The sequence below is a fragment of the Pseudomonas poae genome (genome assembly GCA_028869255.1).
GTDB lineage: Bacteria > Pseudomonadota > Gammaproteobacteria > Pseudomonadales > Pseudomonadaceae > Aquipseudomonas > Aquipseudomonas poae_C.
This window is the reverse complement of sequence record CP110972.1, coordinates 2,941,209-3,171,894: the sequence shown is the minus strand read 5'-3', so window position 1 is coordinate 3,171,894 and position 230,686 is coordinate 2,941,209. Positions and strand designations below refer to the sequence as shown.

General features: G+C 62.3%; 159 protein-coding genes, 15 pseudogenes and 1 riboswitch (2 of these 175 only partly in view). Of the genes and pseudogenes, 105 read left to right on the top strand and 69 right to left on the bottom strand.

Translation table 11 applies throughout. The features are described 5' to 3' along the window. From LRS56_14220 to LRS56_14155, 14 genes are all read left to right on the top strand, one after another. Positions 1-3,392: the 3' end of a filamentous hemagglutinin family protein gene (locus LRS56_14220; protein WDU65489.1), read on the top strand. Its footprint begins 9,070 nt before the window's first position; the window shows 3,392 of its 12,462 coding nt (coding positions 9,071-12,462); its start codon lies off the left edge, out of view; it ends in the stop codon at positions 3,390-3,392. A gap of 1,124 nt (positions 3,393-4,516) precedes the next feature. Beyond that, positions 4,517-5,110 (top strand): transposase, encoded by a 594-nt coding sequence (locus tag LRS56_14215; GenBank protein WDU65750.1) that lies wholly within the window; start codon positions 4,517-4,519, stop codon positions 5,108-5,110. A gap of 59 nt (positions 5,111-5,169) precedes the next feature. Next, entirely contained in the window at positions 5,170-6,759 is a 1,590-nt protein-coding gene (locus LRS56_14210) for a ShlB/FhaC/HecB family hemolysin secretion/activation protein (GenBank protein ID WDU65488.1), read from the top strand. Positions 6,760-6,783: 24 nt separating this feature from the next. Next, positions 6,784-8,583 (top strand): DUF2341 domain-containing protein, encoded by a 1,800-nt coding sequence (locus LRS56_14205; protein ID WDU65487.1) that lies wholly within the window; start codon positions 6,784-6,786, stop codon positions 8,581-8,583. 11 nt (positions 8,584-8,594) lie between these two features. Further along, a complete protein-coding gene (locus LRS56_14200; protein ID WDU65486.1) occupies positions 8,595-9,020 on the top strand; it encodes a biopolymer transporter ExbD in 426 nt (141 codons plus the stop codon). Between the two features lie 3 nt (positions 9,021-9,023). Continuing rightward, on the top strand, positions 9,024-9,728 hold the full coding sequence (locus LRS56_14195; GenBank protein ID WDU65485.1) for an energy transducer TonB: 705 nt from the start codon (positions 9,024-9,026) through the stop codon (positions 9,726-9,728). 67 nt (positions 9,729-9,795) lie between these two features. After that, positions 9,796-11,496 (top strand): putative porin, encoded by a 1,701-nt coding sequence (locus LRS56_14190; GenBank protein WDU65484.1) that lies wholly within the window; start codon positions 9,796-9,798, stop codon positions 11,494-11,496. 18 nt (positions 11,497-11,514) lie between these two features. Then, positions 11,515-12,141 (top strand): DNA repair protein, encoded by a 627-nt coding sequence (locus tag LRS56_14185; GenBank protein WDU65483.1) that lies wholly within the window; start codon positions 11,515-11,517, stop codon positions 12,139-12,141. 14 nt (positions 12,142-12,155) lie between these two features. Continuing rightward, on the top strand, positions 12,156-12,635 hold the full coding sequence (locus tag LRS56_14180) for a YbjN domain-containing protein (GenBank protein ID WDU65482.1): 480 nt from the start codon (positions 12,156-12,158) through the stop codon (positions 12,633-12,635). Next, positions 12,632-13,573 carry a peptidylprolyl isomerase gene (locus tag LRS56_14175; GenBank protein WDU65481.1) on the top strand — a complete coding sequence of 314 codons (942 nt, stop codon included), beginning with the start codon at positions 12,632-12,634 and terminating at the stop codon, positions 13,571-13,573. Before LRS56_14180 ends, LRS56_14175 begins: the two co-directional genes overlap by 4 nt. A gap of 51 nt (positions 13,574-13,624) precedes the next feature. After that, a complete protein-coding gene (locus LRS56_14170; protein WDU65480.1) occupies positions 13,625-14,602 on the top strand; it encodes a LysR family transcriptional regulator in 978 nt (325 codons plus the stop codon). A 980-nt stretch (positions 14,603-15,582) separates the two neighbouring features. Continuing rightward, positions 15,583-15,713, bottom strand: a riboswitch (cobalamin riboswitch). Between the two features lie 18 nt (positions 15,714-15,731). After that, a complete protein-coding gene (locus tag LRS56_14165) occupies positions 15,732-16,286 on the top strand; it encodes a histidine phosphatase family protein (protein ID WDU65479.1) in 555 nt (184 codons plus the stop codon). A gap of 45 nt (positions 16,287-16,331) precedes the next feature. Next, positions 16,332-17,087, top strand: coding sequence for a precorrin-6A synthase (deacetylating) (gene cobF / locus LRS56_14160; GenBank protein WDU65478.1), 756 nt, complete (start codon positions 16,332-16,334; stop codon positions 17,085-17,087). An 11-nt stretch (positions 17,088-17,098) separates the two neighbouring features. Continuing rightward, positions 17,099-17,818: an alpha/beta fold hydrolase gene (locus LRS56_14155; protein WDU65477.1), complete on the top strand. Its 720-nt coding sequence runs from the start codon at positions 17,099-17,101 to the stop codon at positions 17,816-17,818. A 128-nt stretch (positions 17,819-17,946) separates the two neighbouring features. On the opposite strand, the gene LRS56_14150 is transcribed toward LRS56_14155, so the two are convergent. Further along, positions 17,947-18,501, bottom strand: a complete 555-nt coding sequence (locus LRS56_14150) for a hypothetical protein (GenBank protein WDU65476.1) — start codon at positions 18,499-18,501, stop codon at positions 17,947-17,949. Positions 18,502-18,573: 72 nt separating this feature from the next. Beyond that, positions 18,574-20,382 carry a monovalent cation:proton antiporter-2 (CPA2) family protein gene (locus LRS56_14145; GenBank protein ID WDU65475.1) on the bottom strand — a complete coding sequence of 603 codons (1,809 nt, stop codon included), beginning with the start codon at positions 20,380-20,382 and terminating at the stop codon, positions 18,574-18,576. A gap of 235 nt (positions 20,383-20,617) precedes the next feature. Here LRS56_14145 and LRS56_14140 point away from each other — a divergent pair, with 235 nt between their 5' ends. Continuing rightward, positions 20,618-20,983 (top strand): type II toxin-antitoxin system RelE/ParE family toxin, encoded by a 366-nt coding sequence (locus tag LRS56_14140; GenBank protein ID WDU65474.1) that lies wholly within the window; start codon positions 20,618-20,620, stop codon positions 20,981-20,983. Further along, entirely contained in the window at positions 20,976-21,281 is a 306-nt protein-coding gene (locus LRS56_14135; protein ID WDU65473.1) for an XRE family transcriptional regulator, read from the top strand. The genes LRS56_14140 and LRS56_14135 overlap by 8 nt, the downstream gene beginning before the upstream one ends. Before the next feature lie 46 nt (positions 21,282-21,327). On the opposite strand, the gene LRS56_14130 is transcribed toward LRS56_14135, so the two are convergent. From LRS56_14130 to LRS56_14115, 4 genes are all read right to left on the bottom strand, one after another. Further along, a complete protein-coding gene (locus LRS56_14130; GenBank protein ID WDU65472.1) occupies positions 21,328-22,230 on the bottom strand; it encodes an EamA family transporter in 903 nt (300 codons plus the stop codon). 53 nt (positions 22,231-22,283) lie between these two features. Next, entirely contained in the window at positions 22,284-24,188 is a 1,905-nt protein-coding gene (asnB, locus tag LRS56_14125; protein ID WDU65471.1) for an asparagine synthase (glutamine-hydrolyzing), read from the bottom strand. 45 nt (positions 24,189-24,233) lie between these two features. Continuing rightward, entirely contained in the window at positions 24,234-25,193 is a 960-nt protein-coding gene (locus tag LRS56_14120; GenBank protein ID WDU65470.1) for a diiron oxygenase, read from the bottom strand. A gap of 80 nt (positions 25,194-25,273) precedes the next feature. Further along, positions 25,274-26,062, bottom strand: coding sequence for a crotonase/enoyl-CoA hydratase family protein (locus LRS56_14115; GenBank protein ID WDU65469.1), 789 nt, complete (start codon positions 26,060-26,062; stop codon positions 25,274-25,276). A gap of 107 nt (positions 26,063-26,169) precedes the next feature. Here LRS56_14115 and LRS56_14110 point away from each other — a divergent pair, with 107 nt between their 5' ends. The 3 genes from LRS56_14110 to LRS56_14100 all read left to right on the top strand — a co-directional run bounded on the left by LRS56_14110 (position 26,170) and on the right by LRS56_14100 (position 29,991). Next, positions 26,170-26,967 carry a helix-turn-helix transcriptional regulator gene (locus tag LRS56_14110; protein WDU65468.1) on the top strand — a complete coding sequence of 266 codons (798 nt, stop codon included), beginning with the start codon at positions 26,170-26,172 and terminating at the stop codon, positions 26,965-26,967. A gap of 109 nt (positions 26,968-27,076) precedes the next feature. Next, positions 27,077-28,630 (top strand): DUF726 domain-containing protein, encoded by a 1,554-nt coding sequence (locus LRS56_14105; protein WDU65467.1) that lies wholly within the window; start codon positions 27,077-27,079, stop codon positions 28,628-28,630. A gap of 41 nt (positions 28,631-28,671) precedes the next feature. Then, complete coding sequence (locus tag LRS56_14100) at positions 28,672-29,991, top strand: Nramp family divalent metal transporter (GenBank protein ID WDU65466.1); 1,320 nt, start codon at positions 28,672-28,674, stop codon at positions 29,989-29,991. Between the two features lie 240 nt (positions 29,992-30,231). Here LRS56_14100 and LRS56_14095 read toward each other — a convergent pair whose 3' ends face one another. Then, positions 30,232-31,164, bottom strand: a complete 933-nt coding sequence (locus tag LRS56_14095; protein ID WDU65749.1) for a LysR family transcriptional regulator — start codon at positions 31,162-31,164, stop codon at positions 30,232-30,234. Between the two features lie 117 nt (positions 31,165-31,281). On the opposite strand from LRS56_14095, the pseudogene LRS56_14090 reads away from it, so the two are divergent. The 3 genes and pseudogenes from LRS56_14090 to LRS56_14080 all read left to right on the top strand — a co-directional run bounded on the left by LRS56_14090 (position 31,282) and on the right by LRS56_14080 (position 32,488). Beyond that, positions 31,282-31,771, top strand: a pseudogene (locus tag LRS56_14090) (DMT family transporter). A gap of 4 nt (positions 31,772-31,775) precedes the next feature. After that, a complete protein-coding gene (locus LRS56_14085; GenBank protein ID WDU65465.1) occupies positions 31,776-32,228 on the top strand; it encodes a DMT family transporter in 453 nt (150 codons plus the stop codon). A gap of 89 nt (positions 32,229-32,317) precedes the next feature. Next, complete coding sequence (locus LRS56_14080; GenBank protein WDU65464.1) at positions 32,318-32,488, top strand: metallothionein; 171 nt, start codon at positions 32,318-32,320, stop codon at positions 32,486-32,488. Positions 32,489-32,610: 122 nt separating this feature from the next. Here LRS56_14080 and LRS56_14075 read toward each other — a convergent pair whose 3' ends face one another. Together LRS56_14075 and LRS56_14070 are read right to left on the bottom strand one after the other, a co-directional pair. Beyond that, positions 32,611-32,883, bottom strand: a complete 273-nt coding sequence (locus LRS56_14075; protein WDU65463.1) for a hypothetical protein — start codon at positions 32,881-32,883, stop codon at positions 32,611-32,613. Positions 32,884-32,899: 16 nt separating this feature from the next. After that, the gene (locus tag LRS56_14070) at positions 32,900-33,142 is read right to left on the bottom strand and encodes a hypothetical protein (GenBank protein ID WDU65462.1); all 243 of its coding nucleotides are present in this window, start codon (positions 33,140-33,142) and stop codon (positions 32,900-32,902) included. 118 nt (positions 33,143-33,260) lie between these two features. Between LRS56_14070 and LRS56_14065 the strand changes: the two are divergent. The 3 genes and pseudogenes from LRS56_14065 to LRS56_14055 all read left to right on the top strand — a co-directional run bounded on the left by LRS56_14065 (position 33,261) and on the right by LRS56_14055 (position 35,278). Next, positions 33,261-34,045: pseudogene (locus tag LRS56_14065) on the top strand (helix-turn-helix transcriptional regulator). A gap of 69 nt (positions 34,046-34,114) precedes the next feature. Next, positions 34,115-34,288 (top strand): DUF1427 family protein, encoded by a 174-nt coding sequence (locus LRS56_14060; protein WDU65461.1) that lies wholly within the window; start codon positions 34,115-34,117, stop codon positions 34,286-34,288. Between the two features lie 30 nt (positions 34,289-34,318). Further along, positions 34,319-35,278, top strand: a complete 960-nt coding sequence (locus tag LRS56_14055) for a zinc-binding alcohol dehydrogenase family protein (GenBank protein ID WDU65460.1) — start codon at positions 34,319-34,321, stop codon at positions 35,276-35,278. Positions 35,279-35,292: 14 nt separating this feature from the next. Here LRS56_14055 and LRS56_14050 read toward each other — a convergent pair. The 3 genes and pseudogenes from LRS56_14050 to LRS56_14040 all read right to left on the bottom strand — a co-directional run bounded on the left by LRS56_14050 (position 35,293) and on the right by LRS56_14040 (position 38,378). Beyond that, a pseudogene (locus tag LRS56_14050) lies at positions 35,293-36,322 on the bottom strand (purine nucleoside permease). A 14-nt stretch (positions 36,323-36,336) separates the two neighbouring features. Then, a pseudogene (locus LRS56_14045) lies at positions 36,337-37,285 on the bottom strand (nucleoside-specific channel-forming protein Tsx). A 154-nt stretch (positions 37,286-37,439) separates the two neighbouring features. After that, positions 37,440-38,378 carry an AraC family transcriptional regulator gene (locus LRS56_14040; GenBank protein ID WDU65459.1) on the bottom strand — a complete coding sequence of 313 codons (939 nt, stop codon included), beginning with the start codon at positions 38,376-38,378 and terminating at the stop codon, positions 37,440-37,442. A 210-nt stretch (positions 38,379-38,588) separates the two neighbouring features. Here LRS56_14040 and LRS56_14035 point away from each other — a divergent pair, with 210 nt between their 5' ends. Both LRS56_14035 and LRS56_14030 read left to right on the top strand, forming a co-directional pair. Continuing rightward, complete coding sequence (locus tag LRS56_14035) at positions 38,589-39,899, top strand: sugar ABC transporter substrate-binding protein (protein ID WDU65458.1); 1,311 nt, start codon at positions 38,589-38,591, stop codon at positions 39,897-39,899. A gap of 19 nt (positions 39,900-39,918) precedes the next feature. Continuing rightward, positions 39,919-40,692, top strand: a complete 774-nt coding sequence (locus LRS56_14030) for an L-iditol 2-dehydrogenase (GenBank protein WDU65457.1) — start codon at positions 39,919-39,921, stop codon at positions 40,690-40,692. An 83-nt stretch (positions 40,693-40,775) separates the two neighbouring features. Here LRS56_14030 and LRS56_14025 read toward each other — a convergent pair whose 3' ends face one another. Then, positions 40,776-41,468, bottom strand: a complete 693-nt coding sequence (locus LRS56_14025; GenBank protein WDU65456.1) for an NUDIX hydrolase — start codon at positions 41,466-41,468, stop codon at positions 40,776-40,778. Between the two features lie 146 nt (positions 41,469-41,614). On the opposite strand from LRS56_14025, the gene LRS56_14020 reads away from it, so the two are divergent. The 3 genes and pseudogenes from LRS56_14020 to nadE all read left to right on the top strand — a co-directional run bounded on the left by LRS56_14020 (position 41,615) and on the right by nadE (position 44,336). Next, positions 41,615-42,262, top strand: a complete 648-nt coding sequence (locus LRS56_14020) for an isochorismatase family protein (protein ID WDU65455.1) — start codon at positions 41,615-41,617, stop codon at positions 42,260-42,262. 11 nt (positions 42,263-42,273) lie between these two features. After that, positions 42,274-43,472: pseudogene (pncB, locus tag LRS56_14015) on the top strand (nicotinate phosphoribosyltransferase). 48 nt (positions 43,473-43,520) lie between these two features. Beyond that, a complete protein-coding gene (gene nadE / locus LRS56_14010) occupies positions 43,521-44,336 on the top strand; it encodes an ammonia-dependent NAD(+) synthetase (GenBank protein WDU65748.1) in 816 nt (271 codons plus the stop codon). Here nadE and LRS56_14005 read toward each other — a convergent pair whose 3' ends face one another. The 7 genes from LRS56_14005 to LRS56_13975 are packed head-to-tail and all read right to left on the bottom strand — an operon-like array spanning position 44,337 to position 50,776. Further along, positions 44,337-45,368 carry an ABC transporter substrate-binding protein gene (locus tag LRS56_14005; GenBank protein WDU65454.1) on the bottom strand — a complete coding sequence of 344 codons (1,032 nt, stop codon included), beginning with the start codon at positions 45,366-45,368 and terminating at the stop codon, positions 44,337-44,339. A 14-nt stretch (positions 45,369-45,382) separates the two neighbouring features. Then, the gene (locus LRS56_14000) at positions 45,383-46,480 is read right to left on the bottom strand and encodes an FAD-dependent oxidoreductase (GenBank protein WDU65453.1); all 1,098 of its coding nucleotides are present in this window, start codon (positions 46,478-46,480) and stop codon (positions 45,383-45,385) included. Further along, the gene (locus LRS56_13995) at positions 46,477-47,820 is read right to left on the bottom strand and encodes an FAD/NAD(P)-binding oxidoreductase (protein ID WDU65452.1); all 1,344 of its coding nucleotides are present in this window, start codon (positions 47,818-47,820) and stop codon (positions 46,477-46,479) included. Before LRS56_13995 ends, LRS56_14000 begins: the two co-directional genes overlap by 4 nt. Further along, positions 47,817-48,107 carry a (2Fe-2S)-binding protein gene (locus LRS56_13990; GenBank protein ID WDU65451.1) on the bottom strand — a complete coding sequence of 97 codons (291 nt, stop codon included), beginning with the start codon at positions 48,105-48,107 and terminating at the stop codon, positions 47,817-47,819. Before LRS56_13990 ends, LRS56_13995 begins: the two co-directional genes overlap by 4 nt. Next, entirely contained in the window at positions 48,107-48,901 is a 795-nt protein-coding gene (locus LRS56_13985) for an ABC transporter permease (protein ID WDU65450.1), read from the bottom strand. Before LRS56_13985 ends, LRS56_13990 begins: the two co-directional genes overlap by 1 nt. A 4-nt stretch (positions 48,902-48,905) precedes the next feature. After that, complete coding sequence (locus LRS56_13980; protein WDU65449.1) at positions 48,906-49,751, bottom strand: ABC transporter permease; 846 nt, start codon at positions 49,749-49,751, stop codon at positions 48,906-48,908. Next, on the bottom strand, positions 49,748-50,776 hold the full coding sequence (locus LRS56_13975; protein WDU65448.1) for an ABC transporter ATP-binding protein: 1,029 nt from the start codon (positions 50,774-50,776) through the stop codon (positions 49,748-49,750). Before LRS56_13975 ends, LRS56_13980 begins: the two co-directional genes overlap by 4 nt. 243 nt (positions 50,777-51,019) lie before the next feature. Here LRS56_13975 and LRS56_13970 point away from each other — a divergent pair, with 243 nt between their 5' ends. Continuing rightward, complete coding sequence (locus tag LRS56_13970; protein ID WDU65447.1) at positions 51,020-51,850, top strand: IclR family transcriptional regulator; 831 nt, start codon at positions 51,020-51,022, stop codon at positions 51,848-51,850. 138 nt (positions 51,851-51,988) lie between these two features. Here the strand turns inward: LRS56_13970 and LRS56_13965 are convergent, their stop codons facing one another. Both LRS56_13965 and LRS56_13960 read right to left on the bottom strand, forming a co-directional pair. Continuing rightward, positions 51,989-52,654, bottom strand: coding sequence for a response regulator (locus tag LRS56_13965; GenBank protein WDU65446.1), 666 nt, complete (start codon positions 52,652-52,654; stop codon positions 51,989-51,991). Further along, the gene (locus tag LRS56_13960; protein ID WDU65445.1) at positions 52,629-56,012 is read right to left on the bottom strand and encodes an ATP-binding protein; all 3,384 of its coding nucleotides are present in this window, start codon (positions 56,010-56,012) and stop codon (positions 52,629-52,631) included. The genes LRS56_13965 and LRS56_13960 overlap by 26 nt, the downstream gene beginning before the upstream one ends. Positions 56,013-56,314: 302 nt before the next feature. Here LRS56_13960 and urtA point away from each other — a divergent pair, with 302 nt between their 5' ends. The 11 genes and pseudogenes from urtA to LRS56_13905 all read left to right on the top strand — a co-directional run bounded on the left by urtA (position 56,315) and on the right by LRS56_13905 (position 67,677). Beyond that, positions 56,315-57,523 carry an urea ABC transporter substrate-binding protein gene (urtA, locus tag LRS56_13955; protein ID WDU65444.1) on the top strand — a complete coding sequence of 403 codons (1,209 nt, stop codon included), beginning with the start codon at positions 56,315-56,317 and terminating at the stop codon, positions 57,521-57,523. Positions 57,524-57,685: 162 nt separating this feature from the next. Beyond that, a complete protein-coding gene (urtB, locus tag LRS56_13950) occupies positions 57,686-58,603 on the top strand; it encodes an urea ABC transporter permease subunit UrtB (GenBank protein WDU65443.1) in 918 nt (305 codons plus the stop codon). A 10-nt stretch (positions 58,604-58,613) separates the two neighbouring features. Continuing rightward, positions 58,614-59,765 carry an urea ABC transporter permease subunit UrtC gene (gene urtC, locus LRS56_13945; protein WDU65442.1) on the top strand — a complete coding sequence of 384 codons (1,152 nt, stop codon included), beginning with the start codon at positions 58,614-58,616 and terminating at the stop codon, positions 59,763-59,765. Further along, entirely contained in the window at positions 59,762-60,520 is a 759-nt protein-coding gene (gene urtD, locus LRS56_13940; protein WDU65441.1) for an urea ABC transporter ATP-binding protein UrtD, read from the top strand. The genes urtC and urtD overlap by 4 nt, the downstream gene beginning before the upstream one ends. A 10-nt stretch (positions 60,521-60,530) precedes the next feature. Continuing rightward, a complete protein-coding gene (gene urtE / locus LRS56_13935) occupies positions 60,531-61,220 on the top strand; it encodes an urea ABC transporter ATP-binding subunit UrtE (GenBank protein ID WDU65440.1) in 690 nt (229 codons plus the stop codon). 217 nt (positions 61,221-61,437) lie between these two features. Further along, a complete protein-coding gene (locus LRS56_13930; protein ID WDU65439.1) occupies positions 61,438-62,667 on the top strand; it encodes an acetamidase/formamidase family protein in 1,230 nt (409 codons plus the stop codon). A gap of 2 nt (positions 62,668-62,669) precedes the next feature. Beyond that, a complete protein-coding gene (locus tag LRS56_13925) occupies positions 62,670-63,017 on the top strand; it encodes a zinc ribbon domain-containing protein (GenBank protein WDU65438.1) in 348 nt (115 codons plus the stop codon). Positions 63,018-63,032: 15 nt separating this feature from the next. Further along, entirely contained in the window at positions 63,033-64,076 is a 1,044-nt protein-coding gene (locus LRS56_13920) for an aliphatic amidase (protein WDU65437.1), read from the top strand. A 3-nt stretch (positions 64,077-64,079) separates the two neighbouring features. Then, complete coding sequence (locus LRS56_13915) at positions 64,080-65,036, top strand: AAA family ATPase (protein WDU65436.1); 957 nt, start codon at positions 64,080-64,082, stop codon at positions 65,034-65,036. A 73-nt stretch (positions 65,037-65,109) separates the two neighbouring features. Then, positions 65,110-66,464, top strand: a pseudogene (locus tag LRS56_13910) (MATE family efflux transporter). A gap of 40 nt (positions 66,465-66,504) precedes the next feature. Beyond that, the gene (locus LRS56_13905; protein ID WDU65435.1) at positions 66,505-67,677 is read left to right on the top strand and encodes an MFS transporter; all 1,173 of its coding nucleotides are present in this window, start codon (positions 66,505-66,507) and stop codon (positions 67,675-67,677) included. Here LRS56_13905 and ispG read toward each other — a convergent pair. Genes ispG through LRS56_13885 form a run of 4 tightly spaced genes read right to left on the bottom strand, consistent with a single transcriptional unit; the run spans position 67,645 to position 72,706 of the window. After that, the gene (gene ispG / locus LRS56_13900; protein WDU65434.1) at positions 67,645-68,922 is read right to left on the bottom strand and encodes a flavodoxin-dependent (E)-4-hydroxy-3-methylbut-2-enyl-diphosphate synthase; all 1,278 of its coding nucleotides are present in this window, start codon (positions 68,920-68,922) and stop codon (positions 67,645-67,647) included. The two genes, LRS56_13905 and ispG, sit on opposite strands and share 33 nt — an antisense overlap. An 18-nt stretch (positions 68,923-68,940) precedes the next feature. Then, positions 68,941-69,870, bottom strand: coding sequence for a 4-hydroxy-3-methylbut-2-enyl diphosphate reductase (gene ispH, locus LRS56_13895; GenBank protein WDU65433.1), 930 nt, complete (start codon positions 69,868-69,870; stop codon positions 68,941-68,943). Continuing rightward, complete coding sequence (gene dxs / locus LRS56_13890) at positions 69,867-71,696, bottom strand: 1-deoxy-D-xylulose-5-phosphate synthase (GenBank protein ID WDU65432.1); 1,830 nt, start codon at positions 71,694-71,696, stop codon at positions 69,867-69,869. The genes ispH and dxs overlap by 4 nt, the downstream gene beginning before the upstream one ends. A gap of 53 nt (positions 71,697-71,749) precedes the next feature. Next, a complete protein-coding gene (locus tag LRS56_13885) occupies positions 71,750-72,706 on the bottom strand; it encodes a hypothetical protein (GenBank protein WDU65431.1) in 957 nt (318 codons plus the stop codon). A gap of 282 nt (positions 72,707-72,988) precedes the next feature. On the opposite strand from LRS56_13885, the gene ispC reads away from it, so the two are divergent. After that, positions 72,989-74,170 carry a 1-deoxy-D-xylulose-5-phosphate reductoisomerase gene (gene ispC / locus LRS56_13880; protein WDU65430.1) on the top strand — a complete coding sequence of 394 codons (1,182 nt, stop codon included), beginning with the start codon at positions 72,989-72,991 and terminating at the stop codon, positions 74,168-74,170. A gap of 8 nt (positions 74,171-74,178) precedes the next feature. On the opposite strand, the gene LRS56_13875 is transcribed toward ispC, so the two are convergent. Both LRS56_13875 and LRS56_13870 read right to left on the bottom strand, forming a co-directional pair. After that, positions 74,179-74,544, bottom strand: a complete 366-nt coding sequence (locus LRS56_13875; protein ID WDU65429.1) for a type II toxin-antitoxin system HicB family antitoxin — start codon at positions 74,542-74,544, stop codon at positions 74,179-74,181. Next, positions 74,541-74,792 (bottom strand): type II toxin-antitoxin system HicA family toxin, encoded by a 252-nt coding sequence (locus tag LRS56_13870; protein ID WDU65428.1) that lies wholly within the window; start codon positions 74,790-74,792, stop codon positions 74,541-74,543. The genes LRS56_13875 and LRS56_13870 overlap by 4 nt, the downstream gene beginning before the upstream one ends. 209 nt (positions 74,793-75,001) lie before the next feature. Between LRS56_13870 and LRS56_13865 the strand changes: the two genes are divergently transcribed. Genes LRS56_13865 through LRS56_13855 form a run of 3 tightly spaced genes read left to right on the top strand, consistent with a single transcriptional unit; the run spans position 75,002 to position 100,898 of the window. Further along, positions 75,002-76,603, top strand: coding sequence for a condensation domain-containing protein (locus LRS56_13865; GenBank protein WDU65427.1), 1,602 nt, complete (start codon positions 75,002-75,004; stop codon positions 76,601-76,603). Beyond that, entirely contained in the window at positions 76,551-89,039 is a 12,489-nt protein-coding gene (locus tag LRS56_13860) for a non-ribosomal peptide synthase/polyketide synthase (protein WDU65426.1), read from the top strand. The genes LRS56_13865 and LRS56_13860 overlap by 53 nt, the downstream gene beginning before the upstream one ends. A gap of 3 nt (positions 89,040-89,042) precedes the next feature. Continuing rightward, entirely contained in the window at positions 89,043-100,898 is an 11,856-nt protein-coding gene (locus LRS56_13855) for a non-ribosomal peptide synthase/polyketide synthase (GenBank protein WDU65425.1), read from the top strand. 152 nt (positions 100,899-101,050) lie between these two features. Here LRS56_13855 and LRS56_13850 read toward each other — a convergent pair. Beyond that, positions 101,051-103,493 (bottom strand): annotated as a pseudogene (locus tag LRS56_13850) (TonB-dependent siderophore receptor). A gap of 108 nt (positions 103,494-103,601) precedes the next feature. Next, positions 103,602-105,254 carry a cyclic peptide export ABC transporter gene (locus LRS56_13845; protein WDU65424.1) on the bottom strand — a complete coding sequence of 551 codons (1,653 nt, stop codon included), beginning with the start codon at positions 105,252-105,254 and terminating at the stop codon, positions 103,602-103,604. 200 nt (positions 105,255-105,454) lie between these two features. Here LRS56_13845 and LRS56_13840 point away from each other — a divergent pair, with 200 nt between their 5' ends. After that, positions 105,455-106,285, top strand: coding sequence for a N(5)-hydroxyornithine transformylase PvdF (locus tag LRS56_13840; protein ID WDU65423.1), 831 nt, complete (start codon positions 105,455-105,457; stop codon positions 106,283-106,285). A gap of 123 nt (positions 106,286-106,408) precedes the next feature. Here the strand turns inward: LRS56_13840 and LRS56_13835 are convergent, their stop codons facing one another. The 3 genes from LRS56_13835 to pvdM are packed head-to-tail and all read right to left on the bottom strand — an operon-like array spanning position 106,409 to position 109,956. Beyond that, complete coding sequence (locus LRS56_13835; protein WDU65422.1) at positions 106,409-107,281, bottom strand: formylglycine-generating enzyme family protein; 873 nt, start codon at positions 107,279-107,281, stop codon at positions 106,409-106,411. A gap of 35 nt (positions 107,282-107,316) precedes the next feature. Continuing rightward, positions 107,317-108,588 (bottom strand): aminotransferase class V-fold PLP-dependent enzyme, encoded by a 1,272-nt coding sequence (locus LRS56_13830; protein WDU65421.1) that lies wholly within the window; start codon positions 108,586-108,588, stop codon positions 107,317-107,319. A gap of 18 nt (positions 108,589-108,606) precedes the next feature. Further along, positions 108,607-109,956: a pyoverdine-tailoring dipeptidase-like protein PvdM gene (pvdM, locus tag LRS56_13825; protein WDU65420.1), complete on the bottom strand. Its 1,350-nt coding sequence runs from the start codon at positions 109,954-109,956 to the stop codon at positions 108,607-108,609. Between the two features lie 142 nt (positions 109,957-110,098). Between pvdM and LRS56_13820 the strand changes: the two genes are divergently transcribed. From LRS56_13820 to LRS56_13800, 5 genes and pseudogenes are all read left to right on the top strand, one after another. Next, positions 110,099-111,727: a PvdJ/PvdD/PvdP-like protein gene (locus LRS56_13820; protein WDU65419.1), complete on the top strand. Its 1,629-nt coding sequence runs from the start codon at positions 110,099-110,101 to the stop codon at positions 111,725-111,727. Between the two features lie 954 nt (positions 111,728-112,681). Further along, positions 112,682-125,593, top strand: coding sequence for an amino acid adenylation domain-containing protein (locus LRS56_13815; protein ID WDU65418.1), 12,912 nt, complete (start codon positions 112,682-112,684; stop codon positions 125,591-125,593). Beyond that, a pseudogene (locus LRS56_13810) lies at positions 125,590-136,912 on the top strand (amino acid adenylation domain-containing protein). The gene LRS56_13815 and the pseudogene LRS56_13810 overlap by 4 nt, the downstream one beginning before the upstream one ends. A gap of 757 nt (positions 136,913-137,669) precedes the next feature. After that, positions 137,670-138,821, top strand: coding sequence for a macrolide transporter subunit MacA (gene macA / locus LRS56_13805; protein ID WDU65417.1), 1,152 nt, complete (start codon positions 137,670-137,672; stop codon positions 138,819-138,821). Positions 138,822-138,824: 3 nt separating this feature from the next. Continuing rightward, entirely contained in the window at positions 138,825-140,783 is a 1,959-nt protein-coding gene (locus tag LRS56_13800) for a MacB family efflux pump subunit (GenBank protein WDU65416.1), read from the top strand. 116 nt (positions 140,784-140,899) lie between these two features. Here the strand turns inward: LRS56_13800 and LRS56_13795 are convergent, their stop codons facing one another. Together LRS56_13795 and LRS56_13790 are read right to left on the bottom strand one after the other, a co-directional pair. Beyond that, entirely contained in the window at positions 140,900-141,571 is a 672-nt protein-coding gene (locus LRS56_13795; GenBank protein WDU65415.1) for a helix-turn-helix transcriptional regulator, read from the bottom strand. A gap of 154 nt (positions 141,572-141,725) precedes the next feature. Further along, positions 141,726-142,970, bottom strand: coding sequence for a methionine gamma-lyase (locus LRS56_13790; GenBank protein WDU65414.1), 1,245 nt, complete (start codon positions 142,968-142,970; stop codon positions 141,726-141,728). A gap of 123 nt (positions 142,971-143,093) precedes the next feature. Here LRS56_13790 and LRS56_13785 point away from each other — a divergent pair, with 123 nt between their 5' ends. Both LRS56_13785 and LRS56_13780 read left to right on the top strand, forming a co-directional pair. Then, positions 143,094-143,564 carry an Lrp/AsnC family transcriptional regulator gene (locus LRS56_13785; protein WDU65413.1) on the top strand — a complete coding sequence of 157 codons (471 nt, stop codon included), beginning with the start codon at positions 143,094-143,096 and terminating at the stop codon, positions 143,562-143,564. 940 nt (positions 143,565-144,504) lie between these two features. Next, positions 144,505-144,942, top strand: a complete 438-nt coding sequence (locus tag LRS56_13780) for a carboxymuconolactone decarboxylase family protein (GenBank protein ID WDU65412.1) — start codon at positions 144,505-144,507, stop codon at positions 144,940-144,942. A gap of 3 nt (positions 144,943-144,945) precedes the next feature. Here the strand turns inward: LRS56_13780 and LRS56_13775 are convergent, their stop codons facing one another. Together LRS56_13775 and LRS56_13770 are read right to left on the bottom strand one after the other, a co-directional pair. Next, complete coding sequence (locus LRS56_13775; GenBank protein ID WDU65411.1) at positions 144,946-147,108, bottom strand: TonB-dependent siderophore receptor; 2,163 nt, start codon at positions 147,106-147,108, stop codon at positions 144,946-144,948. Positions 147,109-147,254: 146 nt separating this feature from the next. Then, positions 147,255-148,151, bottom strand: a complete 897-nt coding sequence (locus LRS56_13770) for a helix-turn-helix domain-containing protein (protein ID WDU65410.1) — start codon at positions 148,149-148,151, stop codon at positions 147,255-147,257. Positions 148,152-148,311: 160 nt separating this feature from the next. Here LRS56_13770 and LRS56_13765 point away from each other — a divergent pair, with 160 nt between their 5' ends. The 5 genes from LRS56_13765 to LRS56_13745 all read left to right on the top strand — a co-directional run bounded on the left by LRS56_13765 (position 148,312) and on the right by LRS56_13745 (position 153,816). Further along, entirely contained in the window at positions 148,312-149,649 is a 1,338-nt protein-coding gene (locus LRS56_13765; GenBank protein ID WDU65747.1) for a glutamine synthetase family protein, read from the top strand. A gap of 22 nt (positions 149,650-149,671) precedes the next feature. Beyond that, positions 149,672-150,760 (top strand): polyamine ABC transporter substrate-binding protein, encoded by a 1,089-nt coding sequence (locus LRS56_13760; GenBank protein ID WDU65409.1) that lies wholly within the window; start codon positions 149,672-149,674, stop codon positions 150,758-150,760. After that, positions 150,757-152,049, top strand: coding sequence for an FAD-binding oxidoreductase (locus LRS56_13755; GenBank protein ID WDU65408.1), 1,293 nt, complete (start codon positions 150,757-150,759; stop codon positions 152,047-152,049). Before LRS56_13760 ends, LRS56_13755 begins: the two co-directional genes overlap by 4 nt. A 164-nt stretch (positions 152,050-152,213) precedes the next feature. Further along, the gene (locus tag LRS56_13750) at positions 152,214-152,894 is read left to right on the top strand and encodes a hypothetical protein (GenBank protein ID WDU65407.1); all 681 of its coding nucleotides are present in this window, start codon (positions 152,214-152,216) and stop codon (positions 152,892-152,894) included. A gap of 10 nt (positions 152,895-152,904) precedes the next feature. After that, a complete protein-coding gene (locus tag LRS56_13745) occupies positions 152,905-153,816 on the top strand; it encodes an EamA family transporter (GenBank protein WDU65406.1) in 912 nt (303 codons plus the stop codon). Here LRS56_13745 and LRS56_13740 read toward each other — a convergent pair. After that, complete coding sequence (locus tag LRS56_13740) at positions 153,779-154,678, bottom strand: LysR substrate-binding domain-containing protein (GenBank protein ID WDU65405.1); 900 nt, start codon at positions 154,676-154,678, stop codon at positions 153,779-153,781. The two genes, LRS56_13745 and LRS56_13740, sit on opposite strands and share 38 nt — an antisense overlap. 114 nt (positions 154,679-154,792) lie before the next feature. On the opposite strand from LRS56_13740, the gene LRS56_13735 reads away from it, so the two are divergent. From LRS56_13735 to LRS56_13725, 3 genes are read left to right on the top strand one after another with little or no spacing between them, the layout of a single operon-like run. Further along, a complete protein-coding gene (locus LRS56_13735) occupies positions 154,793-155,797 on the top strand; it encodes an aldo/keto reductase (GenBank protein ID WDU65404.1) in 1,005 nt (334 codons plus the stop codon). Positions 155,798-155,812: 15 nt separating this feature from the next. Then, the gene (locus LRS56_13730; GenBank protein WDU65403.1) at positions 155,813-156,610 is read left to right on the top strand and encodes an SDR family oxidoreductase; all 798 of its coding nucleotides are present in this window, start codon (positions 155,813-155,815) and stop codon (positions 156,608-156,610) included. A 26-nt stretch (positions 156,611-156,636) separates the two neighbouring features. Further along, a complete protein-coding gene (locus LRS56_13725) occupies positions 156,637-157,053 on the top strand; it encodes an SRPBCC family protein (GenBank protein ID WDU65402.1) in 417 nt (138 codons plus the stop codon). A gap of 132 nt (positions 157,054-157,185) precedes the next feature. Here LRS56_13725 and LRS56_13720 read toward each other — a convergent pair whose 3' ends face one another. Further along, positions 157,186-158,577: a HAMP domain-containing sensor histidine kinase gene (locus LRS56_13720; protein WDU65401.1), complete on the bottom strand. Its 1,392-nt coding sequence runs from the start codon at positions 158,575-158,577 to the stop codon at positions 157,186-157,188. Then, positions 158,555-159,238 carry a response regulator transcription factor gene (locus LRS56_13715; GenBank protein ID WDU65400.1) on the bottom strand — a complete coding sequence of 228 codons (684 nt, stop codon included), beginning with the start codon at positions 159,236-159,238 and terminating at the stop codon, positions 158,555-158,557. The genes LRS56_13720 and LRS56_13715 overlap by 23 nt, the downstream gene beginning before the upstream one ends. Before the next feature lie 412 nt (positions 159,239-159,650). Here LRS56_13715 and LRS56_13710 point away from each other — a divergent pair, with 412 nt between their 5' ends. Next, on the top strand, positions 159,651-160,556 hold the full coding sequence (locus tag LRS56_13710) for a hypothetical protein (protein ID WDU65399.1): 906 nt from the start codon (positions 159,651-159,653) through the stop codon (positions 160,554-160,556). A gap of 153 nt (positions 160,557-160,709) precedes the next feature. Here LRS56_13710 and LRS56_13705 read toward each other — a convergent pair whose 3' ends face one another. After that, entirely contained in the window at positions 160,710-161,939 is a 1,230-nt protein-coding gene (locus LRS56_13705) for a multidrug effflux MFS transporter (protein ID WDU65398.1), read from the bottom strand. 92 nt (positions 161,940-162,031) lie between these two features. Between LRS56_13705 and LRS56_13700 the strand changes: the two genes are divergently transcribed. Beyond that, on the top strand, positions 162,032-163,453 hold the full coding sequence (locus tag LRS56_13700; protein ID WDU65397.1) for a PLP-dependent aminotransferase family protein: 1,422 nt from the start codon (positions 162,032-162,034) through the stop codon (positions 163,451-163,453). A gap of 72 nt (positions 163,454-163,525) precedes the next feature. Here the strand turns inward: LRS56_13700 and LRS56_13695 are convergent, their stop codons facing one another. Next, positions 163,526-164,434 carry a MurR/RpiR family transcriptional regulator gene (locus tag LRS56_13695; GenBank protein ID WDU65396.1) on the bottom strand — a complete coding sequence of 303 codons (909 nt, stop codon included), beginning with the start codon at positions 164,432-164,434 and terminating at the stop codon, positions 163,526-163,528. 284 nt (positions 164,435-164,718) lie between these two features. On the opposite strand from LRS56_13695, the gene iolC reads away from it, so the two are divergent. From iolC to LRS56_13625, 14 genes are all read left to right on the top strand, one after another. Further along, positions 164,719-166,656 (top strand): 5-dehydro-2-deoxygluconokinase, encoded by a 1,938-nt coding sequence (iolC, locus tag LRS56_13690; protein ID WDU65395.1) that lies wholly within the window; start codon positions 164,719-164,721, stop codon positions 166,654-166,656. Positions 166,657-166,819: 163 nt separating this feature from the next. Beyond that, positions 166,820-167,713 carry a myo-inosose-2 dehydratase gene (gene iolE / locus LRS56_13685; GenBank protein WDU65394.1) on the top strand — a complete coding sequence of 298 codons (894 nt, stop codon included), beginning with the start codon at positions 166,820-166,822 and terminating at the stop codon, positions 167,711-167,713. After that, entirely contained in the window at positions 167,710-168,498 is a 789-nt protein-coding gene (iolB, locus tag LRS56_13680) for a 5-deoxy-glucuronate isomerase (protein WDU65393.1), read from the top strand. Before iolE ends, iolB begins: the two co-directional genes overlap by 4 nt. 25 nt (positions 168,499-168,523) lie before the next feature. Next, complete coding sequence (locus LRS56_13675; GenBank protein WDU65392.1) at positions 168,524-169,345, top strand: TIM barrel protein; 822 nt, start codon at positions 168,524-168,526, stop codon at positions 169,343-169,345. A 148-nt stretch (positions 169,346-169,493) separates the two neighbouring features. After that, positions 169,494-171,425 carry a 3D-(3,5/4)-trihydroxycyclohexane-1,2-dione acylhydrolase (decyclizing) gene (gene iolD, locus LRS56_13670; GenBank protein ID WDU65391.1) on the top strand — a complete coding sequence of 644 codons (1,932 nt, stop codon included), beginning with the start codon at positions 169,494-169,496 and terminating at the stop codon, positions 171,423-171,425. Between the two features lie 19 nt (positions 171,426-171,444). Continuing rightward, positions 171,445-172,455 (top strand): Gfo/Idh/MocA family oxidoreductase, encoded by a 1,011-nt coding sequence (locus tag LRS56_13665; GenBank protein WDU65390.1) that lies wholly within the window; start codon positions 171,445-171,447, stop codon positions 172,453-172,455. 93 nt (positions 172,456-172,548) lie between these two features. Beyond that, a complete protein-coding gene (locus LRS56_13660) occupies positions 172,549-173,577 on the top strand; it encodes a Gfo/Idh/MocA family oxidoreductase (protein ID WDU65389.1) in 1,029 nt (342 codons plus the stop codon). A gap of 128 nt (positions 173,578-173,705) precedes the next feature. Further along, a complete protein-coding gene (locus tag LRS56_13655; protein WDU65388.1) occupies positions 173,706-173,885 on the top strand; it encodes a hypothetical protein in 180 nt (59 codons plus the stop codon). Positions 173,886-173,934: 49 nt separating this feature from the next. After that, positions 173,935-174,864 carry a sugar ABC transporter substrate-binding protein gene (locus LRS56_13650; GenBank protein WDU65387.1) on the top strand — a complete coding sequence of 310 codons (930 nt, stop codon included), beginning with the start codon at positions 173,935-173,937 and terminating at the stop codon, positions 174,862-174,864. A gap of 115 nt (positions 174,865-174,979) precedes the next feature. Next, the gene (locus LRS56_13645) at positions 174,980-176,482 is read left to right on the top strand and encodes a sugar ABC transporter ATP-binding protein (protein WDU65746.1); all 1,503 of its coding nucleotides are present in this window, start codon (positions 174,980-174,982) and stop codon (positions 176,480-176,482) included. 31 nt (positions 176,483-176,513) lie between these two features. Beyond that, entirely contained in the window at positions 176,514-177,536 is a 1,023-nt protein-coding gene (locus LRS56_13640) for an ABC transporter permease (GenBank protein ID WDU65386.1), read from the top strand. A 424-nt stretch (positions 177,537-177,960) separates the two neighbouring features. Continuing rightward, positions 177,961-178,365: a TraR/DksA C4-type zinc finger protein gene (locus LRS56_13635; protein WDU65385.1), complete on the top strand. Its 405-nt coding sequence runs from the start codon at positions 177,961-177,963 to the stop codon at positions 178,363-178,365. 198 nt (positions 178,366-178,563) lie between these two features. Continuing rightward, complete coding sequence (locus LRS56_13630; protein WDU65384.1) at positions 178,564-180,159, top strand: methyl-accepting chemotaxis protein; 1,596 nt, start codon at positions 178,564-178,566, stop codon at positions 180,157-180,159. A gap of 140 nt (positions 180,160-180,299) precedes the next feature. Further along, a complete protein-coding gene (locus LRS56_13625; GenBank protein ID WDU65383.1) occupies positions 180,300-180,503 on the top strand; it encodes a hypothetical protein in 204 nt (67 codons plus the stop codon). On the opposite strand, the gene LRS56_13620 is transcribed toward LRS56_13625, so the two are convergent. The 3 genes from LRS56_13620 to LRS56_13610 form a co-directional block, all read right to left on the bottom strand. Next, positions 180,504-180,734 (bottom strand): DUF2789 domain-containing protein, encoded by a 231-nt coding sequence (locus LRS56_13620; protein ID WDU65382.1) that lies wholly within the window; start codon positions 180,732-180,734, stop codon positions 180,504-180,506. It lies immediately after the preceding gene. Positions 180,735-180,803: 69 nt separating this feature from the next. Further along, positions 180,804-181,034, bottom strand: a complete 231-nt coding sequence (locus LRS56_13615) for a hypothetical protein (GenBank protein ID WDU65381.1) — start codon at positions 181,032-181,034, stop codon at positions 180,804-180,806. 113 nt (positions 181,035-181,147) lie between these two features. After that, positions 181,148-181,420, bottom strand: coding sequence for a hypothetical protein (locus LRS56_13610; GenBank protein ID WDU65380.1), 273 nt, complete (start codon positions 181,418-181,420; stop codon positions 181,148-181,150). 404 nt (positions 181,421-181,824) lie between these two features. Between LRS56_13610 and LRS56_13605 the strand changes: the two genes are divergently transcribed. Then, entirely contained in the window at positions 181,825-182,274 is a 450-nt protein-coding gene (locus LRS56_13605) for a hypothetical protein (protein ID WDU65745.1), read from the top strand. Positions 182,275-182,406: 132 nt separating this feature from the next. Further along, entirely contained in the window at positions 182,407-183,411 is a 1,005-nt protein-coding gene (locus LRS56_13600; protein WDU65379.1) for an ABC transporter substrate-binding protein, read from the top strand. Positions 183,412-183,466: 55 nt separating this feature from the next. Here the strand turns inward: LRS56_13600 and LRS56_13595 are convergent, their stop codons facing one another. Next, entirely contained in the window at positions 183,467-185,593 is a 2,127-nt protein-coding gene (locus tag LRS56_13595) for a TonB-dependent receptor (GenBank protein ID WDU65378.1), read from the bottom strand. A 94-nt stretch (positions 185,594-185,687) separates the two neighbouring features. Then, entirely contained in the window at positions 185,688-186,077 is a 390-nt protein-coding gene (locus tag LRS56_13590) for a DUF2946 domain-containing protein (protein WDU65377.1), read from the bottom strand. 93 nt (positions 186,078-186,170) lie between these two features. Between LRS56_13590 and LRS56_13585 the strand changes: the two genes are divergently transcribed. Then, on the top strand, positions 186,171-186,608 hold the full coding sequence (locus tag LRS56_13585) for a DUF3995 domain-containing protein (GenBank protein WDU65376.1): 438 nt from the start codon (positions 186,171-186,173) through the stop codon (positions 186,606-186,608). A gap of 6 nt (positions 186,609-186,614) precedes the next feature. On the opposite strand, the gene LRS56_13580 is transcribed toward LRS56_13585, so the two are convergent. Both LRS56_13580 and LRS56_13575 read right to left on the bottom strand, forming a co-directional pair. After that, positions 186,615-186,998: a hypothetical protein gene (locus LRS56_13580; protein WDU65375.1), complete on the bottom strand. Its 384-nt coding sequence runs from the start codon at positions 186,996-186,998 to the stop codon at positions 186,615-186,617. 406 nt (positions 186,999-187,404) lie between these two features. Then, positions 187,405-187,797 (bottom strand): annotated as a pseudogene (locus LRS56_13575) (RHS domain-containing protein). Positions 187,798-188,010: 213 nt separating this feature from the next. Between LRS56_13575 and LRS56_13570 the strand changes: the two are divergent. Continuing rightward, a pseudogene (locus tag LRS56_13570) lies at positions 188,011-190,504 on the top strand (TonB-dependent siderophore receptor). Between the two features lie 275 nt (positions 190,505-190,779). After that, positions 190,780-191,109 (top strand): hypothetical protein, encoded by a 330-nt coding sequence (locus LRS56_13565; GenBank protein WDU65374.1) that lies wholly within the window; start codon positions 190,780-190,782, stop codon positions 191,107-191,109. Between the two features lie 12 nt (positions 191,110-191,121). On the opposite strand, the gene LRS56_13560 is transcribed toward LRS56_13565, so the two are convergent. Next, entirely contained in the window at positions 191,122-192,021 is a 900-nt protein-coding gene (locus tag LRS56_13560; protein ID WDU65373.1) for a LysR family transcriptional regulator, read from the bottom strand. Between the two features lie 109 nt (positions 192,022-192,130). Between LRS56_13560 and LRS56_13555 the strand changes: the two genes are divergently transcribed. From LRS56_13555 to LRS56_13540, 4 genes and pseudogenes are all read left to right on the top strand, one after another. Further along, complete coding sequence (locus tag LRS56_13555) at positions 192,131-193,183, top strand: AbrB family transcriptional regulator (protein ID WDU65372.1); 1,053 nt, start codon at positions 192,131-192,133, stop codon at positions 193,181-193,183. A gap of 66 nt (positions 193,184-193,249) precedes the next feature. After that, positions 193,250-193,944, top strand: a pseudogene (locus LRS56_13550) (fumarylacetoacetate hydrolase family protein). 36 nt (positions 193,945-193,980) lie between these two features. Beyond that, on the top strand, positions 193,981-194,889 hold the full coding sequence (locus LRS56_13545) for an AraC family transcriptional regulator (GenBank protein ID WDU65371.1): 909 nt from the start codon (positions 193,981-193,983) through the stop codon (positions 194,887-194,889). A gap of 117 nt (positions 194,890-195,006) precedes the next feature. Beyond that, the gene (locus LRS56_13540; GenBank protein WDU65370.1) at positions 195,007-195,267 is read left to right on the top strand and encodes a hypothetical protein; all 261 of its coding nucleotides are present in this window, start codon (positions 195,007-195,009) and stop codon (positions 195,265-195,267) included. Between the two features lie 265 nt (positions 195,268-195,532). Here LRS56_13540 and LRS56_13535 read toward each other — a convergent pair whose 3' ends face one another. Next, entirely contained in the window at positions 195,533-196,477 is a 945-nt protein-coding gene (locus LRS56_13535; GenBank protein ID WDU65369.1) for a sensor domain-containing diguanylate cyclase, read from the bottom strand. 246 nt (positions 196,478-196,723) lie between these two features. On the opposite strand from LRS56_13535, the gene LRS56_13530 reads away from it, so the two are divergent. Further along, positions 196,724-196,972, top strand: coding sequence for a DUF1652 domain-containing protein (locus LRS56_13530; protein ID WDU65368.1), 249 nt, complete (start codon positions 196,724-196,726; stop codon positions 196,970-196,972). Here LRS56_13530 and LRS56_13525 read toward each other — a convergent pair. After that, positions 196,969-197,109: a hypothetical protein gene (locus tag LRS56_13525; GenBank protein WDU65367.1), complete on the bottom strand. Its 141-nt coding sequence runs from the start codon at positions 197,107-197,109 to the stop codon at positions 196,969-196,971. The two genes, LRS56_13530 and LRS56_13525, sit on opposite strands and share 4 nt — an antisense overlap. Positions 197,110-197,332: 223 nt before the next feature. Here LRS56_13525 and LRS56_13520 point away from each other — a divergent pair, with 223 nt between their 5' ends. From LRS56_13520 to LRS56_13500, 5 genes and pseudogenes are all read left to right on the top strand, one after another. Then, positions 197,333-197,644, top strand: coding sequence for a YXWGXW repeat-containing protein (locus LRS56_13520; protein ID WDU65366.1), 312 nt, complete (start codon positions 197,333-197,335; stop codon positions 197,642-197,644). A gap of 32 nt (positions 197,645-197,676) precedes the next feature. Beyond that, positions 197,677-198,246: pseudogene (locus LRS56_13515) on the top strand (RNA polymerase sigma factor). A 4-nt stretch (positions 198,247-198,250) separates the two neighbouring features. Then, positions 198,251-198,676, top strand: a complete 426-nt coding sequence (locus LRS56_13510; protein WDU65365.1) for a hypothetical protein — start codon at positions 198,251-198,253, stop codon at positions 198,674-198,676. Beyond that, complete coding sequence (locus LRS56_13505; GenBank protein ID WDU65364.1) at positions 198,673-199,185, top strand: periplasmic heavy metal sensor; 513 nt, start codon at positions 198,673-198,675, stop codon at positions 199,183-199,185. Before LRS56_13510 ends, LRS56_13505 begins: the two co-directional genes overlap by 4 nt. A 500-nt stretch (positions 199,186-199,685) precedes the next feature. Then, positions 199,686-200,398 (top strand): annotated as a pseudogene (locus tag LRS56_13500) (transporter substrate-binding domain-containing protein). Here the strand turns inward: LRS56_13500 and LRS56_13495 are convergent. After that, a complete protein-coding gene (locus LRS56_13495; GenBank protein WDU65363.1) occupies positions 200,384-200,746 on the bottom strand; it encodes an NUDIX domain-containing protein in 363 nt (120 codons plus the stop codon). The pseudogene LRS56_13500 and the gene LRS56_13495 sit on opposite strands and share 15 nt — an antisense overlap. 127 nt (positions 200,747-200,873) lie before the next feature. On the opposite strand from LRS56_13495, the gene LRS56_13490 reads away from it, so the two are divergent. The 3 genes from LRS56_13490 to LRS56_13480 are packed head-to-tail and all read left to right on the top strand — an operon-like array spanning position 200,874 to position 204,272. Next, on the top strand, positions 200,874-201,854 hold the full coding sequence (locus tag LRS56_13490) for a Gfo/Idh/MocA family oxidoreductase (GenBank protein WDU65362.1): 981 nt from the start codon (positions 200,874-200,876) through the stop codon (positions 201,852-201,854). A 37-nt stretch (positions 201,855-201,891) separates the two neighbouring features. Further along, positions 201,892-202,587, top strand: coding sequence for a ribonuclease T2 (locus LRS56_13485; GenBank protein WDU65361.1), 696 nt, complete (start codon positions 201,892-201,894; stop codon positions 202,585-202,587). Continuing rightward, positions 202,584-204,272: a phospholipase D-like domain-containing protein gene (locus LRS56_13480; GenBank protein WDU65360.1), complete on the top strand. Its 1,689-nt coding sequence runs from the start codon at positions 202,584-202,586 to the stop codon at positions 204,270-204,272. Before LRS56_13485 ends, LRS56_13480 begins: the two co-directional genes overlap by 4 nt. Before the next feature lie 6 nt (positions 204,273-204,278). Here the strand turns inward: LRS56_13480 and LRS56_13475 are convergent, their stop codons facing one another. Further along, positions 204,279-205,121 (bottom strand): alpha/beta hydrolase, encoded by an 843-nt coding sequence (locus LRS56_13475; protein WDU65359.1) that lies wholly within the window; start codon positions 205,119-205,121, stop codon positions 204,279-204,281. A 160-nt stretch (positions 205,122-205,281) separates the two neighbouring features. Between LRS56_13475 and LRS56_13470 the strand changes: the two genes are divergently transcribed. Continuing rightward, positions 205,282-205,869 (top strand): LysE family translocator, encoded by a 588-nt coding sequence (locus LRS56_13470; protein ID WDU65358.1) that lies wholly within the window; start codon positions 205,282-205,284, stop codon positions 205,867-205,869. Here the strand turns inward: LRS56_13470 and LRS56_13465 are convergent. The 8 genes from LRS56_13465 to gloB form a co-directional block, all read right to left on the bottom strand. Further along, the gene (locus tag LRS56_13465; GenBank protein WDU65357.1) at positions 205,811-206,704 is read right to left on the bottom strand and encodes an AraC family transcriptional regulator; all 894 of its coding nucleotides are present in this window, start codon (positions 206,702-206,704) and stop codon (positions 205,811-205,813) included. The two genes, LRS56_13470 and LRS56_13465, sit on opposite strands and share 59 nt — an antisense overlap. Before the next feature lie 160 nt (positions 206,705-206,864). After that, positions 206,865-208,466, bottom strand: a complete 1,602-nt coding sequence (locus LRS56_13460) for an ABC transporter ATP-binding protein (GenBank protein WDU65356.1) — start codon at positions 208,464-208,466, stop codon at positions 206,865-206,867. 1 nt (position 208,467) lies between these two features. Continuing rightward, a complete protein-coding gene (locus tag LRS56_13455) occupies positions 208,468-209,487 on the bottom strand; it encodes an ABC transporter permease (GenBank protein WDU65355.1) in 1,020 nt (339 codons plus the stop codon). Position 209,488: 1 nt separating this feature from the next. Then, on the bottom strand, positions 209,489-210,565 hold the full coding sequence (locus LRS56_13450; GenBank protein WDU65354.1) for a microcin C ABC transporter permease YejB: 1,077 nt from the start codon (positions 210,563-210,565) through the stop codon (positions 209,489-209,491). Then, positions 210,566-212,404, bottom strand: coding sequence for an extracellular solute-binding protein (locus LRS56_13445; protein ID WDU65353.1), 1,839 nt, complete (start codon positions 212,402-212,404; stop codon positions 210,566-210,568). Beyond that, entirely contained in the window at positions 212,401-214,230 is a 1,830-nt protein-coding gene (locus LRS56_13440) for an extracellular solute-binding protein (GenBank protein WDU65352.1), read from the bottom strand. The genes LRS56_13445 and LRS56_13440 overlap by 4 nt, the downstream gene beginning before the upstream one ends. A gap of 211 nt (positions 214,231-214,441) precedes the next feature. Continuing rightward, positions 214,442-215,851, bottom strand: a complete 1,410-nt coding sequence (locus LRS56_13435) for a transglycosylase SLT domain-containing protein (protein WDU65351.1) — start codon at positions 215,849-215,851, stop codon at positions 214,442-214,444. A gap of 98 nt (positions 215,852-215,949) precedes the next feature. Beyond that, complete coding sequence (gene gloB / locus LRS56_13430; protein ID WDU65350.1) at positions 215,950-216,717, bottom strand: hydroxyacylglutathione hydrolase; 768 nt, start codon at positions 216,715-216,717, stop codon at positions 215,950-215,952. Positions 216,718-216,782: 65 nt separating this feature from the next. Here gloB and LRS56_13425 point away from each other — a divergent pair, with 65 nt between their 5' ends. The 5 genes and pseudogenes from LRS56_13425 (at position 216,783) to LRS56_13405 (ending at position 221,898) form a co-directional block, all read left to right on the top strand. Next, positions 216,783-217,541, top strand: a complete 759-nt coding sequence (locus LRS56_13425; GenBank protein WDU65349.1) for a methyltransferase domain-containing protein — start codon at positions 216,783-216,785, stop codon at positions 217,539-217,541. Positions 217,542-217,586: 45 nt separating this feature from the next. After that, complete coding sequence (gene rnhA, locus LRS56_13420; GenBank protein ID WDU65348.1) at positions 217,587-218,039, top strand: ribonuclease HI; 453 nt, start codon at positions 217,587-217,589, stop codon at positions 218,037-218,039. 70 nt (positions 218,040-218,109) lie between these two features. Further along, entirely contained in the window at positions 218,110-218,850 is a 741-nt protein-coding gene (gene dnaQ / locus LRS56_13415; GenBank protein WDU65744.1) for a DNA polymerase III subunit epsilon, read from the top strand. A gap of 203 nt (positions 218,851-219,053) precedes the next feature. Next, positions 219,054-221,308, top strand: a pseudogene (locus LRS56_13410) (lysine decarboxylase). Positions 221,309-221,316: 8 nt separating this feature from the next. Then, the gene (locus tag LRS56_13405) at positions 221,317-221,898 is read left to right on the top strand and encodes a GNAT family N-acetyltransferase (protein ID WDU65743.1); all 582 of its coding nucleotides are present in this window, start codon (positions 221,317-221,319) and stop codon (positions 221,896-221,898) included. Here LRS56_13405 and LRS56_13400 read toward each other — a convergent pair. Beyond that, positions 221,895-222,788 (bottom strand): LysR substrate-binding domain-containing protein, encoded by an 894-nt coding sequence (locus LRS56_13400; GenBank protein WDU65347.1) that lies wholly within the window; start codon positions 222,786-222,788, stop codon positions 221,895-221,897. The genes LRS56_13405 and LRS56_13400 overlap by 4 nt on opposite strands. Positions 222,789-222,928: 140 nt before the next feature. Between LRS56_13400 and gspG the strand changes: the two genes are divergently transcribed. Together gspG and LRS56_13390 are read left to right on the top strand one after the other, a co-directional pair. After that, positions 222,929-223,375: a type II secretion system major pseudopilin GspG gene (gene gspG, locus LRS56_13395; protein ID WDU65346.1), complete on the top strand. Its 447-nt coding sequence runs from the start codon at positions 222,929-222,931 to the stop codon at positions 223,373-223,375. 85 nt (positions 223,376-223,460) lie between these two features. After that, positions 223,461-223,805, top strand: a complete 345-nt coding sequence (locus tag LRS56_13390) for a hypothetical protein (protein WDU65345.1) — start codon at positions 223,461-223,463, stop codon at positions 223,803-223,805. A gap of 62 nt (positions 223,806-223,867) precedes the next feature. On the opposite strand, the gene LRS56_13385 is transcribed toward LRS56_13390, so the two are convergent. Further along, the gene (locus LRS56_13385) at positions 223,868-224,104 is read right to left on the bottom strand and encodes a hypothetical protein (GenBank protein WDU65344.1); all 237 of its coding nucleotides are present in this window, start codon (positions 224,102-224,104) and stop codon (positions 223,868-223,870) included. A gap of 226 nt (positions 224,105-224,330) precedes the next feature. On the opposite strand from LRS56_13385, the gene LRS56_13380 reads away from it, so the two are divergent. Next, positions 224,331-224,888 (top strand): NAD(P)H-dependent oxidoreductase, encoded by a 558-nt coding sequence (locus tag LRS56_13380; GenBank protein WDU65343.1) that lies wholly within the window; start codon positions 224,331-224,333, stop codon positions 224,886-224,888. Positions 224,889-225,001: 113 nt separating this feature from the next. On the opposite strand, the gene poxB is transcribed toward LRS56_13380, so the two are convergent. The 5 genes and pseudogenes from poxB to metH form a co-directional block, all read right to left on the bottom strand. Continuing rightward, positions 225,002-226,726 (bottom strand): ubiquinone-dependent pyruvate dehydrogenase, encoded by a 1,725-nt coding sequence (gene poxB / locus LRS56_13375; GenBank protein ID WDU65342.1) that lies wholly within the window; start codon positions 226,724-226,726, stop codon positions 225,002-225,004. 200 nt (positions 226,727-226,926) lie between these two features. Continuing rightward, complete coding sequence (locus tag LRS56_13370) at positions 226,927-227,421, bottom strand: DUF934 domain-containing protein (GenBank protein WDU65341.1); 495 nt, start codon at positions 227,419-227,421, stop codon at positions 226,927-226,929. Beyond that, positions 227,405-229,062, bottom strand: a pseudogene (locus tag LRS56_13365) (nitrite/sulfite reductase). Before LRS56_13365 ends, LRS56_13370 begins: the two are co-directional and overlap by 17 nt. Before the next feature lie 484 nt (positions 229,063-229,546). Next, entirely contained in the window at positions 229,547-229,765 is a 219-nt protein-coding gene (locus tag LRS56_13360) for a DUF2970 domain-containing protein (GenBank protein ID WDU65340.1), read from the bottom strand. Positions 229,766-229,817: 52 nt separating this feature from the next. Continuing rightward, positions 229,818-230,686, bottom strand: partial view of a methionine synthase gene (gene metH, locus LRS56_13355; protein ID WDU65339.1) — the 3' end only. Its footprint extends 2,842 nt past the window's final position; only the last 869 of its 3,711 coding nucleotides appear in the window; the start codon falls outside the window, past its right edge; the stop codon is at positions 229,818-229,820.

Sequence of the window (230,686 nt, the reverse complement as noted above, 5' to 3'; positions counted from 1 at the left end):
GTGGGCCGATCGCCGACTTCTGTGCAGGCTCGCCGGAGTACTGCGCGGTGAAACCCTCGTTCGTCTGGACCGCCCAGGCAGCGGCCGACCTGGCCGACCTTGGCGTGACACTTGGCTCTGCGGTCACCGATGAGTTCCTGGCGCAATTTGGCACGACCACTGCGCAGTTCTGCGCGGACAACCCCAGCTATTGCCTTGCCCAATCGGCCAAGAACTTCGCGGCCTCACCCGCTGCGACGCGGTTCAGTGTGATCCGCACCGGCACCGGCGACCTGGAGTTGTTGAGTGCCGGCAACCTGAGCATGGACTCGCTGTACGGGGTGTACACCGCCGGCACGTCGTCTGCCACGACCTTTGAGGGCGACCCCTACAACCAGCCCAAGTCCCAGGGCCTGGGCAAGACGGTGTTGAACGACGAGGGCAGCTATTTCGAGCAATTCGTCAATGCTAGCCCCACCAGCCTGTACCGCGCCTGGTACCCGCAAGCCGGGGGCAACCTGAGCTTGAAGGTTGGGGGCAACCTGACGGGCAATATCCTCAACGCCACGGCTTCCGCGCCGGGGCGACCGAACCCTCTGGATGTGGGGAGCGATTCAGCCAGCGTCGGCAATTGGCTGTGGCGTCAAGGCAGCGGCACCGTCGATACCGGCGGGGCGCCCCAGCCAACGGCCTGGTGGATCAATTTCGGCAGCTATACCGCGACCGGCGCGGCGGACCAATTGGTAGGCTTCACCGGTTTCGGTACCTTGGGCGGCGGTGACGTGGATGTGCGGGTAGGCGGTGACGCCGGGATGCTGCGCACGCTGGCCGGCAATGCCATGGCGGCCAACGTCAACCCACGCAGCCAGGGCTTGGTGCTGGCGGTCGGCAGCACCGGGCGGGTGGCCAGCGATGGCAGCCTGCAACTGACCGGTGGCGGTGATCTGCGGGTGAATATCGGTGGGGCCCTGAACCCCGAGAGCAGCCTGGATAGCAGCAGCCTGAACGGCACGCTGGTTAACCTGCGCGGTAATGCGCAACTGCTGGCGGGGGCCTCGGGCCAGATCGAGTTGCAGTACGGCATTGCCAGTACCGACCACAGCCCGGGTGAAGTGCGGGCGTTCGACGCGTTGCAGGCCACGCGTGGGCTGATGCGCGGCGGCATCGTGCTGGTGCCGGGTGATGCGACGTTCAGCCTGGGCACCCTGGGTGACCTGGCGCTGCAGAGCGTGCTCGATCCTGGCCGGGTCCTGCTGCCCAACAGTTCATCCTTCGTCAGGGGGGAAGAGCACGGGCCGGGCACCAGTTGGTTCTCGCTGTGGACCGCGCGCACGGCCATCGACCTGTTTTCCGCCGGTGGCAACTTGTCGCCCAATACCACGGGGCTGGCCTCTGACCTGGCGGTCGTGTACCCGTCGATTCTGCGAGCGACGGCCGCCAGCGGCAGCCTGTACTACGGCAAGGCGGGCGGCTCGTCACGCACCGACAATGACTACAAATTCCCGTTGTTGCTCGCCCCGGGCGCCAACAGCCAGTTGCAGTTGCTTGCCCATGACTCGATCTATGCCGGCGGGATGTTCGTGAGCCAATCGGCGGCTGACCCGGCGATCATGGCCACGCCTTGGCAACCGGCGTTTGTCGGCAGGCTTGGCAGCAGCATCGAGGCTGTCGCCAGCAACCTTTCGCCAAACGGCAGCTCCGACAACGTCCGCCATTTGCCGTTGTTTGTGTTCGGCTCCGCCAGCGCATCGACTGATGCCTATGCTCCGGCATCCGCGGCGCGTTTCTACGCATTGACCGGCGACCTGGTAGGCGTCAGCAGTGGGCGGATCATCACCTTCGGGATTAACCCGGGCGATTTGCATCAAGGCCAGACCTGGTTCGAGGGCGGTGGGCCGGTGTGGATGATGGCAGGCCGGGATATCGTCAGCAGCGGCAGCCTGTTTGACACGGTAAGCGGGTTCCAGAAGGAAACGTCCATGGGCAACCTGTTTATCCATAACAGCCCCACCGATGTCTCCATCGTTTCGGCCGGGCGCGACATCCTCTACAGCAACTTCCAGGTCGCTGGCCCCGGCACCCTGGAACTGATGGCCGGGCGCACTATCCTGATGGAGGACAAGGTCAGCGTCACCAGCCTCGGTCCGGTGGCGGCAGGCGACAATCGCTCGGGCGCCAGTATCGTGATGCAGGCCGGTGTCGGCCCCAACGGCCCGGACTACCGCCGCTTTGTCGAGGCTTACCTCAACCCCGCCAACCTCGCGCAACCGGGCGAGTCGTTGCAGGGCAGCAAGGTTGCCAAGACCTATGAACACGAACTGGTCGACTGGCTGGCCGAGCGCTTCGGGTTTATCGGCGACACCGAGCAAGCGCGGGCCTACTACGCCACCCTGCCGGCGGAGCAACAACGGATCTTCGCACGGGATGTGTACTTCGCCGAACTCAAGGCCGCCGGTCGCGAGTACAACCAGGATGGCAGCGTGCGCCAGGGCAGTTACCTGCGTGGCCGTGTGGCGATTGCGGCGCTGTTCCCGGACAAGGACGTGGCCGGTAACCCGATCACCTACAAAGGCGATATCACGATGTTCGGCGGCGCGGGCGTGCACACCAATTTCGGTGGCTCGATCCAGATGCTCACCCCGGGCGGCAGCCAGACCTTCGGCATCGAAGGGGCGGCGCCACCGTCCACCGCTGGGGTGATCACCCAGGGCACCGGCGATATCCAGTTGTACTCCATGGGCAGCATCCTGCTTGGCCAGAGCCGCATTATGACCACCTTCGGCGGCTCGATCATGGGGTGGACCGCCGAGGGCGATATCAACGCCGGTCGTGGCTCCAAGACCACCGTGGTGTACACGCCGCCCAAGCGTGTCTATGACAACTGGGGCAATGTGAGCCTGTCGCCATCGGTGCCGAGTACCGGTGCGGGGATCGCCACGCTCAACCCGATCCCGGAAGTACCGGCGGGGGATATCGACCTGATTGCGCCGCTGGGCACCATCGATGCGGGTGAGGCGGGTATTCGAGTGTCCGGCAACATCAACATCGCGGCATTGCGGGTGGTGAACGCGGCGAACATCCAGACCCAGGGCAAGTCGTCCGGGGTGCCGGTGTCGGCAGCGGTGAATACCGGGGCGATGAGTTCGGCCAGCGCGGCGGGGGCGGCGGCGTCCCAGGCGGCGGAAGATGCGGCGCGTAGCCAGCAGGCGGCGGCCAAGCAGGGGCGGGCGTCGATTGTCACCGTGGAGGTGCTGAGTTTTGGCTCTGAGCCGGTGCAGCGTGAGCCGCAAGAGGCTCGGAAGACTTCGGGCTACAACCCTGACAGCCCGGTGCAGGTGCTCGGTGCCGGCCCGTTGAGCGACCAGGCGCGGGCACGATTGACGGATGAGGAGCGTAAGCAGATCAGTTTGTAACGATTTTGAAAGACCTCTCGATGTAACTATTTGGGGCGATCGGTGATCGCCCCGTTTTTTTTGGTATTGGCTGGTTTTACAGAAAGCCGTTTGGTGATCATTGTTGAGTGTTTTGTGCGTTGTGGTTGTTGTTTTGCGCGTCTGTATGGGGGAGGGCATATCCGTTACTTCGGTAACGGCCGCCTAGGGTTTCGCTCTTACAGCGACTCACTTTTGGGAGGACCCAAAAGTAAGCAAAAAGTCCTCGCCCCATCACTCGGCACCTCGCCTAGGCTCGGTGTGCCCTCACTCCGGCTTTGGAGCGTGGGCCGCCGCGATGGGCCATCCTTGGCCCAGCGCGGCTAACCCGGCGTCCTGCCGGGTTGCCCACGCTCCAAAGCCTGCGTTCGGCCAGCGTGATTGACGGGGCGTCTCAGATCAAAGTCAAAAGCAGAGCACGGCGGCCTTGTAGCCGACCTGAGTGGTGTAGATCAAAAGCGGGTCCGCAGTAGATCGGCTTTTCTGTGGGAGCTGGCTTGCCTGCGATGACATCAACTGGGTTTGCCTGATGTACCGAGGTGTCTGCATCGCAGGCAAGCCAGCTCCCACACTTGACCGAGGTCGGCTGTCAGGCCGCCGTGCTTTGCTTTGTTTTTGATCTGGCCCTTACATCCTTTGCGCTGACGAAGTCAGCGATCTTTTGCGCTTTTGATCTTGATCTCAGGCGCCCCGTAAAACACGCTGGCCGCACGCAGGCTTGAATCCGTGGGTAACCCGGCAGGACGCCGGGTTAGCCGCGCTGGGCCATGGATGGCCCATCGCGGCGGCCCACGGATTCAAGTCTGCGTGCGGGCACACCGAGCCGGAGGCGAGGTGCCGAGTGTTGGGGCGGAGCGTTTTTGGTTACTTTTGGCGCTCTTCCAAAAGTGACCCGCTGTAAGAGCGGAACCAATATCCGCCGTTACCGCAAAACCGGATATGTACACCCTAAAAAAATCCCCCGCTCAACCAAAAATGAAGCTTTCATGACAAAAGTTCGGTAGCCATGGGCCACTCCCGTCTCTCCTGTGTATCGCGATTGACAACGTCGGAACGGCGTCTTTTTCAACCGCAAGCAGGATGCCAGGAGTGGGGCGATGGGAACTATGGAACGTTACTCGAAAGTCGGCATGCAGGAGCTCGATCAGCGCCTGTCGAAGATCGTCGAAGCCGCGCGCAAAAAGCCGGTGTCGGTCTATCGCTACGGCGCACCCTGGGTATGGATCGTCTCCCAGGACGATTGGCAGGGCGCCTTGAAGGAAGTGTCCAGTTATATCCCGTCGGGTCATTCCCTGGTGCTGCTGCGCCCGCAGATCGACGAAATCCTCGACCAGCAGCGCGACTGGCTGGTGGCCGACGCCTCGATGTCCATTGCGCCACACACGGTGTTGCAGGTCCTGCTGCTGCAGCTTCTGTATTCCGTGCCCAGCGAGCAGCAACTGCATGAACAGCTCAACTACAACCTGCTGTTCCGCTGGTTCGTCGGCCTGGACCTGAACCAGAAGGTCTGGAGCATTCACGTCCTGACCCGCGACATCGCCACGCTGCTGAACAACCCGCGAGCGGTGCAACTTATCCAGAAAATCATCGGTGACGTGTTTTGTGGCGCCTTGCTGCACATGCCGGAGTTCTCGTTGAACTTCGCCCTGTTGCATACCTGGCTGGCACGCCACGGCAGCACCTCGATATCCAGCAATTGAGCAGGCCATACGCCGCGCCATCGGCGGCGGCGCAAAAAATCAGAATCTCAGGGGGCGGTGTGGAGCATCTGTTCAAATTAACGCTGGCGCTGTGTTGCGTGACGCTGGGGAGCCTGACGCAACCGGTGTGGGCCGAGGAGGGGGAGCAAGCCCCGGCGCGCAAGGTGGATGTCAACGAGTTCTTCGTGCGCGGCAATACCGTGCTTGATGCGGCCACGATCGAGGAGGCGGTGTACCCGTTTCTAGGCCCGCAGAAGACCCTGGACGACATCGAAGGCGCCCGCGATGCGCTGCAGAAAATCTACCAGGCACGCGGTTACCAGTCGGTGTTTGTCGAGCTGCCGGAGCAGAAGGTCGATGACGGCATCGTCTACCTGCAGGTCAGTGAGACCAAGGTCGGCCGGGTGCGCGTGGTCGGCGCCAAGCATTACTCGCCGGTGGAAATCCGCGACGAAGTGCCGGGGCTCAAGGAGGGCGCGGTGCCGGATTTCGCCACGGTGCAAACCCAGCTGGCGGGGCTCAACCGCAGCGCCGGGCGGCAGGTCACGCCGCTGGTGCGCGAGGGCCAGCGCCCGGGCACCATGGATGTGGATTTGCAGGTAGAAGACCAGAACCCCTGGCACGCCAGCGTCGGCCTGAACAACGACTACAGCGCCGACACCAAAAAACTGCGCTCGGTGGCGACCCTCGGTTACGACAACCTGTGGCAACTGGGCCACAGCATTTCGCTCACCTACTTCACGGCGCCCGAGGACACCGACAATGCCAAGGTGTGGTCCGGTTCCTACAGCGCACCGCTGAATGAGCGCTGGACCCTGCAGTTCTCCGGTTACCAGTCCGACAGCAACATCGCCACCATCGGCGGCAGCAACGTGTTGGGCAAGGGCCATTCCTATGGCGTTTCGGCGATCTACAGCTTGCCGGCCGCAGGCAACTGGGCCAATTCATTCTCCCTGGGCGTCGACTTCAAGGACTTTGACGAAGAGATGAAACTCGGCGCCAGCAGCGACCAGGTGCCGCTCAAGTACGCGCCGTTCACCCTGGGCTACAACGGCTATCGCTACACCGAGCAGTCCCAGTTGGGGCTGGGCCTGAACCTGATCGTCGGCACCCGCGCGTTTTTTGGTTATGGCAGTGACGACGATGAGTTCGACTACAAACGCTACAAGGCCAGCGCCAGTTTCGCCGTGCTCAAGGGCGACCTGAATTACACCTACACCTTCGCCAACGATTGGCAGTCCGCCACCAAGGGCGGCTTCCAGCTGGCCTCGGGGCCGTTGGTGTCCAACGAGCAGTACTCCGCCGGCGGCGCCACCTCGGTGCGTGGCTACCTGGCAGCCGAGCGCACCGGGGATGAGGGTTTCTTGCTCTCCCAGGAATTGCGCACACCGTCCCTGGCCAAGTTCCTTGGCAGTTACGTGCAGGAGTGGCGCTTCTATGCCTTCGCCGAAGGTGCGCGCATGCGCCTGCACGACCCGCTTCCCGAGCAGGAAGACGAATACAGCCTGGCCAGTGTCGGCCTGGGCACCCGCGCCAGTTTGAGCAAGTGGTTGTCCGGCAGCCTGGATTGGGGCCTCCCCCTGCTCGATGGACCGAACACCCAGAAACAGGACTCGCGATTGCACTTCAGTGTGCAGGCGACTTTCTGACTTTTTCTTCCGGAGACTTCACCCATGCAACGCCTATTTCTGAGCCTGTTGATCTGCCTGGGCTTCGCGCTCCCGGCCACCGCCCATGCCTGGTGGCAAGACGATTGGCACTACCGCAAACAGATTTCGGTGGACACCACCACCCAAGGCGCCGCGATCAGCCAGGCCCTGGGCCGCACCGCGCTGCTGGTGCGGCTGCACACCGGCAACTTCACCTTTGACGGGGTCAAGGACGACGGCGCCGACCTGCGCTTTGTGAGTGCCGATGACAAGACCGTGTTCAATCACCAGATCGAAAGCTTCGACCCGCTGATGGGCATGGCGCTGATCTGGGTCGATGTGCCCAGGGTCGAAGGCGGCCAGCGCCAGGACCTGTGGATGTACTACGGCAACCAGAAGGCCCCGGCCACCGCCAATGGCCAGCTGACGTTCGACCCCAACTACACCGCGCTCTATCACTTTGACGGCGCCAACGGCACACCGGCCCGCGACACCACGGCCTACGCCAACACCGCGCTCAACGCCACCGGCGCCAGCATCGACGGCGTGATCGGCCGCGCCTTGCAGTTCGGCGGCCAGCCGCTGATGTTGCCGGCCAGCCCATCGCTGCAACACGCTGCCGGCGCTGCCTTCACTTTCAGTGCGTGGTTACGCCTGGACCAGGCCAGTGGCGAGCAAGTGGTGCTGGCCCGCCGTGACGGCCCCCATAGCCTGCTGCTGGGGTTGAACCAGGGCATGCCGTTTGTGGAAATCGACGGCCAGCGCGCCGTCTCGACCCAGCCGCTGAACCCTGGCCAATGGCAGCACCTGGCATTCACCGCCGAGGGCGAAAAGGTCACGCTGTATGTGAACGGTCGCGAAACCGCGACCCTCGCCGTGGCCATGCCGGCCTTCAATTCGCAACTGGCGGTCGGCGCCGATGTGCCGCAAGCCGCCAGCGCTCACTTGCCGTTCGCCGGCGCCATCGATGAGCTGCGCCTGTCCAAAGTGGCGCGCCCGGCTGCGCTGTTGCAGGCCGATGCCGGCGCCCAGGGCGCTGAGTCGAAACTGGTGGCCTACGGCGTTGATGAAGAACAGTCGGGCTTCGGTTTCGGCAGCCTGGGCTTCTTGCTCAACGCCGTGCCGGTGGACGCCTGGGTGATCATCCTGGTGCTGGTGGCGATGATGTTCCAGTCGTGGGTCATCATGCTGCGCAAAAACCGTCAGGTCAGCCGCGTGAGCAGTGCCAACGAGATCTTTCGCGAGCACTTCGCCCAAATCGGCACCCGCCTCGAAATGTATGCCGACGACCCCCAACTCGGCGAGCGCCTGACCCATTCCTCGCTCTGGCGCCTGTACCTGGTGGCGGTCAAGGAAATTCGCACCCGCCGTGCCCAGGGCGCCGACACCTCGTCGGTCTCGGCCGCCACCATCGAAGCCATCCGCTGCTCCATGGACGGTGTGCGCACCCGGGAAAACCAGGCGCTCAGTTCCAAACTCTCGACCCTGTCCAACGCCATCGCCGGCGGCCCATACATCGGCCTGCTCGGTACGGTGCTGGGGATCATGGTGGTGTTCCTCGGCACGGCCATGGCCGGCGACGTGAACATCAACGCCATCGCCCCGGGTATGGCGGCGGCCTTGCTGGCCACGGCCATGGGCCTGTTTGTCGCGATCCCGGCGCTGTTCGGCTACAACCGCCTGATCACGCGCAACAAGGAAGTCAGCGCGGACATGCGCGTGTTTGTCGATGAGTTCATCACCCGCCTGGCGGAAATGCACGGCGAGAGCCAGCACAGTGAAGCCGCGCACCGTCGCGACCATCACGCAGCGCTTCCGGCCTGAGGAGAACCGCCATGGCTTCCGTAAATGCCTCCCACGACGATGACGATGATGCCGCCGTCGACAGCATCAACATCACGCCCCTGGTGGACGTGCTGATGGTGGTACTGGTGATGTTTATCCTCACCGCCACCGCCCAGGTGTCGGGGATCCAGATCCACCTGCCCAAAGCCAGTGCCTCGGTGTCGCTGTCGGAGGCCAAGACCAAGGCGATCTCCGTGAACGACGGCGGCCAGGTGTTCCTCGACGCTTACCCGGTGACCCTCGGCGAGCTGGAAGAGCGCCTGCGTATCGAGAAAGCGCTGAACCCGGATTTCCCGGTGATCGTGCGCGGCGACGCGATGGTGCAGTACCAGAAAGTGATCGAAGTGCTCGACTTGCTGCGCCGGCTGGAGCTGTCCCAGGTCGGGCTGGTCACCGGCAAACCGAGCCAGGGCTGAGCCATGACCGCACAGATCCCGATCGCGCCGCTGCCCATTAAGAAGAAACCGCCACTGCGCCCGCTGAAGTGGGGCGCCGGCCTGTTGCTGGGCGCCGTGGCGGCCTGGTTCTTGTGGCAGTGGGCCAATGACATGAGTGGCGTGCGCCGCGAGGCACCCAAGGTGCCGACGATTATCCCGTTGCCGCCACCGCCGCCGCCACCGCCGGAAAAACCCAAGGAGCCCGAGCCCCAGGTCGAAGAAAAAGTCCCGGAGCCGGTGCCCACTCCTGAGCCGGAAGAGGTCAAGCCTGCCGACGAGGCGCCGCCTTCACCCGCCGATGATTTGGCTAACCCGATGCAGATCGATGGCGATGCACAGTCCGGCAATGACGGTTTCAACATCGGCGCGGGCAAGGGCGGTGGTATGGCCGGTTCCGGTGGCGGTGGCCTGGGTGCCGGTACCTACAAACAGTACCTGGCGGGGGTGTTTCAACGCCTGCTGCGTGAACACCCGGAGTTGCGCAAGAAGGCTTACACCGTGCAGGCGGATTTGTGGTTGAACGCCGAAGGGCAGGTGACCCGCGCCGAGTTGGCGAAGTCCAGCGGCGACGCCGAGACCGATGCCCAGGTGTTGGCTGCGCTGCGCATGCCGCATGCCGCGCAGCGCGTGCCGGCCGCGGTGACTATGCCGGTGCGCTTGTCTCTCAAGGGCCGACGCCCGGATTGATCGACCCTTTCTCAAGGGCTGTTTTCAACGACTTTTTTCAACGGTTTTTTACAGGAGTTGCGTACACATGATTTCCCCCGTGAATCGACTGACCCTGGCGGTCGGCATAGTCATCGCGACCCTGGTCGGCCAGGCGACGGCAGCCCCGGTTGCCCCCTCGGAAAACGTCACCATCAACCTGATCCGCCTGCTGGTGCAGCAAGGTGTACTGACCCAGGACACCGCCAACGGGCTGATTGCCCAAGCTGAAAAAGAAGCCCAGCAGGCGCGCCAGGCCAATGCCGCGCCGGTGGTTGCTGCAGGCCCGACCGCAGCGCCTGGCGATGTGCGCGTGCAGTACGTGCCGCAGGCGGTTCGCGATCAGATCCGCGACCAGGTGAAGGCCGAAGTCATGGCTACCGCCAAGCAGGAAAACTGGGCACAGCCCAATACCTTTCCGGACTGGGTGTCCCGCGTGACGTTTGACGGCGATATCCGCCTGCGCGACGAGTCGCGCTACTTCTCGGGCAACAACAGCAACGAAATCACTGACTACGCCAAGCTCAATGACCGCGGGCCGTACGACGTCAACAAAAACACCAACACCCAGTTGCCGCCGCTGCTCAACACCACCAAGGACCGCGAAAACCTGTTCCGCCTGCGCGCACGCCTGGGCATGAAAGCGGTGATCTCGCCGGAATGGACCGCCGGTATTCGCATCGGCACCGGTTCCGACAATAACCCGGTGTCCACCACCCAGACCCTGGGCGGCGGCTTTGGCAAGAAAGACATCTGGCTCGACCAGGGCTACCTCAGCTGGAAGGCCACTCAGGATGTGACCCTTACCGCCGGGCGCTTTGCCAACCCGTTCTATTCCACCGACATGATGTATTCGGGTGACCTGAATTTCGACGGGATCGCCGCCAACTTCAACCATGCCCTGAACAACGAATGGGGCCTGTTCGGCACCCTCGGTGTATTCCCGGTCGAGTACACCTCCGACACCGCCAGCAGCAATGGCTTTGACAAGGAAGACAGCGACACCAAATGGCTGTTCGGCGGGCAGATCGGCGCCAACTGGAAGATCAACCGTGGTAACAGCCTCAAGGGTGCGGTGGCGTACTACCACTTCGACGACATCGAAGGCCAGCGCTCCAGCCCATGCTCGCCGTGGTCCGGCCAGCCGGCCTGCGACAGCGACGGCTCGCGCCTGGCCTTCATGCAGAAGGGCAACAGTGTGTTCCTCCTGCGCGATATCACCCCCAACCCGGCCACGCCCGGCCTGACACCCGAGCCGCAGTTCGTGGGCCTGGCCTCCAAATTTGATGTGCTGGACCTGAACCTGGCGTGGGATGCCGAGCTGCCAAGCGATCTCAAGCTGCGCTCCCAGGGCAACTTCATCCACAACCTGGCCTACGACAAGGGCGAAATGCTCAAGCGCAGCGAAGGCCAGATCGTCAACAACATCAACAGCAAGGGCCAGTTTGAAAGTGGCGGCAATGCCTTGATGGTCTCGTTCACCCTCGGCAGCGCGCTGGAGATGCGCAAGCGCGGCGACTGGAATGTGCTGGCGGGCTACAAGTACATCCAGCCTGACGCCTTGCCGGACGGCTTCAACGATTCCTCGTTTCACCTGGGCGGCACCAACGCCAAGGGGTACTTCATCGGCGGCAACTACGGCATCGACAAGAACATCTACGCCAGTGCGCGTTGGTTGAGCGCGTCCGAAGTGTACGGCGCGCCGTTCGAAGTGGATGTGATGCAACTGGAACTCAACACGCGCTTTTGATGCGCAGGGAGATGCCACATGAACACGCGAATCTGCGGGCTGTTGTTGCTGCTGGTGGCCAGCGGCGCCAGCGCCGAAGGTATGGAGGAGCGCCTGCGCACGCAACTGCGCAGCACCACCCAGCAATTGCAGGCGTTGCAAAGTGAACAGGCCCAGGCCAGCGCGGCGCGTATCGCCGCCGAAACCCAGGCCAAGCAGGCCCAGGCGCAAATCAAACAACTGACCGCCGAACTGGAAAAGACCCGTGGTGTGGCCGAGCAAATGGCTGGCCAGCAACAAAGCCTGCACAGCCAGGCGCAAGCCCAGGTGGCGGCGAGCAACGAGCAGATCGGCAAATTCAAGAAAGCCTATGAAGAACTGCTGGTGCTCGCCAAGGGCAAGGAGACCGAACGTGCGCGCTTGCAGGCGCAATTGGCCGACCGTGACACACAAGTGCAGCAATGTTCAGCCAAGAATCAACAGATGTACGGCGTGGCCCAGCAGTTGCTCGCGGCCTACGAAAAGATCGACGTGGCCGAGGTGATGAGTATTCGCCAGCCCTTCGCCAGCGGTGCGCGGGTCAAGTTCGAGGAACTGGCCCAGGGCTTTGGCGACGATCTGTACAAAACCCGTTTCGATGCGCCTCAGGCGGGCGTTAATCACTGATCAGCAAGGAAGAGATGAGCATGAGCGAATTGATCACCAGCGTCACCCCCCAGAGCCTGACCGAGTTGCTGCAAGAGGCCGGTTATCGGGTGAACCAGACCGAGCAGAACGCCATTGTGCAATTGCTCAGCGCCAGCCAGGGCATTGGCTTTGCCGTGCGCTTCGGCAATCCGGCGGCAGAGCAGGGCAACTATGTGGATTTCACCTACAGCTGCGCGCTGCGGGTGCAGGGCGAGCTGCCTGAGGGGCTGGCCCAGGTGTGGAATGCGTCGCGGCGCTTTGCGCGGTTGTCGCTGCAGGGCGAATTCCTGCTGATGGAAATGGATGTGGTGGTGGCCGGTGTCGGTGCGCCGCATCTGCGCAGCCAGCTGGAATTGTGGGACCGGCTGTTGCAGGAATTCATTGTCTACCTGCGTGAGTACAGCCAGCAGGCGGCGCAGTTGCAGGCCCAGGCCGCCACTGCGCCGGCTGACGAAGAGGCGCCGGTCCTGTGAAGAAGCCAACCCTGATGATCAGCGCGGGTGCGCTGGCCTTGCTGGTGGTGGCGGTGGGCTTGAGCGTGCGCCCGGGCAGCGACCCGGTGGCGGCGCAACAGCCGGCACCGGTGCCCAACCCGACAACCGGCGGGCCGGCAGTGGCGCGCCTGGGTAATCAACAGATCGACTTGCCGGAGCTGAAAAGCGTGCTGGCGAGCCTGCCGGCCGAATCCCGCGAGCAACTGCGTGGCAATCGCGGCGCCCTGGAAACCTGGCTGCGCTCGCGTTTGGCGCAAAAGGCTGTGCTCGAACAGGCCGACGCCCAGGGCTGGCGCCAGCGCCCGGAGGTGGAGCAACAGACCCGCGCCGCTACCGAGCAAATCGTGTTTCGCGACTACATGTTGTCGGTCAGCCAGGTACCGGCCGATTACCCCAGCGCGGCCGAACTGCAACAGGCTTACGACAGCGGCAAGGCACAATGGGTGACGCCGCCGTTGTACCGGGTGAGCCAGATTTTTCTCGCGGTCAATGACCCGCAAACCCTCGATGCCGTACGCCGCCAGGCCCAGGACCTGAGCCGCCGCGCTCAGGCGGCACCGGGTGATTTTGCGGCCCTCGCCACGCAATTTTCCCAAGACCCGGACACCGCAGCGCGCGGCGGCGATTCGGGCATGCAACCGTTGCAGCAACTGGTGCCACAAGTGCGCGACGCCGTAGCGCGCCTCAAGGTGGGTGCGGTCTCGGAGGTGGTGCAGAGTTCGGCGGGGTTTCATGTGCTCAAGCTCACCGGCCAGCAACCGGCGCGCACCGCCACCCTTGAAGAACTGCGCCCACGCCTGACCGAAGCCCTGCGCGCCCAGCGCCAGGAGCAGATCGCCAAGGCCTATCTGGAAGGCATGCTCAACACCGCGACCTTGAGTATCGACGGTGCCGAGCTGAACAAAGTGTTGGAGTAATACGCGTCAACCCGCAGTGGACGCACAGACCAATAAGACAGGGAGTCTCACATGGCATTACTGGAACCGTCCGGCCAACAGGGGCCTTCAGCTTATCGTGCACCCGTCGAGTCGCGCAGCAGCTGGCTGGCCCTGGCCAACGAGATCGACCCGGAGGTGGCGCGCTACTTCCTGGTGAGTGCGCGTTGCGGCTGTTTCATGCAGGCGGCACGCAGCCTGAATATCAAGGCGACGCTGCTGCGCAAGCGTCTGGCGCAGCTGGAAGAACAGGTGCGCCACTCGTTGTTCAGCTACCAGGGCAATGGCTTGGTGCTCAGCCGCGATGGGCAACAATTGCAGGCCCAATTGGTCGCCCTGGCCCACGCACGGCGTTTGCCGGTGGTGGAGCAACCGCTGATCCGCCTGGCGGTGGCGGAACCTATTCTGCATGACATTCTCGGTCGTGACCTGATCGCCTTGCTGCGTCGTAATGCCAGCGTGCGGCTGGAGATTATTTCCCTCGATAGCCAGTTGTCGTTGCAAGCGGTTGATGTGGATGTGGTGCTTTGGCTGTCGGACGGTAACGGGCCGGTGCCTGGGCCGAGTTTCGCTACCGAACCGCCTCGGGCCCTGGCGCGTTTGCGGTATTTGCCGCATATCGCCAAGCGGTATTCGCGGCTGACTACGCGGCCGGACAGTGTGGAGGACCTGGATGATTACATGCTGGTGCAATGGCAGCCGGATGCACAGGTCGGTGCTTTGCTGCCGTGGAACCAGGTGGTGGAGCAACGGTTGGCGGCGGTGGTGCAGGTGCATGCTTATTCGCTGATGCTGGAGATGATTCGTTGTGGGGCTTGTATTGGGTTGCTGCCGCACTATATGAGTAGCTTTGACCGGGGGTTGGTGGGTTTGCCGGGGTTGTTGGCGGATAGCATGCAGCGCCAGGTGTGGCTGGCGGTGAATGCGCAGGTGCGGGATGCTGAGGCGGTGCAGGTGGTTGTGGGGTTGATTGTGGGGACGTTTGAGGGGAGGCGGGAGTGGTTTGAGTAGCTTTTTGTTGGGGGGGATATCCGTTGCTGCGGTCACGGCCGCTTATGGTTCCGCTCTTACAGCGGGTCACTTTTTGAAGAGCGCAAAAAGTAACCAAAAACGCTTCGCCCCATCACTCGGCACCTCGCTCTGGCTCGGTGTGCCCTCACTCCGGCTTGAATCCGTGGGCCGCCGCGATGGGCCATCCATGGCCCAGCGCGGCTAACCCGGCGTCCTGCCGGGTTACCCACGGATTCAAGCCTGCGTTCGGCCAGCGTGATTGACGGGGCGCCTGAGATCAAAAGCGCAGATCAAAAGATCGCTGACTTCGTCAGCGCAAAGGATGTAAGGGCCAGATCAAAAACAAAGCAAAGCGAGGCGGCCTGACAGCCGACCTGAGCATTGAAGCTGTACTCGGTTCAAATGTGGGAGCTGGCTTGCCTGCGATGCAGGCACCTCGGTACATCAGGCAACCGAGTTGATGCTTTCGCAGGCAAGCCAGCTCCCACAGAAAAGCCAATCCACTGTGTTCCTGCTCTTGATCCACACCACTCAGGCCGGCTGTCAGGCCGCCGTGCTCTGCTTTTGATCTTGATCTAGGCGCCCCATTAACCACGCTGGCCGCACGCAGGCTTGAATCCGTGGGTAACCCGGCAGGACGCCGGGTTAGCCGCGCTGGGCCAAGGATGGCCCATCGCGGCGGCCCACGGATTCAAGTCTGCGTGCGGGCACACCGAGCCGGAGGCGAGGTGCCGAGTGGTGGGGCAAGAGCCCTTTGGTTACTTTTGGGGCTCTTTTCCAAAAGTGACCCGCCGTAAGGGCGGAACCAATACCCGCCGTTACCGCAGCAACGGATATACACCCCACCCAACTACCAGCAACCAAACCAAGCCCGAGGCTGACTCAACAAAGGCAGCCAGCGCCTTGCTCGGCGCCGACAAAGCAGATCGCCAGCAACCACAGGCCGCCGAAGATCGCCCAGGGATGACGCGTCCCGAAATGGATAGTAATGGGGCTGAAACAGGATCTGGCTTACGGCTCCAGGGCCGAATACAGTGGCGCGACCGCGCCGGCATTGAACCGGCTTCCTGCTTCATGTTAGCTGTAACATATCAAAACAACTTTGCCAGTCTACGCTGAGTGAAATCTGATGCAGGCCACCCGTTTGACCCTTATCTGCCATGCCGTAACCCCCATGCAAAAGCAGGGGCGGTTTCCCGATGACGAATCAGTGGCGATGGATTGGCAAACCGCCGCGCTCTCCTTGGCCGGGCGCTACAAGAAAAGCCGGCGTTTACTCTGCGGGCCCGAATCACGAGCACGGCAGACCGCGGGACTGTTCGGCAGGGATGCAGTCATCGATCACGCCCTGCGCGACGGGGATTTCGGCCACTGGAAAGGCCAGGACGTTGGCGCGTTGAACGGGGACGAGTTGATAGCGTGGCTCACCGATAACGCCAGTGCCCCCCATGGCGGCGAGTCGGTGGATGACGTCTGCGCACGGGTAGGGCTGTGGATGCAATCCCTCGAAACCCAACCCGGGCATGTGGTGGCAATCACCCATCCCTTTGTGATCCGCGCCGCGATGCTGTATGTCATGCAGTTTCCCATCTCGATGTTCTACCTGATCGACGTAGAGCCATTGTCCGCCACCGAGTTGCGCTTCAACGATGTATGGCGCCTGCGCCTGGAAACTCACGCTTGAGCCCGTGAACATGGCAAAATCCACGCCCCGCAATGAGAGCAACCCATGAAACGCATCCTGATCATCGGCATTGGCGCCGGCAACCCTGACTACATCACGATGCAGGCCGTGAAGGCGCTGAACCGCACCGACGTGTTTTTCCTGATGGACAAGGGCCAGAGCAAGGACAAGCTGATCGACCTGCGCCGCGAGATCTGCGAGACCTACATCACCGAGCCCGGCTACCGCTTTGTCGAGGCCGATTGCCCCGAGCGCGAGCGCGGCGAAATCGACTACACCACGGCCGTGCAGGACCTCAACCGCGACAAGCAGCAGACGTTTGAACGAATGATCAACCAGGAAATGGCTGACGGTGAAGTCGGCGCTTTCCTGGCGTGGGGCGACCCGGCGCTGTACGACAGCACCATTCGTATCCTGCAGGCGATTCTGGCCAGTGGCCGCTGCACCTTCGAGTTCGAAGTGATCCCTGGCATCACCAGCGTGCAGGCCCTGGCGGCCCAGCATAAAGTGCCGTTGAACCGCATCGGCAAGTCCATTGAAATCACTACCGGGCGCCGCTTGGCGGCGGGGCAGGCGAGTGATGCCGATACGTTGGTGGTGATGCTCGACGCCGAAGACTCCTACCGCACGGTGGCCGACAAGGACCTGGATATCTATTGGGGTGCTTACCTCGGCACGCCGGACGAAATCCTTATCAGCGGCAAAGTCAGCGAAGTGGCGGAAAAGATCGAACGGGTACGCAAGGCGGCGCGCCTGGAAAATGGCTGGATCATGGACACTTATTTATTGCGCAAACCTTGAGGTAACGTCCCATGCTCAAACTGTTTGCCCTCGCGCTGGCCCTGGTGGCCGGTGCCGCCCATGCCGATGAGACACTGCACAGCGACTTGCCGCTGGCGTACCTGGAGCAAACCCAGGGCGATGCGCGTAACGAGCCGCTGGTGATTTTCCTGCATGGGTTCGGCAGTAATGAGCAAGACCTGTTCGGCATCAAGGACGCGCTGCCGTCCACCTGGACCTACCTGTCGGCCCGTGCGCCGATGCCGGTCGACCCCCATGGCTATCGTTGGTTTACCAAGACCCCCGGTAACGGCGATTACAATGGTGAGACAGCCGACCTGCAACGCAGCGCCAGGCTGATCAAAGACTTTGTGACGCAGGCCACCGCCAAATACCACACCCAGCCAGACCGCGTGTTCCTGGTGGGCTTCAGCCAGGGGGCGATCATGTCCTACGAGGTGGGGTTGCGTGAGCCTGGGCTGGTGCGTGGGATTGCGGCGTTGAGCGGCAGTGTGTTGCCAGTGCTCAAGGCCGAGCTGAAGCCGGACGAGCGTTTGAAAAAACTGGCGATCTTTATTGGCCACGGCACGCTGGACCAGGCGCTGCCGTACGCGTCGGCGACGCGGGCGAATGAGGTGCTGAGCGGATTGGGGCTCACGCCGGAGTTGCATGGTTACCCGGGGATGAACCACACCATCAGCGAAGCAGAAGTGCAGGACTTGAAAGCCTGGCTGGAAAAAAGCCTGCACTGACATCCGCACCGTGAATGAAGTCAATGTGGGAGCTGGCTTGCCTGCGATAGCCGAGTATCAGCCACTGGCGCGGGGGCCTGGTAGATCGCAATCGCAGGCAAGCCAGCTCCCACAGTGGTTGGGTGTTATTACTTGCCGCCGGTAATCTGCTTCACCAACTCGGCATGCCCCTTCACATCATCGGCTCGGGAGATCGCCTGGATCACCAGCAAGTGGTTGCCCGAGCCGCCGAGGAAGGTGGAGTTCAAGGTCTTGCCGCCGCCCTGGGTGGCGGTGCTGTCCACCTGACGCAGACCCAGCCCTTTGAAGGTGAGTTTTTTCTCGTTCAACTTCTTGAAGTCGGGCAGGGCGGCGCTCTGGTCCTTGACGAAACCGGCCACGGCGCCGTCGAGGAACTGCGGGTCGTTGTCGTTGATGGTTACCCCGTCGTTACGCACGGTTTCGGCGACGATCACCACACTTTTCGTGGTTTGGTTGGCGTACATCGTGCCTTGGGTATCGGCGGTGCCATCTTCGGCCTTGCCGGCAGGCAGTGTGTCGGCGGCATATGCCTTGGGCAGGCTGAAGCTGAACTTGCCGCCCAAGGTGGAGATGGTTTGCGTAGCCGGCTTAGCGGCGGCGAACACGCTGCCGGCGGTTAGCGCAAGGGCCAACAGGGCTGCGGTCTTGATGTAAGTGGCCATGAAGCGCTCCAGGGATGAACGAAATTGCGGCGTATTCTGTCAGAAAAAACGCAATATCGTTCATCCACGGCCTCACACCTTGTCGGACTCTTCCTCAAGCCGATCCATCTCAAACAGCCGTGCCAGTTCTGCACGGGCTTCCTGCGCGGTCTGCATCACCTTGGCCGCATCGTCGTACACCGCGTGTTGTGCGGCGAGCACTTGCAGATCGTGGTTCTTGAAGCGGGTGATGCGCGCATCGGCCTGGGCCTGGCTCAGCCCCAGGCCCACCAGGGTGCGGCGGCTCATTTCCAGGCTGGAATAGAAGGTCTCGCGAATCGGCGAGGCATCCAGGTCCACCAGGCGGTGCACGTGCTGGCGGTTACGGGCGCGGGCGATGATTTTCATGTGCGGGTAGAGGTTGCGCACCAACTCGGCAGTCTTGATATTGATCTCCGGGTCGTCCATGGCGATCACGAAGAACTCCGCCTGGTCGACCTTGGCGGCGTGCAGGATTTCCGGGCGCTGCGGGTCCCCGTAGAACACCGGCATGCCGCCGAAACTGCGGGTTAGTTCGATGGTTTCCACCGACGTGTCGAGGGCGATAAACGAGATGTTCTGCGCCCGCAGTATCCGCGCCACGATCTGGCCCATACGGCCCATGCCGGCGATCACCACACGCGGCGCGTCGCTTTGGATGGCGCGGTATTCCTCGGGCACTTCCACCGGTTTGACCTTGGGCTTGAACAGCTTCGGGCACACCAACAGCAGCAGCGGCGTCACGGCCATGGACAGGGTGATGGTCAGCACCAGGACGTCATAAAGGTGCGGCTCGAACAGGCCCTGATCGCGGCCGATCTTGAACACCACAAAGGCGAACTCACCGCCCGCCGCCAATACCACGCCCAGGCGCAAGGCGCTTTCGCGGTTGAGGTCGCCCACCCATCGGCCGACCGCGTACAGCAGCGGCAGCTTCAAACCGATCAACAGCAGGGTCAGGCCGATCACGATCAGCGGCGAACTGAGCAGCAGGCTCAGGTTGGCGCCCATGCCTACGCTGATAAAGAACAGCCCCAGCAGCAAGCCCTTGAACGGCTCGATCTGGGATTCCAGTTCGTGGCGATACTCCGAGTCCGCCAGCAGTAACCCGGCGAGGAACGCGCCGAGGGCCATGGACACGCCCACCAGCTCCATCAACCAGGCGGTGCCGATCACCACCAGCAGGGCGGTGGCGGTGGACACTTCGCGCAGGCCGGTCTTGGCGACGATGCGAAACACCGGCCGCAGCAGGTAGCGGCCGCCGATGATCACCACCGCGATACTGCCGAGGATCTGCAAGACATGCTGCAGGCCCTGGGCCTCGGTGGTGGGATGATCGCTGCCGGCCAGCAGCGGCACCATGGCGATCAGCGGGATCGCGGCGATGTCCTGGAACAGCAGGATGGCAAACGCCAGGCGCCCGTGGGGCTGGTTCAACTCCTTGCGCTCGGCCAGGCTTTGCAGGCCAAACGCGGTAGACGACAGCGCCAGGCCCAGGCCCAGCACAATCGCGCTGTTCCAGGATTGGCCAAACAGCCACAGCGCCACAACCCCCATCACCAGCCCGGTCAACAGCACCTGGGCCAGGCCCACACCAAACACCGCCTTGCGCATCACCCATAAACGCTTGGGCGACAGTTCCAGGCCAATGATAAACAGCAGCAACACCACCCCAAGTTCCGAGAACTGCGCCACGCTTTGCGGGTTGCCGATCAGGCCCAGCACCGACGGGCCGATGATCACACCGGCAAACAGATAGCCGAGTACCGCGCCCAACTGCAGGCGTTTGGCCAGGGGCACAGTCAGCACGGCGGCGAGCAGGAACACCACGGCTGCTTGTAACAGATTGCCTTCATGGGGCATTGCGAACTCCAGGATCTTCAAAACCAGTCAACAGGCGGGTATTAGAGCGCTTTTTGCATTTCGATAATTGTGTTTTTGCAGCGTGTGATCGCGCCTGAAGGCATTGCCTGTCGCGCAATGAGCGCCGCCGGAAGGATGTACAAACAATTTCCCGAGGGCGGCGGGTGGCAGCTCATCCGGTTTATCTACTAGTTTTCAGGCTCTTGAGTTTATATTCCATGGGTGGAATATTTGCATGAGTTGGGAAATTGAATACACGGATGAATTCGGCGCCTGGTGGGAACATTTGGGTAAAAAGGAGCAGGTTTCGGTGTGTGCCAGCGTTGGTCTGCTGGGGCTTTTAGGGCCGGGTCTGGGCTTTCCCCACAGCAGCGACATCAAGGGCTCCCGGCACGGCAACTTGCGAGCATTGCGCATACAGCACGCGGGGCGGCCTTATCGGGTGTTGTACGCCTTCGATCCACGCCGATGTGCGTTGTTATTGATCGGTGGTGACAAAACCGGGCAACACCGATGGTATGAGGAGCACTTCCCCGTGGCAGAAAAGCTGTATGACGTGCATTTGGAAATATTGCGTAAAGAGGGCCGTAACCATGGCTAAAAAATTCGCAGAGCTTCAAGCCCGCATGACGCCGCAGGCGCGTGCTGAAGCCGAGCAACTGCTCCAGCAACACATCAAGGAAATGCCCTTGCACGAGCTGCGCAAGGCTCAGCAGTTGAGCCAGGAGAGCCTGGCCAAACGATTGAATATCAACCAGGCGGCCGTCTCCAAGATGGAGCGCCGCACCGACATGTACATCAGCACGTTGCGCGACTATGTGCGTGCAATGGGTGGCGAGTTGGAAATTATCGCGACTTTTCCCGATGGCCAGGTGAAGATCGATAACTTCGCCTGTTAAGTGTTGTGCCGCAGCCCGGCCACGCGCCGGGCTGTTTCACAGGGGACTATTTTTCCGCTTGCATCACTGCGCCATGGCCCGAAGGCGCCAGGTTCGCCGGTTTGCGGTACAGCCCCACCGCCAGCCCGGCGATGATGATCCCGATTGAAATCAGGTTCGGTGTGGAAATACGCTCGCCGATAATCAGCATCGAACTGGTGATCCCGAACACCGGAATCAGCAACGACAGCGGCGCCACGGTCGATACCGGGTACAGCTTGAGCAGCGAGTTCCAGCCCCAGTAGGCGAAGTGTGTGGCCAGGTACACCTGGAACAGGATCGACAGCACAGCCGTGAGGTCGAGGCTGGCTTGCAGGCCCTCGAACGCGGCACTGCCGTGCATCAGCCAAGCGGTGAGAAACAGCGGGATCGGCGGAATCAGGCTGGCCCACACCATGAACGAAAAGATCTCCTTGACCCCGGATTTCTTGATGATCACGTTACCCACGCTCCAGGCCACCGCGCTCAGGACGATCAACATGACCCCCAGCACCGCATGGTTGCCTTCCTGGGTCGAAATGATTCCTGCGAGGCCCACCAGGGCCATGACGGCGCCGACCATCTGCGCACCACGGATTTTCTCCTTGAACAGTACAAAGCCCCAACCCATGGTGAAAAACACGCTGAGTTGAATGATCAATGAGGCAATCCCCGGGCTCACGCCCACCTGAATCCCGTAGTTGATCACGCCCCACATGCCCAGCCCGAAGATGAAACCGTAGGCGGCCACATAGCTGAACTTGACGGCCGGGCGCTTGATGAAAAACACCAGTGGCAAGGCGGCGAGGGCGAAGCGGATGCCGGTGAGAACAAACGGATCGATTGCGCGCAGGCCCAGTTTGGTGATGGGGAAGTTAACCCCCCAAACCAGGGTGACGAGTACGGCGAGTGACAAATGTTTTTTCAGCATGGACCCTCCTTGGGTCAGGCGGCGCAACGCTATCGCGATGCGCCGCACAGCAATCAGTTCAGGGCGAACCGTTTTTGCATCAGGCACAGCCCGGCAATTTCCATCAGCAGGTTGTCTGCCGACGCACGCTGGGCAGGCGACAGGCTTGGCAATGTTGCCAGCAAGGCGCGCACTTTACGCGGGTCGAAGAACGGCACATTGCTTAAAGCCGGCCCGCTCAAGACGTCGTTGACCATCTCGAACAGTTTTGATTGCGGGCTCTCCGACGCCGGTGGGGCGCGGAAGTACTGCTTCTTGCGATCCAGTACCGCCTGGGGCACGTAAGGGCGCATGGCTTCGCGCAGGGCGTATTTCTCGGTGGCGCCGCGCACTTTCATGTTCACCGGCAAGCGGCAGGCGGCTTCAATGACCTGGTGGTCCAGCAGTGGCGGGCGGCCTTCAAGGCTGCCGGCCATTTCCATGCGGTCGCCGAGGGACGTGAGGACCACGTTCGGCAGGCTGGATTTGGCTACCATGTACAGCGAGCGGTTGACCGGCTCCCAGCCGTTGAGCGCACGTGGGCTCAGGCGATCGTAGAACTGCCGATAGGCATCCACATCACAGAAACGTTCGCGGAAGTCATCGGTGTACAGCTGCGCCAGGGGGCCGAACAACGCGGACTGAGTCTGCAGCCAGGACACGCCGTGGCCCAGTTCGTCCTGCACCCACTTCACGTCATTCCTGCCGCCGGGCAGGTAGCGATCTTCGCTGGCGTGCAGGCGCCGGGTAAGTTCGGCGATGGCCGCCGGGTCCTGATGCTCGTGGTTGTACAGCACCATGTCGCGGCGGTAGTGCGGGTAGCCGCCGAAGACTTCGTCGGCGCCTTCACCGGTCAGCACCGCGCGCATGCCCTGGTTTTGCACGAACTTGCACAGCAGATACTTGGCGACGCTGTGGGCGTTGGCGAATGGCATTTCAGCGTGCCACAGGGCGTTTTCGAAGTTGTCCGCCATATCGGAGGAGTTCACCGACAACACATTGAGGTGAGCGCGGTTATGCCGGGCCGCTATTTCGGCGTACTGGCGTTCGTCGTAAGCCTGCTCGCCTTCGAAGGACAGGTGGAACGCCTGCAACGGTTGGCCGGTCAGCTCGGTGGCGATCCCCAGCATGGCCGAGGAATCCAGCCCGCCGCTGAGGCACACTCCGACCGGCACATCGGCATGCAGGCGCAGGCGCACGGATTCTTCGATAGTGTGGCGCAGGGAGTCGATCATCTCGGCCTCACTGCGTTGCTCGCTGGCCTGCGCGTCGGGGAAGTCCCAGTCCCAATACTGCTCGGTCTGCAGGCCGCTTTCGTCGGCAATGATCCAGCACCCCGGCTTGACGCTGCGAATATTGTTGAACACCGTGCGGTCGCGCAGGATAAAGCCACGGCTGGCGTAGGCTTCGTGGTCCCACTGCGCCGGAATACCGGCCGCCAGCAGGGCTTTGATTTCCGAGGCGAAATACCACGCGCCTTCATGCTCGGTGTAATACAACGGCTTGACGCCCACCCGGTCACGCACGGCAAACAGCTTTTTGCGCAGGCGATCGAAAATCAGGATGGTGAATTCGCCGCGCAGTTGCTTGAGGCCGCGTACGCCGTGGCGGCGGTACAGGTGCATGGCGATCTCGCTGTCGGAGGAGGTCTTGAAGCGGCAACCATAGCCCTCCAGTTCCGAGCGAATGCGTTGATAGTCGTAGAACTCGCCGTTGACCATCATCACCAGGTCGCCTTCGTCGGCGACGATCGGCTGCGTGCCGTTGCCCAGCCCGACCAGGCCCAGGCGTACATAACCGAAAGCCGCCTGGCCCTTGGGGTCGAACCACTGGCTGGAGCTGTCCGGGCCGCGATGATGGATGGCGCGCAGGGCGGCATCGAACATGTTCGGGTTGAACGCACGAGGTTGTTTGGCAAACACGCCAATGTATCCACACATAAACATTACTCTATTGAATTTGTATTGGTCAGCAGCACGCTGGGTTCAAACGGTGGTCACCGGTTCCGGTATCCCATGCAGCTCAGGCAGCACCGAGGCGGGATGTATGCCGATTGAGCTGAGGATCTCGGGCATGGCCGAGTAGTCCGCTTCGCCGGTCTCGATAAATTGAGTGGGCAGCAGCAACGAACGGTCGCCGAAGACTTCAAGCAGCTGCGGCAGGATGATTCGCCACGCGGAAATCTCGCGCATCGGGAAAATCCGGATCGAGTTGGCGATGCCACGGGTAAACAACAGGGTTTGCTGCGCGGTGAAGTCGCCGACTACCTGCTGCACGAACAGCGGGAAGATGTGCTTGTGCACCAGCTCGTCCTTTTTGTGCAGGGCCACCACGTGACGAAACACCGGTTGGATCTCGGGGGCGTCGCTGAGGTCGGCCAGGTAATCGCTGATAAACGTCTCCGACACCAGCGAGAAGGCCAGGCGGTAAATCTTGAAGTCCGCCTCGGACATGGTGGCCTGCGCCTGGCTCAGGTGGCGGGTCAGTTCCAGCTCCGGCCATTTGATGCGCATGCCACGCTGGGTAATCGCCAGCTCACACATGTTGATCGAGAACAGCGTGTGGTAAGCCTCATCCGCCAGGGTTTCGGAAATCGTCGCGGCGCTGGCCGAACTCAGGCGCGAGCCGAGCTGCAGCAGGTCGATGCAGGACGGGCAGATGATCTCGGTTTCGATGGCGATGGTTTTCTGGTTGTAGATGACCCACCCGGCCGACAGGATCAACAGCTTCAGGGCGTGGGGGTAGTTCTGGTAATGCGGGTCATGGGCGAAAGGTAGCAGGGCCTCGAGAAAGTCCGGCGCCTGCAGGTCAAGCTGGATATCCGGACGTTGCGAATCGAGCTTGATCTGTGCACGTTTGTGCCAGCTGCGTTCGATTTTGATCAGTCGTTCATCGGCTGCGTCATTGCTGCGATAAAGATCGTCTTGAGTGCTGTGCTGAAACATGGTTTCACCGGGTTGATAGTGAGTTGTGAAGGCCATCCATGGTTTACCGAGACGCGCTCGGCAACGTTCACGACCGGGAGTTACACCGCCTCTGGCGTGGTCTGGATCTTGTCCTTTTTACGATCCAGGAAATCGGCCAGGCGATCCTGGGTGCGGGTATCGGAGGACACCACTGCAGCAATCAGGGCTTCCGTCATCAGGCCGTCCTGTTGGCTCTGATCCACAATGCGCGGCAGTACGTGGGTGACCGCGTAGTTGGTCATGGGCAAGTTGCCCGCGATCTTGTGGGCCAATTCGGTGGCCTTGAGCACTGCCTGGCCGACCGGGACCAGGTATTGGGCGACGCCGCGCTCGTAGCTTTCCTTGGCGTAGAGGGTGCGGCCGGTGAGCATCATGTCGGTCATCAGGGCGATGCCGGCAATGCGCGGGAAGCGCACGGAGGCGCCAACCCCCACGTACAGCCCGCGCATGGCTTCGGGCAGCGAGAAGAAGGCGCTGTCATCGACCACGCGCAGGCTGCAGGCCGTGGCGATTTCCAGGCCGCCCCCGATGGCGGCGCCGGTAATTGCCGCCACCACCGGCACTTTGCCGAACTGGATCAGTTCGAACGTCTTGTGCCATTCGCGAAAGGCCTGGACGTTGTCGATCACCGATTGGTCGCGGATTTCCGACAGGTCCAACCCCGTGCAAAAGTGCTGGCTGGTGCTGTAGAGCACGGCGGCGCCAATACCTTCCGGCAGGTTGCTGAAGGTGTCACGCAGTTCGTGCATGACCTCCAGCGACATGGCATTGCGCTTCTGCGGGCGGTTGAGTCCCACCATGAGCACTGGGCCGTCAACGCGTACTTCCAAGTAGTTTTTAACGCTCATTTTCCGAATATCCCTTCGAAATAAACCCAACTTGGGGAGCAACGATTCTAGGTGGCGGGCAAATGGCCTGCTTGCTATGTCAGGTCATACTTTGACAAAATCGGGCCATGCCGCCGACCTTCACTTTTTCCCCCTATGAACCCGACAGCCCCGAAGCGGTGGTGACGCTGCGCGAGTACGCGTCGGGTACGGTATTTCCCCGGCATACCCACCGTCGCGGGCAGTTTGCGTATGCCTCCACCGGCGCGCTGAAGATGTTCACCGACCTGGGCAATTGGGTAGTGCCGCCGCAACGGGCCATCTGGGTGCCGGGCGGGGTAGCGCATGAGATGCATATGCGCGGCGATGTGGTGATGCTCAACACCTACCTGGATGACGACGCCGCCCAGCGCGCCGGGCTGCAGGACCACTGCCAGGTGTTTGGTGTGTCGCCGTTGCTGCGGCATTTGCTGGAAGCGGCGCTGGCGATCGGGCCGTCTGCTGCGCCCAGCGTCAGGGATCGTTGTGTGCTGACCCTGTTGATCGATGAAATCGGCGCCATGCCCGAGTTGCCCCTCAGTGCGCCGTTGCCCTCCGAGTCGCGCCTGGCCCGTTCCTGTCAGCGCTTTCTCGAGGCGCCCACGCAGAAAATCTCGATTGGCGAGATGGCCGATTGGTCCAGCATGAGCCGGCGCACCTTCACGCGTAACTTCCGTGAGTGCACCGGCATGACGTTTGTGTCCTGGCGCCAGCAGGTCTGCCTGCTGGAGGCCACGGCGCGGCTCAGCCATGGTTCGTCCATCACCGATGTGGCGTTCGAGCTGGGCTTCAGCAGCTCCAGTGCCTTCACCTCGGTGTTCCGCCGTAACCTGGGGGATTCGCCGGCGCGTTACCTGGCCAAGTCCAAGGCCGCATCGATGTTCTGAAAGGGGCCGAAAGAGGAGGGCAATGTGGTGCCTTTTCCCACAGCCGTACGGCGTTGAATCTCACCCTTTGTTACTATCGCCGTCCATCGTCACCAGGAGTCACCGCCCCATGCAGCACCAGTGGGATGAAATGCACCGCACCCGCAAGCCCACGTTCGTGTTGTGTGGCGAGCCCCAAGGGGATGTGCTCAATCTCTATGTTCACGGTTATTCGGCGTTCTTCAACCGGCAACAGCTGGGTCACTTCAAGGAACAACTGGCAGGTATCGAAGGCTCGACCAACCTGATGCTGTTCTGGCCGGCCGGGCATTTCCTGGAAAACCTGTTTGCTCCGTTCAAGGATGTAATGGCCGCGATGCTCGGCGGCGGTAGCCTGGGCGCGGCGACGGTGGGGGTGGGCAAGGCGATTGCCTATTTTCTCGACCACTATAAGAGCGTCGAGGCTCGGGTGGACGAAGTGGCCAGGAGCCTGCTGCCGGAACTCGCCGGTTACTTGCACGGCGAGGCGCTGCAGGTGCGGCGGATCAACCTGATCGGGCACTCCCTGGGGGCACGGATTCTGGTCAAGAGCCTGCTGGCCAGCCCCGGGACCGCCCGCGAACTGCCGCTGGACAACCTCCTGTTGATGGGGGGCGCGATCTGTACCTCAAGCCCGTGGGAGGAAGTATCGGCGCCGCTCAAGGGGCGCGTGATCAACTGCCACTCCAGCAAGGACTGGGCCCTGGCCATGAAGCCGGACACCGAGCGCTGCATCGGCCGTTATGCGATCCCGGTCACGCCGGCGCTGAAGGCCAAGGTCACCAATGTGCACCTGGCCACCTTCGACCATGCCGCCTACTGGCCGCAACTGCAGACCGTGGTGCAGTACACCGACCTGCTGCACGAGCGGCGCGGCCTGATCCGCTCCGACCAGCGCAGCAGCGAGGTGCGCTTTGTCGAAGAAGATGCGGACCTGTTCCCGGCGCTGGTGCAGGCGCGGCCGGAGGAGTTGAAGTTCCTGGCCGAATTGATCGCGCAAAAGCGTAGCGCGTCAATTGATGCCACGGTGCGTGAACCGCTCAAGCTGGCTGTTGAGTTGCAACGCATGGGCGGCGACACTTTTATGAACCTGGCCCGCGGCCATGGCGTGAGCTACCGGCAGATCGCCGAAGATGTGGCGCAACGTCTGGCGATAAAATTTGATGAGCCCCTGGCCAGCGTGGCGCTGACGGACCTTGAAACCCGGGTCGCGGAAAAACTGATCGAGCAATACAAGGACAAGCTCAGCAATGCCGACCGGCAGGTGTTCGATGCCGAACTCAAGGCCGCCGCGCAAAAAGAGCAGGGGTTGTTCACCCGGTTTGATGTCGGCCGGTCGGCCACCACTGCATTGAGCGGTACCGCGCTGGCCGGGTTGACCGGGTTTATGCTGCGTCGCGGTGCGGCAACGGCGATTCCGGTGGTGGGCCAGGCGTTGGCCGCTGCGATGCTGCTGGTCAGCGGGGTGCGGGCGTTTTCCGGCCCGGCGTACTCGATCACCACCCTGGCGGTGCTGGTGGTCGGGGTTATTCGCCAGCGCATGGAGCGCGAAGCCTTGAACCAGGAAATGGACCTGGTGGTGCAAGTGGTGGAAGCGTTTGACCTGCCTCGGGACACGGTGATGCGCACGGTCGCGTCCGACTGATAAGCTGCGTCCTTGTCTTGTGTGTTTGCCTGGGATACCGCGTGAAATTCAGCCTGCCAAAAATTGCTACCGCCCCGTTCTGCCCGCCGGAAGTGGCCGGCTCCGTCGCCGTTGACCCCAAGGCTTCGTTCTTCAAGCGCGCCCTCATGTTCGCCGGCCCCGGGCTGCTGATCTCTATCGGCTACATGGACCCGGGCAACTGGGCCACGGCCATCGAAGCCGGTTCGCGCTACGGTTACAGTTTGTTGTTCGTGGTGTTGCTGGCCAGCCTGGCGGGGATGGCGGTGCAATGTCTGTGCTCGCGGCTGGGGATCGCCACCGGCAAGGACCTCGCGCAACTGAGCCGTGAACGCTACAGCCGGCGCTCCGCCAATACCCAGTGGGTGCTCGCGGAAATCTCGATTATTGCCACCGACCTCGCCGAAGTGCTTGGCTGCGCACTGGCGTTTCACTTGTTGCTGGGGGTGTCGCTGACCACCGGTATTGTGATCACTGCCTTCGATACATTGTTGATCCTCGCCCTGCAGAACCGGGGCTTCCGCCGCCTGGAGGCGATCATGCTGGCGTTGGTGGCGACCATTGGCGTGTGTTTCTTCATCGAGCTGGTGCTGATCAAACCCTACTGGCCCGACGTGTTCAGTGGCTTCACTCCGTCATGGTCGGCCATCAGCGATGCCGCGCCGTTGTACCTGGCCATTGGTATCCTCGGCGCCACCGTGATGCCGCATAACCTTTACCTGCACAGTTCTATCGTGCAAACACGCCTGATCGGCAAAGACCTGGCCAGCAAACAGGATGCGGTCAAGCTGGCGCGTATCGATACCATCGGCTCCCTGGCCCTGGCGTTGCTGGTCAATGCCGCGATCCTGGTACTGGCCGCCGCCGCCTTCCACAAGACCGGCCACACCGACGTGGTGGAGATCCAGGACGCCTATCACCTGCTTGACCCGCTGGTGGGCGGCGCTTTTGCCAGCATCCTGTTCGGCATCGCCTTGCTGGCTTCCGGGCAAAGCTCGACCTTTACCGGCACCATCGCCGGGCAGGTGATCATGGAGGGCTACCTCAACCTGCGTATCCCGTGCTGGCAACGCCGCCTGATTACCCGTGGGCTGGCGCTGATCCCGGCGTTCCTCGGGGTGTGGCTGATGGGCGACGATGCGATTGGCAAGCTACTGATCCTTAGCCAGGTGGTGCTCAGCCTGCAATTGCCGTTTGCGCTGTACCCGCTGATCCGCATGACGGGTGACAAGCAACTGATGGGGCCGTTCGTCAATCGGCTGCCTACACGAGTGCTGGCGTGGTTTCTGTTTGCGGTGATCAGTGGGGCGAATGCGTGGTTGATAGGGCAGTGGCTTTTTTAATTGATGAGTCAGGCCAAGCGTTTGGCGTTGCCTGCGAATGTATCCAGGATGTCCTCCGGCAAGGGCGCCTCGAAGTTGCCAGGGATCTCCAGTTTTCCTTTCATTTTGTATTCAGGGTGTCTCTTCATATTGAAAGTCGCCGAAGTTTGAACGCCTGCACCCTGTCCGGAAATACTGGCCCGTAAAATCAGAACGGGCTTACTTTTGAAGGAAGGAAATTTCCTCAATAGGTGGGGCCGCTCAGCGATCCCAATACGGCACCACCCCAAAACACTCCACGAAATAATCAATCACCGTGCGCACCTTCAGCGACAACCGCCGGCTGCCCGGCCATAACGCGGCAATCTGCTGCGGCTCCAGGGTGGTCGCTACCTCGTACTCCGTCAGCACCGCCTGCAACGTGCCGGCGCGCAAGCCTTCGCCGATCAGCCAGGACGGAAACACCACCAGCCCCAGGCCCTGCTCGGCGGCGTGGGTCAGGGTGTCGGCGTGGTTGCCGGTGATCGGGCCCTTGACGCTGTAGGGCTGCCAGTCGTCCTGACCCTTGCGGAAGAACCAGCGTTGCTGGCCGGTGATGCCTTTATAGGCCAGGCATTGGTGGTTGATCAGTTCGTCTGGGTGTTGCGGCGTGCCGTGCCGTGCCAGGTAGGCAGGGCTGGCGGCGATGCGAAAATGCTGGGGGGCGAAGATGCGCGCCTGCATGCCGGAGTCATTGAGCACGCCGATGCGGAACAGCAGGTCGGTGCCGTCTTGCAGGGGGTCGACGTAGGTGTCGGTTTGCTGGATATCCAGTTGCAGCTTGGGGTAGCGCCGGCACAGCTCGCCGAGCCACGGTGACAGGTGACGCTGGCCGAACACCATCGGCGCGTTGATGCGCACCAGGCCGCTGGGTTCGCTTTCCTGTTCCTGCAGGGCTTGGCCGGCGGCTTCCAGTTGCTCCAGCATCACGCGTGCATGGCGCCCCAGCAGGCGCCCGGCCTCGGTAGGGCTTACCGCACGGGTGTGGCGATAGAGCAACTGCTGGCCGAGGGCCTGTTCCATCAACTGGATCTGCCGGGAAATGGAGGAGGGCGCGAGGCTTTCGCGGCGCGCCACTTCGGAAAAACTGCCATGGTCCAGCACCGCCACAAACAGGCGCAATGCCTTGAAACTCAGTTCATTCAAACCCTGCATCATGCCTCCGGGTTGTGCGTAATCCGCAAAGGTGTTGTAGGCATGCTCCCATTTATCGCACAGCACGGCCACCGGATAATGCGCGCCAGGTTTACTTTCTTGAAGCGCAGGTGATGTATGCAGGCAAGTTCTATCGAGGGTGTAGCGCAGGTTACGCCGAAAAAAAAACCTTCTACGGTTGCTGTTGCTGCCACTGGTGATCCTGGCAGGCATGGGCCTGTCGGTGGAGGCCGGTTTGCTCGGGCCGCTGGGTGTGCAGGTAGGGCACTTGTGGGCGACGTTGAGCATCTTTGGCGTCGGCTCGGCGATTCTGTTTTTACTGCTGCTGTTCAGCGGCCCGCAAAAGGGCCCGGCGTTGACCGACTTGCCGCGCTGGCAGTTGATCGGCGGGTTTCTGGGGCCAATCTATGTTGTGGTGCTGACCCTGGCCACGCCGCATATCGGTATCGCGATGACGATGATTGCGATTTTATCGGGCCAGGTGGGCAAGAGTGTGTTGATCGACCATTTCGGCTGGTTTGGCACCGCACGTAAACGTGTGAATGGCGAGCGCTGGATTGCCCTGGCGTTGATTGTGGCGGCACTTGTTCTGATAGCACGAGGGTAAGGCGATGAATCTGATTCTGTTATTGGTGCTGGTGGTCGCCGCAGGTGCGGTGCTGAGTGTGCAGGCCGCGATCAATGGTCGCCTGGGGCAGGCGGTAGGCGTGTTGCGCAGTAGCCTGGTGACCTTTGTGGTCGGGGCGGTCGTGACCGCGCTGCTGATTTTCTTCTTCGAACCGGCCCAGGCCGTGAGCCTGCTGGAAGTGCCCAAATGGCAACTGACCGGCGCGCTGTTCGGCGTGGTGTACATGATGGTGATGGTCGGCGCGGTGCCGGTGGTCGGTACGGCGGTCGCGACGGTGGCGGTGATCGTCGGGCAGTTGGGCATGGGCATGCTGATCGACAACTTCGGCTGGCTGGGCAACCCGGCCATCGAGCTCTCAGGCAGCCGCATCGTGGCGATGGCCTGCCTGGCACTTGCGCTGGTGTTCATGTATCGCAGCAATACGCGCACCGACTGATGGTTTGAACCATCAACGGCGGGCCGCAGTCACTGCTTAAGGTGCCGGCGCTCGCCGCACCGGGACGACCATGAAGAAGGAGTCTGACCATGCCCGATGAAACCTGTGCGTGCCCACACTGCAAGTGTGTGTTGGGAGCTGATGCGGTAATGAAGGACGGCAAGGGCTATTGCTGCCAGGGCTGTGCCGAGCACCATGCCCATGGCGAGCCTTGCGCGGCGGCCACGGGCTGTGAGTGCGCCAAGTCGGCTAAAGGCTGAACGCGTTTAAAAAAAACGGGAGCGGGCTTGCTCGCGAAAGCGCAGTGTCGGTCAGCAATGGTCTACTGATACACCGCTTTCGCGAACAAGCCCGCTCCCACAATTGACGCTCAGTGCTTGGGTTACCGGGTTTCCAGCTCCAGGCGCAAGCTATGGTCGGACAGGCGCTGGCGATCCCGCACCACTCCGCTGGTCCTCCTGCCTTCCAGCGCAAACACCACGGTTTGCGCCGCGTGCAGATCATCCGGCAGCGGCTGGAACACCTTCAGTACCAGCCACCCGGGTTTATGCTGCAAGCTCACGTGGCATTCCACATGCTTGGCCAATGGCCCGAACAAGGTGTCCTGGGTGTAATCAATGCGCGCCTTGCCATTGACCGTTGCCGGTAAAACCATGGTTGTTCCTCCCTGATCAAGCCTGGGCGCGCGCGTCCGAGCGGCGCCATTGCACATCGGTAATGCCGAACTTTTCGGCCTGTTCGCGGCTGGTCTTCTTCACCTGCTCGCGTGCGAAGCGGCCGATACGGCCCACCCCGGCGTCACAGCTGGCCCAATGCCAGGCTTCTGCGGTGTCGAGCTTTTCCAGGCGGATGATGAACGACCTGGGCTCGCCATGCAGGGTGTAGTCGATCACAAACAGTTTGGCGTTATTCATTGGCCCCTCAGCCCCGGTGGTGTAAAGCAAGTGATCCTTGCGGGCGCTAAAAATTCACTCGGATTGTCGAGCGGTGGTCATTTACCATGGCGGCTCACCCTTGATTGACGTGCACTCCATGGCCCTGGCTGCGCCCCCCGACCTCAGTGATCACGCCGTCCCCGTTCAGCCGTTGGCGCGCACGTACCCCCGTGGGTTGTACGTGGAACCGCATAGCCACGATTGGGGCCAATTGCTCTATGCCATGAGCGGCGTGATGTGGGTCGAGACCCCGCGTGAAGCCCTGGTGGTGCCGCCCCAGCGTGCGGTGTGGCTGCCGCCTGGGGTTGAACACGGCATTCGCGTGGTGTCGGATTTGCAGATGCGCAATATCTATCTGCGCCCGGCGCTGGCGGCCACGCTGGACAGCCAGGTCCAGGTGATCGAGGTCGGCGGGCTGCTGCGCGAGCTGATCGTCACGCTGGTGGAGCAGGGCGACAGCGCTGACGCCGGCTATTACGACGCGGTGGTCGGCCTGGCCCTGCTGGAGCTGCAACGGGCGCGCCGCTCGCAGATCCGCATCGCCATGCCGGTGGACGCCGACCGGCGTCTGGTCAGCGCGTGCCAGGCGGTCATGGCGGCGCCGTCCCTGGCGGTGCCTTTCGAGCAACATGCCGAAACGGCCGGTGCCAGCGTGCGCACCTTGGCGCGGCTGTTCCAGAATAACCTGGGCATGGGCTTTGCCGAATGGCGCCGGCAAGTGCAGCTGGCCACGGCGGTGGCAGAGCTGATCCAGGGCCAGTCGGTGAGCGGCATTGCACGCTCCCTCGGGTACTCGCCCAGCAGTTTCAGCGACATGTTTCGGCGTGAACTGGGCGTCGCGCCCTCGCACTACCTCGGCTGAGGGGTTGGCCGAAATCCTGAAGCACTTGGCCGATGCTTCAGCAATGGGCTCTCTACACTGGGCCCATCAACCCGTCAGGCGCCAACCCCATGAACTATCTGATTTCCCTTGCCATCGGCCTGTTTGTCGGCGTGATCTACGGCGCCCTGGATTTCCGCTCGCCAGCGCCGCCGGCCATCGCCCTGGTGGGGCTGATGGGCATGCTGCTGGGCGAAAAGCTCTGGCCCATGGGGCGGCAGCTGGTCAGCGGTTGGTTGTCCTGAGTTGTTCATTCCTTCGGATGGATTACGTTTATGAAAGCATTGCAGTTTTCCGCCACCGGCGACATCAACGCCCTGAGTTTCGTCGACGTCACCACCCCGGTGCCGGCGTCCGGTGAGGTGCTGGTGCAGATCAAGGCGGCCGGCCTTAACCCCAGCGACGTGAAAAACCTGCTCGGCCGTTTCCCCTACACCACAGTGCCGCGCATTCCCGGCCGCGACTTTGCCGGTGTGGTCGTGCAAGGCCCGCAGGACCTGGTCGGCCAGGAAGTCTGGGGCACCGGCCGCGACCTGGGTTTTTTCGCCGACGGCTCCCACGCGCAGTTCCTCACGGTGTCGGCCAAGGGCGTGGCGCATAAACCCACTCATTTAAGTTTTGCCCAGGCCGCCAGCCTTGGCGTGCCGTACACCACCGCCTGGGATGCGCTGGAGCGCAGCGGTGTCGCAAAAGGCACGCGGTTGCTGGTGATTGGCGCCAATGGCGCGGTAGGCAGTGCGGCGTTGGCGTTGGCGAAGATTCGTGGCGCCCAGGTGCTGGCGGCGGTGCGCCGGGTGGAGCAGGTCGAGGTGTTGCAGGGGCAGGGGGTCGATGCGATTGCCCTGGGCAAGCCGGAGGAACTGGGCCCGCAGGTAAACGCCGTGTTCAAGGGCGGTGCGGATGTGATCTTCGACACCACGGGTTTCTGGTTGCCGGCCGCCGTGGCGGGCCTGGCGCCGTTCGGGCATATCGCGATCATCGCCGCGCCGGTGGACGGCCACGTGCAGTTACCGGCCCTGGCGCTGTACCGCAAGGGCGGCTCGGTGGTGGGGATCAATTCGTTGCTCTACAACTGCGAGCAGTGTGCGGTGATGCTGGAACAGTTCGGGCGCTTCTTTGATGAAGGGCTGTTGCCGCTGCCCAGCGGCCTGCGCGAAGTGGCGCTGGCCGACGGGGTGCAGTGCTACGAGGAGGTTAATCAAGGCAGTGCAGACAAGATCATCTTCCTGCCCTGAAACCGTTATCTCCATCAGGCTTCGGGAACGCCCTGTTCCCAAGCCGACCAGTTCTTGAGAATCGCCTGTACCAGCGGGTTGCCCGTGCGGTACAGGTTCTCCAGCGCCGGTACGAACCCGCCCTGGTCGGCGTATTTGAGCAGGTTGTCGACTTCGCTGTAGCCCGGGTACGGTCGGTCGAAATCGGAACCGGCACGCACCACCGCCAGGCGCTGGATATCCACCAGGCCCTCACGGCTGGCGCGCAGCAGGGCTTCATAGGTGGAATTGTCTTCCTGCTGGGTGGTGCAGTATTCGCCTTTGTTGTCGGTGAGCAACCGGGTCCAGACTTCGGCGCGCTCGCTCAGGCGCGTGCCGGAGAACCAGGTGTTACCCGCCAGGGTGTCGCAACGGGTGACTTGCGGCGGCTGATTGGCCGGCGCTGCGGGGTAGTGTTTGCGCCAGGCGGCGGACTCCTTGCTCTCCGTCAGCTCGACGGCGTGCGACAGGGCAAACGCCTTGGCTTGCAGCTTGGGGTTCAACTCAAACACTTCGGTCTTGTAGTCCAACGGCGGTTTTTCGTTGGGGCCCTTGGTGTTGATGCCGATATAGCCGGTTGGCCACTCCTTCGGGGCGTCCCGCGAATCCAGCTCCCACTGGGTGCCGAACTCCACCAAGGTAATGCGCCCAGGCAGCAGTGCCGATGGTGCCATGCTTGGGGTTGATCCCGGCTATCCCGGCAATCAGGAAGTAACTCTGGCGCAGGTCGAACTTGGGCGACAAGGCCAGGGCCAGGGTCGACGCGGCGGCGTTGGTCTGGCCCATGCCGGTCACCAGCAGGCACACGTCCTGGGTGTTGCAGCGAATCACCGGGTATTCGGCGGACAGGCCCGGCACGCGCACTTCCTGCTTGAGTTGCAGGCGGTCGATCCAGGTTTGCGCCTCGGGGGCGAACATGGTGATCAGCATCACTTTGGGTTTGATCGGCGCGGCTGTATCAGCCAGCACCAGATGGGGCAGCAGGGCCAGGCCCACGGCCATCGAGAGACGAGTCAGCGCTTTCATTTATAGCTCCTTGATCAGAATTGATAGCCCACGCCGGCGTAGTAGCCCCAGCCGTCGGAGCGGGCGCGGAAGTTGCCCTCGCCGAAATTCAACTCACTGCCATCCTCCCAGTTGCCGCCGTTATGAAAGTAACGGCCGACCAGGTGAAACGCAGGTGGGTAAACGAATACAGCAGCACATTGGTCGCCACCAGTGAGTTGGCGGTGCGCGCCGGGTTGTCCTTGTGCAGGTCGGAACCGAAATCGTAGTTGGTGAAGCCGATATAGGTCAGCGAGGCGCCATTGTCGAAGCTGCTGATGGGCACGATGTACTTCATCTGCGCACGGTAGCCGTCCCACGAGTATTCATTGCTGGCGCCGTAGTTTTCCCACTGGTAACGCCCGTAGAAATTGGCCGACAGGTTGACCCGCGAGTGCGTGTCGATATCGGTACCGAGGCCGCTGTACAGGGTGTTGGCGCGGTTGGCTTTATTGCTGCCATGGTCGTAGATCCAGTCAAACGCCACGTACCATTCCTTGAACGGCCCGATGGCCAGGCTGCGCCCCGCCAGGTAGTCGATGGAGATGCGCGGTTCGTGCTCCATGAACACCGGCGAGCCATGGTCCCACACGCCTTTGTCATTACTGTTACCGATGGTGAGGATCTTCGGCACATCGATATAGCCGTACAGCTCAAACGGCCCCTTGCGGCCGAAGTATTCGTATTCCAGGTACACATCATCCTGGGGCTTGGGGCCAAAGCTGATGTCTTTGCTGCCGATAAGGGTCAGGTCCTGGTTGAACCAGTCCGACCAGTACACGCCTTTTTTGTTGCCGGGCTTGCTTCAGGGCTCAGTGTTTCGCCCTGTGCTGAGTCATCGGCGGGTTTTTGCTGCGCCAAAATGGGCGCACTGAGTACTCCCGTAACGGCCGCCAGTAGCAAGGAAACACCAAAGGAAGCAGGACGCCTTGAGGTGGGGTGCATTGAAAGTCCCTATTCGTACGCGGTTTGAACCCGGTTCTTCGGGTAAAGGTGAACTTGGCTGTCAAGTTCGTTCCGCAAACGTTTGCACGCGGCGTACCAACTTTCTTAAGGGATTGAACTAAGTGATAAAAAACTGGATTAATCGACCCTTTGGTCAGAATTGACTGGGTGTCATTTTTTGGCTGCGCTTGAACAGGTGCATTGCGGTTTCCCGCCGATATTCGCTGGGCGTCTGGTGCATCTCGATTCGAAAATGCCGGTTGAAATTGGACAGGTTGGCATAGCCCACTTCAAAGCAGATATCCGCCACCGACATCTCGCTTTGCAGCAACAGCCGGCAGGCGCGCTGCACGCGAAACTTGCGCATCAGGTCGATGAACCCGTGGCCGGTGTTGCGTTTGAAGAACCGTGAGAAGCCCGGTTCGCTCATCTCCAGCTGTTGTGCGATCACCGACAGGCGCAAGTCGCCAGTGAGTTCACGCATCAAGTAGTCGAAGGCCTTGTTGATGCGTTCAGCGCTGCGTGCATCCAGGGTCGGTGCGTAGCAAGGGCTGGCGAGGGCTTTTACCTGCGCGGGTGCGGCGTTTTTCAGGGTGTCGAGCAGTTGCAGGAACAGGATAAGCCGCTGCAGGCCGTGGGCGTTGCCGATGGCTTCCATCAGGCGCGCGGCCTGCAGCGCCGTATCACCGCTGAATTCCAGGCCGCGCCGGGCCTGTTCGAACAGCGGCTGCAAGTCGCCGAGTTCCGGCAGGGTTTTACGTAGGGCGAGGAGGGCGGCACCATCGAATTGCAGTACCACATCGCGGCCGTGCAGGTAGTCGCCAGGGGCCAGTTCGCCGATCCAGTCGTGGGGCAGGTCGGGACCGATCAGCGCGACATGCCCGGCGCCGAACGCGCCGATGTAGTCGCCCGCCACCAACTTGCCGCTGCCTTGGCGAATCAGGTGGATTTCGAACTCGGGGTGGTGGTTCCAGCGCGCCAGTTCGAAGGGGTAGTCATGTTCGAACCAACGAAAACAATGCTCGGGTTCGGGCAGGATCACTTCGAGTTCAGCGGGGCGGTGTTCGAACAGTTGGGCGCGGCTGATGGGCATGGTGATGCCTCTTTTAGTTGTGTAATCGCTTCAAAATACGCGGGTTGGCAACCCTCGCGCTACCCCCTGTTTCGCCCGGCACTGATACTTTTTTGATCCTGAGGCGGCGGTTAAAAAAGTACCGGTCCAGCATCCGCCATGCGTTTGTGAGGGCCTGGACAAGCTGCTGTAATCGGCCCTCAACAACAAAAACAACAGGTGGAAACCGCCATGTTCAAGATCCCGCAAGCGTCATTCCTGCTTTGCGCGCTGGCACTGGCCATGCCCAGCCATGCCGCCGACACCGTGACCATCGCCACGGTCAACAACAGTGACATGATCCGCATGCAACGCCTGTCCAAGGTGTTCGAGCAGCAGCACCCGGACATCAAGCTCAACTGGGTAGTACTCGAAGAAAACGTGCTGCGCCAACGCCTGACCACCGATATTGCGACCCAGGGCGGGCAGTTTGACGTGCTCACCATCGGCACTTATGAGACTCCACTGTGGGGCGCCAAACACTGGCTCGAACCGCTGACCCAACTGCCAGCCGATTACGATGCGGACGATATTTTCCCCTCGGTGCGCCAGGGCCTGTCGGTTAACAACACCCTGTATGCCTTGCCGTTCTACGGCGAAAGCACGCTCACCTACTACCGTACCGACCTGTTCAAGCAGGCCGGCCTGAGCATGCCCGCGCACCCGACCTGGAGTCAGCTCGGCGAGTTCGCCGCCAAACTCACGGCTAAAGATCAGGGCCAATACGGCATGTGCCTGCGTGGCAAGGCCGGCTGGGGTGAAAACATCGCGCTGCTGAGCACCATGGCCAATGCCTTTGGCGCACGCTGGTTCGACGAGCAGTGGAAGCCCGAGTTGACCAGCCCCGAGTGGACGGCGGCGGCCAACTATTACGTCAACACCCTGAAGAACTACGGCCCGCCGGGCGTTTCCAGCAACGGCTTCAACGAAACCCTGGCGCTGTTCAACAGCGGCAAGTGCGCGATCTGGGTCGATGCCAGCGTCGCCGGCTCGTTCACCACCGACAAGAGCCAAAGTAAAGTTGCGGACAACGTAGGGTTTGCCGCCGCCCCGACCGAAGTCACCGACAAAGGCTCGTCCTGGCTCTACGCCTGGTCCCTGGCGATCCCGGCCACCTCCAAGCACAAGGACGCCGCCAAGGCCTTTATTACCTGGGCGACGTCCAAGGACTACATCCAACTGGTCGCTGATAAAGAAGGCATCACCAATGTGCCGCCGGGCACGCGCCAATCCACCTACAACGAGGCGTACCTCAAGGCCGCACCGTTTGCCCAGGTGACCCTGCAAATGATGCAGCACGCCGACCCCGCGCACCCGTCGGCCAAACCGGTGCCGTACGTGGGCATCCAGTACGTGACCATCCCCGAGTTCCAGGCCATCGGCACCTCCGTCGGCAAGTTGTTTTCGGCGGCGCTCACCGGCGGCATGTCGGTTGACCAGGCGTTGCTCCAGGCACAGTCCACCACCGAGCGCGAGATGAAACGCGCCGGTTATCCCAAATAACATTGACGGATAAGACCCCATGAAACGACTCGAAGGTAAAAGCGCGCTGATCACCGGATCGGCGCGTGGTATCGGTCGCGCCTTCGCCCAGGCCTACATCGCCGAGGGCGCCACGGTCGCCATTGCCGATATCAACCTGCAACGCGCCCAAGCCACCGCCGCCGAACTGGGCCCCCGGGCCTACGCCGTGGCGATGGACGTCACCGACCAAGCCTCCATCGATGCCGCAATTGCTGCCGTGGTGGCGCAGGTCGGCAAGCTGGATATCCTGATCAACAACGCCGCGCTGTTCGACCTCGCGCCCATCGTCGATATCACCCGTGACAGTTTTGATCGGCTGTTCTCGATCAACGTCGCCGGCACGCTGTTTACCCTGCAGTCGGCGGCGCGGCAGATGATCAGCCAGGGCCACGGCGGCAAGATCATCAACATGGCCAGCCAGGCCGGACGGCGCGGCGAGCCGCTGGTGGCGGTCTACTGCGCGACCAAGGCGGCGGTGATCAGCCTTACGCAATCGGCGGGGCTGAACCTGATCAAGCAAGGCATCAACGTCAACGCCATCGCCCCGGGCGTGGTGGATGGCGAGCATTGGGATGGGGTGGATGCGCTGTTTGCCCGGCATGAAGGGCTGGCGCCGGGGGAGAAGAAAAAGCGGGTAGGGGATGAGGTGCCGTTTGGGCGGATGGGCACGGCGCAGGATTTGACCGGCATGGCGATCTTCCTGGCGTCGAAGGAAGCCGACTATGTAGTAGCGCAGACCTATAACGTCGACGGCGGTAACTGGATGAACTGAAGCCAATTCAGACAAAGGAGATCCAGTGTGGGAGCAGGCAAGCCAGCTCCCACAGTTGAACTTCCTTGTTCTTTAGATCAAGGCTACTCGGCAAAACTGCGATCAAAGAAGTAAATCTCCCCAGGCTTCAGGTTCTGCACCGTCGCCTGGGGCCTGCCGCCCTCGCCCTGCTTCTTGCGCCCCGTCTCGCGCAGATACCCCGCCTCAGTCAGCTTCAGCAAGCGCTGGCGAATACTGGTCTTGAGCACCGGCCGCTCCAGTACCAGAGAAAAGATCGTGGTCGCCTCCGGCGCGCTGAACTCATTGCCCAGAAACATCAGCGGCAAGTTGCTGTACAGCGACTTGGAAAACAGCCGTTCCTGTACCGCTGCCACGATCAGGTTGTGATCGAACGGCAACCGGGTAGTGCCGTCTGCCACCGCCTTGAGCGAAAACCAGCGCTGATGCTCGCCCAGGCTCACCTCATCCGCGACGAGCGCCAGGTAGTACGTGGACGACGACCAGCATCGCGGGTCGCGAAACGCATCCCCCACCGTGCCGACTTGCTCGCTCCAGGCCAGCTCCAGGCCGACCTTGTCACTGGCGCGCAGGCGTTCCACGGCATCCTTGAGGCTCAGATCTTGCACGCCGCCGTTCACCACTACCCCCGGCAGCGCCCAATGCCCGGCGAATGGCTCGGCTTCGCGCTGGTTCAGCAGCAGTTTCAGTTCCCCGGACATGCGGCAGTAAAACACGACGCACAGGTCGACGGTATGGAGGTAGGGGCTAAGGGGCATGTGACGTCCTTCTGAACAGCGGTGGGGCACAGTCTAACGGATCAAACAGATATGTCATGTACCGGGTTCAGTATAGATAACCAAATGTTTGTTGCAATGAAAGTACATGACGTGTACTTTTGTTTCCAGGCCACAGGAGAGCTGCCATGACCCTCGCGAACACCGCCATTGCTTCATTCGACGTCGATGCCCAGAAGAGCTTCACGCCGCTGTGCCCCAACGAGTTGCCGGTGGTCGGCGGTGACCAGATTGGTGCCGAACTCAACTACATGGCCAGCCTCGCCGGCCATCGCGTCGGCAGCAAGGATGCGCACACCCCGCATGCACCCTGGGTGGTCGCGCAGCACAGCGACATGCTGCAACCCACCGGCCTGGCCCATGCCGATGTCACCTGGGTCAGCCACTGCGTGCCGGGCACCGAGGGCTTCACCTTGCTCGACGAACTGCCCACGCCCTATGACTACGACTACTTCATCTGGAAAGGCGTCGAGCCGGACCTGCACCCCTACGGTGCCTGCTACCACGACCTGCACGACAAACTGTCCACCGGCGTGATCGAGTACCTGAAAGCCCAGCGCGTGAGCCGCGTGATCGTCGGCGGCCTGGCCCTGGACTACTGCGTCAAGACCACCGCCTTGCAACTGCTCAAGGCCGGCCTGGAGGTGGTCCTGCACCTGCCGGCGTGTCGCGGTATCAGCGAGGAGGGCGGCGTGCAGGCCGTCAACGAGTTGCTCAAGGCCGGTGCCGGCATCAGCCGCACCCGCGAAGAACTGGCCGCGATGGCCACGCGTTAAGGAGATCCACCATGGAAAGTGCCTACGACTACGAATCCCCGGTGATCCAGGGCTTGCTCGACACCGATTACTACACGTTCACCATGATGCAGGCGGTGTTGCACCAGCACCCGAATGTGGATGTGGAATACAACTTCATCGTCCGCTCGAAGGAAACGCTCGGCCACTTGATCCCCGAATTGCGCACCGAGCTTGAGAAAATGGCCGGCCTGCAAATGCGTGAAGGCGAGTTGCGCTTTCTGTTCAATCCGCGTTTTCGCGAATACCTGACCCCGGATTACGAGCGCTTTCTCGGCCTATTCCGCTTCAACCTGCGCTATATCCATGTCAGCCAAGTCGACGGCCAGTTGAACATCCGCGTGGTCGGCCCGATGCTGCACTGCATCATGTTTGAACAGCCGGTGCTGGCGCTGGTCAGCGAGTTGCGCAACCGCGATAAATACCCTGACGTGACCCTGGAAGACGTCACCCGCAAGCTCTACCAGAAGTTCGACTGGCTGCAAAAAAACCTCAGCCGCGATGAACTGGCCGAGCTGCGCGTTTCGGACTTTTCCACCCGCCGGCGCTTGTCATTCAAGGCCCAGCGCGAAGTGGTGGACATCATGCGCCGCGACTTCCCGGGCCAGTTCGTCGGCACCAGCAATGCGCACCTGGCCTACGAGTTCGACCTGCCGCTGATCGGCACCATGGCCCACCAATGGCTGATGGTGCACCAGCAACTGGGCCGCCTGCGCGAAAGCCAGAACGCCGCGCTGGAAAACTGGGTGCGTGAATACCGTGGGCGCCTGGGCATTGCCCTGACCGACTGCATCAGCACCGACTTTTTCCTCAAGGACTTCGACCTGTACTTCGCCAAACTCTACGACGGCCTGCGCCAGGATTCCGGTGACCCGATCGTCTGGGCGGACAAGGTGCTGGCCCGCTACAAAGAATTGGGTATCGACCCGATGACCAAGGACCTGATGTTCTCCGACGGGCTGAACTTCGAAAAATGCCTGCCGATCCTGCGGCACGTGCGCGGCAAGGCCAGGTTCGGCTTCGGCATGGGTACCAGCCTGGCCTGTGACGTGGAGGGGTGGAGCCGCTGAGCATCGTGATGAAACTGGTGCGGGTACACGGTGAGCCGGTGGTGAAGTTTTCGGATGACCCGGTGAAGAACGTCTGCGAAGACGCCTCGTTTTTGCAGTATGCGGCGCAAGTATTTTCTGTGGGAGGGGCTTGCTCCCACACATCAATGTCGGCAACAAAGAGGTGTGATATGCAAACTCAAGATCGTATCGCGCAGGAACTGAATATCGATCGGCAACTGGTCAAGGGCGGTGAAGCCAGGGAAATCCAACGGCGCATCGACTTCATCAAAACCACCTTGCGCAGCTCAGGCTGCCAGGCGCTGGTGCTGGGCATCAGCGGCGGTGTGGACTCCCTGACGGCGGGCCGGCTATGCCAGCTGGCAGTAGAGCAATTGCGCAGCGAAGGCTACGCGGCACGTTTTATCGCCATGCGCCTGCCCTATAAAACCCAGGCCGATGAAAGTGACGCCCAGGCCTCCCTGGGCTTCATCACCCCGGACCACATCGACACCCTGAATATCGCCGCCAGCGTCGACGGCCTGATGGCCAGCCTCACCGCCACCGAAGCCAGCGCCGCCCATGTGGATTTCATCAAGGGCAACGTCAAGGCCCGCACACGGATGATCGCCCAGTACGCCGTGGCCAACCTGCATCACGGCTTGGTGGTGGGCACCGACCATGGCGCCGAAGCGTTGATGGGCTTCTTCACTAAATTCGGTGATGGTGCCTGCGACCTGGCACCGCTGTCGGGGCTGACCAAGACTCAGGTGAGGCTACTCGCAAGTGCTCTCGGCGCTCCGGAACACCTGGTACGCAAGCCACCCACCGCCGACCTGGAAGAGCTGGCGCCGGGCAAGCTGGACGAGCACGCCTACACGTGCACGTACGAAGAGATCGACGCCTACCTGATGGGCAAGCCAGTGAGTGAGCGGGTCAGGGCGCTTGTTGAGGGGGCGTACGGCAAGACAGCGCACAAACGTGCGCTGCCGATTGTGCCTGTTTGATCAACGCTCGATCGACCGGCTCCACCGCGCGTTCCACTCCGGACGCGCCTGGTTGACCTGGTCCCAATCAATCGAAATCGCCGTCTGCAAGTAGCCCTGCATGGCCTCCACCCGCGCACGGGTTTTGTCGGTGGTCGGGGTGGTCGGGTTCGACGGGATCTGGTCACCGTCTTCCAGCGCCGGTGCCTGGGCCTCGGCGGTCAGCAAAAACGCTGCGAGCTTCTGCGCCAGCTCCGGCTGGTCGTTGCGGGCGATCACGCATTCGGCCACGTTCAGCACCACCGCGCCCTCCTTGGGTTGCGCGTACTCCATGGGTACGCCAAGCAGTTTTTGCGTGGCGACCTGGGTCGGGGTCAGGGGGAAGATCGCGGCTTCATCGGTTTGCACCATCTCGGAGATTTTCGCCGAGCTGGCGATGTATTCCAGCACATTGGGGCCGACGGTTTTTGGCCAGGCTTTGAAGCCGGGTTCCACATTGGTTTCATCGCCGCCCTGCAGGCGGTTGAACATCAAAAAGCCGTGCAGGCCGAAAGTGGAGGAGGCCAGGGACTGGAACACCACTTTGTCCTTGAAGCGCGGGTCGGCCAGGTCCATCCACGAGGTCGGCGCGGCCCAGCCTTTTTCCTTGAACATCTTGGCGTTGTAGCCCAGGCCGGTAACGCCCAGGGTCACCGCCACGGCCTCATCCTTGATTCTGGCCTTGGCCGGGATCTGCTCCAGGGTCGGGCTCGGTGTGAGCCTGTCGCACAGGCCCATGGAGATGGCGCGGTACATGATGCCGTCGTCGAGGAACATCACGTGCATCTGCGGGTTGTCTTTGTTGGCCTGGACCTTGGCGAGAATGTCCGACGAGGTGCCGGGTACGATCACCACCTTGACGTTATTGGCCTTCTCGAAGGCGGGCAGCACCTTGTCGGCGTACACCCGTTCCATGGTGCCGCCGTTCATGCCCAGGTACAGCGTGGGCGCGGCGTGTGCCGTTGAGGCGAGCAGGGCGAGGGACAAGCAGGACAGCGCAATACGTGGGTTCATGGATGTTTTTCCTCTCAGGCTTGGAAACGACGGATGGAAAACGCTTCGATGGGTTGGCGGCTGGCGCCTTCGCAGACCATCTCTGCCAGGGCCTCACCGACGGCTGGACCGAGCTGGAACCCGGCGCCGGCAAAGCCGAAACCGTGGAGCAGGCCAGGTTGGGTGCTGCTGGGGCCGATCACCGGTTCATGATCGGGTAGATAACCTTCGGTGCCGCTCCAGGTGCGAATCGCCTGGGCGCCCTTGAGAAACGGGTACAACTCGCCGGCATTGCGCAGAATCTCCAACACCGCCACCTGGCCCGGACGCGCCGTCAGCGGGCCAAGGGCAAACCCGCGACCGCCGCCGAGGATGCAATTGCCCCGGGCCACCTGGCGCGCATAGATCCCGCCGCCTTCGACGCCGGTGCTCACGTTCATCACCCGCGGCAGCGGCTCGGTGACCAGCATCGCCGGGTGCGCCGAGGTGATCGGCACCGGTTCGCCAAACTGCGCGGCAACGTTGCCGGCCCAGGCGCCGGCACAGTTCAGCAGCCACGGCGCTTGCAGGTGCAGGCCGTTGGCGCAGTGCACCTGGAAATCGCGCCCGTCATGTTCGATGCGAATCACCTCCGCCTGCTCGTACACCGACGCGCCAAGGCGCTGCGCGGCGCGGGCGAAGGCGGGTGACACCAGGCGCGGGTTGGCATGCCCGTCTTCAGGGCATAGCGAGGCGCCCACGGCGATATCGCCAACCCAAGGGAAGCGTGCACGCAGCTCGGCGTAGTCGAGCAACTGCAAGCCCAGGCCAAAGCCGCGAGTGTGTTCGGCATACGCCTGTAACGCGGCGAAATCCGCAGGGCTGCGCGCCAGTTTCAGATGCCCGGAGCGCACATATTCGCCGTCGATGCCGATCAAACCCGGCAAATCGGCCCACAGCTGATGAGCCCTCTGCGACAACGGCAATTGATGCAAAGGCCGCCCCTGGCGCCGTACGCCGCCATAGTTCACCCCGCTGGAATGCGAGCCACAAAAATCTCGCTCCACCAAGGCCACGCGCTGACCTTTGTGCGCGAGCATCAAGGCTGCCGACGCGCCGACAATCCCACCGCCCAGTACGATGACGTCGATCATGGCTGCAGCTCCACACCAAACGGCAGCGGCTTGATCGGTGCCTGGCCACGCAGGCGGCCGACGTTTTCAACCGCGCGCCCACTGCGTTCGGCCACAATCTCCGCGGCCGCCAGCCCGCACATACGGCCCTGGCAGCGCCCCATGCCGACGCGGCAATGGGCTTTGACCCGGTTGATTTCCCAGTGGCCTTCATCCACTACAGTGCGGATATCACCGGCACTGACTTCTTCGCAGCGGCACACTATCAACCCATCCGGTGCCTGCGCTGCCCACTGTTCGGGAAAGGGGAAGGCTGTTTCCAGGCCGTGGCGAAAGCGCTGGATGCCTGCCAGTTGTTGTTCAAGCGCTGGCGGGCGACGCGGGTCGATGGCAATGCCTGAATCTTCCAACACCGCCAACGCGGCACGTTCACCGGCCATCTGAGCGGCATCGGCACCCATGATCCCGGCCCCGTCGCCCGCCAGGTACACCCCATTCACGCTGCTGCGCCCGGCCGTGTCACGTTGCGGCAACCAGGCACGGTTCAAGGGGTTCCAGGCAAACTCGCAGCCGAGCAAATCCGCCAGTTGCGTCTCGCTGCGCAAGGCGTGGGCGAAGGCCACGGCGTCGCATTCAAGTGTTTGTTTGCCCCAGCGAATCCCACTCACGCGTTGCTCGCCGTCAATCTGTTGGAGGGTTACGCCCTGATGCACGGGCACGCCATGGGCGGTCAGCCAGGCGCGGTAATACAAGCCCTTGGCCAAGGTCGCCGGCTGCCCAAGCAGCGCCGGCAATGCGCGGCACTGCGCGCTGAACGGCGCACTGTCGAGCACCGCCACCACCTTGGCCCCGGCCTTGGCGTATTGGTAAGCCACCAGATACAGCAATGGCCCGCTGCCGCAAAACGCCACCCGCTCACCGATTGCACAACCCTGATACTTCAAGGCGATTTGCGCCGCGCCCAGGCTGTAGACCCCGGGCAGGGTCCAGCCGGGCACCGGCAGGATACGGTCGGTGGCGCCGGTGGCCACGATCAGTCGGGAGTACTCGACGCTTTCGGCGCGGCCATTGTTGAGCATATCCAGGCGAGCGTCCTCGGCATTCCATACCAGGGTTTGCGGTCGGTAATCGATCAAGGGCGCCAGCTCATCCATTGTTCGGTGCACCGCTTCAGCCTTGCCCGCTTCAAAACCGTAAAGCTGCTCTGCCGAGCGCTGGAAATTCGCCGGTTGGCGCCGGTAAATCTGCCCGCCACCACGCAGGCTTTCATCCACCAGGCAGGCTTTGATGCCGTGGTCGAGCAGGGTGCGTGCCGCGCTGATGCCCGCCGGGCCAGCGCCTACAATCACGATCGGTTTCATGGCTGGCGCCCCGGATCGCGGCTGATTGCCTGGCCTTCTTCCAGCAGCGTCGAACAGGCGCGCACGCGGCGCCCATCGGCCAGCCGTACCCAGCAATCCTGGCACGCGCCCATCAGGCAGAAACCGGCGCGGCGCTCGGCGCTGAAGTCGCTGCCGCGCAGGTGGTCGGCGCAGGTCAGCACGGCGGTCAAGAGGGTGTCGCCGAGCAAGCCGGTGGCCGGTTGCCCGTCCAGTGTGAAGGCCAGGACAGGGCGCCGGGTTTCGGCCAATCGCTTGAACAAGGCCATCAATGTTTCCCCACCAGCACGCGGTCCAGGCCGTAGACCCGGTCGAGCAGAATCATGGTTGCCGCCGTCAGTGCAATCACCAGCGCTGACACCGCTGCCATCATCGGGTCGATGGATTCGGTGGCGTACACGTACATGCGCACCGGCAGGGTTTGCGTGGCCGGCGAGCTGACGAAGATCGACAGCGTTACCTCATCGAAACTGTTGATAAATGCCAGCAGCCAGCCGCCGGCGACACCGGGCAAAATCATCGGCAGGGTAATTTGCCGAAACAGCGTGAAGCGCCCGGCACCCAGCGATTGCGCTGCCTGCTCCGCGCTGCGATCCATCCCGATGGCCGCCGCCAGCACCAGGCGCAGCACATAGGGCGTGATGATCACCACGTGCGCCAGCATCAACCAGGTGAAGCTGCCATTCACGCCCATCAACGCAAACAACCGCAGCATCGCCACCCCCAGCACCAGGTGCGGGATGATGATCGGCGACAAGAACAACGCGCTGAAAAAATTCCGCCCAGGGAACGGATAGCGGCTGATCGCCAGGGCCGCCGGCACCGCGATCAGCGTGGCCAGGGTCGCGGCGGTAAAGGCCAGGATCAGGCTGTTATAGAACGCCTGGATAAAATCGGCACGCTCGAACACCGCACGAAACCAGCGCAGTGAGAAGCCCGATGTGGGCAGGCTCAAGGTGTTTTCCGGGGTAAAGGCCACCAGGCATACCACCACCAGCGGCGCCATCATGAACAGCACCACCAAACCGTGAAAACCGAGGGCCAAAGGACCGTTTCTGGACATGCGCTTAAACCCCCAGGGACTTTTTGTAGCGGCCTTCGACCATGCGGTTCCAGCTCAGCATGATCAGCAGATTGACCAACAGCAGCACCACCGCGATGGTCGCGCCCATGGGCCAGTTGAGTTCCGAGAGATACTGGTCGTACACCACGGTCGCGACCATCTTCAGGCGACGCCCGCCGAGCAGGCCGGGGATCGCAAAGGAGCTGGCGGCCAGGCCGAACACGATCAACGTGCCGGACAGCACACCGGGCATCACCTGCGGCAACACGATCTTGCGCATCACCGTGGCCTGGCTTGCGCCCAGCGACAGCGCTGCCTGTTCCGCCGACGGGTCGAGCTTTTGCAGCGAGGTCCACACCGGAATGATCATGAAAGGCAGCATCACGTGTACCAGCGCGATGATCACCGCGAACGGTGTGTACAGCAGCTTCACCGGGCGCCCGCCAAGGGCTTGGATGACCTGGTTCACCAGGCCGTCGGCGCCGAGCAACAGGCTCCAGCCAAAGGCGCGCACCACCACCGAAATCAGCAACGGCGTCAGGATCAGGATCAGAAAGATCGAGCGCCACGGAGTGCCCATGCGGCTAAGGATGTACGCCTCGGGCACGCCGATCACCACGCACAGCAGCGTCACCAATGCACTGATCCAGAAGGTGCGCCAGAAGATCTCGTAGAAGTACGAATCGCTGAACAGCGACAGGTAATGGGTCAGGGTCCACTCATCGCCCTTTACGCCCACCTGGTAGTCGAACACGTTGAACGACAGCACCAGCGTCAGCCCGAGCGGCAAAATCAACAGCCCGGTAAACAGCAGCAGGGCCGGCAGCGAGAGCAAATAACCGCGGCTCATGCGCGCACCTCATCCGCCGCCAGCACACGCAGCAGCTCGGCTTGCCACTCAAGGCCCACCGCCGCGCCGTTGTCCAACGGCGCGCTGCCGTCGTTGCTGCGTACTACGGTGATTTCACCGAGGTCGGTGTGGATGCGATACAGCCATTGGCTGCCGAAGAAGTAGCGGTTCAGGACCTTGCCTTGCAGGCGCCCTGAACCGGGCGCCACCAGGCTGATTTTTTCCGGGCGCAGGCTCAGGGTCAGCTCGCCGTCGCCGCTTGCATGACGCACTTGTGGGGTGCCGAGTTCGTCAAAATCACCCGGCAGCAGGTTGGCCTTGCCGACGAAGTCCGAGATAAACCGCGTGCGCGGGTGTTCGTAGAGCGTGTACGGCGCATCGATCTGGGTCACGCGGCCGGCTTGCATCACCACCACACGGTCGCTGATGGACAGCGCTTCGGCCTGGTCGTGGGTGACCATCAACGTGGTGATGCCGACCGCGCACTGGATGCGGCGGATTTCAAACTGCATCTCTTCGCGCAGATTGGCGTCGAGGTTGGACAGCGGTTCATCCAGCAACAATACCGGCGGTTCGATCACCAGCGCACGCGCCAGGGCCACACGCTGGCGTTGGCCTCCGGACAGCTCGCGTGGGTAACGCTCGGCGTGTGGGGCCAGGCGCACCAGTTCGAGCACGGTTTTGACCTTGCTGGCAATTTCGGCGGCCGGCACTTTACGCATCTTCAGGCCGAAGGCGACGTTGTCCCGCACGCTCATGTGCGGGAACAGCGCGTAACTCTGGAACACCACGCCCAGGCCACGGCTGGCGGGTTTGGCGTGGGTGATGTCGCGGCCGTCGAGCAGGATCTGCCCGCCGCTCACGTCCACGAAGCCGGCGATCATTTGCAGGGTGGTGGTCTTGCCGCAGCCTGAGGGGCCGAGCAGGGAAACGAACTCGCCTTTTTCCACCGCGAGGTCGGTGGCGACCACCGCGTCGATGGCGCCGTAGCGTTTGCTCAAGGCGTTGAGTTGGAGAAATGCCATGTCTGCGTTCCACCTTTTTTTGAGTCGCGTCGAAACGCGCTTTTTTGTTTTGGGCAGATGCGAAAAGAGTGCTGCGGGTGCGTTGGCGCTCGATCTCGAGTCGGCTGCCGTTAGTTGTTCATTTCGCCCCTGTGGACGCAGATTAGGACGAAGACTAGGATGGGCGAAAGATGAAATTTCACTGAATGAGTAAGTATTTTAAGATTTATTCACTCACCAGAATTTAGGTAGAGATAGAGCGCTATGGATTCCACTGAGCGGAATGAAAACACCAAGGAAGTCGGTGCAGGCGGTGTGTCCCGGCTGTTCGCACTACTGCGTACGTTGGGTGAGGTGCCGGAAGGGGGTGAACGGGTGACCCAGCTTGCGCAACAGGTCGGCCTGTCCCAACCCACCACTCACCGGCTGTTACGCAGCCTGATGGACGAAGGCATGGTCGAGCAGGACGCACGCAGCAAACGCTATCGCCTGAGCCTGGAGTTTTTCGCCCTGGCGGCCAACGCGGGCAAGACCGGCAACCTGCGCGAGTTGGTGCGGCCAAGCATGTTGCGTTTGAGTGCTTCGTTGGGCGATTCGCTGTTCCTGCTGGCGCGCAGCGGCTTTGACGCGATCTGCCTGGATCGCAGCGAAGGCCCGTACCCGATTCGCACCTTCACCGGGGATATCGGCGGGCGTGTGGCACTGGGCGTGGGGCAGGGCAGTTTGGCGATTCTGGCGTTCTTGCCGGAGGAAGAGCGTGAAACGGTGATCCGCTACAACCTGCCAAGGCTCAAGGACTTTCACCTGTATGACGAAGTGCTGCTGCGCTCCGAGGTGGAGAACGTAAGGCGCCTGGGTTACGCGGCGCGCAATACCGGGGTGCTGGAGGGGATGGCCGGGTTGGCGGTGCCGATTCTCAATCGGGATGGGCACGCGGTGGCGGCGCTGAGCGTGGCGACCATCAGTGACCGCCTGGGGCCGAGTCGTTTGCCGATGGTGGTGGAGTTGCTCAAACGCGAGGCGGCGGCGATCGGGCCCCGGATCAATCCGTTTGACCCGACGTTGCGCCGGCCCTCGCAGGCTTTCGGTGGATAACCCCTCTACCAGACAATGAAGATCAAATGTGGGAGGGGCTTGCCCTCGATGGCAGCGGGTCAGTTACCGATGCATTCACTGACACTCGCTCTTCGGGGCAAGCCCCCTCCCACATTTTGATCTTCATACATCAGGTGATCAGATCGCTGCCAGGGCCACGGACGTGGCGGCCGTGCGAGTCTCCACGCCGAGCTTCACATACACATGCTCCAAATGCTTGTTCACCGTGCGCGGGCTCAACCCCAGAATATCGCCGATATCCCGATTGGTTTTGCCACACGCTACCCAGCGCAGCACCTCCACCTCACGCTCGGTCAGCTGGAACCTGGCGGATAACAGCCGCTGCGCCGGCGCGTCTTCGAGCGTCAACACGCTCGGCTGCGTCGCCTCGCGTGCCGACAACAGAATTCGCGACGTACGCAAATGCGCCGCGACCCGCGCCAACACCTCATCGGTCTGGATCGGCTTGGTCACATAGTCGCTGCCACCCACCTCAAAGCCCTGCACCACATGCTTGCTGTCGGTCAGCCCGGTCATGAACACCACGGGGATATCCGCGCTGGCGGGCTGGGCCTTGAGTCGGCGGCAGGTTTCGAAGCCGTCCAGGCCCGGCATCATCGCGTCCAGCAGGATCAGATCGGGGCGCCTGCGTTGCACGCGGTTCAGCGCGCTCAGGCCGTCGAGGGCCACCAGCACCATGTAGCCGGCGTCATCGAGGGCGTCGGAGAGCATCGCCAGGTTGTCGGGTGTGTCATCGACGATCAGCACCACGCCAGGTTCAGTGCTGCGGGTGAGTGCATTCATCTTCGGCCTCCTTGAGGGTTCGGTTGAGTTCATCCAGGCGAAAACCCTTGAGCAACCCGCGCACCTTGGTGATGAAAGGTTCGGTGTCGGGGCGTTGTGCAAGGATCGCGTCGAGTTTGGCGTGCAGGCCGCGTACGTAGCCGATGGCGCTGAGTTCGGCGAGGGCGGCGAGGTCTTCGGGGCTGGGCAGCACGCTGGGGGGCGCTGGCGGCGTGAAGATCTTGGTGCGGCGCAACCACTGCAAATCCAGGTGCTGTTGCAGACGCCCGAGCAGTTCCGGCGTGCGCACCGGCTTGGCCAGGTAGTCGTTGCAGGCGGCGGCGATGCTGCGTTCGCGGTCGTCGGTAAAGGCGTTGGCGGAGATCACGATGATCGGTGCGGTGCACAGCGCATTACGCCGGATCAGTCGGCTGGTCTCATAGCCATCCAGGGTCGGCATCGACAGGTCCATCAGGATCAGGTCCGGGGCCAGCAACGCGACCTGGCGGATCGCGTCCTGGCCATTGCTCGCCTGCACCACCTCAAACCCCAGCGGCGTGAGCATGCCGCTGAGCACTTTGCGATGGTCCACATGGTCGTCCACCACCAGAATGCGCCGGCGCTCGCCCTGATAACCGATGATGTCGTGCTCCACATGCACCACGGCCTGCGGCGCGCGTACCTGGGACAGGAACAGCCGCACCTGGAAGCAGGTGCCCTGGTCCAGCTCGCTGGTGACCCGCAACTCGCCGCCCATCAAAGACGTGAGCATGCGCGTGATGGTCAGCCCCAGGCCCACACCCTTGTCCTGGCGCATCAGGTCGCCGCGTTCGAAGGGCTGGAAAATCCGCTCGATCTGCCCCGGGTCAATGCCGATGCCGGTGTCGATAATCTCAAAATTGGCGGTTTCACGCATGTAGCTGACCCGCAGGCACACCTCGCCGCTGTCGGTGAAATTCACTGCGTTGCCCAGCAGGTTGATCAGGATCTGCCGTACGCGTTTTTCATCGCCGCGCACCACCGCCGGGATCTTGCCGACGCAGTCCAGGCGAAAACGCAAACCCTTGTCCTGAGCTTGCGGGGTGAACATTTGCTCCAGGTCGTGGATCAGCTCGGGGAAGGGGATTTCGGTGAGCTCCAGGCGCAGCTTGCCGGCCTCGATCTTGGCCACGTCGAGCAGGCCGTCGATCAGCGACAACAGGTGCGAGCCACTGCGCAGGATGGTCGCCAGGGCGTCCTGATGTTGCTCGGGCATGGCGCTGTCGCGCTGCAGAATCTGGGTAAAGCCGAGGATGCTGTTGAGCGGTGTGCGCAGCTCATGGGACAGCCCGGTGACATAGCGACTCTTGGCCGCATTCGCGGCTTCCGAGGCCTCCTTGGCCTGTTGCAGGGCTTGGTCGGTGAGGCTGTGGGCGTCGATTTCCTGCATCAGCAGCAGGGTCTGGCGGTCGGATTCTTCCTGGGCGACGCCACGGCTTTCACGGGTCAGCACCACCCACCAGGCGAGCACCGCGGCCAGAACCGAAAGGGTGAGAAACGCCTTGAAGAATGCCTGGTAGAGGGTTTCCGAATGCGGCAAACCCTGGGCCGCCTGCACGTAGATCAGCGCCAGCGCACCGGCCAGCATCAGCACCAGCGCCAGCAGCAGGCCGAGGTAATGCGCCAGGCGGGTGTGCAGGCGCGGCATCAAGGTGTTGGGCAGCAGCCAGCGCAGCACACCTTCGAATTGGGTGACCAGCCGCGCATGGGGTTTGCAGCGGTCGCCGCAGCGCGCATCCAGTGAGCAACACAGCGAGCAGATCGGCGTGCTGTAGGCCGGGCAGAACGCCATGTCGGCGGTTTCGAACGGGTTGCTGCACAGCCCGCACACCGCGTGAGTGGCCGGTGCCACCGGGTGAATCAGCTGTAAGTCGCTGGTACGCGCAATGTAGTACTTGCCTTTAGTCAGCCAGGCCAACAGCGGCGCCATCACCAACGCCGTGCCCAGCGCCACGAACGGCGGCGCGGCCTGGGCCAGGGCGCCGAACAGGCCGAAGTGGGCGAGAATCGACAGCAACGAGGCGATCAGCATCGAGCCGACGCCCACCGGGTTGATGTCGTACAGGTGCGCCCGTTTGAACTCGATATGTTTGGGCGACAGGCCCAGCGGCTTATTGATCACCAGATCGGCCACCAACGTGCCGATCCAGGCAATCGCGACGTTCGCGTAAAGGCCCAGCACTTGGTCGATCACATCGAACACGCCCAATTCCATCAGCATCAGCGCAATGGCCACGTTGAACACCAGCCACACCACGCGCCCGGGGTGGCTGTGGGTTACGCGGGCGAAGAAGTTCGACCAGGCCAGGGAGCCCGCGTAGGCATTGGTCAGGTTGATCTTCATCTGCGAGATAAACACGAACAGCACCATCGCGCCGAGGGCCCATTCCGGCGAGCTGAACACATAGCGGAAGGCGACCAGGTACATCTGGGTCGGCTCGGCGGCGCGCTCCATGGGGATTTCATGTTGCAGGGCGAGAAACGCGAGGAACGCGCCGGCGAACATTTTCAAGGCGCCGGGGATGATCCAGCCAGGGCCGGCGCAGAGCAGGGCGGCCCACCAGCGCTTGCGGTTGGCGGCGGTTTTTTCCGGCAGGAAGCGCAGGTAGTCGACCTGTTCGCCGATCTGCGTCACCAGCGACAGCGCCACGGTGCAGGCTGCGCAGAACGCCAACAGGTTAAAGCCGCCGCCGTCGCCGCTGCGCCCGACAAAGCTGGTCCAGTCGCTGAAGGCGTCGGGGTTTTTCCACGCCACAAACCCATACGGCAGCACCAGCAACAGTAGCCAGATTGGCTGCGTCCACAGTTGCAGGCGGCTGATCAGGGTCACACCGTAGGCCACCAGCGGAATCACCAGCAGTGAGCAGATCACATAGGCGAAGGCCAGCGGGATATGGAAATACAACTCCAGGGCCAGGGCCATGATCGCCGCCTCCAGGGCGAAGAACAGGAAGGTAAAGCTGGCGTAGATCAGCGACGTGATGGTGGAGCCGATATAGCCGAAGCCGGCGCCGCGGGTCAGCAGGTCCATGTCCACGCCGTAGCGGGCGGCGTAGTAGCTGATGGGCAGGCCGGTGAGGAAGATCACCAGACTGATCGCAAGGATCGCCCAGAACGTGTTGGTAAAACCGTAACTCAAGGCCAGCACGCCACCGATGGCTTCAAGCGCCAGAAACGACACCGCGCCCAGGGCGGTGTTGGCGATGCGCAGTTCCGACCATTTGCGAAAGGATTTGGGCGTGTAGCGCAGGGCGTAGTCTTCCATGGTCTCGTCGGCGACCCAGGTGTTGTAGTCGCGGCGGATCTTGACGATGCGCTGGGTGCCGGAAGGAGGGTGCACGGTGGGAGGCTCCGTAGGGATGGCGGATGTGAGTGAGCAAGTTCCATGCCCCGATTCAACAGGTGGGAGCTGGCTTGCCTGCGATAGCGCTGGATCAGCCACTGCAGATGTCGCCTGGTACACCGCTATCGCAGGCAAGCCAGCTCCCACATTGATCTGCGTTGGCTGGGCGGCCGCGATCCTGCGCGAAAATGGTGCGCAACGGCATACGTCAAATGACGTACTCGGTTACGTCAGGCTGCGTATACCCGCACTGGCCCACTGCCGCCATGCTGAACCCCTCATTGCAGAGGAGTCGCCCCATGGCATCACGATTGATTCGCTCCACACCGCTGTTGGCCCTGTCGTTACTGGCGGCCGCTTTGTTCAGCCAGGGCGTGCTGGCTGATAACGAGGGGCTGGCCGTGACCCCCACCGAAGTCACCGTCGGCCAGTTGCACTCGGCCACCGGCACCATGGCGATTTCCGAAACCGGCTCGATCCAGGCCGAGCGCCTGGCCATCGAGCAGATCAACGCTTCGGGCGGGATTCTCGGACGGCAGATCAAGGTGATCCAGGAAGACGGCGCGTCCGACTGGCCGACCTTCGCCGAAAAGGCCAAGAAGTTGCTGGTCAACGACAAGGTCGCCGCGGTGTTCGGCTGCTGGACCTCGGCGTCGCGCAAAGCCGTGCTGCCGATCTTCGAGAAAGAAAACGGTTTGCTCTACTACCCGACCTTCTATGAGGGCCTGGAGCAGTCGAAAAACGTGATCTACACCGGCCAGGAGGCCACTCAGCAGATCCTCGCCAGCCTCGACTGGATCGCCAAGACCAAAGGCGCCAAGACCTTCTACCTGGTGGGTTCGGACTACATCTGGCCGCGCACGTCGATGAAGATTGCGCGCAAACATATTGAAAACGTGCTGCATGGCACCGTGGTCGGAGAGGACTACTACCCGCTGGGCAACACTCAGTTCGGCTCGCTGATCAACAAGGTCAAGCTGAAGAAACCGGACGTGGTGTTTGCCGCAGTGGTCGGCGGTTCCAATGTGGCGTTCTACAAACAACTGAATGCGGCGGGTGTGAATTCGGCCAAGCAGACCTTGCTGACCCTGTCGGTCACCGAAGACGAGTTGCTCGGCATCGGCGGCGAAAACATGGCCGGTTTCTACGCCTCGATGAAGTACTTCCAGAGCCTGGACAACCCGAACAACAAAGCTTTCGTCGAAGCCTTCAAGGCCAAGTACGGCAAGGATGCGGTAATCGGTGACGTGACCCAGGCGGCCTACCTCGGCCCTTGGCTGTGGAAAGCGGCGGTGGAGAAAGCCGGCAGTTTCGACGTGGATAAAGTCGTCGCCGCAAGCCCGGGCATCGAGCTGAAAACCGCGCCCGAAGGCTATGTGAAGATCCACGAGAACCACCACCTGTGGAGCAAGTCGCGGATTGGCGAAGTACAGCCCAACGGCCAGTTCAAGGTGATCTACGAGTCGGATCTGATCGAGCCGAACCCGTTCCCCAAAGGCTACCAATAACCCTGGATGTTTGAACCCGGCTTCTGTGGGAGCCGGGCTTGCCCGCGATGCAGGCGACTCGGTGTTTCAGTTACACCGAGGTGATGCCATCGCAGGCAAGCCAGCTCCCACAAAAGGCAAAAGCCAACCGCATTTCAACCTCCCGCTCAGGAGACCATCATCATGGAATGGCTATCGGAATTTGGAGCCATCGCGGCGATGCAGGGGTTCAACGGCTTGTCCGTGTTCTGCGTGCTGTTGCTGATGGCATTGGGGCTGGCGATCATCTTCGGCCAGATGGGCGTAATCAACATGGCCCACGGTGAGTTCCTGACCATCGGCGCCTACACCACCTATGTGTGTTCCAGCCTCACCGCGCACTTTGCGCCGAGCTTCCAGCCCTATTACTTTTTCTTCGCCATTGCCCTGTCATTCCTGGTTGCCGGGGCCATCGGCTGGCTGGTGGAGTGGGCGATGATCAGCCGTTTGTACAAACGGCCCCTGGACACCTTGCTTGCCACCTGGGGCCTGTCCCTGGTGATGCAGCAAACCTTCCGCTCGGTGTTCGGCGCCCGTGAAGTCAGCGCCGAGCCACCGGCCTGGCTGATGGGCTCGGTGAACTTCACCGACGCCATCGAGATCCCGCGTAACGGCCTGTTGATGATGGCGCTGACTTTGCTGCTCACTGCTGCGATCTTCCTGATGCTCTACCGCTCGCGCTGGGGCCTGCAGGTACGGGCCACGGTGCAGAACCGCCTGATGAGCCGGGCGGTGGGCATCAACACGCGCAAGGTCGACCGCATGACCTTTGCCCTCGGTTGCGGCGTGGCCGGGGTGGCCGGCGCTGCGTTCACCACCATTGGCTCTACCGGGCCGACGGCGGGCTCGCAGTACATTGTCGACACCTTCCTGGTGGTGGTCTTTGGTGGCGCGCAAAGCCTGTTCGGCACCATCGCTTCGGCGTTCGTGATTGCCCAGACGCAATCGCTGTCGGAGTTTTTCCTCAGTGGCTCGATGGCCAAGGTCCTCACGTTGTCCTCGGTGATTCTGATCCTGATGCTGCGCCCGCAAGGGTTGTTCTCCATCAAAGTGCGCAAGTAGAGGCGAGCAGATGAAGGCTTTAGACAAGCTGCTGGGCGGCCAGCAAAACCTGATCGGCATCGTGCTGCTGGCGCTGTTGATCCTTGTGGTGTTCCCCCTGACCCTGGACGCGTTCCGCTTGAACATGGTCGGCAAGTACCTGACCTATGCGTTCGTGGCCGTGGGGCTGGTGCTGTGCTGGGGCTATGGCGGCATTCTTAGCCTGGGGCAGGGCGTGTTCTTCGGCGTCGGCGGTTACTGCATGGCGATGTTCCTCAAGCTGGAAGCCTCGGACCCGCAAAGCACCAAGATCCAATCCACACCGGGCATCCCGGACTTTATGGACTGGAACCAGATCACTGAACTGCCCTGGCTATGGCAGCCGTTCCACAGTTTCAGCTTTACCCTGGTGGCAGTGATTGCGGTGCCGGTGCTGCTGGCATTTATCATCGGCATGGCGCTGTTCAAGCGGCGCGTGGGCGATGTGTATTTCTCGATTGTGACCCAGGCGATTGCGCTGATCCTTACGGTGCTGATCGTCGGCCAGCAGGGCCTGACCGGTGGCGTCAACGGCATCACCGACCTTAAGACCCTGCTCGGCTGGGACCTGCGCACCGACAGCGCGAAGATGCTCCTGTACTTCATCAACGCCGGCTTGTTGTTCGGCTGCATCTTTATCGGGCGCTTTATCCTCGCGTCCAAGCTCGGCCGGTTGCTGATGGCCATGCGCGACAAGGAAGAGCGCGTGCGGTTCTCCGGCTACGACGTGGCCAGTTTCAAGATTTTTGTGTTCTGTGTGGCCGCCGCATTTTCGGCGATTGGCGGGGCAATGTTTGCCTTGCAGGTGGGCTTTATGTCGCCGTCGTTCGTCGGCATCGTGCCGTCGATCGAAATGGTGATCTTCGCCGCCGTGGGCGGGCGCATGTCGTTGCTCGGCGCGGTGTATGGCGCGCTGTTGGTGAACTACGGCAAGACCTACTTTTCCGAGTCCTTCCCCGAGTTGTGGCTGTACCTGATGGGCGGGCTGTTTATTGCGGTGGTGATGTATTTCCCCAACGGCCTCGCCGGTTTGTGGGAAAGCCACGGGCGCCAGGCGCTGGCGAAACTGTTGCGGCGTAAGCCCGTAGCCGCAACCCCGGTGAAAGCCAAGGCGAAAACCAAGATCCTGGAGACTCAGCCATGACCGCTGTCGGCTTTGAAATGAACAAGCCGGTGCTGGCCATCGAGGGCCTCACCGTATCGTTCGACGGCTTCAAGGCGGTCGACAACCTCAATCTGTATATCGACCGTAACGAAGTGCGCGTGGTGATCGGCCCCAACGGTGCCGGCAAGACCACGGTGCTTGACTTGATCTGCGGCAAGACCCGCGCCACCAGCGGCAGCATCCAGTTCGATGGCAAGGAACTGACCAAGATGCGCGAGTACAACATCGTGCGTGCCGGTGTGGGGCGCAAGTTCCAGAACCCCTCGATCTACGAAAACCTTACGGTGTTCGAAAACCTTGAGATGTCCTACCCGGCCGGGCGCAAGGTGTGGGGTGCGCTGTTCTTCAAACGCAACGCCCAGGTGATCGCCCGGGTGGAAGAAGTGGCCCGGGAGATCTTCCTCGGCGACTTGCTGCAACAACAGGCTGACTTGCTGTCCCACGGGCAAAAACAATGGCTGGAAATCGGCATGCTGCTGATGCAGGACCCCGAGTTGCTGATGCTCGACGAACCGGTGGCGGGCATGAGCGTCAACGAGCGTGCGCAAACCGCCGAGCTGCTCAACCGCATCAGCCAGGGCCGTTCGGTGCTGGTGATCGAGCATGATATGGAGTTCGTCAAAAGCATCGCGCACAAGGTCACCGTGCTGCACCAGGGCAAGGTGCTGGCCGAGGGCAGTATGGAGTCGGTGCAGAGCAACCCGAAAGTCATCGAAGTGTATTTGGGCCACTGAGGAGCCGCGCATGTTCAAGATCGACCAGTTGTCCTGCGGCTACGGGCAGAGCCAGATCCTCCACGACCTGGACCTGAATGTGGCCAAGCGTGAGATCGTCGCCGTGATGGGCCGCAATGGCATGGGCAAGACCACATTGTTCAAGAGCCTGATGGGCATCTTGCCGCAGTGGAAGGGCCAGGTCAGCGTGGATGGGCAGGATGTATCAGCGTTGGAAACCCATGAGCGGGTGGCGCGCGGGATCGCCTATGTGCCCCAGGGCCGGATGATTTTCCCGAGCATGACGGTGCTGGAAAACATCCAGACCGGCCTGCCCGCGTCGGCGCGGGGCAAGGTGCCGGAAGATTTGTATGCGCTGTTTCCGGTGCTCTATGACATGCAGTCGCGCAAGGGTGGCAACCTGTCCGGCGGGCAGCAACAGCAGTTGGCGATTGCCCGGGCGCTGGCGACCAACCCCAAGGTGCTGTTGCTCGACGAGCCGACGGAGGGCATCCAACCGTCGATCATCAAGGACATTGCACGCACCCTCAAAGAGATCCGCAACCTGCGCGATTTGACTATCGTGGTGTCCGAGCAGGTGCTGTCGTTCACCCTGGAAATCGCCGACCGCTTCCTGGTGATCGAGAAGGGCCGCTTCGTGATTGAAGAGACCCGGGATCGGGTGGATGAGGCGACGATCAGCCGATACCTGTCCGTCTAACCAACACAGCTCAACTGTGGGAGCGGGCTTGCTCGCGAAAGGGTTTATCAGTCAAGCATTTATCGACTGACACGACGCTTTCGCGAGCAAGCCCGCTCCCACATTTTTATCGCGTTCCAACCTCATTTCTTTATACGTCATCCAACGTATTCCCCGTTTTAGCTGGCTCCACGAGACTGGATCGCACGCACCCCGTCATCCGTCCAGGAGCTAGCCCATGACCGAAACGCTGATCAAAGTCGACCTCAACCAGCCCGTCTCCGAGAACGAGCAGATCCATAACCGCTGGCACCCGGATATCCCGATGGCCTGCTGGGTAAAACCCGGGGATGACTTCATCCTGGAGACCTACGACTGGACCGCCGGCGCGATCAAGAACAATGACGACGCCAGCGATGTGCGGGATGTGGACCTGTCCACCGTGCACTACTTGTCGGGCCCGGTGGGGGTGCACGGCGCCGAGCCGGGTGACCTGCTGGTGGTGGACTTGCTCGATATCGGCGCCAAGGCCGACTCTCAGTGGGGCTTCAACGGGTTCTTCTCGCGGCAGAACGGCGGTGGGTTCCTGACCGATCACTTCCCCAGCGCGCAAAAAGCCATTTGGGATTTCAAGGGCATGTTCACCAGCTCGCGGCATATCCCGGGCGTGAACTTCGCCGGCCTGATTCACCCCGGCCTGATCGGCTGCCTGCCGGACCCGGTGATGCTCGCCGACTGGAACCGCCGCGAGCAGGAACTGATCGACACCAACCCCACCCGTGTACCGCCACTGGCCAATGCGCCACTGGCCGCCACTGCGCATATGGGCAAGCTCAAGGGCCAGGCCCGCGATGATGCGGCCGCCACCGGCGCACGCACCGTGCCGCCGCGTGAACATGGCGGTAACTGCGACATCAAGGATTTGTCCCGTGGCTCCAAGATCTTCTTTCCGGTCTACGTCAACGGCGCAGGGCTGTCGGTGGGGGACTTGCACTTCAGCCAGGGCGACGGCGAAATCACCTTTTGCGGCGCCATCGAAATGGCCGGCTGGGTGCACATGAAAGTCGAGCTGATCAAGGGCGGCATGGCCAAGTACGGGATCAAGAACCCGGTGTTCAAACCGAGCCCGATCACGCCCAACTACAAGAACTACCTGATCTTCGAAGGTATCTCGGTGGACGAACAGGGCCAGCAGCACTACCTGGACGTCAACGTCGCCTACCGCCAGGCGTGCCTGAATGCGATCAACTACCTGACCAAGTTCGGCTACTCGCCGGCCCAGGGTTACGCGTTGCTCGGCTCGGCGCCGGTGCAGGGGCATATCAGCGGCGTGGTGGATATTCCGAATGCCTGCGCGACCTTGTGGCTGCCTACGGAAATCTTCGAGTTCGATATCAACCCCAATGCCAACGGCCCGACCAGGTTCCTGGACGGCAGCATCGACCTGCCCATCGCCCCGGACCTGTAGCCATGCCGACCTACGAATACGCCTGCGACACCTGCGGCACCTTCACGATGTTGCGGCCGATCGCCCAGCGCAACGAGCCCAGCCAGTGTCCGTACTGTGCCGGGCCGGGCGGGCAGCTCATGGTGTCGGCCCCGGCGCTGCAAACGCTGTCGGCCAACCAGCGCAAGGCCATCGCCGGTAACGAGCGCAGTGCCCACGCGCCGCAAACCGTCGGCGAGTACCAGCAAAGCCGTCTACACCCAGCCGGTTGCAGTTGCTGCGGCACCCGCAAGCAGGTCGAGCCGAGCAAGGCCAACCCGCTGGGCCTGAAGACCAAAACCGGCCCACGGCCGTGGATGATCAGCCACTAGATCAGGAGCGTTGTTATGCGTCATGGCGACATTTCCAGCAGCCCGGACACCGTCGGTGTAGCGGTGGTGAACTACAAGATGCCGCGCCTGCACAGCAAGGCCGAGGTCATCGACAACGCGCAGAAGATCGCCGAGATTATCCTCGGCATGAAGCAGGGCCTGCCCGGCATGGACCTGGTGGTGTTCCCGGAATACAGCACCATGGGCATCATGTACGACCATGCTGAAATGATGGCGACCGCTGCGAGCATCCCCGGCGAGGAGACCGCGATTTTCTCCGCCGCCTGCCGCCAGGCGAATACCTGGGGCGTGTTTTCCCTGACCGGCGAGCGCCACGAGGAGCATCCGCGCAAGGCGCCCTACAACACCCTGGTGCTGATCAATAACCTCGGCGAAATCGTGCAGCGTTATCGCAAGTGCATCCCGTGGTGCCCCATCGAGGGCTGGTATCCGGGGGATCGCACCTATGTGTGCGAGGGGCCCAAGGGCATGAAGATCAGCCTGATCATCTGCGACGACGGCAATTACCCGGAGATCTGGCGCGACTGTGCGATGAAAGGCGCGGAGTTGATCGTGCGCTGCCAGGGCTATATGTACCCGGCCAAGGAGCAGCAGGTGCAGATGTCCAAGAGCATGGCCTGGGCCAATAACTGCTATGTGGCGGTGGCCAACGCGGCGGGCTTCGACGGGGTGTATTCGTACTTCGGCCACTCGGCGATCATCGGTTTTGACGGGCGCACGCTGGGGGAGTGTGGCGAGGAGGAAATGGGTATCCAGTACGCGCAGCTCTCGGTGTCGCAGATTCGCGATGCGCGGGCCAATGACCAGTCGCAGAACCATCTGTTCAAGCTGCTGCACCGGGGTTACACCGGCATGCACGCCTCGGGCGATGGCGACAAGGGCGTGGCCGATTGCCCCTTCGAGTTCTACCGCACCTGGGTGCTGGACGCGCAAAAAGCCCAGGAGAATGTCGAAAAAATAACCCGCAGCACGGTGGGCGTCGCCGAGTGCCCGGTGGGGCAACTGCCGCATGGTGGCCAAGAGAAAACCGCGGGGTAGGGCATGCGTTTTACCTTCGAACCGGCCCAGGTGATGGCCTTGCTGCGCAGCCGCATCGTGGGCCAGGATGCGGCGCTGGCCCAGGTGGAAGGTTTGCTCAAGGTGGTCAAGGCCGATATCGGCGAGCGCGACCGGCCCTTGAGCGTCAACCTGTTCATGGGGCCGACCGGGGTGGGCAAAACCGAAATCGTGCGCCTGCTGGCCCAGGCGCTGCACGGTCGCGCCGACGGCTTTTGCCGCATCGACATGCAGACCCTGGTCCAGGAACATTACGCGGCCGCGCTCACCGGCGCGCCGCCGGGCTATGTGGGCAGCAAGGAGGGCATCAGCCTGTTCAACAGCGAGTTGATCCAGGGCACCTACAGCCGACCCGGGATCGTGTTGTTCGATGAGCTGGAAAAAGCCAGCCAGGAAGTAGTGCGCAGCCTGCTCGGGATCCTGGAAAACGGCCAACTGACCCTGGCTGGTGGCACGCGCACCCTGGACTTTCGCAACAGCTTGATCTTCATGACCAGCAATGTCGGCGCGCAACAGGCGCGTCGGCATCGCCAGCGCTTTGCCCGTGGCTGGCGCCGGCTGCTGCGGGTATTTGTTCGCGGCGAGGCGGCGGTGTTGGAAGAGGCGCTGCACGGGCATTTCGAGCCGGAGTTTCTTAACCGCATCGACCGTGTGCTGATGTTCGAAGCCATCGATGTGCAGTGGCTGGACGCGTTGCTGGAGGTTGAGTTGGGCAAGCTCAATCAACGCCTGGCGCTGCACCAGCGTTCGTTGACGCTGGATGCTTCGGCGCGAAAGTGGTTGTGCCGCCAGCACGATCCTCGATTTGGTGCGCGGGCGTTGGGCCGGCGTTTGCGGGTGGAACTGGAGCCGGCGATTGCCGAATGTGTGTTGCAAGGGCATGCCCAACGCCTGAACGCGACGGTGCGCAATGCCAGCCTGGTGGTCGAGCCGATGCCCTGATAAAGCACAGGAAGATCGGATCCAATTACGGTATAACCCTCGGACGCTTTAGTTATCCGAGGCCACGTTTTTCATGCAAAGCTCTTTGCAACGCCCGCTGTGGCAGGTCTACCTGATCTTTCTGGCGCCGATGGTGCTGTCCAATTTCCTGCAGAGTTTTTCCGGCACGCTCAATGGCATTTATGTCGGGCAAATGCTCGGCACCCAGGCACTGGCGGCGGTGTCGGGGATGTTCCCCATCGTGTTCTTCTTTATTGCCCTGGTGATCGGCCTGGGGGCGGGCGCTTCGGTGTTGATCGGCCAGGCCTGGGGGCGCAGGAAACCGGCATGGTCAAGGCGATCACCGGCGCGACCCTGACCCTGGGCGCATTGGTGGGCCTGACCGCGGCGGTGCTCGGCAGCCTGTTTGCGCGCCCGGCGCTGCAGGCACTGGGCACACCGCTGGATGTGCTCGACGATGCGGTGGGCTATGCCCAGATGATGATGCTGATCATGCCGTTGCTGCTGGTGTTTATCCTCTACACCCAGTTACTGCGCGGGGTCAGTGACACCCTTTCGCCATTGCTGGCGTTGATGGTCTCGACCCTGGTGGGGCTGTTGCTGACCCCGGCGTTGATCCGCGGCTGGATCGGCCTGCCGCCGATGGGTATTCAGAGCGCGGTGTACGCGGGCCTGGTGGGTAACGCGGCGGCGATGCTGTTTCTGATCCTGCGCCTGCGCCACAAAAACCACGTGATGGCGCCGGACCGTGAACTGCTCGCGGCCTTGCGCCTGGACCGCGTAATTTTGGGCAAAGTCCTACGCATCGGCTTGCCTACCGGTTTGCAGATGGTGGTGCTGTCGCTGTCGGAACTGGTGATTCTGGCCCTGGTCAACAGCCACGGTTCACAGGCCACGGCGGCCTATGGCGCGGTGACGCAGATCGTTAACTACGTGCAGTTCCCTGCGCTGTCGATTGCCATCACCGCTTCGATCCTGGGGGCCCAGGCGATTGGCGCCGGACGGCTTGAACGGATCGGGCCGATCCTGCGCACCGGGTTGTTGATCAACACCTGCCTGACCGGTGGCTTGATCGTGCTGGGCTACGCGCTGTCCCACTGGTTGCTCGGTTTGTTTATCACCGATGACGCTGCGCGGGTGAATGCCGAACACCTGCTGCACATCATGTTGTGGAGCATCCTGGTGTTCGGGTTCCAGGCCGTGATCGGCGGAATCATGCGCGCCAGCGGGGTGGTGCTGATGCCGGTGGCGATCTCGATCTTCTGCGTGCTGTGCGTGGAGTTGCCGATGGCGTACCTGCTCAACGCGCACTTTGGCCTGGAAGGGGTGTGGATGGCGTTTCCGGTGACCTACCTGGCGATGCTGGGGTTGCAGACCGCGTACTACCGGTTGGTGTGGCGGCATAAACAGATCAAGCGCCTGGTGTGATAAAAGGATGCGCAACTTCAGGACAGAAGGCTTTTAAGTGATGGCAAACCCCTACGCCGAGTTGTTCCAGGTTCCCGGCGCCCGGGCTTTTGTACTGGCGGGCATGCTGGCGCGCATGCCGGTGTCGATGACCGGTATCGGCTTGATCACCATGCTGTCGCAAGTGCACGGCGGTTATGGCCTGGCCGGTTCGGTAGCGGCGGTGTTTGCCTTGGCCACGGCGTTTTGCGCGCCGCAGGTTTCACGTCTGGTCGACCGCTACAGCCAGGGCAGGGTGCTGCCGGTCGCCGCGCTGATCGGCGGTGGCGCGTTGCTGATGCTGTTGCTGTGCACCCGTTTGCAGGCACCGAGCTGGACGCTGTTCCTGTTCGCCGCCCTGGCCGGTTGCATGCCCAACATGTCGGCCATGGTGCGCGCACGCTGGACCGAGTTGTACCGCGGCCAGCCCAAACTGCAAACCGCGTTTGCCCTGGAGTCGGTACTGGACGAGGTGTGTTTTATCATCGGCCCACCGATCTCGGTAGGGCTCAGCGTCGTGCTGTTTCCCGAAGCCGGGCCTTTGGTCGCGGCATTGCTGTTGGCGGTGGGCGTCACCACGTTTGTGCTGCAACGCGACACCGAACCTGCGGTGCACGAACACCATGAGCATCACGGTGGCTGGCTGATCGCCTCGCCCTCGGTGTTGATCCTGATGATCCTGCTGCTGGCCATGGGCGTGATTGTCGGTGTGGTGGATGTGGTCAGCGTGGCCTTCGCCCAGCATCAGGGCCAGCCGGCGGCGGCGAGTATCGTGCTGTCGGTGTACGCCATCGGCTCATGCCTGGCAGGGTTGGCGTTCGGCACACTCAAACTCGAGGCGCCGCTGCCCCGGCAATTTCTGTTCTGTGGTGTGGCCACGGCACTGACCACCTTGCCGTTGCTGCTGGTGAACAATATTCCCGGCCTGGCGGTCGCGATCTTCATTTCCGGCCTGTTCTTCGCGCCCACGCTGATCGTGTCCATGGCGCTGGTAGAGCGCATCGTGCCGCCGAGCCGCCTGACCGAAGGCATGACTTGGCTGATCACCGGCCTCAGCATCGGCGTGGCCATCGGCGCCGCCAGCTCCGGCTGGATGATCGACCACTTTGGCGCTACCAGCGGGTTCTGGGTCGCGTTGGCGGCGGGGGCGGTGGTGCTGGGCTCAGCGCTGTTGGGCTATCGGCGACTGGGCTGAGAGCAGTGCCTGCAAAGCCTGATGCTGAAGGCCATAGCGCGCGGCCACATAAGCCTCCAACAGGCAGATGAAATCCTCGGCGATGGTCGGCCCCTTCAGCGTCATCACCCGTTCGCCATCTATATAGACCGGTGCGCTGGGATGTTCCCCGGCACCGGGCAAAGAAATGCCGATATCGGCCAAACGGCTTTCTCCGGGGCCATTGACCACACAGCCCATGACCGCGACCTGCATGCGCTCGACGCCGGGATAACGGCTACGCCACAGCGGCGTCTGCTCGCGCAGGTAGCTTTCGATACGCTGCGCCAGTTCCTGGAAAAACACGCTGGTGGTTCGCCCGCACCCCGGGCACGCCACCACTTGCGGCGTAAAGGCACGCAAACCCATGGTTTGCAGAATCTGTTGGGCGACCTGCACCTCCTTGGACCGTTCACCCCCGGGGTCAGGGGTGAGGGAAATGCGCAGGGTGTCGCCGATACCTTCCTGCAGCAGCACGGCCAGGGCCGCCGTTGAGGCGACGATCCCTTTGGAGCCCAAGCCGGCCTCGGTCAACCCAAGGTGCAGCGGGAAATCGCAGCGCGCCGCCAGGTTGCGATACACCGCGATCAGGTCCTGCACATGGCTGACCTTGGCCGACAACACAATATGATCGGCCGGCAACCCCACCTCGATTGCCCGGTGGGCATTGTCCAGCGCCGACACCACCAGTGCCTCTCGCATCACTGCGTCGGCCGCCAGCGGTGCGGGGAGGGCGGCGTTGGCATCCATCATGCGCGCCAACAGGTCCGGGTCGAGGCTGCCCCAGTTGACGCCTATGCGCACCGGTTTGTCATACCGACAGGCCACTTCGATCATCTGGCAGAACTGTTCATCGCGCCGTGCGCCCTTGCCGACATTGCCGGGGTTGATCCGGTACTTGGCCAGGGCCTGGGCACATTCCGGGTACGTGGCCAGCAGGCGATGGCCGTTGAAGTGAAAGTCGCCCACCAACGGTACATCGAGATTGCGCCGATCCAGCAGTTCGCGGATGGTCGCCACCTGGGCGGCCGCCTCGTGGCCGTTAACGGTGATGCGCACCAGCTCCGCACCGGCACGGGCCAGGCTTTCGACCTGCGCGGCGGTGGCGTGGGCATCGGCGGTGTCGGTATTGGTCATGGCCTGGACCACAATCGGTGCGTCGCTGCCCAGGCACACGTTGCCGATCTGTACTTGACGCGTGAGGCGACGCGCAATCGGGATGTTCATGGTGGTAACTCCTCGGGCCTATTGCCGCGCAATCAGGCCGGCTGGCGGGCGAAACTGCACGTGTTCCTCGCGACCTGGCAAGGTCTGGATGTGCAGCGGTGCAATGCGCGCCAGGGCCGCGATGACGTCTTGCACCGAAGCCTCCGGGGTTGACGCACCGGCGCTGATTCCCACGCTCATCTGCGGGGTAAACCAGTTCGCATCTACCTCGTTGCCGTCGGCCACCAGGTAGCTGGGCGTGCCGCTCTCGTTGGCCAGTGCGCACAAGGTCACGGCGTTGGCGCTGTTGGGGCTGCCGACCACGAGCAACACATCCGCCTGGGTGCACAGCTCACGCACGGCCTGCTGACGGTTCTGTACCGCATAGCAGATGTCGCGGCTGGCCGGCCCGACAAGCTGCGGATAGCGTTGCTTCAAGGCATCGATCACGTTACGTGTGGCATCGACACTCAAGGTGGTCTGGGTGAGGTAGGCCAACGGCGTGTTGGCAGGAAACATCAGGGCCTGCACCTGTTCGACGGTCTGGATCAAGGTGATCGGCGCGTCGACCTGACCCTGGATGCCGATGACTTCCGGGTGGCCATGCTCGCCGATCAGGACCAACTGGTATCCCTTTGCAGCGTATTGGCGCCCATGCAGGTGCACTTTGGTCACCAGCGGGCAGGTGGCATCGAGCACGTGGAGTTCACGCTGCGAAGCCTGATGTTCCACCGCTTGCGCCACCCCATGTGCGCTGAAAATAGTCACCGCACCTACCGGCACCTGTTCCAGGTCCTCGACAAATACGGCGCCCCGGTCGCGCAGTGACTTCACTACATGGCGGTTATGCACGATTTCATGGCGCACGTAGACGGGGGCGCCGAAGCGTTCCAGGGCCTGTTCAACCGTGTCGATGGCGCGTACCACGCCCGCACAGAAGCCCCGGGGCTGAGCCAGGATAATGTTCATGTGCAGGCCCTCGCGTGGTAGGCCGGTGCGGTGCTGGGCAATGGGTAACCCAGCTGGTGCTCATCGGCGAAGCGCTGTATCGCCTGCGTGATGCCCTCGGCGTCCAGGCCGCACTGGCTCAGGAGCTGCTCAGGTGTACCGTGTTCGATAAAGTGGTCGGGCAGGCCCAGCAGCAGCAGGGGAGGCCGCAGGTTCTGGCTGGCCAGGTATTCCAGGCAGGCCGAGCCGGCGCCGCCCATCACGCAGCCTTCTTCAACCGTCACCAGCCAATCATGCTCGCGTGCCAGCGTCTGGAGCAGGGTGTGGTCCAGCGGTTTGATAAAGCGCATGTTGGCCAGGGTGGCGTCGAGCAATTCTGCCGCTGCCACCGCCCTTAGCGTCATTGAACCAAAGGCCAGGATGGCGATACGTTTGCCGTGGGGCTGGGTGCAGACGCGGCGGATTTCGCCCTTGCCCACCGCCAGCTCGGTCAGCTCGGGTGAAGGCGCGATACCGCTGCCCGAACCCCGAGGGTAGCGCACGGCGCAAGGCCCCGATTGCTGCAGAGCGGTGTGCAGCATCTGCCGACACTCCTGCTCGTCGGCGGGCGCCATCACGGTGAGATGGGGGACGCAGCGCAAGTAAGCGATATCGAAGGCACCCATATGGGTGGCACCGTCTGCCCCCACGATGCCGGCGCGGTCGATGGCAAACACCACCGGCAGTTGCTGCAGGGCTATGTCGTGGATCAGTTGGTCATAACCGCGTTGCAGGAACGTCGAGTAGATGGCCACCACCGGCTTCATGCCATCGGCGGCGAGGCCGGCGGCGAAGGTCAGCGCGTGCTGCTCGGCGATCCCTACATCAAAGTAACGCTCGGCAAACTGTCGCTCGAACGCCACCAGCCCGGAGCCTTCGCGCATGGCTGGGGTGATCACCACCAGCCGTGGGTCGCGCGCGGCTTCATCCGCCAGCCACTGGCCGAACACCTGGGTGTAGGTGAGCGCGCCGGGAGCCGCCGGGCGAATCCCTTGGATCGGGTCAAACTTGCCCGGCCCGTGATACAGCACCGGGTCGGCGGCAGCGGGCGAGTAGCCGTGGCCTTTTTCGGTGATGATGTGCAGCAGCTGTGGGCCCCGCTGGTTTTTCAGGCGACGCAACGTGTCCACCAGTTCGCTCAGGTCATGCCCGTCGATAGGGCCGTGGTAGCCCAGGCCCAGTGCCTTGAACACACTGGGGTCGTGGCTGCCATGACGGTCGGCGGTCAACGCGCCCAGGTGTTCGCGCAGCATGCCCACCGACGGCGAGATCGACATGTCGTTGTCATTGAGGATCACCAGAAACGGCAGGTCACGGAACAGCCCCGCATTATTGAGTGCCTCGAAGGCCATGCCGCCGCTCAGGGCACCGTCACCGATTACGGCGATGCAATGGCGCGGGTGCCCCAGGTTACGAGCAGCCAGGGCCATGCCCAGGGCGGCCGAAATCGAGGTGCTGGAATGGGCGGTACCGAAACAGTCGTAGCCTGACTCGCACCGGCGCGGAAACCCCGAAATCCCGCCAAGCTGACGAAGGCCAGGCATGTCGTTGCGGCGCCCGGTGAGGATCTTGTGGGCATACGCCTGGTGCCCTACGTCCCAGACAATCCGGTCATCCGGGGTGTCGAACACGTAATGCAGGGCGATGGTCAGCTCGACGGTGCCCAGGTTGGCCGACAGATGGCCGCCTGTGGCGCTGACGCTCTGCAGGATAAATGCCCGCAGTTCATGTGCCAAAGGCCCCAAGGCTGCAGGGTGCAAACTGCGCAGGCACGCAGGGTTGTTCACTGACTCTAGTAGTTCATACATAGTCCGCATCTCCACCGTGCTCGTCCTGGCGGTCAGCCCACCCAATCAACACGTCATGAATCATTCGTCGAGACGCAGACATAGCGACAAGTATCGTTAAATGCCCAGTATTGATAACCGATGATCCAATGTTGCAGTTCATTGATATAGCGTCGGACGGCGGGAGTAGAGGTATGAAATAGATGCTCGGACAACGCGTCGAAGTTGTTTAATGGGTGCTGGACAGTGTCCGATACCAGGCTAAGTGCCTCTTTTAACGTGTGGCCTTCAAAAACGTGCAGACAAACCAGGTTTTCATAGTGTCCCCGCTGCCTGGTCTCGTGTGCATAACTGTGAATATCATTGCACAAGGCGATAATGATATTGGCCTGCTGTGACAATGTTTGAAGGTTAAGGCAGTAGCGATCTTCGTCGCGTAGTTGATAACCTACGCTGGTACCGTAAAAATCAAAACAGGGGACTAAGCCGCTATTATGGTAGCGAAGTATTTCATAAGCGTGTTTGTCGATGCTTATTTTATGTAGCTGCCCAATGATTTGTAGGGTATTGGCACCGTACATCATGCGTACGTTAGTGATGAAGTGGTGTAGCCAGACGCTGCCCATTTGTTTCAGAAGGCGCGTGCAAATGTCTCGCCACGCGTTTTGCAAGGGGGCGGCTGGCGAAGTCTTATCCTGCTGCCCCTGGACGTTCCAGAGGGCGCTGACATCCGCAATGATTGCGCGTGGTATACGCTGGGCTCGGTCAAATAGCCGATCGTCAACGAGATACAGCCAAGTAAGAAAGTCGGCGATGGTGTTCAGTAAACTCATAGAAGCATTGGGATAACAGCGTGCAGCGAGCCACCCGAACCTGGAGCTGATCAATTCGCTGTGAAAGTCAGGGTCAGTGGCCAGTTGTTGGGCTTCTGTCCATTCAAGTACATGCTGCTCAACAGCTTGAGCGTGCGGCGGAGGCTCGTTTTGCGCATGTGCACACGCAGGGCGAAATGGAATGTCGGTTACATTCATTTGAACAGCTCCACAGTATCTGTAGCCTAGGACGATACTGCGGACCTTGGGGCGAGTTGGCAGGTGATGAAGAATTATAGTGAGAGAGTACCTTAATAATTCAAGCGGACTTCAGTTTTGTTAGTCTGGTTTGCAATTGCTGTTATTGTGTTTTGATATACGCAGTGATTGGGATGGATAAGTAGAAGCTCTATCGCTAATTATTATAGTGGTTGCCGTTGTAATACGGGTCAAGGCGCCTAGGCTTGTCTCTGTCAGTTATCAGTTACGGATGGCAAGACCATGATGCAACGCCTGCTCGTTCTCGGTTCAACCGGGTCGGTCGGCGACAGTGTTTTAGATGTAGTCGCGCGTCACCCCGAGGCATTTATGGTCCACGGCCTTACCGCTCATCGGCGTATGGACAAGCTGTACCAGCAATGCCTGCGATTTCGGCCCGCGATAGCGGTGGTCAGTGAGCCGCAACACGCCATCGAATTACAGGCGCATCTGTTGGCGGCCGGCGTGCCCACGGAGGTGCTATGTGGCACCGATGCGTTGTGCGCCGCAGCGCGGGAGTCGCAGGTCGACACCGTAGTGGCGGCGATTGTCGGTGCGGCGGGGTTGTTGCCGACCTTGAGCGCCGCACAGGCCGGCAAGAAAATCCTGCTGGCCAACAAGGAAGCGTTGGTCGTCTCGGGGGCGTTGTTCATTGAAACCGCTGCCAGGGCAGGCGCCATCGTTATTCCGCTGGACAGTGAGCACAACGCGATCTTCCAGTGCCTGCAAGGATGCCATGGCACGTTTGACGGCGTTGAGCGCCTGGTGCTGACGGCTTCCGGCGGGCCTTTCAGGGACTGGCCATTGGACTGCCTGGGCGAGGCCACGCCCGAACAAGCCTGCGCCCACCCCAACTGGTCCATGGGCCGCAAGATCTCTGTGGACTGCGCGACCATGATGAACAAGGGCCTGGAGATCATCGAGGCCCATTGGTTGTTCAACCTGCCAGCCGAGCGCATCGAGGCGCTGATTCATCCGCAAAGCGTGGTGCATTCCATGGTGGTGTTTCGTGATCAATCGGTGATGGCGCAACTGGGCAACCCCGACATGCGCATGCCAGTGGCCCATGCCCTGGCATATCCGCAACGCATTGAGTCGGGCGTGGCCCCGCTGGACCTGACCCGCTATGCCGGGCTGACCTTTGAACACCCTGACGTGGAGCGTTTTCCGTGCCTTGGCCTGGCATTACAGGTATTGGCTGACGGTGCCCAGGCCAGTGCAGCCATGAATGCGGCCAACGAGGTGGCGGTCGAGGCGTTCCTGGGCCGGCGTATTCGATTTACCCAGATTTGCGAGGTGGTCGAACAGACGTTGCAACATATCGACCTGCCCAACGAAGTCGACCTTGAAGCGATTCTCGGCCTGGACCACCAGGCGCGGCGACTGGCGCGAGAGCATGTGCGCCTGTGTGTGTCGAGCGTCTAGGTTCGCCGTCAGCCGGCCGCCGGGCAAACATTTGCGCTGTGATGTTGCAGAAACTCATTCAGCGCCTGGCGCGTCAGGTCGTTGAGCGTGACTTTTTTACGGGTGGCAGCCAAGGCCGCAGCCAAATGCAGGTCATGCCCGACGCGGACATTGAACGAGCCTTTGCACGGTTTTTCCGCTGTTTGCCCCAGCGTCTCGCAGGTGGCGAGATAGTCGTCCACCGCCTCACGAAATGCCGCGTCCAGATCGGCGACGGTTTTGCCTTCGTAGCTCACCAGCGCCTTGATGAACAAAATCTTGCCGAACAGGCAGTTGTCTTCGAGGCTGGCTTCGATAGAGCCGATGTAGCCTTTGTGTTTCAGTTGGTTGTTCACTGAATCAGTGCTCCTGACTTCAATTGTTCGATGATCTGGCGCCGAATGTAGTGTTTCAGTGCGTTGCCAGGGTGGGGCTTGTGCAGCGTAATCATTGCACTGGGATCACCGCTGTCGAATTTGACGCGGCTTCCTGCCCCCTCAATCTGTGTGTAGCCCAGCCGATGCAGCAGCGTTACAAGTTCAGGCCAGGTAAATGCCATGTGTTCGTTGAGCAATTTGGCGAGCAGCTTTTCATTTTTGGACACGGCGTTCCCTGCGTGCGACTAAATGTAGTTGCAAAAAGTGGTGTTCGTCAATGCTAGCTCGTGTTCCGTTGGTCTTGCCGAGATTGATGTAACCCTTGATGACACGCCGCTCCACGCCTGCATCCCGTCGCTAATTTTTCCCCGTCCGGTTCGTTTTATAGGGACGACGTGCCTTTGTGCTTCCTGCCTATTGCTCCGGACTCCAAGAAATGAATGCTGAAGACTCCTTGAAACTTGCTCGCCGGTTTATCGGGTTGCCCCTGGAAAAACGCCAGCTGTTCCTGCAGGCATTGCAGAAAGAAGGGGTGGATTTTTCACGGTTTCCGATTCCGGCCGGTGTCGAGGTTGAGGATCGCTTTGCGCTGTCCTATGCGCAGCAGCGCATGTGGTTTCTCTGGCAGTTGGACCCGGCCAGCGGCGCCTACAACCTGCCTGGCGCCGTGCGCTTGAAGGGTGCGCTGAGCTTGCGTGCCATGGAGCAGGCGTTTGCCAGCCTGGTGGCGCGCCACGAAACCCTGCGCACGGTGTTTCAGCGCCAGGCCGATGAGCGCCTGTTGCAGGTCGCGGTGCAGCCATCGTTGGCCGTCGAGCAACTTGACTTGAGCGATCTGGCCCCCGCCGCGCGCGAACAGGCCGTCAACCACGCGGCTACCCGCCAGTCGCTGCTGCCCTTTGACCTGGAGCACGGCCCGCTGCTGCGCGTGCAGTTGCTCAAGCTTGACGCGCAGGAACACGTGCTGCTGCTGACCCTGCACCACATCGTTTCCGATGGTTGGTCGATGAACGTGCTGATCGACGAGTTCATCCGCTGCTACGACGCCCATGAGCGCAACGAAGCGCCGCAACTGCCGGCCTTGCCGATCCAGTACAGCGACTATGCCTTGTGGCAGCGTCGCTGGCTGGAAGCGGGGGAGCAGGCGCGTCAACTGGACTACTGGCAGGCGCGCCTGGGCGACGAGCACCCGGTGCTGGAACTGCCTACCGACCACCCACGTCCGGCGATGCCCAGCTACCAGGGCACGCGGCACAATTTTTCGATTGATCCGGCACTGGCCGCGCAGCTGCGCAGTTGTGCGCAAAAGCACAACGTCACCTTGTTCATGCTGTTGCTCGGCGCCTTCAATGTGCTGCTGCATCGCTACACCGGCCAGGGTGATATCCGCGTCGGCGTGCCGATTGCCAATCGCAACCGTACCGAGGTCGAAGGGCTGATCGGCTTCTTCGTCAACACCCAGGTGCTGCGCACCGAACTGACCGGGCAAACCCGCGTCAGTGAGCTGCTGCAAGGCATCAAGGAACACGCACTGGGTGCCCAGGCCCATCAGGAATTGCCGTTCGAGCGGCTGGTGGAGGCTCTCAAGGTTGAGCGCAGCCTCAGCCATACGCCGCTGTTCCAGGTGATGTACAACCACCAGCCGGTGGTGTCCGATATCGCATCGGTCAACACCGCCTCCGGCCTGGAACTGGCCCTGGTGGAGTGGCAAGGCCGCACGACCCAGTTCGACCTGACCCTCGACACCTATGAAAAATCCGGCACCTTGCATGCGGCCTTGACCTACGCCAACGACCTGTTTGACGCGCCGACTATCGAGCGCATGGCGCGGCACTGGATCAGCCTGTTGCAGGCCATGGTTGCCGATGGCGAGCAGCGTATCGGTGAGCTGCCGATGCTGGCCGCCGCTGAGCAGGCGGTGCTGGTGCACGCCTGGAACCAGACCGCGCAAGCCTATCCGACCGAGCGTGGCATTCACCAGTTGATTGAGGACCAGAGTAGGTGTCACCCCCGATGCGCCGGCGCTGGTGTTCGGTGACACCACGCTGACCTACGCACAGCTCGACGCCCGCGCCAACCAGTTGGCCAATGCCTTGCGCGAACAGGGCGTTGGCCCTGACGTGCTGGTGGGCATTTGCGTCGAGCGCTCCATTGAGATGGTGGTCGGCCTGCTGGCCATCCTCAAGGCTGGGGGCGCCTACGTCCCGCTCGACCCCGAATACCCCCGGGAACGCCTGGCCTACATGATCGAAGACAGCGGCATCCAGCTGCTGCTCAGCCAACAGCGTCTGCTGCCGTCGCTGCCTGCGGCGGGTATCCGGGTGATTGCCCTGGATCAGCCCGCGCTGTGGCTGGATGGCTACAGCACCGAGTCCCCCGCAGTCGATGTTCACGCGCTGAACCTGGCCTACGTGATCTACACCTCCGGCTCCACCGGCAAGCCCAAGGGCGCCGGCAACAGCCATCGGGCCCTGGTCAACCGCCTGTGCTGGATGCAACAGGCCTACCACCTGGATGCCGGCGACGCCGTCCTGCAGAAAACCCCGTTCAGCTTTGATGTGTCGGTCTGGGAATTCTTCTGGCCGCTGATGACCGGCGCACGCCTGGTGGTCGCCGCGCCTGGCGAGCACCGCGAGCCGGCGCGCCTGATCGAGACCATCGGCCGACACGCGATCACCACCTTGCACTTCGTGCCGTCGATGCTCCAGGCGTTTATCCATGAGCCGGGCGTGCAGGCTTGCCGCAGCCTGCAGCGTATCGTGTGCAGCGGCGAAGCCTTGCCGTTGGACGCGCAACTGCAAGTGTTCGCCAAACTGCCCCAGGCCGGGTTGTTCAACCTCTATGGCCCGACCGAAGCGGCCATCGACGTGACCCACTGGACCTGCCTCGACGAAGGCGCCGACAGCGTGCCCATCGGCCGCCCCATCGCCAACCTCGGCACCTACGTGCTCGATGCCCAGCTTAACCCGGTGCCGGCCGGTGTATCCGGCGAGTTGTACCTGGGCGGCAGCGGCCTGGCCCGCAGTTATCACCGTCGCCCGGCATTGACTGCCGAGCGTTTTGTGCCCAGCCCGTTCGGTGATGGCGCGCGTCTGTATCGCACTGGCGACCGCGTGCGCCAGCGTGCCGACGGGGTGATCGAATACCTGGGCCGCCTCGACCATCAGGTCAAGCTGCGCGGCCTGCGCATCGAGCTGGGCGAAATCGAAACGCGCCTGATGCAACACCCTGGCGTGCGTGAGGCGGTGGTGCTGGTGCAGGGCGGCAAGCAGCTGGTGGCCTACCTGGTACTGGAAGGCGAAGCCCCCACCGACCTCAAGGCCTGGCTGCTGAGCAGCCTGCCGGAGTACATGGTGCCAAGCCATATGGTGCACCTGGCCAAGCTGCCGGTCACCGCCAATGGCAAGCTCGACCGCAAGGCCCTGCCATTGCCGGATGCCGCGCCGCAGCAAGCGTATAGCGCGCCGGAAAATGCCCTGCAAAAAGCCCTGGCGGTGATCTGGAGCGATGTGCTCGGCGTCGAGCAGGTCGGCCTCGACGACAACTTTTTCGAGCTGGGTGGGGATTCGATCATCTCCATCCAAGTGGTCAGCCGTGCACGCCAGGCCGGGATTCGCCTCAGCCCCCGGGACCTGTTCCAGTACCAGAGCGTGCGCAGCCTGGCGCTGGTGGCGCGCTTCGAGCAGGCCGCCGTTATCGACCAGGGGCCCCTTACCGGCGACGTCATCCTGACCCCTGTGCAGCACAGCTTTTTCGACCAGGCCATCCCGGCGCGTCAGCATTGGAACCAATCGTTGCTGCTGACCCCGCGAGAGGCGCTGGAGCCTGCACGGTTGGACGCGGCCCTGACGCAAGTGCTCAATCATCACGACGCCCTGCGCCTGCGCTTTACGCAGCAGGCGGACGGCTGGCAACAAACCTACGCTGCGCCGGTCGCGGGATCTGACCTGTGGCAAGCCCACGCCACCCGCGAGACTGAACTGGCCGCGTTCTGCGATGAAGCCCAGCGCAGCCTAAACCTTGCGCAAGGCCCGCTGCTGCGCGCCGCCCTGGTGAGCATGGCCGACGGTAGCCAGCGCCTGTTACTGGTGGTCCATCACCTGGTGGTGGATGGCGTGTCCTGGCGCATCCTGTTGGAAGACCTGCAACTGGCGTATGCCAATGCAGCGTTGCCGTCCAAGACCAGCGCCTACCAGCAGTGGGCGCAGCAGTTGCAGGCCCATGCGCTGAGCCTCGAGGCGCAACTGCCGTACTGGCAGGCACAGGCCACAGACGCCGACTTGCCTTGCGACAACCCCCAGGGCGGCCTGCAGAATCGGCTGGGCAGCAAACTTGAAATTCGCCTGAATGCCGACCACACCCGCCAACTGTTGCAGGATGCCCCGGCGGCCTACCGCACCCAGGTCAATGACCTGCTGCTGACCGCGTTGGCACGCGTCATCAGCCGTTGGAGCGGGCAATCCGCCGCGCTGATCCAACTCGAAGGCCATGGCCGCGAAGACCTGTTCGACAACGTTGACCTGACCCGTACTGTCGGCTGGTTCACCAGCCTGTTCCCGGTGCGCCTGCACGCTGACGGCGAGCTGTCGAGTGTGATCAAGTCGGTCAAGGAGCAACTGCGCGCCGTGCCGGACAAAGGCATCGGCTATGGCCTGCTGCGTTACTTGGGTGCACCGGCCGTACGCGAGAGTTTGTCGAGCCTTACCGCACCGCGCATCACCTTCAATTACCTGGGCCAGTTCGACCGCCAGTTCAATGAGTCGGCGCTGTTCGTTCCGGCGGCTCAAGGCAGTGGCCAGGCCCAGGACCCCGAAGCCCCATTGGCCAACTGGCTGACGGTGGAAGGGCAGGTGTATGGCGGTGAATTGGCCCTGCAATGGGGCTTCAGCCGCGAAATGTTCGAGGAGTCGACGATCCAGCGCTTGGCGGATGACTACGCCGCTGAACTCAAGGCGTTGATCGAACACTGCTGCGCCACGCCGGCAGGGCAGGTGACCCCTTCGGACTTCCCGCTGGCGCGCCTGACTCAGCCGCAATTGGACGCGTTGCCGGTGGCGGGCCCGGCGATTGCCGATCTCTACCCGCTGTCGCCGATGCAGCAGGGCATGTTGTTCCACACCCTGTATGAGCCCGAGGCCCAGGCTTATATCAACCAGTTGCGCCTGGACATCCAGGGCCTGGACCTGCTGGCGTTCGGGCGTGCCTGGCAGGCGGCGCTGGACCGTCATGACATCCTGCGCAGCAGCTTCCATTGGCTGGGCCTGGACAGCGCCCATCAGGTGATCCAGCGCCAGGTCGACTTGCAATTGCAAGTGATTGAAGACGTGGAGGCAGACTTCGACGCGCTCGCTGCCGCCGAACGCGAAAAGGGCTTCGTGCTCAATGCCGCGCCGCTGTTTCGCCTGATGCTGGTACGCGGTGCCGGCGATGTCTGGCACCTGATTTTTACCAGCCACCACATCCTGATGGATGGCTGGAGCAACGCCCAACTGCTGGGCGAAGTCATCGCCCACTATGCCGGCCAGCCTGTGTCGGCGCCGCTGGGGCAGTTCCGCGATTACCTGGGCTGGCTGCAGCAGCAAGCCTCGGGTGAGGCATTCTGGAAAGCCGCGCTGGCGCCGTTGCAGGCGCCCACCTTGCTGGCGCCAGCGCTGCGTGTTCCGGCCGAAGGTGCCGGGATGGCGGATTACCAGGTGGTGCTCGACGGCGATTTCACTCGCGCCCTCGGCGAGTTTGCGCGCCGCCAGAAAATCACCCTCAACACCTTGCTGCAAGGCGCCTGGAGCCTGTTGCTGCAACGCTACACCGGTCAGGATTGCGTGGCCTTCGGCGCCACCGTTGCCGGGCGTTCGGCACCGCTGGCGGGGATCGAACAGCAGCTGGGCCTGTTTATCAACACCTTGCCGATGGTCAGCATCGCGGCACCGGCGCAGCCGGCCGCACGCTGGCTCGGCGAGCTGCAAGCCCTGAACCTGAGCCTGCGCGACCATGAGCATGTACCGCTGTATGACATCCAGGGTTGGGCCGGGCAGCAGGGCGCGGCGCTGTTCGACACCTTGCTGGTATTCGAAAACTTCCCGGTGGCCGAAGCCCTCAAACAGGGTGCGCCCGCCGGCCTGACCTTCGGCCGGATGCACAACCACGAAACCACTAACTACCCGCTGACCCTGGGCATTGAGCTGGGTGCCAGCCTGCGCCTGGAGTTCAGCTATAACCGCGCACACTTCAGTGCACAGCAGGTCACCCGCTTGGGTGCCAACCTGCAATACCTGCTGGTGCAATTGCTCGCCGACGCCCAAGCGCCCCTGGGTAATTTGCGGCTGCTCGACGACAGCACCCAGCGCGACATGCGCGCCCTGGGCCAGTCGCCCGGCGGCGCCCCGCATCAGCTGTGGGTGCACGAGCGCATCGCCGCCCAGGCCGCTGCCACGCCGGATGCGCTGGCGGTGCAGGCGGGCGAAGCGCGCTTGAGCTATGCCCAGCTCAACCAACACGCCAACCGTCTGGCCCATCGCCTGCTGGAACTCGGCGTGGGGCCGGGCCAGCTGGTTGGCCTGGCGTGCCGCCGTGGCCCGCAGTTGATCGTCAGCCTGCTGGCCGTGCTTAAAAGCGGCGCCGCCTATGTGCCGCTGGACCCGAAACTCCCCACCGAACGCCTGGCCTACATGCTGGCGGACAGCCGCCTGGATCTGCTGCTCAGCGAAACCGGGCTGCTGGCCGAGCTGGCGCTGCCGCAAGGGTTGGCGCGGGTGGACTTCACTGCCGCAGGTTTGGAGCTGGCCAGCTACCCGGTCACCGACCCAGCTAACCTGGCGGCCGCCACCGACCTGGCGTACGTGATCTACACCTCCGGTTCCACCGGCCAGCCCAAGGGCGTGGCCATCGATCACGCGGCCCTCGGCCAGTTCTGCGGCAGCGCCGAGGTGTACAGCCAGCTGCGCGCCGACGACCGCGTACTGCAGTTCGCCACGTTCAGTTTCGACGGCTTTGTCGAGCAGTGCTACCCACCGTTGTGTGTGGGCGCCGCCTTGATCATGCGCGGTGACGAGCTGTGGGACGCCGGGCAACTGGCGCGGGAAATCGTCGAACAGCGCGTGACGCTCGCCGACTTGCCGGCGGCTTACTGGTACTTGCTGGCCAAGGAGTGCGCCGTGGACCGTCGCCCTCTGGGTAACCTGCGCCAGGTGCATGTGGGCGGCGAAGCGATGTCGGTGGAAGGGCTGCGCGCCTGGCACGCCGCCGGGTTGGGCGGTGTGCGCCTGGTCAACACCTACGGGCCTACCGAGGCCACCGTGGTTTCCAGCGTGCACGACTGCCAGTTGGCGGATGCCAGCGATGCGTTTGGCGTGCCGATCGGCCGCGCCATCGAAGGTCGCTCGCTGTATGTGCTCGACAGTGCTTTCGAGCTGTTGGCCACCGATGGCGTCGGCGAGCTGTGCATCGGCGCCGAGTTCGGCCTGGCCCAGCGCTATTTCGACCGCCCGGCACTCACCGCCGAACGCTTCCTGCCGGACCCGTTTTCGAGCGTGCCGGGTGCGCGGCTGTACCGCAGCGGTGATCTGGCCCGTTACAACGAGGCGGGTGCCCTGGAGTACGTCGGGCGCATCGACCATCAGGTGAAGATTCGCGGTTTCCGTGTGGAAGTCGGCGAGATCGAAGCCAGCCTGCAAGCCTTGCCTCAACTGCGTGAGGCCGCAGTGATCGCGCAACCGAGCGCCACGGGTGCGCAACTGGTGGCCTACGTGGTGCCGGCCCAGGGTCAGCGCCTGGATTCACAGGCGGTGGCGGCCACCTTGCGCCAGTCCCTGCCGGACTACATGGTGCCGGCGCATTGGGTAGTGATGGACGCGTTGCCGTTGAACAACAACGGCAAACTTGACCGCCGTGTATTGCCGGCACCCGACCTGAGCCTGACTCGCCAGGCTTATCGCGCCCCGCAAAGCCCGTTGCAGCACGAGCTGGCAGCGATCTGGCAAGCGGTATTGCAGGTTGAGCAAGTGGGGCTTGATGACCACTTCTTCGAACGGGGCGGCCATTCGTTGCTGGCCACCCAGGTGGTGTCCCGCGTGCGCCATGCGCTCAAGCTGGAAGTGCCGCTGCGAGCGCTGTTCGAACAGCCGACGCTGGAAGCCTTCGCGACGGCTTGCGCGGGCTTGCAGGCTGACACGGCTCCGGCACTGGTGGCCGTGGAGCGCGACCGGCCGCTGGCGCTGTCCTTTGCCCAGGAGCGCCAGTGGTTCCTCTGGCAACTGGACCCGACGGGCGCCGCCTACCATGTGCCGACCGCATTGCACCTTCGCGGCGAACTGGACATTTGCGCGCTGGAGCACGCATTCCAAGCCCTGGTGCAACGCCATGAGCCGCTGCGCACCACCTTCGTGGAGGAGGGCGAGCACGCCTGGCAGGTGATTCACCCAAGCCTGGCGATGCCGGTTGAACGCCAGCAGGTCGCCGCGTCGGCCATCGAACACGCGGTAGCCGAGGAAATCCAGCGGCCATTCAACCTGGTCGACGGCCCGCTGATGCGCGTCAAACTGCTGGAGATCACGGCCGAGCACCATGTGCTGGTGATCACTCAACACCACATCATCTCCGACGGCTGGTCGATGCACGTCATGGTCGACGAGCTGGTGGCGTTGTATCAGGGCCAGGCTCAACTGCCCGCACTGGCACTGCACTATGCCGATTACGCGGTGTGGCAACGCGAGTGGATGGCGGCCGGGGAGCAGCAGCGTCAACTCGACTACTGGTGCAGTCGCCTCGGCACTGAGCATCCGGTGCTGGAATTGCCCCTGGACCACCCGCGCCCGGCGGTACAAAGCCAGCGCGGTGCGCGCCGGCAGATCCATCTGGACACCGCACTGGTCGCAGATCTCAAGGCCCTTGCCCAGCGTCAGGACGTGACCTTGTTCATGCTGCTGCTGGCGTCGTTCCAGACCTTGCTGCATCGCTACAGCGGCCAGACCGACATCCGCGTCGGGGTGCCGATCGCCAATCGCAATCGCCTCGAAACCGAGCAGCTGATCGGCTTCTTCGTCAACACCCAGGTGCTCAAGGCCGAGCTGCACGGGCAGATGGGCTTCGACCAGTTGCTGGCCCAGGTCAAGCAACGTGCATTGGAGGCCCAGGCGCATCAGGACTTGCCGTTCGAGCAACTGGTGCAAGCGCTGCAACCGGAGCGCAGCCTCAGCCACAACCCGCTGTTCCAGGTGATGTTCAACCACCAGGACACCCTGCGCGCAAGCCCGCTGCAATTGCCTGGCCTGACCCTGCAACCGCTGGATTGGGCCGGCCACAGCACCCAGTTCGACCTCAACCTGGAAACCGAAGAGTCCGCCGAGGGCCTGTGGGCGTCCTTGACCTACGCCACCGACCTGTTCGACGCCGCCACCCTGGAACGCCTGGCCGAGCACTGGCAGAACCTGCTGCGCGCCGTGGTGCAGAATGCCTCCCAGGCACTGGATGAACTGGCGATGCTCAGCGCGCCGCAAGTGCAGCAGATGGTTGCTGAGTGGAACCACAGCACGTTCGACTACCCTCGCGAGCGCTGCGTGCAACAGCTGTTCGAAGCGCAAGCCCTGGCACAGCCGCACGCCATCGCCCTGCAATTCAATGACGAGGCCCTGAGCTACGCTGACCTCAACCGTCGCGCCAACCGCCTGGCCCATCGCCTGATCGCGGCGGGCGTCGGCCCGGACGTGCTGGTGGCGGTGCATGTGGAGCGCTCGCTGGACATGGTGGTCGGCCTGCTGGCCACCCTCAAGGCCGGTGGCGCCTATGTGCCGCTGGACCCGCAGTTCCCGGCGGATCGCCTGGCTTTTATGCTCGAAGACAGCCGCGCTCGCGTGCTGCTGACCCAGCCACCGCTGCTCGGCCGCCTGGTACAACCGCACGGTTTGCAGGTGGTGCTGATCGAGGACAGCGAGGCTGACGAACACAACCCGCAGGTCAACGTCACCCCGGAACACCTGGCCTATGTGATCTATACCTCCGGCTCCACGGGTAAACCCAAGGGCGTGATGGTGCGCCACCAGGCGCTGTGCAGTTTTACTTGCGGCATGGCCGATACCCTGGCCATCGGCGCTGATGCGCGAGTGCTGTCGCTGACCACCTTCTCGTTCGACATCTTCGCCCTGGAGCTGTATGTGCCGCTGACGGTTGGCGCCACGGTGCTGTTGAGCGGCCAGGCGCTGGCCCTCGACCCGGAGGCGATTCTCGACCTGGCGCACCGCCAGTGCGCCAACGTCCTGCAAGCCACTCCCTCGACCTGGCGCATGCTGCTGGAGAGCCCCCGCGTGCAACTGCTGCGTGGGATCAAGGCGCTGTGCGGCGGCGAAGCGCTGCCGGCTGACCTGGCCCAGCGCATGCTCGACCTGCAAGGCCCGCTGTGGAACCTGTACGGTCCAACCGAAACCACCATCTGGTCGGCAGCCCATCGTCTGCTCGAGGCGCAGCCTTTTGTCGGGCGGCCGATCGCCAATACTTCGCTGTTCATCCTCAATGCCGGGCTGACCCCTTGCCCATTGGGCGCGGCCGGTGAACTGCTGATCGGCGGCGTGGGCCTGGCGCGTGGCTACCATGCGCGGCCGGCGCTGACTGCCGAACGTTTCGTGCCCAACCCCTACGGTGCGCCGGGCGAGCGCCTGTACCGCACCGGCGACCTGGCGCGCTACCGTGCCGACGGCGTGGTGGAGTACATCGGCCGGGTCGACCATCAGGTCAAGGTGCGTGGGTTCCGTATCGAACTGGGTGAAATCGAAGCCTGCCTGCGCGAGCACGCCGGGGTGCGCGAAGCCGTAGTGCTGGCCGACAACGACCGCCTGATCGCCTACCTGGTAACGTCGGCGCCGCAGGCACCGGACGCCTACAAAGCCGCCCTGCGCGAACGCCTGCCAGACTACATGGTGCCGGCGCACCTGATGTTCCTCGACAGCCTGCCGCTGACCCCCAACGGCAAGCTCGACCGCAAGGCCTTGCCCAAAGTCGATGCGGCACTGTTGCACAAGGGCCATGTGGCGCCTGTGACCCCACGCGAGCAACAGGTTGCGGCGATCTGGGCCGAGGTGCTGGATGTGCCGCAGGTCGGCCTCGACGACCACTTCTTCGAACTCGGCGGGCACTCCTTGCTGGCCACGCGGGTGGTGTCGCGGGTACGCCAGGCGCTGGCGCTGGAAGTGGCGCTCAAGACCCTGTTCGAACAGCCCCTGCTGGGTGACTTCGTACGTGCGCTGGGTGAGGAGGGCGTAGTTGCGCCGGCCATGCTCAAGGCTGATCGCAACCAGCCCTTGCCGCTGTCCTATGCCCAGGAGCGCCAGTGGTTCCTCTGGCAACTGGACCCGCAAAGCGCCGCGTACCACATCCCCAGCGCCCTGCGTTTGAGCGGCGCGCTGGACCTGGCCGCACTGCAACGCAGCTTTGACACCTTGCTGGCGCGCCATGAAAGCCTGCGCACCCATTTGCGCCAGGACGCAGGCGGTGCGGTGCAGGTGATTGAAGAGTCGGGCCTGATTGAAATCGAGCAGGCCGACACCGATGAAGCCGCACTGAAAGCACGGGTCGCCGACGAGGTCGCACGCCCGTTCGACCTGCTGCGCGGGCCATTGCTGCGGGCTAAGTTGTTGCGCTTGAGCGCGAACGAGCAGGTGCTGGTGCTGGTGCAGCACCATATCGTCTCCGATGGCTGGTCGATGCAATTGATGGTCGAGGAACTGGTGCAGCTGTACGCCGCGTTCAGCCAGGGGCATACGCCGAACCTGGCGGCGTTGCCGGTGCAGTACGCCGACTACGCCGTGTGGCAGCGCAGCTGGATGGAAGCCGGCGAGAAGGCCCGCCAACTGGCTTACTGGAATGCGCAGTTGGGCGGTGTGCAGCCGGTACTGGAACTGCCGTTCGACTACCAGCGCCCTGCGGTGCAAAGCCACCGTGGTGCCCGTTTGGGCATTGAGCTTGCGGCGCCGCTGCTGGCCGGTTTGCGCGGCTTGGCGCAGCGCGCCGGGGTCACGTTGCCGATGGTGTTGCTGGCGTCTTACCAGGCGTTGCTGCACCGCTACAGCGGCCAGGAAGACGTGCGCGTCGGCGTGCCGATTGCCAACCGTAATCGCCTGGAAACCGAAGGGCTGATCGGCTTTTTCGTCAACACCCAGGTGCTCAAGGCCGATATCCACGGGCAAATGAGCGTTGAGCAGCTGTTGCATCAAGCGCGCCAACGCTCCCTGGAGGCACAGGCCCATCAGGACCTGCCGTTCGAGCAACTGGTGGAGGCGCTGCAGCCCGAGCGCAGCATGAGCCTGAGCCCGTTGTTCCAAGTCATGTTCAACCACCGCGTGACCTCGGCCGCCAGCCACTTGCAGCGCCTGACCGACCTGAGCGTCGAGGTCCTGAGCTGGGATGAGGGCCTGGCCCAGTTCGACCTGGCGCTGGACGTGGAAGAAAGCCAGGCGCTGCTGCGTGCGTCCCTGAACTACGCCACCGACCTGTTCGCCCCGGCGACCATCGAACGCATGGCCGGCCACTGGCAGAACCTGTTGCAAGCGATGGTTGATGATCAGCAGCAGCCTATCGGCCAACTGAACCTGCTCAATGCGGATGAGCAACAGCACATCCTCCAGCTGTGGAATCAGACCGGCGCCGGCTTCCCGGCCGAGCGCCTGGTGCACGAGTTGGTGGCCGACCGTGCCAGTGAAACTCCGCACGCGGTCGCGGTGAAATTCGACGCGCAAACCCTGAGCTACGGCGAGCTGGACCGTGAGGCCAACCGCCTGGCCCGCGCCCTGATCGCCCGTGGCGTCGGCCCGGAAGTGCGGGTGGCCATCGCCATGCCGCGCAGCGCCGAAATCATGGTGGCGTTCCTCGCGGTGATGAAAGCCGGTGGCGTGTATGTGCCGCTGGACATCGAATACCCGCGTGATCGCCTGCTGTATATGATGCAGGACAGCCGTGCGCAACTGCTGCTGACCCATTCGGCCGTACAACAGCGCCTGCCGATTCCGGACGGGCTGGACGTGCTTGCCATCGACCAACGGCAAACCTGGGCCGATTTCAGCGACACCGCACCCCCGGTGAAACTCGACGGCGACAACCTTGCCTACGTGATCTACACCTCCGGTTCCACCGGCATGCCCAAGGGCGTGGCGGTGTCGCATGGGCCGTTGGTGGCGCACATTATCGCCACCGGTGAGCGCTATGAAACCGGCCCGGCCGATTGCGAATTGCACTTTATGTCGTTCGCCTTCGACGGCTCCCACGAAGGCTGGATGCACCCGCTGATCAATGGCGCCAGTGTGCTGATCCGCGATGACAGCCTGTGGCTGCCGGACTACACCTACCAGCAAATGCACCGCCATAACGTGACCATGGCCGTGTTCCCGCCGGTGTATCTGCAACAGCTGGCCGAGCATGCCGAGCGCGACGGTAACCCGCCAAAAGTGCGCGTGTACTGCTTCGGCGGCGATGCGGTGGCTCAAGCGAGTTACGACCTGGCGTGGCGTGCACTCAAGCCGACCTACCTGTTCAACGGCTACGGCCCGACCGAAACCGTGGTCACGCCACTGCTGTGGAAGGCGCGCAAGGGCGACCCATGTGGGGCTGTCTACGCGCCGATTGGCACGCTGCTCGGCAACCGCAGCGGCTATGTGCTGGACTCGCAACTCAACCTGCAACCGATCGGCGTGGCCGGTGAGCTGTACTCAGGCGGCGAGGGCGTGGCCCGGGGGTATCTGGAGCGTCCGGCACTCACCGCCGAACGTTTCGTGCCGGACCCGTTCGGCAAACCCGGCAGCCGCGTGTATCGCAGCGGCGACCTGACCCGCGGCCGCCCGGATGGCGTGGTGGATTACCTGGGGCGTGTCGACCATCAGGTGAAAATCCGTGGTTTCCGTATCGAGCTGGGCGAGATCGAAGCCCGCCTGCGCGAGCAGCACAACGTCGGTGAAACCGTGGTGGTGGCGCAGGACGGCCCGACCGGCAAGCAGCTGGTGGCCTATGTGGTACCGGCCGACGCCAACCTGGCCGACCAGGCCGAGTTGCGCGACACCCTGCGCCGCGCCCTGAAAACCCGCCTGCCGGATTACATGGTGCCGACGCACTTTATGTTCCTGGCGCAAATGCCGCTGACCCCCAACGGCAAGCTCGACCGCAAGGGCCTGCCCGAGCCGGATGCGAGCCTGTTGCAGCAGGCGTATGTAGCCCCCGAAACCGAGCTGGAACACCAGATCGCCGCGATCTGGGCCGACGTGCTGCGCCTGCCGCAAGTGGGGCTGAACGACAACTTCTTTGAAGTGGGCGGCCATTCGCTGCTGGCGATCCAGATCACCTCGCGGGTCCAGGCCGAACTGGGCCTGGAAGTGCCGCTGGTGGAAGTGTTCCAGACCGAAACGCTGCGCGCCTATGTACAGGCGGCAGCTACCTTCCGCGCCGGCAGCGTGGAAGATTTTGATGATCTTCGTGACTTTTTGAGCGAACTAGAGGCGATTTGACCCATGCTTTCCAACCCTAACATCGATCTGGTTTCGCGCTTTCTTCGCCTGCCTCTGGAACAGCGCCAGCAGTTTTACCAGCGTCTGCAAAGTCGCGGCATGAGCTTTGCCCAATTGCCTATCGCGACGATTCGCGAGGGCGACCAGCCCTTGCCGCTGTCCTACGCCCAGGAGCGCCAGTGGTTCCTCTGGCAACTGGACCCGGACAGCGCCACCTACCATATCCCCGGCGCATTGCGCTTGCAGGGGCGCCTGGACCTGGGCGCACTGCAACGCAGTTTCGACAGCCTGTTGGCCCGGCATGAAAGCCTGCGCACCCGGCTGGTCCAGGACGGCGAGCGCTTGTTGCAAGCCGTGGAGCCCGAGGCCAGGGTCGAGATACACCAGGCCCAGGTCGACGAGCCCCAGCTGATGGCGCGGGTCGAAGCCGAGGTCGCCCGGCCTTTCGATTTGCAGCAAGGGCCGCTGTTGCGCGTGACCCTGCTGCAGCTGGCGGAGGATGAACACGTACTGGTGATGGTGCAGCACCACATCATCTCCGATGGCTGGTCGATGCAAGTGATGGTCGAGGAACTGGTGCGGCTGTACGCCGCTTACAGCCAGAGCCAGGCCGTTGAGCTGCCGGGCCTGCCGATCCAGTACGCCGACTACGCGCTGTGGCAGCGCAGCTGGATGGAGGCGGGCGAGCGGGCCCGCCAGCTGGCGTATTGGCAAGACCTGCTGGGCGGTGAGCAACCGGTGCTCGAGTTGCCCCTCGACCATCCGCGCCCGGCGCAGCAAAGCCATCGCGGCGCAAGCTTGCAGGTGCACTTGGCGCCCGAGCGGGTGGCCGGCCTCAAGCGCCTGGCGCAGCAAGAGGGCGTGACGCCGTTCATGCTGCTGCTGGCCTCGTTCCAGACCCTGTTGTTTCGCTACAGTGGCCAGTCGGATATTCGTATCGGCGTGCCGAATGCCAACCGCAACCGCGTTGAAACCGAGCGCCTTATAGGTTTTTTCGTCAACACCCAAGTGCTCAAGGCCGACCTCGATGGGCAGATGACCTTTGCCGAGTTGCTGCACCAGGCCAAGCGGCGTGCCCTGGAAGCCCAGGCGCACCAGGACCTGCCGTTCGAACAGCTGGTGGTGGCGCTGCAGCCCGAGCGCAGCCTGAGCCACAACCCGTTGTTCCAAGTGATGTTCAATCACCAGACCGACGCCCAGGGCGGCCGCGACGGCCAGCAGTTGCCCGGCCTGCGGGTGGCAGAGCTGGACTGGGACAGCCACACCACGCATTTTGACCTGAGCCTGGACACCCATGAATCCGCCGAAGGCATCTGGGCGGCGCTGACCTACGCCACCGACCTGTTCGACGCGGCGACCATCGAGCGTTTTGCGCAGCACTGGCAAAACCTGCTGCAGGCCGTGGTGAGTGCGCCGCGCAGCCGTCTGTGCGAGCTGGCGATGCTCAGCACACCGCAACAGCAGGTGATGCTTGAGGACTGGAATGCCCCGGCCACGGCGGGCGCGCTGCAAGGCGTGCATCAATTGTTCGACGCCCAGGCCCGGCAACACCCTGCACGCCAGGCGCTGGCCCTGGGTGACCAGACGCTCAGCTATGACGCGCTGAACCGCCAGGCCAACCGCCTGGCGCATTACTTGATCGCCCAGGGCATCGGCCCGGAGGTGCTGGTCGGCATCGCGGTTGAGCGTTCGTTTGCGATGGTGGTCAGCCTGTTGGCGGTGCTCAAGGCGGGCGGGGCGTACGTGCCGCTGGACCCCGAGTATCCCCGCGAACGCCTGGTGCATATGCTCGAAGACAGTCGCGTGCAACTGGTGTTGACCCAGTCTCACCTGCGCGAGCGCCTGCCGTTGCCGGAGCAAGTGGCGTGCCTGGATATCGACCTTGCCGAGGCGCAATTGGCGCTGTGTGCCGATGACACCCCGGCTGTCGAGTTCGAGCCCCGCAGCCTGGCCTATGTCATCTACACCTCGGGTTCCACCGGCAAGCCCAAGGGCGTTGCCATCAGCCACGCCGCGCTCAGCGAGTTCGCGGGCATCGCTGCCGACTATTCACGCCTGGCGCCTGAGGACCGGGTGCTGCAGTTCGCAACCCTGAACTTCGACGGTTTTGTCGAGCAGTTGTACCCGGCCCTGACCCTGGGGGCCACCGTAGTGCTGCGCGGCCCGCAACTGTGGGACGGGGCCGATCTGTACCGGCAGATTATCGACCAGAACATCAGCCTGGCCGACTTGCCCACCGCCTACTGGAAACTGTTCCTGCAGGATTGCCTGGCGGCGGGCCCACGCTCGTACGGCGCGCTGCGCCAGGTGCATATCGGCGGCGAAGCCATGCCCCTGGACGGTCCGGCGATGTGGCGTCGTGCGGGCTTGGGCCATGTGCGACTGCTTAACACCTACGGGCCTACCGAGGCCACCGTGGTCTCCAGTACGCTCGATTGCAGCGCTGACAACGTGGTGGTCGGCGACAGCGCCAGCCCCATCGGCCGTGCCTTGCCGGGGCGCGCCCTGTATGTGCTGGACCGCGACCTCAACCTGTTGCCGGTCGGCGCCGTGGGCGAGCTGTACATTGCCAGCGCCAGCGGCCTGGCGCGGGCTTACCTGCAACGCCCGAGCCTGACCGCCGAGCGATTTGTGGCTGACCCGTTCAGCCGCTTGGGCGAGCGTCTGTACCGCACCGGCGACCTGGCGCGTTATCGCGCAGACGGGGTGATCGAGTACGTCGGCCGGGTCGACCATCAAGTGAAAATCCGTGGTTTTCGTATCGAGTTGGGTGAGATCGAGGCGTTGTTGCTGGCCCAGGAAGGGGTTCGCGAGGCGTTCCTGCTCGCGGCCGACAATCAATTGCTGGCCTATCTGGTGCCGACGCAGGCGTTATCCGAGCACGAGCACCTGGCCGCCGGCGAACTGCTCAAGGCCAGCTTGCGCGAGCAATTGCCCGATTACATGGTGCCCGCGCATCTGATCTTCCTCGACCGCATGCCCCTGAACCCCAATGGCAAGCTCGACCGCCAGGCCCTGCCCAAGCCCGATGCCACGTCGGGCCAGCAGGCCTGGCTGGAGCCGGTCACGGCGCTGCAACAACAGATCGCGGCGATCTGGGCCGATATCCTCGGTGTTGAGCGCGTGGGCCTGGCGCATCACTTCTTTGAACTGGGCGGGCATTCTTTGCTGGCCATGCAAGTGGTCTCGCGCATCCGCCAGGCCCTGAGCCTGGAAGTGCCGCTCAAGACCCTGTTCGAGCAGCCGCGCCTGGAGGGGTTTGTGGCCGCACTGACCACCCAGGACCCCGCAGCGCCGAAGGCGCCGCCGCTGTTGCCGGCCAAACGGGATCAGCCTCTGCCGCTGTCGTACGCCCAGGAGCGCCAGTGGTTTCTCTGGCAACTGGAGCCGCACAGCGCGGCCTATCACATTCCCAGCGCGCTGCGCCTGAAAGGCCAGCTTGACCAGGCGGCGTTGCAACGCAGTTTCGACAGCTTGCTGGCCCGTCATGAAAGCCTGCGCACCTGCCTGCGCGAGGAGCGCGAGCGCACGGTTCAAGTGATCGAGCCGCAGGTGTCGTTGCACATCGCGTGTGCCGAGGTCGAAGAAAGCGCATTGAAGGCGCGGGTGGAGGCCGAGATTGCCCAACCCTTCGACCTGCAACAAGGGCCGTTGCTGCGCGTGTCGCTGCTGCGTCTGGCTGCTGACGAGCATGTGCTGGTACTGGTGCAGCACCACATCGTTTCCGATGGCTGGTCGATGCAACTGATGGTCGAGGAGCTGGTGCAGCTCTACGCCGCCTACAGCCAGGGCCAGGCCCTGCAATTGCCGGCGCTGGCGATCCAATACGCCGACTACGCCGTGTGGCAGCGCAATTGGATGGAGGCCGGTGAGAAGGCGCGCCAACTGGCCTACTGGCGCGAGATGCTCGGCGGCGAGCAGAGCGTGCTGGAATTGCCGTTCGACCACCCGCGCCCAGCGGTGCAGAGCCACCGTGGCGCACGCCTGGCGATTGAGTTGGCGCCTGGCTTGACCCACGACCTCAAGGCCCTGGCCCAGCAGCAAGGCGTGACCCTGTTCATGCTGCTGCTGGCGTCGTTCCAGACCTTGCTGCACCGCTACAGCGGCCAGGAAGAAATACGCGTCGGGGTGCCGATCGCCAACCGCAATCGCAGCGAAACCGAGCGTCTTATCGGCTTTTTCGTCAACACCCAGGTGCTCAAAGCCGATATCCACGGCCAGATGAGCGTCGAGCAATTGTTGCAGCAGACCCGGCAACGGGCGCTGGAAGCCCAGGCCCACCAGGACCTGCCGTTCGAGCAACTGGTGGAGGCTTTGCAGCCCGAGCGCAGCCTGAGCCACAACCCGTTGTTCCAGGTGATGTTCAACCACCAGACCGACGTCGGCCAGGCCCAGGTCCAGCACCAACTGCCCATGCTGCGGGTAGAAGGGCTGGAGTGGGAGAGCAAGACTGCGCATTTCGACCTGGACCTGGATATCCAGGAATCGGTTGAGGGGATCTGGGCCACGTTGGGGTATGCCCAGGACCTGTTCGAGGCGAGTACCGTGCAACGCATGGCCGGCCACTGGCAGAACCTGTTGCAAGCGATGGTGACCAACCCACGGCAAAGCCTTAGCCAGTTGAGCCTGCTGGACGCTGCCGAGCAGCAACAGATTCTCGAGCTATGGGACCAAACCGGCGCCGGCTTCCCGGCCGAGCGCCTGGTGCACGAGTTGGTGGCCGACCGTGCCAGTGAAACTCCGCACGCGGTCGCGGTGAAATTCGACGCGCAAACCCTGAGCTACGGCGAGCTGGACCGTGAGGCCAACCGCCTGGCCCGCGCCCTGATCGCCCGTGGCGTCGGCCCGGAAGTGCGGGTGGCCATCGCCATGCCGCGCAGCGCCGAAATCATGGTGGCGTTCCTCGCGGTGATGAAAGCCGGTGGCGTGTATGTGCCGCTGGACATCGAATACCCGCGTGATCGCCTGCTGTATATGATGCAGGACAGCCGTGCGCAACTGCTGCTGACCCATTCGGCCGTACAACAGCGCCTGCCGATTCCGGACGGGCTGGACGTGCTTGCCATCGACCAACGGCAAACCTGGGCCGATTTCAGCGACACCGCACCCCCGGTGAAACTCGACGGCGACAACCTTGCCTACGTGATCTACACCTCCGGTTCCACCGGCATGCCCAAGGGCGTGGCGGTGTCGCATGGGCCGTTGGTGGCGCACATTATCGCCACCGGTGAGCGCTATGAAACCGGCCCGGCCGATTGCGAATTGCACTTTATGTCGTTCGCCTTCGACGGCTCCCACGAAGGCTGGATGCACCCGCTGATCAATGGCGCCAGTGTGCTGATCCGCGATGACAGCCTGTGGCTGCCGGACTACACCTACCAGCAAATGCACCGCCATAACGTGACCATGGCCGTGTTCCCGCCGGTTTATTTGCAGCAGTTGGCCGAGCATGCCGAGCGCGACGGTAACCCGCCAAAAGTGCGCGTGTACTGCTTCGGCGGCGATGCGGTGGCTCAAGCGAGTTACGACCTGGCGTGGCGTGCACTCAAGCCGACCTACCTGTTCAACGGCTACGGCCCGACCGAAACCGTGGTCACGCCACTGCTGTGGAAGGCGCGCAAGGGCGACCCATGTGGGGCTGTCTACGCGCCGATTGGCACGCTGCTCGGCAACCGCAGCGGCTATGTGCTGGACTCGCAACTCAACCTGCAACCGATCGGCGTGGCCGGTGAGCTGTACCTGGGCGGCGAGGGCGTGGCCCGGGGGTATCTGGAGCGTCCGGCACTTACCGCCGAACGTTTCGTGCCGGACCCGTTCGGCAAACCCGGCAGCCGCGTGTATCGCAGCGGCGACCTGACCCGTGGCCGCCCGGATGGCGTGGTGGATTACCTGGGGCGTGTCGACCATCAGGTGAAAATCCGTGGTTTCCGTATCGAGCTGGGCGAGATCGAAGCACGTCTGCGCGAGCAGGACAGCGTCGGCGAAACCGTGGTGGTGGCCCAGGAAGGCCCGAGCGGTAAGCAACTGGTGGCGTATATAGTGCCGCTGGACCCGCTGCTGATGGACGACGCGGTGGCCCAGTCGAGCTGCCGTGAAGCCCTGCGCCGTGCCCTGAAAACCCGCCTGCCGGACTACATGGTGCCCACTCACCTGATGTTCCTGGAACGCATGCCGCTGACGCCCAACGGCAAGCTCGACCGCAAGGGCCTGCCGCGCCCGGACGTGAGCCAGATGCAGCAGGTGTACGTGGCACCGCAAAGCGAGCTGGAGCAGAAGATTGCGGCCATCTGGTCGGATGTACTGCGCCTGCCAAAAGTCGGCCTGCACGACAACTTCTTCGAACTGGGCGGCGACTCGATCATTTCGATCCAGGTGGTCAGCCGCGCACGCCAGGCCGGGGTGCGGTTCACCCCCAAGGACCTGTTCCAGCACCAAACCGTGCAGAGCCTGGCGGCGGTGGCGCAGGAAGGCGCAGGCGCGGTGGTGCTGGATCAGTCACCGTTGACCGGCGAGCTGCTGTTGCTGCCGATTCAACAGAGCTTTTTCGCCGATACCATTCCCGAGCGTCATCACTGGAACCAGTCCGTGGTGCTGCAACCGCACCAGCCGTTGCAGGCCCCGGTGCTGATGGCGGCGCTGCAGGCGCTGATCGTGCATCACGACGCCCTGCGCACCACGTTCACTCAGGCGGCAGCCGGCTGGAGCGCGGCCTATCGTGGGCCGCAGCAGCACCAGGCGGAGCAGGTGTTGTGGCAGTCCACCCTGAACACGGTCGAGGAGCTTGAGGCCCTGGGCGAGGAAGCCCAGCGCAGCCTCGACCTGAGTGAAGGCCCGCTGATGCGGGCGGTGCTGGTGGGCATGGCCGATGGGTCGCAGCGCCTGTTGCTGGTGATCCATCACTTGGTGGTGGACGGGGTGTCCTGGCGTATTCTGCTGGAAGACCTGCAAACCGCTTATCGCCAGATCGAACAGGGTGCAGCAGTGGTATTGCCGGCCAAGACCAGCTCGACCCGGGCCTGGGCCGAACGCCTGCAAGCCTACGCGGCCAGCCCTGCGCTGGCCCAGGAATTGGCCTGGTGGCAGGCGCAATTGCAGGCCAGTCCGGTCGGCTTGCCCGGGGCCGACCCACAGGCCAGCTTGAGCAACCGCCATGCGTTGAGCGTGAGCACCCACCTGGATCAGGCCTTCACCCGCCGTTTGCTGCAGGAGGCACCGAGCGCCTACCGCACCCAGATCAACGACCTGCTGCTGACCGCCCTGGCGCGCGTGATTGTGCGCTGGACCGGTGAGCAGTCGATGTTGATCCGGCTGGAAGGCCATGGCCGTGAGGACCTGTTTGACGAGATCGACCTGACCCGCACCGTCGGTTGGTTCACCAGTCTGTATCCATTGAACCTGGTGCCTACCGACTCCCTGGCCGGCTCCCTCAAGCAGATCAAGGAGCAACTGCGCGCAGTGCCGGACAAGGGCCTGGGCTTCGGTGCGTTGCGCTACCTGGGCACGCCCGAAGCGCAGCGTGTGTTGGGCGAATTGCCGCGCCCGCGTATTACGTTCAACTACCTGGGGCAGTTCGACGGCAGTTTCGACGGTGGAGAGCAAGAAGGTCTGTTCGCACCCTCCGGCGACGCCAGCGGTGACGAACAAAGCCTTGAAGCCCCGCTGGGCAATTGGCTGGAAATCAATGGTCAGGTATACGGCGGCGAACTGAAGTTGAACTGGAGTTTCAGCCGGCAGATGTTCGATGAAGCAACCGTGCAGCGCCTGGCGGACGAGTATGCCGCAGAGCTCAAGGCGTTGATCGAGCACTGCTGTATCTCGTCCAACCAGGGTGTGACGCCCTCGGACTTCCCGCTGGCGCGCCTGACCCAGGCCCAACTGGATGCGTTGCCGCTGGCGGTGTCCGACGTCGAAGACCTGTACCCGCTGTCGCCCATGCAGCAAGGCATGTTGTTTCAGTCGCTGTACGGGGAAGGCTCCGGAGACTACATCAACCAGATGCGCATCGACGTGCAAGGCTTGGATGTGCCGCGCTTTGGCCAAGCCTGGCAGGCGGCCGTGGACAGCCACGAAATTCTGCGCAGTGGTTTCCTCTGGCAGGCCGAGCTTGAGCAGCCGCTGCAGGTGGTCTACAAGCAGGTGCGCATGCCGTTCGCCGAGCTTGACTGGCAAGGGCGTGCCGATTGTTCCGCGGCGCTTGAGCGCTTGGCCGAGTCGGCCCGAGGCCAGGGTTTTGTGCTGGAACAGGCGCCGCTGTTGAGCCTGTCGGTGGTACGCACGGGCGCCGACGCTTACCACTTGATCTACACCAATCATCACATCCTGATGGACGGCTGGAGTGGTTCGCAGCTGTTCGGCGAGGTGTTGCAACACTACGCGGGTGAGCCGTTGCGGGCGCCGATTGGGCGTTATCGCGACTACATCGCCTGGTTGCAGGCGCAGGACAAGTCGGTCAGCGAAGCCTTCTGGAAAGCGCAACTGCTGAACCTGCAAGAGCCCACCCGCCTGGCGCGTGACGTGCAGGTCGAGGAGGGCGCGGCCCTTGCGGTAAACGGCGAATACCGTCTGAGCCTGGAGACCGCCCAGACCGAACGCCTCAAGACCTTTGCCCAACGCAACAAAGTGACCCTCAATACCGTGGTGCAAGGCGCCTGGCTGTTGCTGTTGCAGCATCACACCGGCCAGGACACCGTGGCGTTCGGCGCGACAGTGGCCGGTCGCCCGACCGAGCTTAAAGGAATCGAGCAACAGGTGGGCCTGTTCATCAACACCTTGCCGGTGGTAGCTACACCCGATGCGCAGCTGTCGGTCAGCCAGTGGCTGCAGCAAGTCCAGGCGCAAAACGTGCGCCTGCGTGAGCAGGAACATACGCCGCTGTTCGAGATCCAGCGCTGGGCCGGTTTGGGCGGCGAGGCGCTGTTCGACAGTATCCTGGTGTTCGAAAACTACCCGGTCTCCGAGGCGCTGGAGCAGAGCGCGCCGTCGGGATTGCGTTTTGGTGCCGTGCACAGCCTGGAGCAGACGCACTACCCGCTGACGGTGTTGCTGGCGATCGGTGAAACCCTGGGCCTGGAATTCAATTACGACCGCCAGCGTTTCAGCGCGGCGCATATCCAGCGCCTGGCCGAGCACTTCCAGCAGTTGCTGCAAGCACTGGCGGATGACGGCTCGCGGCGCCTGGCCGAGCTACCGTCGCTCGCGCAGGCCGAGCGCCAACAGGTGTTGCGCACCTGGAACGCTACGGCCGAGACCTACCCGCTGCACAGCGCTGTGCAGCAACTGATCGAGGCGCAAGTACTGCGCACGCCGCATGCACCGGCCCTGGCATTCGGCGGGCAGCGTCTGAGCTACGCCGAGTTGAACGGTCGGGCAAATCGCCTGGCCCATCGTTTGATCGCGGCCGGTGTCGGCCCGGACGTACTGGTGGGGCTGGCGGTAGAGCGGTCCATCGAGATGGTGGTCGGGCTGCTGGCGGTCCTCAAGGCCGGGGGCGCTTATGTGCCGCTGGACCCTGAATACCCGCGTGACCGCCTGGCGTACATGCTGCAAGACAGTGGCGTGACGCTGTTGCTGACCCAGGCGCATTTGCTCGAGCAATTGCCGATCCCGGCGGGCGTGCAACACCTGGTGCTGGAGCCGGGCGATGCCTGGCTGCAGGCTTGGGGCGAACACAACCCGCAGGTCACCGTAGACGGCGAAAACCTCGCGTATGTGATCTACACCTCGGGTTCAACCGGCCAGCCCAAGGGCGCCGGCAACCGTCACTCGGCCCTGACCAACCGGCTGTGCTGGATGCAACAGGCTTATGGCCTGGGGGGCGACGACACGGTGTTGCAGAAGACGCCGTTCAGCTTCGATGTGTCGGTGTGGGAGTTTTTCTGGCCGCTGATGACCGGTGCACGCCTGGTAGTGGCAGCACCGGGGGATCATCGCGACCCGGCCAGGCTGGTGAGCCTGATCAATACCGAGCAGGTCACCACGCTGCACTTTGTACCGTCCATGCTGCAAGCCTTCCTGCAGGATTCGGCGGTCGCGTCCTGCCAGAGCCTGCAACGCATTGTGTGCAGCGGTGAAGCACTGCCCGTGGATGCCCAGCAGCAGGTGTTCGCCAAACTGCCCCATGCCGGGTTGTACAACCTGTATGGACCGACCGAGGCTGCCATCGACGTGACCCACTGGACCTGTGTCGATGAAGGTGCGGACGCCGTGCCGATTGGTCGGCCCATCGCCAACCTGGGTTGCTACGTGCTGGACGGCAACCTGGAGCCTGCGCCGGTGGGCGTGTTGGGCGAGCTGTATCTGGGGGGCGTTGGCCTGGCGCGGGGTTATCACCGTCGCCCGGCGCTGACGGCCGAACGCTTTGTGACCGACCCCTTCGGCAGTGGCGCACGCCTGTACCGTACCGGCGACCTGGCGCGTTATCGCGACGACGGCGTGATCGAGTATGCCGGGCGTATCGACCATCAGGTCAAGCTGCGTGGGCTGCGCATTGAGTTGGGTGAAATCGAGGCGCGCCTGCTGGAGCATGCCAGCGTGCGTGAAGCCGCAGTGCTGGCAGTAGACGGCACGCACCTGGTGGGTTACCTGGTGCTGCACGAACAGCCGCAGGAGTGGAAAGCCCTGCTCAGCGCACACCTGGCCGCGCAGTTGCCCGATTACATGGTGCCCGCCCAATGGGTAGCGCTGGCGCAGATGCCCTTGAGCCCTAATGGCAAGCTGGATCGCAAGGCACTGCCCAAGCCGCAGGCCCAGGGCACGGAGGCTTACCAGGCGCCGCGCAGCGAGATCGAGCAGCAAGTGGCGGCGATCTGGAGTGAGGTGCTGGGGGTTGAGCGTGTGGGGCTGAACGACAATTTCTTCGAGTTGGGTGGCCATTCGCTGCTGGTGTTGATGCTCAAGGAGCGCATCCGCAAGGTCAGCGGCGTCGGTTTGTCCGTGAGCCAACTGATGCTTAACCCGACGGTACGCGGGCAGGTCAACTGCTTGCAGGGTGAAGCCCGCAGTTCGTTGATCGTCAAGCTCAACAGCCAGACCGAAGGCACGCCGTTGTTCATGTTCCACCCAAGCTTTGGCTCGGTGCATTGTTACACCGCCATCGCCCTGGCACTCAGGGAGCAACGCCCGGTGTTCGGGGTGATCTGCCGTGCCTTGGCCGAAGAGGGCGCGGTGGTGCCCGAGTGGCAGGCGATGGTCGAGGATTACACCGCGCAACTGCTCACGGCCCAACCCCAGGGCGCCTACCGCCTGGCCGGCTGGTCGCTGGGCGGTAACCTGGCGATGGAGGTGGCGTATGCACTGGAACAGGCGGGTCGTGAGGTCGAGTTTGTCGGTTGGATCGATGCTGCGCCGCCGCAGTGGCTCACGCCTTACTGGGAAGCGGTGGTGGTGGAGGACGCCCGTGAGGTCTCGGCCAATGAGCGCCGTGCAGCCTTGCTGGGGGTGATGTTCCCCGCGTTTGCCGAGCAGATTCAGCACGCCTGGCACCATTGCCAGCGGCAGGCCGAGGATGAAGCGGGGCAATGGCAGGCGTTTGTGGCCTGGGCCGAGCAGACCCTGGGTGAAGCGTTTACCGGTATCAAGGAAGAGCTGCTGCGCGGCAATGAAGCGCAGATCTCCTGGGACGTTGACCGCGCCTTGAGTGAACGCCTGGTCGCCGCTGACTTCAAGCCGATCAAGGCTCCCCTCAGTTGCTGGTGGGCTTCCCTGAGCCGAGCCGGGCGCTGCAAGGACCTGATCGAGCAGCACATGGCGAGCACCATCGGCCAGGGGCGCATTGAGCGTTCGGTGATGATCGAGACCGATCATGACGGGATCATCGACAGCGCCGAATTCATCAGCAGTTTGGTGGCCGCCCTGGAGTAACGCTTAGCTTGAACAACAAACCCGGATCAGCGATCCGGGTTTTTTTCGCCTGCTTTAGACGGTAGTAGGGCAGGGCACAAAAAAGCCCGATGAAAGCAGGGCTTTCATCGGGCTCTCGGTTGATCGCCGCGAGGGGCGATCAAGGCATCACATCAGAAGTCCCAGCGGGTGCTGAACATCACGTTGCGTGGCTCACCGTAGGCGGCCGAGTTATAGAAACCGACGTTGGTGTAGTAGGACTTGTCGAAGATGTTGTTGAGGTTTACGGTCGCCGACAGGCTCTTGGTGATCTGGTAGCGGGTCATCAGGTCAACCAGCCAGTAGGCGTCCTGGGTGATGTCCTGGTTCCGATCCAGAGGCGAGTTGTAGATTTCATACCAGCCCTTGCTCTGCCAGCGCAGGCCGCCGCCGACGGTGAGCTTGTCCAGGTCGCCCTTGAGCTTGTAGGTGGTGTTCAGGTTGACCTGGTGCTCAGGCTCGAAGGTGGAGATTTTTTTGCCGTCTTCGTCGCGCACGATCTTGTGGGTGTAACCACCCTGTACCTGCCAGCCTTCAGCCAGCTCACCGGAAATCTCCGCTTCGTAGCCTTTGGTGACGGCCTTGGAGCCCTTGAACGCGTAGTTCGACGGGGCCGGAGTCTGGTTGTTGTAGGCATCGTCGGAGATGGCGCGGTTGGTCTCGTGAACCTCGAAGTAGGCAAGGCTGGTGTTCAAGCGGCCGTCGAGGAACTCACCTTTAAGGCCCAGCTCGTAGTTTTGCCCTTCATCCGGTTCCAGCAGCGTCTGGTTGCGGTCCTTATAGGTGCTCTCCTGCGGCTGGAAGATATCGGTATAGCTGGTGTACACCGAGAAATTGTCGTTCAGGTCGTAGATCACGCCGGCATACGGCACGAACCGCCCGGTTTCCTTATAGGACGGGTTCAAGCCCGTGACGTGGTAGTTGGCGACGCGCCCACCGAGGATCACGTTCAGGTCATCCATCACGTTGAATCGCGCGGTCACGTAGCTGCCGGTCTGGCGGATGGTGTCGTCGGTGTGCTGCTGTGCAGGGCCATAGATAGGCCGGTCGATCTTGCCGTTCCAGTTGTAGAAGTCGACGGTGTTGCCCTGTGGCCAGGTCGGGGACCAGTAACCCTTGCCTTTCCATTGCGATGTACCGATGGAGCCACCCACGACCAGCTCATGCTCACGCCCGAACAGGCTGAAAGGTCCGGTGGCGTAGAGGTCGGCGGAGGTGCTTTTGGTATCGCCGGTGTATTTCTGCCCGTTGATCACCGCCGTGCCATCGGCCTGCGGCTCTACGAACTGGATCGAGCCGAGGTCGGCGTGGTAGCTGTTGATCTTGTGGTCGAGCTGGAACTTGGTCACCCAGCCATCACCCAGGTCATGTTCGAGCATGGCGAAGGCGGTGCGGGTGTTTTGCTCCCAGGAGCTCCAGGTGGTGCCGTTGTTATACGAGCGCGGCATCTTGTTGATGCTGCCGTTGGAGTTGACCAGCGGGAACGAGCCGGACCAGCTCGAGCCCTGTGGAATGTTGTCCTGGTAGTCGAAACCGACGGTCAGCATGGTGTCGGGCGACAGGTCGAATTCGGTGATGCCGTAGTAGGTTTCGGTCTTGCGCGAGTAGTGGTCCATGAACGAGTTCTTGTCCTGAGTACGCCGCTACCGCACGGCCCCGCACGTTGCCGCTGTCGGTCAGGGGGCCGCTCACATCCACTTCGCTGCGATAGTTGTCCCACGAGCCGGCGCCCAGCTGCACATGTCCCTTGAACTCAGAGGTAGGCTTCTTGCGGATCAGGTTGATGGTCGCGCCCAGGGAACCGGCACCGTTGAGCAGGCCGGTGGCGCCCTTGAGCACTTCGACGCGGTCGTAGATCGCCATGTCGCTGAGGGTGTTGCCCGCCGAATAACCGACATTGCGCACCGTCGACGGAATACCGTCGTACTGGAAGCTGTTGACCGAGAAACCACGGGAATAGTAGTTGGTACGGTCGGTGTCATAGGCCGACACGGTGATGCCCGGGGTGTGGCGCATCACGTCATCGACGTTATTGAGGCCGAAATCCTCGATGTGCTGACGGGTGATCACCGTGATCGACTGCGGGGTCTGCCGTGGTGTCAGGGTCAGGCGGGTGGCCGTGGCAATCGTCCCCGGGGTGTAGGAGCCGGAGCCCTCGGTGATGTTGCCCAGCACGTTGCCGGTCACTTGGGTCGGGCTCAGTTCCAGCCCGGCGGAGGCACCGGCGGCGGTGACGGTCAGCGAGTTGCCGTTGAGGCTGTGCACGGTCGAGGTGCCACCCAGCAGGGTGGTGATCGCCTGCTGCGGTTCCAGCTTGCCTTTGACCGCGCTGCTGGTTTTGCCTTGCACGTCGCTCGGGCTGTACAGCACCTGCATGTTGGCCTGACGACCGAATTCCTGCAGCGCGCTCCCCAGCGGCTGCGCGGGAATGTCCAACTCGATCTCTTGTGCCTGTACATAGCCGGCGACCGGCAGCGATACCGCCAGGGCGAACGCGCTCGGCAAGAGGTTGATGTTCAGGGCCCGACGCATGGAGAGCGCTTTGCTCAGTGGGCTGAGACCGAGTCGTGCTGGCATGGATGTTTTCTCTTCTATGTTTTAAGTGGGCAAATATAAATTTTATTGAGGCTGGTTCTCATTACCACTAGTGAGACGTTCCTACTTGGAAAAACCGGAAAAGAAAATTCACGCAGGCTCCATTTCGTGCACCACCTGGCCGGCGCGCAGGCGTACCAGTTGGTCGGCGATATCGAAATAACGGTCGTCGTGGCTGATCACGATGATGGTTTTGCCTAGGCGTTTGAGGTCCGGCAGCAGCTCGGTGTAGAAGATGCGACGGAAGGCCGGGTCCTGGTCGGCGGCCCATTCGTCGAACACCAGCACCGGGCGTTCTTCCAGCCAGGCGTTGACCAGTGCCAGGCGCTTGCGTTGGCCGGTGGACAGGTCGGTGGTGCTGAACACGCCGTCCTTGACGCTGACCTTGTGGGCAATCTCCAGGCGCTCCAGGTATTTGGTGGCGCTGTCCAGTGACTGCGCGGCGCTGCCCTGCACCAGGTCGTCGAACAGGTAGTAGTCGGCGAAGACCGTAGTAAACAGCTGGCGGTAGTCGTCGCGCTCGGGGTCGGTCACCGGTTTGCCGTTGAGCAGGATCTCGCCGGATTGCGGCGGGTACAGCCCCAGCAACAGCTTGATCAGGGTGGTCTTGCCGCTGCCGTTTTCGCCGACGATAAACACGATGTCGCCCTGGGCGATGTTCAGGTTGATCGGCCCCAGGTGGAACGGCTCGCTGCCTTCCACCGCCGGCGGGCTGTAGCTCACGTCGCGCAGTTGCAGGCTGTTGACCAGCGGTTGCGGGGCTTCGCTGTCGTCCATCAGCAGGTGCGGTTCGGGCGAAGAGAAACGCTCCGACAACTCGCTGATGCGGCCAAACGCAATTTTCGCCTTGCCCACCACCGGCAGGTACCCCAGCAGGTGTTCCAGCGGGCCTTTCATGTACAGCAGCACCAGCACGAAACCGGTGATCACGGTAGGGTCCGGGTTCGGGTTGTAGGCTTGCATCGCCAGGGCCAGGCCGATCACCACGAAGAACAGCATCGAGCCGAAGGTCTTGGCCAGGATGTAGATATTCACCGAGCGCACCTGGATATCGCTGATGCGATCGGCGGTTTCCTGGATGCGGTGGGTGTTCATGCGAAAGCGGCGTGGCCGGTGCATGCGCAGTTCCTTGGCACCCGAAGCGATGGCGTTGTAGTAACGCTGCAGCTCGTCTTCATGGCTGCGCGCCAGGTCAAAACCCTGGATGCCCTTGCCGCCAGCGATAAATTGCACCGCACTGCCGATCACGATGGCGACCACCATCATCAGGAACATCGGCACCGACAGATAGGCCAGGTAGCCCAGGCAGCCGAGGGTGACCGTGGCCGCAATGGCCAATGGGGTGAACGCGAAGGAGAAATCGCTGATCGTGTCGACATCGTGGGTCAGCACCGGGATCAGCCGATGGGAGCGATACCGCTCGATCTGCCCGATTGGCGCCGACAGCACCTTTTCGCCCAGGTCCTTGCGCAGGGCGGCGATGATCCGTTGGCCCACGTAGTTGGTGCCGATATCGGAAATGATCGAACTGACCAGCGCCAGTACACACAGGGCGGCAAAGGTCAGGATCACGCCCTGGGTCATGCCTTGGGGTGAATGCAGGGCGTTATTGATGGTCGCCAGCAACAAGGTGATGGCCAGGCCACCGGCCATGCCCAGGGCCACGGAGACCGTCACGATGGTGCGAAAGGGCCTGAGCAATGCGAGCAAACCGTTGAAGGCGCCGCGCTTGGGGTCGGTCATAAATACTTCCCGGAAAGTGAAAAAGAGGGGGCTGGGCACACAGACCCTTACCCATGACAAACGAAGCATTGGCGCGACTATTTAGCTCGGCGTGCCCGACGGTGCCGATGGCGGATAAATTGCGCGGCGCCTGGTTCGTTCTTGTTGGGTAGGCGCACGCGTATTGGCGCGTGCCTGATCTGTCCAGCGAGAGCGAAACAATGACGAAGAAGAATCTGGTGTATGTGTGGTCCCTGAGAAATGCCGCCGCCGACAAGGCCGGGCAGCCGGTGGCCTACAAGGACCACGAGCGCTACATGAAATCGGTGCTGGAGTTTCTGGTGGGCTCGCTCAACGACACGCCGTTGGGCCAGGCGTACAACCTGGTGGGCGTGGTGTATGACGACGACGAACAGAACCCACGGGACCAGCAACTGGTCAGCGACTATGGCTTTGCCTACCAGCCGGGCCGCCAGTGGCTGTACCCGGCCGACCTGCGGGTGCAGGGCCATCTGGTCAACGATTTGCTGCTGAGCGTGCCGTCCACCTACCGTCGCCTGCCACGCGGCAGTGCTGAGCACATCGCCGGCAAACAGGATTTCGAGCGCCGCCTGCATGACACGCTGGTGGAATTGAAGGCCGATATCGTGGTGCTGGATGGCTTGCTGGTGATCCTCGATGAGCTGGTACGCCCGGGCGCACCGTTTGCCCGCCGTATCATGAATATTCACCCAGGCATTACCCGTATCGAATCGCCTTACGAGCGCCGTGGGGCCTACGCCACCTGGAATGCGCTGTACGGCGCACGTGGGCAAACCGTGGTGGACTGGGCCACCAAGGCCACCCAGCCGTCGGAACCGCTGTACCTGACCGGGGCCTCCTTCCACTACGTGGATAACGGCATCGACTCCGGCGAAGTGTTCCATGACGTGCTGAAAACCGAGATTTCGCCGGACGACACCATCCTCGAACTGCGCTGGAACAACTTCAATAACAGCCTGTTCCCGGCGTTGCATGAAGGGTTGGAGTTGTTGGCCAAGCAGGGCGTCTAAAACGGGCACGCTTCAAAATGTGGGAGCGGGCTTGCTCGCGAAAGCGCAGTGTCAGTCACTGAATGTGTATCTGACACTCCGCTTTCGCGAGCAAGCCCGCTCCCACATTGAATTTCCTGCAGCTTAGAGGTCGCGCACTACCCGAAAGCCGATCCAGTCCCCGCGTGTCTGCGGGTAGATGTTGTTGCGGTTGCCCGAGCGTGAAAACACCGGCGCCTCACCCCAGTCATTGCCGCGAATCTGGTAGCCCTCGCAGTTCGGCTCCATCCACGCGCTGCCGTCGGTCGGGGCGCCGATGTAGTTGGCGTGTTCGCAGTCGGCAACTCGCTCGTAGACATTGCCGTGCATGTCGTACATGCCAAAGGCGTTCGGTGGGTAGCTGCCCACCGGCGAGGAATAGCTGTAGCCGTCGGCCGGGCCATAGGTGTTGGCGTGCTCGGCGATGCTGTAGCCCTTGCCTGCATCGAACGGGAAGGGGAAGGGCCCGCTGGTGCCGGCGCGTGCGGCATATTCGCGTTGCGCTTCGCTGACCATGTGGTACTGCTGGCCGGTTTTCTTCGACAGCCACGCCACGTACTGCTTGATGTCGTCCATGTCCATGCACACTGCCGGCTGGCGTGGGCCCTGCGGGTAGCGCGGTTTGCTGGCGATGCATTCGCGGCCGGGGCGGGTGTCGCCGTCGGCGATCTTCACCCCGGTCTGGCGGATATAGCTGTCCCATTCCCCGGCGGTGATGTGAAAGCGGCTCATGGCGAAGGGCTTGGCGAAGGTCACGTCATGCATCGGGCCTTCATCCGGCTCGCGGCCGACTTCATCCTCGGGCGTACCCATGGTGAAGGTGCCGGCGGGCAGCACCACCATTTCCGGGCAGTCCTTGCAGTCCTTGAACACTTTGCCGGGTTGCGGCGTGGCGGCCTGGGTCAGGTTGGGCAGCAGCGCCGCGCACAGGGCGGTCAGCGCCAGGGCGGTCAGGGGCTTGAGTCGGGATGGATTCATGTGGGCATCTCGTTCAAAGGGAAAAAGGGAGGGCGTCACAGCCGCTGGCTGAGCAGGGTCATGAAACGCCGGATCTCATCGGAGGAATTGAGCAGGCCGGGGGCGGTGCGGATTACCGGGCCGACATCGCGGTCCACGGCATCGATCACCACGCGGTTTTTCATCATGTAGGCCGCCACTGCGTCGCTCTCCTGGCCCTTGACCCGGAAGAAGGTGAAACCGGCCGACAGCTCTGGGTTGCGCGGGGTCACCAGTTCGATCTGCGGGTGGGCCAGCAGTTGGTCTTTCAGCTCGGTATTGAGCGCATGGATACGCGCCTGCACCTGCGCCTTGCCCAATTGCAGGTGCAGCTTGAACGCCTCGTCCACCGCCCAGCGATGCTCGAAGGCGTGGTAGCCGCCTGGCGTCATGCTGGTGGCGAAATTCTGGTCTTCGGAGAAGGTCGGCACCATCGGTGTCACGTATTTGTTTTGCGGGTCGCGGGCGCACACCAGCCCGGTGCCGCGTGGGCCGAACATCCACTTGTGGGTGCCGGCGATAAAAAAGTCGCAGTGCATGTCCGGGAAGTCGAGGTTCTCCACGCCAAAACCGTGCACGCCGTCGACGATGTAGAGGATCCGGTCCTGGTCATCGCGGTTGCGATTGTGTTCCTGCACCAGTGTGCCGATCTCGCCGATCGGCAACTTGACGCCGCTGCCGGACTGCACCCACGTCATGCCCAGCACGCGGGTATTCGGGCGGATGGCGCGCTGGATATTGCCCAGCACTTCATCCGTGGAAACCCGGTTGGCGTTCTCGAACAGGCGTATTTTGCGGACCTGGGTCTGTTCCTTGCGCACCCTGAAATCCAGGCTGAACTCGGTCGCGTAGTGTTCATGAACAGTGGTAAGGATTTCCTGGTCGGGCCTCACCTTGATCCCGCCGTAGATCATCGCCAGCCCTTCGGAGGTGCTGCCGGTGAGGGCGATCTGCGCAGGCGTGGCCTTCAGATAGCGGCCGGCCCATTCGCGCACCTGGGCTTCACGTTTCCAGGGTTCCTGCAGGTCCCAGTCCATGGCCAGCCCCGGATTACGGTCAATCTGGGCGCGGTAACGCTCAATCGCCTCGCGTACCGGTTTTGGGTGTGAGGCCACCAGAAAGTTGGAAAAGTGCAGGTAGTTCGGGTCCTGGTTAAACAGTTGCTTGAGCCCCGTCCATGGGTCATCCGGTGTGTTGGCGGCCATTGCCTGAGGGAGCAGGGCGGCGCCCAACGGCAGGCTGGCGGCGAACACACCGGCCTGTTTGAGAAACGTACGGCGGTCGGTCATGGACTTGCTTCTAGGTGATTAGCGGTTGGCCAAGGGTTTGGCGGCTTTTTGTACTTGGTCCCACACCCGCAGGAAGTTGCCTCCCCACAGCTTGGCGATATCCGCCTCGGAATAACCGCGCTGGATCAGCTCGGCGGTCACGTTGCGAATCTCGCCCACGTTGTTCCAACCCTGGATGCCGCCGCCATCGTTGAAGTCCGACGACAGGCCGACGTGGTCAATGCCGATCTTGCGTACGGTGTAGTCAATCGCGTCGCCCAGGTCCTTGAGCGTCGCCTTGGGTTCTTCATCGAGGATGGCGTACAGCGCGCTGGCGTACTCGCCGAACTTGTGCTCGGGCCATGCGGCAATGATCGCGTCGCCCGGCATCAAGGCCATGGCCAGGTTGGGCAGCGGCGGCAGGTCGAAGCGTGCGCGCAGGCGGTTGAGCTTGTCCTGGGTCGGCTGGCTCAGCGGGCGCAGGTAGGCGGAGAAGCCCACGATCTGCACCACGCCGCCGCTGTTCTTGATCAGTTGCAGTTCCTTGTCGCTGAGGTTGCGTGGGATATCCACCGCCGCACGCGGCGCCGAGTGCGACGCCACCATCGGCGTGCGGCTCAACTGCGCCACTTGCTCCAGGGCCTTGGTCGACATCTGCGACACGTCGATGATCACCCCCAGGTCATTGAGGCGGTGCACTGCCTGCTTGCCGATGTCCGACAGGCCGTCGAGCGCATCCACCGAGTCATTGAAAAACGGCAGCGGGCGCGACGAGTCGGACCAGGCGTTATTGCCCACATAACTGAAGCCGAACATGCGCATGCCGCGTGCCGCCCACAGGTCCAGCTGATTCAGGTCGTTGCCCAGCGGGTAGGCGTTGAGCATGCTGATAAAGATCGCGAATTTGCCCTCGCCATGCAGGCGCCGGAAGTCATCCGGGGTGTAGGCGATGGCGACCTGGTTGGGGTAGTCGCGCACCATGGCGCTGATGATTTTGTAGCGCACTTCCTGCTCATGGCGTGCCGCTTCGACAAAACCCTCGGTGGGCTTGTGCGGCGCGTTGGGGCCATTCCAGATCTCCGGCCAGCCAAAAATCGTCAAGGCCGCTCCGGACAGGCGCCCGCGATTGGCCTTGACCAGGTCGAACTGGCCTTCGCCGTCCTTGTCCGCCTCGTTGCCGGCCGTGCCGAAATCCACTGGCACGGTGATATGGCTGTCGAACGACAGCAGGCGGTCCTGCATTTCATTGGCTTGTTTGATCACCTCCAGCGGGTAGCCGGCATTGCCCTTGAACCAGTGATCCCAGACCAGGAAGCCGGCTCCGGCGCCGATGGCCAGTGCCAGCGGCAGGCCGATATACAGCGCCTTTTTCGAACGTGGTTTTGTCATTGCCATCTCAGTCAGTTGAGGCCTTCGCTATCAGGGAGGAACGAGTGATGGCCGGGGAAATTTAGGCCGCACGGGCGGCGCGGTAAATTTCCCCGGCCTGCAAACGTTCTAGCTCTGATAAAGCCGTTTCCTAAGGTAGAAAATGACCATCTCTCGACGTGGGTTCATCGCTGGCCTGGCGCTTACCGGTGCCGCCGTGCCGGCGGCCTTTTATGCCCATCGCGAGTTGACGCGCGAAGAAGAATTCCCCATCACCCCGGGCGAGGCCACGGTGGACCTGGCCGACACCGCCGGCCAGCAACTGGCGAACACCTTGCGCGGGGTCTGGAACCTGCGCCTGGAAGGCCGCGACGCCGGCCTCAAGGGCCTGCCGCTGCAGGGCCTGGAGCTGCTGCTGGATATCGCCCCGCGTGGCCGTGGCCTGCGCGGCTACCTCGACACTGCCGCCAACCTGCGTGCCGAGGGTGAGCCGCGCTACCGCGTGCTCGGTGATGTGCTGACGGGCGAGGGCGCCTTGCTGTACTGGCGTCTGATCGACCGCGACTCCGCCAACGGCATACCGGCTTACGAATTCAAGATGACCCTCGACGAAGTCTGGGCCGACTTTGCCAACGCCGGCAGCAGTACCCTCAGCGGGCAGATCCTCGATCTGGATCGGCCGTTGGCACTGACCGAGCGTGACAACCGTTTTATCGCCCATAAACACTGGTTTCCCGAGGCTCGTCAGCGTATTGGCCTCAACCCGACCCTGCTGGCCTGGCTGATCGCCCCCGAGCACCGTCTGTTTCATCAGCTGTGGCATGCCACCCGTGACCAGTGGCACAAACTCTCCGAAGACAAGCGCGACGCCTTGCGCGGCATCGGCTGGCAGCCCGGCCCGCGAGGCAAAGAGCGGGATGCTCGCGGCAAACTCAAGGATCGCAATGGGTCGGGTGTCGATTTCTTCTTTATGCACCGGCATATGCTCGGTGCGGCGCGCTCGATGCAGGATTTGCCGTCGTGGCCGCAATTTCCCGAGCCACAACCGGCGCTTGAGCGTGATCGCCTGGGTTTTCTGCGTTATTTCGACAATCACGATGGTTTTGCACTGCCGCCCACTTGGTCGGCACCTGAGGACAGCGAGTACACGCAGTGGGTCAGTGATATCAAGGCTGCGGAGACTTATCACAGCAACTTTCAGGTGTGGGAGTCTCAGTACCGCGATCCGCGTTACCTGGCTAAATTGACGTTGGGGCAATTGGGATCGGAGATGGAGCTGGGTTTGCATGACTGGCTGCATATGCGTTGGGCTTCGGTGCCTCGGGACCCGTCCAACGGGGCGCCTGTGCCTTTTGCGCGGGATCCTTCGGACTTTGCGCCGCGGTGGTATGCGGCGGAGAACGACTTTCTGGGGGATCCGTTTTCATCGCATGTGAATCCGGTGTTTTGGCATTTTCATGGTTGGATTGATGACCGTATTGAGGATTGGTTTCGGGCGCATGAGCGGTTTAATCCGGGTGAGGTGAGCCGGCTTGAGGTTAACGGCGTGGCGTGGTTTGCGCCGGGGCGTTGGGTTGAAGTGGGGGATCCGTGGCTGGGGCCGGACACGCATGGGTGCAGTACCACGCCGGGGTTGCAGATGGGGAAGTCGATGGAGATGGACCCGGAGACCATGAAGCTGGCGTTGCGGATTACGTTTGCGGCTGAGGATGATGAGGTATTGCAGGGGTTGTTTAGGCGGGTGCCGAAGCGGCCTTGGTATGCGCGGCATTTGAAGGTTAAGCGGGTGTAGGGGGGCATATCCGTTGCTGCGGTAATGGCCGCTTATGGTTTCGCTCTTACAGCGACTCACTTTTGGAAGGACCCAAAAGTAAGCAAAAGGTCCTCGCCCCATCACTCTGCACCTCGCCTAGGCTCGGTGTGCCCTCACTCCGGCTTGAATCCGTGGGCCGCCGCGATGGGCCATCCATGGCCCAGCGCGGCTAACCCGGCGTCCTGCCGGGTTGCCCACGGATTCAAGCCTGCGTTCGGCCATCGTGATTGACGGGGCGTCTCAGATCACGATCAAAAGCCCTAGATCAAAAGATCGCTGACTTCGTCAGCGGTAAGGATGTAAGGGCCAGATCAAAAACAAAGCAAAGCACGGCGGCCTGACAGCCGACCTCGGTCAAATGTGGGAGCTGGCTTGCCTGCGAAAGCATCAACTGGATTTGCCTGATGTACCGAGGTGTCTGCATCGCAGGCAAGCCAGCTCCCACAGAAAAGCCAATCCACTGCAAGCCCGCTCTTGATCCACACCACTCAGGTCGGCTACCAGGCCGCCGTGCTCTGCTTTTGATCTTGATCTTGATCTAGGCGCCCCATTAACCACGCTGGCGGCCCACGGATTCAAGTCTGCGTGCGGGCACACCGAGCCGGAGGCGAGGTGCCGAGTGGTGGGGCAAGAGCCCTTTGGTTACTTTGGGGCTTTTCCAAAGTGACCCGCCGTAAGGGCGGAACCCATTTCAGCCATCACCTAAAAAACGGATATACACGCCAAGCCACGCCACCCCAACCCAACCAACCCTTGTCCCCGCTTCCCATGTCACCCCCCACCCCCCAAATCCCTTAATTTCCCAACCCTGCCGGAAGCCCTCCAGCCCCCCGGCTGCGCCCGCAATTCCACCCAGGGCGAAACAACAGCGATCCAGACGGCAGCTGAAAACGGACTTTCTTCTCCACCGTGACTTATCAGGCAGGTTACCCCATGCAGTTCAGCGAATTATTGGCAGCGATTTCCACCCACGCGATCCGTCTGCAACTGGAGGAAGGCGACCTGATCATCCTGGGCGACGACGAAGCGCTGGATGACGCAGTGTGGGATCAACTGATCGCCCACAAACCCCGCTTGCTCGAGTGGGTAGCCGAGCATGGCGGTGACTGGCTGAGCCCGGCCTACCGCATCACGCCAGCCATGCTGCCCCTGGTCAGCCTCGATCAGGCCGCCATCGACCGCATCGTCGCCGCCATCCCCGGTGGGGCGGCCAATGTGCAGGACATCTACCCGCTGGCGCCGCTGCAGGAAGGCATGCTGTACCACCATCTGTCGGCCCAGCAAGGCGACCCCTACGTGTTGCATGCGCAGTTTGTATTCGACAGCCGGGCGCGTTTGCAAACCTTTGCCGAGGCGCTGCAGTGGGTGATCGACCGCCACGACATCCTGCGTACGTCCATGGCCTGGGAACGTCTCGACGAGCCGCTGCAAGTGGTGTGGCGCAAGGCGAGCCTGGCCTGTGACGAGGCGCATGTGAGCGGTGGTAACGTCCTCGAGCGCTTGTTGAACACCTTTGACGCACGTACCTACCGCATGGACCTGGCCCAGGCGCCGCTGCTGCGCCTGGTGTTTGCCGATGACCCGGCCAACGGGCGTGTGGTGGCCATGCTGCTGTTCCATCACACCATCCTCGACCACACCGCCCTCGATGTGGTGCGCCATGAAATCCAGCTGTACCTGGCCGGTCAGCAGGCCCAGGCCGCTGAGCCGGTGCCGTTTCGCGGTTATATCGCCCAGGTGCGCCACGGCGTCAGCGAGCAGGAACACGAAGAATTTTTCCGCGAGATGCTGGCCGATATCGATGCGCCAACCTTGCCGTTCGGCTTGCAGGATGTGCAGGGCGATGGCCAAGGGATCGACGAGGCGCGTATCGCCGTCGACAACGCTCTGAGCCTGCGCCTGCGCAGCCTGGCGCGGCCGTTGGGGGTGAGCGTGGCGAGCATGCTGCACCTGGCGTTGGCCCGGGTGTTGGGGGTGGTGTCCGGTCGCGAGGCGGTGGTGTTCGGCACGGTGATGCTCGGGCGCATGGGCGCGGGTGAGGGCGGTGAGCGGGCCTTGGGCATGTTCATCAATACCTTGCCGCTGCGAGTGGATGTGGGCGGGCAGGGCGTGCGCGCCGGGGTCAAGGCCACCCATGAGCGCCTCACCACCTTGCTCAATCATGAGCATGCGTCCCTGGCGCTGGCCCAGCGTTGCAGTGGCGTGGCCGCGCCGACGCCGTTGTTCAGCGCCATGCTCAACTACCGGCACAGCGCTGCCGGCGATATGGCCGAAGTGATTGAAGTGGCCGAGGGCATTCAGGTATTGGGCGCCGAGGAGCGTACCAACTACCCGCTGACGGTGAATGTGGACGACCTGGGCGAAGACTTCGCGCTGACCGTGATGGTCGACGCGTCCATCGGCGCGCAGCGTGTGGCGGGCTACCTGCACACGGCCCTGGGCAGCCTGGCCGAGGCCCTTGAGCAACGACCGGAGATGCCGCTGAGCGGCCTGAACATCCTGCCCGACACCGAGCGCCACACCCTGCTGCACAGCCTCAACCACACCCCGCAGACCTACGCCGACGACGCGCTGATCCACCAGCAAGTCGAAGCCCACGCCGCCGCCCAGCCCGACGCCATCGCGTTGCGTTTCGACAACCAGCGCCTCACCTACCGTCAGCTCAACGAACGCGCCAACCAGGTCGCCCACCGCCTGCTGGCCCAGGGTGTACGCCCGGATGATCGCGTGGCGATCTGCGTGCAGCGTGGCCCGGAGATGATCATTGGCCTGCTGGGTATCCTCAAGGCGGGCGCGGGTTATGTGCCGATCGACCCGGCTTATCCGTTGGAACGCATCGCCTACACCCTGGCCGACAGCGACCCGCTGGCGGTACTGGTGCAGGCCGACACCCGCCACCTGGTGGGCGGCCTGGCGCAGATCGATTTGAATGGCCTGCGCGGTGAGTCCATCGTCAACCCGCGGGTGGCGGTCAGCCCGTCGAGCCTGGCCTACGTGATTTACACCTCCGGCTCCACCGGCCAGCCCAAGGGCGTGATGATCGAACACCGTCAGGTGGCACGTCTGTTCAGCGCCACCCGACACTGGTTCGGCTTCAGCAGCCGCGATGTGTGGGCCCTGTTCCATTCCTTTGCCTTTGACTTTTCGGTGTGGGAAATCTGGGGCGCGCTGATGCATGGCGGCCAGTTGCTGATCGTGCCGCAACTGGTCAGTCGTTCGCCGGATGCGTGCTACACGCTGCTCTGCGACGCCGGCGTGAGCATCCTCAACCAGACGCCCAGCGCCTTTCGCCAATTGATCGCCGCCCAAGGCCAGAACCCTCGGGCGCACTCCTTGCGCCAGGTGATTTTCGGCGGTGAAGCGCTGGAGCCAGGCATGCTCAAACCCTGGTACGCCCGCGCGATCAACGCCGACACGCAACTGGTGAACATGTACGGCATCACCGAAACCACCGTGCACGTGACGTATTACGCGTTGCACGCGGCGGATGCGCAGCGGGTGGGTGCCAGCCCGATTGGCGTGCGCATTCCCGACTTGCAACTGTACGTGCTGGATGAGCGCCGCGAGCCGCTGCCGTTTGGCGTGGTGGGCGAGCTGTACGTGGGCGGCGCCGGTGTGGCGCGAGGTTACCTGAACCGCGACGCGCTGACCGCCGAACGCTTCCTGGCCGACCCGGCCACCGGCCTGCGGATGTACAAGACCGGCGACCTCGGGCGCATGCTGGCCGACGGCAGCGTCGAGTACCTGGGGCGTAACGATGACCAGGTGAAGATCCGTGGCTTTCGCATCGAACTCGGCGAGATCCAGGCCCACCTGACCACCGCCCAGGGCGTGCGTGACGCGGTGGTCATCGCCCGAGAAGACGAACCGGGGGACAAGCGCCTGGTGGCCTACGTGATTGCCGAGGGCGAACTCCCTGTCGCCGGCCTGCGCGACCACCTGCTGCTGAGCCTGGCCGAACACATGGTGCCGAGTGCCTTTGTGCGCCTGGATGCCTTCCCGCTGACGCCCAACGGCAAGCTCGACCACAAGGCCTTGCCCGCGCCCGATGCCGAGGCCCTGGCCCGTCGAGGTTACGCAGCGCCACAAGGCGCGGTAGAAATGGCCATCGCTGCAATCTGGCAAGACCTGCTCAAGCTCGACCAGGTCGGGCGCGATGACAACTTTTTTGAACTGGGCGGCCATTCCCTGCTGGCGGTCAAGCTGATTGAGCGCATGCGCCAGGTCGACCTCGCCGCCGACGTGCGCGTGCTGTTCGGCCGGCCGACGTTGGCGGCGCTGGCCGCTGCGGTGGGCGGGCAGCACCAGGTGCAGGTGCCCGTCAACCTGATCACCCCGGCCAGCCGGCAGATCACTCCGGACATGGTGCCGCTGGTGGAAGTGGACCAGGCCGCCCTCGACCACATCATCCACAGCGTGCCCGGCGGCATCAGCAATGTGCAGGATATCTACGGCCTTGCGCCGCTGCAGGCGGGCATTCTGTACCACCACCTGGCAACCACGGAGGGTGATCCCTACGTATTGCAGGTGCAGTTCAGCTTCAACGACCAGACGGCGGTGGACGCCTTTATCCAGGCGTTGCAGCACGTGATCGAACGCAATGACATCCTGCGCACCGCGATCCTCTGGGAGGGCCTCAACGAGCCGGTGCAAGTGGTGTGGCGCCAGGCGCCGCTGGCGGTGGAGCGGGTCGACACCCAGGGCGCGGATGCCCTGGCGCAGCTGCAACAACGTTTTGACCCGCGCCACTTCCGCCTGGACCTGACGCGGGCCTCGCTGATGCATTTTGGCTATGCCCAGGAGGAGGGGCGCTACGTCGGCATCCTGCTGCTGCACCATATCCTGCTGGACCACACCGCCTTGCACGTGCTGGTGCAGGAGATGAGCGCCAGCCTGTCCGGCAGCCATGCGCAACTGGCCGACGCGGTGCAGTACCGCAATTACGTGGCCCAGGCGCGGCTCGGGGTCAGCCAGGCGCAACACGAAGCGTTTTTCAGCGAAATGCTGGGTGATATCGACGAACCGACCCTGGCCTTCGGCTTGCAGGACGTGAATGGCGACGGCAGCGGGATTGTCGAGGCGCATCTGCCGCTGGAGCCGGCACTCAGCCTTGGCCTGCGCGAACAGGCGCGGCAACTGGGGGTCAGCAGCGCGAGCCTGGTGCACCTGGCCTGGGCACAGGTGCTGGGGCAGGTCTCGGGCCAGCAAGAGGTGGTGTTCGGTACGGTGCTTTTGGGCCGTATGCAGGGCGGCGAGGGGGCCGACCGGGCACTCGGGATGTTTATCAATACCTTGCCGCTGCGGGTCAGCCTGGGCGCCGTCGGGGTGCAGGCCGGGGTGCGCGCCACCCATGCACGCCTTGCGCAATTGCTTGGGCATGAACACGCCTCGTTGTCCCTGGCCCAGCGTTGCAGTGGGGTGCCGGGTTCGCTGCCGTTGTTCAGTACACTGCTCAACTACCGTCACAGCGCCGCCGATGAGGCCCCGGGGGCGAGCCCGTTCAGTGCGTCCGGGATTGAAATCCTCAGCTCCGAAGAGCGCAGCAACTACCCGCTGGTGCTCAATGTCGATGACCTCGGCACAGGTTTTTCCCTGACCGTACAAGGGGTGGCCACCCTGGATGTGCAGCGCGTGGGCGACTACATGCTGACCGCGCTACGCCATGTGGTGAGCGCGTTGCAACAGGCGCCGACCACGCCGCTTATGGCCGTGTCGATAGTGCCCGCCGCCGAACGCCGGCAACTGCTGGAGGGTTTCAACGCGACCGCCCGTGACTACCCGGCGCACCTGTGCGTGCAGCAACTGTTTGAAGCCCAGGTGCTGGCCCATCCCGAAGCGGTGGCGGCGGTGCAGGGGCAGTTGTCCCTGAGCTACCGCGACCTCAACCGCCGTGCCAATCGGCTGGCCCATCACCTGATCGGCCAAGGCGTGCAGCCGGGGGAAAGTGTGGCCATCGCGCTGCCGCGTTCCCTGGACCTGCTGGTTTGCCAGCTGGCGATCCTCAAGTGCGCGGCAGTGTATGTGCCGCTGGACGTCAACGCGCCGGTCGAGCGCCAGGCGTTTATCGTGCAGGACAGTGGCGCGCGCCGGGTGCTGAGTAGCCTGGCTGATCTGAATCTTGAGGCGCTGTCGTCGCTCAACCCCGAGCTGGCAGTGTCTTCGCAAAGCGTCGCGTACATCCTCTATACGTCCGGTTCCACCGGGGCGCCCAAAGGCGTGCAAGTGCCGCACCGTGCCATTTCGCGCCTGGTGATCAACAACGGCTATGCCGATTTCAACACACGTGACCGCGTGGCCTTCGCCTCCAACCCGGCCTTCGACGCCAGCACCCTCGAGGTCTGGGCGCCGTTGCTCAACGGCGGCTGTGTGGTGGTGGTCGAGCAGGCGGAATTGCTCTCCCAGGCCGCCTTTGCCGTGCTGTTGCAGGAGCAGGCCGTCAGCGTGCTGTGGATGACCGCCGGGCTGTTCCACCAGTACGCTGATGCGCTGATGCCGGCGTTCCGTCAGTTGCGTTACCTGATCGTCGGCGGTGATGTGCTCGACCCACTGGTGATCGGCCGCGTGCTCAAGCACGGCAAGCCGCAACACCTGCTCAACGGCTACGGGCCGACCGAAGCCACCACGTTCTCCACCACGTTCGCGATTACTGAGGTGGGCGAGGGTGGTATCCCGATTGGCCGGCCGATTGCGAATGCCCAGGTTTACGTGCTGGATGCGCGCCGGCAACCGGTGGCGTTGGGGGTGGTGGGTGAGCTGTATATCGGTGGCGCGGGCGTGGCCACAGGGTATTTGAACCAGCCGCAACTGACCGCCGAAAAATTTATCCCGAACCCCTTCGGCGCTGGCCTGCTGTACCGCAGCGGCGACCTCGCCTGCTGGCAGGCCGACGGTACCTTGCTGTACCAGGGGCGTAATGACCTGCAAGTGAAGATTCGGGGTTTTCGCATCGAGCCCGGCGAGATCGAAGCCTGCCTGGCCGCGTTCCCCGGGGTGAAAGACGCCGTGGTGCTGGCCCGCGAAGACGAGCCTGGCGACAAGCGCCTGGTGGCTTACTACACCGCCCCGGCCGCGCTGGATATCGAAGCGTTGCGCGCCCATCTGCAAGCGCGCTTGCCTGACTACATGGTGCCGTCGGCCTATGTCTGGCTGGAACTGTTGCCGCTGACCGCCAACGGCAAGCTCGACCGCAAGGGCTTGCCGGTGCCGGACCAGAGTGCGTTGCTCAGCCGTGGCTATGAGGCGCCGGAAGGCGAGGTGGAACAGCTGCTGGCGCAGATCTGGCAGGACGTGCTCAAACTTGAGCGCGTCGGGCGTCATGATCATTTCTTTGAGCTGGGCGGGCATTCGCTGTTGGCGGTCAGCCTGATCGAACGCATGCGCCAGGTAGGCCTCAGCGCCGACGTGCGCGTGCTGTTCAGCCAGCCAAGCCTCGCGGCGTTGGCGGCGGCGGTGGGCAGCGGGCGTGAGGTAGTGGTGCCGGCGAATGGCATTACTGCGGGCAGCACGCGGATCACACCGTCGATGCTGACCCTGGTGCAACTCGACCAGGCCGCCATCGACCGGGTGGTCGCCAGCGTGCCGGGTGGCGCGGTGAATATTCAGGACATCTACCCGCTGGCGCCCCTGCAGGAAGGCATTCTCTACCACCATATCAGCGCCGAGCAGGGCGACCCGTACCTGCTGCAATCGCGCATGGCGTTTGACAGCCTGGAGCGTTTGCACGGGTTTATGGGCGCGCTGCAACAGGTGGTGGCGCGGCACGATATCCTGCGCACCGGCGTGGTCTGGGAAGGGCTGGACAGCCCGGTGCAGGTGGTGTGGCGTGATGCCCGGCTGTCGGTGCAGGAAATGACGGTGGACCCGGCCGACGGCGACATCATCGAGCAACTGCACGCACGTTTCGATGCCCGTCATTACCGCCTGGACATCACTCAAGCGCCGCTGCTGCGCATGGTTTACGCCCAGGACCCGGCCAACCAGCGGGTTGCGGCGATCCTGTTGTTCCACCACTTGGCGCTGGACCATACCGCCATGGAAGTGGTCGGCCAGGAGATGCGTGCGTTTCTGTTTGGCCAGGCGCAGGGCTTGCCCGCGCCCGCGCCGTTTCGCAATTACGTGGCCCAGGCGCGCCTGGGGGTGAGTGTGGAGGAGCACGAGCAGTTCTTCCGCGAAATGCTGGCCGATGTCGATGAGCCGACCTTGCCGTTTGGCGTACGCGATGTGCAGGGTGATGGCCGCGACATCGAAGAGGCCGAACGGTCGCTGGAGGCGGGGCTGGCGCTGCGTGTGCGTGAGCAGGCGCGGCTGCTGGGTGTGAGTGCGGCGAGCCTGATGCACTTGGCCTGGGCGCAGGTGCTGGGGCTGGTGTCGGGGCGTGATGACGTAGTGTTCGGCACCGTGTTGATGGGGCGTATGCAAGCGGGTGACGGTGCGGACCGCGCCTTGGGCATGTTCATCAACACTTTGCCGCTGCGGGTGGAACTGGCCGCTGGCGCCGCCGCAGCGGTCAAGGCTACCCACGGGCGTTTGAGCGCACTGCTGGGCCATGAGCATGCGTCACTGGCCCTGGCGCAACGTTGCAGCGGCGTCCCGGTCAGCGTGCCGTTATTCAGCGCGTTGCTCAATTACCGCCACAGCACGCCAGCGGAAATGGCCCGCGACGGCCATGGCATCTGGGAAGGCGTGCAACTGCTGGGGGGCGAGGAGCGCAGCAACTACCCGCTGACCCTCAGCGTCGATGACCTGGGTGCAGGTTTTGCCCTGAGCGTGCTGGCGCTGCCGCAGATTGGCGCCGAACGGCTGTGTGGCTATATGCAAAATGCCGTGGAGCAGTTGGTGGCAGCCTTGGAACAGGCGCCCGGCCGCCCACTCAACCAACTGCCGGTTCTGCCAGCGGCGGAGTACCAAACCCTGCTGCATGAATTCAACGCCACTGCCGCAGATTTCCCCACCGGGCAGACCGTGCACGGCGCCTTCGAAATCCAGGCCGAGCGCCAGCCTCACGCAATCGCCGTGCAACAGGGCGATGCAAGCCTGACCTATCAGCAACTCAATCAGCGCGCCAACCAGTTGGCCCATCATCTGCTGGCACTCGGCGTGCAGCCGGATGACCGCGTCGCGCTGTGCTGCCGTCGTGGCCCACAGATGCTGGTGGGGCTGCTGGGTATTCTCAAGGCCGGCGCGGGTTACGTGCCCATCGACCCGGCATACCCCGCCGAGCGCATCGCCTACCTGTTGCAGGACAGCGCCCCGGTGGCGGTGTTGGCCGAGGCCGCGACACGGGCGTTGCTCGGGGCGGTCGCCACGATAGACCTGCACGACACCGCTTGGCAGCACTGTCCCGTGAGCAATCCGCAACCGGGCGGCCTGACCCCGGCGCACCTGGCGTATGTGATCTACACCTCCGGCTCCACCGGCCAGCCCAAAGGCGTGATGGTGGAACATCGGACTGTGGAAAACCTGGTGCACTGGCATTGCGAAGCCTTTGGTCTGGATGCCCGCAGCCACACCAGCAGCGTCGCCGGCTTTGGTTTCGACGCGATGGCCTGGGAGGTCTGGCCGGCGTTGTGCGTGGGCGCCACCCTGCACTTGCCGCCTGCCGACGTGGGTAATGAAAATATCGACGAACTGCTGGCCTGGTGGCTGGCGCAGCCGCTGGATGTGAGCTTCCTGCCGACCCCGGTGGCCGAGTACGCCTTCAGCCAAAACCTGCACCATGCGACCTTGCGTATCCTGCTGATCGGCGGCGACCGCTTGCGCCAGTTCACCCAGGAGCGGCGCTTTGCGGTGATCAACAACTACGGGCCTACCGAGGCCACGGTGGTCGCCACCTCCGGCCGCGTGCGCGCCGGGCAGGCGTTGCATATCGGCCGGCCGATCGCCAATACCCGCGTGTATGTGCTGGATGCGCAGTTGCGCCCGGTGCCGGTGGGTGTCGCGGGTGAGCTGTACGTGGGCGGCAACGGCGTGGCGCGGGGCTACCTGAACCGCCCCGAACTGAGCGCCGAACGTTTCCTGCAAGACCCTTTCAATAATGGACGCATGTACCGCACCGGCGACCTGGTGCGCTGGCTGCCCGACGGCAACCTGGAGTACCTGGGCCGTAATGATGACCAGGTCAAAGTACGTGGTGTACGGGTTGAACTGGGCGAGATCGAGAGCTGCCTGGCGGCACTTGAAGGTGTCGGCGAAGCGGTGGTGCTGGTGCGCGAGGGTCGCTTGGTGGCCTGGTTCACCGAGCATTACCCGCTGGCGCTCGAAACCCTGCGTACGCGCCTGCAAACGCAGCTCCCCGACGCGCTGGTGCCGGTGGCCTACGTCAGGCTCGATGCATTACCGCTGACCGCCAACGGCAAGCTGGACCGCAAGGCGTTGCCGCAACCCGATCAGACCGCGGTGCTGAGTCGTGCCTATGAGGCGCCCCAGGGCGCAGTCGAAACCCGCCTGGCGCAAATCTGGGCCCAGGTGTTGCAGGTTGAGCAGGTGGGGCGCCATGACCACTTCTTTGAACTGGGTGGGCATTCGCTGCTGGCGGTCAGCCTGATCGAGCGCATGCGCCAGGTCGGCCTCAGCGCCGATGTGCGGGTGTTGTTCAGCCAGCCGACGTTGGCCGCCCTGGCCGCTGCCGTGGGCAGTGGCCGCGAAGTGCGCGTGCCGCAAAACCGGATTGCGGCGGATTGCGTACGCATCACGCCGGACCTGTTGCCCCTGGTCGATCTCGACCAATCTACCCTCGACCAGATCGTCAGCCGCGTTCCCGGCGGCGCCGCCAATGTGCAGGATATCTACCCGCTGGCGCCGTTGCAGGAAGGCATTCTCTACCACTACATCACCGCCGAGCAGGGCGACCCCTACCTGCTGCAATCGCACCTGGCGTTCGACAGCCTCGAACGCCTGCAAGCCTTCGCCTGCGCGCTGCAACAGGTGATCGATCGCCACGATATCCTGCGCACCGGGGTGGTGTGGGAAGGGCTCGCGCAACCTGTGCAAGTGGTGTGGCGCAAGGCGGCGTTGAGCGTGCAGGAACTGCAGTTGCAAGGCGATGTACTGGCCGGCCTGCACGCGCGTTTCGATGCGCGGCGTTATCGCCTGGATATCAGCCAGGCGCCGCTGATCCGCCTGATGTACGCCCAGGACCCGGCCAACCAGCGCGTGGTGGTGGTGTTGCTCTATCACCATATCGCCCTCGACCACACCGCCTTCGATGTGGTGCTGCGTGAAATGCAGGGCTACCTGCTGGGCCATCCAGCCCCTGCGGCGGCGCCGATGCCTTACCGTAACTACGTGGCCCAGGCGCGGTTGGGCGTGAGCGAGCAGGAACACGAAGCGTTCTTCCGCGACATGCTTGGCGATATCGATGAGCCGACCTTGCCCTTCGGCTTGCAGGATGTGCGCGGCGACGGCAGCGCTATCGAGGAACACTGCCTGCACCTGGACAGCGACCTCAACCGTCGCCTGCGTGCCCAGGCCCGGCTGTTGGGGGTGAGCACCGCGAGCCTGTTCCATCTGGCCTGGGGCCGGGTGCTGGCAGCCACGTCGGGGCGCCATAGCGTGGTGTTCGGCACCGTGTTGGTCGGCCGGCTGCAAGGCGGCGAGGGGGCCGACCGGGCTCTCGGGGTCTTTATCAATACCTTGCCGCTGCGCCTGGACATCGACGAGCAAGGTGCCCGCGCCGCCGTGCGGTCCACCCACGCACGACTCACGGCCTTGCTCGGGCATGAGCACGCGTCCCTGGCCCTGGCCCAGCGCTGCAGCGGGGTGGCCGCCCCGGCGCCGCTGTTCAGCTCGATGCTCAACTATCGCCATCGCGGCGCGGCCACTCGCTCTGCCGATGCGCAGCACGCTTGGGAAGGCATGCAGACCCTGGTCAATGACGGGCGTACCAACTACCCGCTTACCTTGAACGTGGATGACCTGGGCGATGGTTATACGGTCACCGCCCTGGCGCAGATCGACGCGCAGCGCGTGTGCGGCTATATGCAGGTGGCCCTGGTCGGTCTGGTGGAGGCGCTGGAGCAGGCGCCGCAACAGGCGCTCAATCGCTTGCCGATCCTGGGCAATGACGAGCGGCAACAACTGCTGGTGGCGTTCAACTCAACGGCGGTGGATTACAACCTTGACCAGACCCTGCACGGCTTGTTCGAAGCCCAGGTCGAGCGCACGCCGCAGGCGGTGGCGGTGATCGCCGGTGACCAGCACCTGACCTACAAGGCGCTCAATGAACAGGCTAACCGCCTGGCCCAGCACCTGCGTACTGTGGGCGTGCAGCCGCAGACGCGGGTGGGCATTTGCCTGGAGCGTGGCCTGGAGATGGTGGTCGGCCTGTTCGCCATCCTCAAGGCCGGTGGCGCTTATGTGCCGCTGGACCCAGCCTACCCGCAGGACCGCATCACCTACATGCTGCAAGACAGCGCACCGGTGGTGGTGCTGGCCCAAGGCGCAACCCTTGAGAGGTTGGGCGAGGTGCCGGTGGTCGACCTCGACCAGTGCACCTGGCAGCACCAGAGCGCAACCAACCCTCGGGTCCCGGGCCTCACTGCTCAGCATCCGGCTTATGTGATCTACACCTCCGGCTCCACCGGCCAGCCCAAGGGGGTGATCAACGAACACGCCGGGGTGGTCAACCGGCTGTTGTGGATGCAGGACGCCTACGGGCTCAAGGCCGATGACGCGGTGTTGCAGAAAACCCCGTTCAGCTTTGACGTGTCGGTGTGGGAGTTCTTCTGGCCGTTGTTCACCGGTGCGCGCCTGGTGATGGCGCGCCCGGACGGGCACAAGGACCCGGCCTACCTGTGTGAAGTGATCCAGGCGCAACGGATCACCACGCTGCACTTTGTGCCGTCGATGCTTGATGTGTTCCTGGCCCACGGTGATGTCAGCCAGGCCGCCGGGCTGCTGCGCGTGATGTGCAGCGGCGAAGCGCTGCCGGGCAGCCTGGTGCGGCGCTTCAAGCAGCAATTGCCGGACATCGGCCTGTACAACCTGTATGGCCCGACCGAGGCGGCGGTGGACGTGACCGCCTGGAACTGCGCACGGCCTGAGGTGCCGGACAACACGCCGATCGGCAAACCCATCGCCAATACCCGTATGTACGTGCTGGACGCGCAGTTGCAACCGGTGCCGCTGGGCGTGGTCGGCGAGTTGTTTATCGGTGGTGTGCAGGTGGCGCGGGGTTACCTGAACCGCCCGGAACTGACCGCCGAACGTTTCCTCAAGGACCCGTTCACCGGCGGGCGCATGTACCGCACGGGCGACGTCGGCCGCTACCTGCCCGACGGCAATCTCGAATACCTGGGGCGCAACGATGACCAGGTGAAGATCCGTGGTTTGCGTATCGAATTGGGGGAAATCCAGGCGCGGCTGCTGGAGCATCTGCACATCGGCGAAGCCGCTGTGGTGGCCCGCGAAGACCGGCTGGTGGCCTACTACACCGGTGTGCAGACGGCTATCGAACACCTGCGCAGCCACCTGTTGCAGTCCCTGCCGGAGTTCATGGTGCCGGCGATTTTCGTGCACCTGGAGGCGTTGCCCCTGAGCCCCAACGGCAAGCTCGACCGCAAGGCCCTGCCGGCGCCTGGCCTGGACGCGCTGGTGGTGCGTGAGTACGAGGCGCCGCAAGGTGAGACCGAAACCCTGCTGGCCCGGCTCTGGGGCGAATTGCTCAATGTGGAGCGGGTAGGGCGCCAGGACAATTTCTTTGAACTGGGCGGGCACTCGCTGCTCGCCGTGAGCTTGATCGGGCGCTTGCGCCAGGAAGGCATGGAAGCCGATGTGCGTGCGTTATTCGAACAGCCGACCCTGGCTGGCTACGCCGCAATGACTGAACGAATGGAGATCGTCCTGTGAGCATCAACCAACTGTTGGCGACGCTGAAAACCAAGGACATCCAACTGGCCCTCAAGGGCGAACAGTTGTCGGTGCAGGGCAACAAGCAAGCCTTGGGCGACCCGGCGATTCTCGCCGCGTTGCGTGAACACAAACCGGCACTGATCGAGCTGATCAAGGCCGGGGCCTACTCGCCGGCCAAGGCCGGCGCAGTCGAGGTGCCGGCCAATGGCATCCCGGCCAGCGCTGCGCACATCACGCCGGCGATGCTGACCCTGTCGCACCTGAGCCAGGACGAGATCGACCGTATCGTCGCCAGCGTCGACGGCGGGGTGGCGAATATCCAGGATATCTACCCGCTGGCGCCGTTGCAGGAAGGCATTCTGTTCCACCACGTCAGCGCCGAGCAGGGCGACCCGTATGTGATGCAGTCGCAATTCGCATTCGACAGCCTGGAGCGTTTCGAGGCGTTTGCCCAGGCGTTGCAGGCGGTGATGGACCGCCATGACATCCTGCGTACCGGGGTGGTCTGGGACGGTTTGCAGGAACCCTCGCAAGTGGTGTGGCGTACGGCCCGCCTGCCGGTGCAGGTGCTGCAACTGGACCCGGCCGAGGGCGATATCGCCGCTCAGTTGCATGCGCTGTTCGACCCGCGTCACTATCGCCTGGACGTGACCCAGGCGCCGCTGCTGCGCCTGGTACGCGCCGACGACCCGGCCAACCAGCGCATCGTCGCCACGCTGCTGTTCCACCACATGGCCCTCGACCACAGTGCCCTCGAAGTGGTGTGCCATGAAATGCAGGCGTGCCTGCTGGGGCAGGGCGCGGCGCTGGGCCAGGCGGTGCCGTTTCGCAACTATGTGGCGCAGGCGCGGTTGGGGATCAGCGAGCAGGAGCACGAAGGGTTCTTTCGCCAGATGCTTGGCGATATCAGCGAGCCAACCTTGCCGTTCGGCCTGCATGATGTGCAGGGCGATGCGCGGGGAATCACCGAGGTTCACCTGGCGCTGGCGCCGCAGTTGTCGCAGCGTCTGCGGGCGCAGGCGCGGCAACTGGGGGTGAGCGCCGCGAGCCTGTTCCATATGGGCTGGGCGCAGGTGTTGGGGGTATTGGCCGGCAAGCAACAGGTGGTGTTCGGCACGGTCTTGATGGGCCGTTTGCAAGGCAGCCATGACACGGCGCGGGCGCTGGGCATCTTCATTAACACCCTGCCGTTTCGCGTGGATGTGGACGACCAGGACGTGCGCGCCGGGGTCAAGGCCACGCACGCCCGGCTGACCACCTTGCTGCGCCATGAACATGCGCCGCTGGCCCTGGCCCAGCGCTGCAGCGGCGTGGTGGCGCCGACGCCGCTGTTCAGTGCCTTGCTCAATTACCGCCACAGTGCACCGGCGGCGAGCGCCGAGGCTGTCTCGGCGTGGCAGGGGATCGCGGCGCTGAGTGCACAAGAGCGCACCAACTACCCGCTGACCTTGAGTGTCGATGACCTGGGCGACGGCTTCGGCCTGAGCCTGCTCGCCAGTACTCAAGTGGACGCGCAGCGCGTCTGCACCTACCTGCAAACCGCCCTGGAGAACCTGCTGACTGCCTTGGAGCAGGCGCCTCATACTGCGCTGGAGCAGGTGCCTGTGGTGCCGATGGCCGAACAACAGCTGCTGCTGCAACAGTTCAACGCGACTCAGGCCGATTTCCCCCCGGACAGCACCCTGCACGGACGCATCGAAGCCCAGGCTGCGCTTACGCCGGATGCCATCGCTGCGGTGCACCAGGGGCGGCAAATGACCTACGCCGAGCTCAACCAGCAAGCCAACCTGCTGGCCCATCACCTGCTGGCCCTGGGCGTGAAACCCGATGACCGCGTGGCGATTGTCGCCCGCCGTGGCCTGGACACCCTTGCCGGGTTGCTGGCGATTCTCAAGGCCGGCGCCTGTTATGTGCCGGTGGACCCGTCCCACCCGGCCGAGCGCCTGAGCTACCTGCTGACCGACAGCGCACCGGTGGCGGTGCTGGCCCAGCATGCCCTGCTGGCGCGCCTGCCGGCCCTTGAGGTGCCGGTGATCAACCTCGATCGCTATACCTGGCAGCACCATTCGGCGAGCAACCCGGCGGTGGCGGTCACCCCGTCGAACCTCGCCTATGTGATCTACACGTCCGGCTCTACCGGCCTGCCCAAAGGCGTGATGGTGGAGCACCACAGCGTGGGCAACCTGGTGGACTGGCATTGCCAGGCCTTTGACCTGCGGGCCGGGCGCCACACCGCCAGCGTGGCCGGGTTCGGTTTTGATGCGATGGCCTGGGAAGTCTGGCCCGCACTGTGTGTTGGCGCGACCCTGCACCTGCCGCCAGCCAATGACGGCGCCGAGGACATCGACGCGCTGCTGTCCTGGTGGTGCGCGCAGCCGCTGGATGTGTGCTTCCTGCCGACCCCGGTGGCCGAGTACGCCTTCAGCCAGCAGATTGAACACCCGACCTTGCGTACCCTGCTGGTCGGTGGCGATCGCCTGCGTCAGTTTTCGCGCACCCAGCGTTTTGAGCTGATCAATAACTACGGCCCCACCGAGGCCACGGTGGTCGCCACCTCCGGCAAGGTCGAGGCGGGCCAGCCGTTGCATATCGGCAAACCCGTGGCCAATGCCACGGTGTACCTGCTGGATACTCAGCAGCGCCCGGTACCCTTGGGGGTGGCAGGCGAACTGTATGTGGGCGGCAAGGGCGTGGCACGCGGTTACTTGAACCGCCCGGAATTGACCGCCGAGCGTTTTCTGCAAGACCCGTTCAACCCCGGGCGCATGTACCGCACCGGCGACCTGGCGCGCTGGTTGCCCGACGGCACCCTGGAGTACCTGGGGCGCAACGACGACCAGGTGAAAATCCGTGGCGTACGGATCGAGTTGGGCGAGATCGAAACCCAACTGAACCAGTTGCCGAACATCCAGGAAGCGGTGGTGCTGGTGCGTGAAGAACGCCTGGTGGCGTACTTCACCGAGAACCCGCAGCTCGATCCATTGAGCGTGGGTGGGATTCGCGCCCATCTGGTGGCGCACCTGCCGGATTACATGGTGCCGGTTGCCTTGATGAAGCTGGACGCGCTGCCCCTGACCGCCAACGGCAAACTGGACCGCAGGGCCTTGCCCGCGCCGGACCTGGCCGCGGTGTTTACCCGCGAGTACGCCGCGCCCCAGGGCGAGATCGAAAGCGTGCTGGCGCAGATCTGGGCCGATGTGCTGCAGGTTGAACGTGTGGGGCGCCGCGATCATTTCTTCGAGCTGGGCGGGCACTCCTTGCTGGCGATGCGCATGGTCTCCCAGGTGCGTCAGCGTCTGGGGGTTGAGTTGTTGCTCGGTGACTTGTTCGCCAATGCCGAACTCGCCGCAGTCGCCGAAGTGCTGGCCAAGGCCGGTCGCAGCACCTTGCCGGATATCCTCCCGGCCAGTGGCGATGAAGACGTGCCGCTGTCTTTTGCCCAGCAGCGCCTGTGGTTCCTGGCGCTGATGGAAGGCGCCAACACCGCCTACAACATTCCCATCGGCCTGCGTTTGCGTGGGCATTTGCATGTCGAGGCCTTGCAACGGGCGCTGGCGCGGATTGTTGCGCGGCATGCGACCCTGCGCAGCCGCTTCGCGCAGCACGGTGATGTGGCCAAGGTGCTGTTGGTGCCGGCCGAAGAGGTGCTGCCCCTGCAAGTGCAGGACCTGCGGCGCCACCCGCAACCCCAGCAGGCGCTGGATGCGTTGATCCACGGCGAAGCTTCGGCGCCGTTCGACCTGGCGCGTGGCCCGCTGCTGCGCGGGCGCCTGGTGGTGATGGCGGACGAGCACCATGTGCTGCTGTTGACCCTGCACCATATCGTCTCCGATGGCTGGTCCATGGGCGTGCTCACCCGTGAGCTGATGGCGCTGTACCGGGCCTTCAGCCATGGCCTGCCTGACCCGTTGCCGGCGTTGCCGATCCAATACGGCGACTTTGCCGTGTGGCAGCGGTTGTGGCTCAGCGGTGAGGTGCTGCATCGCCAAAGCCGCTATTGGCAGCAGACCCTGGCCGGTGCGCCGGCCTTGCTTACGCTGCCCACCGATCGCCCGCGCCCGGCGCAGCAGGACTACGCCGGCAGCAGCGTCGCCGTGCGCCTGGATGAACGCCTCACCGCCGGCCTCAAAGCCTTGAGCCAGCGCCACGGCACCACGCTGTACATGACCTTGATCACCGCCTGGGCCGCGCTGCTGGCGCGGCTTTCCGGCCAGCCGGAGCTGGTGATCGGTTCACCGGTGGCCAACCGCACCCGCAGTGAGGTGGAAGGGCTGATCGGTCTGTTCGTCAACACGCTGGCGCTGCGTATCGACACCTCGGGCGAGCTGAGCACCGAGGCGCTGCTGGCGCGGGTCAAGGCGGTGACCCTGGCGGCCCAGGCCCATCAGGACCTGCCGTTCGAACAGGTGGTGGAAATCACCCGGCCGCCGCGTAGCCTGGCCCATAGCCCGCTGTTCCAGACCTTTCTGGCGTGGCAGGATAGCAGCGCGCCGACCCTGGCCCTGGGCGAACTGGCCCTGGAGCGCATCGTGCAGAGCAGCCATTTTGCCAAGTTCGATTTGTCGCTGGACCTGGGCGAAGTGCAAGGCACGATCATTGGCGCGCTGGAATACGCGGTGGCGCTGTTCGACGAGTCGACAGTGCAGCGTTATGTCGGCTACTTCACCCGGGTGCTGCAGGCGATGGTCGACAACGACCAGGCGGTGCTGGCGCATGCGCCGCTGGTGGATGAGCGCGAGCGTCAGCAATTGCTGTTCGGGTTCAATGCCACCGAGGTGGCGTACAACCTCGACCAGACCCTGCACGGCCTGTTCGAAGCGCAGGCCGCCCGCACCCCGGACGCGATTGCGCTCAAGGTGGGCGAGCGGCAACTGACCTATGCCGCGTTGAATGCGCGGGCCAACCAATTGGCCCATCACCTGTTGGAACTCGGCGTACAGCCGGATTCGCGGGTGGCAATCTGCGTGGAGCGCAGCCTGGAGATGGTCATCGGCTTGTACGCGATCCTCAAGGCCGGCGCCGCCTATGTACCGCTGGACCCGGCGTACCCGCTGGAGCGTATCGCCTACATGCTGGAGGACAGCGCGCCGGTCGTGGTGCTGGCCCAGGGCGCGACGCGTGGGTTGCTGGGCGAGGTGCCGGTGGTCAACCTGGAGCAGCCTGACTGGCAGCACCCGTGCACCGACAACCCCATGGTCCGGGGCGTGAGTGCCTATGTGATCTACACCTCCGGCTCCACCGGCCAGCCCAAGGGCGTGATTAACGACCATGCCGGGGTGGTCAACCGGTTGCTGTGGATGCAGGACGAATATGCGCTGACGGCCAAAGACAGCGTGCTGCAGAAAACCCCGTTCAGTTTCGATGTGTCGGTCTGGGAATTCTTCTGGCCGCTGTTCACCGGCGCACGCCTGGTACTGGCGCGCCCCGGTGGCCATAAAGACCCGGTGTACCTGTGCGATGTGATCAAGGCTGAGCAGATCACCACCGTGCATTTCGTACCGTCGATGCTCGACCTGTTTCTGGCCCATGGCGATGTGAGCCAGGCCGCCGGCCTGGTGCGCGTGATCTGCAGTGGCGAAGCCTTGCCCGGCAGCCTCGTGCGGCGCTTCAAGCAGCAATTGCCCGCCAGCCAATTGCACAACCTGTATGGCCCCACCGAAGCGGCCGTGGATGTTACGGCCTGGCACTGCGCGGGCGCGCAGACGCCGGACAACACCCCCATCGGCAAGCCCATCGCCAATACCCGCATGTACCTGCTGGATGGGCAGTTGCAGCCCGTGCCGCTGGGCGTGGTCGGCGAGTTGTTTATCGGTGGCGTGCAAGTGGCGCGCGGCTATCTGAACCGGCCTGAGCTGACCGCCGAGCGCTTCCTCAAGGACCCATTTACCGCTGGGCGGATGTACCGCACCGGTGACGTCGGGCGTTACTTGCCCGACGGTAATATCGAATACCTGGGCCGCAATGACGACCAGGTGAAGATCCGTGGCCTGCGTATTGAACTCGGCGAAATCCAGGCGCGGTTGACTGAGTTCCCGGCGATCAACGAAGCCGCCGTGGTCGCCCGCGAGGACCGTCTGGTGGCGTACTACACCGGCATTCACAGTGTGATCGAGACCCTGCGCGCCCATCTGCTGCAACACTTGCCGGACTTTATGGTACCGGCGATTTTCGTGCACCTGGAGGCACTGCCCCTGAGCCCCAACGGCAAGCTCGACCGCAAGGCATTGCCCGCGCCCGGTGCCGATTCGCTGCTGGCCCGCGAGTACGAAGCGCCGGTGGGCGCCATGGAAAATACCCTGGCCAGCCTGTGGGCCGAGTTGCTCAATGTGGAGCGGGTCGGGCGTCACGACCATTTCTTTGAATTGGGCGGGCACTCGCTGCTCGCGGTCAGCCTGATGGGGCGCCTGCGCCGCCTCGGCTGGTCGGCGGATGTGAAGGTATTGTTCGGTCAACCGACCCTGGCCGCACTGGCTGCAGCGCTCGGCGGTGGGCGTGAAGTGGCGGTGCCGGCCAATGGCATCGCCGCCGACTGCACACAGATCACCCCGGCCATGTTGCCGTTGATCCAGCTGACCCCGCAGGCCATCGAGCGGATCGTCGCTTGCATCCCCGGCGGGGCGGCGAATGTGCAGGACATCTACCCGCTGGCGCCTTTGCAGGCCGGTATGCTCTATCAGCATCGCGCCGTACAGGCGGGTGACGCCTACGTGCTGCAGGCGCAGTTTGCGTTCGACAGCCGCCAGCGTCTGGACGCCTTTGCGCTGGCCTTGCAGGCGGTGATCCGACGCCATGACAGCCTGCGTTCCTCGTTCCATTGGGAGGGCCTTGAAGAACCGGTGCAAGTGGTGTGGCGTGAGGCGACCTTGCGCGTCGAATCGGGACCCTTGCCGCCGCGCCTGGACTTGGGCCAGGCGCCGCTGATGCGTCTGGTGTATGCCGAGGAGCCGCAGCGTGTGGTCGCGACGTTGCTGTTCCATCACCTGGTGATGGACCACATCGCGCTGGAGATCCTGCAACACGAGCTGCAGGCGTTTTTGCTGGGCGCTCAAGATCAGTTGGGCGCGGCTGTGCCGTACCGCAACTACGTGGCCCAGACGCGCTTGGGCGTTGACGATCACGAAGGGTTCTTTCGCGAGATGCTCAGTGAGATTGATGAGCCGACGGTCGTTGAGCACCTGGGCGTCGAAGAAACCGCGCAGTTGGCGATTGAACCGCAATTGAGCCAACGCCTGCGCGAGCAGGCGCGCCAGTCCGGCGTGAGCGCCGCCAGCCTGATGCACCTGGCCTGGGCCCATGTGCTGAGCAAGGTCAGTGGCCGTGAGCAGGTGGTGTTCGGCACGGTGATGCTCGGCCGCCTGCAAGGCGGCGAAGGGGCGGAGCGGGCCATGGGCGTATTTATCAATACCCTGCCGCTGCGGGTCGACCTGGGTGAACACTCGGTGCGCACCGCGTTGCGGGCCACCCACGCACGGCTCAGCCAGTTGCTCAGCCATGAACACGCGCCGTTGGCGATGGCCCAGCGTTGCAGTGGGGTGCCGGCGTCGACGCCGTTGTTCAGTGTGTTGTTCAACTATCGCCACAGCGCCCCGCACACAGCGGGTGTGGCCGAGGCGTGGCAGGGCATTCAATTGCTCAAGGCCGAGGAACACACCAACTACGGCCTGTCGATGAGCGTGGATGACCTGGGCGATGGGTTTGCGCTGAAGGCTGTGGGGCAGGGGGCGCGGCGTTTGTGCACCTACCTGCAGATCGCACTTGAGCAACTGGTGCAGGCCCTCGAACACAATAGCGAGATTGCCATCAGCCATTTGCCGATCCTGCCCGCTGCCGAGCGCCGGCAGCTGCTGGATTTGAATGCCACCACGCGTGCTTTCCCGCGTGAACATACGGTGCAGCGCCTGTTTGAAGCCCAGGCCCAGGCCCGGCCTGACGCGTTGGCGGCGGTGCACGGCGAGCAGGCCATCAGCTACGGCGAGCTGAACACTCGCGCCAACCGCCTGGCCCATCATCTGCTGGGGCTTGGGGTGCGCCCTGCGGACACGGTGGCGATCCTGCTGCCACGCTGCGTGGAGCTGCTGGTCAGCCAACTGGCCATTCTCAAATGTGCCGCCGCTTATGTGCCGCTGGATATCAACGCACCGGCCGAGCGCCAGGGTTTCATGCTGCAGGACAGCGGCGCGACGTGGCTGCTGACCTGCAGCGACCTAGCCGCCGATTTCCCGGCCCGTCGCCTGGACCTGGATACGCTGGCGCTCGACCCGCAACCCAGCCACAACCCGGACCTGTCGCAAGCCTCGGACAGCGTGGCCTACATCATGTACACCTCCGGCTCCACCGGTACGCCTAAAGGCGTGCTGGTGCCGCATCGCGGTATCACGCGCCTGGTCCTCAACAACGGCTATGCCGACTTCAATGCCGCCGACCGCGTGGCCTTCGCCTCCAACCCGGCGTTCGACGCCAGCACCATGGACGTCTGGGGCCCGCTGCTCAACGGTGGCCAGGTGCAGGTGATCGACTACGCCACCTTGCTCGACCCGGCCGCATTCGGCGCGGCGTTGCGCGGGGCGACGGTGCTGTTCGTGACCACGGCGCTGTTCAACCAATACGTACAGATGATCCCCGAGGCCCTGGCCGGCTTGCGCATCCTGCTCTGCGGCGGCGAGCGGGCCGACCCGGCGGCCTTCCGCAGCCTGTTGGCGCAGGCACCGGCGCTGCGGCTGGTGCACTGCTATGGGCCGACGGAAACCACTACCTACGCCACCACCCATGAGGTGCGCGCAGTGGCCGATAACGCCGACAGCGTGTCGGTGGGGCGGCCGATTTCCAATACGCAAATCCATGTGCTGGATGCGTATTTGCAGGCGGTGCCGCTGGGCGTCACGGGTGAAATCTGCATTGGCGGCGACGGTGTGGCCAAGGGGTATTTGAATCGCCCTGAGCTGACCGCTGAAAAATTTGTGCAGGACCCCTTCAACGCCGGTGCCTTGATGTACCGCACCGGCGACCTCGGCCGCTGGACGGCGGATGGCCTGCTGGAGTGCATCGGACGCAATGATGACCAGGTGAAAATCCGTGGTTTCCGCGTTGAGTTGGGCGAGATTGAAGCGCGCCTGGCGACCTGTGCCGCGATCCGCGACGTGGTGGTGCTGGCTCGCGAAGACGCACCGGGGGACAAGCGCCTGGTGGCCTATTTCTCCTGGGTCGCCGCAGCGGTCGATCTCGACAGCGTGCGTGCCCACCTGCAAGGTCAACTGCCCGAGTACATGCTGCCATCGGCCTATGTGCCGCTGGCGCAGTTGCCCCTGACCGCGAATGGCAAGGTCGACCGCAAAGCCCTGCCGGCACCTGCCGAGGGCGCGTTGGCCAGCCGCGACTTTGAAGCGCCGGCCGATGCCCTTGAACAGACCCTGGCGCAGCTCTGGGCCGAGGTGCTGAAGCTGGAGCAAGTCGGTCGGCATGACAGCTTCTTTGAGTTGGGCGGGCATTCCTTGCTGGCGATTCGCTTGGTCAACCTGATGGACGAAGCAGGGTTGCAGGTGTCCCTGGCCGAGCTGTTCCAGCATGCCAGCGTGGCCTCGGTGTGCGCGATGCTGCGCCAGCGTACGGCGCCGCCGCTGCGTGAGACCTCGGTGATTACCGTGCGCAGCAGCGGCGCGCAACCGCCGCTGTTTCTGGTGCATGAGTTCAGTGGCATGGACGTGTATTTCCCGGCGCTGGGTCAGCACCTGCCGGGCGACTATCCGATCTATGGCCTTCCTGGCGTGGCGCTCGGCGAGGCGCATCTGCACAGCATGGAAGGCCTGGCGGCGCGCATGGTCGGCCTGATTCGCGGCCTGCAACCCCACGGGCCGTATCGGGTCGCGGGCTGGTCGTTTGGCGGCGTGCTGGCCTATGAAGTGGCCATGCAACTGCTGGGGCTGGATGAGCCGGTGGCGTTCCTTGGGTTGATCGACAGCTACGTGCCGCGCATGACCGACCAGGGCAAGGCGCGCTGGAGCGGGCCGGATGCGCTCAAGCGGCATTTGCTGCTGCAGTGCACGGCGTATTGGAAAGCACAGGGAGGTGTCAATGAGCTGGCGAGTCTTGAGCAATTGGAGGCAAGCATTGGACAGCTGGACTTTGCGGGCCTGCTGCAACGCTGTCGCGATGAAGGTTTGCTATACGCGCAAATGGCGGCGGCTACGGACGCGGACCTCTTGAGCTTTATTGAACGGGAAGTCGGGCACGGGCATGCGCTGGCGCATTACAGCCTGTTCCCGCTGCCGATTGCGGTGCACCTGTTCAGTGCCAGCGAACGGCCGACCGAGTTGTCACGGCGCAGTGCTGCGCTGGGCTGGGACGAGGCTTTGGCGCCTGGGCAATTGCGCCAGGTCGAGGTGCCGGGGGATCACCAGAGCATGATGCAGGCACCGCATATCCAGGCCCTGGGCCGTGCGATGAGCGAGGCGCTGGCCAGGTGTTCGCCGGCAAGGCAGGCGCCGCATCAGCCGTTGTTGCGCATCCAGAGTGGCCGGGCCGGGCATGCGCCGTTGTTCTGCGTGCCGGGCGCCGGGGACAGCGTCACTGGGTTTGTCGGCTTGAGCGAGGCCCTTGGGCGCGATTGGCCGCTGTTCGGCCTGCAGCCGCGTGGTCTGGATGGCGACGCGGTGCCGCACAGCCAAGTGGAAGCTGCGGCGGTTTGTTATCTGGCGGCGCTGGAGCAGGAATGCCCGCAGGGGCCGGTGCATCTGGTGGGGCATTCATTTGGTGGTTGGGTGGCGCTGGAAATGGCGCTGCGGCTGCAGGCGGCCGGGCGTGAAGTGGCGTCGCTGACGGTGATCGACAGCGAGGCGCCTGGGGGCAGGGGAAAGCCTACACAACGACAACCGCGTTGCTGCGTTTGATTGAGGCGATGCAGTTGGCGGCGGGTAGGTCGTTGGGTATTGACCTGGTGGATTTCGCCGGGCGCGATGAGGGGCGCAGCGGCAATGGTTGCATGCGGGGATGGTCTGGGTGGGGTTGTTGCCGGCTCGGGCCGGTGTGGACGCGATGTCGGGGCCGGCGCGGACTTATGCGGCGGCGTTGCGTACGGTGTATCGGCCTGGGCGGCGGTATGAAGGGGTGGTGCGGTTGGTGTTGGCGCAGGATCCGGCGTTGGACGCGGCCGGGAATCAGCGCGAGCAGGGGTTGATGGTTGAGGGGTGGCGGCGACAGGGGAGTGGGTTGCAGGTTTGGTATGGCGGGGGGAATCACTTTACTTTGCTCAAGGCGCCGAATGTTCAGGGGTTGGCGCGGTGGTGGGTGGATGGGGTGGTGGTTGGGGAGGTGGTTTCGTGAAGGCTGTACACCGAGTGCATATCCATTTCTGCGGTAACGGCTACTTATGGTTCCGCTCTTACAGCGGGTCACTTTTGGTAAACGCCCCAAAAGTAACCAAAAGGTCTTCGCCCCACCACTCGGCACCTCGCTTAGGCTCGGTGTGCCCGCACGCAGGCTTGAATCCGTGGGCCGCCGCGATGGGCCATCCTTGGCCCAGCGCGGCTAACCCGGCGTCCTGCCGGGTTGCCCACGGATTCAAGCCTGCGTTCGGCCAGCGTGGTTTTACGGGGCGCCCAAGATCAAGATCAAAAAGATCAAAAGCAGAGCACGGCGGCCTGAAAGCCGACCTGAGTGGTGTAGATCAAAAGCGCTGTTGTTTTGCTTTGCTTTGTTTTTGCTCCGGCCCTTACATCCTTTGCGCTGACGAAGTCAGCGATCTTTTGATCTGCGCTTTTGATCGTGACCTTGATCCAGGCGCCCCGTTAAACACGCTGGCCGCACGCAGGCTTGAATCCGTGGGTAACCCGGCAGGACGCCGGGTTAGCCGCGCTGGGCCAAGGATGGCCCATCGCGGCGGCCCACGGATTCAAGCCTGTGTGCGGGCACACCGAGCCAGAGCGAGGTGCCGAGTGTTGGGGCGAAGCGTTTTTGGTTACTTTTGGCGCTCTTCCAAAAGTGACCCGCTGTAAGAGCGGAACCAATACCAGCCGCAACCCAAAAAACGGATATTCACCCGATCCAAAAGCCCAACCCAAATCCCCCTGCATGGTCACCTATGGAAAAGCCAAAGTTTCGCAAACTCGGAATGCTCGCGGTCTTAGCCGTCGCAATCGGCCTGGCTGTCTACACCCTCCAGGCCCCCGCCGACGCCCCGCAGTACCTGACCGCCACCGCCGAACGCGGCGATATCGAAAACGCCGTATTGGCCACCGGCGTGCTCGAGGGCATCAAACAAGTGGACGTCGGCGCCCAAGTGTCGGGCCAGTTGAAATCGCTCAAGGTCAAAGTCGGTGACAAGGTGAAAAAAGGCCAATGGCTCGCCGAAATCGACCCATTGATCCTGCAAAACACCCTGCGCAAAGCCCAGGTCGACGAAGAAAACCTGCAAGCCCAACGCCGCGCCACGGCGGCCCAACTCAGGCAGGCGAAGTCAGTGTACGAACGCTACAAGGGCTTGCAGATTGACGAGTCAGTATCGCGCCAGGATTTTGAAGACGCCGAGTCCACCTTCCAGGTGCAGCAAGCCAACCTGTTGTCCCTGGATGCGCAGATCAAAAGTGCGCATATCCAGATCGACACCGCCAAGGTCAACCTGGCCTATACCCGCATCATTGCGCCCATCGACGGCGATGTGGTGGGCATCGTCACCCAGGAAGGCCAGACCGTGATCGCCAACCAGCTGGCGCCGGTGCTGCTCAAGCTGGCAGACCTCGACACCATGACCGTCAAGGCGCAGGTGTCGGAGGCGGATGTGATCCATATCAGCCCGGGCCAGCAGGTGTACTTCACCATCCTCGGTGAGGCCGACAAGCGCTATTACGCCAAGCTGCGCGGCACCGAGCCGGCGCCGCAGAACTTTCTTGAAACCCAGACCGCCGGCACGCCCAAACAGAACACTGCGGTGTTCTACAACGCGCTGTTCGATGTGCCCAACCCCGACCATCGTCTGCGCATCGCGATGACCGCCCAGGTGCGCATCGTGCTCGACACCGCTGAGGCCGCACTGATGGTCCCGGTGGCCGCGCTGGGACCGCGCAATAACGATGGCAGCTACTCGCTGCGGGTACTGGACGCCAAGGGCAAGGCGGTGTCGCGGGAGGTGAAAACCGGCATCAATAACAACGTCAAGGTGCAGATTCTGCAGGGCCTGGTCGAGGGCGATAAAGTGGTGATCGGCGATGCCACGCCGGCCGTGGCGGGGAACTGACCGATGACCCAGCCACTGTTGGAACTCAAGGGCATTACCCGCAGTTTTATCGCCGGCGAGCGTGAATTCATTGCACTCAAGGGCATCGACCTGAGTATCCAGGCCGGCGAGATGGTCGCGATTATCGGCGCTTCGGGGTCGGGTAAATCGACCCTGATGAATATCCTCGGCGGCCTGGATTATGCGAGTGCCGGCAGCTACAAGATCAATGGCATCGAAACCCGCTCATTGGGCGATGAGCAACTGGCGGAACTGCGCCGCGATTACTTCGGCTTTATCTTCCAGCGCTACCATTTGCTCGCGCACCTGAGTGCGTTGCACAACGTGGAAATGCCGGCGATTTATGCCGGTACGCCGCAAACCCAACGCCACAGCCGCGCAGGCGAGCTGTTGGCGCGCCTGGGCCTGGCCGGGCACACCACGCACCGGCCGAGCCAGCTTTCCGGTGGCCAGCAGCAGCGCGTGAGTATCGCCCGGGCCTTGATGAACGGCGGCGAAGTGATCCTCGCCGACGAGCCCACCGGCGCCCTCGATACCCACAGCGGCAAGGAGGTGATGCGCATTCTCGCCGAGCTGCACGCGGCCGGGCACACGGTGATTATCGTCACCCACGACCCCAAGGTGGCTGCGAATGCCCAGCGCATCGTCGAAGTCTGCGACGGCGAGATTGTCAGTGACCAGGCCAACCAGAGTATTGGCCTGGAGCTGCCCGAGGAAGCCCCCATCGAGCCCCGCCGCAGCGGCGCACGGCGCCTGGTGGCGAGCCTGGGGTTGTTCAAGGAAGCCTTCAACATGGCCTGGGTCGCGCTGGTGTCCCACCGCATGCGGACCTTGCTGACCATGCTCGGTATCGTGATCGGCATCACCTCGGTGGTGTCGATCTCGGCCATCGGCGAGGGCGCCAAGCGCTATGTGCTCAAGGACATCCAGGCGATCGGCAGCAATACCATCGACATCTTTTCCGGCACCAGTTTCGGCGACAGCCGTGCCTCGGCGATCGAGACCTTGATGCCCTCGGATGTGGACGCGTTGAACCAGCTGTATTACGTCGACAGCGCCACGCCTGTGGTGGGCCGCAACCTGTTGCTGCGCTTTGGCAATATCGACCTGGATGCGCAGGTCAACGGCGTCAGCGACCGTTACTTCAAGGTCAAAGGCTTGAAGCTCGAAGCCGGGATTGCCTTCAGCGAAAGTGATGCACGGCGTCAGGCGCAAGTGGTGGTGATCGACCACAACACCCGGCATCGCCTGTTCGGGCCGAATGTGGACCCGCTGGGCCAGGTGATTCTGGTGGGTAACCTGCCGTGCACGGTGATCGGGGTCACGGCCGACAATAAAAACATGTTCGCCGCCAGCAAGGCCCTGAACGTGTGGGTGCCTTACGAGACGGCGGCGGGGCGGCTTTTAGGCCAGCGCCATCTGGACAGCATCACCGTGCGCATCAAGGACGGCCAGCCGAGCAAGGTGGTGGAAGAGAACGTCAATAAACTGATGCAGCAACGCCACGGCACCAAGGATTTCTTCACCAACAACCTCGACAGCATCATGCAGACGGTGCAGAAAACCAGCCGTTCCCTGGCGCTGCTGTTATCGCTGATCGCAGTGATTTCGTTGCTGGTGGGCGGTATTGGCGTGATGAATATCATGCTGGTGTCGGTCACCGAGCGCACCCGTGAAATCGGCATTCGCATGGCGGTAGGGGCGAGGCAGTCGGATATCCGCCAGCAGTTTCTGGTGGAGGCGGTGATGGTGTGCCTGATCGGCGGGCTGATCGGCATCTCGTTGTCTTACGCGTTGGGCTTTCTGTTTTCGGTGTTCGTGAAGGAATGGGAGATGGTGTTTTCGCTGGGTTCGATCATCACCGCGTTTGCTTGTTCGACACTGATCGGCATTGTGTTTGGCTTTGTGCCAGCGAGGAATGCGGCGCGCCTGGACCCGATTGAGGCGCTCGCCCGGGACTGACGGCAATACCCTGTGGCGAGCAGGCTTGCCTGCGTAGGGCTGCGCAGCGGCCCCAAAACAAGGGGTGCTGCGCACCCCAACGCGGGCAAGCCCGCTCGCCACAGGGCTGTTTTTGCTTAAAGTGTTGTGCCGTCTTGCGTTGAATACATCCACCGCAACAACGAATGCCGCCCACTGATTCCCAGTTTGATCGCGGCACGTTTGAGGTAGCTTTCAATCGTATTGACCTTCAGCGCCAGTTGCTCCGCCAACTCCGGCGCAGTGCGCCCGGCCAGCAGGCCCACACACACCTCAAGTTCACGGTTGGACAAGGTCAACCCGCATTGCACCAGGCGCTCTTCGATGCGGCGGCGCAAGGTGTCGATACCCTGGTTTTGCGCGGTTGGCGGTTCGCTGTCCTGGCGGCACGGCTGGATCGCGGTGATGTGCTTTTCCACCATGGGCAACAGCAGCGTGGAGAAATCCTGCAGCATGCTGCGTTCCTGCGGCGAGAAGTTCTCCGACTGGTGTGAGCGGTACACCGAGAGCACGTAGCGCACGTCATCCTTGTTGCGGGTGAGGTGCAGTTGTGCGGCGGGTTGTTCCTCGCCCAGGGCCGCCACGGAGTCGGTGTAGACCGGGCTGATATTACGCCGGGTGTGGCCTTCGCTACTGACCCGCAATTGGGTGATATGGGTGGCGTCCACTGCCAGTTGGGTGAGGATGAGGTCATGCAGCATGCGTGGGAAATGGCGACTGCCGGTGCTGGCGATGACCTTGCCTATATGGGGGAACAGGTGTGAGTTCATCAATTCGTCCATGAGTTTCGAGTGCAGAAACCTATGCTAGTACAGCCTGGTCGATTGATGGGGATCCAATCGGGAAAAAACCGATTAAAACGCACAACGGTGGTCGGACAGGTCCGACCACCGTTGTGGGAAAGGGTCATGTCCGGTCGGCGGTCTATTTAACCGCATGTACCGCCATTGCGGCCTGGCGCGGTAGGGCACGGGTGCACTTGGCCAGCGCCTGTTGCACATCCGCCAGCAGGTCAGCCACGTCCTCAAGCCCCACCGACAGGCGCACCAGCCCCTCGCTGATGCCATATTGGGCACGTTCCTGTGGGGTATAGGTGGAATGGGTCATGCTCGCCGGATGCTGGGCCAGCGATTCGGCATCGCCCAGGCTGACCGCTCGGGTAAACAATTTGAGTGCGTTCATAAAACGTCGACCGGTTTCAATCCCGCCCTTGAGTTCGAAGGCAATCATGCCGCCGGGCAGTTTCATCTGCCGCATCGCCAATTCGTATTGTGGGAAAGAACGCAGCCCCGGGTAGGTCACATGCTCCACCGCCGAGTGCGCCTGCAGCGCTTCGGCCACCGCCTGCGCGTTGCTGCAATGGCGGTCCATGCGCAGGGCCAGGGTCTTGAGGCCGCGCATCAACAGGGACGCGTCATGCGGTGACATCACGGCTCCCGTCAAATCCTTGAGACCTTGCAGCCGAATACGCTGCGCCAGGGCCTGGCTGCTGACGGCGATACCGGCAGTGATATCACCGTGGCCGCTGAGGTACTTGGTGGCCGAATGCACCACCACATCGGCGCCAAGCTCCAGAGGGCGTTGCAGGTAGGGCGTGCAGTAGGTGTTGTCGACCACCACGGTGACATTCGGTTGCTGGTGGGCGAGGGCGGCCACGGCGGCAATATCCACCAGTCGCAGGTTGGGGTTGGCGGGGGTTTCGCAGTAGACCATGCGGGTGGCGGGGCTGAATGCAGCGTGCAGCGCCGCGAGGTCGGTGAGGTCGACATGCCGCACCTTGATCCCGAATTCGCCGATGCCGTGATGCAGCAGGGCGAAGGTGCAGCCGTACAGCGTCTGGCTGACGATCACTTCATCGCCCGGGCGCAGCAGGGTCCAGAACGTTGCGGCAATTGCGCCCATACCGGAGCTGAATGCCACCGCGGCCTCGCCGTTTTCCAGGGTGGCCATGCGCGATTCCAGCAGCGCCAGGGTCGGGTTGGAAATACGCGTGTAGAAGTGGCCATCGGCCTCGCCGGCAAAACAGGCGGCGCCGTATTCGGCGGTGGGGAAGGCGAAGGTGGCCGACAGGTAAATCGGCGGAACGAGCGCACCGTGGTGGTCCTTGGGGTCATAGCCGTGGTGGATGGCGCGGGTGGAAAAGCCGGATGCATTGTGTTTATTGTTCATGTCGGGCGCTCCTTATTTCCTACAATGCTATGCTCATAACCACAGACGAACTTTGCGAAGTTTGCTGGGAAATCCCGTGTACGGGGATGAAAACTCAATAAAAATAAAGATCAGAGGCACGATATGCCCGTCAGTCTGGATCGCACCGACAAGGCGCTTTTAAACGCGCTGCAAGGTAATGCCCGTCTCACGGTGGCCGAATTGGCTGACCGTGTGTCCCTGACCACTTCGCCGTGCTGGCGGCGGGTGCGCAACCTGGAGGAGAGCGGGGTGATCAGTGGTTATCAGGCGATTCTGTCGCCCAAGGCGTTGGGGTATGGGGTGACGGCGTTTGTCAGCATTATGATGGACAGTCATACGCAGGAGATTGCCCGGGCGTTTGAGCAGCGGTTGTTGGAGATTCCCGAGGTTGTGGCGTGTCATAACGTGTCGGGGCGGTATGACTTTTTGCTTGAGGTGGTGGCGAGGGATTTGGAGTCGTTTGGGGAGTTTGCGCGGGAGGTGTTGCAGACGTTGCCTTGTGTTAAGGAGATTTATTCGAGTTTTTCTTATAAGTCGGTGCGGGCTTTGCGGGTGATTCCGTTGCCGGGGTGAGGTTTTTGTTTTGTGTACATATCCGTTTTTTTGGTGATGGCGCAAATGGGTTCCGCTCTTACAGCGGGTCACTTTTGGAAGAGCGCCAAAAGTAACCAAAAACGCTTCGCCCCATCACTCGGCACCTCGCCTCCGGCTCGGTGTGCCCGAACGCAGGCTTGAATCCGTGGGCCGCCGCGATGGGCCATCCATGGCCCAGCGCGGCTAACCCGGCGTCCTGCCGGGTTGCCCACGGATTCAAGCCTGCGTTCGGCCAGCGTGATTGACGGGGCGTCTCAGATCAAAGTCAAAAGCAGAGCACGGCGGCCTAGTAGCCGACCTGAGTGGTGTAGATCAAAAGCGGGTCCGCAGTAGATCTGCTTTTCTGTGGGAGCTGGCTTGCCTGCGATGCTGGCAACTCGGTACATCAGGCACACCGAGTTGATGCCATCCCAGGCAAGCCAGCTCCCACATTTGACCGAGGTCGGCTGTCAGGCCGCCGTGCTTTGCTTTGTTTTTGATCTGGCCCTTACATCCTTTGCGCTGACGAAGTCAGCGATCTTTTGCGCTTTTGATCGTGATCTTGATCCTTGGCGCCCCATTAAACACGCTGGCCGCACGCAGGCTTGAATCCGTGGGTAACCCGGCAGGACGCCGGGTTAGCCGCGCTGGGCCAAGGATGGCCCATCGCGGCGGCCCACGGATTCAAGTCTGCGTGCGGGCACACCGAGCCAGAGCGAGGTGCCGAGTGTTGGGGCAAGAGCCCTTTGGTTACTTTGGGGCTCTTTTCCAAAGTGACCCGCTGTAAGAGCGGAACCAATACCAGCCATCACCCAAACACCGGATATGTACTCAACAGCGGCCACATTGGTCACCCGTTCTTAACCCAAATTGGATATTCCTCCAGCCCCCCACGATGACTAACCTAGCCATCAACCCCCACCGACGCTGGAGAACCACCATGCAACCCCGTACCGATTTCTACACCGCCTCCCCAGACGCCATGAAAGCCATGCTCGCCCTGGAAGCCGCCGTCGGCAAACTCTCCATCGAGCTGCCCCTGCTGGAACTGATCCGCCTGCGCGTCTCGCAGATCAACGGCTGCGCCTTCTGCCTCGACATGCACACCGCCGACGCCCGCAAAGGCGGTGAAACCGAACGCCGCCTCTACACCGTCTCCGCCTGGCGCGAAACGCCGTTCTTCACCCCGCGTGAACGCGCAGCACTGGCCTGGGCCGAAAGCCTGACCCTGCTCAGCCAGACCCACGCCCCGGATGAGGATTTCAACGCGCTGGCCGCCGAATTCAGCGCCCAGGAACAGGTCGACCTGAGCGTGGCCATCGCCACCATCAACAGCTGGAACCGCCTGGCGGTCGGTTTTCGCAAGATGCCGAAGTAACGCTTAGAAGTTGACCGAAGCACTCAGGCGCGCCGTCAGTGGCGCGCCCTGGAACAGATAGTCATCGCCCATGTACTCGCCCGCGTCGCGCCAGTAGCGCTTGTCGAACAGGTTGTCGACGCTCAGGCGAAACACCGTCTCGTAGCCGTCGACCTTGGTGGTGTAGCGGCTGCCGACATTGACCACTGCATAATCCCCCACCTCCACATTGCCCGTGCGATTGGCGTACTTCTTGGCGCTGTATTGCACGCCGCCGAGTACCGCCAAACCATTCACCCACGGCAGCGCGTAATCGGCGTACACACTGGCGCGCAGCTTGGGCACGTTGATCGCCTGGTGCCCCTCGTAGTCCGGCGTGCCGCTGCCGGTTACCCGTGCGCGAATCGCCGCCACACTGGTCGCGATTTGCAGGCGCTCGGTCGCCCAGCCATTGGCCGACAACTCCAGCCCGGTGTTTTTCTGCTCGCCCTGTTGCACATAGGTAAATTGGCCTGCGCCGTCGGGCTTGGCGTACTGATAGGCCTGGCGGGTCTGGAATACCGCGGCGGCGAAGCTGATGCGGCGCCAGTCGTATTTCACCCCGGCTTCGATCTGCCGTGAAACGGTCGGGGCCAGGGTTTCGTCGGCGTTGTCCGCAAACCACGGCGCGGTACCGCCCAGGGACAGGCCCTTGCTGTAGCTGGTGTACAGCGAGAGGTTTTCAATCGGTTTGTAGATCAACGCGGCTTGGGGCAGGAACACGTATTGCTGGGTGTGGCGGACCTGGTTGCCAGTGGTGCCGTCGAAGGCTTGTTCATCCAGGCGCACTTCGCGTCCGCCGAGGATGGTTTGCCATTGCTCGTTGAAGCGGATGCGGTCGGTGACGAACAGGCCGTATTGGCGGCTGTCGAGGTTGCGATGGCTGTCGTTCAGCGGCTTGTCGGTGGGCGTGAACGTGGGGGCGTCCACGTCGATATTGGTGGTGCCGATGTATTCGTTGACCGACTTGCGCTTGTCGATCACCCGGCGAAACGCGCTGCTGCCGAAGGTCAGTTCATGGCCCAGGCCCGCGGTGTCGAACAGCCCGGTCATCGCCGCCTGCACTTCGTCGTCGCGACGGGTGTCGTCGGGGCTGCGGTAGTCGTAGACGTCGTAGTTGCCCTCGGGGCTGAAGTAGTTCGGCACGCTCGATGTGCAGCTGGTGGAGCCATAGCAGCCCCAGGCAAACGAGCTGTAATCATCGATCACCACTTTGCTGCGCGCCGCGCTCACGCTGCCTTTCCACTGGTCGCTGAAGCGGTACTCGAACTTGCCGTTGAGGTTCAGCGAGTCGATGCCCACTTGCCTGGAGCCGCTCTGGTGCCCCAGCAGTTTTTTCGGCGAGGCGTCATGGGGCACCTCGGTGCCGCCGAGCAATTGATAACCCGGCACCGAGCGCTGTTGCTTGTTCTGGTATTCCGCATCCAGTTGCAGCACGGCATCGGGGCTGATGTTCCAGTCGAAGGCCAGGGACACAAAGTCGCGCTGACCATTGGCGTGTTCCACATAGGAATTAAGGTCTTCATGCGCCACGTTGGCGCGCAAGCCGAATTGTTGCTCACTGCCGAACCAGCCGCCGACATCGGTGGCGATATAACCGCTGCCACGATCGTCAGTGGAGACGGTTACCGAGCGCACGTCCTGCGGGCGCTTGGTCACGTAGTTGATCACGCCGCTGGGTTCGGAAATCCCGCTTTGCAGGCCGGCCAGGCCCTTGAGTACTTCCACTTGTTCCTTGTTTTCCAGGGCGACGTTCTGCTCACCGGTGATGGTGCGCCCGTTGATCTTGTAGCTGCTCGCCGCGTTCAGCGAGAAGCCGCGCAGCACAAAGTTTTCGTAATAGCCGATGGGCGCATAGCTGTCGCCGACCGAGGCGTCGTTGCGCAGCACTTCGCTGAGCAGGCGCGCTTGCTGGTCCTTGATCAGCGCCGCATTGATCACCGTGATCGACGCCGGGGTGTCCAGCAGTGGCGCTTCATCGAAGCCGCCCACTGAGGCGGTTTCAGCGCGATAGCCGGATTCGTCCTGGCCCTGGACGTTTACTGCGGGCAGTTCGATTTCAGCCGCCAGGCTGCTACCGATGCCGCCGCTGAGCAGCAGGCCGAGGGCGAAACGTGACGAGACGACGGGACGAAAACGCAAAACCATGGGGGCAGGGCCTTAAAGCGCGGGGCGGGGGGCGCATAAGCTAGGCATAACGGCGCAGTTTTACAAGTTTTCGAGAATGACTCGCGCTGTACGGCAACCTGTCTCAACCCGGTCGCCAATCGCCCCCCACATTTTGTAAGCGTGTCTCAACCGTGACGTTTGAGCGTTTCGCTCGGCAGTTCCTTGAATAACGCCCGATAACTATTGGAAAACCGCCCCAGGTGCCAGAACGACCAATTCATCGCCACCTCGGCCACGGTGGTATTCGCTGAATTCAACAACTCCCGCCGCGCCCCATTCAACCGGCGCAACCTCAACCACTGCGCCGGGCTCATTCCGGTGTAGGTCTTGAACCCTTGCTGCAACTGGCGCAACGGCACCCCGGCGATCTGCGCCAGCTCCAGCAAATTGACGGTTGCATCCGGGGCATCTGCCGCCCATTCGCCAATGCGCGCCATCAACAGGCGTTCTTCGCTGCGCCGCTGCAAGGAGCTGCGGTCCAGGCACACACAGGCGTTGTCGAGAATAAACAGGCAGTCGTCGAGTAGTTGTTGGGTGAGGGCATCGCGGCTGAGCGGGTCGATCACGGCCGACAAACGCGTCAGGGTACCGCTGAGCCAGCGGCTGAACAGCGCGTTCTGCCGGCAGGTCAGCGGCGCCATGAACAGGCCCTCGAGTTTCGCTACATCCAGCCCATGGCGCTGCACAAACTGCGGGCCGAACACCACCGCCACTTCACGGTAGTTTTCCGGGGTAATCCAGGTATTGCGGCTTTCGCCATTGAGCATGTACAGCGCGTTGTCGCTGCCATCGAAACAGAACGCCAGCGAACCTGGCGGCGCGTTGAAGTGCTGCTCCACACGGGTGTTCATGCATTCTTCGTACACCTGCACCCCTTGCAGGTCGAGGTAGCGGATCTGCCCGGCAAAATGCCCCGGGGACATTTGCTGGTACTGCTGCACCCAGCCGGGTGTCGCATTGCATTGAGCGGCCACATCACCGGTGGTGAAAGCCTGTACGCGCAAAGCGGTTGCCTGTGTCATGGGTGATCCGTGCGCACTCTATTGGTGCGTTGTGGGGCGTGCAAAGTGGATAGATGCCGTTGCAGGGCTGGCCCAAGATAGACCTCAATGCGCCGCAAGCACAAGCTGGCGTGGCATCCCACCCATGACGAGGTCCTTATGAACGCCCCCCTTCGATCAGCTGTCCGCCTGGCTGAAAGAACACAAGATTACCGAAGTCGAATGCGTGATCAGTGATTTGACTGGCATCGCACGCGGCAAGATTGCGCCCACCAACAAGTTCCTGCATGAGCGAGGCATGCGCCTGCCGGAAAGTGTGTTGCTGCAAACGGTAACCGGGGACTTTGTCGACGACGATATCTACTACGACCTGCTCGACCCGGCCGACATCGACATGGTCTGCCGCCCGGTGTCCAACGCCACCTACGTGGTGCCGTGGGCTATCGAACCGACCGCGATTGTGATCCACGACACCTTCGACAAGCAGGGCAACCCCATCGAGTTGTCACCGCGCAACGTGCTGAAAAAAGTCCTGCAGCTGTATACGGACCAGGGCTGGCAGCCGATTGTCGCGCCGGAAATGGAGTTCTACCTGACCCAGCGCTGCGAGGACCCGGACCTGCCGCTGAAAACCCCGGTGGGCCGCTCCGGCCGCGCCGAAACCGGGCGCCAGTCGTTTTCCATCGACGCTGCCAACGAGTTCGACCCGCTGTTCGAAGACGTCTACGACTGGTGCGAACTCCAGGGCCTGGACCTCGATACGCTGATCCACGAAGACGGCCCGGCGCAGATGGAGATCAACTTCCGCCACGGCGATGCCCTGGACCTGGCCGACCAGATCACCGTGTTCAAACGCACCTTGCGCGAGGCCGCGCTCAAGCACAACGTGGCTGCGACCTTTATGGCCAAGCCGGTAGCCGACGAACCGGGCAGCGCCATGCACCTGCACCAGAGCGTGGTGGATATCGCCACCGGCAAACCGGTGTTCGTGGATGCCGACGGCAACATGAGCCCGCTGTTTCTCCACCATATCGGCGGCCTGCAAAAGTACATCCCCACGCTGCTGCCGATGTTCGCGCCCAACGTCAATTCGTTCCGCCGCTTCCTGCCGGACACCTCGGCGCCGGTCAACGTGGAGTGGGGCGAAGAGAACCGCACCGTCGGCCTGCGCGTGCCCACCTCCAGCCCCGATGCGATGCGCGTGGAAAACCGCCTGCCGGGCGCCGATGCCAATCCGTACCTGGCGATTGCCGCCAGTTTGCTGTGCGGCTACCTGGGCATGATCGAGCAAATCGAGCCCAGCGCCCCGGTGGAAGGCCGTGCCTACGAACGGCGCAACCTGCGCCTGCCGATCACCATCGAAGACGCGTTGGCGCGGATGGAGGAGTGCGACACGGTCAAGCAGTACCTGGGCGACAAGTTCGTGCGCGGCTATGTGGCGGTCAAGCGCGCCGAGCATGAGAATTTCAAGCGGGTGATCAGTTCCTGGGAGCGTGAGTTCCTGCTGTTGAGCGTCTAAAAAAACTAAAAGGGGTGTCGATATGCGTCTTGTGAAAAACCTTCTCCCGCTGGCCCTGGTGGCCGCCTTCAGCAGCACCAGCCACGCGGCACAAACGGTGAGCGTCTATAACTGGACCGACTATATCGGCGAGACCACCCTGGCCGACTTCCAGGCCAAGACCGGGATCAAGCCGATCTACGACGTGTTCGACTCCAACGAAACCCTGGAGGGCAAGTTGCTGGCGGGGCGCACCGGGTATGACGTGGTGGTGCCGTCCAACCACTTCCTGGCACGGCAGGTGAAAGCCGGCGCGTTCCTCAAGCTGGACCGCGCACAGTTGCCCAACTTCAAGAACCTCGACCCCAAACTGCTCAAGCTGCTGGAGAAAAACGACCCGGGCAATGCGCACTCGGTGCCGTACCTGTGGGGCACCAACGGCATTGGCTACAACGTCGACAAGGTCAAGCAGGTGCTGGGCATCGACCGTATCGATTCGTGGGCGGTGCTGTTCGAACCGCAGAACATCAAGAAGCTTAACCAGTGCGGCGTGGCCTTCCTCGATTCGGCCGATGAGCTGTTCCCGGCGATCCTCAATTACATGGGCAAAGACCCGCGCAGCGAGAACCCCGAGGACTACAAACAGGCCGAAGCCAAGTTGCTGACGTTGCGCCCGTACATCACCTACTTCCATTCCTCCAAGTACATCTCGGATTTGGCCAACGGCGATATCTGCGTGGCCTTCGGTTATTCCGGCGATGTATTCCAGGCCGCCAACCGCGCCAAGGAAGCCAAGAACGGCGTGAACATTGCCTACTCGATTCCCAAGGAAGGCTCCAACCTGTGGTTCGACTTGCTGGCGATTCCCGCCGATGCGGGCAACCCGAAAGAAGCCCACGCCTTTATCAACTACCTGCTCGACCCTGAAGTGATCGCCAAGGTCAGTGCCTCGGTCGGTTATGCCAACGCCAACCCGGCGGCCAAGGCGTTTATGGACCCGGAGCTGGTGAACAACCCTGAGGTGTACCCGCCGCAGGACGTGCTCGACAAACTCTATATTTCCACCACGCCCACCCCGGCGACCATGCGCCTGATGACCCGCGCCTGGAGCAAAGTGAAGACCAACAAATGATCCAGGCCAGCGACCACGCCAACTCCTATTACCGCGCCTCGGCCAATGCCATGCCTGAGCGTCCGTCGCTGGGCGCCGACCTGACGGCCGATGTGTGTGTGATCGGCGGTGGTTTTACCGGGGTCAACACCGCCATTGAGCTGGCCCAGCGCGGGCTCTCGGTGATCCTGCTGGAGGCCCGGCGCATTGGCTGGGGCGCCAGCGGGCGCAACGGTGGGCAGTTGATTCGGGGTATCGGCCATGACGTCTCGGGCTTTGCCAAGTACGTGGGCGAGGAGGGCGTGCGTTACCTGGAGCGTGCCGGCATCGAGTCAGTGGCGCTGGTGGGCGAGCGCATTGATGAGTACGCCATCGACTGCGACCTGCGCTGGGGCTTTTGCGAGTTGGCCAACACCCCGGCGCAGTTCGCAGCGTTCAAGGGCGAGCAGGAGCGCCTGGTGCGCAGCGGTTATGCGCATGAAACCCGGCTGGTGGGCCCGCAGGACATGCAGCAGGTGGTCGACTCCACGCGGTATGCCGGTGGGCTGGTGGACATGGGCTCCGGCCACCTGCACCCGCTGAACCTGGTGCTGGGCGAGGCGCAGGTGGCCGAGGGCCTTGGGGTGCGGATCTTCGAACACACCGAGGTGCTGCAGCTGATCCACGGCGACACGGTGCACATCCGTTGCGCCACCGGCAGCGTGCGTGCAGCCAATCTGGTGCTGGCTTGCAATGCGCATCTTGAAGAACTGGAGCCGCGCCTGAGCGGCAAAGTGCTGCCGGCGGGCAGCTACATCATCGCCACCGAGCCGCTGTCGGTTGCCGTGGCCAACCAGCTGATCCCGCAGAACCTGGCGCTGTGCGACCAAAAAGTCGGCCTGGATTACTACCGACTTTCCGCCGACCGCCGCCTGTTGTTCGGCGGTGCCTGCCACTACTCCGGGCGCGATCCGAAAGCCATTGCCGCGTATATGCAGCCCAAGCTGCTCAAGGTGTTCCCGCAGCTGGCGAACGCCGCTATCGAGTTCCAGTGGGGCGGCAAGATCGGCATCACCGCCAACCGCTTCCCGCAGGTCGGCCGGCTGCGCCAATACCCTAACGTGTTCTACGCCCAGGGCTATTCCGGGCATGGGCTGAACGTGACCCACTGGTGCGCACGGCTGCTGGCCGAAGGCATTCACGCGGGCGCCAGCCAGGGCCTGGATATTTTCAGTCAGGTGCCGCACATGACGTTTCCCGGCGGCAAGGCCTTGCGCTCGCCGCTGCTGGCGTTGGGCATGTTGTGGTACCGGATACGGGAAATACTCTGAGTAAACCTTCCGTTTAACCGTGCAGGGTGTGCTGTCGAAGGGGCGAAGTGCCTTTTCGCAGACACCTTTTGCGCGGTTTTACTACTGACCGTACGGTTAGTTACCGAGTTAGCGATCTTTACGTAAATTCCGCCCCGCACAGATTTTGTCCAGGGAGGATGCATATGTTTAACGTTAATCAACACCGGCACGACTACTTCTACAACCTTGCAACGGTCATCGGCGGGCTTATTCCGCAGGACCTGTGTGACGCGCTGGCGGCTCGGGTCAACCGCATTATCGATGCGCAGGGGGTAGACTTGGTCAAGCACCAGGGCCTGGGCACCGATGCCGTTTCGGACCTGGGAGGCGCCTACAACCACCACATCTTCAAGGGCGACGCTATCCGCCGCCATCTGCCGGAACTGACCGCGATCTACCACAGCCTGGTGCCGCTGGTCAGCCTGATCACCCACACCGACACGGTGGTGTCGCCGTACCCGCTCTCGGATATCAATATCAAGGCCTACCCGCCCGGGGGCGGCACTCTTGGGCTGCATTACGACACCAACGGGATTACCGTGCTGTTGTTTCTCACCACCAACGTGGAAGCGCCGCTGTGCATGCAGGTCGAGCGCTGCCATCCCAGCCAGGAAAAACCCTGGATCGAGCACCGCCGAATCTTCGCCTCCAAAGGTTCGCTGTTGATCATGCAAGGTCGCAAGACCCTGCATCACAGCGAGCCCACCGAGACCGAACAGAAGCTGTCGGTGGTGTACAACTACTACGAGCGCCACGACACCTATCGCCACGAAGACTTCGACAACTTCGTCTATTACGGCATGCAGCCGAAGACACTGGCGTAAGGGGCGCGTGATGCACTTGAGCAAAACCGATCTACTCGCCGGCCTTGGCGTAACGGTTATCTGGGGCGCCAACTTTTCAGTGATCGGCCTGGGCCTGCAGTCCCTTGATCCGACTCTGCTGACGCTGTTGCGGTTCACCTTCTGCGCAGTGCCGCTGGTGCTGTTTATCCCCAAGCCAAGGGGCGTCAGCTATGCCACGCTGGCGGCGTATGGGGTGCTGTTTGGCGCAGGGCTGTGGGGCGTGGTGAATGTGGCGATGCACAACGGCTTGTCGGCCGGGATGTCTTCGGTGTTCCTGCAGTTCAGTGCGTTTTTCACCATCATCATGAGCCGCTTGTTTCTGAACGAGCCGATCAGCCGCATTCACGGCGCGGGGATGCTGTTTTCTGCGCTGGGGTTGTTCATGATCCTGCACTTGTCGGACAAACCCTCGACCACGCTGGGCATTTTGCTGGTGTTAGTGGCGGCGTTGTCGTGGTCGTTGTGCAACCTGATCGTCAAGGTCAACAAACCGGAGGATATGGTGGCTTTTATCGTCTGGTCGAGCCTGTTTTCGATTCCGATCCTGTTGCTGATGACCTTGCGCTTCGAGGGCGTCGGGCCTTTGCAGAGGCTGGTGGCGGACCTGACCTGGGGCGCGGCGTTTTCGATTGTGTTCCAGTGCTATATCACCACCCTCGTGGGCTACCGCGTGTGGAACAACCTGATGAAGAAATACCCGGCGTCGATCGTGGCACCGTTGTCGCTGATGGTGCCGGTCTCGGGGTTGCTCACCTCGTATGTGTTTCTGGGTGAGCACCTGAGCCTGGGGCAGGGGGTGGCGATTGGGCTGGTGTTTATCGGTATCGCGATTTTCGTCAACTCCAGCGGTATTTCGGCGCGCCTCAACGGGCGTGAGCAGGCTCGGTCAGCACCTTCCTGAAGGTTTCCACCAAGGGCCGCAGGTTGATGCGATGCCATGCCGCCCACAGCGGCGTGGTGTAGGTCAGCCACGGCAGTTCGCGCAATACCACGCCGGGCGGTGCATTGCGGCTCAGGCCCTTTTGCACCATTGCCACGCCCAGCCCCGACGCCACCAGGCCCAATGCGGTAAACGGCTCGCCGGCTTCCATGGGGATGTGCGGGGTGAAACCGGCGCGGATACAGGCGGCGACAAAGTCATCGGCGGGGCGGGCGCCGGGTTTGCGTTGCACGCCGATCCATTGCTGTTCGGCCAGGTGTTCGGGCAGTAACTCACGCTGTTGCGCCAGCGGATGGTGCTCGGGCAGGGCCAGTAGCATCGGGTCGTCCAGCACTTGCAATGCGCTCAGGTCCGGATCGTCGGCGGCCGGTGGTTCGCCGACCAGGGCAATGTCCAGGCTGCGCTGGCGCAAGCCTTCGAGTTGCTCCAGGGACGGCAGGTTGTACAGCTTGATGTGCACGGTAGGGCGCTCGTCGCGCAATACACGCAAGGCATTCGGCAACACGCCGGCATGCATGGCGTTCTCGATATAGCCGATGCACAGGCCGCCTTCTTCGCCCCGGCCCAGGCGCTTGCCCAGGGATTCCAGGCGGTTGGCGTGGGTCAGCAGCGCCTTGGTTTCGGCAAGAAAGGTCTGGCCATCGCGGGTCAGGCGGATGCGCTGCTGGCTGCGTTCGAACAGGGTCAGGCCCAGGCGCTCTTCGAGCTGGGCAATCTGCCGGCTCAACGGCGATTGGGAGATATGCAGGCGCTCGGCAGCGCGGCCGACGTGTTGTTCTTCGGCGACCACTTCGAAGTAGCGCAGTTGGCGGAGATCGATCATGGTTAGACCTGATGAGACTTAAGTTGGTCGCAGTATGTCTTGGACGGTCCGATCTAGGCAATCTAGGATCTACCCAACGGTCACCGCGACCCTGAACCGATTGAGGATCCAACCATGAGCTTGAAAGACAAACTGCCGGGTGTACTGGGCTTCGGCACCGCACCCTTGGGCAATATGTTCCGCGCCATTCCCGAGGACGAAGCCCAGGCCACCGTCGAAGCCGCCTGGAACCAGGGCGTGCGTTATTTCGACACTGCACCGTTCTACGGCTCGGGCCTGTCGGAAATCCGTCTGGGCCAGGCCCTGTCCCGGTACAAGCGCGATGACTTTGTGCTCAGCACCAAAGTCGGCCGGCTGATTCTCGATGAAGTCGAGGAACGCCCCCGCGATCTCGGCGAAAAAAGCGGTGTGTTCGAACACGGGCGCCCAAACAAGATGGTCAACGACTACAGCGCCGATGCCACTTTGCGCTCCATCGAAGACAGCCTGCAGCGCCTGCAAACCGATCGCCTGGACATCGTGTGGATTCACGACATCGCCCAGGATTTTTACGGCGACCAGTGGCTGGAATACTTCAACCAGGCCCGCACCGGCGCATTCAAGGTGCTGACCCGCTTGCGCGAAGAAGGCGTGATCAAGGCCTGGGGCCTGGGCGTGAACCGCGTCGAGCCTTGCGAGCTGACTTTGGACCTGAGCGAAGCCCAGCCCGACGGTTTTCTGCTGGCCGGCCGCTACACGCTGCTGGACCACGAGCGCGCCCTGCAACGCCTGATGGATGCGGCGCTGGCGCAGAACGTCGAGATCGTGGTCGGCGGCCCTTACAGTTCGGGCATCCTGGCCGGTGGGGCGCATTTTGAGTACCAACCAGCCAGCCCGGCGATCATCGGCAAGGTCGAGCAGATCAAGGCGATTGCCCAGGCATTCGGGGTCAGCGTAAAAGCCGCGGCATTGCAGTTTTCCCTGGCCCACCCGGCCGTGGCCGCAGTGATTCCGGGTGCCAGTCGTCCGGGGCGAATTGCCGAAGACGCCGGCGCGTTGTCAGAGAAGATTCCGGCGGCCTTCTGGCAGGCCCTGCGCGACGCGAAGTTGATTTCGCCACACGCGCCCCTGCCGCTCTAACCTGAGGATTTTGCGATGAAGATTGATGTAAGCGGCAAAGTAGCGATTGTCAGCGGCAGCACCGCCGGTATCGGCCTGGGAATCAGCCAGGCCCTCGCGCAGTCCGGTGCCACCGTGGTGGTGATCGGGCGTGAAGCGGGCAAGGTCGACGAGGCGTTGGCGAGCATTCGCCAGGCGGTGCCGGGCGCCGACCTGCGCGGGTTGGTGGCGGACCTTGGCACCGCGGAGGGGGCCGAGAAGCTGTTCGCCGCCGAACCACGTGCCGACATCCTGGTCAACAACCTGGGCATCTTCAACGATGTGGATTTCTTCGACGCGCCGGACAGCGAATGGACGCGCTTCTATGAGGTCAACGTAATCTCCGGCGTGCGCCTGGCGCGGCATTACACACCGGGTATGGTGCAGCAGGGCTGGGGGCGGGTGATTTTCCTGTCGTCGGAGTCCGGAGTGGCGACGCCGGCGGACATGATCAACTATGGCGTGACCAAAAGTGCCAACCTGGCGGTGTCCCACGGCCTGGCCAAGCGTTTGGCCGGCACCGGCGTGACCGTCAATGCGATTTTGCCGGGGCCGACCTTCACCGACGGCCTGGAGCAGATGCTCAAGGACGCCACCGCCAAGTCCGGGCGCAGTGCGCGGGATGAAGCCGATGTGTTTGTGCGCAATGCGCGCCCCACGTCGATCATCCAGCGGGCCGCGAATGTGGATGAAGTGGCCAACCTGGTGGCGTACATTGCTTCACCCCTGTCTTCTGCAACCACGGGCGCCGCGTTGCGAGTCGATGGTGGTGTTGTCGACAGCATGGCGATCTGAATTTTTTATCTTCTGGAGTATTTATCGTGGCAACAGCGTCTTCTGTGATTGAAATCCCGGTGTCGGCCGATCAGGTCTGGCAATTGGTCGGCGGCTTCAACAGCCTGCCGGATTGGCTGGCGTTTATCGTCAAGAGCGAGCCCAGCGACGGCGGCCGCGTGCGTCACCTGCAAACCGCCGACGGTGCTGTGATCGTGGAGCGTCTGCAGAGCTTCGATAACGTGGGCCGTACTTACAGCTACACCATCGAGCAATCGCCGTTTCCGGTGAGTGCGTATCTGGCGACGTTGCAGGTTGAAGCGCTGAGCGAGTCGTCGGCCAAGGTGACCTGGTCCGGTGTGTTCACCCCGGCGGTGGGCACCACGGAGCAGGCAGTGCAAGAGTTGTTTGCCGGTGTGTACAGCGGCGGGCTTGAGGCGCTGCGGGCCAACTTCCCGGCCTGACCCAGGAGCCAGCGCTAGGCTCATGTGGGAGCTGGCTTGCCTGCGATAGCGCAGTGTCAGGCAATGAAAAAGTCGCCTGATACATTGCCATCGCAGGCAAGCCAGCTCCCACAGGTTTTTGTGGCGTTTGGACTATTTGGGCATCAGTTGCTGGCGGCATTCCAGGATCAACCGTGCGCCGCCTTGCTCGCTGCTGCCCACGTCCAGCTTGAACCCATGCAAGTTGATGATCGCCGCCACAATCGACAAGCCCAACCCGAACCCGCCTTGCTGGTCGCTTTCATCCACGCGATAGAAGCGCTGGAACACGGCGTCGCGTTCTGCGGCGGGAATCCCCGGGCCGGAGTCGTGCACCTCGATGCGCGTGCTGCCAGCGTCATTCGATGCCCGCAGAATCACTTCACCGCCGGGTGGCGAGAACTTGATCGAGTTGCTCAGCAGGTTGGCCAGGGCTTCGAACAGCAGCGCACGGTCGCCGGTGATCCACGGCAGGGAGTCGGGCACTTCGAGGCGCAACTGCAACTCGCCTTCTTCCGCCAGCGGCAGGTAGAAATCGTGCAATTCGCGCAGCAGCGGCAAGGGGTCCATCACCAGGAAACCCGAGCGACGCTGGTGGTCCTCCAGTTCCGAGATCCGCAACAGCCCGCGAAAGCGCGCCATCAGCGTGTCGGTTTCGGCAATCGCGTCATCCAGTTTCACCGCGTAGACCGAACCCTCTTCAGCCTCCTGTTTGATGCGGTACAGCTGCGCCCGCAGTCGGGTGAGCGGGGTGCGCAGGTCGTGGGCAATGTTGTCGCACACGCCCTTGACCTCGTTCATCAGCTTCTCGATGCGATCGAGCATGGCGTTGACGATGGCCGCGAGCATGTCCAGTTCGTCGCGTCGATTGGACAGCGGCAAGCGGTGAGTCAGGTCGCCGGCAACGATGGCCTCGGCGCTGGCCTGGATCCCACGGATGCGGCGCAGCGGGCGGCGCCGCAATAAATGCCAGCCGGCGGCGCCTGGGATAATCGTCAGCGACAGCGCCCACAGCAGGGCGTGCCAGATGATCCGCGTCACGCCAAATAACGAACCGTTGGCGCGCACCAGCACCAGCCAGCGGCCGTCGTCGGTGTGGGTGGCCACGGCGTCGCAGCTGTCCTTGGGCAGTTTGGGGTCATCGGAGTCGACGCAATTGGCCAGCGCATGGATCTTGCCGTCCAGCGGCAGGTCAGGGGGCACCGCACGGATCGGCCCGCTCAAGGGGCGAAATTGCTCATCGAACAGGCCGTAGGCGTCCACGCCCTTCATGTCGAAGGTCATGCTGGTGGTCAGGGCCTCCACCAGTTCTTCGCCGTCGAAGCGCTGGAACAGGTGCTGGCGCTGCATCAGCGAATGGCGCGACAGGTCGCCCAGGTAACCCGAAACCTCGTAGTACAGCACCCCCATGAGGATGCAGCTCCAGGCCACGAACAGCGAGCTGTACAGCGCCAGCAAGCGGCTGCTGGAGGAACGCCAGCCCTTAGAGGGGTTCAGCAATGACATAACCGGAACCTCGTACCGTGCGGATCAGCGGCGTGAGGCCCGGTGGGTCGATTTTCTTGCGCAGACGGCCGATGTGCACATCGATCAGGTTGGTGCCCGGGTCGAAGTGATAACCCCATACCTCTTCGAAGATCATCATCCGCGAGAGGATCTGCCCGGTGTTGCGCATCAGGAATTCCAACAGTTTGTATTCGGTGGGCAGCAGGCTCAGCGGCTGTTCGGCGCGGCTGGCTTCGCGGCTGATCAGGTTCAGTTCGAGGTCGGCCACCCGCAACGCGGTTTCGAATTCCTTGACCGTGCTTTTGCGCCGCAGCAGCACTTCGACGCGGGCCGCCATTTCGTCGGAAGCGAACGGCTTGGTGAGGTAGTCGTCACCGCCGGCCCGCAGGCCGCGTACGCGCTCGTCCACATCGGAGAGGGCGCTGATCATCAGGATCGGCGTCGACACACCGATGGTGCGCAGGGTCGTCACGATGGCCAGGCCATCGAGTTCCGGGAGCATGCGGTCGAGGGTGATCAGGTCGTAATCCCCACTCACGGCACGGACCAGGCCTTCGCGGCCGTTGTCCACCCAGTCTACATCCAGTCCATGGCTACTCAGCTCGGCGACGATCTCACGGGCTGTTACGGCGTCATCCTCGATGGTCAAAATACGGATCATAGGATTACCTGGTGAGCGATTCACACTAGAAGTGGACACATTTTGCCAAGGTTTGCCTGAACGCTTCCTAAATTAAACTTCATGTTGGCAAAACTGACACAAATTTCATAAGCCCCTTGGGTTTCCTGTGGGAGCTGGCTTGCCTGCGATGGCGGTGTATCCGTTGCAAGTGCCTGGGCTGGTACGACGCTATCGCAGGCAAGCCAGCTCCCACCTGCGCGGTGTTCGTCGAGAGATTGCATAACGCCCGCTCGCTCCGGTCATTTCTTGCAACTTGCATGGTTCAAGTAAGTTCAAATTACTTAACTATATGAAATATAAGGATTTTAAATTTGAGCCGGGCTGGCACGCTGCCTGCACTGTCCCTTTTGAGAGTTGTAACACTATTTTTCCTGCCGGGAGCAAAACAACAATGATCACATCCTCATCCACGCTTCAAGAGTCGAGCACGCTCTCCGGGGTTTCCTGGGGGGCGATATTTGCCGGGGCCGCTGCGGCGGCGGCACTGTCCCTGATTCTGGTGTTGCTGGGCTTCGGCCTGGGTTTTTCGGCGGTGTCGCCGTGGGCCGACAGCGGGATCAGCGCCAAGGGGCTTGGCATTTCCACGATTATCTGGCTGGCATTTACCCAGATCGTCGCGTCCGGGCTGGGCGGTTACATCGCCGGACGGTTGCGCGTGAAATGGGCGAATATGCACGGCGATGAGGTGTACTTTCGCGACACCGCCCATGGTTTCCTGGCGTGGGCCGTGGCGACACTGGTGACGGCGACCCTGGTGGTCGGTTCGGTCAGCAGCGTGGTCAGCGGCGGCGTGCAAGCGGGTGCCAGCGTGGCCTCCGGTGCCGTCAGCGGCATGAGCCAGGCGGCAGGCAGTGCGGCCAAAGGCGCCAACAGCGAGGACTTCGGTTATTACGTTGACAGCCTGTTCCGCGACGACCGCCCAGCCGCGGTCAGCGATGATGCGGTCCACGGCGTTGTGGCCCGGATCTTCGCTCGCACCCTTAGCAATGACGGGCAGCTCGCCGCTGAAGACCGTGCCTACCTGGCCCAGTTGATCAGCCAGCGCACCAACCTCAGCCAGGCCGACGCCGAGGCGCGTATCGACAAGGTCTACGGCGATGCCCGTAAAGCCATCGAGGACGCCAAGCTCAAAGCCAAACAAGCCGCTGACACTGCCGCCAAAGTCGCTGCCTGGACTGCGCTGTGGATGTTTGTCGCGCTGCTGATCGGCGCGTTCTTCGCCAGCTTCGCGGCCACCTTCGGCGGTCGTCGTCGGGATGCGGTGGTGTATGTCGAAACCGAACATTTTGTCCGTTAATTAAAAGGAGAACGTCATGCGCTCATTACTGCTTTGGTTCCTTGGTGTGCCTATTCCTGTGATCATCCTGATCGCGATCTTCATGCACTAAACTGAGCCTGGCTCGGTTCCCTGTGGGAGCGGGCTTGCTCGCGAAGGCGGTCTGTCAGCGAATTACGAGCTGGCTGACACAGCGCTTTCGCGGGCAAGCCCGCTCCCACATTTGGTTTGGCGCAATGCCAGCCAACTGATGACCAGCAAAACCGTGGCGACGGCGGTCATGATAGTCAGCGGCTGCGATGTACCGTCGGACAACAGCCCGGTGGCCCAACTGCTAACGGCCGTGAGGAACATCTGGGTGAAAAAGAACAGCCCCGAGGCGGTCCCGGCAATTGCGCCGTAAGGCTGCAGCACTGACAGTTGGCACGCCGGAATTACCATCCCCACCGACACCATGATCACCACCATCGGCAGCACAATCGCCAGCCATTGCCCGGGCAATGCCGTGGTGGCGATAGCGAGGATGACGCTGCCCAGTACGTTGAGCGCAATCGCGGCGCTGATCAAACGATCCGGCTCGAACCGCAACACCCACCTGCGGAACAGGTTGGCGCCGAGCATGTAGCCGCTGATGGTGGCCGCGAACACCAGCGCATACGCCGTGGCCGACAGGTGGAAGCCGCGTTGCAGCAGCGCCGACGACTCACTGATAAACGGAAAATAGGTGCTGTACACGCAGCCGATCGCCAGGGAGTAGCGCAGGAAATAGCGGTCGCGCAGCAACTGCCCGTACAGGCGCAGCAGGTTGCCTGGCGGCGCCGCAGCCACTTGCGGCGGCCGGGTTTCCGGCAGGCGCCGATACACGACCAGGTACAACAGCGCGCCGATCACTGCGAGCAACACAAACAAGCCGCGCCAGTTGACGAAGGGCAACATCAGGCTGCCCAGCACCGGTGCGGCCATCGGCGACACGGCCATGGCCATCGAGATCAAACCCAGCAGTCGCGCCTGTTCATGGCGGTCGAAGTAGTCGCGCACGATCACGCGGCCGATCACCGTGGTGCAGCAACCGCCCAGGGCCTGAAACAGCCGTGCGACGATCAGCACGCCGATGCTGTCGGCCAAGGCGCAGGCCACGGTTGCGGCTACGTACAAAAACAACCCCGTCAGTAAAATCGGGCGCCTGCCGAAGCGATCGGTCAGCGGGCCGCTGACCAGCAGCGAAATCGCCGAGCCGAGGGTGTACAGCGTCAGTGTCAGTTGCAGCTGGCTGTCGCTGGTGTGGAAGTAGTCGGCCATGGCGGGCAGGGCCGGCAGGTGCATGTCCAGGGTGATACGCGGCAGGCCGATCAGCACGGTCAGCAGCACCAGCCAGAACCAGGAGGAGAGGGCGCGTTGAGTCATGGGTCGCTTCTTGGCAAGGGGTAGAGTTCGAACTCTAGCGGCTTTGTGGTTTAATCCTCAGGGCCACTTATGCCCTTAACCACTGGACCACTATGAGCCGAGGAAAAGCCGCTTCCACCCTGGACCTGCCGCGCCCCGATACGCTGGACGCCGGTAAGCAACAGGCGGCCTACGACGCTTTGCGCGCCGCCATCCTGAACCGGCAATTGCCGGCGGGCAGCCGTTTGCCGTCGACCCGCAGCCTGGCCGAGCGTTGGTTGGTGTCCCGTGGCACCCTCGAAGCGGCGTATGAGCGTTTGCATAGCGAGGGTTATGTGCAGCGGCTGGCGGGCTCCGGCACGCGGGTGTGCGCGGTGATCCCCGAGCAATTCATTGCGGCCCCGACCGCCCGCGACAGCGTGCGGCGCCTGGCCGTGCCGGATCAGCCCGACACCGGCGTGCAAAGCCATGTGCCCTTCGTGGCGCGACGCCCGGATGCCAGCCTGTTCGACCTCAAAGCCTGGGCGCGTTGCATTTCCCGTGGGCTGCTGCAGTTGGGCCCGGGCGTGCTGGAGGCCGCCCACCCGGCCGGGCTGCCGGCCTTGCGCGAACAGATCGCGGATTACCTGCGCAGTTATCGCGGCATGCAGTGCGAAGCGGATGAAGTGATCGTCACCACCGGCATCCGCCATGCACTTGACCTGATCGCCCGCACGCTGCTTAAAGCCGGCGACACGGCGTGCGTCGAAGACCCCGGTTATACCCCGGCGCGCCGCCTGTTCAGCCTGGCGGGTGCGCGGGTGCTGGCGGTCCCGGTCACCGCCGAAGGTCTCGACACCGCCCGGTTGCCCGACACGGCGTGCCTGGCCTACGTGACGCCGGCGCACCAGGCGCCGCTGGGCATGACCCTGTCGGTGTCGCGCCGTTTGGCCCTGCTGGATTGGGCTGCCCGCGCCGACGCGTGGGTGGTCGAAGATGACTATGACAGCGAGTACAACTACAACAGCGCGCCCCTGGCCGCGCTTAAATCCCTGGATTCCGGCGACCGGGTGATCTACTGCGGCAGCTTTAACAAGAACCTGTTCCCAGGCCTGCGCGTGGGCTTCATGGTGGTGCCCAAAACGCTGCGCCCGGCGTTGTTGCGAACCCTGCAACTTACCGGGCATTCGGTGGGCGCGACCGATCAACTGGGGTTGGTGGAATTCCTCGGCAGCGGGGCGTTTGTGCGGCATCTGCGTGCGTCGCGCCAGGCGTATCAGGCGCGCCGTGATGCGTTGCTCGCCTGCCTGCCGGATAACTGCGTGGTCAGCGGTCAGCAGGCTGGGCTGCATTTTGTGTTGTGGTTACCTGCAGGTGTCGCCGAGCAGGATTTCTGCACGCGTGCCGCCGCCGTCGGGTTGACGTTGCAGCCTTTGGGCAAGTTCTGCCTTGACGCTGAACTGCCGCCGGCGGTGATCATTGGCTACACCGCCTTGACCCTGGCGCAGATCCGCTTCCATGGTCGGGTGCTCAGGCAATTGTTGATAGCCGCTTGACGCACACCTTAATACCAAACGCTGAGCAAAATGTGGGAGCGGGCCCGCTCTCACAAGATTTTCAGTGTCACGTCAGTCATCAAACCCGACCTGCTCGTGAATCTCATCCACCTTCAATTCCAACCGGTACGCCACGGCAATAAACAACGCCTGGCACAGGCACAAGGTGGCGCTCAACGAGCGGAAGGCAAACGAGGAGCCTTCATTCACCAGCAGCACCGCGTTTGCCCGCTTGGCCAGCGGTGAGAGGTTGCTGTCGGTGATGATCAGGGTCTTGGCCTGATGATGCTGGGCAATCCGCAGGCAATGCTGGGTCTCTTTGCCATAGGGCGTAAAGCTGATGGCAATCACCAGGTCATTGGCCCGCACACTGCGCATCTGTTCGCGATAACTACCGCCCAGGCCCGAGATCAGGTGAATGCGCTTGTTGGTGTGCTGCAGGTTGTAGACCAGGTAATCGGCCACCGCAAACGAGCGACGCACGCCGACCACGTAGATATTGTCGGCGTTGACCACCAGGTCCACGGCTTTTTCAAAGGCCGCGTCATCCAGCTCCAGCCCCAGGCGCTCGATGCCGGACAGCGTGGCATTCACGCACTCACGCGCCAGGTCGCCGCCGCTGGCCTTCTGCGACTTGTTGGCGATCATGCTGCGGATGCGTTGCTGGTAGTTCTGCACCGGTGTGGTCTTGTGGGTGTAGGCCTCGCGAAACAGCGCCTGCATCTCACTGAACCCGCTGAACCCGAAACGCTGGGAAAACCGCACGATGGCCGAGGGGTGCACTTCGCATTCGCGCGCGATATCGCTGATGCGATCCACCATGATCCGGTCGCTCTGCTGGCTCATATAGCTGGCGATGCGCTTGAGCTGGCGTGGCAGGCTCTCGTATTCGTCGGTAATCAGCTGCAACAGACGTTCGGCATTGATCGCAGGGCTGGCGAGCGTGTCTTCCAGGGTGGTCTCGGGATCGGTGCGGGACATGGGCAATCCTTCTGGCGTGTTCTTCTGATGCGCTGATGGGTGGCGCAAGTCTACAGGGTAGGCGCAAAAAAATACCCCGGCATCACGGCCGCCGTGACCTGCTGAAACGATGCACGGGGACTGGTGTGCCATTATGCAGGCTTATTGGAAAAAATATTCCACTGAAAATAATTATGGAATAAATATTGATTGGGGCCGCTGAACGTTCTAGTCTGCATTCACCAAGAGCGTGTGCCGTCACCACGGCGGCACCACGCAGGCTGATAAAAATAACAGGAGCCAGCATGGGCCAGACTCGTTTTGCCAGTGGGCGTCAATTGGATCTGATTTGCCTCGGGCGCCTGGGCGTCGACCTCTACGCACAACAAGTAGGTGCGCGGCTTGAGGACGTGTCCAGCTTTGCCAAATACCTCGGCGGTTCCTCCGCCAACATCGCCTTCGGCACTGCGCGGCTGGGGCTGCGTTCGGCGATGTTGAGCCGGGTAGGGGACGACCATATGGGTCGCTTCCTGGTGGAATCCCTGGCCCGCGAAGGCTGCGATGTCAGCGGCATCAAGGTCGACCCGGAGCGCCTCACCGCCCTGGTGTTGCTCGGGCTCAAAGACCGCGAAACCTTCCCTCTGGTGTTCTACCGCGAAAACTGCGCCGACATGGCGCTGCGCGCCGAAGACGTCAGCGAAGCCTTTATCGCCTCCAGCAAAGCCTTGCTGATCACCGGCACGCATTTCTCCACCGATGGCGTGTACAAGGCCAGCATCCAGGCGCTGGACTACGCGGCCAAGCACAACGTCAAGCGCGTGCTGGATATCGATTATCGCCCGGTGCTGTGGGGCCTGGCGGGCAAGGCTGATGGCGAAACGCGGTTTGTCGCCGACCAGAATGTGAGCCAGCACGTGCAGAAAATCCTGCCGCGCTTCGACCTGATTGTCGGCACCGAAGAAGAGTTTTTGATTGCCGGCGGCAGTGAAGATTTGCTCACCGCGCTGCGCACCGTGCGTGAGCTGACCCCGGCGACCCTGGTGGTCAAACTCGGCCCGCAAGGCTGCACGGTGATCCACGGCGCGATTCCTGCGCGCCTGGAAGACGGCGCGATCTACCCTGGCGTGCGGGTTGAGGTGCTGAATGTGCTGGGCGCCGGCGATGCCTTTATGTCGGGCTTTCTCAGTGGCTGGCTGGACGACGCCAGCGATGAGCGCTGCAGCCAGTTGGCCAATGCCTGCGGCGGGCTGGTGGTGTCCCGTCACGCCTGTGCACCGGCGATGCCGACCCGCGCCGAGCTGGATTACCTGTTCAACAGCCCGGTGCCGATTACCCGCCCGGATCAGGATGTAACCTTGCAACGCCTGCACCGTGTCACTGTGCCGCGCAAGGCCTGGAAGCAGCTGTTCGTCTTTGCCTTCGACCACCGCTGGCAACTGGTGGACCTGGCCCAACGCGGCGGCCAGGACCTGAGCCGCATCAGTGATATCAAGCAGCTGTTTATCCAGGCCATCGAACGCGTTGAGCGCAAGCTCGCCGAGCAGGGCGTCGAGGCCGATGTGGGCCTGTTGGCCGACCAACGCTTTGGCCAGGACGCGCTCAACGCCGCCAGCGGTCGTGGTTGGTGGATCGCACGCCCGGTGGAAGTGCAGAACTCGCGGCCGCTGGCGTTTGAGCACGGCCGCTCGGTCGGCAGCAACCTGATCGCCTGGCCGCAGGAGCAAATCATCAAATGCCTGGTGCAATTTCATCCTGACGATGAGCCGTTGCTGCGCCTGGAACAGGAAGCGCAACTCAAGGCGGTGTACGAGGCTTCCCTGGTCAGCGGGCATGAGCTGCTGCTGGAAGTCATCCCGCCCAAGGATCATCCGTCGACCTACCCGGACGTGCTCCACCGCAGCCTCAAGCGGCTCTACAACCTGGGGATCTACCCGGCGTGGTGGAAAATCGAGGCGCAGTCGGCCGAGGACTGGAAAAAGCTTGATGAACTGATCCAGGAGCGCGACCCGTACTGCCGTGGCGTGGTGCTGCTGGGCCTGAATGCCTCCGCCGAGTTTTTGGCCGATGGCTTCCAGCAAGCCAGCCAGAGCACCACCTGCCGTGGGTTTGCCGTGGGCCGCACGATCTTCCAGGAACCGAGCCGGGCGTGGATGGCGGGGGAGATTGATGATGAAACGCTGATTGAGCAGGTGCAGGCCACCTTTGAACAGCTGATCAACGCCTGGCGCAGTTCCAGAGGCTGAACACTGCCCCCTATTTGAAATGCAACCCAATGTGGGAGCTGGCTTGCCTGCGATGCAGGCGACTCGGTCCATCAGCTACACCGAGTGGATGCCATCGCAGGCAAGCCCGCTCCCACATAAAGCAGATCTCATGCAACTTTGAAAAACAATAAAAGGTGCAGCCATGCCCGCAATCCGAATTGGCATCAACCCGATCTCCTGGAGCAACGACGACTTGCCGGCCCTGGGCGGTGAAACGCCCTTGAGCACCGCCCTCAGCGAAGGCAAGGAAATCGGCTACGAAGGTTTTGAACTCAACGGCAAATTCCCCAAGGACGCCAAAGGCGTCGGCGATGTGCTGCGCCCCTACGCGCTGGACCTGGTGTCCGGCTGGTACTCCAGCCGCCTGGCCCGGCGTTCGGTGGCCGAAGAAATCGAAGCCATCGCTGGACATGTCGAGTTGCTCAAACAGAATGGCGCGACGGTGCTGGTGTACGGCGAGGTGGCCGATTCGATCCAAGGCTCGCGCATCCGTCTGATCGAACGCCCGCGTTTCCACAGCGAACAGGCCTGGCAGGACTACGCTGACAAACTCACCGAACTGGCGCGCTTCACGCTCTCCCAGGGCGTGCGTCTGGCCTACCACCACCATATGGGCGCCTACGTCGAATCCCCGGAAGACATTGACCAACTGATGCGCCGAACGGGGCCGGAAGTCGGCCTGCTGTTCGATTCGGGCCACTGCTATATGGGCGGTGGCGAACCCCTTGAGGTGCTGCGCAAACACATCGAGCGCATCTGCCACGTGCACTTCAAGGATGTGCGCAAGGCGGTGGTGCAACTGGCACGCAACCAGATGTGGAGCTTCCCCGATTGCATCGTCAACGGCACGTTCACCGTGCCTGGAGACGGTGATATCGACTTTGCCGAATTGCTCGATGTGCTGCTGGCGGCAAACTACGAGGGCTGGCTGGTGGTCGAAGCCGAGCAGGACCCGGCGGTGGCGCCCAGCTATATCTATGCGAAAAAGGGCTATGACACCTTGCGGGCACTTCTCAACGAGAGGACTCAGAAATGAGCTTGCTGGTCAAAAGCAGTAAACGCGGGCAAACCATGGTTGCCCTGGAAGAAGGGCGTCTGGAGTACGTGGGCTTTGCCGCCTACCGCCTGAGCCTGGGAGAAACGCTGCCGGTCACCGCAGGCGATCAGGAGTTGTGCCTGGTGCTGCTCAGCGGCCGCGTGACTATCGAAGGCGAGGGTTTCAACTGGCAGAACCTGGGAGACCGGCAGTCGGTGTTCGAGGACAAATCCCCGTTCGCCGCGTACCTGCCGCCCGGCACCGACGCGCAGGTCACCGCGTTGAGCGACGTCCAGATCGCGGTCTGCGCCGCACCGGGTGCGCCGGGTTACGCGCCACGCCTGATCCGCCCCGAGCACTGCAAACGCAGCGTGCGCGGCAAGGGCGCCAATACCCGCTATGTGTGCGACATCCTGCCCGACAGCGACCCGGCCCATTCGCTGCTGGTAGTGGAAGTGCGCACGCCGTCCGGGCATTCGTCGAGCTACCCGCCGCACAAGCACGACACCGATGACCTGCCGCACCAGAGCTTCCTCGAAGAGACGTATTACCACCAGATCAACCCGCCCCAGGGCTTTGTATTCCAGCGCGTGTACACCGACGATCGCAGCATCGACCAGGCCATGGCCGTGGAGAACAGCGACCTGGTGGTGGTGCCCAAGGGGTACCACCCGGTCAGCGTGCCCTACGGTTACGAGTCCTATTACCTGAACGTGATGGCCGGCCCCAAGCGCGCCTGGCACTTCCATAACGACCCGCAGCACGCCTGGCTGCTGGACCTTTAACCGGTTTGGACGGAGAACAACAATAATGAAGTCGCCCCTACGTTTTGCCCTTAACCGCATGGTCGCGCCCAACTTGTCCCTGCCGGATTTCATCCAGTTGGCGGCCGCGCTCAAGTGCGATGCCATCGAGATCCGCAACGACCTCAAGAACAGGGAAATCGAATACGGCACCCCGGCCAGCCACGTGCGTCAATTGTGCGCGGCGCAGGGCATTACGGTGCTGTCGATCAACGCGCTGTACCCCTTTGACGTGTGGAACGACGAACGCCGCGCCCAGGCAATCACGCTGGCCACCTATGCCCGCGAATGCGGCGCGCAGGGCCTGGTGATGTGCCCGCTCAACGAACCCGGCGACACGCGCAACGACGCCCAGCGCGCCGCCGGTTTACGCACAGCGTTGAGCGAGCTGGCGCCGATCCTGCGCGAGCATGGGATTCTCGGGTTCGTCGAACCCCTCGGCTTCGAAGAATCGGCTCTGCGCCGCAAGCGCGTGGCGGTGGACGCGATCCAGTCCATCGGTGGCCTGGATGTGTTCCGCGTGGTGCACGACACCTTCCACCACCACCTGGCCAACGAACATGAGTTCTTCCCGGAACTGACCGGGCTGGTGCATATCTCGGGTGTGGAAGATGCCGAGGCGCCGCTCAATTCGATTCGCGACGGCCACCGTGTGCTGGTAGGCGAGGGCGATATCCTTGGCAATGCGGCGCAGATCGACACCTTGCTCAGCAGCGGTTACGGCGGCTATCTGTCATTTGAGCCGTTTGCCGAGAGCGTGCATGAACTGGCGGATATCCAGCAGGCGATCGGGGCAAGTATCGCCCACTTACAAAACCCCCGGACCTGACGCGGGCCAAAGTGTGGGAGCGGGCTTGCTCGCGAATACGGTGGTTCAGTTAAAGATTCTGTATCTGACACACCGCATTCGCGAGCAAGCCCGCTCCCACACTGGATCACTGTTGATCGACAGATTTGCATTCATACAAGGTGCGAACATGACCACAACACGATTGACCATGGCCCAGGCCCTGGTGAAGTTCCTGGATAACCAATACATCGAAGTCGATGGCGTGCAGAGCAAGTTTGTCGCCGGGGTGTTCACGATTTTTGGTCACGGCAATGTACTGGGCCTGGGCCAGGCACTGGAGCAGGACAGCGGCGACCTGGTGGTGCATCAGGGCCGTAACGAACAGGGCATGGCCCACGCGGCCATCGGTTTTGCCAAGCAGCACCTGCGCCGCAAGATCTATGCGTGCACCGCCTCGGTCGGCCCGGGCGCGGCCAATATGCTGACCGCTGCCGCGACTGCCACGGCCAACCGTATCCCGTTGCTGTTACTGCCTGGCGATGTGTATGCCAGTCGCCAGCCCGACCCGGTGTTGCAGCAAATCGAACAGTTCCATGACCTGAGCATCAGCACCAACGATGCCTTCCGTTCGGTGAGCAAATACTGGGACCGCATCAATCGCCCTGAGCAGTTGATGAGCGCTGCGATCCACGCCATGCGCGTGCTGACCGACCCGGCGGAAACCGGCGCGGTGACCCTGGCGCTGCCTCAGGATGTGCAGGCTGAAGCCTGGGACTATCCGGATTATTTCCTGCAAAAGCGCGTGCACCGTATTGAACGTCGGCCGGCGACCAGCGCAATGATCGGCGACGCGTTGGCGGCCTTCAGGGGCAAGCGCAAACCGCTGATCATCTGTGGCGGCGGCGTAAAGTACTCCGGCGCGAATGCGGCGTTGCAAGCGTTTGCCGAGCGCTTTGATATTCCGTTCGCCGAAACCCAGGCGGGCAAGAGTGCGGTGGTGTCCAGCCACGCGTTGAATGTGGGCGGTATTGGCGAGACCGGCTGCCTGGCCGCCAACCTGCTGGCGCCCGAGGCGGATCTGATCATCGGCATCGGCACGCGTTATACCGACTTCACCACCTCGTCCAAATCGCTGTTCAAACATGCCGAGGTGAAGTTTCTCAACCTCAATATCAGCCCCTGCGACGCCTTGAAACTCGACGGTGTGCAAGTGCTGGCCGACGCAAAAGTTGCCCTTGAAGCACTGGCCGATGCGCTCGGCGACTACCGCGCAGGCTGGGGCGAGCAGGTGCGCGACGCCAAGGCCCGGTTGGACGCGGAAGTGGATCGCGTGCATCAGGTGGAGTATCAGGGCGACGACTTTGTGCCTGAGGTCGATGACCTTCTGGACCGTGGCGTACTGCGCGAATTTATCGAGCTGACGGGCTCATGCCTCACCCAAAGCCGCGTGCTCGGCGTGCTCAACCAGACCCTGGCCGATGATGCGATTATCGTCGCCGCCGCCGGCAGCCTGCCGGGTGACTTGCAACGCGCGTGGCGCAGCAAGGGCGTCAACACCTATCACGTGGAGTACGGCTATTCGTGCATGGGCTATGAGATCAATGCGGCCCTTGGCGTGAAACTGGCCGAGCCGACCCGGGAGGTCTACGCCCTGGTGGGTGACGGCTCCTACATGATGTTGCATTCGGAGCTGGCCACCTCGATCCAGGAGCGGCGCAAGATCAACGTGGTGCTGCTCGACAACATGGCCTTCGGTTGTATCAACAACCTGCAGATCGGCAACGGCATGGACAGCTTCGGCACCGAGTTTCGCTACCGCAACCCCGAGAGCGGCAAGCTCGACGGCGGACTGGTGCCGGTGGATTTCGCCATGAGCGCGGCGGCGTATGGCTGCAAGACCTACAAGGTGAGCACCGTGGAACAGCTGGAAGCGGCCCTGGCGGATGCGCGCACGCAAACCGTTTCGACCCTGATCGATATCAAGGTGCTGCCCAAGACCATGGTCCACGGCTACCTGTCGTGGTGGCGGGTGGGCGTGGCGCAGGTGTCCACCAGCGAGCGCACGAATGCAGCGGCGAAAAAACTCAATGAACAGCTGGCGAAAGCCCGGCAGTACTAATAACAAGAGGAGTGTTTGTATGTCTTTGAAGCTGGGTGTTATCGGAACGGGCGCCATTGGCCGTGACCACATTCGTCGTTGCAGCCAGACCTTGCTCAATAGCCAGGTGGTGGCGGTGACCGACATCAACCTTGAGCAAGCCGCCAAGGTTGTCGCCGATTTGAAGCTGGACGCCGAGGTGTACTCGGACGGGCACGCGCTGATCAACTCGCCGCAGGTCGAGGCGGTGCTCGTGACCTCCTGGGGCCCGAGCCACGAAGAGTTCGTGCTCGCCGCCATCGCCGCCGGCAAGCCGGTGTTTTGCGAAAAACCCCTGGCAGTGACGGCCGAAGGCTGCCGCAAGATTGTCGACGCCGAAGTGGCCTACGGCAAGCGTCTGGTGCAAGTGGGCTTTATGCGCCCGTACGACGAAGGCTATCGCGCCCTAAAAGCGGTGATCGACAGCGGCCAGATCGGCGAGCCGTTGATGCTGCATTGCGCGCACCGCAACCCCACGGTGGGCGAGAACTACAACACCGACATGGCGATCACCGACACCTTGATCCACGAGCTGGACGTGCTGCGTTGGCTGCTCAATGACGATTACGTGTCCGTGCAGGTGGTGTTCCCGCGCAAGACCAGCAAAGCCCTGGCCCATCTGCGTGACCCGCAGATTGTGTTGCTGGAAACCGCCAAGGGCACGCGGATCGATGTGGAGGTGTTCGTGAATTGCCAGTACGGCTACGACATCCAGTGCGAAGTGGTGGGGGAGACCGGTATCGCCAAGCTGCCGGAACCGTCCCAGGTGCAATTGCGCAGTGGCGCGAAGCTGTCCAACGCGATCCTGATGGATTGGAAGGATCGTTTTATTGGTGCGTACGACGTGGAGTTGCAGGCGTTTATCGACAGTGTGCGCGCCGGGCAAGTCGGCGGGCCGTCGGCGTGGGACGGGTTTGCGGCGGCGGTGGCGGCGGATGCGTGTATTGAAGCGCAGGGCAGTGAGCAGATTGTGCAGGTGAAGTTGCCGGAGCGTCCGCGGTTCTACGGCTGATCACAGTTCCACTGACGAAACACGGTCAAGGTGGGAGCTGGCAAGCCAGCTCCCATATTTGATTGGGTTTGCACTTTAAAGAAGGAGTGAATCATGCGAATCGGACTAGTCGGCTACGGCCACGGAGGGCGCTTTTTTCATGCGCCGCTGATTGCAACCTTGCCCGGCGCGACCTTTGTCGGCGTGGTGACCCGTTCCCCCGAACGTCGCCAACAGCTGGCCACCGATCTCCCAGGTATTCAAGCCTACGACACGATTGGCCAGATCGTCGAAGCCGGCGTCGACGCGCTGGTCATCTCCACCACCCTCAAGGGCCGCCCGGCGCTGGTGCTGGAAGCCATCGAGCATGGCGTGGCGGTGGTCAGCGACAAACCCTTTGCCAGCAATGCCGAACAGGCCCAGGCGCTGATCACCGCAGCCGAACGCCAGGGCGTGCTGCTGAGCGTTTACCAGAACCGGCGCTGGGACTCGGATTACCTGACCCTGCGCAAGCTGATCGACGCCGGCGCCCTGGGTCAAATCACTCGTTTCGAATCCCGCGTCGAGCGCTACAGCCCGCAGGCGGTGGGCAACGCCAGTGGCGGCGGCTGGTTGCGTGACCTGGGCAGCCACCTGGTGGATCAGGCGCTGCAACTGTTCGGCCCGGTGGACCGGGTATTCGCCCAGTTGCAGTTCAGCCCTGAGCATCCCAGCCTCGATCACGGCTTTTTTGTCTGCCTGACCCACGCCAACGGGGTCATTTCCCATGTGTGGGGCAGTGCGCTGCAAAACAGCCAGGCCCCGCGTTTTCGGGTTAACGGCACGTTGGGCTGTTATACCGTCGAAGGGCTGGACGGCCAGGAAGAGGCGCTGATGGCCGGCAAGTCCCCAAAGACCGAAGGCGAGCACTGGGGCGCCGAGGAGCACCGGCGCTGGGGCTGGTTCGAACAAGGCCCGGAGCGCGAGCGCGTCCCCTCGGAGAAAGGGTGCTGGACCCAGTTCTATTCCCAGTTGCAAGCCGCCGTGCAAGGGCAGGGGCCGTTGCCGGTAGACGCCTATGATGCGCTGGAAACCACCCGTATATTGGACGCCGCACGCCTGAGCGCCGAGCGCCAACAGGTGGTTTCAACAAAAATAGAATAAAATTCTAAAACAGGTTGATATGGAAATTATTTTCCAATAAAGTCTTTTCCAGGTTGCATAAAGTACGTCTCGAACCTGATTCGGGCGACTCAACAAAAACAAGATCAAAAACAACCAGGTACCGTCAGATGAAAATCTTCAACGCTGTACTGCGAGTTTTACGCCCTGCCCAAGCGCCACGCGGCCTGCCCCGCGCCCGGCCGTTTTACTTCTCCTTCCTTAATGTGCTGTGCGTCGAAAACAAGGGCGCCCTGGTCTGCTGTATCCCAGGTGCTCCGATTGTCCGACTGCCGTCGTCCTCGCTCTGATCAACGCAACGTCCAACAAAACCAACAAGAAATTGGAGACAGACCGTTCATGAAGACCCCGATCCGTTTTACCGCGCTGGCCCTGTCCATGCTGCTCGCCAGCGGTGTCGCCTCGGCTGCCGACCTCAAGATAGGCGTGAGTATGTCCGCCTTCGATGACACCTTCCTGACCTACCTGCGCGAAGACATGGACAAGCAAGCCAAGTCCTACCCCAAGGGCGACGGTGTGCAGTTGCAGTTCGAAGACGCCCGCGCCGACGTGGTCAAGCAGTTGAGCCAGGTCGAGAACTTTATCAGCCAGAAAGTCGACGCGATCATCGTCAACCCGGTGGACACCGCCTCGACGGCCAACATCATCAAGGCCGCCACCGCCGCGAAAATCCCGCTGGTGTTCGTCAACCGTCGCCCAGACAGCCCGACCCTGGCCCCAGGCGTCGCGGCGGTGGTGTCCGATGACGTCGAGGCCGGCAAGCTGCAAATGCAATACATCGCTGAAAAACTCGGCGGCAAGGGCAACATCGTGATTCTGCTGGGTGACCTGGCGAACAACTCCACCACTAACCGCACCAAGGGTGTGAAGGAAGTGTTGACCAAGTACCCGGGCATCAAGATCGAGCAGGAGCAGACCGGTATCTGGCTGCGTGACAAGGGCATGACCCTGGTCAACGACTGGCTGACCCAAGGCCGCGATTTTGATGCGGTGCTGGCCAACAATGACGAGATGGCTATTGGTGCATCCATGGCCCTGAAATCGGCCGGCAAGAAAGGTGTGTTGATCGCCGGTGTCGACGGTACGCCGGATGGCCTGAACGCGATCACCAAGGGTGACATGACGGTGTCGGCCTTCCAGGATGCCAAGGGGCAGGCGGACAAGTCGGTGGAGACGGCGCGCAAGATGGCCAGGAACGAGCCCATCGAGCAGAACGTGGTGATCCCGTTCCAGCTGATCACCCCGGACAACGTCAAAGACTTCAAGTAGCCCTGACATAACAACAATAAGCCGGCAGGGCGGTCGTGCCCGCCCTGCCGATGGAGTACCTCCCTATGCTCGCTCATGCCGCTGTCTCGCAGCCCCCGGTACCCAGCCGTTACCGCTGGACGAACCCTACCTGCTGGAAATCGTCAACATCAGCAAAGGCTTTCCCGGCGTCGTGGCCCTGGCCGACGTGCAGCTGCGTGTACGCCCCGGCACCGTGCTGGCGCTGATGGGTGAAAACGGTGCGGGCAAGTCGACGCTGATGAAAATCATCGCCGGCATCTACCAGCCCGATGCCGGCGAAATTCGCCTGCGCGGCAAGCCAATCGTGTTTGAAACGCCGCTGGCGGCGCAAAAGGCTGGGATCGCAATGATCCACCAGGAACTCAACCTGATGCCGCATATGAGCATCGCCGAAAATATCTGGATCGGCCGCGAGCAGCTCAACAGCCTGCACATGGTCAACCACCGCGAAATGCACCGCTGCACCGCCGAGTTACTGGCGCGCTTGCGCATCAACCTGGACCCGGAAGAACACGTGGGCAACCTGAGCATCGCCGAGCGGCAGATGGTCGAGATTGCCAAGGCCGTGTCTTACGATTCCGACATCCTGATCATGGATGAACCGACTTCAGCCATTACCGAGAAGGAAGTGGCCCACCTGTTTTCGATCATTGCCGACCTCAAGTCCCAGGGCAAAGGCATCGTCTACATCACGCATAAAATGAATGAAGTGTTCGCCATCGCCGATGAAGTGGCGGTATTCCGTGACGGCCAGTACATCGGCCTGCAACGCGCCGACAGCATGAACAGCGACAGCCTGATTTCGATGATGGTCGGCCGCGAGCTGAGCCAGTTGTTCCCGGTGCGCGAGACGCCCATCGGCGAGCTGCTGCTGTCGGTGCGCGACCTGCGCCTGGACGGCGTGTTCAAAGGCGTGTCGTTCGACCTGCATGCCGGCGAGATTCTCGGCATCGCCGGGCTGATGGGCTCGGGCCGCACCAACGTGGCGGAAACCATCTTCGGCATCACCCCAAGCGACGGCGGGCAGATTGAACTCGACGGCAAGGCGCTGCGCATCAGCGATCCGCATATGGCCATTGAACATGGCTTTGCGCTGCTGACCGAAGACCGCAAGCTCAGTGGCCTGTTCCCGTGCCTGTCGGTCCTGGAAAACATGGAAATGGCGGTACTGCCGCACTATTCGGGCAACGGGTTTATCCAGCAGAAAGCCCTGCGCGTCCTGTGCGAAGACATGTGCAAGAAACTACGGGTAAAAACTCCATCCCTGGAGCAGTGCATCGACACCTTGTCCGGCGGCAACCAGCAGAAAGCCTTGCTGGCGCGCTGGCTGATGACCAACCCGCGTCTGCTGATCCTGGATGAGCCGACCCGTGGTATCGACGTCGGTGCCAAGGCCGAGATCTACCGTTTGATTTCCTTCCTCGCCAGCGAAGGCATGGCGGTGATCATGATTTCTTCCGAGCTGCCCGAAGTGTTGGGCATGAGCGACCGGGTGATGGTGATGCACGAAGGCGAACTGATGGGCACCCTGGACCGTGCGGATGCGACCCAGGAAAAAGTCATGCAGTTGGCCTCGGGTATGTCCGTGGTCCACTGACGAATTGCACAGAATAAGAAGGTGATTGGCTATGAACGCAATAACAGACAACAAGCCTGCCACGGCACCGGTCAAAAACCGGCGGCGACTGCCGACCGAGCTGAGCATCTTCCTGGTGCTGATCGGCATCGGCCTGGTGTTTGAGCTGTTCGGCTGGATCGTGCGGGACCAAAGCTTCCTGATGAACTCCCAGCGCCTGGTGCTGATGATCCTGCAAGTGTCGATCATTGGCTTGCTGGCCATCGGCGTGACCCAGGTGATCATCACCACCGGGATCGACTTGTCTTCGGGCTCGGTGCTGGCGCTGTCGGCGATGATCGCCGCCAGCTTGGCGCAGACCTCCGATTTTTCCCGGGCGGTGTTCCCCAGCCTGACGGATTTGCCGGTGTGGATTCCGGTGGCCATGGGCCTGGGCGTGGGGCTGCTGGCCGGTGCGATCAACGGCAGCATCATCGCCGTCACCGGTATCCCGCCGTTTATTGCGACTCTGGGCATGATGGTGTCGGCCCGTGGCCTGGCGCGTTACTACACCGAAGGCCAGCCGGTGAGCATGCTCTCGGATTCGTACACGGCCATCGGCCATGGCGCGATGCCGGTGATTATCTTCCTGGTGGTGGCGGTGATCTTCCATATCGCCCTGCGCTACACCAAATACGGCAAGTACACCTACGCGATCGGCGGCAACATGCAGGCGGCGCGCACCTCGGGGATCAACGTCAAGCGCCACCTGATCATTGTCTACAGCATCGCCGGTTTGCTCGCGGGCCTGGCCGGTGTGGTGGCCTCGGCACGCGCCGCCACCGGCCAGGCCGGCATGGGCATGTCGTATGAACTGGATGCGATTGCCGCTGCGGTGATCGGCGGCACCAGCCTGGCGGGCGGGGTAGGGCGCATCACCGGTACCGTGATCGGCGCGCTGATCCTCGGCGTGATGGCCAGCGGGTTTACCTTTGTCGGGGTGGACGCGTATATCCAGGACATCATCAAGGGCCTGATCATTGTGGTGGCGGTGGTGATCGACCAATACCGTAACAAGCGCAAACTGAAACGCTGAAGTGGATTTCTCGGTCGGCGCAGAAGCAAAATGTGGGAGCGGGCTTGCTCGCGAATGCGGTGTATCAGTGCCAGATGTACTGACTGACACTCAGCATTCGCGAGCAAGCCCGCTCCCACATTTGATCTTTATCAGGCAGTTCTAACCGTTTGTCTTCTATATGGCTCCACAAACTTGAATTTCTTGCTATAAACGCACTCCGATAACCATTCGCCAAGCCCGTCCTGGTGCCTTTTGGGGTTATATCGGAAAAAATGCCTGTCTTTTCAGTTGCTGAGCCCTCAAGTCGGCCTTAGACTGCCGCCCCTCGTAAATTGAGTGCCGGGTGGCGCTTGAAATGGACGGCGCCTTTCCGAGACCTGCAGAGGTCTGCCGGAACGCTCCCTTATTCGCCTTAATGCACGTATTTTTTATAGAGAAATCAATGACAAAGGAAAAGTTGCTGGCCATGCCGGCGGATGACTACATGAATGCCGAACAGCACGCTTTTTTCGAGCAGTTGCTGCAAGACATGAAAGTGGAACACCACGAGCGCATTGAACAGAACCGTATCGCCATTGAAAGCCTGGACACCCCGGCCGACCCGGCTGACGCCGCTTCCGTGGAAGAAGAGCGTACCTGGCTGGTCAATGCCATCGACCGCGACCAGCGCATGCTGCCGCAGCTTGAGCGGGCACTGGAACGCATCAAGGAAGACTCTTTTGGCTGGTGCGATGACAGCGGCGAGCCGATTGGCCTCAAGCGCCTGCTGATCAGCCCTACCACCAAGTACTGCATCGAAGCGCAAGAGCGCCACGAGCAGATCGACAAGCACCAGCGCCAAGCCTGATGCGCTGAAGTTGGGGGATCGCCGGCGTGATTCCCCAAAGAATGGCTTTCCCCAAGAAAGCTCGTTACGCCCCGTCATTGATCTACTGCAAGCTACCCCACTAAAGGCCCATGGATAATGGCCCGATAGTGGCGTTTAATGCAGCGACAATAATGACAAACAGTGGGGGTGACGAAGATGGCTGGAGACGGATCTCTGATGGGCGCAGCGGTGCCACCGCAAACGGTGGTGCGCGGGTTGCCCGGCTGGCTGACGCCGCTTCTGCAGAGCACCGCTCTGGTGCTGATACTGCTGGGCCTGGCGTTTGCCGGCTTGGCACTATACCTCTGTCTGCCACTGGCCCTGCTGGTGATCTGGCTGCCCCGCCTTAAACACCGCACACCTCGCACAGCAGTGCCCGAAGCCATCGACGCGATTGGCGAGCTGACGCGCGATCTGTCCTACACCACCAGCCACAACGCACTCTCCGCAGCCGGCGTGGCCTACTCGGTCAAGCAACTGGCGGCACGCCTGCAGTCGCAACTGGGCGCGGCCAAGCAGATTGTCGGCAGTGCCGAAGTGATGATCGGCACCGAAAAGCTCACCTCTCAGCTCAGCCGCGAAGCCCTGGAGGCGGCCAGCCAGGCCAATCGCCGCAGTACCGAAGGCCGTGAAGTGTTGGCCCAGTCGATCATCCAGATGCACCAGCTCAGCCAGCGAGCGAATGCCAGCCGCGAACTGATCGAGGCCCTGAGCCAGCGCAGTGAGGAAATCCAGCGGGTGACCCTGGTGATCCAGTCCATCGCCAGCCAGACCAACCTGCTGGCCCTCAACGCGGCCATTGAAGCGGCGCGGGCCGGTGAGCACGGGCGCGGGTTTGCCGTGGTGGCGGATGAAGTGCGTGGGCTGGCAGGCCGCACAGCCACGGCCACCGATGAGGTGGGCGTGATGGTGGCCGATATCCAGCAGCGTACTGCCCAGGTGGTGGAGCAGATTCGTCAGCTCTCGGCGGACTTGCACACCGGCGTCGAACAGGTGGAGCATGCGGGCGAGCAGCTGGAAAGCATCGCCAGCCTGGCTGCGAATGTGGAGGGCCAGGTTAATGCAATCGCTCAGGGCACCGACACCAACCGCGCCCAACTCGACAGCCTGTTCCATGCCGTGGAGCAAATGCGCAGCGACCTCGCCGTAAGCGACCAGCAAACCCGCCAGCTGGCCGACGCCGCCGTGCAGATGGAAGGGCAGGCCGAGACCATCAGCGAGCGCCTGGCGGAAGTCGGGCTGGATGACTATCACCAACGTATCTACGACCTGGCACGCGAAGGTGCGAGCCGGATTGCCACGCAATTCGAAACCGATGTGCAGCAGCACCGTATCAGCCTGGATGACCTGTTCGACCGCAGCTATACCTTGATCCCCAACACCAGCCCAAGCAAATACCACAGCCGGTTTGACGGCTACACCGATCAGGTATTGCCGGCGATTCAGGAGGCGTTGCTGCCACGCCATGAAGGGTTGGTATTCGCTATCGCCTGCACGCCCCAAGGGTATGTGCCTACGCATAACAAGGCGTTTTCCCAGGCACTGACCGGCGATATCCAGGTGGATGCACTGCAGAACCGCACCAAACGCAAATTCGAAGACCGCACCGGCATCCGTTGCGGCAGCCACCAGCAAGCGGTATTGCTGCAAACCTATACCCGCGATACCGGCGAGCTGATGCATGATCTGTCGGTGCCGATCCTGGTCCGGGGCCGGCATTGGGGCGGGTTACGGCTGGGGTACAAACCTGAAGGGGCGAAAGGCGGGCGCTAGGGATTATTGCGGTTTATGCAAGGGAGCTATTCCGGGGATAGCTTTTTCCAGTGGGAGGAAAACCGTAGCATGCTGAATATCGTTAGGCAGCTAACTAATAGTGCGGGCTCATGTTACGGGCTCAGTTACGGAGAACCTCCATGCAAACCAAAGTCGATGTCGCCGTGATGATCGGCACTGGCGTCCCCCCAACCCTGCGTGCGCTGGGCCAGAGAGCCTGCTGGGTGGTGCTGCTCAACGGTGAGCAGCGCGGCACCGCGTTCGCCAGCCGCGATGAGGCCGAAGCGTGCAGGGCTGCCTGGCAGGCGCTGTTGCGCCTGGAGCAACCCGACAGTTTGCATTGATTATTGGTGCAGGCGCTGATTCAGCTCATCCACTGCAATTGCCCATTCAGCGTCTTCGCGAAGCTGTTCCTTGAGAAAATCGGCCTGTTGGCGTGACCAGAAGTCCGCGTCGATCAGTTTCACATCCTCAGGCAAAGGGTGCGCGACGATAAATGCGTCGATTGCGTCCGGGGAAGAATCCAGGCCCAGTTGTTCGAACAGGGTTTCAAGGGTAGGAATTGGCGCGTCCATATCGTTCTCCATGCAGGGTGGGCGTTATGCATGGGAGACTTGGGGGGCGCCAGAGTTCGAATTTGTTGCTCAGGAGTTCAGCGCGCCGGAATCCACGGCGCTTTTGAGGGCCTTGGCGGCGTCTTTCGCCGCGATGGCGGCGGCGTCGGCGGTCTTGAACCAGCGATCTTTTTCCACTTGGTGTGTGGTGATGGTGGTCAGCGGTGGCTTGGCCCGCATTACAATAACCGCTTGAAATTCACCTTCTACTTCTCTTGCGTCGCCATGGATGAAAAACTCGCCGATATCAAATTCCGTCACGTATAGCCTTCCCTTGGAGATAACTGCACTGGTGAAACCTGGCCCGAGGGGGACAAACTTCAGTGGACGGGCCAGTATGGCAGTTGTTGCGGGTCGGCGGCGCGGTAAAGTGATCAAGATGACGAAACGATCACCCCGTGAGGTTCGTGCAGGATGGCTTCGAGTTTTTTTGCCAGTTCGCAGGCCTGGATATGATTACTGCGAAAGCCTTTGATTCGGCCGCTGGTCACTTCGCGGATATGGAAAAAGTTTCTGCCGGCGGGTACGACTTGGTAAAGAACCGAATCCGGGTACCCGTCGTAGCCACGCAAGGGGTAGTATTGAGCCTCGTTCTGATTTGATGAGCGAGTGTGCGAAGACATCGCGTCATAGTACGGTCGTTGCATGGCCTGCTCCTTTCGATCGAACCGGTTGACCCATCTGTAGCGTTTTGAGTAGTTTTGACGTGTGCAGCTGTTTTAGTATTGTCGTTGTCAGCCGGCATTCGGTTCCATGAATTGTGCTGGGTGTCGGAAAACTGCATTTTTAATAGGGTTATTGTCTGAAGTTGCTCGGCCCGTGTTCTCGGGCCGTTGAACCTGTGATCTCCTGTGATGCGTGATGACCTTGCACAAGGTCAGTCATGCACGCCTGTACTAGTCTTATGGCGCTACAGCGGGTTTATCTTCAGTTTTTTCAGCGAATGTGTTGTGTGCTCGTGCCGTGATGGCCGGTTTTTTGTGCTGCCCGCTCTGGCGGACAGCGCTCTTTTCGATGTGGGGGCGTTTCCTTGGCAGTCAGTAATCTGGATATGCACGCGTTGTTCGTGCTGGGTGATTTGCGCGCAAAGTTGGTCAAACAGTTTCAATCCCGTTTTGTTTACATCACTGAGCAGACGCCGGAAGGCATCTATATCGCCGAAATCGATACGCAAGCGGCGTTGGTGGTCGATGACAAACCACGCCTTGAACTGAAAGTGGGTGATCACTTTCGCGCGGCGGTATTGCCCAGCCGTGAAGGCGGCAAGTTTGAATTGAAGTTTCGTGACATCAAGTTGACGGTCTATGGCTTGGGCGAATACGCCTTTGTTTCTTCGGCCGAGGGCCAGGGCATCGTCTTCAAGGAAGGCCACAGCGTGATGCTGGTGTTTGCCGCCAATGAGCAGCTGCAGGAAGGCCTCACCAAAACCCTCAAAGCCGTGACCGGCAAGGCCGCCAAGTGGCGCAAGGGCGAACTGGTGACCTTCAAGGCCAGCGAGTGATTCATAAACACCCTGTACATTCTTATCTCCCGGAACCTCTACTACAGTTGAGTTGACTTAACTATTCAGAGGCTTCGCGCATAGGCAGCAAAGCCGTCCGCTGTTGGCTGCGATATCGCGAGGTGCTAAGGCATGAAAGGATTGAGAACGCTGTTGGCTGCGTTGGGGCTGTCGATGGCCACGTTGCCGGTTTCGGCCGCCGAGGCGCCGGTACATTTTGCCGACCTGAACTGGGAAAGCGGCAGTCTGATTACCGAAGTACTGCGGGTGATTGTCGAGAAGGGCTATGACTTGCCTACCGACACCTTGCCCGGTACCACCATCACCCTGGAAACCGCCCTGGCCAAGAACGATATCCAGGTCATCGCGGAAGAGTGGGCCGGCCGCAGCCCAGTGTGGGTCAAGGCTGAGGCCGAGGGCAAAGTGGTGGGCCTGGGTGATACGGTCAAGGGCGCTACCGAGGGCTGGTGGGTGCCGGAGTATGTGGTAAAGGGTGACCCGGCCAAAGGCATCAAGCCGCTGGCACCGGACCTCAAAAGCGTGCAGGACCTGGCGCGTTACAAGGACGTGTTCAAGGACCCGGAGTCCCCGGGCAAGGGGCGCTTTCTCAACAGTCCCATCGGCTGGACCTCGGAAGTGGTCAATAAGCAGAAGCTCAAAGCCTATGGCCTGGACGACAGCTACGTGAACTTTCGCAGCGGTTCGGGCGCTGCACTGGACGCTGAAATTGCCTCGTCAATCCGTCGCGGCAAGCCGGTTTTGTTCTACTACTGGTCACCGACGCCTCTGATGGGGCGTTACAAGTTGATCCAGTTGGAAGAGCCGCCGTTTGATGCCGAGGCCTGGAAGACGCTGACGGATGCGGACAACCCCGATCCGAAGCCCACACGGTCGCTGGCATCGAAGTTGAGCATCGGGGTGTCCACGCCGTTCCAGAAGGAACATCCTCAGATAGCCGAGTTTTTCGAGAAGGTGGAGTTTCCGATTGAACCGCTGAACAAAGCCTTGGCGACCATGAGCGAAAATCACAGCGCGCCACGGGATGTGGCTCAGGCGTTTCTCAAGGAACATCCTGACGTGTGGAAGGCATGGTTGACGGAGGATGTGGCGCAGAAGGTTGAGGCGAGCTTCAAATAAGAATGCGCCTGCACGTGCAGGAGCCCGGCTTGCCGGGCTCCTGTGGTAATGCGTGTTAAAACCTGGTTTGTACCGCCAGCTCAAAAGTCCTTGGCGACCCCAGATAGTACGCCGGAGACACATGGGCAAACTCCGCATACACCTCGTTCGTCAGGTTGCGCACGCGGCCGGTGAGCGAGGTATGCGCGTCCACTTTGTATCGCAGGAATGTTCCGAACAGCGTGTAGGCTGGCACCGTCTGGGTATTGGCGTTATCGGCATACACCTGTGCCACATACCGCGCATCCACGCCGCCTTGCCAGTCCTCGGCAAAATCATAGGTCAGCCACAGGTTGCCCACGCGCTTGGGCACGTTGGTCGGCGTATTGCCCTTGCGCGACACCACCGCGCCGCTGGCGATCTTCTCGTTGAACTCGTCGTACTCGGCATCCACCCAGGCGAAGTTGCCTTCCGCCAGCAGCCTTGGTGTGATGCGCAATGAGCTGGCGAACTCGATCCCTCTGGACGACTGTGCGCCAACCGGGATGCTGCTGGTGGGGTCCTGCGGGTCGGTGACGGCAAAATCCTTGCGCTCGATTTTGTAGGCGGCAACCGTGGCCGAACCACGGTCGTCGAGGTAATCGAACTTGCTGCCCACTTCCCATTGTTTACCCGTGGACACGTCAAACACTTGAGTGGTGGTACTCGGCTGCTCGGCGGCGGTGCTGTATTGCACATACACATTGGCCGAGGGGATGAACTGGTAAGTCAGGCCCACGCGGCCGGTCACCGGTTCCCAGCTGCGCGTGAAGTGCCGTGGGTTGGTCGCCGTTACCACGCGATGGTTGGTCACATCCAGGTCGATGGCGTCGTAACGCAGGCCGGTCAGCAGCGAGAGTTTATCAGTGAGGCCCAGGCGATTCTCCACGAACAATGCCTGGGTGGTGACCTCATTGGTTTTGTCCTTGCCGAAGCGCTCGCGGGTTCGCGGGATATCGTAGAAGTGCCCAGGATCAAAGTTGTTCGGGTCCACGCTGCTGTTCCCCGAAACATTCAGCGGGGTGTTGGTGGTGCTGTTGACCTTGTACTCAAAACCGCCGGACCAAGTGGTCGAGAGGCCGAACACGTTGTCCTCATGGCGCAGCTCGAACTGGTTGCCGCTCTGTTCGCCCTGATGGCGCACCTGGTAGGCGGTGGAGCGGTTCACTGCGCTGTTGTCGGCGTTGTACTGGTAGGTTTCCAGATTGCGGTAATCGCGCTGGCTGTCCAGGTGGTAGAGCGTATTTTTCAAGGTGGTGCTGTCGTTGATGCGATAGTCGATGATCGAGCGTGCCCAGATCGTGCGCTGCTCATAACGGCCATCGGTGACGTTGTAGTTGTTGAAACGGTTGTGCTTGTCGATCTTCAGCTCGCCGGCCTTGGGGTTGAGCACCGGCGTGCCCCAGTAGGGGCTGTCTTCATGTTCATCCTGGTATTCCAGCGCCAGGGTATGGGACAGGTTGGGGGTGAGGTCGCTGAGCAGCGAAAACGCCAGGCTCCAGGCGTCGCGCTGGTCGCGGTCGATGTAGCTGTGGTTGGCGTTGCGGCTGACATCCAGGCGGGCGTAATGCTGCACGTCGGCACCGGGCTCGGTCAGGGCGTGGTTGACGCCGAAGGCCATGCCGGCCGCGTCATAACTGCCATAGGTGAGTTGACCTTCGGCGGCCTGTTCCTCCCGGGTGGCCAGCTTGGTGACATAGTTGAGCGAGCCACCGACCGAGCCGGCACCGTTGATCAGGGAGGAGGGGCCGCCCACCAGTTCCACCCGATCATAAATCCAGGCGTCCACCGGCCGAGCCAGGCCCGTGGCGACGTTGATTCCGTTGAACATCTGGGTGATCTGGCTGCTGGTAAATCCGCGATAGGACACAAACCCACCAAAACCCGGTGGCGCGCTGGCGTTGACGCCGGGCAACGTGTTGGCCGCGTCGCGAAACGTCCTGGCGCCATGGCGCTCGATATCATTGCGATTGGCGATGGCCACCGAAGCCGGGGTTTCCCGCACGCTCAGCCCGAGTTTTGAGGCCGCGCCGCTGGACTGGTCCAAGGCCAGTCCGGGTTCGGCAGCCTGTTCGCCATCAATGGTGGTAGGCGCCAGTTCAATGGCCCAGGCGCAGACAGGCAGGCAGCCGAACAGGCCCGCCAACAGAGGTAAATGTTTCATGGTTGAATCCTGAAAAACTTGGCTTGAAAACAACGCACAGCCGCCCGTACTCCTCGTGGAAACGGTGGTCGGTGCAAATCAGAAAGCGCAGAAATCAGGCAAAAGCGGGCGGCGCACGCGGATGGGCCGTGGGCCAGGTAAAGCGGGCAGGGATGTCGGCGGCGGCCATGATCGCCGGTGGCGGCGCGTGGGGTTGCGGCAAAACCGCTACATTCAGGCTGGAATTGAGCGCCGGGCCCATACCGCCGGTGGAGCACAGCGGGCAGCCGAACGCCTTGGACAGCGTGGGAAAATTCTCATCGGTGGAGTTGGACGGCTTGGGCGCCTGGGTGCGCGGGTCCACGGTACAGAACTGCCCGCCGAGGCCATTGAGCTGCATCCCCACCATCTGCCCATGACCAATGCTGCAGGCAAACACATTGAACAGGACGCAGCAATAGAGCATCCAGGCAATGAGCGAGCGGTCGGCACGGGCGATTTTCATAGGGTGGCACTTTACCATCGGCCGCCGACGAAATGCCTGCAAAAAATCTCAGGGCGACTATCCTGTTTCGCACCTTTTCAGGGAGAGCCAGCCATGAGCTTTGTGATCGCACGATGGATCGTCGGGGTTTTCACCTGCATCAGCATGGTGCATTTGTACTGGGCCGCCGGCGGCAAACTCGGCAGCCTCGCCGCCATCCCCCAACTCCCCGGCGAATTCGCCCGTGGGCCAAAACCGGCGTTCAAACCCTCGGCGCTAGGTACTTTTTTGGTGGCACTGGGGTTGGTGGCGATTGCACTGTTGGTCTGCCTGCGGGCGGGGTTGTACTTTTCGGCGGTGTCCCATGGCGCGCTGCAATGGGGGATCAGCGCGATCGCGCTGGTGATGTTTGCGAGGGCGATTGGGGATTCGGAGTTGGTGGGGTTTTTCAAGAAAGTGAGTGGGTCGCGGTTTGCTCGGTTGGATACGTGGTTTTATTCGCCGTTGTGTTTGGTGTTGGGGGCGGGGTTGTTGGTGGTGGCGTGGGGGTAAGGGGGGCTAAATGTTTGTAGGGTAAAGGCGGACTCTGGTTGTTCTCACGTCTACAAACCCGGTTTTTTCCGCTATTGGCGCGTCCAATTCAATAAGAAGTATTGAGTCGCCGAATTGTAATGCTGCACATTCTTCGTCTGTGCCTTGGATCAGTTCAGCTGTAATTTGAGTAATACCGTTTACAACCGAGATGTGTGGGGCTCTACCAGAAGAGGCCGTGATATTTCGTCCCCAGGAAAAGATTTCATCCAAGTCGAATTCCACGTCCAGGATATCGCCAGCTTTGGGCGCGATACCGCTCCATGACGCTATGCCACTTCCAGCTAGCGAGCTGAAGGTTACGTACGATGTGGTGAGGTCGGAAAAAGCCTCGATAATTCGTATTTTCATTTTATTTCTTCTGCAATGGGACTCGCACAACAGTATTGTCCACATTCATAATGTTTGTTTTTAACTCTAGGGTCCATGTTTCCTCATGATAGTGGTGCTTTGTCGGCTTACTGTTAATTTCGTGAGTACCGTAACGAATACTTCTTTTCGCGTCGTTTGAAACTATCCTGTCGTGGTCGGGTTTACCAGTTCGAGGATTGGTGTTGGTGTGTGGCCCTGGACCTAAAAACTCATCCCATTTTTGGACTGCCTCTTCCGGTTTCACCGGTTTACTGGCGTAGGTTTCCTTGTGGTAGCCCATCTGAGGTGAAATATCTGAAGTCGCTGGATTGAGTGGCCCCTCTTTGACTCCCTTCGCTTTTAACGCCTGATCTTCATTGCCAGGACTCTGCTTGCAACTACCCCCGCCCGGACACGTATTCAAACCGAGCGGATCCACCCACCCTGTAGGATTGGGCACGTACTGGTACGCGTTAATCCCACCCGCCAGCTTCACCGGGTCCGGCGTGAGATACCGGCCAATATCCGGATTGTAGTATCGATGGCGATTGTAGTGCAGCCCGCTTTCCTGATCGAAGTACTGGCCCTGGAAGCGCAGAGGGTTGTCGATTTTTCCGACGTCCAGGCGGGCGATTTCGCCGTAGGCGCGGTAGTGGGCGGACCAGACGATTTCGCCTTCGGGGTTGGTGAGTTCCTGTGGGGTGCCGAGGTGGTCGAGTTGGTAGTAGAACGGCTTGGTTTCTTTTGGGCCAAACCCTTCCAACAGCGCTAACGGCCGAAAGCTATCCGGCTCGTAGATGCGGCTGGATGAACGGTTGAAAAAATCAGAAAGGGCTGACCTGCGAAGGGAAAAAACCGCGAAAAATTCCCTCTGAGACCTACATAAAAAAGCGCTAAAACTGATTGCAGCAGGGCCGCGGGAAAACTCTCAAATAAAAATCGCTCGCATCCTTGCCCGATTTCCCGAGATGGCCGTCATGGTTAATAGAACCTCTATTACGCAGGATTTCCCATGTCGCGCCTTGCTCGTCCCTTGCATCCACTGGCCCTGTCAGTGGCAATGACTTTTGCCGCCGTGCCGTTGCTGACCGTTCAATCCGCCTTCGCCGCAGAAAGCCGCAGCGCGGTACGCAGTTTCTCGATTCCGGCCGGTGACTTGAGCCAGGCGCTCAATAGCCTGGCCGAGCAGGCGGGGCTGGTGCTGGCATTCGACGCAAGCCTGACACGTGGCAAGCACAGCAATGGGCTGAGTGGGCAATACGACACCGATGTGGCGCTGGCCCAACTGCTTACCGGCAGCGGCCTGCAGGCGCTGAAGATTTCCGCCGACCGCTACCGCCTCGAAGCCATCCCGGATAACGGCGGGGCCATGGAACTGCAGGCCACCACCATCAGCGGTGCGTACCAGGCTGAAAGCCCCACCGGCCCGGTGTCCGGCTATGTGGCCACCCGCAGCTTGTCGGGCACTAAGACCGACACCGCGGTGATCGAGACCCCGCAGTCGATCTCCATCGTCACCAAAGACCAGATGCGCGCACAGAACGCCGAGAGTCTCAATCAGATCCTGCGCTACAGCGCCGCCGTGGTCCCGGAGACCCGTGGTGCCACCGCCTCGCGCCTTGACCAGTTGACCATTCGCGGCTTCGCGCCGGCAACGTACCTTGACGGCCTGCGCATGCCATCGAGCCGTGATGCATTACCGCAAAAAGATGCGTTCGACCTGGAACGTGTCGAAGTGCTGCGCGGCCCGGCCTCCGTGCTGTACGGGCAGGGCACGCCGAGCGGTGTGATCAACATGGTCACCAAGCGCCCGCTGGACACACCGTTTCATGAAGTGGGCGTGGAATACGGCACCTTCAACAAGAAGCGCACCACCTTCGACCTCAGCGGCCCGATTGACGACCAGGGCGTATATTCCTACCGCGTCGCCGGCCTTTTCGACGATGCCGACGGGCAGGTCGAACACACCGAGACCCGCCGTCAGTCATTGTCCAGCGCCTTCACCTGGCGCCCGGACGATGACACGTCGCTGACTTTGTTCGGGCATTTCCAGAAGGACCCCAAGGGCGCGTCCTATGGTTCGGTGCCCGCCTGGGGGTCGGTGTTGCACAGCCCGACCGGGCGCAAGATCGATGTGGACTTCTACGACGGTGAGAAGAACTTCGAGAAAAGCGACCGTGAGTATTATTCGCTCGGCTACGCGTTCGAACATCGTTTCAACGATGTCTGGACCGTGCGCCAGAACGCGCGTTACCTGCGCGCCGAAGGGGTTTACCGGAGCATCTACAACAGCAACCTCCAGGCGGATTACCGCACCTCCAACCGTTCGACCATCGCCACCGATGTGGATATGGACGCCTACACCCTCGATAACCAAGGTGCAGGCCAAATTCGATACCGGGCCGTTGCAGCACACCTTGTTGATGGGCCTCGACTACCAGAACACCAGCACCGACACGAAGGCCGGCTATGGTGTGGGCCCGACGCTGGATATTTTCGATCCGGTCTACGGCGCGCCTGTGACCACGCCAGCGTTCGCCACCGACGCCACCTCGCGCAGCGAGCAGACTGGCGTTTACTTGCAGGAACAAATGAAATGGGACAAGTGGGTGCTGTTGCTGGGCGGCCGTTATGACTGGGCCAGCACCGACAGCACCACCAAAACCATCCGGACCGGCGCCAAGAGTCAATCGTCCCTGGACAGCAAGGCGTTTACCGGCCGCGTAGGGGTGGTGTATCTGTTCGATAATGGCCTGGCGCCGTATGCCAGCTATTCGGAGTCGTTCAACCCGCAGTCGGGCACCGGTTTCGGCGGCTCGGTGTTCAAGCCGACCGAAGGCAAGCAGTACGAGATTGGTATCAAGTACCAGCCTCCAGGCAGCAACAGTTTTATCACGGCGGCGATTTTCGACCTGCGCCAGTCCAACGTGCCGACCATGGACCCGGACCCCACCCATCTGTGCGGCAACGGGCGTTGCAGCATTCAGGACGGCGAACAGCAATCCCGTGGCTTTGAACTGGAAGGCAAGGCCAGCCTCAACGATAACCTGGACATCACCGCGGCCTATGCCTACCTGGATAACCGTGCGAGCAAATCCAACAGCACCGTGCAGTACGCGCCCCTCACCGATAAAGGCGTAGGCCCGGCGATCCCGGTCGAAGGCACCACCACCTACGGCGTGCCGCGCCACACCGCGTCGGCTTGGGCCGATTACACCTTCCATGATGGCAACCTCAAGGGCTTTGGTGTGGGGGCGGGCGCACGGTATGTCGGTTCGTCCTGGGGCGATACCGCCAACACCTTGAAGGTGCCGGGTTACACCCTGTTTGATGCGGCGGTGCATTACGACATCCCGAATATCGCCAACCTCAAGGACAACCTGCGCCTGGCGCTGAACGCCACCAACCTTGCGAATAAAGAGTATGTCGCGTCGTGCTATTCCTACTCGTGGTGCTGGTATGGCTCACAGCGCACCGTGCAGGCAAGTGCGACCTATCAGTGGTGATCGGTGAGCAAGCTTGTTGTGGCCAGCACCGTCAATGTGGCGAGCGAGCTTGCTCGCGTTGGGCGGCGTAGCGGCCCCAAAACCAGGCACCGCGGTTTACCTGATGAACTCGGTCATGCTGAAGAGGGGCCGCTTCGCGCCCCAACGCGAGCAAGCTCGCTCGTCACATTGACTCGCGGCGAATCTCCTGCGTAAGAAGGCAATTTAATGGCCCCTTTGTAACCAAATCCTCGCCAGAATCGCTTTTATTTTCAGGTGGTTAGGTGGGGAAGCAAATGCGCACTGTTGGAATCATGCTGATCGCCTGCTCATTGGCGGGCGGCGCGGCTGCCGTGCAGGCACGGGAGCTGCGCGAGGGTGACAAGTACATGTGCAGCTGGGGCGCCGGCACCGCCGCCAGGGCCCAGGAACTGAAGCTGTCGGGGGTGTCGCTGTACGCCGCCCGGCAGAAGATCCAGACCATCAAATTCAACAAATCATGGATGCGCATGATGGCCATGGGCATCACCGAACAGACCTACGACAGCCGTTCCCGGCTCAAACCCGAGGCGATTCGCCAGAGCTTCTACCAGGATTGCGTGCGCTACAAAGTGGCGCGCAAATAAGCCTGCCGCCGCTTAGCGGGTGAGCGGCGAGCTGGCATCCTCCTGGAAATACACCTTTGCCGTTTCAATAAACCGTCGATTGGCCTGGGACAGGTATTCACTGGCGCGCCAGCACAGGTTGAAGTGCATGAACTGCGCAGGCTCGAACGAGACGCCAACCAGCCCCGGTTCCTGTTCCTGCACGGAGCGCAGCAGGGTGGACACGCCCATGCCACTGCGGGTGGCGGCAATCACCAGCGGCACGAAGTTGCTTTCCAGGGCGATCTTGAAACTGACGCGGGCATTGCTGCAAAAGGCGTCCAGCAGGTGGCGCTGCAGGAAGGTGTTGTCGAACACCAGCATTGCCTCGTGCTTCAAGCGCTCTGCCGGGATCGACAGTTGGCCCGCCAGCGGGTGCCGATCACTCATGCACAGCACCATCTCATCACTGCCCAGCAGCACCGACTCCCAGCCCGGATCAACCCGCCTTGACTCCAGCAGCGCCACATCGATCTGCCGCGTGGCCAGGCGTTCACTGATGTCATCGGCGCTGCCTTCCACCACGTGCATGGCGATGCCGGGGTAGCGCGCACGGAACTGCATCAGCAGTTCCGGAATATGGCGGATGCCATACATGGGCGGCACGCCGATGCGGATTTCGCCACTGTGCAAGTGGGTCAGGTCCTGCAGTTCGCGGCGGGCACCCGCCAGGCCCTGCAGGCAGGCTTCGGCGCGGGCCAGGAACAGTTGGCCTTCGGCGGTCACGCTGATCTGCCGGGTGGCGCGGTTGAACAACGCCACGCCCAGCTCATCCTCCAGGCGGCTGACCGCCATGCTCAGCGCCGGTTGCGCCACATGCAGCGCCTGCGCGGCCTTGGTGAAGCTGCCTTGGCGGGCGATTTCGACGCAGTATTCCAGCGCTTTGAGGTTCATAGATGCTCTGATAACAAAGATTGATGGCTTGCTTAACAAATGGATATTTTTTGTGATGAAGGCAAGTCTATAACCTGTCGGCATTCTTCTCCATGCCGGGTTCAACCTTATGCTCAACCTTCGCCAGTATTGGCTGTTAACCCTGATCGTCGGCGCCCTGGGTGGCAGTCTCGCCAGTTGGTCCGGGTGGCCGTTGCCCTGGGTGATTGGTGCGTTGGTGGCGGTGCTGCTGACCCGCTGTGCCGGTGGGTTGTTGCCGGAGATCCCCCACGGCCGCCAAGCCGGGCAGTTGATTGTGGCCGTCGCCATCGGTTGCCATTTCACCTTGCCGGTGATGCAACAAGTGGCGGCGCACCTGGGGTTGATCGTGGTCGCGGTAGTGCTCACGCTGATGCTGGCGCTGGGTTCGGTGCTTATCCTGCATCGCTGGGGCGTGCCATTGCACACGGCGTTCTTTGCGTTGATGCCGGCCAACTCTTCCGAGATGGTGCACCTGGGCCGTCAGCGCCAGGCGGACACCAGCTTTATCGCTGCAGCTCATAGCATTCGCTTGCTGCTGATCCTGTTGACCGTACCTGCCGTCGTTACCTTCGGGGTGTCGCACATAGAGGCTCGCCCCGCGTTACCGGTGATCTGGCCGTGGCTCATGTTCATCCTCGCGATGGGCTGGCTGGCCGCCCTGGGCTTCAAGCAGTGCCGCCTGCCCAACCCCTGGACGTTCGGGCCGTTCCTGATCTGCGCGGTGGGCGTGGGGTGCAATAACCTGTCGATGAGCATGCCGGGTTGGCTCAGTGGCAGCGGGCAGTTGTTGATCGGCTGTGCTCTCGGGGTTGCATTCGACCGCAGCTTTTTGCGCCGGGCGCCGGGCCTGCTGTCCAAGGTGCTGCTGTTGCTGGCGGGCTCGGTGATGGCCACGGCGCTCGCCGCCTGGGCGCTGGGGGCTTGGCTGGGGATGCCGTGGCTGTCGCTGGCCCTGGGCATGATGCCTGGCAGCGCGCCGGAAATGAGCCTGACCGCCGAGGCGCTGGGCCTGGCAGTGACGCTGGTGACGGCGATGCAGGTGATCCGCATGTTGCTGATCCAGGCGGCTTGCCTGCCGCTGTATCGGCTGCTGGAGCGCGGGCCGAGGGTGCAAGCACCGCCCAGTGCAAAATCTGCGTAAGCCTGTCCAACTTCGCCCTGGCGCCTCTGGCCATACTGGCGCCAGATAAACCAAGAGGCACAGGCCATGACCGAGTATGTATTCACCCCCGCGCCAACCCCTCCCTGGCGGTACAGGGCAGCGATGCGCGCTTCCCCGTGCGCCGCGTGTTTTGCGTGGGCCGAAACTACAGCGAACACGCCCGCGAAATGGGACACGACCCGGATCGCGAGCCGCCGTTCTTCTTTATGAAACCGGCGGACGCCGTGGTGCCGGCCAAGGGCGTGATTGCCTACCCGCCGTTGACCGCTGACCTGCATCATGAAGTGGAACTGGTGGTGGCCATCGGCAAGGGCGGGGTGGATATCAGTCCCGAGGAAGCGCTGTCGCATGTTTGGGGCTACGCGGTTGGCATCGATCTGACCCGCCGCGACCTGCAAGCCCAGGCGAAAAAACTCTCACGCCCGTGGGAATGGGCCAAGGCGTTTGATGAATCGGCGCCGACCACTGCGCTGCAGCCGGTCAGTGCAGTCGGGCACCCGGCCACGGGCAAAATCTGGCTCAAGGTCAATGGCGAACAACGTCAGGTTGGCGACCTGGCTGACTTGATCTGGTCCGTCAGCGAAGTGATCAGCCACGCCTCAAAATCCGTGGCGCTCCAGCCCGGCGACCTGATTTTCACCGGCACCCCCTCAGGCGTCGGCGTGTTGCAACCCGGCGCTGCCGTGACGGCCGGTATCGATGGCCTCGGCGAGTTGCAGTTCACCCTCGGCCAAGGTTGAGGCTACAGTGGTGCCCAGGCCACCCGAGAGACCGTTATGCCAGGCACCCGCGTCACCACTTATGGCATGGAACAACGCAGCGACCGCCCCGACTTCTATATCCGCGACAAACGCGGCAGGGCGGCGCTGACCAGCCCCCATCGGCATGAGTATTTCCAGATCCAGATCAACCTCGGCGGCGACACCGTGCAGCATATCGGCGGTGCGGTGCGGCCGTTTCCGCGCAAGGCGCTGGCGTTCATCCTGCCCCACCGACTGCATGTGATTCCCCATCCCGAGGACGGCGAATTCATGCTGATCAACTTCAGCCAGGCGTTTTTCCTGCCGCAACTGACCTGCGACCCGCTGGACCTGGAAGACATTCCCATCGGCCAGGCGCCGGAACTCTCGCCGTTTCGCTTTCAGGAACAGTTGGATTTCATCCTCGATGACGCGGCCTTTGACGCGCTGAAAACCTGGCTTGCGCATATGCGCGAGCTCGATGCCCATCGCACCTTCGGCGCCCGCGAGCGCCTCAAGGGCTACCTGTTTCAACTGATCGGCCTGGTCTGCGAGCAATACGCCGAGCCGTTGCAGGCGTTTGCCGCCAGCAATGCCACCCGGCGTGGGCGCAAGGATGCCCTGGCGCGGGTGCAGGCGCATATCCGCGAGCACCTGCATGACCCGAGCCTTAGCCTGACGGATACGGCCGCCGCCGCCTTCCTGTCCCCCAACTACCTGACCCACCTGCTGCGCAAGGAAACCGGCAAGCCGTTTTCGCAACTGGTGCTCGACCGCCGTATGCAACTGGCGCGCACCTTGTTGCTTAACGGTACACAGATGATCGGCGCCATCGCCCACCGTTGCGGGTTTACCGATGAGGCGTATTTTTCGCGGTGTTTTCGCAAGGCCCACGGGTTGGCACCGGGGCAGTTTCGCCGGCAACAACACACGCAAGCGCTGTAGGCGCGAGCCTGGTCGCTGCTGCAGAGAACGTGTTTTACAAATCCACGACAATCACTGTGTTTCTATTTGCATACAATTGCGCGCTTCGACGCAGATAGAGCAGAGCGCTCCACAATCATGCACCCGCCAGACGATCCATCGCCCAACAGCCTGCGCTATTTCGCGGTCGGCGTGCTGTGCGTGGCAGTAGTGCTGGGAGGCTATTTCGTGCAGATCAACGCCAAGGCGGATCGCCAGCGGGAGGAGGCTGCCGAGCGATTGGCACTCTGTCGGCAAGTTGAGCGAGTCGCCAGTGCGGCCACACCCAGTGGGGTTGAACTTCGCGATAGCTGCAAACAGTTGATTGAACAGTCAGCAAACAGTGCCGCGCCGCAGTAACCGATAACCTTTCTTTATACGGTGATATACAGCCGGTAGTTGCACCAAAAAGTGGCACTTATAGCGCCGACTACCTTTAAAAATGTGTGGTTATTGAATGACTTACACCGCTTTTAATCCGACGAAAGGATTAAAATATTCTTGTTACAGCTTTTTACAATCGTTACTATAGCCGGGCGTTCACCTCCCACGGTTTATGCATTTTTAAATCCCAAGTTTCCATCAGCTACTTGGGATTTTTTTTGCCTGCGATTTGACCCCGGCGTCAAACTTGATTCTCGGCAAACTCTGCGCGCATCCGCCCATTGCGTTTGGCCTGGTACAGCAACTTGTCGACTTCCTCGACAAAACCCAGCATCGGGCTGTCGAGGCTGACCAGCCGGGTACCGACGCCCAAGCTCAAAGTCAGCAGGTTCGACACCGCCGAAAAGCCATGCTCGATCTGCTGTTGGCGGATCAGGTGCAGGCAGCGCCCGGCCACTTGCCTGGCGGATGCCGCATCGGTTTCCGGCAGCAACCACACGAACTCTTCACCACCGATCCGTGCGATGAAATCCCGTGGCCGGTTGGCCGCCTGTGACAGGGTGCGCGCTACCTGACGCAAGCATTCGTCGCCCTTGATATGCCCGTAGTGGTCGTTGTACTGCTTGAAAAAATCGATATCCAGGATGATCAGCGACAGCGGTAACTGGCTGCGCTGGGCACTGGCCCATTCGCGCTCCAGCACGGTGTCGAACATGCGCCGGTTGGCGATGCCGGTCAGGCCGTCCCGGTAGGAATATTCCTCAAGTTGCTTCTGCAGGCGCACCAAGTGCTCTTCGGTCTTTTTGCGTTCGCTGATATCGAACATAAAACCAATCAGCGCCTCGACCTCGCCCTCCTTGCGCACCACATGCACCACGTCGCGAATCCACACGTAGTCGCCATTCACCGTCAGCGCCCGGTAATCGGCCTCGTGGTCGACCCCGGCCCGCGATTGCGACACGCAGAAATTCACCACGTATTCACGGTCATCCGGGTGCATGCGCTCGACCCAGTCGTCGACGCTGATCCAGCTTTGCGGGGTCCAGCCAAGCAACGTCTCGATCTGCGGGCCGATATAGCTGAAGGTCATGGTCTGCCAGTCGATGCGCCAGGGGATGGCCTTGGTCGACTCCAGCAGCGTTTTGTACACGTCACTGTCGGGTTGGCTCGGAGGGGCGATGCTCATGCTGATGTGCTCGGGGTAGTGGCCAAAAGCCAAGAGCCTCTTGTGATCGGCGCCGTGAGTCAAGCACCAGCCTGGGCAGCAGACGAGAGGTCGTGAAGCGGGTTTTCTGGCGTCAGTGGATCGGCGTTTTTGGAATGAAATGAGGCAGGGTTAACACTTCGTATGAATAGTTCGATACCGCGCAAAACCTCATCTACGCTGTCCCCATTACAACCACCGGGTGGGGCCCAGGGCAGGGGGCTTTTCATGATTTCCATCGTCGAATTCAACCGCATCATGGCCTCGGGCTTCCTGCCACTTTCTTGCGACTGCACCGTAAACAGTGATGGCTCGTTGCGCATCAGTGTATTCGAGCCGGTGTCCGGGCGTGTCGACCTGCTGCTGACCTGCGTGTCCCCCGAAGGTTTGGACAGCATCCGTTCCATCTCAAACCTGATCGGCGAACTGCGCACCGAACTCAAGGCCGGGCGCCGTGGCTTTGCGGCAGTTGGTTAGCTGTTCACGGAGTGGGTTGGCGTGTCGAGCGCGCCGTAATAGCGCCAGCAGCAATGGCGGTGCTCCGGCAGGATCACGCAGCCGCTGAGGCTGACGATCAGCAAGGCGGCAACCAGCATGGTAAGACGACGGTACATGGTGTTTCCTCTTGGGTTTACCTGCGTTAATCCTTCAACGTCGGCGCCTAGGTAAATCCGTCGCGAAGCTTTCAAACATTTCATCAAACCCCGCCATCCCCTGAGCAATACTGCGCTCGAGCCCTGCCCAAAAAAAACTGCGCCGCCCGCGACGGATTTTTCCACTCCCGCCGTTCAACCCATCAGCAACCTGCACTTTCGCTCGTTGCATGAAGGAGTTGCCATGAGACCCCTGGCCAATTTGCGTTTTGCCTTGCTTGCTCCGCTGGCCCTTGCCGCGTTTATCAGCACCCCGACGTTTGCCCAGAGCGAAATCATCATCCAGCAGGCACCGCCGCCGCAGCGTGTGGAGGTGATCCCCGTCGAGCGCCCCGGTTACGCCTGGGACCGTGGGCACTGGCGTTGGGAAGGGCGCGGCTACGGCTGGGTGCCTGGCCACTGGCAGCCGGTGATGCGCAATGCACGTTGGGAGCCGGGCCATTGGGAAGCGCATGGCCCGAACTGGTATTGGCGCGAAGGGCATTGGATCCGTTGAACACCTGACCCTTGGCCCTGAGAATCAGCCGATTGAAAGACACCGATCCGGACGTTGAACTGCTGGCGCGTATCGGCAATAACGAACCTGCCGCCGTCAACGAAATGGTGACGCGCAAACTGCCGCGTTTGCTGGCGCTCGCCAGTCGGATCCTGGGCGATGCCGACGAGGCCAAAGATGTGGCCCAGGAGAGCTTCCTGCGTATCTGGCGCCAGGCGGCCAACTGGCGCAGCGGCGAGGCACGCTTCGACACCTGGCTGCACCGGGTCGCGCTCAACCTGTGTCATGACCGCCTGCGACGGCGCAAGGAGCGCCCGTTGAGCGATGAGCACGCGCTGGAGCTGGTAGACAGTGCGCCGTCACCGGATGAACAGCTCGAAACCCTGGACCGCAGCGCACGCATGGCCGCTGCGTTGGCGGCCTTGCCGGAACGCCAGCGCGAAGCCGTCGTGCTGCAGTATTACCAGGAACTGTCGAATATCGACGCCGCGGCCCTGATGAATATCAGCGTCGAGGCACTGGAGAGCCTGCTGTCGCGGGCCCGACGCCAGTTGCGCAGCCAACTTGCCGACACACCCGGGCTTGCCCGCCCGGGAAGGGGAAATCATGACACCCGAACGCTTTGTTTACCTGGCCGACGCCTACGGAGCCGACCTGCATCGCTGGCCTGCGGCTGAACAGGTCGCCGCCCAGGCGTTGCTCGACAGCGGTGATGTTAACGCCCTTGACGCCGTGCACCAGGCGCGCTGGCTCGACCGCCGGTTGGACAGCCATGCCCCCGCGTTCGCGGACCCGGCCTTGATCCGGGAGATACGCCAATCGGCGCCACGCTCGTTCTGGTCACGCTATGCCGGTTGGTTATCGCCTGCGGGCCTGGTGGGCGTGGGCATTGCCGGCATCGTCACGGGGATGCTGGTGGCTTCCATGAGCGTGCCGCTGCCGATGTTGTCATCTGAAGTGCTGCCGAGTGTCTTCGACCAGGGCGATGCGGAAGTCGTCTTTACCGTCAATGCCGAGGAAGCCGAACAATGACCGCCAGATCCTTGAAACCGTGGTTGTTTGTTTCGATCCTGCTCAATGTATTTTTGATCGGCGGGGTGGGCGGTGGGCTTTATCACTGGATGGCCATCGGCGCCAAGCCGGCTGAGGGGGTGGTTAACCAGCATGGGTTGCGCCAGGCGATGGTCAGGTTGCCGCCGGAACGGCGCCGTGAGTTGCGCCAATTGTTGCGGCATAACAGTGCTGACAGTCAGCCGCTGATCATGGCGGGGCGTGAGGCGCGCATGGGGGTGATCAAGCAGTTGGAGGCGCCGACATTGGATCGTGAGGTGTTGGTGGCGCAGTTGGCCAAGGCGCGTGAGGCTGATGCGGCGCTCAGGGCGTTGGTGGATGCGACGTTGGCGCAGTTTGCCAGTGGGCTGCCGCAGGGGGAGCGGCAGAAGTTGGTGGAGGCGTTGTATTTGCGGGGGCAGGCCAGGGTAGTGGGGGGAAGCCGCGGTCTTGAGGTTGAGGGGGCGGGGGTATATCCGTTTTTGGGGTAACGGCGGGTTATGGTTCCGCCCTTACGGCGGGTCACTTTGGAAAAGCCCCAAAGTAACCAAAGGGCTCTTGCCCCACCACTCGGCACCTCGCTTAGGCTCGGCGTGCGGCCAGCGTGGTTGACGGGGCGCCTCAGATCAAGATCAAGATCAAAAGCAGAGCACGGCGGCCTAGTAGCCGACCTGAGTGGTGTAGATCAAGAGCGGCTCGGCGTATGCAGTGGGCTTTTCTGTGGGAGCTGGCTTGTCGGATCGCCGCACCGCTGCGATGCAGGCGCCTCGGTGGTGCGACCGGGCGGATTCTCAAACGTTTATCGGTTGAGCGGGCTTGCCCGCTCACCACAACCTGCCCCCACCAGCACTGGGTGCGGGCGACGCTCACGCGATTCCCTTCAAACACTCACTACTCGACTCACTGCAAGCGCTTGGGTACCTTGAACACGGCGGCGTACCGCCGTTTGTGATTCGCAAAACCGTGCAATGAATTCGTCTAGGAGCGCTCGATGATTGACCCCAAGGTACTGCAACAGTTGGCCCCCGATGGGGTGCTGCGCGCCGCCATCAATCTGGGTAACCCGGTGCTGGCGCAACGCGGTGCGGGGGCGAGCCTCAGGGTGTTTCGGTGGTATTGGCCAAGGCGTTGGCCGAGGAATTGGGGGTGGGCCTGGAGCTGATCACCTTTGAGGCGGCGGGCAAGGTCTTTGCTGCCTTGGCCGATGACGTGTGGCGCGTGGCGTTCCTGGCGATCGAGCCGGTGCGCGAAGAGGAAATTGCCTTCAGTGCGCCTTACGTGGCCATCAAGGGCACGTATCTGGTGCGCGGTGATTCGGCACTGAGCCAAGTAGCGCAGATGGACGCACCGGGCCGGCGCATTGCCGTTGGTCAGGGCGCGGCCTACGACCTGTACCTGAGCCGCACGCTGCAGCACGCCGAACTGGTGCGCGCGCCCACCTCAGCCGCCGCGGTGGACTGGTTTGCCGAGCAGGGCCTGGATGCGGCGGCGGGCGTGCGGGATTTCCTGCAAACCCGGGTTTCTGATCAATGGCGCCTGGTGGAGGACGACTTCATGACCATTCGCCAAGCCATGGCAGTACCGGTGGCGCACGCAGCCGCTGCCGCGTTCGTCAAATCCTTTGTCGAACGGCAGAAAGAGAATGGCGTGGTCAAGCGCGGTCTGTTGGCCAGCGGCCAAAGTGCTGAACTACAGGCGACGTAGGAAGGATTTGACGATGTGACGGGTAGTGTCGGTGGTGTCCAGGTCGTCCATGGCGCGATAGGGGTGCCACTGGCAATCGATTATTTCATTGCAAGGTTTTGCATCGGCGATGTTCACCACCGACGCTTCGAACACATGGTGCACGGTGTCGCGGGCCTTAAGCTCCTGCAAGTAGAGCAACCCGTCCACGTTCAACCCGGTTTCTTCTTCCAGCTCGCGTTCTGCCGCGCCGACCGGCCGCTCGTCCCGCTCGACCTTGCCGCCCGGCAAAGCCCATTTTGATCTGGCCTTGCGCACGAAGAGAATATGCCCCTCGTGTTCGCAAATGACCGTTGCGCGTATTTTCATCGTCTGTGCCTCCGCAGCGGGATGATTGTCATAAAAGTGTAATGCAATTGTCATGCTAGGTGGGTGTGGCGTGCCGGGGTAGGTATGTGGATACTGCCCGCTTGATGAAAACGGACGAGGAAAACTGATGAGCACCGTACGTTGGGGCATGATCGGCTGTGGCAGTGTCACTGAACTGAAGAGTGGACCCGCCTTCTACAAAGCGCCAGGTTCGGCGCTGGTGGCCGTGATGGGGCGACGCGAAGAAGCCGTGCGCGATTATGCGGCACGCCATTGCATTGGTCGGTTCTATACCGACGCCCAGGCACTGATCGACGACCCCGAGGTGGATGCGGTGTACATCGCCACGCCGCCTGACAGCCACCTCGAATACAGCCTGATGGTCGCGGCGGCCGGCAAGCATTGCTGCGTCGAAAAGCCGATGGCGCTGAACGCCGAGCAGAGTGCCTTGATGCAGCGCACTTTCGAGCGAGCCGGGCTGCACCTGTTTGTCGCCTATTACCGGCGCTCGCTGCCGCGCTTCCAGCAAGTGCGCGACTGGCTGCAAGACGGGCGCATCGGCGCGTTGCGCCACCTGACCTGGACCCTGTGCAAGCCCCCGGGCGCCGAGGATGCCAGCGCCACTAACTGGCGCACCGACCCGCTGATCGCCGGTGGCGGGTACTTTGCCGACCTGGCCAGCCACGGCTTTGACCTGTTCCAGTTCCTGGTCGGGGATATCGTCGAAGTCTCGGGTTTTACCGCACGCCAGGCCGGAGGCTACGCAGCCGAAGATGCGGTGACGGCCTGCTGGACCTTCAGCTCGGGCGCGCTGGGCATGGGCTGCTGGAACTTTGTCGCGGACCGTCGCGAGGATCTGGTCGAGTTGATCGGCAGCCGCGGGCGCATTCAGTTCTCGGTGTTCGAAGACCAGCCGCTGCGTCTCGAAGGTGAGGTCAACGAAGTGCTGGAAGTGCCTTGCCACGCCCATATCCAGTGGCACCACGTGTTGGCGATGAACGCGCACATTCGTGGCGAGGCCGAGCATCCGTCGCTGGGCATCGAAGCGTTGAAGACCGATCGGATCCTGGACAAGGTGCTACAACGTAACCCCAATTTGCCGGGGTAGTCGCGGTATACCTGTTTTTTTTCCAAGGAATAACCCGATGAAATACTGGATAGCGTTGTGGCTGGCTGTCGCAACCAGTGCAATGGCGGCTCCGCGTAGCCAAGGGACGCCAGGCGAGTTTGATTTTTATGTGCTGTCGTTGTCCTGGTCACCGACCTTTTGCCTCACCCACCCGGGTAACGAACAGTGCTCGGGCAAGGGCTACGGCTTTGTGCTGCACGGCCTGTGGCCGCAATACGCAAGGGGAGGGTGGCCGGCGTCGTGTGCGCCGCAATCACCGCTGAACGCTGAAGAACTGGACAAGGGCGCGGCGCTGTTCCCGACGCGTGCGTTGCTCAAGCACGAATGGGCCAAACACGGGACCTGCACCGGGCTTGAGCCGCTGGCCTACCTGGACAAGACGGATGCCGCGTTGGGTGGGGTGGTCATCCCACCGCAGTTGCAGCCTTTCAATACGCCACCGTCGTTGCCGGCGCGTGAGATCGAGGCGTTGTTTCGCGAGAGCAACCCGCGCCTGGGCGGCCATGGCCTGGCGGTAATCTGCAAAGGCAAGGTGCTGTCGGAGGTGCGCGTGTGCCTGACCAAAGACCTGGCGTTTGCCGGCTGCCCAGGCAGTGTGAAAACCCAGTGCCGCGGCGGCGATATCCGCATCCCTCCCAGCGCTAGGGCAGCATTATGCGGCGCAGGCGCTAGACTCAAGAGACCGCCTGCCGGCAGAAGGGATATCGCTTGAGCACCGACTTCGAGAGCAAGACCACGTTTCAAGGGTTGACCTTCAAGCTGTATCGCGGAGAGGGCGCTGCCTTGCTGGCATTTGACCTCGCGCCGGACCTGGCCACGGTCGACTTTGTCGGCTTCAGCATCGAAGTGCGTTACCCCGGTGCCAACCACTGGGGCGTGCTGCATAACCGCCTGCACTTCGACTACCCGCCCACCCCCGAGCGGCCGCGCACCTTTGCTTCCACCGAGGCGCCGTTCCAGAAATTTCGCTGGATTCATGTGCCCAGCGAGATCCTGCCGGGGCTGTTCCGCTACCGGGTCACTGCCTGTTATATGCAGGCCGACGGCACGCTGCGCAAAGGGGTGGGGGTGGAAGGCCAGGTGTCGCTGCAAGCGCAAACCATCAGCGACTTCGTGAACATCGGCTTTACTCGGGGCTTTGCGTCCTCCCAGGCGTATGGCGATCGTTTCGACAATGAAACCCGCATCCTGCCGCCGGCGCGCTCCGCCCCCAGGGCCTATCTGGACCTGGACATGGCGCCCTTCGAAGCCAATTACCAATGGCTGGGTTTCGAAGCCCGGCAGTTGATCCTGCAAGTGCTGGAACAGGTGGCGAATGACCCCGAACTGACCCTCGACGCGCTGATCTACGAAAGCAAGGAACCGGACATTCTGCGCCGCCTCGAACAGCTCGGCCCGCGTTTGCGGGCGATCATCGACGACCATGGCGACCAAGGCGCCGCCGACAGCTGCGAAAGCCTCAGTGCCACGCGTTTGAGTGCGGCCGGTGCGCAGGTCAAGCGCCTGCATTTTTCCAGCCAGCAGCACAACAAAGTGCTGATCGTGCGGCGCGCCGGCAAGGCGATCCGGGTGCTTGGCGGCTCCACCAACTTTGCCCTGCGCGGCCTGTATATCCAGGCCAATAATGTGCTGTTGTTTGATGACGAAACGGTGGCCGGCAAGTTTGCCGAAGTCTTCGATGCCTACTGGACCGCGCCCGGTACGTTTCGCAAGCACGCGCTTTCGCAGCAGTGGTGGGTGGTGCGCGACGAGCCCGGCTCCAGGGTGTCGTTGTGCTTCGCGCCGCATGCCGACAGTGCGCTATCGCTGGACCCTATTGCCACCAGCATCGAGCAGGCCACCAGTTCGGTGCTGTATTCCATCGTGTTCCTCAGCCTGATCAACGGCAAAGTACGCACCGCGCTGGATGAGTTGATGCAGCGTGCGCTGTTTTCCTACGGCGTGGCCCAGCGCACCGGCAAGCTGGCGGTGCGCAAGCCGGATGGCTCGGTGGGGTTGCTGCCGTTTGCTTACCTGGCGAGCAATGCGCCGGCGCCGTTCAAGGCGGAGTGGTCGGGCAATGCGGGGAATATGGTGCACAACAAGTTTGTGGTGACTGATTTCAACGGCGCCAACCCCACGGTCTACACCGGCTCCTCCAACCTGGCCGGGGGCGGGGAGAAGAATAACGGCGACCACCTGATCCGCATCGAAGACCGCAAGATTGCTGTGGTGTATGCCATCGAGGCGTTGCGCCTGTTCGACCATTTCCACTTCCGTGTCAATGCGAGCCAGCCCGGCGCGCTGCAGACCCTGCGCCTGGCCAAACCGCCGGCGGCGGGGGAGAAGCCTTGGTTCGACGCCTACTACCGACCCGGCCATGTGAAGGCCCGGGACCGGGAGTTGTTCGTCAAGTAGGCTGGGTTATTTGCCGTCGAGAAAGCCCAGCAGCGCGGCGTTGAACAGCGCCGGGTCCTGCAGGAACGCGAAGTGGCTGGTGTTCGGCAGGATTAGCAGGCCGGCACCGGGAATGGTCGCGGCCATGTACTCGGTGTGCTCGCGCTTGATCGCTTCGTCGTGGTCGCCATCGGCAATCAGGATCGGTGTCTTGATGCTCGCCAACTGCGCGTCGGTCCAGTTCGGCTGGCTGGCCCACATATGGCTGATCTGCTCTACAAACGCGTCGTACTCTTTGGGCGTCGGCGACAGCTTGGCGTACTCCTTGCCGGCGCGTTCGATAAACGCGGCGAAGGTCGGGTTTTTCTCCACGCCGTCCTTCACACCGGCGGTCTGGGTGTTGGCGGCGAAGGCGAACACTTTGCCGATACGCTCCGGGTGACGCAGGGCCAGGTCGATACCGATGATCGCGCCGTCGCTCCAGCCGACGATATCGGCGCGGGGAATCTTCAGGCTGTCGAGCACGGCGACTACGTCATCGGCCATCAGGTCGTAGCCAAAGGGTTTTTCATCCCGCGAACTGCGCCCATGACCACGGCTGTCGATGCTGATCACCGTGTGCTTGGCCGACAGCGCCTTGACCTGGTGGCCCCAGTAGTCGGAGTTGGACAGCCCGCCATGCAGCAGCACCACCGGCGAACCCTGGCCGGTGCGGGTGTAGTAGACCTTGATGCCGTTGACGGCGGCATACCCGGTTTTTGCGGCGGTCACCGGGGCGGGTGTCGGCGGCAGGGTTTCCCAGCGTTCAGCGGCCTGGGCCGTGGAGACAGACAGCAACAGGCAGGCAACTGCCAGTAGACGATGTGACATGGCGATTCCTTCTTGCAGTGATCGAATCAATACTTGGTCGTGAACTCTAGCACCGGCCCTGGCCAGGTTTGTGGGCCCAGGGTGATTTTGTTCAATACCGTTTTGGATGGCTCTTATACCGTTGTGGCCTCTTCACGGCGCATCATAAAAGGGAACTGCAATGAGCTTGATCATTTCCATGGCTGCCTTCGCCCTGGCCACCTCCATCACGCCGGGCCCGGTGAATGTGGTGGCACTGAGTTCAGGGGCGCGCTTCGGGTTTGTCGCCAGCCAGAAACACGTGTTCGGCGCCGCTGTCGGCTTTACCTTGCTGCTGGTGTTGATCGGCCTGGGCTTGCATGAAGTGCTGGTGCGCTGGCCGATCCTGACCCAGTTGGTCCAGTGGGGTGGGGTCGCTTTTTTGTTGTACATGGCCTGGAAACTGGCGGTGGATGATGGCCGGCTGGACGCCGACGGCAGCGCCACGGCGCCGTCGATGCTCTACGGTGCGATCATGCAGTGGCTCAACCCCAAAGCCTGGCTGGCCTGCGTGGCCGGGATGGGGCTGTTTGTGGCGGATGGCGACGCGGCGCAGGTCTGGCTGTTTGCCGGGCTTTACCTGGTGATCTGCTACCTGTCGGTGGCGTGCTGGGCCTATGCCGGGACCTTTTTGCGGCGTTACTTGGGCGATCCCCGGGGCGTGCGCCTGTTCAACCGTTCAATGGCCGCGTTGCTGGTGGCCAGTGTGGGTTATTTGCTGATGGCTTGAGCACGTCGCGGTATTGCCCGGGCGTGGCGGCGAAGTGCTGCTTGAAGGTGCGCTGGAAATGCGCCTGGTCGGCAAAACCTGCGGCCAGGGCCACATCGGCGATCAGCTCGCCGTTGCGCAGCTGGGTACGGGCAAACTGGATGCGGCGGTTCACCAGAAAAGCATGCGGCGTCAGCCCGTAATACTGCTTGAAGGCGCGGATCAGGTACGACGGCGACAGCTCGGCAGCCAGGCAGATATCTTCGAGTTTCAAGGCTTGGGTGCAGTGTTCGCGGATGTACTCGGCGGCGCGTTCCAGCTTGTGGTTCACCTCGCGCACCGGGGCGAGTGACGGGTTCAGGCGTTGCTGCACTTCACTGAAATAACTCACCAGTGCGCTCTGTTTTTGCAGCAGCTCGGCCTGTTGATCCAGCAGGATCGCGTACAGCTCGATCAAGCCGTTGTACAGCCGCGTGTCGCGGGTGTACGGCGTGTTGAAGGGGCGATAGCCCTGGTCGGTGCTGAAACCCAGCTGGTATTGCAGGTCGGTCAGCCAGGGCGTGTCGAGGTACAGCATGTGATAGGACCAGGGCTGGTCGTGGATCGGGTTGCAGGCATGCACATCGCCTGGGTTCATCAGCACTACGGTGCCGGCGCTGATCTGGAAGGTCTCTGCGCCATAGTGGTAATAGCTGCGCCCGGTGGTGATTGCGCCGATCGAGAAATGCTCATGGGCATGCCGGGTGTAGGTGACTTTTCGCCCGTCGGCGATGGTCCGCGCCTCGATGAACGGCAAACGCGCGTCGCGCCAGAAGCGCGGCGCCTGCGCCGGGTGAGCGGTGGTGTTCAGCGACATGGCGGTGGCTCCATCCCTTGGGAGATCGGGGATTTGCTATTGGGGGAGTACCAAGTGTGGGAGCGGGCTTGCTCGCGAATGCGGCGGTTCAGTTATAGATGTATTCACTGACACACCGCATTCGTGAGCAAACCCGCTCCCACATTTTGATCTGCGTACATCAAGCGGGGACCAGGAAGGCAGCCTCCAGCAGTTGGCGGGTATAGGCATGCTGCGGGTCGGCAAAAATCGCCTTGGCATCGCCTTGTTCCACCACCTGTCCATGTTTGACCACCATCAGTTGATGGCTTAGAGCTTTCACTACCGCCAGGTCATGGCTGATAAACAGGTAGGTCAGGTTGTACTTGGCCTGCAGACTGCGCAGTAATTCCACCACTTGGCGCTGCACCGTGCGGTCCAGCGCCGAGGTGGGTTCATCCAGCAGGATCAGGCGCGGCTTGAGCACCAGTGCGCGGGCGATGGCGATGCGTTGACGCTGGCCGCCGGAGAACTCGTGGGGGTAGCGGTTGCGCGATTCCGGGTCCAGGCCCACTTCCTTGAGCGCGGCAATGATCGCCGCTTCCTGCTCTGCCGGCGTGCCCATCTTGTGAATGCGCAGGCCCTCGCCGACGATTTCGCTCACACACATGCGCGGGCTCAAGCTGCCGAAGGGGTCCTGGAACACCACCTGCATTTCCCGGCGCAACGGGCGTACCTGTTGCTGGGTCAGGCGGTCCAGTTGCTGGCCTTCAAAGCAAATCCCGCCGTTGCTGGCGATCAAACGCAAAATCGCCAGGCCCAGGGTGGATTTACCCGAGCCGCTTTCGCCGACGATGCCCAGGGTTTGCCCTTGGGGCAGGCTGAAATTGATGCCGTCCACCGCCTTGACGTAATCAACGGTGGTGCGCAAAAAGCCCTTCTTGATCGGGAACCACACCTTGAGGTCATCGACCACCAGCAGCGGCGCCCCGACCGCATTGCCAGCCGGCCCGCCACTCGGCTCAGCGGCCAGCAGTTCCTGGGTGTAGGGGTGCTGCGGCGCCTGGAACAGTGTCTCGCAGTCGGCCTGCTCGACGATGCAGCCCTGCTGCATCACGCACACCCGATGCGCGATGCGCCGCACCAGATTCAGGTCATGGCTGATCAGCAGCAAGGCCATGCCCAATCGCGCCTGCAACTCTTTGAGCAGTTCCAGAATCTTCAACTGCACGGTGACGTCGAGGGCCGTGGTCGGCTCGTCGGCGATCAACAGTTCCGGCTCGTTGGCCAGGGCCATGGCGATCATCACGCGCTGGCGTTGGCCGCCGGACAGTTCATGGGGCAAGGCCTTGAGCCGTTTGTGCGGTTCGGGGATGCCCACCAGGTCCAGCAGTTCCAGGGTGCGTTGGGTGGCAACCTTGCCGGTGAGGCCCTTGTGCAGGCCGAGCACTTCGTTGATCTGCTTCTCGATGGAGTGCAGCGGGTTCAGTGAGGTCATCGGCTCCTGGAAGATCATCGCGATGCGGTTGCCGCGAATATGCCGCAGGGTTTTTTCCTTGAGGGTCAGCAAGTCTTGCCCGGCGTACTCGATGGTGCCGGACGGGTGCCGCGCCAGCGGGTAGGGCAGCAGCCGCAGGATCGAATGGGCGGTCACCGATTTGCCGGAGCCGCTTTCGCCGACCAGCGCCAGGGTTTCGCCGCGCTTGATATCGAAGCTCACGTTGTTCACCACACGGTGGTGGTGTTCGCCCGTGACAAACTCGACGGAGAGGTCGCGGATTTCGATCAGATTGTCCTGATTCATCTCATTTCCTCGGGTCGAAGGCATCGCGAGCGGACTCGCCGATAAACACCAGCAAACTCAGCATGATCGCCAGCACGGCAAACGCGCTCATGCCCAGCCACGGCGCTTGCAGGTTGGATTTGCCCTGGGCCACCAGCTCACCCAACGACGGCGAACCCGCAGGCAGGCCGAAGCCGAGAAAATCCAGGGCGGTCAGGGTGCCGATGGCGCCGGTGAGGATAAAGGGCATGAAGGTCATGGTCGAGACCATGGCATTCGGCAGAATGTGGCGGAACATGATCGCGCCATTCTGCATGCCCAGCGCCCTGGCGGCGCGCACGTATTCCAGGTTGCGCCCGCGCAGGAACTCGGCGCGTACCACGTCCACCAGGCTCATCCACGAGAACAGCAGCATGATGCCCAGCAGCCACCAGAAGTTCGGTTGCACAAAGCTGGCAAGGATGATCAGCAGGTACAGCACCGGCAACCCGGACCAGATCTCCAGAAAGCGCTGCCCGGCCAGGTCGACCCAGCCGCCATAGAAACCCTGCAAAGCCCCGGCGATCACGCCGATGATCGAGCTGAGCACGGTCAGGGTCAGCGCAAACAACACCGACACGCGAAAGCCGTAGATGACCCGGGCCAGCACATCGCGACCCTGGTCATCGGTGCCCAGCAGGTTCGCTGAAGACGGCGGCGCGGGGGCCGGCACTTTCAGGTCGTAGTTGATGCTCTGGTAGCTGAACGGGATCGGCGCCCACAAGGTCCAGGCGTCCTTGGCCTTGAGCAACTCCTGGATATACGGGCTCTTATAGTTGGCCTCGAGCGGGAATTCGCCGCCGAAGGTGGTCTCCGGGTAGCGTTTGAGGGCCGGGAAATACCAGTCGCCGTCAAAGTGCACCGCCAGTGGCTTGTCGTTGGCGATCAACTCCGCGCCCAGGCTGAGCACAAACAGAATCAGGAACAGCCACAGCGACCACCAGCCACGCTTGTTGGCCTTGAAACGCTCGAACCGGCGGCGATTGAGGGGGGATAGATTCATCTCAATGCTCCCGGCTGCCAAAGTCGATACGCGGATCGACCAGGGTGTAGGTGAGGTCGCCGATCAGTTTCACGATCAGCCCCAGCAAGGTGAAGATAAACAGCGTGCCGAACACCACCGGGTAGTCGCGGTTAATTGCCGCTTCAAAGCTCATCAGGCCCAGGCCGTCGAGGGAGAAGATCACTTCCACCAGCAGCGAGCCGGTGAAGAAGATGCCGATAAAAGCCGAGGGGAAACCGGCGATCACCAGCAGCATCGCGTTACGGAACACATGGCCGTAGAGCACGCGATGGTTGGTCAGGCCTTTGGCCTTGGCGGTGACCACGTACTGCTTGTTGATTTCGTCGAGGAAGCTGTTTTTGGTCAGCAGGGTCATGGTCGCGAAGTTGCCGATCACCAGCGCGGTGATCGGCAGCGCCAGGTGCCAGAAATAGTCGAGGATCTTGCCGCCCCAGCTCAGCTCGTCAAAGTTGTTGGACGTAAGCCCGCGCAAGGGGAACCAGTCGAAATAGCTGCCCCCGGCAAACACCACGATCAGCAGGATCGCGAACAGGAACGCCGGGATTGCATAGCCGACGATGATCGCCGAGCTGGTCCACACGTCAAAATGGCTGCCGTGCCGCGTGGCCTTGGCGATCCCCAGCGGGATCGACACCAGGTACATGATCAGCGTGCTCCATAACCCGAGCGAGATGGACACCGGCATCTTTTCCTTGATCAGGTCGATGACCTTGGCGTCACGGAAGAAGCTGTTGCCGAAATCCAGTTGGGCGTAGTTCTTGACCATGATCCACAAACGTTCCGGCGCCGACTTGTCGAAGCCGTACATCTTTTCGATTTCCTTGATCAGTGCCGGGTCCAGGCCCTGGGCGCCGCGATAGCTGCTGGAACCGGCCACCGAAACTTCGGCACCGCCGCCGGCAATCCGGCTGGTGGCGCCTTCAAAACCCTCGAGCTTGGCGATCATCTGCTCCACCGGGCCACCGGGGGCGGCCTGGATAATCACGAAGTTGATCAGCAAGATCCCGAACAGCGTGGGGATAATCAGCAACAGGCGGCGAACAATATAAGCCAGCATTTAATCGCCTCCACTCGCCGGATCGGCGGTCTGGGTGGTGTCGAGGGAGACCGCCGGTTTGGCGTTGGGCTTGGCCCACCAGGTGGCCGTGCCCACGTCGTAGCGCGGTGGGACTTTGGGGTGGCCAAGGTGATCCCAGTAGGCCACGCGGAAGGTCTTGATATGCCAGTTGGGGATCACGTAGTAGCCAAACTGCAACACGCGGTCCAGGGCCTTGGCATGGGCGACCAGGCTTTTACGCGAGTCGGCGTCGATCAATTCCTCTACCAACTGATCGACCGCCGGGTCCTTGAGCCCCATGTAGTTACGGCTGCCGGGTTTATCGGCGCTGGAGGACTTCCAGAACTCACGTTGTTCGTTACCCGGCGAGGTGGATTGCGGGAAGCTGCCCACCAGCATGTCGAAGTCCCGTGAGCGGATCCGGTTGACGAACTGCGAGACGTCCACCCGACGGATCACCAGGTCGATGCCCAGGTCGGCGAGGTTGCGCTTGAAGGGCAGCAGGATGCGTTCGAATTCGGTCTGGGCCAGCAGGAACTCGATGGTCACCGGTTTGCCGGTGGTGTCGACCATCTTGTCGTCAACGATACGCCAGCCGGCTTCCTGCAACAGCTGATAGGCCTCGCGCTGCTGAGTGCGGATCATGCCGCTGCCGTCGGTTTTTGCAGGTTCGAAAGCTTGGGTGAAGACTTCGGCGGGGATTTTGTCGCGCAGCGGTTCGAGGATCTTCAACTCATCCGGGCCCGGCAGGCCGGTGGCGGCCATTTCCGAGTTTTCGAAGTAGCTGCGGGTACGGGTATAGGCGCCGTTGAACAGCTGTTTGTTGCTCCACTCAAAATCCAGCAACAGGCTGATGGCCTTGCGCACGCGCACGTCCTGAAACATTTGCTTGCGCGTGTTGAACACGAAACCCTGCATGCCGGTGGGGTTGCCGTTGGGGATTTCTTCCTTGATCAGTCGGCCCTGGGCCACGGCGGGAATGTTGTAGGCGTTGGCCCAGTTCTTCGCGCTGAATTCCAGCCAGTAGTCGAACTGCCCGGCCTTCAAGGCTTCCAGCGACACGGTGCTGTCGCGGTAGTAGTCGGTGATGCGGTTATCGAAATTGTAGAAACCTTTGGTGACGGGCAGGTCCTTGGCCCAGTAATCCTTGACCCGCTCGTAGCGGATCATGCGCCCGGCCTTGACCTCGGCGACCTTGTACGGCCCGCTGCCCAGCGGCACTTCCAGGTTGCCCTTGGCAAAGTCGCGGGTGGCCCACCAGTGCTTGGGTAATACCGGGAGTTGCCCGAGGATCAGCGGCAATTCGCGGTTATTGGTGCGTTTGAACTTGAACAACACTCGCAACGGGTCTTCGGCGACCACTTCATCGACATCGGCATAGTAGGTGCGATAGATCGGCGAGCCTTCCTTCATCAGTTCCCGGAAGGTGAACACCACGTCTTCGGCGCGGATCGGGTGGCCGTCATGGAAGCGCGCTTCGGGGCGCAGGTAGAAACGCACCCAGCTGTTGTCGGGCGCCTTTTCGATCTTGCCGGCCACCAGGCCGTATTCGGTGATCGGTTCATCCAGGCTTTGCATGGCCAGGGTGTCGTAGATCAGGCCGACATTGTCGGCCGGCACACCCTTGCTGATAAACGGATTGAGGCTGTCGAAGCCGCCCATGCTCGATTCGCGAAAGGTGCCGCCCTTGGGGGCATCCGGGTTTACGTAGTCGAAGTGCTTGAAGTCGGCGGGGTATTTCGGCGGCTCGTTGTAGAGCGTCAGCGCATGTTGTGGCGCGGCGTGGGCCGCGGTGCACAGCAACAGGCTGCCAAGCAGTGCGTTGCGCAAATACATCATTGGGCTTTCTCCGAAGCTTTCAGCCACCACGCGCTCAGGCCCAGGCTGTAGGGCGGCGTGGTGACAAAGGCGAACCGGTTGCGGTACGCCAAGCGATGATAGTTGAGGTACCAGTTGGGAATGCTGTAGTGCTGCCACAGCAGCACCCGGTCCAGGGCGCGGCCGGCGGCCAATTGTTCTTCGCGGGTCTGCGCGGCCAGCAGTTGTTCCAGCAGGTGATCGACGATGGGGTTGTTGATGCCTGCGTAGTTCTTGCTGCCCTTGATCGCGGCCTGGCTGGAGTGGAAGTACTGCCACTGCTCGAGGCCGGGGCTCAAGGTTTGGTTGAGCGTGATCAGGATCATGTCGAAGTCGAACTGATCCAGGCGCTGCTTGTATTGCGCCCGGTCAACGGTGCGCAGGCGTGCGTCGATGCCGATGCTGATCAGGTTCTCGACGTAGGGCTGCAGGATGCGCTCCAGGTTCGGGTTGACCAGCAGGATTTCGAAGCGCAGCGGCTGCCCGTCCTTGTTCTGCAGGCGTTGCCCCGACAGCTTCCAGCCGGCTTCGCCGAGCAGGGCCAGGGCGCGGCGCATGGTTTCGCGCGGGATGCCGCGCCCGTCGGTCTGCGGCAGGCTGAAAGCTTGGGTAAACAGGTTGGGCGGCAACTGGTCGCGGTAGGGCGAGAGCATCAGCCATTCATGGCCGGTTGGAACCCCGGTGGCGGAGAATTCGCTGTTGGGGTAATAACTCAAGCTGCGTTTATAGGCGCTGCTGAACAGCGTGCGGTTGGTCCACTCGAAGTCGAACATCAGCCCCAGGGCCTCGCGCACCTTGGTCTGGCTGAAGGTCGGGCGGCGGCTGTTCATGAACAGGCCCTGGCTCTGGGTGGGGATTTGGTGGGCGATCTGCGCCTTGATCACGTCGCCACGGTTGATCGCCGGGAAGTTGTAGCCATTGGCCCAGTTCTTGGCCTGGTGTTCGATATAGATATCGAACTCACCGGCCTTGAAGGCTTCGAAGGCCACGTCACTGTCGCGGTAGAACTCCACTTCGACCTTGTCGTAGTTATAGAAACCCTGGTTGACCGGCAGGTCTTTGCCCCAGTAATCCTTGACCCGCTCAAACACCAGCTGGCGGCCCGGTGTCACCTTGCTGATACGGTACGGCCCACTGCCCAGCGGCGGTTCGAAGGTGGTGGCCTTGAAGTCGCGGTTCTTCCAGTAATGCTGGGGCAGTACCGGCAGTTCGCCCAGGCGCAGGATCAGCAGCGGGTTGCCGGCGCGCTTGAAGACAAAGCGAATGCGATGGCGGTTGAGGATGTCGACCCGTGCCACTTCCTGCAGGTTGGTGCGGTACTGCGGGTGGCCTTCGGTCAGCAGGGTGCGATAGGAAAACGCCACGTCATAGGCGGTAATCGGCTTGCCATCGTGAAAGCGCGCTTCGGGGCGAAGGTTGAACACTACCCAGCTGCGGTCTTCGCTGTATTCCACCGACTGGGCGATCAGCCCGTAGCTGGAGGTCGGTTCATCGCCGGAGGGCGCATACAGGCCGGTGCCAACCATCAACGGCTCGTTCAGCTCGTTGACGCCGTACTGCAGGAAGTTGGGGGTGGACACCGGGCTTGAGCCCTTGAAGGTGTAGGGGTTGAGCGTATCGAACGTGCCAAATGCCATGACCCGCAGGGTCCCGCCTTTCGGCGCTGCAGGGTTTACCCAATCGAAGTGGGTGAATTTGGCCGGGTACTTGAGCCTGCCGAACTGCGTATAACCGTGGCTCTCGGTAATCGTCGCGTTCGCAGCAAAGCTCAAGGCCAGACTTATTAGTAGAAGGAGGGGACGCGTCAAGTCAGAGATCCGATCCAGGCAGCTTGGGCTTTATGATCGGTACAGTAACAGCTTGTTCCGGTTGGAAAAAGGCTGTTGAAACCACTGAGAATTCAAGGTGGGAGCGGGCTTGCTCGCGAATGCAGTATGTCAGTCAACATAGCTGTTGAATGTTCCACCGCATTCGCGAGCAAGCCCGCTCCCACATTAGCTCCCCAGTGTGCTTGAGGCCTTAGCGCGGCCCGGAAACCACCAGCATCTGCCCAGGCTTCAATGCCTGGCCGGTACGCGGGTTCCAGCGCTTGAGATGTTGCATCTCGACGTTGAAGCGCTTGGCGACGGTGTACAGCGAGTCGCCTTTCTTGATTTTGTATTGCACCGGCTTCTTGTCTGCCTTGGCCACCAGCTTGCGGGTGTCCTGCATCACAAGCGTCTGGCCAACCTTGAGGGCCTGGCCGTTGAGCTTGTTCCAGCGCTGCAGGTCGTGCACATCCACCTTGTTCGCCTTGGCGATGAGGGTGAGGTTGTCGCCACTGCGCACCTTGTAATTGCGGGTGCGCCCGGCCACTCGGGCCGTCTCGACTTCGTCGAACACCTGCTTTTTCGGGCGCATTGCCAGTAATTCTTCAGGCTTCATCGTCGAAAGCGTGCTGGTCAGCAGTTGCGCTTTGGAGCTTGGCACCAGCAAATGCTGAGGGCCGTCAAGGGTGGTGCGTTGTTTGAGCGCCGGGTTGAGCTGGAACAGCTCGTCTTCGTCGATTTCGGCCAGCGCGGCGACCCGTGACAGGTCCATGCTTTGCTTGACTTCAACCACTTCGAAATACGGGGTATTGGCGATCGGGTTCAGGTTGACGCCATAGGCTTCAGGGGCCAGCACCACTTGGGAGAGCGCCAGGAACTTGGGCACGTAGTCCTTGGTTTCCTGGGGCAGGGGCAGGTTCCAGTAGTCGGTCGGCAGGCCGAGCTTTTCATTGCGCTCGATGGCCCGGCTCACCGTACCTTCGCCGGCGTTATAGGCCGCCAGGGCCAGCAGCCAGTCGCCGTTGAACATATCGTGCAGACGGGTCAGGTAGTCCAGGGCGGCGGTGGTGGAGGCGGTGATATCGCGGCGGCCGTCGTAGGCGCGGGTCTGGCGCAGGTTGAAATAGCGCCCGGTGGAGGGGATGAACTGCCACAGGCCGACCGCATCGCTGCGCGAATAAGCCATTGGGTTGTAGGCACTTTCAATCACTGGCAGCAGCGCCAGCTCCAGGGGCATGTTGCGTTCTTCAAGGCGTTCGACGATGTAATGAATGTAGAGGCTGCCGCGTTCACCGGCGTTCTCCAGGAAGGACGGGTTGCTGGCGAACCACAAGCGCTGTTGCTCGATGCGCGGGTTGACGCCCAGGCCGTCCTGCAATTGAAAGCCCCGGCGCATGCGCTCCCAGACATCCTGGGGGACTTCGGGGCTGGGCTTCTCTGAGAGCCAAATAGGTTTTTGCTTGATCTTGGCGGCAAGATTGGGTTTGGGTTGCACGGTGGATTGTGCAGCGAAATTTGTCGATTGGCAGCCCGCCAGAGTCGCGGACACAGCCACCGCCACGGCTTGAGCCAGGCGGGTCAATGCGTCTGAATGGTTGGATTTACGAATAGATGACGACATTGGCTGGAAGTAAGTTCCGGGCAAAAATGTCGGGCGATTCTAGAAAGCACTTTGGTTGCGGTCAACCATTCAGAAAATCCGTATCAGATTGCATCCCGTTAGAACTTATCTTTCCATGCCCTCAAACTAGCAAACACCTCGGCCCCAGAGCGGTTGTCGCGTCCATTCCGTTCGTCCGCTTTTTGTTTAACGGATGTTTCAGCGGTACGTAAAAAAGGGTTAGTACGTTTTTCCAGGGCCAGGTTGGAGGGCAGCGTCATCTCGCCGCGGGCCCGCAATTGGTTGACGTGTTCCACCCGTTTGGCGATATCGGCATTGTCCGGCTCCACCGCCTGGGCAAATTTGAGGTTACTTTGTGTGTACTCGTGGGTGCAGTACACCAACGTGTCGGCCGGCAGCGCGGCCAGGCGCTCGAGCGAGGTGTGCATCTGCTCTGGCGTGCCTTCGAACAGGCGCCCGCAACCGGCGGCGAACAGGGTGTCGCCACACAGCAACACGCCCGGATGATAAAAGGCGATGTGGCCCAGGGTGTGGCCGGGCACGGCGTAGACATCGAAATCCCAGCCCAGCACGTTGATGCGGTCGTTATCCTGCAGGGCCACATCCCGCGCCGGGATCGTTTCATGCGCCGGGCCGTAGACCTTGGCGTCGGTCAGATTTTTGAGTTGTTCGACGCCGCCGACATGATCATGGTGATGGTGGGTCACCAGGATGTCGCTCAGGGCCCATTGCGGGTTCTGCTTGAGCCAGGCCAGCACGGGCGCGGCGTCGCCAGGGTCGACCACGACGCAGCGTTGGGTGTGCGGGTCCTGTAACAACCAGATGTAGTTATCGGTGAAGGCGGGCAGGGCACTGATCTGTATCATTCTTCGATTCGCCAAGCTGAACACATTGGTGCATCTTAGAACGTCTAGGCGAGTTGGAGAATGCAATGACTGATAAAGCGTTCGCCCAGGCCGATCCTGAGTGGCTGGCTTTGATCGGCGCCGCCCGTGAATGGCTGTCCGGGCCGATCGGGCAATTTTTGCTGGATGAAGAGCGGCGCATGCTCGAAGACGAGTTGGGCCGGTTCTTTGGCGGCTATCTGGTGCATTACGGCCCGTCCGCCCAGACCCCGCCCGCCGCGCCGCAGGTGCAACGCAATGTGCGCCTGGGGGCGCCGTTGCCGGGGGTGGAAATTGTATGTGAGGAACAGGCCTGGCCCTTGAGCGAGCACGCCGCCGATGTGGTGGTGTTGCAGCATGGCCTGGATTTCTGCCTGTCACCCCACGGCTTGCTGCGCGAAGCGGCGAGCAGCGTGCGCCCTGGTGGCCATTTGCTGATTATCGGGATCAACCCCTGGAGCAGCTGGGGCCTGCGCCACGTGTTCGCCCACGACGGCCTGCGTCAGGCGCGCTGCATCTCGCCATCACGGGTGGGCGACTGGCTGAACCTGCTGGGCTTCGCGCTGGAGAAACGCCGCTTCGGGTGCTATCGTCCGCCGCTTGCCTCGACCAAGTGGCAAGGCCGTCTGGCCGGCTGGGAACGCCGGGCGGGTGCCTGGCAACTGTCGGGCGGCGGCTTCTATTTATTGGTAGCACGCAAGATCGTGGTCGGGCTGCGGCCGGTGCGTCAGGTCCAGCGTCAGCCCATGGGCAAGCTGGTGCCGATGCCGATGGCCAAGGTCAACCGCAAGCAAAGCGAACCGTAAAACCTTTTTTGATTTCAGACCCCGCCTGTTTTGATGGAAGCAACGATGACCGATAGCGTAGAACTCTTCACCGATGGCGCCTGCAAGGGCAACCCGGGCCCTGGCGGCTGGGGCGCGTTGCTGGTGTGCAAGGGCGTGGAGAAGGAGTTGTGGGGCGGCGAAGCCAACACCACCAATAACCGCATGGAACTGATGGGCGCCATTCGCGGGCTGGAAGAGCTCAAGCGTCGCTGCAATGTGTTGCTGGTGACCGACTCGCAATACGTGATGAAAGGTATCAACGAGTGGATGGTCAACTGGAAGAAGCGCGGCTGGAAGACCGCCGCCAAAGAGCCGGTAAAAAACGCCGACCTGTGGCAACTGCTCGATGAGCAATGCAATCGCCATGACATCACCTGGAAGTGGGTCCGCGGGCACATCGGCCACCCAGGCAACGAGCGCGCCGACCAGCTCGCCAATAGAGGCGTGGACGAAGTGCGCGGCTACAAGCAGAGCTGAGGCTGGCTGACGTGTTAACATCGCGCCCTTTGATACACACCACACCGTTGAGAGCTGAACCCTGATGGCCATCCGATCTGTTGTACTCGATACCGAAACCACCGGCATGCCGGTGACCGACGGCCACCGGATCATTGAAATCGGCTGTGTCGAACTGATGGGGCGGCGCCTGACCGGGCGTCATTTTCACGTCTACCTGCAACCGGATCGTGACAGTGACGAAGGCGCGATCGGCGTCCACGGCATCACCGATGAATTCCTCAAGGGCAAGCCACGTTTCGCTGAAGTGGCGGACGAGTTCTTCGAGTTCATCAACGGCGCCCAGCTGATCATCCATAACGCGGCGTTCGACGTCGGCTTCATCAACAACGAGTTTGCCCTGATGGGCCAGACGGACCGTGCGGACATTTCCCGGCACTGTTCGATCCTCGACACCTTGATGATGGCCCGTGAACGTCACCCCGGCCAGCGCAACAGCCTCGATGCCTTGTGCAAACGTTATGGTGTCGACAACTCCGGCCGTGAACTTCACGGCGCCTTGCTCGACTCCGAGATTCTCGCCGACGTCTACCTGACCATGACCGGCGGGCAGACCAGCCTGTCGCTGGCGGGCAATGCCTCCGACGGCAGCGGTTCGGCGGAAGGTTCGGGCAACCGCCCTTCGGAAATCCGCCGCCTGCCGGCCGATCGCAAGCCGACCACCATCATCCGCGCCAGCGAGCAGGACCTGGCCGAGCATGCGGCGCGCCTGGAGGCGATTGCCAAGTCGGCGGGTGCGCCGGCGTTGTGGACTCAACTGACCCAGCAATAACCCCAAGACTGAACACGGTCCAATGTGGGAGCTGGCTTGCCTGCGATAGCGGTGGGCCAGCTAGCCTGATTGTCACTGATACACCGACATCGCAGGCAAGCCAGCTCCCACACTTGATCTCCATTGCTTTCAAAATCTTCATTCGCCACATCCCGCCCCACCTTCTACCCTTGAGTGCATAGCCCTCAGGACTCTACGCACTCATGTACAAAGACCTGAAGTTCCCCGTTCTGATCGTGCACCGTGACATCAAGGCCGACACCGTTGCCGGTGACCGGGTCCGAGGCATCGCCAAAGAACTGGAACAAGAAGGTTTCAGTATCTTTTCTGCAATGGACTACGCCGAAGGGCGACTGGTGGCCTCAACCCATCACGGCCTCGCGTGCATGCTGATTGCCGCCGAAGGCGCAGGCGAAAATACCCACCTGCTGCAAAACATGGTCGAGCTGATCCGTCTGGCGCGGGTGCGGGCGCCTGCCCTGCCGATCTTTGCCCTGGGCGAGCAAGTCACCCTGGAAAACGCGCCGGCCGATGCCATGAGCGAGCTTAACCAGCTGCGCGGGATTCTGTATCTGTTCGAAGACACGGTGCCGTTTCTCGCCCGGCAAGTGGCCCGTGCGGCGCGCACCTACCTGGATGGCCTGTTGCCGCCCTTTTTCAAAGCGCTGGTGCAGCACACCGCCGACTCCAATTACTCCTGGCACACCCCCGGCCATGGCGGCGGTGTGGCCTATCGCAAAAGCCCGGTGGGGCAGGCGTTTCATCAGTTTTTCGGGGAAAATACCCTGCGCTCGGACTTGTCGGTCTCGGTGCCCGAACTGGGCTCGCTGCTCGATCATACCGGGCCGCTGGCCGAGGCCGAGGCCCGCGCTGCGCGCAACTTCGGCGCCGACCATACGTTCTTCGTGATCAATGGCACTTCGACCGCCAACAAGATCGTGTGGCACTCCATGGTAGGGCGCGATGACTTGGTGCTGGTCGACCGCAATTGTCACAAGTCGGTGTTGCACTCGATCATCATGACCGGCGCCATCCCGCTGTACCTGTGCCCGGAGCGCAACGAGCTGGGAATCATCGGGCCGATTCCGCTCAGCGAATTCAGCCCGGAGTCGATTCGCGCCAAGATCGAAGCCAGCCCCCTGGCCCGTGGTCGTCCGCCGAAGGTCAAGCTGGCGGTGGTCACCAACTCCACCTACGACGGCCTGTGCTACAACGCCGAGCTGATCAAGCAGCAACTGGGCAACAGTGTCGAGGTGTTGCACTTTGACGAAGCCTGGTACGCCTATGCGGCCTTCCACGAATTCTTCGCCGGGCGTTACGGCATGGGCACCTCGCGCACGCCGGACAGCCCGCTGGTGTTCACCACCCACTCCACCCACAAGCTGCTGGCGGCGTTCAGTCAGGCTTCAATGATCCATGTACAGGACGGCGGTGCACGTCAGCTGGACCGTGACCGTTTCAACGAAGCGTTCATGATGCATATCTCCACCTCGCCGCAGTACAGCATCATCGCCTCACTGGACGTGGCCTCGGCGATGATGGAAGGCCCCGCCGGGCGTTCGCTGTTGCAGGAAATGTTCGACGAGGCCCTGAGTTTTCGCCGCGCCCTGGCCAACCTGCGCCAGCATATCGCCGCCGAAGACTGGTGGTTTTCGATCTGGCAGCCACCCTCGGTGGCCGGTATCGACCGGGTGGCGACGGCGGACTGGCTGCTGCAACCCCAGGACGATTGGCACGGCTTCGGGGATGTTGCCGAAGATTACGTGCTGCTGGACCCGATCAAAGTGACGCTGGTGATGCCCGGCCTTACCGCCGGCGGCGCCTTGAGCGATTGCGGGATTCCGGCGGCAGTGGTCAGCAAATTCCTCTGGGAGCGTGGCCTGGTGGTGGAAAAGACCGGGCTGTATTCCTTCCTCGTGCTGTTTTCCATGGGCATCACCAAGGGCAAATGGAGTACCTTGCTCACCGAACTGCTGGAGTTCAAGCGCAGTTACGACGCCAATGTCAGCCTGGCCAGTTGTTTGTCCTCGGTGTTCGCCCAAGGCCCTTCGCGCTATCAGGGCCTGGGTTTGCGCGACCTGTGCGATCAATTGCATAGCTGTTACCGTAGCAACGCGACGGCCAAGCACCTTAAGCGGATGTACACGGTGCTGCCGGAAATCGCGATGAAGCCGGCGCACGCCTACGATCAGTTGGTCAGGGGGAAGTGGAGGCGGTGTCCATCGACGCTTTGCCAGGGCGCATCGCTGCCGTGATGCTTGTGCCTTATCCACCCGGGATTCCACTGATCATGCCGGGCGAGCGCTTTACCGAGTCAACCCGATCGATCATCGATTACCTGGCGTTTGCCCGGACGTTCGATAGCAGTTTCCCCGGTTTTGTCGCGGATGTTCATGGGTTGCAACACGAAGACGACGGCACCGGTCGTTGTTACACCGTCGATTGCATCAAGGGTTAAAAATGTTTATGCAAGCTGTAATGAACCCGAAGTTTCCGGGGCTCAGTGTACGGGTCGCCGATGAAGGCTTTGATGCCTACGTGTGGGGCAATGACTTCAGCTTTGAGGTCAGCGCCTACGGTGAGCCGCAGATGGGCAAGCGGGTCGATCAGTGGCCCGTGGAGCGTATTGTGCCGTACCGCAAGTGCTACGGCATCGATCCCGAAGAGTTCGCCAGCTTTCGCGATGCGCCGGACAGCGCGATCTTCATGGCCTACCTGGATGATCGGGCGGTGGGGCATATCGTGGTCAGCACCAACTGGAACGGCTTTGCCCACGTCGATGAATTGGCCGTGGCCTTGCCCGCACGCCGCCACGGGGTGGCGAAGGCCCTGCTGGATGTGGCGCAGTTCTGGAGCCGCAAGAAAAACCTGCCGGGCATGATGCTGGAAACCCAGAACAACAACCTGGGCGCCTGCCGGTTGTATGAGCGCAGCGGCTATGTGATGGGCGGGATCGACCACTTGCGCTATCGCGGGATTGATCCGCAAACCCGTGAGGTGGCGATTTTCTGGTATCGCTTGTTCAAGGCCGAAGTCGAACTGGCTTAAATCGCGAGCAGGCTTTGCGCCTTTTGGGTGACGATCTCGAGCAACGCATTGAGTGCCGGTGTGGCCACGCCATCCTTCAGTGTCAGCGCATACAGGCTGACCATGATCGGCGGCGACAGCGGGCACGCATCCAGCCCCGCCTCGCGAGCGCCGAACGCGGTAAACGGGTCGACAATCGCCAAGCCTTCACCGGCCTCGACCATGCTGCGCATCATCTGGTAGGTCTGTACCCGCGTCTGCACCACCGGCAGCGGGCGCAAGGCTTGCAGCTTGGCGTCCAGCAGGCGGCTGAGCGGGTCTTGCCCCTCCAGCCCGATCATCGATTGGCCGGCGAGGTCCTGCAGGGCGCTGTACTTTTGCTTGGGCTTGAGCCAGCCATGGGGCGCCAACAGTTGCAATTTGCCTTGGGCCAGCACGCTGCTCTGGATTTGCGGGTGCTGCGGGTCATGCAGGCTCAGCCCTACGTCGGCTTCGTGCAGCAGCAGGCTTCTGACGATGTCGCGGGTTGGCTGGCTCGACAGGTTGCAGGGGGTGTCCTGGAAACGCCGGCGCAGTACCGCAATGCTTTGTGGCAACAATTGATTGGCCAGGGGCGGTGTGCACAGGGCGCGCAGGGTTGGGGCGTGATGGTGTTTCAAGCGGCTGGCCAGGCGCTGTACCGGCTCCAGCGCTTCATACACGTGGGCAATCGCGGCCTGTAATTCCAGGGTCTCACGCGTGGCTTGCAAGCGCCCGCGGACGCTGGCAAACAGCATGAAGCCCAGTTGCTGCTCGGCCTCCTTGAGCGCCGCTTCTGCATCGCCCACAGGGAGTTGCAACCATTCGGCGGCCGTGCCGAGGTGTCCGGTCTGCAAGATGGCCTGAATCACTTCGATATGACGTAAACGCATGGCCGGAGTCTAGGGTCAGCAGGGCGGGGATTCAATGGTCCGGCAAAAAACAGCAGGGCCGTTCCAATAACCCTGTAGGCAAGTGCAACCTGCAGGACGTATAACCCACTTGATCACCGGGGAAAAAGGGGAGCCTCACCATGCCACGACGTACAGCTGTCGAAACACTAAGTACCCAGCGCGCTTTTACGCGGTGGGCGGTGCTGGTGGTGTTGGTCATCGTTGGCGTATTGGCGCTGGCGCTGGGCCCACGATTGTTCGGCGACGTGGCGTTGGCGGAAATTGCCACGGCCAAGGCTCAGGTGGCCACATTGGGCAAGGCCGTTGAACAGTTCCACCAAGACACCGGTCGCTACCCCACCGATGAGGAGAGCCTGGACGCCCTAGTCAAGCAGCCTGCGGGTGAGGCGCAATGGAAGGGGCCCTACGTCGACGAAGACTTGCTGAGCGACCCATGGGGCGTCGCGTATCAGTACCATTACCCGCCAACCCAGGCCCGGACGCCTTTCGACCTGTTTTCGTTCGGCAAGGACCGGACAGTGGGTGGTGTGGGGGAGAACAAGGATATTACCTACGGCGACCAGTGAATCATCTGGCATTAACCACCGACCTGATTAAAATGACTGGTCTGATCATTAACGACCAATACAACAAAAACAGGTCTGGTCTCATATGCCTCTACCCTCGACATTTCTCGGGGTAACGGCCAAGCAACTGCTGGTTCTTGTGACCATCGGCTGCGTGGCTGCTTATCTCTTCGGCAGTCACGACGACATCACGCCCGAAAACCTCGCACTCGAAACGTTTATCCGCGCCCAGGAACCCGTGGCTGAGCAGGTGGGCGCAGTGCTGGGTGTCACGCTGGTCAGGCAGGTGGTGGCGTATCCCGCGCACAATTCGCCGGGCTACAAGCGTTCGATGTATGCGGTGGAGGGCGAGCGGGGGAGGTTGATGGTGACGCTCAAGCAAATGGACGGTGAGGCGGGGGCTGAAGTGACGGAAATTCGCAGGCCATGATCGCCCGGCCCAGTCAATGCCGTCATTGGCCAGGACTGAGCAGGTACGTTCGCGGGGTCAGCTTATGAAGCGAGGGTGGTTTGCGATTCGCGGACGATGATAGTCCCCGACTGGATCAGTTTGAACTCATCGCCTTCCAGCTTTTCTACACGGTCGCCAATGGCCAGCTTGTAGGTGGTGGTGGGTGCCGAGCCAGCCAGGTCGCCTTGCGCCGGGTTGGATTCCTGGAACTCATGCACCGAGTACACACGTCCTTCTGCGTCTCTGGCATGAAACTGTCCGACTAGTACTGCTGCCATCTGTTTAGAACCTCTGGAGATAAACACTCGATTTGCGGTTCTGTAGACCGTCATAGCGCGGGGTAGTTTACCTATGGAAAAAAATAAAATTCGCTGATGTTTTCAGACGCTTCCTACACGTCAAGGTGCGAGACACACGCCCGACGGGTGAGCAAAACCTTCTGGTGATCGCGCCGCGAAGCCTCTATAACTACTAGCTCCTTTAGTCAGACGTCGGGAAACCCCAATGAGCAAGGTCTACACGATTGCCGTCCTGGTTGGCAGCTTGAGAAAAGACTCGATCAACCGCAAGGTCGCCCTGGCATTGGCCGAACTGGCCCCTGCCAACCTGAAGTTGAACATTGTGGAAATTGGCGATTTGCCGCTCTACAACGAAGACATCGACGGTGCTGCACCACCGGCAGCCTACAGTACTTTCCGTCAGCAGGTACGTTCATCCGACGCGGTGCTGTTCGTGACCCCCGAGTACAACCGCTCCGTACCCGCGCCGTTGAAGAACGCGATTGACGTGGGCTCCCGCCCCTATGGGCAAAGCGCCTGGAGTGGCAAGCCGGGGGCGATCATCAGCGTGTCGCCGGGCGCCATTGGCGGTTTTGGCGCCAACCACCATCTGCGCCAGTCCCTGGTGTTCCTCGATGTGCCCTGCATGCAGCAACCTGAGGCTTACCTCGGCGGTGCGGGCAGCGTGTTTGATGAATCAGGCAAGCTGTCGGAAAAGACCAAGCCGTTCTTGCAGGCGTTTATTGATGCCTACGCCAAGTGGGTGGAAAAACAGCGCGCTTGATTGGGCAATAGCATCCATTGTGGGAGCGGGCTTGCTCGCGAAGGCGGTGTCTGAGTCGACTATATATCGACTGAACCACCGTCTTCGCGAGCAAGCCCGCTCCCACAGGGGGGTTAACGCAGCCAGTTAGTCCGCGCCAGTTCAATCACCTCGTCACCGCGCCCACTCATCACCGCCTTGAGCATATACAGGCTGAAACCTTTAGCCTGTTCCAGCTTGATACTCGGCGGCATTACCAGCTCCTGGGTCGCGGTGACCACATCCACCAGCACTGGGCCGTCATGGGCCAGGGCGCGGCGCAGGGCCGGTTCCAGATCTTCGGACTGCTCCACGCGAATGCCGAGGATGCCCATGGCGTTGGACATCGCGGCGAAGTCCGGGTTTTTCAGCTCGGTACCGGTGTCCAGGTAACCTGCTGCCTTCATTTCCATGGCGACAAACCCCAGGGACGAGTTATCGAACACGATGACTTTTACCGGCAAGTTCAACTGCGCCAGTGAGATGAAATCCCCCATCAGCATCGCAAACCCGCCGTCGCCGGACATCGAAATCACCTGCCGCCCAGGGAATGCCGCCTGTGCGCCGATTGCCTGGGGCATGGCGTTGGCCATGGAGCCGTGGTTGAACGAGCCGATCAGGCGGCGTTTGCCATTCATCTTCAAGTAACGTGCAGCCCATACGGTGGGCGAGCCGACGTCGGCGGTGAAGATCGTGTCGTCGTCCGCCAGTTCGCTGAGCAAACGCGCCACGTATTGCGGGTGAATAGGCCGGTCGGCCTTGGACGGTTGCGCCAGGTCATCCAGGCCCTGGCGGGCTTTTTCGTAGTGCTTCAGCGAGGTGTCGAGGAAGCTGCGATCGGTCTTGCGCGTCAGGCGCGGCAGCAGCGCGGCGATGGTCTCGCTGACATCCGCCGCAATGCCCAGGTCCAGCGTGGCGCGCCGGCCGAGTGCCTGTGGGTTGCGGTCGACCTGGATGATCTTCGCGTCAGTCGGGTAGAACTGGCGATAAGGGAAGTCGGTGCCGAGCATGATCAGCGTGTCGCAGTCGAGCATGGCGTGGTAACCGGAGCTGAAGCCGATCAGGCCGGTCATGCCCACATCGAACGGGTTGTCCCATTCCACATGCTCCTTGCCGCGCAGGGCGTGCACCACCGGCGCACCCAACGTGTCGGCCAGGGCCACTACTTGGTCATGGGCGCCGGCGCAGCCACTGCCGCATAGCAGGGTGACTTTCTTGCTGCTGTGCAGGATTTCGGTGAGGCGCTGCAGATCCTGTTCCGCCGGCAAGGTGCGCGGTGCATGCAGGGCCGGCCAGGGCTTGAGCTTGTCTTCCACTTCGAGCAGCGACACGTCGCCTGGAATCACCACCACCGCCACGCCACGATTGAGGATCGCCGAGCGCATGGCGCGGTGCAGCACGTGGGGCATCTGCTCGGGGTTGGTGACCAGCTCGATAAAGTGGCTGCACTCCTTGAACAGCTCCTGGGGATGGGTTTCCTGGAAGTAGTTCAAGCCAATTTCGGAGGAGGGGATTTGCGCAGCAATCGCCAGCACCGGCACATGGTTGCGATGGCAGTCGAACAGGCCGTTTATCAAGTGCAGGTTGCCCGGCCCGCAGCTGCCGGCGCACACGGTCAGCTCACCGGTGGCGGCCGCCTCGGCACCGGCAGCGAACGCGGCCACTTCTTCGTGGCGCACGTGCATCCACTCGATGCTGTCCATGCTGCGCAACGCATCAGTCAGGCCGTTGAGGCTGTCGCCGGTCAGGCCCCAGATGCGCTTGATGCCCGCCTGTTCAAGGGTGGTCGCCAGCTGCTGGGCCAGGTTGATTTTCGCCATGAAGAACTCCAATCGTCAGTGAGGTTAAAACGTGCTGATCAATAGGGGACAGTTCGATCACGGCGAATGCTCCGCGCTTAATGTGAAGATTGCGTCATGGGGGTGCAGTATTGGCGGGTGTGCCGGGTGATTAACCATCATTGATCAAATTCAACCCATAAAAAAACCCTGGCATGCCAGGGTTTTTCAAGCACGAAGCCTCAACGCCGACGGAACAGCGGCAGCGGCTCATCCGTTGCAGCCTGGTACGTCACCGAGAAGTCCTTGAGGCTTTCCAGCGCTTCGTACGGGTCTTTGTCGGCGCGCAAGGCGAAGGCATCGAACCCGCAACGGCGCAGGTAGAACAGTTGGTCGCGCAGCACGTCGCCAATTGCCCGCAGCTCGCCCTTGTAACCATAGCGGTCACGCAGCAGGCGGGCGTTGGAGTAGTTGCGGCCGTCGGTAAAGGCCGGGAAGTTCAGGGCGATGACCTGGAAGTGCTCCACGTCTTCACCGATTTCCTCGGCTTCTTCATCGGCGTCCAGCCACACGCCCAGGCCGCCGTCGCGGGCCTTGAGGGCATGGCCGTGCTCGCGCCACAGGGCCAGCGGCACGATCAGGTCGTCGCAGTTGGAAATGCCGTCGAAGCTCGCGTCCTTGGGCAGCAGGTGCCAGGTTTCGTCGAGGACTTCGTTGTTTTTAATGATTCGCTGCATAGACGCGCTCCTTGAACAGGTCAATGCCGATGCGCTGGTAGGTGTCGATGAAACGCTCATCTTCGGTGCGCTGTTCGATGTACACGTCGATCAGCTTGCCGATCACCTCGGGCATGGCTTCCTGGGCGAAGGACGGGCCGAGGATCTTACCCAGGCTCGCATCGCGGCTGGCGCTGCCACCCAGGGACACTTGGTAGAATTCTTCGCCTTTCTTGTCCACGCCCAGGATGCCGATGTGGCCGACGTGGTGGTGACCACAGGCGTTCATGCAACCGGAGATGTTCAGGTCCAGCTCGCCGATGTCGAACAGGTAGTCCAGGTCGTCGAAACGGCGCTGGATCGATTCGGCAATCGGGATCGACTTGGCGTTGGCCAGGGAGCAGAAATCGCCACCCGGGCAGCAGATGATGTCGGTCAACAGGCCGATGTTCGGCGTGGCGAAACCGCCTTCGCGCAGCTCGCCCCACAGGCTGAACAGTTGGCTCTGCTCAACGTCCGCGAGGATGATGTTCTGCTCGTGGGAGGTGCGCAGTTGGCCGAAGCTGTAGCGGTCGGCCAGGTCGGCGACGGCGTCCAGCTGCTTGTCGGTGATATCGCCCGGTGCAACACCGGTAGGTTTCAGCGACAGGGTCACGGCCACATAGCCTGGCTTTTGTGCGCCAGGGTGTTGCGGGTGCGCCAGCGGGCGAAACCTGGATGCTCTTTATCAAGCGCTGCGAACTCGGCGTCCTGATTGGTCAGGGCCTTGTATTCGGGGTCGACGAAATGCTTGGCGACGCGATGCACTTCGGCTTCGGTCAGGGTGGTCTGGCCGCCGCGCAGGTGTTCCATTTCAGCGTCGACTTTCTGTGCGAACACTTCAGGCGTCAGCGCTTTGACCAGGATCTTGATCCGGGCCTTGTATTTGTTGTCGCGACGGCCATAGCGGTTGTAGACCCGCAGGATGGCGTCGAGGTAGCTCAACAGGTCCTGCCAGGGCAGGAATTCGTTGATAAACGCACCGACTACCGGGGTACGGCCCAGGCCGCCACCCACCAGTACGCGGAAGCCCAGTTCGCCGGCCGCGTTGTACACCGGCTCCAGGCCGATATCGTGTACTTCGATGGCTGCGCGGTCCGAGGTCGAGCCATTGACGGCGATCTTGAACTTGCGCGGCAGGTAGGCGAATTCCGGGTGGAAGGTGGTCCACTGACGCACGATTTCACACCAGGGGCGTGGGTCGATCAACTCGTCGGCGGCAACACCGGCGAATTGGTCGGTGGTCACGTTGCGCAGGCAGTTACCGCTGGTCTGAATCGCGTGCATCTGCACGGTGGCCAGTTCAGCCAGGATATCCGGCACATCTTCCAGGGCCGGCCAGTTGAACTGCACGTTCTGGCGGGTACTGATGTGGGCGTAGCCTTTGTCGAAGTCGCGGGCAATCTTGGCCATCATGCGCATCTGGCGCGAAGTCAGCTGGCCATAGGGCACGGCCACCCGCAGCATCGGCGCAAAGCGCTGAACATAAAGGCCATTTTGCAGGCGCAGAGGGCGGAACTCTTCTTCGCTCAGTTCACCTGCCAGATAGCGTCGGGTCTGATCACGGAACTGCTTGACGCGGTCCTCGATGATGCGCTGATCGTATTCGTCGTATACGTACATATAGGTCCTGTTCTCGGCAAATCTGCGCGCACGGCCGCGCACTCCCTAACGGAGCCGGCGCACGATACCAGTTTGCGTTTATGCGCAAAAGTGATGTTTGAGTATATGCAAATAACCAAAATGACTAATGAGAACGGTTATCGCGATACCCACATTTGTCATGCGGGCAATCGTCGACTTTACTGTGAGCGTGTTTGAGTGCAATCACCTATAAAACCGATAAGAGGCGATGCCATGAGTAACCCGACCAAAGCCCGTAAACCTGACAGTACCGTGGATGCCTGGGCGATTCTGTTCCTGATTATCCTGGTGGTGGGAGCCGCTGTATTCTGGGTCAGCCATCAGTAGGAAGAGGGCGATCACCAAAACGGATGAGGACCCCCTGTGGGAGCGGGCTTGCCCGCGATAGCAGTGTTTGAGTCGAAATATTCTTCTCTGACACACCGCCATCGCGGGCAAGCCCGTTCCCACATTTTGCTAGGGTTTACACGCCGGCCAAGTGCAACACCAGCTGGACGACGCCAAATAACGTCAGCGCGAACACGGCGGTAAACAGAATGCCCAGGATCACAAAGTGGCTGGGCTTGCCGTGGGTGAAGTCGCGCGCGCGGTTCTTGCCGCTCTGCACGCCAAAGGCGGCAGCCATAACGCTGTGGAGCATCTGCCAGAAGGTAGGCGGCTTATTGTTGTCCGGATCGTCCATACATCCCTCGACACAAGGTGTGTGAGGGACAGCATAGACAATCAACCCGACCTCAGTTGTCGTAACCCAGGTTCGGCGCCAGCCAGCGCTCGGTCACGCTCAGGTCCTGGTTCTTGCGGGCGGTGTAGCTCGCCACCTGGTCCTTGTCGACCTTGCCCACGGCAAAGTACTGCGCCTGCGGGTGGGCGAAGTACCAGCCGCTGACTGCGGCGGCCGGGAACATTGCGTAGTGCTCGGTAAGGAACACACCGCTGCGGCCGGCGTGCATCTCGCTGGCCTCAGGGTCCAACAGTTGGAACAACTGGGCCTTCTCGGTGTGATCCGGGCACGCCGGGTAGCCCGGGGCAGGGCGGATGCCGCTGTATTGCTCTTTGATCAGCGCCTCGTTGTCCAGCTGTTCGTCCTTGGCGTAACCCCAGTGCTCTTTACGCACCTGCTGGTGCAGCCACTCGGCGCAGGCTTCGGCCAGGCGGTCGGCCAGGGCCTTGACCATGATCGAGTTGTAGTCGTCGCCGGCGTCCTGGTAAGCCTTGGCGACTTCTTCGGCGCCGATGCCGGCGGTGGTGATGAAGCCACCGATGTAGTCGGTCACGCCGCTGTCTTTAGGCGCCACGAAGTCGGCCAGGGAGAAGTTCGGCTTGCCGTCGGTCTTGATGATCTGCTGGCGCAGGTGATGCAGCTTGGCGATCGGCTGGCCATCGTCACCGTAGACCTCCAGGTCATCGTCCTGCACCTGGTTGGTCGGCCAGAAGCCGAATACGGCGCGGGCGCTGATGAGCTTTTCGTCGATCAGCTTGGCAAGCATTTCCTGGGCATCGGCATACAGCGCGGTCGCGGCTTCGCCGACCACTTCATCTTCAAGGATGCGCGGGAATTTGCCGGCCAGGTCCCAGGAAATAAAGAACGGCGTCCAGTCGATGT

What these genes read in the sequence shown, in the direction of transcription:
- LRS56_13610 (WDU65380.1), bottom strand. Translation starts at nt 181,420, where the DNA reads ATGCAACGACCGTACTATGACGCGATGTCTTCGCACACTCGCTCATCA.
- LRS56_13640 (WDU65386.1), top strand. Translation starts at nt 176,514, where the DNA reads ATGAACGCAATAACAGACAACAAGCCTGCCACGGCACCGGTCAAAAAC.
- LRS56_13470 (WDU65358.1), top strand. Translation starts at nt 205,282, where the DNA reads ATGAGCTTGATCATTTCCATGGCTGCCTTCGCCCTGGCCACCTCCATC.
- LRS56_13775 (WDU65411.1), bottom strand. Translation starts at nt 147,108, where the DNA reads ATGGTTTTGCGTTTTCGTCCCGTCGTCTCGTCACGTTTCGCCCTCGGC.
- LRS56_13400 (WDU65347.1), bottom strand. Translation starts at nt 222,788, where the DNA reads ATGCGTTTACGTCATATCGAAGTGATTCAGGCCATCTTGCAGACCGGA.
- LRS56_13445 (WDU65353.1), bottom strand. Translation starts at nt 212,404, where the DNA reads ATGATGTATTTGCGCAACGCACTGCTTGGCAGCCTGTTGCTGTGCACC.
- LRS56_13555 (WDU65372.1), top strand. Translation starts at nt 192,131, where the DNA reads ATGCTCAACCTTCGCCAGTATTGGCTGTTAACCCTGATCGTCGGCGCC.
- ispG (WDU65434.1), bottom strand. Translation starts at nt 68,922, where the DNA reads ATGAACATCCCGATTGCGCGTCGCCTCACGCGTCAAGTACAGATCGGC.
- LRS56_14155 (WDU65477.1), top strand. Translation starts at nt 17,099, where the DNA reads ATGCTCAAACTGTTTGCCCTCGCGCTGGCCCTGGTGGCCGGTGCCGCC.
- LRS56_13840 (WDU65423.1), top strand. Translation starts at nt 105,455, where the DNA reads ATGACGAAGAAGAATCTGGTGTATGTGTGGTCCCTGAGAAATGCCGCC.
- LRS56_14000 (WDU65453.1), bottom strand. Translation starts at nt 46,480, where the DNA reads ATGATCGACGTCATCGTACTGGGCGGTGGGATTGTCGGCGCGTCGGCA.
- LRS56_14060 (WDU65461.1), top strand. Translation starts at nt 34,115, where the DNA reads ATGAACTATCTGATTTCCCTTGCCATCGGCCTGTTTGTCGGCGTGATC.
- urtC (WDU65442.1), top strand. Translation starts at nt 58,614, where the DNA reads ATGAAGGCTTTAGACAAGCTGCTGGGCGGCCAGCAAAACCTGATCGGC.
- LRS56_13735 (WDU65404.1), top strand. Translation starts at nt 154,793, where the DNA reads ATGAGCTTGAAAGACAAACTGCCGGGTGTACTGGGCTTCGGCACCGCA.
- LRS56_14170 (WDU65480.1), top strand. Translation starts at nt 13,625, where the DNA reads ATGGCATTACTGGAACCGTCCGGCCAACAGGGGCCTTCAGCTTATCGT.
- iolE (WDU65394.1), top strand. Translation starts at nt 166,820, where the DNA reads ATGCCCGCAATCCGAATTGGCATCAACCCGATCTCCTGGAGCAACGAC.
- LRS56_13660 (WDU65389.1), top strand. Translation starts at nt 172,549, where the DNA reads ATGCGAATCGGACTAGTCGGCTACGGCCACGGAGGGCGCTTTTTTCAT.
- LRS56_13455 (WDU65355.1), bottom strand. Translation starts at nt 209,487, where the DNA reads ATGAATCTATCCCCCCTCAATCGCCGCCGGTTCGAGCGTTTCAAGGCC.
- LRS56_13635 (WDU65385.1), top strand. Translation starts at nt 177,961, where the DNA reads ATGACAAAGGAAAAGTTGCTGGCCATGCCGGCGGATGACTACATGAAT.
- LRS56_14110 (WDU65468.1), top strand. Translation starts at nt 26,170, where the DNA reads ATGCCGCCGACCTTCACTTTTTCCCCCTATGAACCCGACAGCCCCGAA.
- LRS56_14075 (WDU65463.1), bottom strand. Translation starts at nt 32,883, where the DNA reads ATGGTTTTACCGGCAACGGTCAATGGCAAGGCGCGCATTGATTACACC.
- LRS56_14040 (WDU65459.1), bottom strand. Translation starts at nt 38,378, where the DNA reads ATGCCCATCAGCCGCGCCCAACTGTTCGAACACCGCCCCGCTGAACTC.
- LRS56_13715 (WDU65400.1), bottom strand. Translation starts at nt 159,238, where the DNA reads ATGATCCGTATTTTGACCATCGAGGATGACGCCGTAACAGCCCGTGAG.
- LRS56_13665 (WDU65390.1), top strand. Translation starts at nt 171,445, where the DNA reads ATGTCTTTGAAGCTGGGTGTTATCGGAACGGGCGCCATTGGCCGTGAC.
- LRS56_13525 (WDU65367.1), bottom strand. Translation starts at nt 197,109, where the DNA reads ATGTACCGTCGTCTTACCATGCTGGTTGCCGCCTTGCTGATCGTCAGC.
- LRS56_14195 (WDU65485.1), top strand. Translation starts at nt 9,024, where the DNA reads ATGACCGCACAGATCCCGATCGCGCCGCTGCCCATTAAGAAGAAACCG.
- LRS56_13750 (WDU65407.1), top strand. Translation starts at nt 152,214, where the DNA reads ATGTTTAACGTTAATCAACACCGGCACGACTACTTCTACAACCTTGCA.
- LRS56_13930 (WDU65439.1), top strand. Translation starts at nt 61,438, where the DNA reads ATGACCGAAACGCTGATCAAAGTCGACCTCAACCAGCCCGTCTCCGAG.
- LRS56_13755 (WDU65408.1), top strand. Translation starts at nt 150,757, where the DNA reads ATGATCCAGGCCAGCGACCACGCCAACTCCTATTACCGCGCCTCGGCC.
- LRS56_13450 (WDU65354.1), bottom strand. Translation starts at nt 210,565, where the DNA reads ATGCTGGCTTATATTGTTCGCCGCCTGTTGCTGATTATCCCCACGCTG.
- LRS56_13745 (WDU65406.1), top strand. Translation starts at nt 152,905, where the DNA reads ATGCACTTGAGCAAAACCGATCTACTCGCCGGCCTTGGCGTAACGGTT.
- LRS56_13695 (WDU65396.1), bottom strand. Translation starts at nt 164,434, where the DNA reads ATGTCCCGCACCGATCCCGAGACCACCCTGGAAGACACGCTCGCCAGC.
- LRS56_13600 (WDU65379.1), top strand. Translation starts at nt 182,407, where the DNA reads ATGAAAGGATTGAGAACGCTGTTGGCTGCGTTGGGGCTGTCGATGGCC.
- LRS56_13990 (WDU65451.1), bottom strand. Translation starts at nt 48,107, where the DNA reads ATGGCCTTGTTCAAGCGATTGGCCGAAACCCGGCGCCCTGTCCTGGCC.
- LRS56_13560 (WDU65373.1), bottom strand. Translation starts at nt 192,021, where the DNA reads ATGAACCTCAAAGCGCTGGAATACTGCGTCGAAATCGCCCGCCAAGGC.
- LRS56_14095 (WDU65749.1), bottom strand. Translation starts at nt 31,164, where the DNA reads ATGCAGGGTTTGAATGAACTGAGTTTCAAGGCATTGCGCCTGTTTGTG.
- gspG (WDU65346.1), top strand. Translation starts at nt 222,929, where the DNA reads ATGCCACGACGTACAGCTGTCGAAACACTAAGTACCCAGCGCGCTTTT.
- LRS56_13390 (WDU65345.1), top strand. Translation starts at nt 223,461, where the DNA reads ATGCCTCTACCCTCGACATTTCTCGGGGTAACGGCCAAGCAACTGCTG.
- LRS56_13485 (WDU65361.1), top strand. Translation starts at nt 201,892, where the DNA reads ATGAAATACTGGATAGCGTTGTGGCTGGCTGTCGCAACCAGTGCAATG.
- LRS56_14165 (WDU65479.1), top strand. Translation starts at nt 15,732, where the DNA reads ATGCAGGCCACCCGTTTGACCCTTATCTGCCATGCCGTAACCCCCATG.
- LRS56_14025 (WDU65456.1), bottom strand. Translation starts at nt 41,468, where the DNA reads ATGCCCCTTAGCCCCTACCTCCATACCGTCGACCTGTGCGTCGTGTTT.
- LRS56_14140 (WDU65474.1), top strand. Translation starts at nt 20,618, where the DNA reads ATGAGTTGGGAAATTGAATACACGGATGAATTCGGCGCCTGGTGGGAA.
- LRS56_13795 (WDU65415.1), bottom strand. Translation starts at nt 141,571, where the DNA reads ATGAACTCACACCTGTTCCCCCATATAGGCAAGGTCATCGCCAGCACC.
- rnhA (WDU65348.1), top strand. Translation starts at nt 217,587, where the DNA reads ATGACCGATAGCGTAGAACTCTTCACCGATGGCGCCTGCAAGGGCAAC.
- LRS56_13770 (WDU65410.1), bottom strand. Translation starts at nt 148,151, where the DNA reads ATGACACAGGCAACCGCTTTGCGCGTACAGGCTTTCACCACCGGTGAT.
- LRS56_13495 (WDU65363.1), bottom strand. Translation starts at nt 200,746, where the DNA reads ATGAAAATACGCGCAACGGTCATTTGCGAACACGAGGGGCATATTCTC.
- LRS56_13830 (WDU65421.1), bottom strand. Translation starts at nt 108,588, where the DNA reads ATGACCGACCGCCGTACGTTTCTCAAACAGGCCGGTGTGTTCGCCGCC.
- LRS56_13905 (WDU65435.1), top strand. Translation starts at nt 66,505, where the DNA reads ATGGCAAACCCCTACGCCGAGTTGTTCCAGGTTCCCGGCGCCCGGGCT.
- LRS56_13405 (WDU65743.1), top strand. Translation starts at nt 221,317, where the DNA reads ATGCAAGCTGTAATGAACCCGAAGTTTCCGGGGCTCAGTGTACGGGTC.
- LRS56_13435 (WDU65351.1), bottom strand. Translation starts at nt 215,851, where the DNA reads ATGTCGTCATCTATTCGTAAATCCAACCATTCAGACGCATTGACCCGC.
- LRS56_13885 (WDU65431.1), bottom strand. Translation starts at nt 72,706, where the DNA reads ATGAATGTAACCGACATTCCATTTCGCCCTGCGTGTGCACATGCGCAA.
- LRS56_13580 (WDU65375.1), bottom strand. Translation starts at nt 186,998, where the DNA reads ATGAAAATACGAATTATCGAGGCTTTTTCCGACCTCACCACATCGTAC.
- dxs (WDU65432.1), bottom strand. Translation starts at nt 71,696, where the DNA reads ATGTATGAACTACTAGAGTCAGTGAACAACCCTGCGTGCCTGCGCAGT.
- LRS56_14105 (WDU65467.1), top strand. Translation starts at nt 27,077, where the DNA reads ATGCAGCACCAGTGGGATGAAATGCACCGCACCCGCAAGCCCACGTTC.
- urtE (WDU65440.1), top strand. Translation starts at nt 60,531, where the DNA reads ATGTTCAAGATCGACCAGTTGTCCTGCGGCTACGGGCAGAGCCAGATC.
- LRS56_13605 (WDU65745.1), top strand. Translation starts at nt 181,825, where the DNA reads ATGCACGCGTTGTTCGTGCTGGGTGATTTGCGCGCAAAGTTGGTCAAA.
- LRS56_13360 (WDU65340.1), bottom strand. Translation starts at nt 229,765, where the DNA reads ATGGACGATCCGGACAACAATAAGCCGCCTACCTTCTGGCAGATGCTC.
- LRS56_13730 (WDU65403.1), top strand. Translation starts at nt 155,813, where the DNA reads ATGAAGATTGATGTAAGCGGCAAAGTAGCGATTGTCAGCGGCAGCACC.
- LRS56_13510 (WDU65365.1), top strand. Translation starts at nt 198,251, where the DNA reads ATGACACCCGAACGCTTTGTTTACCTGGCCGACGCCTACGGAGCCGAC.
- LRS56_13475 (WDU65359.1), bottom strand. Translation starts at nt 205,121, where the DNA reads ATGTCACATCGTCTACTGGCAGTTGCCTGCCTGTTGCTGTCTGTCTCC.
- LRS56_13845 (WDU65424.1), bottom strand. Translation starts at nt 105,254, where the DNA reads ATGACCGACCCCAAGCGCGGCGCCTTCAACGGTTTGCTCGCATTGCTC.
- LRS56_13460 (WDU65356.1), bottom strand. Translation starts at nt 208,466, where the DNA reads ATGAATCAGGACAATCTGATCGAAATCCGCGACCTCTCCGTCGAGTTT.
- ispC (WDU65430.1), top strand. Translation starts at nt 72,989, where the DNA reads ATGATGCAACGCCTGCTCGTTCTCGGTTCAACCGGGTCGGTCGGCGAC.
- LRS56_14135 (WDU65473.1), top strand. Translation starts at nt 20,976, where the DNA reads ATGGCTAAAAAATTCGCAGAGCTTCAAGCCCGCATGACGCCGCAGGCG.
- LRS56_13815 (WDU65418.1), top strand. Translation starts at nt 112,682, where the DNA reads ATGCAGTTCAGCGAATTATTGGCAGCGATTTCCACCCACGCGATCCGT.
- LRS56_13545 (WDU65371.1), top strand. Translation starts at nt 193,981, where the DNA reads ATGCCAGGCACCCGCGTCACCACTTATGGCATGGAACAACGCAGCGAC.
- LRS56_14080 (WDU65464.1), top strand. Translation starts at nt 32,318, where the DNA reads ATGCCCGATGAAACCTGTGCGTGCCCACACTGCAAGTGTGTGTTGGGA.
- LRS56_13535 (WDU65369.1), bottom strand. Translation starts at nt 196,477, where the DNA reads ATGAGCATCGCCCCTCCGAGCCAACCCGACAGTGACGTGTACAAAACG.
- LRS56_14070 (WDU65462.1), bottom strand. Translation starts at nt 33,142, where the DNA reads ATGAATAACGCCAAACTGTTTGTGATCGACTACACCCTGCATGGCGAG.
- nadE (WDU65748.1), top strand. Translation starts at nt 43,521, where the DNA reads ATGCAAACTCAAGATCGTATCGCGCAGGAACTGAATATCGATCGGCAA.
- LRS56_13465 (WDU65357.1), bottom strand. Translation starts at nt 206,704, where the DNA reads ATGTCGCTGAACACCACCGCTCACCCGGCGCAGGCGCCGCGCTTCTGG.
- LRS56_13835 (WDU65422.1), bottom strand. Translation starts at nt 107,281, where the DNA reads ATGAATCCATCCCGACTCAAGCCCCTGACCGCCCTGGCGCTGACCGCC.
- iolB (WDU65393.1), top strand. Translation starts at nt 167,710, where the DNA reads ATGAGCTTGCTGGTCAAAAGCAGTAAACGCGGGCAAACCATGGTTGCC.
- LRS56_14200 (WDU65486.1), top strand. Translation starts at nt 8,595, where the DNA reads ATGGCTTCCGTAAATGCCTCCCACGACGATGACGATGATGCCGCCGTC.
- LRS56_13820 (WDU65419.1), top strand. Translation starts at nt 110,099, where the DNA reads ATGACCATCTCTCGACGTGGGTTCATCGCTGGCCTGGCGCTTACCGGT.
- LRS56_14115 (WDU65469.1), bottom strand. Translation starts at nt 26,062, where the DNA reads ATGAGCGTTAAAAACTACTTGGAAGTACGCGTTGACGGCCCAGTGCTC.
- iolD (WDU65391.1), top strand. Translation starts at nt 169,494, where the DNA reads ATGACCACAACACGATTGACCATGGCCCAGGCCCTGGTGAAGTTCCTG.
- LRS56_14130 (WDU65472.1), bottom strand. Translation starts at nt 22,230, where the DNA reads ATGCTGAAAAAACATTTGTCACTCGCCGTACTCGTCACCCTGGTTTGG.
- LRS56_13540 (WDU65370.1), top strand. Translation starts at nt 195,007, where the DNA reads ATGCACCCGCCAGACGATCCATCGCCCAACAGCCTGCGCTATTTCGCG.
- LRS56_13915 (WDU65436.1), top strand. Translation starts at nt 64,080, where the DNA reads ATGCGTTTTACCTTCGAACCGGCCCAGGTGATGGCCTTGCTGCGCAGC.
- iolC (WDU65395.1), top strand. Translation starts at nt 164,719, where the DNA reads ATGGGCCAGACTCGTTTTGCCAGTGGGCGTCAATTGGATCTGATTTGC.
- LRS56_13970 (WDU65447.1), top strand. Translation starts at nt 51,020, where the DNA reads ATGGATTCCACTGAGCGGAATGAAAACACCAAGGAAGTCGGTGCAGGC.
- asnB (WDU65471.1), bottom strand. Translation starts at nt 24,188, where the DNA reads ATGTGTGGATACATTGGCGTGTTTGCCAAACAACCTCGTGCGTTCAAC.
- macA (WDU65417.1), top strand. Translation starts at nt 137,670, where the DNA reads ATGGAAAAGCCAAAGTTTCGCAAACTCGGAATGCTCGCGGTCTTAGCC.
- urtA (WDU65444.1), top strand. Translation starts at nt 56,315, where the DNA reads ATGGCATCACGATTGATTCGCTCCACACCGCTGTTGGCCCTGTCGTTA.
- LRS56_13980 (WDU65449.1), bottom strand. Translation starts at nt 49,751, where the DNA reads ATGAGCCGCGGTTATTTGCTCTCGCTGCCGGCCCTGCTGCTGTTTACC.
- pvdM (WDU65420.1), bottom strand. Translation starts at nt 109,956, where the DNA reads ATGACAAAACCACGTTCGAAAAAGGCGCTGTATATCGGCCTGCCGCTG.
- LRS56_14020 (WDU65455.1), top strand. Translation starts at nt 41,615, where the DNA reads ATGACCCTCGCGAACACCGCCATTGCTTCATTCGACGTCGATGCCCAG.
- LRS56_13965 (WDU65446.1), bottom strand. Translation starts at nt 52,654, where the DNA reads ATGAATGCACTCACCCGCAGCACTGAACCTGGCGTGGTGCTGATCGTC.
- LRS56_13385 (WDU65344.1), bottom strand. Translation starts at nt 224,104, where the DNA reads ATGGCAGCAGTACTAGTCGGACAGTTTCATGCCAGAGACGCAGAAGGA.
- LRS56_14205 (WDU65487.1), top strand. Translation starts at nt 6,784, where the DNA reads ATGCAACGCCTATTTCTGAGCCTGTTGATCTGCCTGGGCTTCGCGCTC.
- poxB (WDU65342.1), bottom strand. Translation starts at nt 226,726, where the DNA reads ATGGCGAAAATCAACCTGGCCCAGCAGCTGGCGACCACCCTTGAACAG.
- LRS56_14185 (WDU65483.1), top strand. Translation starts at nt 11,515, where the DNA reads ATGAACACGCGAATCTGCGGGCTGTTGTTGCTGCTGGTGGCCAGCGGC.
- LRS56_13790 (WDU65414.1), bottom strand. Translation starts at nt 142,970, where the DNA reads ATGAACAATAAACACAATGCATCCGGCTTTTCCACCCGCGCCATCCAC.
- LRS56_13650 (WDU65387.1), top strand. Translation starts at nt 173,935, where the DNA reads ATGAAGACCCCGATCCGTTTTACCGCGCTGGCCCTGTCCATGCTGCTC.
- ispH (WDU65433.1), bottom strand. Translation starts at nt 69,870, where the DNA reads ATGAACATTATCCTGGCTCAGCCCCGGGGCTTCTGTGCGGGCGTGGTA.
- LRS56_13720 (WDU65401.1), bottom strand. Translation starts at nt 158,577, where the DNA reads ATGTCATTGCTGAACCCCTCTAAGGGCTGGCGTTCCTCCAGCAGCCGC.
- LRS56_13995 (WDU65452.1), bottom strand. Translation starts at nt 47,820, where the DNA reads ATGAAACCGATCGTGATTGTAGGCGCTGGCCCGGCGGGCATCAGCGCG.
- LRS56_13760 (WDU65409.1), top strand. Translation starts at nt 149,672, where the DNA reads ATGCGTCTTGTGAAAAACCTTCTCCCGCTGGCCCTGGTGGCCGCCTTC.
- cobF (WDU65478.1), top strand. Translation starts at nt 16,332, where the DNA reads ATGAAACGCATCCTGATCATCGGCATTGGCGCCGGCAACCCTGACTAC.
- LRS56_13785 (WDU65413.1), top strand. Translation starts at nt 143,094, where the DNA reads ATGCCCGTCAGTCTGGATCGCACCGACAAGGCGCTTTTAAACGCGCTG.
- LRS56_13975 (WDU65448.1), bottom strand. Translation starts at nt 50,776, where the DNA reads ATGGCATTTCTCCAACTCAACGCCTTGAGCAAACGCTACGGCGCCATC.
- LRS56_13655 (WDU65388.1), top strand. Translation starts at nt 173,706, where the DNA reads ATGAAAATCTTCAACGCTGTACTGCGAGTTTTACGCCCTGCCCAAGCG.
- LRS56_13370 (WDU65341.1), bottom strand. Translation starts at nt 227,421, where the DNA reads ATGCAGCGAATCATTAAAAACAACGAAGTCCTCGACGAAACCTGGCAC.
- LRS56_13865 (WDU65427.1), top strand. Translation starts at nt 75,002, where the DNA reads ATGAATGCTGAAGACTCCTTGAAACTTGCTCGCCGGTTTATCGGGTTG.
- LRS56_13855 (WDU65425.1), top strand. Translation starts at nt 89,043, where the DNA reads ATGCTTTCCAACCCTAACATCGATCTGGTTTCGCGCTTTCTTCGCCTG.
- urtD (WDU65441.1), top strand. Translation starts at nt 59,762, where the DNA reads ATGACCGCTGTCGGCTTTGAAATGAACAAGCCGGTGCTGGCCATCGAG.
- LRS56_14145 (WDU65475.1), bottom strand. Translation starts at nt 20,382, where the DNA reads ATGCCCCATGAAGGCAATCTGTTACAAGCAGCCGTGGTGTTCCTGCTC.
- LRS56_13565 (WDU65374.1), top strand. Translation starts at nt 190,780, where the DNA reads ATGCGCACTGTTGGAATCATGCTGATCGCCTGCTCATTGGCGGGCGGC.
- urtB (WDU65443.1), top strand. Translation starts at nt 57,686, where the DNA reads ATGGAATGGCTATCGGAATTTGGAGCCATCGCGGCGATGCAGGGGTTC.
- LRS56_13530 (WDU65368.1), top strand. Translation starts at nt 196,724, where the DNA reads ATGATTTCCATCGTCGAATTCAACCGCATCATGGCCTCGGGCTTCCTG.
- LRS56_13590 (WDU65377.1), bottom strand. Translation starts at nt 186,077, where the DNA reads ATGAAAATCGCCCGTGCCGACCGCTCGCTCATTGCCTGGATGCTCTAT.
- LRS56_14180 (WDU65482.1), top strand. Translation starts at nt 12,156, where the DNA reads ATGAGCATGAGCGAATTGATCACCAGCGTCACCCCCCAGAGCCTGACC.
- LRS56_14030 (WDU65457.1), top strand. Translation starts at nt 39,919, where the DNA reads ATGAAACGACTCGAAGGTAAAAGCGCGCTGATCACCGGATCGGCGCGT.
- LRS56_14150 (WDU65476.1), bottom strand. Translation starts at nt 18,501, where the DNA reads ATGGCCACTTACATCAAGACCGCAGCCCTGTTGGCCCTTGCGCTAACC.
- LRS56_13780 (WDU65412.1), top strand. Translation starts at nt 144,505, where the DNA reads ATGCAACCCCGTACCGATTTCTACACCGCCTCCCCAGACGCCATGAAA.
- LRS56_14055 (WDU65460.1), top strand. Translation starts at nt 34,319, where the DNA reads ATGAAAGCATTGCAGTTTTCCGCCACCGGCGACATCAACGCCCTGAGT.
- LRS56_13710 (WDU65399.1), top strand. Translation starts at nt 159,651, where the DNA reads ATGATCACATCCTCATCCACGCTTCAAGAGTCGAGCACGCTCTCCGGG.
- LRS56_13925 (WDU65438.1), top strand. Translation starts at nt 62,670, where the DNA reads ATGCCGACCTACGAATACGCCTGCGACACCTGCGGCACCTTCACGATG.
- LRS56_14005 (WDU65454.1), bottom strand. Translation starts at nt 45,368, where the DNA reads ATGAACCCACGTATTGCGCTGTCCTGCTTGTCCCTCGCCCTGCTCGCC.
- LRS56_14120 (WDU65470.1), bottom strand. Translation starts at nt 25,193, where the DNA reads ATGTTTCAGCACAGCACTCAAGACGATCTTTATCGCAGCAATGACGCA.
- gloB (WDU65350.1), bottom strand. Translation starts at nt 216,717, where the DNA reads ATGATACAGATCAGTGCCCTGCCCGCCTTCACCGATAACTACATCTGG.
- LRS56_14035 (WDU65458.1), top strand. Translation starts at nt 38,589, where the DNA reads ATGTTCAAGATCCCGCAAGCGTCATTCCTGCTTTGCGCGCTGGCACTG.
- LRS56_13380 (WDU65343.1), top strand. Translation starts at nt 224,331, where the DNA reads ATGAGCAAGGTCTACACGATTGCCGTCCTGGTTGGCAGCTTGAGAAAA.
- LRS56_13425 (WDU65349.1), top strand. Translation starts at nt 216,783, where the DNA reads ATGACTGATAAAGCGTTCGCCCAGGCCGATCCTGAGTGGCTGGCTTTG.
- LRS56_13920 (WDU65437.1), top strand. Translation starts at nt 63,033, where the DNA reads ATGCGTCATGGCGACATTTCCAGCAGCCCGGACACCGTCGGTGTAGCG.
- LRS56_13625 (WDU65383.1), top strand. Translation starts at nt 180,300, where the DNA reads ATGCAAACCAAAGTCGATGTCGCCGTGATGATCGGCACTGGCGTCCCC.
- LRS56_14190 (WDU65484.1), top strand. Translation starts at nt 9,796, where the DNA reads ATGATTTCCCCCGTGAATCGACTGACCCTGGCGGTCGGCATAGTCATC.
- LRS56_13675 (WDU65392.1), top strand. Translation starts at nt 168,524, where the DNA reads ATGAAGTCGCCCCTACGTTTTGCCCTTAACCGCATGGTCGCGCCCAAC.
- LRS56_13520 (WDU65366.1), top strand. Translation starts at nt 197,333, where the DNA reads ATGAGACCCCTGGCCAATTTGCGTTTTGCCTTGCTTGCTCCGCTGGCC.
- LRS56_13505 (WDU65364.1), top strand. Translation starts at nt 198,673, where the DNA reads ATGACCGCCAGATCCTTGAAACCGTGGTTGTTTGTTTCGATCCTGCTC.
- LRS56_13985 (WDU65450.1), bottom strand. Translation starts at nt 48,901, where the DNA reads ATGTCCAGAAACGGTCCTTTGGCCCTCGGTTTTCACGGTTTGGTGGTG.
- LRS56_14215 (WDU65750.1), top strand. Translation starts at nt 4,517, where the DNA reads ATGGAACGTTACTCGAAAGTCGGCATGCAGGAGCTCGATCAGCGCCTG.
- LRS56_13800 (WDU65416.1), top strand. Translation starts at nt 138,825, where the DNA reads ATGACCCAGCCACTGTTGGAACTCAAGGGCATTACCCGCAGTTTTATC.
- LRS56_13620 (WDU65382.1), bottom strand. Translation starts at nt 180,734, where the DNA reads ATGGACGCGCCAATTCCTACCCTTGAAACCCTGTTCGAACAACTGGGC.
- LRS56_13630 (WDU65384.1), top strand. Translation starts at nt 178,564, where the DNA reads ATGGGCGCAGCGGTGCCACCGCAAACGGTGGTGCGCGGGTTGCCCGGC.
- LRS56_13700 (WDU65397.1), top strand. Translation starts at nt 162,032, where the DNA reads ATGAGCCGAGGAAAAGCCGCTTCCACCCTGGACCTGCCGCGCCCCGAT.
- LRS56_13585 (WDU65376.1), top strand. Translation starts at nt 186,171, where the DNA reads ATGAGCTTTGTGATCGCACGATGGATCGTCGGGGTTTTCACCTGCATC.
- LRS56_14085 (WDU65465.1), top strand. Translation starts at nt 31,776, where the DNA reads ATGAATCTGATTCTGTTATTGGTGCTGGTGGTCGCCGCAGGTGCGGTG.
- LRS56_13705 (WDU65398.1), bottom strand. Translation starts at nt 161,939, where the DNA reads ATGACTCAACGCGCCCTCTCCTCCTGGTTCTGGCTGGTGCTGCTGACC.
- LRS56_13490 (WDU65362.1), top strand. Translation starts at nt 200,874, where the DNA reads ATGAGCACCGTACGTTGGGGCATGATCGGCTGTGGCAGTGTCACTGAA.
- LRS56_13740 (WDU65405.1), bottom strand. Translation starts at nt 154,678, where the DNA reads ATGATCGATCTCCGCCAACTGCGCTACTTCGAAGTGGTCGCCGAAGAA.
- LRS56_13595 (WDU65378.1), bottom strand. Translation starts at nt 185,593, where the DNA reads ATGAAACATTTACCTCTGTTGGCGGGCCTGTTCGGCTGCCTGCCTGTC.